201 protein-coding genes, 7 tRNA genes, 2 pseudogenes and 1 riboswitch (2 of these 211 running past the window's edge) are annotated in these 229182 nt (G+C 71.4%); of the genes and pseudogenes, 71 read left to right on the top strand and 139 right to left on the bottom strand.

Going from position 1 to position 229182, the window contains the following annotated elements; genetic code table 11:
- The 3 genes in view from AC068B_RS31495 to AC068B_RS31485 are tightly spaced (at most 16 nt apart) and all read left to right on the top strand, a layout consistent with a single transcriptional unit that may run on beyond the window.
- Positions 1-598 carry the 3' portion of a GcvT family protein gene (locus tag AC068B_RS31495; protein ID WP_478674934.1) on the top strand. It extends 1835 nt beyond the left edge of the window, so 598 of the gene's 2433 nt are visible here — the last part of the coding sequence; its start codon lies beyond the left edge, outside the window; the stop codon is at positions 596-598.
- A gap of 16 nt (positions 599-614) precedes the next feature.
- Positions 615-1769, top strand: coding sequence for an N-methyl-L-tryptophan oxidase (gene solA / locus AC068B_RS31490; protein WP_478674933.1), 1155 nt, complete (start codon positions 615-617; stop codon positions 1767-1769).
- Between the two features lie 14 nt (positions 1770-1783).
- Positions 1784-2905, top strand: coding sequence for an aromatic ring-hydroxylating oxygenase subunit alpha (locus tag AC068B_RS31485; protein WP_478674932.1), 1122 nt, complete (start codon positions 1784-1786; stop codon positions 2903-2905).
- Here the strand turns inward: AC068B_RS31485 and AC068B_RS31480 are convergent.
- From AC068B_RS31480 to AC068B_RS31465, 4 genes are all read right to left on the bottom strand, one after another.
- Positions 2898-7604 carry a hypothetical protein gene (locus AC068B_RS31480; protein WP_478674931.1) on the bottom strand — a complete coding sequence of 1569 codons (4707 nt, stop codon included), beginning with the start codon at positions 7602-7604 and terminating at the stop codon, positions 2898-2900. The genes AC068B_RS31485 and AC068B_RS31480 overlap by 8 nt on opposite strands.
- A gap of 65 nt (positions 7605-7669) precedes the next feature.
- Positions 7670-8563, bottom strand: coding sequence for a hypothetical protein (locus AC068B_RS31475; protein ID WP_356258903.1), 894 nt, complete (start codon positions 8561-8563; stop codon positions 7670-7672).
- Positions 8564-8630: 67 nt separating this feature from the next.
- The gene (locus tag AC068B_RS31470) at positions 8631-10157 is read right to left on the bottom strand and encodes a hypothetical protein (protein WP_478674930.1); all 1527 of its coding nucleotides are present in this window, start codon (positions 10155-10157) and stop codon (positions 8631-8633) included.
- Between the two features lie 93 nt (positions 10158-10250).
- Entirely contained in the window at positions 10251-11000 is a 750-nt protein-coding gene (locus AC068B_RS31465; protein WP_478674929.1) for a GntR family transcriptional regulator, read from the bottom strand.
- Between the two features lie 146 nt (positions 11001-11146).
- Here AC068B_RS31465 and AC068B_RS31460 point away from each other — a divergent pair, with 146 nt between their 5' ends.
- The 5 genes and pseudogenes from AC068B_RS31460 to AC068B_RS31440 all read left to right on the top strand — a co-directional run bounded on the left by AC068B_RS31460 (position 11147) and on the right by AC068B_RS31440 (position 15584).
- Positions 11147-12451 carry an MFS transporter gene (locus AC068B_RS31460; RefSeq protein WP_478674928.1) on the top strand — a complete coding sequence of 435 codons (1305 nt, stop codon included), beginning with the start codon at positions 11147-11149 and terminating at the stop codon, positions 12449-12451.
- 47 nt (positions 12452-12498) lie between these two features.
- Positions 12499-13257, top strand: a pseudogene (locus AC068B_RS31455) (putative hydro-lyase); the annotation flags it as partial.
- A gap of 28 nt (positions 13258-13285) precedes the next feature.
- Positions 13286-14050, top strand: coding sequence for a LamB/YcsF family protein (locus tag AC068B_RS31450; protein WP_478674927.1), 765 nt, complete (start codon positions 13286-13288; stop codon positions 14048-14050).
- The gene (locus AC068B_RS31445; RefSeq protein ID WP_478674926.1) at positions 14047-14718 is read left to right on the top strand and encodes a 5-oxoprolinase subunit B family protein; all 672 of its coding nucleotides are present in this window, start codon (positions 14047-14049) and stop codon (positions 14716-14718) included. The genes AC068B_RS31450 and AC068B_RS31445 overlap by 4 nt, the downstream gene beginning before the upstream one ends.
- Positions 14715-15584, top strand: coding sequence for a 5-oxoprolinase subunit C family protein (locus AC068B_RS31440; RefSeq protein ID WP_478674925.1), 870 nt, complete (start codon positions 14715-14717; stop codon positions 15582-15584). The genes AC068B_RS31445 and AC068B_RS31440 overlap by 4 nt, the downstream gene beginning before the upstream one ends.
- Before the next feature lie 28 nt (positions 15585-15612).
- On the opposite strand, the gene AC068B_RS31435 is transcribed toward AC068B_RS31440, so the two are convergent.
- Together AC068B_RS31435 and AC068B_RS31430 are read right to left on the bottom strand one after the other, a co-directional pair.
- Positions 15613-17028: a HEAT repeat domain-containing protein gene (locus AC068B_RS31435; RefSeq protein ID WP_478674924.1), complete on the bottom strand. Its 1416-nt coding sequence runs from the start codon at positions 17026-17028 to the stop codon at positions 15613-15615.
- 301 nt (positions 17029-17329) lie between these two features.
- Positions 17330-17722 carry an ankyrin repeat domain-containing protein gene (locus tag AC068B_RS31430; RefSeq protein WP_478674923.1) on the bottom strand — a complete coding sequence of 131 codons (393 nt, stop codon included), beginning with the start codon at positions 17720-17722 and terminating at the stop codon, positions 17330-17332.
- 275 nt (positions 17723-17997) lie between these two features.
- Here AC068B_RS31430 and AC068B_RS31425 point away from each other — a divergent pair, with 275 nt between their 5' ends.
- Entirely contained in the window at positions 17998-18192 is a 195-nt protein-coding gene (locus AC068B_RS31425; RefSeq protein ID WP_055567030.1) for a hypothetical protein, read from the top strand.
- Positions 18193-18229: 37 nt separating this feature from the next.
- Positions 18230-19807 carry a hypothetical protein gene (locus tag AC068B_RS31420; protein ID WP_478674922.1) on the top strand — a complete coding sequence of 526 codons (1578 nt, stop codon included), beginning with the start codon at positions 18230-18232 and terminating at the stop codon, positions 19805-19807.
- A gap of 54 nt (positions 19808-19861) precedes the next feature.
- Here AC068B_RS31420 and AC068B_RS31415 read toward each other — a convergent pair whose 3' ends face one another.
- Entirely contained in the window at positions 19862-21361 is a 1500-nt protein-coding gene (locus tag AC068B_RS31415) for an SCO1417 family PLP biosynthesis transcription factor (RefSeq protein WP_478674921.1), read from the bottom strand.
- A gap of 64 nt (positions 21362-21425) precedes the next feature.
- Here AC068B_RS31415 and yczE point away from each other — a divergent pair, with 64 nt between their 5' ends.
- The 4 genes from yczE to AC068B_RS31395 all read left to right on the top strand — a co-directional run bounded on the left by yczE (position 21426) and on the right by AC068B_RS31395 (position 24939).
- On the top strand, positions 21426-22136 hold the full coding sequence (yczE, locus tag AC068B_RS31410) for a membrane protein YczE (RefSeq protein ID WP_478674920.1): 711 nt from the start codon (positions 21426-21428) through the stop codon (positions 22134-22136).
- Positions 22133-22900: a glycerophosphodiester phosphodiesterase family protein gene (locus AC068B_RS31405; protein WP_478674919.1), complete on the top strand. Its 768-nt coding sequence runs from the start codon at positions 22133-22135 to the stop codon at positions 22898-22900. Before yczE ends, AC068B_RS31405 begins: the two co-directional genes overlap by 4 nt.
- Before the next feature lie 46 nt (positions 22901-22946).
- Positions 22947-24308: an MFS transporter gene (locus AC068B_RS31400; protein WP_478674918.1), complete on the top strand. Its 1362-nt coding sequence runs from the start codon at positions 22947-22949 to the stop codon at positions 24306-24308.
- A 256-nt stretch (positions 24309-24564) separates the two neighbouring features.
- Complete coding sequence (locus AC068B_RS31395; protein WP_249591189.1) at positions 24565-24939, top strand: RNA polymerase-binding protein RbpA; 375 nt, start codon at positions 24565-24567, stop codon at positions 24937-24939.
- A 112-nt stretch (positions 24940-25051) separates the two neighbouring features.
- Here the strand turns inward: AC068B_RS31395 and fxsA are convergent, their stop codons facing one another.
- The 4 genes from fxsA to AC068B_RS31375 form a co-directional block, all read right to left on the bottom strand.
- Positions 25052-25639, bottom strand: coding sequence for an FxsA family membrane protein (fxsA, locus tag AC068B_RS31390; RefSeq protein WP_478674917.1), 588 nt, complete (start codon positions 25637-25639; stop codon positions 25052-25054).
- A gap of 127 nt (positions 25640-25766) precedes the next feature.
- Positions 25767-26558 (bottom strand): polyprenol monophosphomannose synthase, encoded by a 792-nt coding sequence (locus AC068B_RS31385; protein ID WP_359357677.1) that lies wholly within the window; start codon positions 26556-26558, stop codon positions 25767-25769.
- Positions 26559-27037: 479 nt separating this feature from the next.
- Positions 27038-28681, bottom strand: coding sequence for an amidohydrolase (locus AC068B_RS31380; protein WP_478674916.1), 1644 nt, complete (start codon positions 28679-28681; stop codon positions 27038-27040).
- 42 nt (positions 28682-28723) lie between these two features.
- The gene (locus tag AC068B_RS31375; RefSeq protein WP_468568684.1) at positions 28724-29164 is read right to left on the bottom strand and encodes an Lrp/AsnC family transcriptional regulator; all 441 of its coding nucleotides are present in this window, start codon (positions 29162-29164) and stop codon (positions 28724-28726) included.
- 206 nt (positions 29165-29370) lie between these two features.
- On the opposite strand from AC068B_RS31375, the gene AC068B_RS31370 reads away from it, so the two are divergent.
- Complete coding sequence (locus AC068B_RS31370) at positions 29371-29799, top strand: hypothetical protein (protein ID WP_468568686.1); 429 nt, start codon at positions 29371-29373, stop codon at positions 29797-29799.
- A 1-nt stretch (position 29800) separates the two neighbouring features.
- On the opposite strand, the gene AC068B_RS31365 is transcribed toward AC068B_RS31370, so the two are convergent.
- Both AC068B_RS31365 and AC068B_RS31360 read right to left on the bottom strand, forming a co-directional pair.
- Positions 29801-30901: a phosphotransferase family protein gene (locus AC068B_RS31365; protein WP_478674915.1), complete on the bottom strand. Its 1101-nt coding sequence runs from the start codon at positions 30899-30901 to the stop codon at positions 29801-29803.
- A 29-nt stretch (positions 30902-30930) separates the two neighbouring features.
- Positions 30931-32058: an Rv3169 family protein gene (locus AC068B_RS31360; protein ID WP_478674914.1), complete on the bottom strand. Its 1128-nt coding sequence runs from the start codon at positions 32056-32058 to the stop codon at positions 30931-30933.
- 405 nt (positions 32059-32463) lie between these two features.
- Between AC068B_RS31360 and AC068B_RS31355 the strand changes: the two genes are divergently transcribed.
- Positions 32464-32712, top strand: a complete 249-nt coding sequence (locus tag AC068B_RS31355; RefSeq protein ID WP_478674913.1) for a hypothetical protein — start codon at positions 32464-32466, stop codon at positions 32710-32712.
- On the opposite strand, the gene AC068B_RS31350 is transcribed toward AC068B_RS31355, so the two are convergent.
- The gene (locus AC068B_RS31350; protein ID WP_478674912.1) at positions 32675-33847 is read right to left on the bottom strand and encodes an acyl-CoA dehydrogenase family protein; all 1173 of its coding nucleotides are present in this window, start codon (positions 33845-33847) and stop codon (positions 32675-32677) included. The two genes, AC068B_RS31355 and AC068B_RS31350, sit on opposite strands and share 38 nt — an antisense overlap.
- A gap of 348 nt (positions 33848-34195) precedes the next feature.
- Here AC068B_RS31350 and AC068B_RS31345 point away from each other — a divergent pair, with 348 nt between their 5' ends.
- Positions 34196-35440, top strand: coding sequence for a glycoside hydrolase family 18 protein (locus AC068B_RS31345; RefSeq protein ID WP_356258852.1), 1245 nt, complete (start codon positions 34196-34198; stop codon positions 35438-35440).
- A 63-nt stretch (positions 35441-35503) separates the two neighbouring features.
- Here the strand turns inward: AC068B_RS31345 and AC068B_RS31340 are convergent, their stop codons facing one another.
- Positions 35504-36127, bottom strand: coding sequence for a TetR/AcrR family transcriptional regulator (locus tag AC068B_RS31340; RefSeq protein ID WP_478674911.1), 624 nt, complete (start codon positions 36125-36127; stop codon positions 35504-35506).
- A gap of 202 nt (positions 36128-36329) precedes the next feature.
- Here AC068B_RS31340 and AC068B_RS31335 point away from each other — a divergent pair, with 202 nt between their 5' ends.
- Genes AC068B_RS31335 through AC068B_RS31325 form a run of 3 tightly spaced genes read left to right on the top strand, consistent with a single transcriptional unit; the run spans position 36330 to position 38781 of the window.
- Complete coding sequence (locus AC068B_RS31335) at positions 36330-36884, top strand: DUF6230 family protein (RefSeq protein WP_468568805.1); 555 nt, start codon at positions 36330-36332, stop codon at positions 36882-36884.
- Positions 36875-37870 carry a DUF6114 domain-containing protein gene (locus AC068B_RS31330; protein ID WP_478674910.1) on the top strand — a complete coding sequence of 332 codons (996 nt, stop codon included), beginning with the start codon at positions 36875-36877 and terminating at the stop codon, positions 37868-37870. Before AC068B_RS31335 ends, AC068B_RS31330 begins: the two co-directional genes overlap by 10 nt.
- Positions 37867-38781, top strand: coding sequence for a hypothetical protein (locus AC068B_RS31325; RefSeq protein ID WP_478674909.1), 915 nt, complete (start codon positions 37867-37869; stop codon positions 38779-38781). The genes AC068B_RS31330 and AC068B_RS31325 overlap by 4 nt, the downstream gene beginning before the upstream one ends.
- Here AC068B_RS31325 and AC068B_RS31320 read toward each other — a convergent pair.
- Positions 38759-38905 (bottom strand): SCO1431 family membrane protein, encoded by a 147-nt coding sequence (locus tag AC068B_RS31320; RefSeq protein ID WP_107097967.1) that lies wholly within the window; start codon positions 38903-38905, stop codon positions 38759-38761. The genes AC068B_RS31325 and AC068B_RS31320 overlap by 23 nt on opposite strands.
- A gap of 217 nt (positions 38906-39122) precedes the next feature.
- Here AC068B_RS31320 and AC068B_RS31315 point away from each other — a divergent pair, with 217 nt between their 5' ends.
- The 3 genes from AC068B_RS31315 (at position 39123) to AC068B_RS31305 (ending at position 41628) form a co-directional block, all read left to right on the top strand.
- Complete coding sequence (locus AC068B_RS31315) at positions 39123-40604, top strand: M1 family metallopeptidase (protein WP_478674908.1); 1482 nt, start codon at positions 39123-39125, stop codon at positions 40602-40604.
- A 74-nt stretch (positions 40605-40678) separates the two neighbouring features.
- Positions 40679-40864, top strand: a complete 186-nt coding sequence (locus AC068B_RS31310; RefSeq protein ID WP_478674907.1) for a CsbD family protein — start codon at positions 40679-40681, stop codon at positions 40862-40864.
- 245 nt (positions 40865-41109) lie between these two features.
- Positions 41110-41628 (top strand): MmyB family transcriptional regulator, encoded by a 519-nt coding sequence (locus tag AC068B_RS31305; protein WP_478674906.1) that lies wholly within the window; start codon positions 41110-41112, stop codon positions 41626-41628.
- A gap of 7 nt (positions 41629-41635) precedes the next feature.
- On the opposite strand, the gene AC068B_RS31300 is transcribed toward AC068B_RS31305, so the two are convergent.
- Complete coding sequence (locus AC068B_RS31300; protein ID WP_478674905.1) at positions 41636-42988, bottom strand: peptidase C39 family protein; 1353 nt, start codon at positions 42986-42988, stop codon at positions 41636-41638.
- Positions 42989-43282: 294 nt separating this feature from the next.
- On the opposite strand from AC068B_RS31300, the gene AC068B_RS31295 reads away from it, so the two are divergent.
- Together AC068B_RS31295 and AC068B_RS31290 are read left to right on the top strand one after the other, a co-directional pair.
- Positions 43283-43891 carry a uridine kinase family protein gene (locus AC068B_RS31295; RefSeq protein WP_478674904.1) on the top strand — a complete coding sequence of 203 codons (609 nt, stop codon included), beginning with the start codon at positions 43283-43285 and terminating at the stop codon, positions 43889-43891.
- 499 nt (positions 43892-44390) lie between these two features.
- The gene (locus AC068B_RS31290; RefSeq protein WP_478674903.1) at positions 44391-46337 is read left to right on the top strand and encodes an AAA family ATPase; all 1947 of its coding nucleotides are present in this window, start codon (positions 44391-44393) and stop codon (positions 46335-46337) included.
- 22 nt (positions 46338-46359) lie between these two features.
- Here the strand turns inward: AC068B_RS31290 and AC068B_RS31285 are convergent, their stop codons facing one another.
- The 10 genes from AC068B_RS31285 to ribD all read right to left on the bottom strand — a co-directional run bounded on the left by AC068B_RS31285 (position 46360) and on the right by ribD (position 54909).
- Positions 46360-47445 carry a hemolysin family protein gene (locus AC068B_RS31285; protein ID WP_478674902.1) on the bottom strand — a complete coding sequence of 362 codons (1086 nt, stop codon included), beginning with the start codon at positions 47443-47445 and terminating at the stop codon, positions 46360-46362.
- The gene (locus tag AC068B_RS31280) at positions 47442-48785 is read right to left on the bottom strand and encodes a hemolysin family protein (RefSeq protein WP_478674901.1); all 1344 of its coding nucleotides are present in this window, start codon (positions 48783-48785) and stop codon (positions 47442-47444) included. The genes AC068B_RS31285 and AC068B_RS31280 overlap by 4 nt, the downstream gene beginning before the upstream one ends.
- Before the next feature lie 230 nt (positions 48786-49015).
- On the bottom strand, positions 49016-49465 hold the full coding sequence (locus AC068B_RS31275; protein WP_468568716.1) for a PH domain-containing protein: 450 nt from the start codon (positions 49463-49465) through the stop codon (positions 49016-49018).
- A gap of 33 nt (positions 49466-49498) precedes the next feature.
- Positions 49499-50347 carry an ATP phosphoribosyltransferase gene (hisG, locus tag AC068B_RS31270; RefSeq protein WP_468568718.1) on the bottom strand — a complete coding sequence of 283 codons (849 nt, stop codon included), beginning with the start codon at positions 50345-50347 and terminating at the stop codon, positions 49499-49501.
- 56 nt (positions 50348-50403) lie between these two features.
- Complete coding sequence (locus tag AC068B_RS31265) at positions 50404-50676, bottom strand: phosphoribosyl-ATP diphosphatase (protein ID WP_055564821.1); 273 nt, start codon at positions 50674-50676, stop codon at positions 50404-50406.
- A 35-nt stretch (positions 50677-50711) separates the two neighbouring features.
- Positions 50712-51197 carry a 6,7-dimethyl-8-ribityllumazine synthase gene (gene ribH, locus AC068B_RS31260; RefSeq protein ID WP_478674900.1) on the bottom strand — a complete coding sequence of 162 codons (486 nt, stop codon included), beginning with the start codon at positions 51195-51197 and terminating at the stop codon, positions 50712-50714.
- A 50-nt stretch (positions 51198-51247) separates the two neighbouring features.
- The gene (locus tag AC068B_RS31255; protein WP_478674899.1) at positions 51248-52546 is read right to left on the bottom strand and encodes a bifunctional 3,4-dihydroxy-2-butanone-4-phosphate synthase/GTP cyclohydrolase II; all 1299 of its coding nucleotides are present in this window, start codon (positions 52544-52546) and stop codon (positions 51248-51250) included.
- Positions 52543-53130: a nicotinamide mononucleotide transporter family protein gene (locus AC068B_RS31250; RefSeq protein WP_356259030.1), complete on the bottom strand. Its 588-nt coding sequence runs from the start codon at positions 53128-53130 to the stop codon at positions 52543-52545. Before AC068B_RS31250 ends, AC068B_RS31255 begins: the two co-directional genes overlap by 4 nt.
- 56 nt (positions 53131-53186) lie before the next feature.
- Positions 53187-53807 carry a riboflavin synthase gene (locus AC068B_RS31245; protein WP_478674898.1) on the bottom strand — a complete coding sequence of 207 codons (621 nt, stop codon included), beginning with the start codon at positions 53805-53807 and terminating at the stop codon, positions 53187-53189.
- A gap of 1 nt (position 53808) precedes the next feature.
- On the bottom strand, positions 53809-54909 hold the full coding sequence (gene ribD / locus AC068B_RS31240) for a bifunctional diaminohydroxyphosphoribosylaminopyrimidine deaminase/5-amino-6-(5-phosphoribosylamino)uracil reductase RibD (RefSeq protein WP_478674897.1): 1101 nt from the start codon (positions 54907-54909) through the stop codon (positions 53809-53811).
- A gap of 183 nt (positions 54910-55092) precedes the next feature.
- A riboswitch (FMN riboswitch) is annotated at positions 55093-55223 on the bottom strand.
- 273 nt (positions 55224-55496) lie between these two features.
- On the opposite strand from ribD, the gene AC068B_RS31235 reads away from it, so the two are divergent.
- Genes AC068B_RS31235 through AC068B_RS31225 form a run of 3 tightly spaced genes read left to right on the top strand, consistent with a single transcriptional unit; the run spans position 55497 to position 59533 of the window.
- Positions 55497-57830: a chitinase C-terminal domain-containing protein gene (locus AC068B_RS31235; protein WP_478674896.1), complete on the top strand. Its 2334-nt coding sequence runs from the start codon at positions 55497-55499 to the stop codon at positions 57828-57830.
- Positions 57831-57874: 44 nt separating this feature from the next.
- The gene (locus AC068B_RS31230) at positions 57875-58765 is read left to right on the top strand and encodes an RNA polymerase sigma-70 factor (protein ID WP_468568727.1); all 891 of its coding nucleotides are present in this window, start codon (positions 57875-57877) and stop codon (positions 58763-58765) included.
- Positions 58766-58783: 18 nt separating this feature from the next.
- Positions 58784-59533: an SDR family oxidoreductase gene (locus AC068B_RS31225; RefSeq protein WP_478674895.1), complete on the top strand. Its 750-nt coding sequence runs from the start codon at positions 58784-58786 to the stop codon at positions 59531-59533.
- Positions 59534-59581: 48 nt separating this feature from the next.
- Here the strand turns inward: AC068B_RS31225 and AC068B_RS31220 are convergent, their stop codons facing one another.
- The gene (locus AC068B_RS31220) at positions 59582-60757 is read right to left on the bottom strand and encodes an ROK family transcriptional regulator (RefSeq protein ID WP_478674894.1); all 1176 of its coding nucleotides are present in this window, start codon (positions 60755-60757) and stop codon (positions 59582-59584) included.
- Positions 60758-60854: 97 nt separating this feature from the next.
- Between AC068B_RS31220 and AC068B_RS31215 the strand changes: the two genes are divergently transcribed.
- The 5 genes from AC068B_RS31215 to AC068B_RS31195 all read left to right on the top strand — a co-directional run bounded on the left by AC068B_RS31215 (position 60855) and on the right by AC068B_RS31195 (position 66898).
- The gene (locus AC068B_RS31215; RefSeq protein ID WP_478674893.1) at positions 60855-62066 is read left to right on the top strand and encodes an MFS transporter; all 1212 of its coding nucleotides are present in this window, start codon (positions 60855-60857) and stop codon (positions 62064-62066) included.
- Between the two features lie 129 nt (positions 62067-62195).
- Complete coding sequence (locus tag AC068B_RS31210; protein ID WP_356258796.1) at positions 62196-63584, top strand: uracil-xanthine permease family protein; 1389 nt, start codon at positions 62196-62198, stop codon at positions 63582-63584.
- Between the two features lie 246 nt (positions 63585-63830).
- Positions 63831-65045 carry a Cmx/CmrA family chloramphenicol efflux MFS transporter gene (locus AC068B_RS31205; protein ID WP_478674892.1) on the top strand — a complete coding sequence of 405 codons (1215 nt, stop codon included), beginning with the start codon at positions 63831-63833 and terminating at the stop codon, positions 65043-65045.
- Between the two features lie 76 nt (positions 65046-65121).
- Positions 65122-65826, top strand: a complete 705-nt coding sequence (locus AC068B_RS31200; RefSeq protein WP_478674891.1) for a DUF5995 family protein — start codon at positions 65122-65124, stop codon at positions 65824-65826.
- Between the two features lie 142 nt (positions 65827-65968).
- Complete coding sequence (locus tag AC068B_RS31195) at positions 65969-66898, top strand: LLM class F420-dependent oxidoreductase (protein WP_478674890.1); 930 nt, start codon at positions 65969-65971, stop codon at positions 66896-66898.
- Between the two features lie 19 nt (positions 66899-66917).
- Here AC068B_RS31195 and AC068B_RS31190 read toward each other — a convergent pair whose 3' ends face one another.
- Positions 66918-68615 carry a flavin monoamine oxidase family protein gene (locus AC068B_RS31190; RefSeq protein ID WP_478674889.1) on the bottom strand — a complete coding sequence of 566 codons (1698 nt, stop codon included), beginning with the start codon at positions 68613-68615 and terminating at the stop codon, positions 66918-66920.
- 91 nt (positions 68616-68706) lie between these two features.
- Positions 68707-69495, bottom strand: a complete 789-nt coding sequence (locus AC068B_RS31185) for a carbon-nitrogen hydrolase family protein (RefSeq protein WP_478674958.1) — start codon at positions 69493-69495, stop codon at positions 68707-68709.
- A 332-nt stretch (positions 69496-69827) separates the two neighbouring features.
- Between AC068B_RS31185 and AC068B_RS31180 the strand changes: the two genes are divergently transcribed.
- Positions 69828-70472 carry a Repetin gene (locus AC068B_RS31180; protein ID WP_478674888.1) on the top strand — a complete coding sequence of 215 codons (645 nt, stop codon included), beginning with the start codon at positions 69828-69830 and terminating at the stop codon, positions 70470-70472.
- On the opposite strand, the gene AC068B_RS31175 is transcribed toward AC068B_RS31180, so the two are convergent.
- The 7 genes from AC068B_RS31175 to rpe all read right to left on the bottom strand — a co-directional run bounded on the left by AC068B_RS31175 (position 70469) and on the right by rpe (position 76997).
- Complete coding sequence (locus AC068B_RS31175; protein WP_356258781.1) at positions 70469-70924, bottom strand: Lrp/AsnC family transcriptional regulator; 456 nt, start codon at positions 70922-70924, stop codon at positions 70469-70471. The two genes, AC068B_RS31180 and AC068B_RS31175, sit on opposite strands and share 4 nt — an antisense overlap.
- Before the next feature lie 10 nt (positions 70925-70934).
- Positions 70935-72398: an amino acid permease gene (locus tag AC068B_RS31170; RefSeq protein WP_478674887.1), complete on the bottom strand. Its 1464-nt coding sequence runs from the start codon at positions 72396-72398 to the stop codon at positions 70935-70937.
- A gap of 302 nt (positions 72399-72700) precedes the next feature.
- Positions 72701-74143 (bottom strand): GuaB1 family IMP dehydrogenase-related protein, encoded by a 1443-nt coding sequence (locus AC068B_RS31165; RefSeq protein ID WP_356258776.1) that lies wholly within the window; start codon positions 74141-74143, stop codon positions 72701-72703.
- A 174-nt stretch (positions 74144-74317) separates the two neighbouring features.
- A complete protein-coding gene (locus AC068B_RS31160; RefSeq protein ID WP_478674886.1) occupies positions 74318-74713 on the bottom strand; it encodes a barstar family protein in 396 nt (131 codons plus the stop codon).
- Complete coding sequence (locus AC068B_RS31155; RefSeq protein ID WP_478674885.1) at positions 74713-75105, bottom strand: guanyl-specific ribonuclease; 393 nt, start codon at positions 75103-75105, stop codon at positions 74713-74715. Before AC068B_RS31155 ends, AC068B_RS31160 begins: the two co-directional genes overlap by 1 nt.
- A 74-nt stretch (positions 75106-75179) precedes the next feature.
- The gene (locus AC068B_RS31150) at positions 75180-76232 is read right to left on the bottom strand and encodes a sugar-binding transcriptional regulator (protein ID WP_356258768.1); all 1053 of its coding nucleotides are present in this window, start codon (positions 76230-76232) and stop codon (positions 75180-75182) included.
- A gap of 78 nt (positions 76233-76310) precedes the next feature.
- A complete protein-coding gene (rpe, locus tag AC068B_RS31145; RefSeq protein ID WP_356258765.1) occupies positions 76311-76997 on the bottom strand; it encodes a ribulose-phosphate 3-epimerase in 687 nt (228 codons plus the stop codon).
- Between the two features lie 134 nt (positions 76998-77131).
- Between rpe and AC068B_RS31140 the strand changes: the two genes are divergently transcribed.
- Positions 77132-79297, top strand: a complete 2166-nt coding sequence (locus tag AC068B_RS31140) for an MMPL family transporter (protein ID WP_478674884.1) — start codon at positions 77132-77134, stop codon at positions 79295-79297.
- Positions 79298-79460: 163 nt separating this feature from the next.
- Entirely contained in the window at positions 79461-82121 is a 2661-nt protein-coding gene (locus tag AC068B_RS31135) for an ATP-binding protein (protein ID WP_478674883.1), read from the top strand.
- Between the two features lie 53 nt (positions 82122-82174).
- On the opposite strand, the gene AC068B_RS31130 is transcribed toward AC068B_RS31135, so the two are convergent.
- Together AC068B_RS31130 and fmt are read right to left on the bottom strand one after the other, a co-directional pair.
- Positions 82175-83644 (bottom strand): RsmB/NOP family class I SAM-dependent RNA methyltransferase, encoded by a 1470-nt coding sequence (locus AC068B_RS31130; RefSeq protein ID WP_478674882.1) that lies wholly within the window; start codon positions 83642-83644, stop codon positions 82175-82177.
- A gap of 106 nt (positions 83645-83750) precedes the next feature.
- On the bottom strand, positions 83751-84695 hold the full coding sequence (gene fmt, locus AC068B_RS31125) for a methionyl-tRNA formyltransferase (protein ID WP_478674881.1): 945 nt from the start codon (positions 84693-84695) through the stop codon (positions 83751-83753).
- A gap of 271 nt (positions 84696-84966) precedes the next feature.
- Here fmt and AC068B_RS31120 point away from each other — a divergent pair, with 271 nt between their 5' ends.
- On the top strand, positions 84967-85533 hold the full coding sequence (locus AC068B_RS31120) for a hypothetical protein (protein WP_478674880.1): 567 nt from the start codon (positions 84967-84969) through the stop codon (positions 85531-85533).
- 106 nt (positions 85534-85639) lie between these two features.
- Here the strand turns inward: AC068B_RS31120 and AC068B_RS31115 are convergent, their stop codons facing one another.
- The 14 genes from AC068B_RS31115 to pyrR form a co-directional block, all read right to left on the bottom strand.
- Positions 85640-87871 carry a primosomal protein N' gene (locus AC068B_RS31115; protein ID WP_478674879.1) on the bottom strand — a complete coding sequence of 744 codons (2232 nt, stop codon included), beginning with the start codon at positions 87869-87871 and terminating at the stop codon, positions 85640-85642.
- Between the two features lie 102 nt (positions 87872-87973).
- Complete coding sequence (gene metK / locus AC068B_RS31110; RefSeq protein WP_478674878.1) at positions 87974-89197, bottom strand: methionine adenosyltransferase; 1224 nt, start codon at positions 89195-89197, stop codon at positions 87974-87976.
- Positions 89198-89532: 335 nt separating this feature from the next.
- The gene (gene coaBC, locus AC068B_RS31105) at positions 89533-90738 is read right to left on the bottom strand and encodes a bifunctional phosphopantothenoylcysteine decarboxylase/phosphopantothenate--cysteine ligase CoaBC (protein ID WP_478674877.1); all 1206 of its coding nucleotides are present in this window, start codon (positions 90736-90738) and stop codon (positions 89533-89535) included.
- 96 nt (positions 90739-90834) lie between these two features.
- Positions 90835-91107 (bottom strand): DNA-directed RNA polymerase subunit omega, encoded by a 273-nt coding sequence (gene rpoZ / locus AC068B_RS31100; protein ID WP_005319902.1) that lies wholly within the window; start codon positions 91105-91107, stop codon positions 90835-90837.
- 60 nt (positions 91108-91167) lie between these two features.
- Positions 91168-91761 carry a guanylate kinase gene (gene gmk, locus AC068B_RS31095; protein ID WP_356258744.1) on the bottom strand — a complete coding sequence of 198 codons (594 nt, stop codon included), beginning with the start codon at positions 91759-91761 and terminating at the stop codon, positions 91168-91170.
- Between the two features lie 38 nt (positions 91762-91799).
- Positions 91800-92126 (bottom strand): integration host factor, encoded by a 327-nt coding sequence (locus AC068B_RS31090; RefSeq protein WP_055564204.1) that lies wholly within the window; start codon positions 92124-92126, stop codon positions 91800-91802.
- Positions 92127-92382: 256 nt separating this feature from the next.
- Positions 92383-93228, bottom strand: a complete 846-nt coding sequence (gene pyrF, locus AC068B_RS31085) for an orotidine-5'-phosphate decarboxylase (protein WP_478674876.1) — start codon at positions 93226-93228, stop codon at positions 92383-92385.
- Entirely contained in the window at positions 93225-94331 is a 1107-nt protein-coding gene (locus AC068B_RS31080) for a quinone-dependent dihydroorotate dehydrogenase (protein ID WP_478674875.1), read from the bottom strand. Before AC068B_RS31080 ends, pyrF begins: the two co-directional genes overlap by 4 nt.
- Before the next feature lie 86 nt (positions 94332-94417).
- Positions 94418-97726 carry a carbamoyl-phosphate synthase large subunit gene (carB, locus tag AC068B_RS31075; RefSeq protein ID WP_478674874.1) on the bottom strand — a complete coding sequence of 1103 codons (3309 nt, stop codon included), beginning with the start codon at positions 97724-97726 and terminating at the stop codon, positions 94418-94420.
- Positions 97719-98861 (bottom strand): glutamine-hydrolyzing carbamoyl-phosphate synthase small subunit, encoded by a 1143-nt coding sequence (carA, locus tag AC068B_RS31070; protein WP_478674873.1) that lies wholly within the window; start codon positions 98859-98861, stop codon positions 97719-97721. The genes carB and carA overlap by 8 nt, the downstream gene beginning before the upstream one ends.
- Complete coding sequence (locus AC068B_RS31065; RefSeq protein ID WP_478674872.1) at positions 98858-99430, bottom strand: PH-like domain-containing protein; 573 nt, start codon at positions 99428-99430, stop codon at positions 98858-98860. The genes carA and AC068B_RS31065 overlap by 4 nt, the downstream gene beginning before the upstream one ends.
- Positions 99427-100713: a dihydroorotase gene (locus AC068B_RS31060; RefSeq protein WP_478674871.1), complete on the bottom strand. Its 1287-nt coding sequence runs from the start codon at positions 100711-100713 to the stop codon at positions 99427-99429. The genes AC068B_RS31065 and AC068B_RS31060 overlap by 4 nt, the downstream gene beginning before the upstream one ends.
- 2 nt (positions 100714-100715) lie before the next feature.
- Positions 100716-101702, bottom strand: a complete 987-nt coding sequence (locus AC068B_RS31055; protein WP_356258724.1) for an aspartate carbamoyltransferase catalytic subunit — start codon at positions 101700-101702, stop codon at positions 100716-100718.
- 85 nt (positions 101703-101787) lie between these two features.
- Positions 101788-102369 carry a bifunctional pyr operon transcriptional regulator/uracil phosphoribosyltransferase PyrR gene (gene pyrR, locus AC068B_RS31050; RefSeq protein ID WP_478674870.1) on the bottom strand — a complete coding sequence of 194 codons (582 nt, stop codon included), beginning with the start codon at positions 102367-102369 and terminating at the stop codon, positions 101788-101790.
- Positions 102370-102593: 224 nt separating this feature from the next.
- Between pyrR and bldD the strand changes: the two genes are divergently transcribed.
- Positions 102594-103094 (top strand): transcriptional regulator BldD, encoded by a 501-nt coding sequence (gene bldD, locus AC068B_RS31045; protein WP_055564195.1) that lies wholly within the window; start codon positions 102594-102596, stop codon positions 103092-103094.
- A gap of 233 nt (positions 103095-103327) precedes the next feature.
- On the opposite strand, the gene nusB is transcribed toward bldD, so the two are convergent.
- The 14 genes from nusB to AC068B_RS30975 all read right to left on the bottom strand — a co-directional run bounded on the left by nusB (position 103328) and on the right by AC068B_RS30975 (position 116836).
- Complete coding sequence (gene nusB / locus AC068B_RS31040; protein WP_030787237.1) at positions 103328-103762, bottom strand: transcription antitermination factor NusB; 435 nt, start codon at positions 103760-103762, stop codon at positions 103328-103330.
- A 2-nt stretch (positions 103763-103764) separates the two neighbouring features.
- Positions 103765-104331 carry an elongation factor P gene (gene efp, locus AC068B_RS31035; protein WP_356258716.1) on the bottom strand — a complete coding sequence of 189 codons (567 nt, stop codon included), beginning with the start codon at positions 104329-104331 and terminating at the stop codon, positions 103765-103767.
- A 57-nt stretch (positions 104332-104388) separates the two neighbouring features.
- On the bottom strand, positions 104389-105495 hold the full coding sequence (locus AC068B_RS31030; RefSeq protein WP_356258713.1) for an aminopeptidase P family protein: 1107 nt from the start codon (positions 105493-105495) through the stop codon (positions 104389-104391).
- 88 nt (positions 105496-105583) lie between these two features.
- Positions 105584-106054, bottom strand: coding sequence for an excalibur calcium-binding domain-containing protein (locus AC068B_RS31025; protein WP_478674869.1), 471 nt, complete (start codon positions 106052-106054; stop codon positions 105584-105586).
- A 112-nt stretch (positions 106055-106166) separates the two neighbouring features.
- The gene (locus AC068B_RS31020) at positions 106167-107075 is read right to left on the bottom strand and encodes a Pro-rich N-terminal domain-containing protein (RefSeq protein ID WP_478674868.1); all 909 of its coding nucleotides are present in this window, start codon (positions 107073-107075) and stop codon (positions 106167-106169) included.
- 161 nt (positions 107076-107236) lie between these two features.
- Positions 107237-108334 carry a 3-dehydroquinate synthase gene (gene aroB / locus AC068B_RS31015; RefSeq protein ID WP_356258707.1) on the bottom strand — a complete coding sequence of 366 codons (1098 nt, stop codon included), beginning with the start codon at positions 108332-108334 and terminating at the stop codon, positions 107237-107239.
- Positions 108331-108813 carry a shikimate kinase gene (locus tag AC068B_RS31010; RefSeq protein ID WP_478674957.1) on the bottom strand — a complete coding sequence of 161 codons (483 nt, stop codon included), beginning with the start codon at positions 108811-108813 and terminating at the stop codon, positions 108331-108333. The genes aroB and AC068B_RS31010 overlap by 4 nt, the downstream gene beginning before the upstream one ends.
- A 44-nt stretch (positions 108814-108857) precedes the next feature.
- Positions 108858-110042: a chorismate synthase gene (gene aroC / locus AC068B_RS31005; RefSeq protein WP_478674867.1), complete on the bottom strand. Its 1185-nt coding sequence runs from the start codon at positions 110040-110042 to the stop codon at positions 108858-108860.
- A 168-nt stretch (positions 110043-110210) separates the two neighbouring features.
- A complete protein-coding gene (locus AC068B_RS31000) occupies positions 110211-111041 on the bottom strand; it encodes a shikimate dehydrogenase (protein ID WP_478674866.1) in 831 nt (276 codons plus the stop codon).
- Positions 111038-112759, bottom strand: coding sequence for an endolytic transglycosylase MltG (gene mltG, locus AC068B_RS30995; RefSeq protein WP_478674865.1), 1722 nt, complete (start codon positions 112757-112759; stop codon positions 111038-111040). The genes AC068B_RS31000 and mltG overlap by 4 nt, the downstream gene beginning before the upstream one ends.
- Before the next feature lie 124 nt (positions 112760-112883).
- The gene (ruvX, locus tag AC068B_RS30990) at positions 112884-113369 is read right to left on the bottom strand and encodes a Holliday junction resolvase RuvX (RefSeq protein ID WP_478674864.1); all 486 of its coding nucleotides are present in this window, start codon (positions 113367-113369) and stop codon (positions 112884-112886) included.
- Positions 113369-116038, bottom strand: coding sequence for an alanine--tRNA ligase (alaS, locus tag AC068B_RS30985; RefSeq protein WP_478674863.1), 2670 nt, complete (start codon positions 116036-116038; stop codon positions 113369-113371). Before alaS ends, ruvX begins: the two co-directional genes overlap by 1 nt.
- On the bottom strand, positions 116038-116370 hold the full coding sequence (locus tag AC068B_RS30980) for a DUF6167 family protein (protein ID WP_356258689.1): 333 nt from the start codon (positions 116368-116370) through the stop codon (positions 116038-116040). Before AC068B_RS30980 ends, alaS begins: the two co-directional genes overlap by 1 nt.
- A 7-nt stretch (positions 116371-116377) precedes the next feature.
- The gene (locus AC068B_RS30975; RefSeq protein ID WP_478674862.1) at positions 116378-116836 is read right to left on the bottom strand and encodes a DUF948 domain-containing protein; all 459 of its coding nucleotides are present in this window, start codon (positions 116834-116836) and stop codon (positions 116378-116380) included.
- 173 nt (positions 116837-117009) lie between these two features.
- Here AC068B_RS30975 and AC068B_RS30970 point away from each other — a divergent pair.
- A pseudogene (locus AC068B_RS30970) lies at positions 117010-119104 on the top strand (ATP-binding protein); the annotation flags it as partial.
- Positions 119105-119129: 25 nt separating this feature from the next.
- Here the strand turns inward: AC068B_RS30970 and rpsD are convergent.
- The 6 genes from rpsD to AC068B_RS30940 form a co-directional block, all read right to left on the bottom strand.
- Positions 119130-119744 carry a 30S ribosomal protein S4 gene (gene rpsD / locus AC068B_RS30965; protein ID WP_055543665.1) on the bottom strand — a complete coding sequence of 205 codons (615 nt, stop codon included), beginning with the start codon at positions 119742-119744 and terminating at the stop codon, positions 119130-119132.
- A 350-nt stretch (positions 119745-120094) separates the two neighbouring features.
- A complete protein-coding gene (locus AC068B_RS30960; protein ID WP_478674861.1) occupies positions 120095-120817 on the bottom strand; it encodes an HNH endonuclease family protein in 723 nt (240 codons plus the stop codon).
- Between the two features lie 60 nt (positions 120818-120877).
- Positions 120878-122239 carry a replication-associated recombination protein A gene (locus AC068B_RS30955; RefSeq protein WP_356258678.1) on the bottom strand — a complete coding sequence of 454 codons (1362 nt, stop codon included), beginning with the start codon at positions 122237-122239 and terminating at the stop codon, positions 120878-120880.
- A gap of 59 nt (positions 122240-122298) precedes the next feature.
- Entirely contained in the window at positions 122299-122940 is a 642-nt protein-coding gene (locus AC068B_RS30950) for a vitamin K epoxide reductase family protein (RefSeq protein ID WP_468569381.1), read from the bottom strand.
- Between the two features lie 171 nt (positions 122941-123111).
- Positions 123112-124377 carry a histidine--tRNA ligase gene (hisS, locus tag AC068B_RS30945; protein WP_478674860.1) on the bottom strand — a complete coding sequence of 422 codons (1266 nt, stop codon included), beginning with the start codon at positions 124375-124377 and terminating at the stop codon, positions 123112-123114.
- 13 nt (positions 124378-124390) lie between these two features.
- Positions 124391-125104 carry an MBL fold metallo-hydrolase gene (locus AC068B_RS30940; RefSeq protein ID WP_478674859.1) on the bottom strand — a complete coding sequence of 238 codons (714 nt, stop codon included), beginning with the start codon at positions 125102-125104 and terminating at the stop codon, positions 124391-124393.
- A gap of 167 nt (positions 125105-125271) precedes the next feature.
- Between AC068B_RS30940 and AC068B_RS30935 the strand changes: the two genes are divergently transcribed.
- Both AC068B_RS30935 and AC068B_RS30930 read left to right on the top strand, forming a co-directional pair.
- Positions 125272-126093, top strand: coding sequence for a peptidylprolyl isomerase (locus AC068B_RS30935; RefSeq protein ID WP_478674858.1), 822 nt, complete (start codon positions 125272-125274; stop codon positions 126091-126093).
- 134 nt (positions 126094-126227) lie between these two features.
- Entirely contained in the window at positions 126228-127460 is a 1233-nt protein-coding gene (locus tag AC068B_RS30930; protein ID WP_478674857.1) for a DUF349 domain-containing protein, read from the top strand.
- Positions 127461-127522: 62 nt separating this feature from the next.
- Here AC068B_RS30930 and AC068B_RS30925 read toward each other — a convergent pair whose 3' ends face one another.
- The 18 genes from AC068B_RS30925 to pgsA all read right to left on the bottom strand — a co-directional run bounded on the left by AC068B_RS30925 (position 127523) and on the right by pgsA (position 146113).
- Entirely contained in the window at positions 127523-128662 is a 1140-nt protein-coding gene (locus tag AC068B_RS30925) for a caspase, EACC1-associated type (protein WP_356258661.1), read from the bottom strand.
- A complete protein-coding gene (locus AC068B_RS30920) occupies positions 128646-129062 on the bottom strand; it encodes an effector-associated constant component EACC1 (RefSeq protein WP_478674856.1) in 417 nt (138 codons plus the stop codon). Before AC068B_RS30920 ends, AC068B_RS30925 begins: the two co-directional genes overlap by 17 nt.
- Positions 129055-130377 (bottom strand): serine/threonine-protein kinase, encoded by a 1323-nt coding sequence (locus tag AC068B_RS30915; protein ID WP_478674855.1) that lies wholly within the window; start codon positions 130375-130377, stop codon positions 129055-129057. Before AC068B_RS30915 ends, AC068B_RS30920 begins: the two co-directional genes overlap by 8 nt.
- Before the next feature lie 37 nt (positions 130378-130414).
- The gene (locus tag AC068B_RS30910; protein WP_478674854.1) at positions 130415-132955 is read right to left on the bottom strand and encodes a RelA/SpoT family protein; all 2541 of its coding nucleotides are present in this window, start codon (positions 132953-132955) and stop codon (positions 130415-130417) included.
- Between the two features lie 308 nt (positions 132956-133263).
- On the bottom strand, positions 133264-133812 hold the full coding sequence (locus AC068B_RS30905; RefSeq protein ID WP_478674853.1) for an adenine phosphoribosyltransferase: 549 nt from the start codon (positions 133810-133812) through the stop codon (positions 133264-133266).
- Positions 133809-134933 (bottom strand): protein translocase subunit SecF, encoded by a 1125-nt coding sequence (gene secF, locus AC068B_RS30900; protein ID WP_356258648.1) that lies wholly within the window; start codon positions 134931-134933, stop codon positions 133809-133811. Before secF ends, AC068B_RS30905 begins: the two co-directional genes overlap by 4 nt.
- Position 134934: 1 nt before the next feature.
- The gene (gene secD / locus AC068B_RS30895; protein WP_478674852.1) at positions 134935-136704 is read right to left on the bottom strand and encodes a protein translocase subunit SecD; all 1770 of its coding nucleotides are present in this window, start codon (positions 136702-136704) and stop codon (positions 134935-134937) included.
- A 162-nt stretch (positions 136705-136866) separates the two neighbouring features.
- Entirely contained in the window at positions 136867-137328 is a 462-nt protein-coding gene (yajC, locus tag AC068B_RS30890) for a preprotein translocase subunit YajC (RefSeq protein WP_356258644.1), read from the bottom strand.
- A gap of 197 nt (positions 137329-137525) precedes the next feature.
- Positions 137526-138608: a Holliday junction branch migration DNA helicase RuvB gene (ruvB, locus tag AC068B_RS30885; protein ID WP_478674851.1), complete on the bottom strand. Its 1083-nt coding sequence runs from the start codon at positions 138606-138608 to the stop codon at positions 137526-137528.
- Between the two features lie 63 nt (positions 138609-138671).
- Complete coding sequence (ruvA, locus tag AC068B_RS30880) at positions 138672-139283, bottom strand: Holliday junction branch migration protein RuvA (RefSeq protein WP_478674850.1); 612 nt, start codon at positions 139281-139283, stop codon at positions 138672-138674.
- Positions 139280-139855: a crossover junction endodeoxyribonuclease RuvC gene (ruvC, locus tag AC068B_RS30875; RefSeq protein WP_478674849.1), complete on the bottom strand. Its 576-nt coding sequence runs from the start codon at positions 139853-139855 to the stop codon at positions 139280-139282. Before ruvC ends, ruvA begins: the two co-directional genes overlap by 4 nt.
- A gap of 128 nt (positions 139856-139983) precedes the next feature.
- Entirely contained in the window at positions 139984-140736 is a 753-nt protein-coding gene (locus tag AC068B_RS30870; RefSeq protein ID WP_356258634.1) for a YebC/PmpR family DNA-binding transcriptional regulator, read from the bottom strand.
- 80 nt (positions 140737-140816) lie between these two features.
- A complete protein-coding gene (gene pdxT, locus AC068B_RS30865) occupies positions 140817-141452 on the bottom strand; it encodes a pyridoxal 5'-phosphate synthase glutaminase subunit PdxT (RefSeq protein WP_356258633.1) in 636 nt (211 codons plus the stop codon).
- Entirely contained in the window at positions 141452-142372 is a 921-nt protein-coding gene (gene pdxS / locus AC068B_RS30860) for a pyridoxal 5'-phosphate synthase lyase subunit PdxS (RefSeq protein WP_468569242.1), read from the bottom strand. The genes pdxT and pdxS overlap by 1 nt, the downstream gene beginning before the upstream one ends.
- Before the next feature lie 179 nt (positions 142373-142551).
- Positions 142552-143097, bottom strand: coding sequence for a LemA family protein (locus AC068B_RS30855; protein WP_385941954.1), 546 nt, complete (start codon positions 143095-143097; stop codon positions 142552-142554).
- A 213-nt stretch (positions 143098-143310) separates the two neighbouring features.
- Positions 143311-144474 (bottom strand): glycosyltransferase family 4 protein, encoded by a 1164-nt coding sequence (locus AC068B_RS30850; RefSeq protein WP_478674848.1) that lies wholly within the window; start codon positions 144472-144474, stop codon positions 143311-143313.
- On the bottom strand, positions 144471-145418 hold the full coding sequence (locus tag AC068B_RS30845; RefSeq protein WP_478674847.1) for a phosphatidylinositol mannoside acyltransferase: 948 nt from the start codon (positions 145416-145418) through the stop codon (positions 144471-144473). The genes AC068B_RS30850 and AC068B_RS30845 overlap by 4 nt, the downstream gene beginning before the upstream one ends.
- Positions 145415-146113 (bottom strand): phosphatidylinositol phosphate synthase, encoded by a 699-nt coding sequence (pgsA, locus tag AC068B_RS30840; RefSeq protein ID WP_356258624.1) that lies wholly within the window; start codon positions 146111-146113, stop codon positions 145415-145417. The genes AC068B_RS30845 and pgsA overlap by 4 nt, the downstream gene beginning before the upstream one ends.
- A gap of 258 nt (positions 146114-146371) precedes the next feature.
- Between pgsA and AC068B_RS30835 the strand changes: the two genes are divergently transcribed.
- Positions 146372-148579 carry an elongation factor G-like protein EF-G2 gene (locus AC068B_RS30835; RefSeq protein ID WP_478674846.1) on the top strand — a complete coding sequence of 736 codons (2208 nt, stop codon included), beginning with the start codon at positions 146372-146374 and terminating at the stop codon, positions 148577-148579.
- Positions 148580-148760: 181 nt separating this feature from the next.
- Entirely contained in the window at positions 148761-150428 is a 1668-nt protein-coding gene (locus AC068B_RS30830; RefSeq protein ID WP_478674845.1) for a hypothetical protein, read from the top strand.
- A gap of 82 nt (positions 150429-150510) precedes the next feature.
- Here the strand turns inward: AC068B_RS30830 and AC068B_RS30825 are convergent, their stop codons facing one another.
- From AC068B_RS30825 to AC068B_RS30815, 3 genes are all read right to left on the bottom strand, one after another.
- On the bottom strand, positions 150511-153702 hold the full coding sequence (locus AC068B_RS30825) for a M20/M25/M40 family metallo-hydrolase (RefSeq protein ID WP_478674844.1): 3192 nt from the start codon (positions 153700-153702) through the stop codon (positions 150511-150513).
- A 220-nt stretch (positions 153703-153922) separates the two neighbouring features.
- Entirely contained in the window at positions 153923-155335 is a 1413-nt protein-coding gene (locus AC068B_RS30820) for a helix-turn-helix domain-containing protein (protein WP_478674843.1), read from the bottom strand.
- A gap of 118 nt (positions 155336-155453) precedes the next feature.
- Positions 155454-156020, bottom strand: a complete 567-nt coding sequence (locus tag AC068B_RS30815; RefSeq protein WP_478674842.1) for an HIT family protein — start codon at positions 156018-156020, stop codon at positions 155454-155456.
- Between the two features lie 66 nt (positions 156021-156086).
- On the opposite strand from AC068B_RS30815, the gene AC068B_RS30810 reads away from it, so the two are divergent.
- A complete protein-coding gene (locus tag AC068B_RS30810; protein ID WP_478674841.1) occupies positions 156087-156788 on the top strand; it encodes a potassium channel family protein in 702 nt (233 codons plus the stop codon).
- Positions 156789-156812: 24 nt separating this feature from the next.
- On the opposite strand, the gene thrS is transcribed toward AC068B_RS30810, so the two are convergent.
- The 3 genes from thrS to AC068B_RS30795 form a co-directional block, all read right to left on the bottom strand.
- On the bottom strand, positions 156813-158792 hold the full coding sequence (gene thrS, locus AC068B_RS30805; RefSeq protein ID WP_478674840.1) for a threonine--tRNA ligase: 1980 nt from the start codon (positions 158790-158792) through the stop codon (positions 156813-156815).
- A gap of 118 nt (positions 158793-158910) precedes the next feature.
- Positions 158911-160140, bottom strand: coding sequence for a hypothetical protein (locus tag AC068B_RS30800; protein WP_468569290.1), 1230 nt, complete (start codon positions 160138-160140; stop codon positions 158911-158913).
- Complete coding sequence (locus AC068B_RS30795; protein WP_468569257.1) at positions 160137-160703, bottom strand: DUF4365 domain-containing protein; 567 nt, start codon at positions 160701-160703, stop codon at positions 160137-160139. Before AC068B_RS30795 ends, AC068B_RS30800 begins: the two co-directional genes overlap by 4 nt.
- 168 nt (positions 160704-160871) lie before the next feature.
- On the opposite strand from AC068B_RS30795, the gene AC068B_RS30790 reads away from it, so the two are divergent.
- Positions 160872-161597 (top strand): 3'-5' exonuclease, encoded by a 726-nt coding sequence (locus tag AC068B_RS30790; RefSeq protein WP_356258603.1) that lies wholly within the window; start codon positions 160872-160874, stop codon positions 161595-161597.
- Positions 161598-161676: 79 nt separating this feature from the next.
- On the opposite strand, the gene AC068B_RS30785 is transcribed toward AC068B_RS30790, so the two are convergent.
- Both AC068B_RS30785 and AC068B_RS30780 read right to left on the bottom strand, forming a co-directional pair.
- Positions 161677-161748 (bottom strand) — tRNA-Val (locus tag AC068B_RS30785).
- 39 nt (positions 161749-161787) lie between these two features.
- A complete protein-coding gene (locus tag AC068B_RS30780; RefSeq protein WP_478674839.1) occupies positions 161788-162234 on the bottom strand; it encodes an SRPBCC family protein in 447 nt (148 codons plus the stop codon).
- Between the two features lie 104 nt (positions 162235-162338).
- Between AC068B_RS30780 and AC068B_RS30775 the strand changes: the two genes are divergently transcribed.
- A complete protein-coding gene (locus AC068B_RS30775; RefSeq protein WP_478674838.1) occupies positions 162339-164729 on the top strand; it encodes an SCO7613 C-terminal domain-containing membrane protein in 2391 nt (796 codons plus the stop codon).
- A 103-nt stretch (positions 164730-164832) separates the two neighbouring features.
- On the opposite strand, the gene AC068B_RS30770 is transcribed toward AC068B_RS30775, so the two are convergent.
- A tRNA-Val gene (locus tag AC068B_RS30770) sits at positions 164833-164904 on the bottom strand.
- Positions 164905-164970: 66 nt separating this feature from the next.
- On the bottom strand, positions 164971-165405 hold the full coding sequence (locus AC068B_RS30765) for a TIGR02611 family protein (protein ID WP_356258595.1): 435 nt from the start codon (positions 165403-165405) through the stop codon (positions 164971-164973).
- Positions 165406-165596: 191 nt separating this feature from the next.
- Between AC068B_RS30765 and AC068B_RS30760 the strand changes: the two genes are divergently transcribed.
- Positions 165597-166010, top strand: coding sequence for an SsgA family sporulation/cell division regulator (locus tag AC068B_RS30760; RefSeq protein ID WP_003959770.1), 414 nt, complete (start codon positions 165597-165599; stop codon positions 166008-166010).
- Positions 166011-166226: 216 nt separating this feature from the next.
- Entirely contained in the window at positions 166227-166796 is a 570-nt protein-coding gene (locus tag AC068B_RS30755; protein ID WP_468569265.1) for a CGNR zinc finger domain-containing protein, read from the top strand.
- Here the strand turns inward: AC068B_RS30755 and AC068B_RS30750 are convergent.
- A complete protein-coding gene (locus AC068B_RS30750) occupies positions 166793-167038 on the bottom strand; it encodes a hypothetical protein (protein ID WP_356259044.1) in 246 nt (81 codons plus the stop codon). The two genes, AC068B_RS30755 and AC068B_RS30750, sit on opposite strands and share 4 nt — an antisense overlap.
- A 187-nt stretch (positions 167039-167225) precedes the next feature.
- Here AC068B_RS30750 and AC068B_RS30745 point away from each other — a divergent pair, with 187 nt between their 5' ends.
- The gene (locus AC068B_RS30745) at positions 167226-168797 is read left to right on the top strand and encodes a DUF4874 domain-containing protein (protein WP_478674837.1); all 1572 of its coding nucleotides are present in this window, start codon (positions 167226-167228) and stop codon (positions 168795-168797) included.
- 35 nt (positions 168798-168832) lie between these two features.
- Here the strand turns inward: AC068B_RS30745 and AC068B_RS30740 are convergent, their stop codons facing one another.
- Positions 168833-169279 (bottom strand): hypothetical protein, encoded by a 447-nt coding sequence (locus AC068B_RS30740; RefSeq protein ID WP_478674836.1) that lies wholly within the window; start codon positions 169277-169279, stop codon positions 168833-168835.
- Between the two features lie 235 nt (positions 169280-169514).
- Between AC068B_RS30740 and AC068B_RS30735 the strand changes: the two genes are divergently transcribed.
- Positions 169515-170048, top strand: coding sequence for a DsbA family protein (locus AC068B_RS30735; protein ID WP_478674835.1), 534 nt, complete (start codon positions 169515-169517; stop codon positions 170046-170048).
- Positions 170049-170060: 12 nt separating this feature from the next.
- Here the strand turns inward: AC068B_RS30735 and AC068B_RS30730 are convergent, their stop codons facing one another.
- The 3 genes from AC068B_RS30730 to AC068B_RS30720 are packed head-to-tail and all read right to left on the bottom strand — an operon-like array spanning position 170061 to position 172782.
- A complete protein-coding gene (locus AC068B_RS30730; RefSeq protein ID WP_478674834.1) occupies positions 170061-170885 on the bottom strand; it encodes a GNAT family N-acetyltransferase in 825 nt (274 codons plus the stop codon).
- Positions 170886-170938: 53 nt separating this feature from the next.
- Positions 170939-171760: an aminotransferase class IV gene (locus tag AC068B_RS30725; protein ID WP_478674833.1), complete on the bottom strand. Its 822-nt coding sequence runs from the start codon at positions 171758-171760 to the stop codon at positions 170939-170941.
- Complete coding sequence (locus AC068B_RS30720; RefSeq protein WP_478674956.1) at positions 171757-172782, bottom strand: chorismate-binding protein; 1026 nt, start codon at positions 172780-172782, stop codon at positions 171757-171759. Before AC068B_RS30720 ends, AC068B_RS30725 begins: the two co-directional genes overlap by 4 nt.
- 187 nt (positions 172783-172969) lie before the next feature.
- On the opposite strand from AC068B_RS30720, the gene AC068B_RS30715 reads away from it, so the two are divergent.
- From AC068B_RS30715 to AC068B_RS30695, 5 genes are all read left to right on the top strand, one after another.
- Positions 172970-173042 (top strand) — tRNA-Gly (locus AC068B_RS30715).
- Positions 173043-173082: 40 nt separating this feature from the next.
- Positions 173083-173156, top strand: a tRNA-Cys gene (locus AC068B_RS30710).
- Position 173157: 1 nt separating this feature from the next.
- Positions 173158-173229: transfer RNA gene (locus AC068B_RS30705), tRNA-Val, on the top strand.
- Positions 173230-173275: 46 nt separating this feature from the next.
- A tRNA-Val gene (locus tag AC068B_RS30700) sits at positions 173276-173347 on the top strand.
- 29 nt (positions 173348-173376) lie between these two features.
- Positions 173377-173451 (top strand) — tRNA-Val (locus AC068B_RS30695).
- Positions 173452-173535: 84 nt separating this feature from the next.
- On the opposite strand, the gene AC068B_RS30690 is transcribed toward AC068B_RS30695, so the two are convergent.
- The 3 genes from AC068B_RS30690 to AC068B_RS30680 all read right to left on the bottom strand — a co-directional run bounded on the left by AC068B_RS30690 (position 173536) and on the right by AC068B_RS30680 (position 176274).
- Positions 173536-173856, bottom strand: coding sequence for a TFIIB-type zinc ribbon-containing protein (locus tag AC068B_RS30690; protein WP_478674832.1), 321 nt, complete (start codon positions 173854-173856; stop codon positions 173536-173538).
- Positions 173857-173925: 69 nt separating this feature from the next.
- On the bottom strand, positions 173926-174882 hold the full coding sequence (locus tag AC068B_RS30685) for a phosphotransferase (protein WP_478674831.1): 957 nt from the start codon (positions 174880-174882) through the stop codon (positions 173926-173928).
- Between the two features lie 1188 nt (positions 174883-176070).
- Entirely contained in the window at positions 176071-176274 is a 204-nt protein-coding gene (locus AC068B_RS30680; protein ID WP_055569527.1) for a hypothetical protein, read from the bottom strand.
- Between the two features lie 601 nt (positions 176275-176875).
- Here AC068B_RS30680 and AC068B_RS30675 point away from each other — a divergent pair.
- A complete protein-coding gene (locus tag AC068B_RS30675) occupies positions 176876-178192 on the top strand; it encodes a serine/threonine-protein kinase (protein ID WP_478674955.1) in 1317 nt (438 codons plus the stop codon).
- A 41-nt stretch (positions 178193-178233) separates the two neighbouring features.
- On the opposite strand, the gene AC068B_RS30670 is transcribed toward AC068B_RS30675, so the two are convergent.
- From AC068B_RS30670 to AC068B_RS30625, 10 genes are all read right to left on the bottom strand, one after another.
- Positions 178234-179052 carry a TrmH family RNA methyltransferase gene (locus tag AC068B_RS30670; protein WP_359354951.1) on the bottom strand — a complete coding sequence of 273 codons (819 nt, stop codon included), beginning with the start codon at positions 179050-179052 and terminating at the stop codon, positions 178234-178236.
- A 114-nt stretch (positions 179053-179166) separates the two neighbouring features.
- Positions 179167-180399, bottom strand: a complete 1233-nt coding sequence (gene cobA / locus AC068B_RS30665; protein ID WP_478674830.1) for a uroporphyrinogen-III C-methyltransferase — start codon at positions 180397-180399, stop codon at positions 179167-179169.
- A gap of 154 nt (positions 180400-180553) precedes the next feature.
- Complete coding sequence (gene cobT / locus AC068B_RS30660; RefSeq protein ID WP_478674829.1) at positions 180554-184582, bottom strand: nicotinate-nucleotide--dimethylbenzimidazole phosphoribosyltransferase; 4029 nt, start codon at positions 184580-184582, stop codon at positions 180554-180556.
- A gap of 360 nt (positions 184583-184942) precedes the next feature.
- Positions 184943-186157: a precorrin-6y C5,15-methyltransferase (decarboxylating) subunit CbiE gene (gene cbiE, locus AC068B_RS30655; protein WP_356258564.1), complete on the bottom strand. Its 1215-nt coding sequence runs from the start codon at positions 186155-186157 to the stop codon at positions 184943-184945.
- A 105-nt stretch (positions 186158-186262) separates the two neighbouring features.
- A complete protein-coding gene (locus AC068B_RS30650) occupies positions 186263-186946 on the bottom strand; it encodes a GNAT family N-acetyltransferase (protein WP_478674954.1) in 684 nt (227 codons plus the stop codon).
- A 141-nt stretch (positions 186947-187087) separates the two neighbouring features.
- Positions 187088-187903, bottom strand: a complete 816-nt coding sequence (locus tag AC068B_RS30645) for a MetQ/NlpA family ABC transporter substrate-binding protein (RefSeq protein ID WP_478674828.1) — start codon at positions 187901-187903, stop codon at positions 187088-187090.
- Between the two features lie 2 nt (positions 187904-187905).
- A complete protein-coding gene (locus AC068B_RS30640) occupies positions 187906-188745 on the bottom strand; it encodes a MetQ/NlpA family ABC transporter substrate-binding protein (RefSeq protein ID WP_478674827.1) in 840 nt (279 codons plus the stop codon).
- 69 nt (positions 188746-188814) lie between these two features.
- Positions 188815-189561: a methionine ABC transporter permease gene (locus AC068B_RS30635; protein ID WP_356258553.1), complete on the bottom strand. Its 747-nt coding sequence runs from the start codon at positions 189559-189561 to the stop codon at positions 188815-188817.
- Complete coding sequence (locus AC068B_RS30630; RefSeq protein ID WP_468569041.1) at positions 189558-190616, bottom strand: methionine ABC transporter ATP-binding protein; 1059 nt, start codon at positions 190614-190616, stop codon at positions 189558-189560. The genes AC068B_RS30635 and AC068B_RS30630 overlap by 4 nt, the downstream gene beginning before the upstream one ends.
- Positions 190617-191042: 426 nt before the next feature.
- The gene (locus AC068B_RS30625) at positions 191043-191690 is read right to left on the bottom strand and encodes an HAD family hydrolase (protein ID WP_478674826.1); all 648 of its coding nucleotides are present in this window, start codon (positions 191688-191690) and stop codon (positions 191043-191045) included.
- 92 nt (positions 191691-191782) lie between these two features.
- Here AC068B_RS30625 and AC068B_RS30620 point away from each other — a divergent pair, with 92 nt between their 5' ends.
- Positions 191783-192142, top strand: a complete 360-nt coding sequence (locus AC068B_RS30620; protein WP_356258545.1) for a hypothetical protein — start codon at positions 191783-191785, stop codon at positions 192140-192142.
- Position 192143: 1 nt separating this feature from the next.
- On the top strand, positions 192144-192578 hold the full coding sequence (locus AC068B_RS30615; protein WP_478674825.1) for a hypothetical protein: 435 nt from the start codon (positions 192144-192146) through the stop codon (positions 192576-192578).
- Between the two features lie 25 nt (positions 192579-192603).
- Here AC068B_RS30615 and AC068B_RS30610 read toward each other — a convergent pair whose 3' ends face one another.
- The 3 genes from AC068B_RS30610 to AC068B_RS30600 form a co-directional block, all read right to left on the bottom strand.
- On the bottom strand, positions 192604-193116 hold the full coding sequence (locus tag AC068B_RS30610; protein ID WP_356258541.1) for a GNAT family N-acetyltransferase: 513 nt from the start codon (positions 193114-193116) through the stop codon (positions 192604-192606).
- A 37-nt stretch (positions 193117-193153) separates the two neighbouring features.
- Positions 193154-193681 (bottom strand): sigma-70 family RNA polymerase sigma factor, encoded by a 528-nt coding sequence (locus AC068B_RS30605; RefSeq protein ID WP_478674824.1) that lies wholly within the window; start codon positions 193679-193681, stop codon positions 193154-193156.
- A 74-nt stretch (positions 193682-193755) separates the two neighbouring features.
- Complete coding sequence (locus tag AC068B_RS30600; protein ID WP_478674823.1) at positions 193756-194937, bottom strand: glycerophosphodiester phosphodiesterase; 1182 nt, start codon at positions 194935-194937, stop codon at positions 193756-193758.
- 366 nt (positions 194938-195303) lie between these two features.
- Between AC068B_RS30600 and AC068B_RS30595 the strand changes: the two genes are divergently transcribed.
- Entirely contained in the window at positions 195304-195993 is a 690-nt protein-coding gene (locus AC068B_RS30595; RefSeq protein WP_468569055.1) for a lysophospholipid acyltransferase family protein, read from the top strand.
- A 196-nt stretch (positions 195994-196189) separates the two neighbouring features.
- Here AC068B_RS30595 and AC068B_RS30590 read toward each other — a convergent pair whose 3' ends face one another.
- From AC068B_RS30590 to AC068B_RS30570, 5 genes are all read right to left on the bottom strand, one after another.
- On the bottom strand, positions 196190-197731 hold the full coding sequence (locus AC068B_RS30590) for an MFS transporter (RefSeq protein WP_478674822.1): 1542 nt from the start codon (positions 197729-197731) through the stop codon (positions 196190-196192).
- Positions 197728-198279, bottom strand: coding sequence for a TetR/AcrR family transcriptional regulator (locus AC068B_RS30585; protein ID WP_478674821.1), 552 nt, complete (start codon positions 198277-198279; stop codon positions 197728-197730). Before AC068B_RS30585 ends, AC068B_RS30590 begins: the two co-directional genes overlap by 4 nt.
- An 86-nt stretch (positions 198280-198365) precedes the next feature.
- The gene (locus AC068B_RS30580) at positions 198366-199340 is read right to left on the bottom strand and encodes an aldo/keto reductase (protein WP_478674820.1); all 975 of its coding nucleotides are present in this window, start codon (positions 199338-199340) and stop codon (positions 198366-198368) included.
- A gap of 103 nt (positions 199341-199443) precedes the next feature.
- Complete coding sequence (gene argH / locus AC068B_RS30575; protein WP_478674819.1) at positions 199444-200874, bottom strand: argininosuccinate lyase; 1431 nt, start codon at positions 200872-200874, stop codon at positions 199444-199446.
- Positions 200875-200930: 56 nt separating this feature from the next.
- Positions 200931-202127, bottom strand: a complete 1197-nt coding sequence (locus tag AC068B_RS30570) for an argininosuccinate synthase (protein WP_478674818.1) — start codon at positions 202125-202127, stop codon at positions 200931-200933.
- Between the two features lie 156 nt (positions 202128-202283).
- On the opposite strand from AC068B_RS30570, the gene AC068B_RS30565 reads away from it, so the two are divergent.
- The 5 genes from AC068B_RS30565 (at position 202284) to AC068B_RS30545 (ending at position 210150) form a co-directional block, all read left to right on the top strand.
- Positions 202284-202865: a pyridoxamine 5'-phosphate oxidase family protein gene (locus AC068B_RS30565; protein ID WP_478674817.1), complete on the top strand. Its 582-nt coding sequence runs from the start codon at positions 202284-202286 to the stop codon at positions 202863-202865.
- An 18-nt stretch (positions 202866-202883) separates the two neighbouring features.
- Positions 202884-203288, top strand: a complete 405-nt coding sequence (locus AC068B_RS30560) for a hypothetical protein (protein WP_478674816.1) — start codon at positions 202884-202886, stop codon at positions 203286-203288.
- Positions 203285-203899: a hypothetical protein gene (locus AC068B_RS30555; RefSeq protein ID WP_478674815.1), complete on the top strand. Its 615-nt coding sequence runs from the start codon at positions 203285-203287 to the stop codon at positions 203897-203899. Before AC068B_RS30560 ends, AC068B_RS30555 begins: the two co-directional genes overlap by 4 nt.
- An 86-nt stretch (positions 203900-203985) precedes the next feature.
- Positions 203986-204960 (top strand): bile acid:sodium symporter family protein, encoded by a 975-nt coding sequence (locus AC068B_RS30550; RefSeq protein ID WP_478674814.1) that lies wholly within the window; start codon positions 203986-203988, stop codon positions 204958-204960.
- Positions 204961-205098: 138 nt separating this feature from the next.
- Entirely contained in the window at positions 205099-210150 is a 5052-nt protein-coding gene (locus AC068B_RS30545) for an HD domain-containing protein (RefSeq protein WP_478674813.1), read from the top strand.
- Positions 210151-210204: 54 nt separating this feature from the next.
- Here the strand turns inward: AC068B_RS30545 and AC068B_RS30540 are convergent, their stop codons facing one another.
- The 5 genes from AC068B_RS30540 to argC are packed head-to-tail and all read right to left on the bottom strand — an operon-like array spanning position 210205 to position 215062.
- The gene (locus tag AC068B_RS30540) at positions 210205-210750 is read right to left on the bottom strand and encodes an arginine repressor (protein ID WP_478674812.1); all 546 of its coding nucleotides are present in this window, start codon (positions 210748-210750) and stop codon (positions 210205-210207) included.
- A gap of 7 nt (positions 210751-210757) precedes the next feature.
- On the bottom strand, positions 210758-211963 hold the full coding sequence (locus AC068B_RS30535; protein ID WP_478674811.1) for an acetylornithine transaminase: 1206 nt from the start codon (positions 211961-211963) through the stop codon (positions 210758-210760).
- On the bottom strand, positions 211960-212877 hold the full coding sequence (gene argB / locus AC068B_RS30530; RefSeq protein ID WP_478674810.1) for an acetylglutamate kinase: 918 nt from the start codon (positions 212875-212877) through the stop codon (positions 211960-211962). The genes AC068B_RS30535 and argB overlap by 4 nt, the downstream gene beginning before the upstream one ends.
- Complete coding sequence (gene argJ / locus AC068B_RS30525) at positions 212874-214025, bottom strand: bifunctional glutamate N-acetyltransferase/amino-acid acetyltransferase ArgJ (RefSeq protein WP_478674809.1); 1152 nt, start codon at positions 214023-214025, stop codon at positions 212874-212876. The genes argB and argJ overlap by 4 nt, the downstream gene beginning before the upstream one ends.
- On the bottom strand, positions 214022-215062 hold the full coding sequence (gene argC / locus AC068B_RS30520) for an N-acetyl-gamma-glutamyl-phosphate reductase (protein WP_478674808.1): 1041 nt from the start codon (positions 215060-215062) through the stop codon (positions 214022-214024). Before argC ends, argJ begins: the two co-directional genes overlap by 4 nt.
- A 151-nt stretch (positions 215063-215213) precedes the next feature.
- Between argC and AC068B_RS30515 the strand changes: the two genes are divergently transcribed.
- The gene (locus tag AC068B_RS30515) at positions 215214-216212 is read left to right on the top strand and encodes a hypothetical protein (protein WP_478674807.1); all 999 of its coding nucleotides are present in this window, start codon (positions 215214-215216) and stop codon (positions 216210-216212) included.
- Positions 216213-216232: 20 nt separating this feature from the next.
- Here AC068B_RS30515 and AC068B_RS30510 read toward each other — a convergent pair whose 3' ends face one another.
- A complete protein-coding gene (locus AC068B_RS30510; protein WP_478674806.1) occupies positions 216233-217282 on the bottom strand; it encodes an aldo/keto reductase in 1050 nt (349 codons plus the stop codon).
- Positions 217283-217442: 160 nt separating this feature from the next.
- Between AC068B_RS30510 and AC068B_RS30505 the strand changes: the two genes are divergently transcribed.
- Together AC068B_RS30505 and AC068B_RS30500 are read left to right on the top strand one after the other, a co-directional pair.
- Positions 217443-217916, top strand: a complete 474-nt coding sequence (locus AC068B_RS30505; protein WP_478674805.1) for a carboxymuconolactone decarboxylase family protein — start codon at positions 217443-217445, stop codon at positions 217914-217916.
- Positions 217917-217947: 31 nt separating this feature from the next.
- Positions 217948-218871 (top strand): RNA polymerase sigma-70 factor, encoded by a 924-nt coding sequence (locus AC068B_RS30500; RefSeq protein WP_478674804.1) that lies wholly within the window; start codon positions 217948-217950, stop codon positions 218869-218871.
- Between the two features lie 22 nt (positions 218872-218893).
- On the opposite strand, the gene AC068B_RS30495 is transcribed toward AC068B_RS30500, so the two are convergent.
- The 3 genes from AC068B_RS30495 to AC068B_RS30485 form a co-directional block, all read right to left on the bottom strand.
- On the bottom strand, positions 218894-220168 hold the full coding sequence (locus tag AC068B_RS30495; protein ID WP_478674803.1) for a low temperature requirement protein A: 1275 nt from the start codon (positions 220166-220168) through the stop codon (positions 218894-218896).
- A 72-nt stretch (positions 220169-220240) separates the two neighbouring features.
- On the bottom strand, positions 220241-220966 hold the full coding sequence (locus tag AC068B_RS30490) for an alpha/beta fold hydrolase (RefSeq protein ID WP_478674953.1): 726 nt from the start codon (positions 220964-220966) through the stop codon (positions 220241-220243).
- Positions 220967-221149: 183 nt separating this feature from the next.
- The gene (locus AC068B_RS30485) at positions 221150-221566 is read right to left on the bottom strand and encodes a DUF5997 family protein (RefSeq protein WP_356258482.1); all 417 of its coding nucleotides are present in this window, start codon (positions 221564-221566) and stop codon (positions 221150-221152) included.
- A 57-nt stretch (positions 221567-221623) separates the two neighbouring features.
- Here AC068B_RS30485 and AC068B_RS30480 point away from each other — a divergent pair, with 57 nt between their 5' ends.
- Complete coding sequence (locus AC068B_RS30480) at positions 221624-222445, top strand: LysR substrate-binding domain-containing protein (protein ID WP_478674802.1); 822 nt, start codon at positions 221624-221626, stop codon at positions 222443-222445.
- A 98-nt stretch (positions 222446-222543) separates the two neighbouring features.
- On the top strand, positions 222544-223143 hold the full coding sequence (locus AC068B_RS30475; protein ID WP_478674801.1) for an ABC transporter permease: 600 nt from the start codon (positions 222544-222546) through the stop codon (positions 223141-223143).
- Between the two features lie 82 nt (positions 223144-223225).
- On the opposite strand, the gene AC068B_RS30470 is transcribed toward AC068B_RS30475, so the two are convergent.
- The gene (locus tag AC068B_RS30470; protein ID WP_478674800.1) at positions 223226-225445 is read right to left on the bottom strand and encodes an NADP-dependent isocitrate dehydrogenase; all 2220 of its coding nucleotides are present in this window, start codon (positions 225443-225445) and stop codon (positions 223226-223228) included.
- Between the two features lie 127 nt (positions 225446-225572).
- On the opposite strand from AC068B_RS30470, the gene AC068B_RS30465 reads away from it, so the two are divergent.
- Together AC068B_RS30465 and AC068B_RS30460 are read left to right on the top strand one after the other, a co-directional pair.
- Positions 225573-226184, top strand: a complete 612-nt coding sequence (locus AC068B_RS30465; protein WP_478674799.1) for a TetR/AcrR family transcriptional regulator — start codon at positions 225573-225575, stop codon at positions 226182-226184.
- Entirely contained in the window at positions 226181-227722 is a 1542-nt protein-coding gene (locus AC068B_RS30460; protein ID WP_478674798.1) for an MFS transporter, read from the top strand. The genes AC068B_RS30465 and AC068B_RS30460 overlap by 4 nt, the downstream gene beginning before the upstream one ends.
- On the opposite strand, the gene AC068B_RS30455 is transcribed toward AC068B_RS30460, so the two are convergent.
- Positions 227628-228854, bottom strand: a complete 1227-nt coding sequence (locus AC068B_RS30455; protein ID WP_478674797.1) for a serine hydrolase domain-containing protein — start codon at positions 228852-228854, stop codon at positions 227628-227630. The genes AC068B_RS30460 and AC068B_RS30455 overlap by 95 nt on opposite strands.
- A protein-coding gene (locus tag AC068B_RS30450; protein ID WP_478674796.1) for an alpha/beta hydrolase crosses the window boundary here: on the bottom strand, positions 228851-229182 show its 3' end. The gene runs 1189 nt beyond the window's last position; only the last 332 of its 1521 coding nucleotides appear in the window; its start codon lies beyond the right edge, outside the window — the gene reads right to left on this strand; its stop codon occupies positions 228851-228853. Before AC068B_RS30450 ends, AC068B_RS30455 begins: the two co-directional genes overlap by 4 nt.

Here is a 229182-nt window from a genome sequence, read left to right as displayed (position 1 = left end):
CGGCTACTTCAAGGCCAAGGAGACGTACATCGGACACGTCCCGGTGACCGCGATGCGCCTGTCGTACGTCGGTGAACTGGGCTGGGAGCTGTACACCACCGCCGATCTGGGGCTCCGGCTCTGGGACACGCTGTGGGATGCGGGGCGCGCACACGGCGTGATCGCGGCCGGGCGGTCCGCCTTCAACAGCCTCCGTCTGGAGAAGGGGTACCGCGCGTGGGGCCACGACATGACCACCGAACACAACCCCTACGAGGCGGGTGTCGGCTTCGCCGTCCGCATGAACAAGGGCGACTTCGTGGGCCGTTCGGCGCTCGAAGGACTCGGGGAGCCCGCACGGAAACTCACCGCCCTGCTCCTCGACGACCCCGCCCCCGTCGTCCTCGGCAAGGAACCCGTGTACGTCGACGGTGTCCCCGCCGGGTACGTCACCAGCGCCTCGTACGGGTACACCCTGGGCCGCTGCGTCGCCTACGCCTGGTTGCCGCCCCTGGAGACGGGCACGGGCGTCCACATCGAGTACTTCGGCGAGAAGGTTCCCGCGACGGTCGCCGAGGAGCCCCTGTTCGACCCGGAGATGACCCGCATCCGCCGCTAGCCCCAAGGAGGCACAGGTGTCCCCCACCTACGACGTGATCGTGATCGGCCTCGGCGGCATGGGCAGCGCCGCCGCGCACCACCTCTCCGCGCGCGGGTGCCGCGTCCTCGGCCTGGAGAAGTTCGGCCCGGTGCACCGCCGCGGCTCCAGCCACGGCGGTTCCCGCATCACCCGGCAGTCGTACTTCGAGGACCCCGCGTACGTACCGCTGCTGCTGCGCTCCTACGAGCTCTACGACCGCCTCGAACGCGACACCGGCCGCGACATCGCCACCCTGTGCGGCGGCGTGATGCTCGGGCACCCCGACAGCCGCACGGTCTCCGGTTCGCGGCGCTCCGCCGAGCAGTGGGACCTGCCCCACGAGATGCTCGACGCGAAGGAGATCCGCCGCCGCTTCCCGACCCTGACTCCGGGCGACGACGAGGTGGCCCTTTACGAGGCGCGGGCGGGTCTCGTCCGCCCCGAGAACACCGTGGCCGCACACCTCCAGCTGGCCCTGCGGCACGGCGCCGACCTGCACTTCGAGGAGCCGATGACACGGTGGGAGCCGTACCGGGACGGGGTGCGCGTCCACACCGCGGAGGACACCTACACCGCCGGACAGCTGGTGATCTGCCCGGGCGCCTGGGCACCTGAGCTGCTGACCGACCTGGGGGTGCCATTCACCATCGAACGCCAGGTCATGTACTGGTTCCAGCCCTCCGGCGGGGTTGCCCCCTACCTCCCGGAGAACCATCCGATCTACATCTGGGAGGACGCCGAGGGCGTCCAGGTCTACGGGTTCCCCGCCATCGACGGGCCCGACCTGGGGGCGAAGGTCGCCTTCTTCCGCAAGGGCACGCCGTGCACGCCGGAGACCATCGAACGGACGGTCCACGACCACGAGATCGTCGCGATGGCCGACCAGGTGGGGCGGCTGATCCCGGGCCTCCCCGGCGGCTTCCTCAAGGCCGCCACCTGCATGTACTCCAACACCCCCGACGAGCACTTCGTCATCGCCCGCCATCCCGAGCACCCCGGGTCGGTGACCGTCGCGGCCGGATTCTCCGGACACGGCTTCAAGTTCGTGCCCGTGGTCGGCGAGATCCTCGCCGACCTTGCGACGGACGGCACCACCGAGCACCCCATCGAGCTCTTCGACCCGAGCCGCCTCGCCGCCACGCCTGCCTGAGGAGTACGAAGACCGTGACGACGACCCCTTTGCCGCCGAGTCTCACCGCGACCCTCCCCGGCCGCTACTACACCGACCCGGAGATCTTCCGGCAGGAGCAGGACCGCGTCTTCGAGGCGCTCTGGTTCTGCGCGGTGCGCGCCGCCGACCTCGACAAGCCCGGCGCCTTCCGCACCGTGCAGGTGGGGCGCGAGAGCGTCCTGGTCACGCGCTCGCGCACCGGCGAGCTGCGCGCCTTCCTGAACGTCTGCCGCCACCGCGGCGCCCGCCTGTGCACCGAGGAGTCCGGGCAGGTGCGGCGCGCCCTGCAATGCCCGTACCACGCCTGGACGTACGACCTCGAAGGCCGTCTCGTCGCCGCGCCCAACCTGGTGAGGATGCCGGACGTGGACCGCACCGCCTACGGCCTGGTCAAGGTGGCCCTGCGGGAGTGGCTCGGCTACGCCTGGGTGTGCCTGGCCGACGAACCGCCCTCCTTCGAAGAGACCGTCATGGGCGCGGCGGTCGAACGTCTCGGCGACGCGGCGTCCATCGACCGCTACGGCACCGAGCGGCTGGCGCTCGGCAGGCGCATCTCCTACGACGTGCGCGCCAACTGGAAGCTGATCGTCGAGAACTTCATGGAGTGCTACCACTGCGCGACCATCCACCCCGAACTGACCGACGTCCTGCCGGAGTTCGCGGACGGCTTCGCCGCGCAGTACTACGTGGGGCACGGCGCCGTGTTCGGCGAGGAGGTCGGCGGCTTCACGGTCGACGGCAGTGCGGGCTTCGGCCGTCTCCCCGAGGTGTCGCAGGACCAGGACCGCCGCTACTACGCGATCACCGTGAAGCCGACCGTGTTCATCAACCTCGTCCCCGACCACGTGATCCTGCACCGGATGTTCCCGCTGGCGGCGGACCGCACGGTCGTCGAGTGCGACTGGCTGTACGCACCCGACGTCGTCGCGTCCGGCGCCGACCTGACGCACTCCGTGGAGCTCTTCCACCGCGTCAACGCGCAGGACTTCGCGGCCTGCGAGCGCACCCAGCCCGCGATGGCGTCACGCGCCTACCGCGAGGGCGGGGTGCTGGTGCCGACCGAGCACCACATCGGTCTCTTCCACGACTGGCTGACCAAACAGCTCGCTACGTAGTGGCCGTCTGGGCCGGGGTCGACTGGGCCGGGACCGTCTGAGCGGCGGCCGGGTCCGCCTGGGCGGCGGGCCGCTTGTACATACGGGTCGCGGTGATCTCCCCGTGCACCGTCTCGCCGTCCGGGTCGTCGGGGGCCCGCTGCGGCAGGCCCGGGCGCAGGTGCTCCTCGACGCTGATGTACTTCAGGCCCGCGCGCAGGTCCGCGTCATTCCGCAACCGGATGACCAGCGGGAACTCCGCGAGCGCGGTCGTGTCGAACAGGCCGGTCGTGTAGAGCAACTGCACGCCGAGCGCGTCCGAGACGGCCCGCTGGAGCTCCAGGAGGTACGTCGCGTTGGCGCGGCCGATGGGGTTGTCCAGGAAGAGCGTGCCCGCGTGCCGGTGCTTGTCGCGGCCCCGGTCGTTGCTGCGCAGCGCGGCCATCGTGCAGTACAGGGCAATGGCCGCGGTGAGCAGCTGGCCACCGGAGAACACGTCGCCCATCTGTCCGACGGGGACGCGCTCGGCGCGCAGCACGGCGTCCGGCTTGAGGATCTCCACGGCGATGCCGCGCGGTTCCAGCGCGGCCTGGACTCCGCGCAGCAGAAGGGACATTCCGTCGCGCCGCAGGTCCGAGTTCTTCTTCACGGCGGCGCGGGTCGCCTCGTCGATCACCTCGCCGAGCCGCTCGACGAGCGTGGCCTGGTCGGGCTCGTCGAAGCGGACGCGCAGGAACTCCTGCCCCGACCACTCCCCCAGGCCCTCGGGCAGCCGGGAGAGGCGCTGCGCGGACCTGAGGGTCGCGAGCGCGGACTCGACGAGGCCGCGCAGGCGGTCGACGATGCTGTCGCGGTTGCGCTCCAACTGCTCCAGCTCGTCGGTGAGGACGCGGAGCCGGGGAGCGAAGGCGTCGGCCCACTTCTTGGCGTGCTCGGGCAGCGCGGACGCGGGCAGTTCGCGGATCTGCTGGCGGGCGGGGGTGCGCACCTGCTCGTACCGCGTCGAGTTCGCGTGCCGCACCAGGATGTCGCTGGCCTCCCGGACGGCGGACTCGGCCGTCGACAGGTCGGCGGCGCAGCCGCGCAGGGAGCGGCGGGCCTCCGAGGCGGCCTGCCTGGCCTCTTCCAGGGAGCCCGGATATCCCTCGGGGGCCTCTTCGGCCTCCTCTTCCTGGTGTTCGCGGAGGAGGTCCCTGAGCAGGGCCGCGGTCTCGTCGAAGCCGCCTGCCGCGTCCTCGGTGACGCGGTGGGTGTGCAGCAGGGCGGCGTGTGCCTCCTTGGCCCGGCTCAGCGCTTCGGTGTGCGCGGCCAGTTCGCCGGTGGCGGTGCGCAGGAGCGTCTGGGCCTGCTCCGCGTCGGCGGGGACGAGCTCTTCGGGGAGCTCGGTGTGGGCGTCGCCGTCCTCGGGTGCGTGCCGCTCGGCCTCGCCGCGCAGTCGGCCGAGCTGTTCGCTGGCGGTGGACGCGCGGGCCTCGATCAGCTGGACCTGGGCCTCCGCGCGTGCGGCGGCGGCCTGTCGGGAGGGGCCGTCGGAGCCGTCGGTGCCTTCGAGGAGCAGGGCAGCGCGGGTGCGGACCTTGTTGCTGAGCCGGTCGAGCTCGGCGAGGGCGGCGCTCTCGTCGCTCTCGGCGCGGGCCTGCTCGGCGCGGAGGTCGGCGCCGACCCCCACCTTCTCGTAGAGCTGGGACGCCGCGCGGTAGGCCTCGCGCAGGGCGGGGAGCGACGACTTGGGGGCCTCGCTCTCCTCCGGCACGTCCTCGGGGGCGCCCGCGATCTCGGCGCGCTCGGCGCGCAGCGCGCGGGCGGTGCGGCGGGCGTCGTCGGCGGCGCGCTGGGCGGCGCGGCGGTCCTCGTCGGCGGCGCGGGCCCGGTCGAGGCAGGTCTGGGCGCGGGCCTCGGACTCCACGGCGTCGTCGGCCAGTTCGCGCAGCTTGGCCTGCCAGCCCGCCCGCTCACGGAGCCGGAAGGCCAGGCCCGCGAGCGCGTCGGCGGCACGTCGGGCTCGCTGGGCGGCCTCCTGGCGCTCGTCACGCACGCGTGCCGCCTCGCTCGCGGCCTCGTCGGCCTCGGCGCGCGCGGTGCGGGCCTCGGTGAGCTCGGCCTCTGCCTCCTCGGCGAAGGCACGCGCCTCCTCGGCGGTGGCGGCGAGCTCGACGAGGCGGCCGCTGGGGCAGCCGGTGCGCCAGGAGGCGAGGCGGGCGGCGAGCTCACGGTCCTTGGCGAGGCGGACGGCGAGCGCGCGGATCTCCTCGTCCCGCCGCGCGGCGCGGGCGCGCAGCGCCTGCCGCTCCTCGTCGGCTGCGTGCTCGTCGTGCATGGCGGGGTTCGGCGGTACGAGGAACACGCCGGTGTCCGCCGCCTGCTCGCCCGGGGTGGGCGCGAGGAGGGCGGCGGCGGTACCCACCGCGACGGCGGAGCGGGGCAGCAGCGCGGCGTCGGCGAGGGCGTCGCGGGCGCGGGCGTGCGTGTCCGGGTCGGTGATGACCACGCCGTCGACGAGCTCGGGGCGGGCGGCGAGCACGCGCGCGTGGTCGGCGGGGTCGACGGCCTGGGCGAGGTAGCGCCAGCCGGGCAGGGCGGGGATGCCGTGCTCGCCGAGGAACTCCACGGTGGCGAGGACGTCGGGTCCCGGCGGCAGCAGTCCGCCGTCGCCGAGGGCGCCGAGGATGCGGGAGTCGTCGGCGGCCGCGGTGCGCAGGTCGAAGAGCTGCCGCTCGGCGGAGGCGACGCCTTCGTCGAGGAGGGCACGCAGGTCGTCCGCGGAGCGGTCAAGCTCCTCCACGGAGAGGGCGCCTGCGGTCAGGGCGCCTTCGGTGACGGCGCCTTCCGCGGCGGCGTCGGCTCCCTGCCGGGGCAGCGGCACCCCGCCGCTCCCGCTCGGCAGGCTGAGCAGTTCGGCGAGCCGCTCGTCCTGGGCGATGGACTCGGCGGCGCGGCGCTCCGCGTCGTGGGCGGCCTCGGCGGCGGTCGCGGCGTCGGCGGCGCGGGCGGCGGTCAGCTCGGCGCGGGCCTCCGTGGCGGCCGTCTCCTTGGCCTGGTCGGTGGCCCGGCCCGCGGCCTCGCGGGCGGTGTCCCACGCGGCGACGGTTGTCTTCTCCGCGTCGCTCGCGGCGAGGGCGGCGCGGGCCGGGTCGGCGTCGGGCGCGGTGTCGTCGAGCCAGCCCGCGCGGACGGCCTCCGCGGTCTCCTGCTCGACCTCGCTGAGGCGCTGCTTCAGGTGTCCCGCCTCGCTGCGGGCGCGCTGGGCCTCGGTGGCGGCGGCGGTGGCGTCGCGGTGTGCGGCCTCGCCGGTCTCCTGGAGGGCGGCGGAGCGCTCCTCCTCTTCGTTGGCGAGGTTCTCCGCGCCTTCGGCGGCGGTGTGCAGGGCGCGGACGAGGTCGGACGCGGCCTTCGCGCGGGCGGCGAGCGCGGGCGCCGCGTCGCGCTCGGCCTCACGGATGGCGACGGCCACGCGCGCGGAGCGGTCGGCGGCGGCGCGGTGCCTCAGGACGGCCTCGGCGGCCTGCCAGGCGGAGTGCAGGGTGCGGGCGTCGGCAAGCTCGCGGCGCTGGGCTGCGGCGGCCTTCTCGGCGACGGTGAGCGCCAGGGAGGCGTGCCGGTAGGCCAGTTCGGCGGAGATCAGGGCGCTCTTGCCGCGGGCCTGCTCGGCCGCGGTCACGGTGTGGGCCGCGGCGGTGACCTGTTCGGCCAGGTCGGCGACGCGCCCCCGCTCCTCGGCGGCGCGCGCGGAGAGCCTGCGCGCCAGGGTCCGGGTGCGGCGCTCGGCGCCCGCGTGCACGTCACGCGCGCGTGCCCGGGTCTCGGCGGCGTCGACGATGCGTCCGAGCAGGTCGACGGAGCCTGCGGTGAAGTCCCGTTCGGCCATCAGCTCGGCGCGGCGGCCGAGCTTGTTGCCGAAGCCGTGGACAAGGTCGGCGAGGCCGTCCGTGTCGCGCGTGTCGGTGACGGCGCGCAGCAGCAGGTCGGTGAAGTCGGAGTCCTTCTTGACGGCGAACAGGCCCGCGGCCTCGCCCTCGTCGGCATTCATCTCCCGCTGGTAGCGGAAGAGTTCCGGGTCGAGCCCGAGGTCACCGAGGTGTTCGTTCCAGCGGTCGTGGATCTCTTCCCAGTGCACTTCGAGGTGCGGGTACGCCTTGACCGCATCGGTCATGGCGTCGCGGAAGCCCTTCATGGTGCGCCGCCGCCCCTGGGCGCCGGACGCGCCCTCCGCCGACGGCCGCACGGCGGTGGACTCGGCGACGGGCAGCGAGTCCAGGCTCAGGCCGGGTCCCGGCCGGAAGGAGTACCAGGCCTCGGCGAACTTCCGCGGGTCGTTGGAGACCTGCCGCCCCCGCCACTCGCTGACCTTGCCGACGACGACGCACTCGCCGGTCAGGGTGTGCTGCCACTCCAGGGCGACGTGCCCGCAGTCGTCGGCGAGCAGGAACTTGCGCAGCACGCCGGAGCTGGCGCCGCCGAGCGTGTTCCGGTGACCGGGCAGCATCACCGAGAAGATCAGCTTGAGCAGGACGGACTTGCCGCCGCCGTTCTCCAGGAAGAGCACGCCCGCGGGCGCGGGGCGGCGCGGCGGGCCGACCGGCTCGTCCTCGAAGAACTCCGCCTGGGTGGGCGCGGGGTCGGGCACCTCCGCGCCGACGCCGCGCAGGTCGAGCACGGTGTCGGCATAGCGCGCACCGGCCGGCCCGATGGAGTAGAGGCGGACCCGGGACAGCTCGTACATGGCGGCGGACTCTCGTCGTAAGTCGTGCGGAACGGCAAGGAAGTGGGGGGTGGGGTGGCTCGGCGTCAGGAGTGGAACGGCAGCCCCGCGTCGGCGGCCAGCTCCAGGTCGTCGGTCTCTTCGGGCGGCAGCAGCGTCGCGGAACCGTCCGTGACGGGGACGACGCCGAGCTCAAGGAGCTCCGCCATGGCCGCGGTGCCCGCCATGTCGCGGACCTGGAGCTGGTAGCGGGCCGTGGTGCGGTACGTCCCTCCGGAGTCGTCGCCCGTGCGCTGCAGGAAGCCGGATTCGGTGAGGAAGGCGGCGGCCTTGCCGACGATGCCGGTGGTGGATCCGGCGAGGCGGCGGGCGTCCTTGGTGGCGCCGGTCGAGCTGCGGCGGGCCCAGATCCGCCACGCGGCTTCGAGGCCCGGGGCGTCGGTGGCGGGGTCGGTGTTCTCGCCCTGTTCGTCGGCGCGCTCCTCCAGGCGGTGGCAGGCCTGGCGCACGAACGCGTCGACGCCGTTGACCGTGACCCGGCCGATGTATCCGTCGTCGGCGAGGTCCTCGGGGCGCGGGAACGCCATGGCGGCGATGGCGAGGTGCGCGAGGCCGTGCAGGAAGCGGTCGGTGGAGTCGGTGGCCGCGCGGCGGGCGTAGTCACCCATGCGGACGGCGAAGACGGAGTCCTCCGCGGCGGTCACGGCCATGCCCGCGCGCGGGGACACCTCGAGGACGACGAGCCCGAGTCCGGTGGCGACGGCGTCGGCGAGCCGGGCGAAGGGCGGGTCCTCGCGGTAGCGGCGGAGCAGTTCCGCGTACTCCTGGTCGCGGGCGGGCTGCAGCTTGGGCTGCAGGCCGAAGGCGACGAGCCGTGCGGCGTCGGCGGCGTCGGCCGGGGTGACGGGCGCGGGGGCGGCGGGCGCCGCCGTGGAGTCCGGCTCGCCCCACGCGGCGTGCTCTGCGGGGTGGTCGGTCACGGCGTGTGCTCCTTGTCGGGGTGGTGCGGGAAGTCTCTGGGTCGGTACGTGGAGTGGGCGGACTCGGTCATGCCGCCTCCGTCCGGTCGGCCGCCATGCCGACGGCGTCCAGGAGTGCCGTGCCGACGACGAGGTCGGCGCCGCCGAACTCCTCGTCGTCGAGCTGGGTGCCGTCGTCCACCGCGAAGAGGAGCTTCTCCTCGCCCTGGCGGTAGGCGGTGCCGACCGGCGGGCTGGCCGCGTGCACGGCGAGCAGGGCGACCAGGTAGGGCAGTTCGGGGTCGCGGCGCCGGGCGTCGGCAAGCAGTCCGGAGAGCCTGCGCGGCGCGTCGGACGGCAGGTCGAGCAGCTCCATGGCGCTGGCGAGCTGCTCCTCGCTGAAGCGGCTGTCGTCCGGGGTGGCGATGAGGTCGGGCTCGGGCATCTCCGCGCCGAGGTGCTCGCGCTCCACCGGCGGCGTCAGCAGTATGTCGACGAGGTCGCCGACGCGGACGGACACGGGCGTGCGCAGTCCGGTGCCGCGCGCGAAGAAGGCGTCCGTCACGCGGATCGCCTGCTCGGCGGGGAGCGGCAGGAGGGGGGCGACCAACTGGCCGTAGAGATCGAGGCCCGAGCGGGCGGTGGGGGTGGCGAAGGCCTGCCGGTCCTGTTCGGCGCGGAACAGCGGCCCGGCTTCCAGGAGGCGGGACTGCAGCTGGGTGTGGCGGCGGATGCAGTCCTTGACGATGTCGACCAGCTCGGCGGCGCGGCGCTTCTGCTCGGGGTCCTCGGACTCGTCGCGGGCCTTGCGGATGTTGGTCAGGATGGCGTTCTCGTGGCGATACCGGTCGGCGACGTGGTCGAGCGCTTCGGCGATCATGTCGGGGACAGCCTGGAGCCAGTCCACCGCGCGGACGTTGCGCCGGGTCGCATCGAGGGCCTTGCGCAGGGTTTCCGAGTACTGCACGGTGCGGTAGCGCGCCTGCTCGGCGGCGAGCTGGGCGTCGGCGAGCCTGCCCCGGCTGATCAGGACCTCCAGCTTCACCTCGGCGGCGATCTGGGCGCTGGTGACGTCGGTGTCCAGGGCGCCGACCAGGACGTTGACCGCTTCGTCGGTCGTGCGCAGATAGACACTGCCGCCGTAGCCGGGGACCTCTTCGAGGAGCTTGAAGTCGTAGTCCCTACGGACATACGTCCCGTCGGGGGCGAAAGTGCCGTAAACCGCGCGGAAGCCGCGGTCGACGCTGCCGACGTTGATCAGGTTTTCCAGGACCCAGCGGGCCACGCGCTCGTGCTCGGCGGCCGGGCGCGCGGGTGCCTGGGCGGCGACGCGCGGGAGCAGCCGCACGACGATCTGCTCGTGGTCGGCGCCGGTGTCGAAGTCCATGTTCAGCGTGACGAGGTCGATGGCGGACAGGGCCACCTCCGCCATCGCGTACACCGAATACTCGCCCGCGAGGTTGGCCTTGCGCACATCGAGGTCGTGCAGCGGAGCCGTGCAGGCCAGGGCGCGCAGGCGGCGCGCCAGGCCCTCGTCGGCGGCCGGGCCCAGAGCGGGCCGCGGCCCCGCGCTGAGCTGGGGCGGAGCGGTGTCCGTAACGGCAGGCGAAGTCACGGTGCACAGACTAGATCCTCGGTCTGACAACGGTCGAAACGGCGCAGATCTGACAGCGCCCCGCGAGGGCCCCGCTCGCCCCGTCCGACCCGCTCAGCCGTCGCTCGGCCCGACCGCCCGGCCGCCGCCCCGCTCGCTCGTCCCGCCCTCCGCGCCGCGCCGACCGTACGCGTCGACGACCCGGCGGCGCGAGTCGTCCAGATACTCGACGAGCAGCGCCTCGGCGTCGTCACGGCGGCCTTCCTGGAGTGCTTCCAGGAGCTGCAGGTTGCGTGCGATGTAGGGCTCGTGGAGCCGCCGGGGGTCGTCCACCACGTGGAAGGCGAGCCGCAGTTCGGCGAAGACGCTGCGCATCAGCTCGTCGGTGCGGTCGCTCCCGGCGAGGGCGACGAGTTCCCGGTGGAAGTCGATGTTGGCGGTGGACACGCCCTTCCAGTCACCGGCGCGCGCGGCCCGGCGCCCGTCCGAGACGGCGTCGGCGAGTCCCTCCACTGCGTACGGCGGTTCGCCGAGCCCGCGTACGACCGCGCATTCGACGAGGGAGCGCGTGCGGTAGATGTCCACTACGTCCTCATCGGTGAGCATCCGCACGAAGACCCCCCGGTTGAGCTGGTGCTCGAGCAGCCGCTCGTGCGTGAGCAGCCGAAAGGCCTCCCGCAGCGTGTTGCGGGAGACGCCGAGCGCGCCGCCGATGCTGTCCTCGGAGAGCCGTGTGCCGGGCGGGAAGAAGCCCGCGGCGATGCGGCTCCGCAGGATGTCGGAGACCCGCTCCGCCGTACTGGTGCGCCCCAGGAGCGCGCGGTCGTCGGCCAGTCCGTTCACGTCACCCATCCCCTCCGCCATGCCCGGATTCAATCGCAGATGCAAGAACGAAACAACAGGGGTATTGAGGGATCGTTCAACGATCCTCTACGTTGTCGGGCACGGTTCACCGCTCAACCCCTCCATGACCGCTCCAGCACCCTCCGTCCCTCACCTGCGAGGTGCCCATGAGCACGACCCCACCGCCCCGGACGGCCGCCCCGGTCGACCCACGTCCCGACAAGGACGAACTCCCCGACGACAGCGGCGCGTTCGGCTGGCTGCGCGCCCTCGGCCCACGCGGCCGCCGCGCCTTCGCGGGCGCCTTCGGGGGCTACGCCCTCGACTCCTACGACTACTTCACGCTGCCGCTGAGCATGGTGGCGCTCGCGGCCTACTTCGACCTCGACAGCGGCCAGACCGGGCTGTTCACCACCGTCACCCTCGTCGTCTCCGCCGTGGGAGGCGCCATCGCGGGGGTGGTCGCCGACCGGATCGGCCGCGTCAAGGCGCTGATGATCACGGTCGTCACGTACGCCGTCTTCACCGTCGCCTGCGGCTTCGCGCCCAACTACGAGACGCTGCTGGTCTTCCGCGCCCTCCAGGGGCTCGGGTTCGGCGGCGAGTGGGCGGTCGGCGCGATCCTCGTCGCCGAGTACGCCACCGCCAAGAACCGCGGCCGCACCCTGGGTGCGATCCAGAGCTCCTGGGCCGTGGGCTGGGGGCTCGCGGTGATCGTCTACACCCTGGTGTTCCAGGTCCTGGACGAGGACGTCGCCTGGCGCGTGATGTTCTGGACCGGTGCGCTGCCCGCACTGCTCGTTATCTACGTACGGCGCAACGTGCACGACGCGCCCGAGGCCGCCGAGGCGCGGCGCAAGAGCGCGGACAAGGGCTCGTTCACGGCCATCTTCAAGCCGGGGCTGCTGCGCATCACGTTCTTCGCGGTGCTCCTGTCCACCGGTGTGCAGGGCGGCTACTACACGCTGGCCACCTGGGTGCCCACGTATCTGAAGAGCGACCGCGGCCTCACCGTCGTCGGCACCGGCGGCTATCTGACCTTCCTGATCTCCGGCGCCTTCCTCGGCTATCTGACCGGCGGCTACCTCACCGACAAGCTCGGCAGGAAGCGGAACATCACGCTCTTCGCGTTCCTCTCCGCAGCCAGCATCCTCGCGTACACGAACATCCCGGACGGCGCCAACGGCCTTCTCCTTGTGCTCGGTTTCCCCCTGGGCTTCTGTATGTCGGCGATCTTCAGCGGCTTCGGCTCGTTCCTCAGCGAGCTGTACCCGGCCGCCGTCCGCGGCACGGGACAGGGCTTCACGTACAACACGGGCCGCGCGGTCGGCGCCGTCTTCCCCACCATGGTCGGCTTCCTCGCCGACAGTTGGGGCGTCGGCGGAGCACTCGTCTTCGGAGCCATCGGTTACGGCCTCGCCGTCCTCGCGCTGCTGGGCCTTCCGGAGACCCGCGGCAGGGAGCTCCAGTGAGCCGCGACACGCGCGACGCGCCGGACGCGCCGGTGGTCCGCGGCGCCAGGAAGGCGCGCGCCGCCTTCCGCGCGGGCGCCACGAGCCCCACCGCAGGGTGGGCCGCGGGTTACACCCAGGCCAACCTCATCTCCGTGCCCGCGGACTGGGCGTACGAGATGCTCCTGTTCTGCCAGCGCAACCCGAAGCCCTGCCCCGTCCTCGATGTCACGGATGCGGGCTCCTGGACCACCCCGCTCGCCCCCGGCGCCGATCTCCGCACCGATCTGCCGCTCTACCGGGTCTGGGAGCACGGCGGGCTGATCGACGAGCCCACGGACGTGGTCGGCCGCTGGCGCGACGACCTGGTGACGTTCCTCATCGGCTGCAGCTTCACCTTCGAGTGGGCGCTCGCCGACTCCGGCGTCCCGCTGCGCCACATCGAGCAGGGCCGCAACGTCCCGATGTACGTGACCGCTCGCCCCTGCCGCCCCGCGGGCCGCCTGCACGGCCCCATGGTGGTGTCGATGCGTCCCGTGCCGCCCCGCCACCTGGCCGACGCCATCAGGGAGAGCTCCCTGATGCCTGCGGTGCACGGCAGCCCGGTGCACTGCGGCGACCCCGGCGCGCTCGGCATCGAGGACCTGGACCGCCCCGACTTCGGTGACGCGGTGACCGTCGAACCGGACGACATACCGGTGTTCTGGGCGTGCGGGGTGACGCCGCAGGCCGCGGTGATGGCATCACGGCCGCCCTTCGCGATCACGCACGCGCCGGGCCGGATGTTCATCACCGACGCCCGGGACGAGCAGTACCGCGTGCTGTGACCGCCGAGACCACTGGAGGCCTACGTACATGACCGCCCCTCTGATCGATCTCAACGCCGACCTCGGCGAGGGCTTCGGCCGCTGGCGCCTGACCGACGACGAGGAGTTGCTGTCCGTCGTCACCAGCGCCAACGTGGCCTGCGGGTTCCACGCCGGGGACGCGGTCACCATGCGCCGGGTGTGCGACCGCGCCGCCGAGCGCGGGGTGCGGATCGGGGCCCAGGTGTCCTACCGGGACCTTGCGGGTTTCGGGCGGCGCGCGATGGACGTGCCCGCCGCGGAGCTGGCGGCCGAAGTGGCGTACCAGATCGGCGCCTTGGAGGTGTTCGCCCGCGCGGCGGGCGCGCGCGTGTCGTACGTGAAACCGCACGGCGCGCTCTACAACCGCGTCGTCCACGACGAGGAACAGGCCCGCGCGGTCGTCGACGGCGTACTGCTCGCCGATCCCGCGCTGCCCCTCCTGGGGCTGCCCGGATCACGCCTCCTGGAGACGGCGGAAAAGGCCGGACTCCCGGTCGTCACGGAGGCGTTCGCGGACCGCGCCTACACCGACGAGGGCGCTTTGGTTCCGCGTACCGGCGAAGGAGCGGTCGTCACGGAGGCGGACGCCGTCGTCGCACGGTCCGTCGGAATGGCCCGGTCCGGCGTCGTCACCTCCCACGCGGGCCGCGAGATCGAGGTCCGCGCGCGGTCGCTGTGCCTGCACGGCGACACCCCGGGCGCGGTGGGTCTGGCCCGCCGGGTGCGGGCGGAGCTGGAGTCGGCGGGCGTCCGGGTGGAGGCCTTCGCATGAGGGCCCTGCCGGTCGGCGAGCGGGCCCTGCTCGTCGAGCTCTCCGACGGCGCCGAGGCCCAGGCCCTCCACGCCGAGCTGCTGCGCCGCCGCGCGACGGGCGCCTTGCGGGTACGGGAGATCGTTCCCGCGGCCCGTACGGTGCTCCTCGACGGCCTGGACGAGCCCGCCCGCGTCGGGGCGGAGCTGCCCGGCTGGGAGGTCGCGCCGCTGCCCCCGCGCGCGGCGGCGGTCCTGGAGATCCCGGTGCGGTACGACGGGCCGGACCTCGCGGACGTGGCGGCGCACTGGGGCGTCCCCGTGCCCGAGGTGGCGCGGATCCACTCGGCCGCCGAATTCCGCGTCGCCTTCTGCGGGTTCGCGCCCGGCTTCGGCTATCTGACCGGCCTGCCCGAGCGCTACGAAGTGCCGCGCCGGGCCACGCCCCGCACCGGCGTCCCCGAGGGCAGTGTCGCCCTGGCAGGGCCGTACACGGGCGTCTACCCACGTGCGTCGCCCGGCGGCTGGCAGCTGATCGGCTCGACGGACGCCGTGCTGTGGGACCACGCGCGCGTGCCCGCCGCGCTGCTCTCCCCCGGCGTCCGCGTCCGGTTCGTGACCGACACCCCGCCGACGGACTCGCCACCAACGGATCCGGCACCGACGGACCCGACAGCGAGGTCGCGATGACCGACCGCGCCTTCGCCGTCGTACGAGCCGGGGCCCTCACCACCGTGCAGGACCTCGGGCGCCCCGGGCACGCCCATCTCGGAGTGCCCCGCTCCGGAGCCCTGGACCCACCCGCCGCACGCCTGGTCAACCGCCTGGTGGGCAATCCGCCCGACGCCGCCGTCCTGGAGACCACGCTCGACGGCTGTGCCGTACGTCCACGCAGAACCGTCACCGTCGCCATCGGCGGAGCGCCCTGCCCGGTGACCGTGGACGGCAGGCCCGCGCCCTGGGGAGCGCCGGTGCGGGTGCCCGCGGGGGCTCTCCTGCACATCGGATCGGCCGTCTCCGGAGTACGTTGCTACGTCGCGTTCGACGGCGGTGTGGCCGTCGACCCGGTGCTCGGCAGCCGCTCCACGGACCTGCTCTCCGGCCTCGGCCCGGCGCCGCTGACGGACGGCATCGTCCTGCCCCTGGGACGACCCGGCGCCGCGCACGCGCGCGTGGACACCGTTCCGCAGCCCGCGCCGCCCCGGGAGCTGGTGCTCGGGGTGGCGCTCGGGCCGCGTGCGGACTGGTTCACGGCGGCCGCTCTGGACACGCTCACCACACGCACGTACACGGTGTCCTCGGCGAGCAACCGCATCGGGCTGCGCACCGAGGGACCCCCTCTTGAGCGGGCGTTCGAGGGTGAACTGCCCAGTGAGGGCATGGTGCTCGGCGCCGTGCAGGTCCCGCCGGACGGCAGGCCCGTCGTCTTCCTGGCCGACCATCCGACCACCGGGGGCTATCCGGTGGTCGCGGTCGTCCGCGAGAGCGACCTCGCGGCGGCGGCCCAGGCCCGGCCGGGCACGCCCGTACGGTTCGTCGGCGCCGGGCGGCGCTGACCACGGGAGCGACCCGCGCACGTACCCGCTACACGGCCGCGTCCGGGCCGATCCTGCTGCGCACCGCGGTCTGTACCTCGTCCTCCTCGGCGGGGTCCGAGGCGAGCCTCCGGAGCCGGTTGACGACGCGGGCGTCACCGGTCTCGGCGTGCCGTGCGGCGACTTCGCGGGTGGTCTCCTCGCAGTCCCAGAGGCACTCGACGGCGAACCCTGCGGCGAAGGAGGGGTCGGTGGCGGCCAGCGCACGGGCGGCGCGGCCGCGGAGGTGGGAGGAGGCGGTCTCTCTGTAGACGTGCCGCAGCACGGGGGCGGCACAGGCGATGCCGAGGCGTCCCGCGCCGTCGACGAGGGTCCACAGGGTCGGTGCGTCGGGGCCTTCGCCACGGACGGCCTCGCGCAGTGCGGCCAGGACCAGCTTGCTGTCCTGCGCGCCGCCCCGGCAGGCGAGCATCCGCCCGGCGGCGGCGCCGAGGTCGTCGGGCCGGTAGGCCCAGCGCCGGGCGCGCTCGACGGCGGCGACGCTCCGCATCCGTTCGAACGCTTCAGTGGCGGCGTCCACCACGATCTGGGAGGGGCCCTCCGCGGCGTACTCGATGAGGTCGAGGACTTCGGGGTCGTGGGTGTCCGCGAGGTAGCGCAGAGCGGTGCCGCGCGCCCCGTCCGAGCCGCTGCGGGCGGCCTCGATGATCTCGGCCCGGTCCTCGGGCCCCGCGACGGCTGTCAGGCAGCGGGCCGCGGGCACGTACAGGACGGAGCCCCGCTCCAGGCCTTCCTGGGCCCAGTCGAAGACGGCCTGGACGCTCCAGCCGGGGCGTGGCCCCGAGGGCCGCATCTGGCGCTGCCATCGGTCGAAGGAACCCTGTTCCCGCGCGGCTCGCACGCGGGCGCCGATATCGGCGCGGGGGTCCTCCTCCCAGAGGCGCCAGGGCCTGGGTTCATAGGCGTCGCGGACGGCGGCGGCCAGGTCGGCCTCGCCCTCGGCGTCGGGGGCGAATCTGGCGAGCACGGGGACCGCGAGGGCGCGCAGGCCCGCGTCGTCGTCCCGCAGCGCCAGCTCGTCGAGGGCCCAGGCCCAGTTGGTGCCGAACGCCGCGTACCTCCGCAGCAGCTCCAGGGCGTCCTGCCTGCCGTACGAGGCGAGGTGCCCGAGGACGGCCAGGGCGAGTCCGGTGCGCGAGTCGTCCGTGTGCAAGACGTCCTCGGCATCGAAGAGGTGCCGCTCGATCTCGCCGAGCCCACCGTGCAGGTCGAGGTAGAGCCGGGCGTAGTACAACGAACGGTTCTCCACCTGCCAGTCGTGGCGTGGATCGTTCAGCACGCACTGGTCGAGGGCGGTGAGCGCCTCGGAGCGTGGTGCGGTGAGCGCGTGCAGGGTGCCGTCGCCGCGGCCCCTCTGCAGGAGGCCGAGCAGCGTACCGCTGGGCGCTATGACCGGATCGAACATGGGAAACAGCCTCACATCAAGCGTCGACGCAACCGGGAATCACGCATTACCTGGCCGTGCGCCAACACGTCGGGCCGCCCGCCGTCTTTTGCTTGTCGAAGACCATCTTCCTCTGCCTCTCGTCGGTGGCCCGGGGGTTCCCGGACGGGAGGTCCGGGGGCGGGCCGCTCACGGTCCGCGCGGTGCGGCATCATCTGCCCCGCCGTCGCGTCCGTGAATCACTTCGTCATGATGACCCGGCGGTCAGGTCCGCCGCGACCACATTTCCAGCGCCCCCGTTGTTGCTGGTCAGGTACCCCGTTCAGGCGGCCCCGAACAGCTGCAGTAGCTCCGCCTTCCCGAACATCCTGGCCGTGTCGACCGCCGAAGGAGTACCGGCGGCAGGATCCGCGCCGCCCTCCAGGAGGACCTGGATCACCGCGTCCTCACCCTTGAAGACCGCCCCGGCGAGCGGGGTCTGCCCACGGTCGTTGGCACGGTTGGTGTCGGCGCCCCGCTCCACGAGGGCACGGACCGCATCGGCCTGCCCGTGGTAGGCCGCGAGCATCACCAGCGAGTCACCGCTGTCGTTCGTGAGGTTCGCCGGAACACCCGCGTCCACATAAGCGGCGAGTGCCGCGGCATCGCCCTGGCGTGCCAGATCAAAGATCTTGGTCGCCAAGTCCACGACCTCCGGGTCGGGGGCTTCGCTCATGGGGACGTCCGCCTTTCTGGGTGCGCTGCCTGTGCAGCCGTACGAGTGAATCGACAGGGTACTGCCCCCGCGGATACATGGCCCGGCCCGCCCGAGGCAAAGATCACGGAGGGGCGCAAAGGCCACCCGAACCCGCCTCTCATGGTCCAACTGGGCTCCACCATTAGAGGGAAATCCTGAGAAATTAACCCATTTGCACCTTTTATCGTATGGATACATGCTGTGAACCTGGAAGAACTCATGGTGACTGTCCCCACCAAACCAGGAGAACCGTCATGGTCCTTTCCATCTCGGGCGTCGTACTGCTCGGAATCATCGTCTTCCTCTTCTTCCGCAAGGACGGACTCAAGGCGTCCCACGCACTGGTCTGCGCCCTCTTCGGCTTCTTCATGGCGGGCACCGCCATCGCCCCGAGCATCAAGGCCGGCAGCGCGAGCCTGGCGAGCCTCCTCGGCGGGATCAAGTTCTGACGTTCCCGTCCTTCGTACGCACCTTCAGGAGACAGACGTGGCCAGGCGACCACTCCCCCGCATTCTGAGCAACGGCACCGCATCCATCGCCCGGAGCAGGGAGCTGGCACGGTCGGCGGCCGACAGCGCCACGGATGTCCTCCATCCGCTGATCACGATCACGCGCGGACTGCGCCGGCTGGCCGCCGCCGGACGGCGCAGGTGGGCCGACACCCCCAAGGACAAGCGCGGGCCGCTGCTGTTCCTGGTGGCCTCCGTGATCCTGGTCGTGGCGCTCGTGCCCTACGGGCCGCTGCTCGCCCTCATCTCCCTGATGGCGGCGGCGGCATGGACGGGCCGCGAGCGCACCGCCCCGGAGCCGACCGGCCCGGACGAGGCGCAGGTGCAGCGGCTGCAGTCCCTCTACGAAGCACTCGTCCCGTACTTCTCGGTCCCCGAGGACCCCGCCCCGCTCTTCGCGCACGGCGGCGAATGGGACAAGGCCTTCGTAGAGCACGACTTCGACGACACCGGGCGGATCTCCCGGCTCGTGGTGCGCTATCCCGCGTACTTCACGGACGGCGAGGCCGAGTCCCGCGCGCGGATCGAGCAGTTGCTGCACGCCAAGGCGGGCCGCGGCCGGGAGTACCACTTCGCCTGGGACGAGGAGGGCAACCAGCTCACCGTCACGGTGCTCGCCCCGCTGCCCACCGACATCGCGGCCCAGCGGTTCGTCACCGCACCAGGAGAGACCGTCCTCGGCTTCACCGACGAGACCGGCGTCCAGCGCACCCTGCCGCTGGCCGACGGTGCGGAACAGCGCGACGTACCCCCCGTCGTGTGGCGCACCGGCATCCGCTCCACCGAGCCGCACCTGCTGATCGCCGGTCAGCCGGGCAGCGGCACGACGACACTGCTGCGCTCCATCGCCCTCCAGGCGCTGCAGTACGGCGACGTGCTCATCGTCGAGGGCAGCGGCACCGGTGACTACGCCTGCCTGACCGGCCGTGACGGGGTCCTCGCCATCGAGTGCGGGCTCGCGGGTGCGCTCGCGAGCCTCGAATGGGCGGCGCACGAGACCGAGCGCAGGCTCATCGCGGCGAACCGCGCGCGGCAGGCGGGCCACCCGCCGCCGGAGGACACCAAGCGCCCCCTGTGGATCCTCCTCGACCGCCCGAGCGCGCTCGGCCACCTCGCCGCGGCCGACGGGCGCAAGGACCCCCAGTCGCTGCTGCAGGTCCCGCTGCGGCACGGCAGGGCGGCCAACGTGACGGTCGTGGTCGCCGATCAGCTGGACGGCCTGGACGCGCTGAGCGACGCCGTGCACCAGCACACCCGCGCGCGCGTGGTGCTCGGGTACGCAACAGCCGACCAGTTGGAGGACGTCCTCGGCGCCCCGCCCCACACGACGCCCACGTCGGACGTCCCGCCCGGACGTGGCTACGCCCGGCTGGGCGCGGGCCAGGTGCACCGCCTCCAGGTGCCCGCGACCCCCGACCCTTACGACGACGCGACCAGTGAGGCGCACCGGCAGGCCGTCCTCGAGCTGCTGCCGGAGCGGAGCACGCCGCCGGACGAGGCGGGGGGCACCGCCCCGGAGGCCACGGAGGCGGAACCGGTTCCCGCCGAGAGCTGACGCACCTCTACGGAGTTCCAGGGAGCTCTGAAGAGAGCTCTACGGAGACGGGCGTCAGGCGACGAAGGGGTGCGCGGCCTGCGCGGCCGCGCCGACGCCCGTCTCCACGAGCCGGGCCGCCGCGGCCAGCCGCACCGCCGCCTCCTCGGCGACCGCTCCCCCGACGGTGAACGGCAGCCGCACGTACCCCTCGAAGGCCCCGTCCACCCCGAAGCGCGGCCCCGAAGGAACCCGCACGCCCACCCGCTCGCCCACTTCAGCGAGCCGCGACCCGGACACGCCCCCGGTGCGCACCCACAGGGTCAGACCGCCGCGCGGCACCTCGAACTCCCAGTCGGGCAGCTCGCGGCGGACGGCGGCGACCAGCGCGTCGCGGTTCTCCCTGGCCTGCTCCCTGCGCACGTCCACGGCGGCCTGCCAGCCGTTGGTGTTCAGCAGCCAGTTCACGGCGAGCTGTTCGAGGACCGGGGTGCCCAGGTCGGCGTAGGCGCGCGCGGCGACGAGGCTGCGGATCACGTCGGGGGCGGCCCGCACCCAGCCGATGCGCATACCGGCCCAGAAGGCCTTGCTCGCCGAGCCGACGGTGATGACGGTGGAGCCCGCGGGGTCGAAGCCGCAGACCGGGCGCGGCATGGTGAGGTCCGGGTCGAGGCCGAGCTCGCTCATCGTCTCGTCGACGACGAGGACCGTGCCCGCGGACCGGGCCGCCTCGACGAGTTGCCTGCGCTGGTCCTCGCCCGCGAGGGCGCCCGTCGGGTTGTGGAAGTCGGCGACGACGTACGCGAGCCGGGGCGCGGCGTCGCGCAGCACCTGGCGCCAGCGGTCCATGTCCCAGCCCTGGAGGCCTTCGGCCATGGCGACGGGGACGAGGCGGGCGCCCGCCTCGCGCATCAGCTGGAGGATGTTGGCGTAAGACGGCGACTCGACGGCGATGCGTTCGCCGCGGCCCGCGAAGAGGTGGCAGATGGCGTCGATGGCGCCCATCGCCCCGGTGGTCACCATGATCTGTTCGGGCATGGTGGGGATCCCGCGCGCGGTGTAGCGCTCGGCGAGCATTTCGCGCAGGGCGGGCAGCCCCGCGGGGTAGTCGCCGTGCGTGTGGGCGTACGGCGGGAGCGCTTCGAGGGCGCCCTGGACGGAGCGGGTGAGCCAGGGCTCGGGCGCGGGCAGCGCGGCGCAGCCGAGGTCGATCATGGAACCGAGCGCCTCGGGCGGCAGCGGTTCGAGACCGCGCGCGGGGAGGGGATTTCCGGCGGGGACGGCGGTCCAGCTGCCCGCTCCCCTGCGGGACTCCAGGAATCCTTCGGAGCGCAGCGCCTCGTAGGCGGCGGCGACAGTGGTGCGGCTGACGGCGAGCGCGACCGCGAGTTCGCGCTCGGCGGGCAGGCGTGCGGCGACCGGTACGCGGCCTTCGAGGACGAGCAGCCGGATGCCGTCGGCGAGAGCGCGGTAGGCGGGTGGGCGGCGCGTGCCCGTGCCGACGGGGCGGTCCTGCTGGGAGGCGAGGAGGCGGGCGAGCTGCGTCGAGCCCATTGCTGAAGTCCACTGAGCCATGATTCCCAGTCCACCTTCCCCGAATTGGCCATGGTTGGCTTCTCAGTACAAGCCACAGAGTGTCATGTGTCAGGCCACACCCACCACCAGCAGGGGGCACCTCTTGTCCGGCACGACACCCGAGGCGACGAAGCGGCGGCTGCCACGGAGACTCACGCAGCTGTACGTGGGCCTCACCCTGTACGGCGTGAGCTCAGCGCTCCTCGTGGTGTCGGGCCTCGGGCTCGAGCCGTGGAACGTACTGCACCAGGGGCTCGCGGAGCTCACCGGTCTGTCGATCGGCGTCGTATCCATCCTGGTGGGCGCCGCGGTCCTGCTGCTGTGGATCCCGCTCAGGCAGCGTCCGGGCCTCGGCACGGTCTCCAATGTCTTCGTCGTCGGCCTGGCGATGGACGCCTCGCTCGCCCTGCTCCCCGATGCGCACGGCTGGGCCGTCCGCATCCCCGTGATGGTGTTCGGAATCGTCCTGAACGGCGCGGCGACCGGGCTCTACATCGCGGCCGCGTTCGGCCCCGGCCCCCGGGACGGCCTGATGACGGGCCTGCACCAGCGGACCGGGCGCTCCATCCGGCTGATGCGGACGCTGATCGAGGTGGTGGTGGTCGCCACCGGCTTCGCGCTCGGCGGCACCGTGGGGGTCGGCACCGTCCTGTACGCCCTGTCCATCGGCCCGCTCGCCCAGTTCTTCCTGCGCCGATTCGCCATCCCCACGACCGCCACGGGCGGCGTCGTGGCCTCCGGCGGGCCGTCGGAGCAGGCGATACTGCAGCGGTGACCACGCGCGTACGCCACCCCTACCTCGATCACCCAGGACCGCTCGCCCTCGCCCACCGCGGCGGCGCGGCGGACGGCCTGGAGAACACCGCGGCGGCCTTCCGGCACGCCGTCGACCTCGGCTACCGCTACATCGAGACCGATGTGCACGCCACCGCCGACGGCCGCCTCGTCGCCTTCCACGACACGACGCTGGACCGGGTGACGGACGCGGCAGGGCGCATCATCGACCTCCCCTGGAGCGAGGTGCGCCACGCGCGCGTGGCGGGCAGCGAGCCGGTGCCCCTCTTCGAGGAGTGCCTCGAATCGTTCCCGGACGTGCGCTGGAACGTGGACGTGAAGGCGGAGCCCGCGCTCCTTCCGCTGCTCGACCTGATCCGCCGCACCGGCTCCTGGGACCGCGTCTGTGTCGGCTCGTTCTCCGAGGCGCGCGTGGCCAGGGCCCAGCGTCTGGCGGGCCCGCGCCTGGCCACCTCCCTGGGCACCCGGGGCGTGGCGGCGCTGCGGATGCTGTCCTACGGAGTGCCCGCCGCCCTGCGCCGCTCCGCGGTCTGCGCCCAGGTGCCCGAGACGCACGGCGGGATCCGGGTGGTCGACCACCGTTTCGTGCGCGCCGCCCACGCGCGCGGGCTGCAGGTCCACGTGTGGACGGTCAATGACGCCGAGCGGATGAGCGCCCTCCTCGACCTGGGCGTGGATGGCATAGTTTCCGATCACATCGAGACGCTGCGCGGGGTGCTCAAGGACCGGGGGACCTGGGTCTGACCTGCCCCGGGGCCGCGTCGCACCACGGGGAACAGCGAGGTCACGGGTGAACACCGACACCGTGAAGGCAGTACCGGACGACGACGGAGCCATCGCCGAACGACGGCGCGAGCAGCGGGGCTGGTACGTCTACGACTGGGCGTGCTCGGTCTATTCGACGAGCGTCCTGACCGTGTTCCTCGGGCCCTATCTCACGGAGATCGCCCAGGCGGCCGCGGATCCCGACGGATACGTGCACCCGCTCGGCATCCCGGTCCGCGCGGGCTCCTTCTTCGCCTACACGGTGTCCGTTTCGGTGATCGTGTCGGTGTTCGTCATGCCGCTGGCGGGAGCGGCCGCCGACCGTACGGGCCGCAAGAAGCCCCTCCTCGCGCTCTCCGCGTATCTGGGGTCGGCCGCCACGGCGGGCATGTTCTTCCTCGGCGGGGAGCGCTATCTCCTCGGCGGCTTCCTCTTGATCGTCGCCAATGCCTCGCTCGCCGTCTCGATGGTGCTCTACAACTCCTACCTGCCGCAGATCGCGCCTCCGGAGGAACGCGACGCGGTCTCCTCGCGCGGCTGGGCCTTCGGCTACGCGGCGGGCGCCCTCGTCCTGGTGGCGAACCTCGTCCTGTTCCTCGCCCACGAAAGCTTCGGCCTCTCCGAGGCGACCTCGGTCCGCATCTGTCTCGCGTCGGCGGGCGTCTGGTGGGGCGCCTTCACCCTCGTACCTCTGAAGCGGCTGCGGGACCGCAGGACGCCCGCACCCGAGGCCGGGGCGTCGCCCCTGGGAGGGTGGCAGCAGCTCCGGGCGACGGTGCGGGACATGCGCCGCCACCCCCACACGCTCGCCTTCCTGCTCGCCTACCTCGTCTACAACGACGGGGTGCAGACCGTGATCTCCCAGGCGTCCGTATACGGCTCGGAGGAGCTCGGCCTCGGCCAGTCCACGCTGATCGTCGCGGTCCTGCTCGTGCAGCTGCTCGCGGTCGCCGGTGCCCTCGCCATGGGACGACTCGCCCGGACGTACGGCGCCAAGCGGACCATTCTCGGCTCGCTGGTGGCCTGGACGGCGACGATCGGGGCCGGGTACTTCCTGCCCGCCGGGGCACCCGCGTGGTTCTTCGTGCTGGCCGCCGGGATCGGTCTGGTCCTCGGCGGCACGCAGGCGCTGTCCCGCTCGCTCTTCTCGCACCTGGTGCCGCGCGGGAAGGAGGCCGAGTACTTTTCCGCGTACGAGATCAGCGACCGCGGGGTGTCCTGGCTGGGACCGTTGATCTTCGGCCTCACGTACCAGCTCACGGGCAGTTACCGGGACGCCATCGTGTCGCTCGTGGCGTTCTTTTTGCTGGGATTCGCCCTGCTCGCACGGGTACCCGTGCGGCGTGCGGTGCGCGACGCGGGCAATCCCGTACCCACCCGGATTTAGCAACTGAAGCCAAAGGCCGGTAGTGTACGCGTTTGGCCTGCCAGGCGGACCGTTACTGCGAGCTGAAGATTCAGAAACGCTGGGTGACATCTGCTGCCAGATGTGACAAACCGGGCACTGGTGGGTACAACAAGGGGCGGCATACGACGGCGACGCATGACCCAGAACGGGAATCTTTACCGCCGACCGGACGTTGACCGGATGACGACGACAGCGACACCTGTCCTGTGGGCGACAAGCCCGGGAGGCACGATTCATGAGTGAGCGAGCTCTTCGCGGCACGCGACTCGTAGTGACGAGCTACGAGACCGACCGCGGCATCGACCTGGCTCCGCGCCAGGCCGTGGAGTACGCATGCCAGAACGGACATCGTTTCGAGATGCCGTTCTCGGTCGAGGCGGAGATCCCGCCGGAGTGGGAGTGCAAGGTCTGCGGGGTCCAGGCACTCCTCGTAGACGGCGACGGACCTGAGGAGAAGAAGGGCAAGCCGGCGCGTACGCACTGGGACATGCTCATGGAGCGCCGCACCCGAGAGGAGCTCGAAGAGGTCCTCGAGGAGCGTCTCGCGGTTCTCCGGTCCGGCGCCATGAACATCGCGGTGCACCCGCGTGACAGCCGCAAGTCCGCCTGACGACGGATACTGCGGCACACCGCACAACGCAACAAAAAGGGCCGGGGCCACTGCTGAGCAGTGGCCCCGGCCCTTTGCGTGTGCGGGTGTGTGTGGAGCGATTCAGTCCGGATCAGTGCGGCAGCTGCGGGTCGTCCGGGCGCTGGCCGCGCATCGGCGGCTCGTCGTCCCTGATGACCTCGCCCTGCACGACCTTGCCGTCCGGGCGGTGCATCCGTGCCTGCTGGAAGGCGTCCCCGAGGCCGCCGGGCGTCGACTCGCGCACCTTGCGCTCGAAGGTCCGCTCCGCATACTTCCCCAGGGCCTTCTGGACCGACGGGACCAGCAGGATCAGCCCCAGGGCGTCCGAGACGAGCCCCGGCAGGATGATCAGGAGGCCGCCCAGCATCGTCAGGGCGCTGCCTCCCCCGGTCTCCTCCGGGGCGGGCGTCACACCGCTCTGGCCGCTCTGCTGCTGTTGCACCGCCTCGCTGAGCTTGCGGAACGCCCGGCGCCCCGCGCGCTTGATCACCGCGGAGCCGAGCACGAGGCCGCCCACCAGGAGCAGGAAGACCACGAACCCGCTCGTGGCTCCCGCCACGACGATGAGCAGCCAGATTTCCAGGACCAGCCACGCGGCGATCCCGAGCGGCAGGAACCTCAGGGGCCCGGAGCGCCGGGGCCGGGCGGGTCGGATGGGAGGCGGTGCGCCAGTCGTCATGCTCCCAGTGTGCCTGGGACCGCCTCAGTCCGGCATAAGGGGATGATCAAGAAGGCGGTCGGCCCGTCCGGAGCGACCGCCGCGACCTGGCCCGACGCTCAGCCTGCCGGGGTTGTGACACAGGCTCTCAGGGCTGCTTGCGCCCGATGACCTTGCCGACGCGCTCGCCGACGCCCCAGGCGGTGACCCGCCACAGCGCCTCGACGACGATGTTCTGGCTCATCTTGCTGTCGCCGAGCTCCCGCTCGACGAAGGTGATGGGCACCTCGACGACGTGATAGCCCGCCTTGACCGCGCGGCGCGCCAGGTCGACCTGGAAGCAGTACCCCTGCGACTCGACCTCGCCGAGTCCGAGGCCTTCGAGGGTCTCGCGGCGGAAGGCACGGTAGCCGCCCGTCACGTCGCGGATCGGCACGTCGAGCAGGAGCCGGGAGTAGGTGCTGCCGCCGCGGGAGATGAACTCGCGGTGCTTGGGCCAGTTGACGACCCGCCCGCCCGGCACCCAGCGCGAGCCGAGCACGAGGTCGGCGCCCTTCAGGGCGGTGAGCAGCCGGGGCAGCTCCTCCGGCTGGTGGGAGCCGTCCGCGTCCATCTCGACGAGCACGCCGTAGTCGTTGTCGAGGCCCCAGCGGAAGCCCGCGAGATAGGCCGCGCCGAGCCCTTCCTTGCCCTTGCGGTGCAGCACGTGGACCTGCTCGTCCTCGGCCGCGAGCTCATCGGCGATCTTGCCGGTGCCGTCGGGGCTGTTGTCGTCGGCGACCAGGATGTGCGCGTCCGGCACGGAGGCACGCACCCGGCCGACGATGGACTGGATGTTCTCCGCCTCGTTGTAGGTCGGAATGATCACCAAGGCCGTGCCGAGCGAGCCGAACTGCCTCCCCTGGTCCCCTGCTTCGGAGACCCCGCCGCCGTCGTTCACTACTGCCCCTTCGTTCGTACGCAGAGGACCACCTTAATGGCCGCTGCCTGCGCCGCTGCGACGGCACGGGACGTACTGCGGATCGGGGCCCGGCGCCCTTCGGGCCGACCTGGGACCCGCTGGCTGCGGATCGACCGAAAGCCGTTGTCTACTGAGCGTCCGGGCCCGACCCGGGTCACACCTGCCGATTCGGCTGATACGTTCCCTCGCCTCCGCGTCCCGGGCGCTGGACCTGGCTCCCAGTGGTGGTGCGCCGGTGTGGCACACCACCCGTGACCCAGCGGCGTTCGAGACTGCGTGGAGGTTCGCCGGTCGGACGTCCTGTGGTGGACCCGGCCGAACCTACCGGCCCACGGCGGCTCTCTGTCAATACCCCGCTGAGCTGCGCCGACTTAACGGACCGCCAGGTCAGTGCCCAGGATTCCCAGGTCGTGCGACGCCGTGACCGGCCATGATCCGCGGCACGCACCGCCGGGACATCACTCGTCCGGCCCCACGAACACGGGCCTTCCGGCCACCACGGTGCGCAGGCACACGGGGAGTTCGGCGCCCGGCGAGAGGTCCGGCAGGCCGGGCGTGCCGGACCTCGGGTCGGTCGACCAGCGGGCCACGCGGTCGTCCGGGGCCTGTACCACCAGATCGGAGGTGCGCCACACGGCGTAATCGGCGGGCGCGCCCGGCACCAGGACGCCCGCGTCGTCGCGGCCGACGGCCCGCCAGCCGCCGCGGGTGTGCGCGGTGAACGCCGCCCGCACGGAGACCCGGTGCTCGGGCGTGCGGTGGAAGGCGGCGGCACGGACGGTGCCCCAGGGGTCGAGCGGTGTGACGGGGCTGTCGGAGCCGAAGGCGAGGGGCACACCGGCGCGCAGGAGGGCCGCGTACGGATTCAGGGTGCGGGCCCGCTCGGCGCCGAGGCGCTGGACGTACATGCCGTCCTCACCGCCCCACAGCGCGTCGAAGGCGGGCTGGACGGACGCGGTGAGGCCGAACTCGGCGAAGGCGGCGATCGTCTCCGGCGTGAGCATCTCGGCGTGCTCGACGCGGTGCCGCGCGGCGCGGACGCGGGCCGGACCGAGCTTCTCCGCGGCTCGGCGCATGCCGTCGACCACGGAGGCCACCGCGGCGTCCCCGATGGCGTGGAAGCCCGCCTGGAGGCCTTCCTCCGTGCATTCCACGACATGGGCGGCGATGGCCGCGGCGTCCAGGTAGGCGGTGCCGGTGTGGGACGCGTCGGCGTACGGCTCGTGGAGGCAGGCGGTGTGCGAGCCGAGGGCGCCGTCGACGAAGAGGTCACCCGCGGCGCCGACCGCGCCGAGTTCCTTCGCGCGCCGCACGTCACGCTCGGCCCAGTAGCCGACGACGCGCGGGCCAGGCTCCTCGGCGGCGAGCCGCAGCAGCCCGGTGAAGTCGTCCTCGTCGGAGATCTCGGGGCCCGCGCACTCGTGGACGGAGCCGATGCCGAGCGAGGCGGCGTGCCGGAGCGCGGCGCGCTGGGCCTCCGTGCGCTGCTGCGGGGTGATCGCGCCGAGGGCGGCGGCGCGCACCCCGTGGTGGGCGTCGGCGGTCAGCGGGGCGTCCGGGTGGAAGCCCGCGCGCTCGGTGACGCCGGGCACCAGGTCGAGCAGTGCGGTGGTGACCACGGCCGAGTGGACGTCGATGCGCGAGAGGTACAGGGGCCTGCCGCCCGTCGCCTCGTCGAGCTCCGCGCGCGTGGGCGGATGGCCGCCGGACCAGCGGGCCGCGTCCCAGCCGTGGCCGAGGAGGACGGTGTCGTGCGGTCGCGCGGCGGCGTGTTCGCGTACGAGAACGAGCGCGTCGGGCAGCGAGCGGGCTCCGGTGAGGTCCAGCCCCGTCAGCGCGAGGCCGGTCGCCGTGGTGTGCACATGGGCGTCCGTGAACGCCGGGGTGACCAGGGCTCCTTCGAGGTCGACCACGTCGTCGACGCCGCTGGCGAAGGAGTCGGCGGCGCCCTCGGAGCCGACCCAGGCGACATGTCCGCGCTCGACGACCATTGCGGTGGCGAACGGATCGGCGGGGCTGTGGATGTCGCCGCCGCGCAGCAGCACGGTGCGGTGGTTCAGTGGATCCTGGGGGTCGTTCCCGGGGGCGGTGCTCTGGCTCATGGGACCAGTCTCGCCCCTGTCGGCGGTCGGCCGACGCGGGGGTCACACCTGGGGCGGGCGCGCCTCGTACGGAGTGGAGAGGACGACCGTCGTGCGCGTGGAGACACCGGCGAGCGCCCGCAACCGGCTGAGCAGGTGCTCGAGCTCAAGCGGGGTGGCGACGCGGACCTTGAGGATGTAGTTCTCGTCGCCTGCGACGCTGTGGCACGCCTCGATCTCCGGGACGCCCGCGAGCCGTTCGGCGATGTCGTCGGGGGCGCTGGGGTCGAACGGTTTCACCGAGATGAAAGCCGTGAGCGGCAGCCCGACGGCCTCCGGGTCGACGACCGCGGCATAGCCTCGGATGACACCCCGCTGCTCCAGCCTGCGCACCCGCTGGTGCACGGCAGACGTGGACAGGCCCGTGGCCTTGCCCAGGTCGGTGTAGCTCATCCGCCCGTCCTTGACGAGCAGCTCCACGATCTGTCGGTCCAGCTCCTCCATGCGCCGAACCTACAGGGCTCTTGATCCCCACGGATAGCCGACTCGTCTCCCCGCTCGAGGGCAACTTTATTTGGCATGTGACGAATGCCACACCGCTGTGCCCGTGTCCGACGGGATGCAACGATTACCTCTACGACGGGACGGGAAGTGCTTGCTGTGGTCGAGGCCGCAGTTGCCTTTTCGGCCCACCCGAGGGGGAGATTCCCATGCAGAACTTGAAGCGCCCCGGCCGGTCTGCCCGCGCCAAGCAGCAGCCGGCCGCCGAGCCCGAGCCGGAGGGCGTCGAACCGGCCGACGCCTTTCTCGACTCCTACGACACTTTTGAGATGTACCGGGTGAACTGCCCCGACTGCGGGCAGCCCATCGCGCTCCTCGCGGACGAGGACGTGCTGCCCGAGCACGCGCTGTGCGCCACGCCGTGGAACCCGTTCGGGCTGACGGTCTGCGCGGGCACCGGCCGGGCGGCCGCCGACGCCGCGCCCGCCGACGAGACGATGGAGGCCCAGGAGCAGGACACGGCGCTGCTGTTGACGCTCCCTCAGGGGCTCGACTGGCGGACGCAGCCCTTCTCGCACGTGGGCGGTCCGGGCTCGCGTCCGTTCCGGGTTCCGCAACAGCACCGGCCCGCCGCCTGATTCACCAGTAGGTGCCCTGCACCATGGCGGCCAGGCTGTCGTGGTGCAGGATCAGCGTGTCCGCGGCCTCCGTGCTCGCGGGCACCGGTGCCTCACCGAAGTGCACCTGCCGGTAGGCGACGCGCAGCATGACGATCGCGTGCCGCAGCGCCGCGTACAGCGTGTAGAAGTCCATGTCCCGCGGTGTGTGCCCGGTGAGCCGGGCGTACGTCGCCTCGACGCGGTCGCGGCGCTGGAACTCCGGCAGCCCCGGCTGGCCGAAGCTCACCGTCAGGTCCTGGAAGAAGCGGTGGAGGTAGACCGTCCAGCCGAGGTCCACCTCGCGCGGGGCGAGCGCCGCCATCTCCCAGTCCAGGACGGCCGCGGGTTCGAAGCCGTCGTAGATGATGTTCCCGATGCGTGCGTCACCCCAGTTGAGCACGGCGTCGCCCTCGTCTCTGGGCCACATCTCCGCGAGGCGGTCGAAGGCGCTCTCGATGACGGGTGAGCGGGGCAGCCCGTCCACCACCCATGCGTAGTAGGCGCGTTGGGCCTCGACGTGGCGCCGCAGCGGGCTGCCCTCGCCGGGCAGCGCGAGGAACTCCGCCGCCCCGGGCGGTACTTGGTCGTGCAGCCGGGCGACGACGCGGACCGAGGCCTCTTCGAGGCGTGCGCGCTCGGCGTCGGTCGCTTCGTAGAGCCAATTGCCCTCGTACGTATAGGGCATGACGTCCGGCGGGACGCGTCCCTCGACCCGCTCCATGACGAAGAAGGGCGCCCCGAGCGGGCCCGGGTCCTCCTCCAGCCACAGCACCCGCGGGACCGGCAGGTCGGTGTGTTCGGCGACGAGCCGCATCGTGCGGTACTGACGCGGCATGTCGTAGACGGGGAAGATCGTGTACGCCGCCGGGTCGGCGGCCACCCGCAACGCGCAGTTCCTGAGCGGCGGTTCGGGGTGTTCGACGGTGAAGAGCAGGGTCTCGCTGGACATGCCGTTGGACTCGGGCACGGTCACGTCGGCGGCCTTGGCGCCGGGCAGCCGGGTGTCGAGCCAGGTGCTGAGACGGCGGGCGAGGTCTTCCGGGTCGCGCGTGGTGGTGCGGGGGCGGGGTGCCGTTGCCATGTCGGTACTCCTTCCTCGGGGCCGTGCCCTCAGGGCGCCACGGAGTCGAATCCGGTGAAACCGCTCGGGTCGTGGCGGCCGAAGCTGCCGTGCTCGAAGATGCCGTAGCCGGTCCGGCCTTCGAGGGTGAAGCGTGCGGCGTGGTCGATGACGCCGTACGCGGCCAGGGGGTGGGCAGCGGGGTCCGACAGGTCGTAGCTCCGGCGGTCGGTCCAGTCGCGGCCGCGCCAGGTGCCGTGCTGCCAGTCGTCGGCGGGCGGATATCCGGCGCCCACGGCCAGCGGCAGCGAGGCGAGCACCTGCACGCCGATCTCCAGGGGCTTGTGTCCGTCGGGGTCGGTGAGGTGGATGACGGCGCGCTCGGGGTGGCGGGTGCCGGAGCGGTAGGTGATGTCGGTGCGGGGCCAGCCGAGCTGGCGGTCGCGCCTGTCGGGGCGGACGAGGGTGGCGTCGTTGAGGGTGCGGTATCCGTCCGCGTCCTCCTGGGCGATGACCATGAGGAACCGGTCGTCGAAGTGGACCGGGCACCAGATCCAGTGGAAGCCCTCGGTGGCGAACTCCTCCTCCAGGCGCCCGCGTTCCTCGCCGGGGATGGGCCGCACGCCCCAGCTGCGGTCGCGGGTCGCGGTCCACTCCCCCGCCGTCACGGTGATCTCCTCACCGCCCGCACGGATCACTCCGGCGGGACGGCCCGCCTGCACGAAGCGGCGCCCTTCGAGCGAGAGCCGGTCGCCGCGGCGCTGGATGTGGTGCGGCTCCCACAGGGCGGGGAAGTCGGCGGTCCAGGTCAGGTCGTACGAGAGGGACGAGGGGTCGTCCGGGTCGGCGGCACAGGTGAGACGGATGCGGCGCAGGGGTTCGTCGACGGTGATCCGCAGCGGGCCGACGCCCAGGTTCATCCGGTCCTCGCCGAGGGCGTCCGAGGCGCGTACGGCGTGGAGCGTGTCCCCGATGCGCAGGGTGGCGTACGCGTCGATGACACCGGTGTTCGGATAGACGCCGAGCCCGAGGATGAGCAGGGCGCGGCCCTGGTGGTCGAAGAGGTGGAAGATGCATCGGTCGTAGGCGTTGCGGTCGCCCGTCGCGACATGCTTCATCGAGAGGGGGACCTGGTGCACGGGGTACTCGTCGAGCGGGACCGGACGGTCGTCTGCCACGGCAAACCTCCCTGGATGCACGGCAGTTCAGGGTGGCGGAGGCGGGCGGGACCTCCGGCGCGGAGTTGACGGTACGTCAGTTCGCGGGACGGAGCCAGAGACGCGTCAGGCCGTGTGCGGCGGCGCCCATGCCTGCGGGCGGGTCAGGAACAGACGCTCGATTCTTCGAGGCGGTGACTTCCGTGCGGCGGCGGGCGTTGCCCTTGCATGACTCCTACGGACATGGCCGCGGACACGGGCCCGGCACACTTCCCCACCGGGCGTCGGCGACGCACCCTGGTGACGGTGCCCGCCTCCGCAGAATCGGTTCCCCACAGGCCCCAGGAGCCCCCGCAACACCAGGCTCCACTCCAGCACGTACAACAGCACACACAGCAGCACGTACAACAGCACGTCCATCAACCGGTGCATCAGCAGCCCGCGCACCAGCAGCCGCACCAGGCCTATCAACAGACCTACCAGCAGCCCCACCCGCCGTACCAGCAGCCCCACTTCCAGGACCCGCCGATCTACCGCGCCCTGATCCGCCACTGGGCGGACCGCGGCCGCACGCTGCCGGGGCACCACGACCCGGAGTGGGCCATGCTCGTGGCGCCGCCGGTGCACCACGGCCAGTTCAGCGCGAGTCGGGACCCGCGAGGTGACGTGCGATGACCATGCGCTGGATCTGATTCGTGCCCTCGACGATCTGCAGCACCTTGGCCTCCCGCATGAGGCGCTCCACGGGGAAGTCCGCGGTGTAGCCGTACCCCCCGAGGACCTGCACGGCGTCCGTCGTCACCTTCATCGCGGCGTCCGTGCACAGCAGCTTGGCCATGGCCGCCTGCTTGGCGAACGGCCGGCCCGCGTCCCGGAGCCTGGCCGCGGAGAGATAGAGCGCCCGGCCCGCCTCGATCTGCGTCGCCATGTCCGCGAGCATGAAGCGCAGCCCCTGGAAGTCCGCGATGGGCCTGCCGAACTGCCGCCGCTCGGTGGCGTACCCGACGGCCTCGTCGAGGGCCGCCTGGGCCACTCCGACCGCACAGGCCGCTATGCCGAGCCGCCCGGAGTCGAGCGCGGAGAGCGCGATGGCGAAGCCCTGGCCCTCGTCACCGATGCGCCGGGAGTCGGGGATGCGCACGCCGTCGAAGTTGATCTGGGCGGTGGGCGAGCCCTTCATGCCCATCTTCTTCTCGGGCACCGCGGCGCTCAGCCCCTCCGCGTCGCCCGGCACCAGGAAGGCCGTGACGCCGCGGGCACCCTCGCCGCCCGTGCGGGCGAGCACGGTGTAGAAATCGGCGACGCCGCCGTGCGTGATCCAGGCCTTGGTGCCGCTGATGACCCAGTCGTCGCCGTCCCGGACGGCCTTCGTGCGCAGCGACGCGGCGTCCGAGCCCGACGCGGGCTCGGAGAGGCAGTACGCGCCGAGAAGGCCGCCGCCGAGCATGGCGGGCAGGTGGTCGTTCTGCTGCTCCTTGGTGCCGTAACCGGCGAGCGCGTGGCAGGAGAGCGAGTGGACGCTGACGCCGAGGCCGACGGTCAGGCGCGCGGCGGCGAGCTCCTCCAAGACCTGGAGATACACCTCGTACGGCTGGTCACCGCCGCCGAATTCCGAGTCGTACGGCAGGCCGAGCAGGCCGGATTCGGAGAGCAGCGTGAAGACCTCGCGGGGAAAGCGCCCCGCGTCCTCTTCCTCTGCCGTCTTCGGGGCGATCTCGCGCTGGGCGATGTCCCGGACCAGCGAGAGCAGATCCCTGGCCTCATCCGTGGGCAGCTGACGCTCCACCGACTGCGTGATGTGGTCGGGCATGACGCTCTCCTCCCTGTGGGGCTGCGGCGGACGCCCGCGCTGGGTGGGGCGGCGCCGCCGGGAAACGTGCCGAGCCGTGGTCTCCTCCCGGGTCACGGAAGCAGCTGACCAGCGGCTCTGGCGCGTTGAGTATGCCCGATCAGCGGCGACCCGTCACTAGTTAACGACCGCTTACTCGAAAGATAGCTGAAGATCGCTCGTGGCTGGCGGATTGGTACGAACCATTGACCGCACTGGTCTAGTCCTCCTACTGTTCCCCCGAGCGTCTGAACGCGTTCATGCCAAGTCACACCCGCAGGTCCACAGCACCACTTCCCCCCTCCCGGTTTCCCCCCACGAGGAGTCAAGATGCTCAGACCGCACACCTCCCGCGCCTCCTTCCGGGCGCTCCTCGCCACCACCTGTTGCGCCGTCCTCGGAGCCGGTCTGCTGGCCGGTGCGGGCACCGCCGCCGCCGGACAGGACAAGGGCACCGCGACGAAGGCCGCCGCCGGATCCAAGGTCGTCGGCTACTTCACCGAATGGGGTGTCTACGACCGGAACTACCACGTCAAGAACGTCGACACCTCCGGCTCCGCCGACAAGCTGACGCACATCAACTACGCCTTCGGCAACGTGCAGGGCGGCAAGTGCACGATGGGCGACGCCTACGCGGCGACCGACAAGGCCTACACCGCCGACCAGTCCGTGGACGGCGTCGCCGACACCTGGGACCAGGAGCTGCGCGGCAACTTCAACCAGCTGCGCAAGCTGAAGAAGAAGCACCCGGACCTCAAGGTCCTCTGGTCCTTCGGCGGCTGGACCTGGTCGGGCGGGTTCACCGAGGCGGCGAAGAACCCCGCGGCCTTCGCCCAGTCCTGCTACGACCTGGTCGAGAACTCCAAGTGGGCCGATGTCTTCGACGGCATCGACATCGACTGGGAGTACCCGAACGCCTGCGGTCTGACCTGCGACACCAGCGGGCGCGAGGCGTACAAGAGCCTGATGTCCGCGGTCCGTTCGAAGTTCGGCGACAAGAACCTCGTCACCGCGGCGATCCCGGCGGACGGCGCGGACGGCGGCAAGATCGATGCCGCCGACTACGCGGGCGCGGCCCAGTACGTCGACTGGTACAACCCCATGACGTACGACTTCTTCGGCGCCTGGGACGCGAAGGGCCCGACCGCCCCGCACTCGCCGCTCACCTCCTACAACGGCATCCCGAAGGAGTCCTGGAACTCCGACGCCACCATCAAGAAGCTGAAGGGGCTCGGCGTCCCGTCCGAGAAGCTGCTGCTCGGCATCGGCTTCTACGGGCGCGGCTGGACGGGCGTCACGCAGAAGGAGCCCGGCGGCACCGCGACCGGACCGGCCGCGGGCAAGTACGAGCAGGGCATCGACGACTACAAGGAACTGAAGACCAAGTGCCCGGCCAACGGCACCGTCGGCGGGACCGCGTACGCGCACTGCGGGAACAACTGGTGGAGCTACGACACCCCGGCGACCATCGCGGGGAAGATGGACTACAAGAACCAGCAGAACCTCGGCGGCACGTTCTTCTGGGAGCTCAGCGGGGACACGTCCAACGGTGAGCTGATCAAGGCCATCAACTGACGTCGTCCGCACGGTGATCGGGGCGGGGGCCCAACGGCCCCCGCCCCTTTTCCGTGCGCCGGGTCAGGGCCGCGCGGGCGCCGGATACGACGGCTCGAAGTCCTCGATCACCCGCAGCGTGTCCCCGAGCGTCCGCACCAGGAGCGAGCCGACCGTCTCGCGCGACAGCCCCTGGCGGCCGATCCAGTCCAGCGTGACGCCCTCCACGCTGCACAGCCAGCCGATCAGCGCCGTGCGCGCCAGCTGCGGGATGTCCTTGCGGCCGTACGCCCCCTCGGCGATCGCACCGATCAGCGCCTCGCGGACCCCGTCCCGTATCGCGTGCACCTCGGCGTCGAATCCGACGCCACCGCTGATGATCGTGCGGTACGCCGCCTGGTGGTGCTCGGCGTAGCGCAGGTAGCCGTCGACGGTGCGCTGCACCCGCTCCACCGGCGGCAGGTCGTCGTGGCTCCCGGCCCGGGCCACCAGGTCGGCAACGGAGTCCTCGATGATCGCCAGGTAGTAGCCGCGCTTCGACTTGAAGTAGTAGTAGATCAGCCCTTTGGCGACGCCCGCGTGCTTGGCGATGTCGTCCATCGACAGTGCGTCGTAGGACGTGTCGGCGAACAACTTCCGCCCGATGGCGATGAGTTCGGCGCGGCGCGCCGCCGAGCGGTCGGTGCCGCGCTGTTGACTATTATTCAATTCCGGCCCTAGTCTCCAACTGCCTCGGGATCGTCCGCAGTATGGCAGAACGGCGCCACCTGCCGGTCCGGCTCCCGGCGGCTCTTCACGCACTCCCCTTACGCACGCTTGGCGACGCGGAACGACGTACGGGAGGAAGACAGTGAACGCAGCACGCACCGCGTTACGCGAGGGCAGAACCTCCTGGAAGAAGACGGCCGTGATGGCCCTGCCGGCCGTCCTGGCCGTCGGCGTGATGGCCTCCGTGATGGCCGAGGGCGCGCTCGCCGCGTCCTTCGCGGTCTCCGGCACCAGCTTCCAGGTGTCCTCCGGGAAACTCACCAGCCAGGGCCTCTCCTCGTACGTACAGACGGACCGGGACATCGACGGCAAGGGGCACCCAGTGGCGCTCCTCGGGATCGGTGACGCGACCCTCTCCGACATCTGCCAGGCCGCCGAGGTGAAGACCCCGGTGGGGACCGTCGTGTTCAAGCTGACCGCGGGCGGCGACGCGGGCAACGTCACCGCGAGCAACCTCATCATCGACGGCGAGGACCTGGTCGGCGACGCCCGCTTCGGCACCGCGCAGATCGGCCGGGACGCCTCGACGCTCGACGAAGTGCCGGGCGTCCAGGGCGAGAAGGGCAAGTTCGGGCTGCAGGCCGGGGACATCACCGTCTCCGGCGTGAAGTCGCACGCCTGGTCCGCGACGGGCGGCAACTTCCGGCTCAAGGGCATGCGGGTCGACGTCAGCCTCGGCGGCAAGAAGTGCTTCTGACCGGCGGCGGCAGAAGCGGGGTACGGCCCTTTCGCCGGGACGGCGGCGGACCGCTCGACCGGCGGCTGCCCTACCCCGACCAGCGCCGGGTCGTCCGCAGATGGCGGCGCACCCGGCCGTTCTGGGCCGGTCTGCTGCTGATCCTGGGCGGCGCCGAGCTGCTCCTGATCCCGCTCTCACCGCTGACCGTGCTGGTCAGCCTGGGGCTGGGCGGGATCGCGGCCCTCGGCATCGGGATCGCCCTGGTCGTGGCAGGTCTCTTCCTGTGGCTGCTGCCGCACACCCATCACTATGTGAGCGTCAACGCCCTGATCCTCTCCGTGCTCTCGTTCGCGGCCACGAACCTCGGCGGGTTCCTCGTCGGCATGCTGCTCGGCATCGCGGGCAGTGCCATGGGGTTCGCCTGGACGCCGGTGCCGCAGGACGCCGAGGAGGATCCGGCGCTCCCCAGGGTGCGCGACGGGCAGGGCACCCGGACGCTGGCCGTGCTGCTGCCCGTGGTGATCGCCGCCGGGCTCCTCGCGCACGCCGCCCCGGCGCGGGCGGTTCCGGCGAAGGCGGCCCCGGCGGACCCGATCGTGGCGCCGCGCGTGCCCCCGACCGTCACCACCACGCTCTTCGCGCCGCAGGGCTTCCTCCTGGCGGGCGTCCGGGAGATCCCGACCGCGGACGGGCCGCTGAAGGTCATGGTGCTGCGGATGAAGGCCGCCTCGCTCACCGACTACCGGCTGACCACGCGCGACGGCAAGGAGGAACTGGCCCTGGGCGCCGACACGTTGGACCTGAGCGGCGAGGTCACCCTCTATCTGACCAAGTTCAAGGGGTGCCTGGAGGGCATCCTCTGTCTGACCTTCACGCCCGACAAGCTGCCGGTGCCGCCCGTCGTGCCGCCCTTCGTCTTCATGACGGACGTGAGCGCGGAGCAGGCCCTGGTCACCTCGGACTCGATCGTGGCGGGCGGACTCACCCTGCGGGCCTCGGCATGATCCAGATCCAGGCCGCACTGTTCTGGGCGTACGCGATCGGCGCCACGTTCGCCCTCTCCGCCGGGCGCCAGCTGCAGGTGTGGGAGCGGATCAACGCGGGCGAGGGCCCGCGCACCCGCAGCAGGGCCGCCAACCCCTATCTGGCGCTCACGGCCCTCTTCGCCGCCGTCCTCATGGTGCCGACGGGCCTCTTCCTGCTCTGGCAGAACCCGTCCTGGGCGACCATGCACGTGGCGGACGGCCATGAGGGCGTGTGGGCGGGGTTCGTGCTGTTCTACTCGGGCGGGATCCCGGTGGCCGCGATCCTCGGGTTCCTGGTGGCGCAGGGTCTGGTGCTCGTGGGAGCGGGCTACTGGGCGTACCTGCAGTGCGTCGGAGGGTACTTCCTGCTGTTCGGGACGCTGATCCACGGCTGGGACGGCAAGGGGTACGAGCGCTTCTTCTCGTCCGGCGCCGGAGACTTCGCGGACTGGCCGCGGGACAGCGTCGTCAACCACGTACTGGACTTCGTGACGTCCGGGACGTTCCTCGCGCTGCTGCTCTTCGGGGCCGCGGTGATCGGCACCATGCTGGTGACCGAGATCGGCTGGCTCATGGAGGGCTGGTCGCTGCCGGGGGCCGACGCGGACCGCAAGGTGCCGCGCCTGCTCGCCGTCGCCATCGCGGCGGCCGGGGTGTACGGCCTGCCCTTCGTGGGCGCGCTCTTCGCGAGCGTACTGGTGCGCCTGGTCGGCGGGTGGCTCGGACTGCCGCTGTTCGCGGTCGTGGCGGGCCTCACGCTGCTGCACGGGCGCTCGCCGGTGCGCTGGCTGTACGGCCTGGTGGGCGTGCCGGGGCGGCACTGGCGGGCCGGCCTCGACGAGGCCGACGGCGGTCAGGAGAGCGGCGTCACAGCAGACCGGTCTGCGTGACGAGCATCGCGAGGACGACGACGAGGGTCCAGCCCGCGAAGTGCTCCAGCAGGTTCGGCCCGTCGTCCTTGGGGCCGCCGGTGCGGGCCTTCGCGCGGACGGCGGTGGCAGAGGTCGCGGTCATGTCGTTCTCACTGACGTTCGGCTGACAGGGCTCCCCCACGAGGTCCCGGTCCTGACTCCACCCCGCGGGACCCCTCCACCTTGCCAGCCGGATGCGCTCTTCAGGGAGAGACCTTGGTCACCCCACAACTAGGACGTGACGCTGCGCGTCTAAGTACGGACGGCGGGGCATCTCCCCCGTCCGTTCGCCCGTGCACCGTACGACCGAGAGGTTTCCGATGAGCACGAACCGGACGACGACCCGCCGCGGGGCGCGGCTCGCCCTCGCCGCCGCGATCACCGCGACGATCGCCCTCACCGCCCCCGTCTCGCAGGCCGCTCCGGCCGCCGCCGAGAAGCCGTCACCGGGTGCGCCCGGTCTCGGCGACCCTATGTTCCCGCTGGACGGGAACGGCGGCTACCGGGTGGAGCGCTACTACCTGGACTTCGACTGGCAGGCGCCGAAGACCCCCTTCGAGGCGACGACGACGATCAAGGCGCGGTCCACCCAGGCGCTGTCCCGCTTCAACCTGGACTTCGGCGGCAACACCCTGCACAAGGTCACCGTGAACGGCTCCGCGGCCGCCGCGTCGCGCGAGGGCGACGAGCTGACAGTGACCCCCAAGTCCCCGATCGGCAAGGACAGTTCCTTCACCGTCAAGGTCACCTACACCGCCGATCCGACCCAGACAAGACACCGCGACGACGCGATCGAGGACTACGGCTGGATCCCCACGCCCGACGGCACGGTGCTCTACCCGCAGCCGAACGGCGCGCGGCTGATCTTCCCCGGCAACGACCATCCGAGCCAGCGCGCGCCGATCACCTTCCGCATCACGACGCCCGCCGACCGCACGGCCGTCGCCAACGGCAGGCTGGTCTCGCGCGCCGAGCGCCCCGACGGCCGGGTGCGCTGGACGTACGACTCCGAGCAGCCGCTCTCCACCCAGCTGGTGCAGCTGGCCGTCGGCAGGTTCCAGCTGGTCGACAGCGAGGGGCCGGGCGGCATCCCGCTGCGCGACGTCGTCCCGGACGCGCTGGTCGAGCCGACGGCCGCCTACCGCAAGCTCACCCCGGACCACCTGAAGTGGCTGCAGGAGAAGCTCGGCCCGTACCCCTTCAACCGCTACGGCCTGCTGGTCGGCGACACCGACCTCGGTGTGGCCCTGGAGACGCAGACCCTGTCGCTCGTCCCGAAGGCGGACCTGCTCGGCACGCAGGTGGACGCCGAGCGGAACATGGTGCACGAACTGACCCACCAGTGGTTCGGCGACAGCGTGGCCCTCAAGGGCTGGTCCGATCTGTGGCTGAGCGAGGGGCACGCCCGGTTCTACGAACGGGAGTACTCCGAGCAGCACGGCGGCGACAGCTTCGAGGCCGCCATGAAGACCGCGTACCAGAACCACGACATCTGGCGCCGCGACTACGGCGCCCCCGCCGAGCCGACCGAGCCGAACCTGTTCAAGCGGATGCGGTACGACGGTTCGGCCCTGGTCCTGTACGCGCTGCGCGAGCAGGTCGGCGACGCGACGTTCCAGAAGATCGAGCGCGCCTGGGTGAGCGGCTTCAAGGGGCGCACGGCGAGCACGCAGCAGTTCGTGGACCTGGCGTCGAAGGTCGCGGGCCAGGACCTGGAGGGCTTCCTGCACCCCTGGCTGTACGGCTCCAAGACCCCGCCCATGCCGGGGCACCCCGACTGGGTGGTGGACCCGGCCGCGTAAGTCGGCACATCACCCGAGATGCGGCCTTCGTCCACCCCTCATAGCGTGGAGGCGTTCCTACCGAAGGAGTCGTCATGGGCGACAGCGCCATGGACAAGGCAAAGGGCAAGGCCAAGGAAATGATGGGCAAGGCCACCGGAAACGACCGTATGGCGTCCGAGGGCAAGACCGATCAGGCCAAGGGCAAGGCCAAAGACGCCGCGGACGACCTGCGCGACAAGGCCGAGGGGATGCGCGACTCGTTCCGCGAGGACCGCTGACCCGACGCCGTGTGCCCGCTCCCGCACGGGGGCGGGCACACCCTTTTGTCGCCCCACTGGCTACAGGAGGGCTCCACATGCTCTATAGACACAGTGGAGCGTGTGTCAGGGCCCCGACCGCCGCGCCGGGAACGCTGACTAGGCTGGCGCCACACGCTGTGATCGCGTTGATGCCGACCTGCGGGTGACACGAAGGGAACAGGCAAGTGCAGCCGGACGAGCGGGACTTAGAAGGTCGGACGCCGATGGGTGCGGTCTGGCGGACGGTCGTCGAAGGGGTCACGGGCTCGATGGCCTACATCGCCGACCGGCACTGGAACGTCGTGGCGTGCAACGACGAGTTCAGAGCACTCCTCCCGGACGGCGATCCACCGGCCAACATCATGCGGTGGATGCTCCTGGACGACCGGGTCCGGAACAAGATCCTGCTGAACTGGACCGAGGACTGGGCGCGCGGAGCCTGCCCGGCGCTGCGCCGGGCCGTCACGAACCACCCGACCGACCCGACGCTCATCGACCTGGCGAGCGACGTGCGCCGCGACCCCCTGGCGGGACCCATCTATCTGGCGACCGCGGCCTCCCATCCCCTGCACCCCGACGGTGCCGTGCGGCAGGTCAACCACCCCACGAAGGGGCCGGGCTGGATCATCGCGTCCGCCGCCAACCCGCTCCCCGAGATCGACTCCATGTTCGTGATGATGCAGTACCGGCCGGGCGAGCTCCGCCCCCACCAGCCGCCGCCGCTGAGCACGAACGCCCGATGACCGCTGCTCAGCGGATCCCGACGGCGGCCAGTGCGGCGCGCTGACGGGCGGAGAGCTTCGTCGGGAAGTACAGGTAGCACACGCCTCCCGTGCCCGAGACGACCTTTCCGCTGGCGTTGTAGCGCTTCGTCCGCAGCCAGATGTTCTCCCACTCGCGCCGCTTGTAGACGCGTCGCACCGCCGGATTGCTCGGCGACGCGGGGTCGTTGGCGATCACGTCGCCGTCCGCCGTGAAGCCGATGACGGTCATCAGGTGGCCCGCCGTGCCGTAGCCCGCGCCCGTCAGCTCGTCCCTGAGGAACGACTGGGACGTTATGGCCGGGAGGCCCGCCGCGATCAGGGACTCCAGCTCCGTGAGCGAGGCGAGCCGGGTCACCACGCCCTGGAGATCCTTGTAGGTCGAGGCGTACGCGGCGTTGAAGGGCCAGTTGCCGCAGCCGTTGTACTGGTAGTCGAACGTGTACCGGGCCGCGTGGCACACCTGCGGGTCCGCGTAGGACGGGTCGACCCAGGACAGGTCGTCCGACGTCGGCTTGCGGCCCCAGAACTCAATGATCATCTGCGAGGACGTGGGGCTGCACCAGGCCTCGCCGCCGTTGTCGTACTCGGGGTACTGGCCCGCGTGGATCTCCTGCGAGTACCGCGGGACCGTCAGCTCCTTGGCGAGTCCCGGCTTCGACGCGGGGACGGTGAAGCGGTCGGGCACCGCCGAGGCCATCGCGCCGAGCCGCCAGACCGTGGGGGTCCCGGTGGCGCCCGGCTTGCGGTAGAGGGTCAGGCGCAGCTGGTACGAGACGACGCGCAGGCCCGTGGTCGCGTCGTCGAGGGAGAGCGTGTCCGTCCACACCGTGGACTTGCCGTCGGTCTGGTCGTCGACCGAGGTCCGCCGGATGTCGGTCTCCTTGTCGTCCCCCGAGGTCCAGCGGCCCATCACGTACCAAGGAGTCTTCGTCTTGTCCGAGTACGTGCCGCGCAGCTCGACCTGGAGCCAGGTCCCGGCGGGGGTGCGTGCGTTCCAGGACGCGATCAGCTCAGTCGCGGGGACGGCGGAGCGGTGGGCGGGGGCGGTCCACCGGGCGTACTCCCAGGTGGCGGTCCTGCCGGTGTGCGGGTCCGCGTAGTCGGTACGGCCCGCGGGCTTCGCGATCCGCAGGCCGGGGCGGGTCCCCGCGACGGCGACGGTGCCCTCGTGGGCGCCGGAGCTCCAGTCCTTGTGCGAGGTCCAGAAGCGGTTGTCCACGAGGCGGTCCGCACGCGCCGGGCGGGCCGCGGGGCCGCCCGTGGCGGCCAGGGCGGGAGACGCGGTGGCCGCGAGGGCGGCCACCGCCACGGCGGTGGCCAGCACGGTTCTGCGGGACATGTCATCAGCTCGGTCTGATCGCTGCGGTGGGGCGGTGCGGTCGGGCCGGTCTGTGTGGTCGGGGTGGGCGGTGCGGTCAGCTCGGTCCATGGGGGACCCCCAGTCGACGTGGTTTCCGGCGGGATCCGGAAAGGTCGGGTCAGGTGCACGGAAGTGGGCCAACTATGGACGGTCCCTGCCGACTTCTGCCAGCGCTTCGGGCACTGCCGTACGCATCAATATTGGCCTCAACCAATGGCATGACCTGCGACGGCGCGCGGAACACATCCTTCCGCGGTCGTACCCTTGCCCGTGATGACCGGACACCCGCACACCCCGCTCCCCCGCCTCGCCGACACCCTGCGCCGCCTGCCGCCCTCCTGCGGCCCCGTCCGGCTCGTCGCCGTGGACGGGCACGCGGGCTCGGGCAAGTCGACGTTCGCCCGCCGGCTGGCCGAGGCGCTCGGCGGCGCGCCGGTCCTGCGGCTCGACGACATCGCCAGCCACGACCGGCTCTTCGACTGGACGGAGCGACTGCGGCGGCAGGTCGTCAACCCCCTCTCCCGCGGCGAGACGGCGCGCTACGCGACGTACGACTGGAACGAGCGGCGCTTCGGCCCGGCCGACGGGACCCTGCCGCCCGCGCCCGTGGTGATCGTCGAGGGGGTCGGCGCGGGCCGCCGGGCGCTGCGCCCGCACCTCGCCACCCTGCTCTGGATGGATGTGCCGCACGAGGAGGCATGGCAGCGGGGGCGCCTGCGGGACGGAGCGGTCCAGCGTGATTTCTGGGACGGCTGGGAACCCGAGGAGCTCAAGCACTTCACCGGGGACCCCTCCAGGCCCTTCGCGCAGCTTTTGGTGCGGCAGTGCCCAGAGGGATACGAGGTACTTCCGGGTCCCCATGTGACGCTTACAGAGGCCTGAATCATCACTCTAAGTGAGGGATCATCGGCGGTCCGCTGAACCCCCGGGAATCCACTTCCACTTGGCCCCAGAAGTTTTGGCGAGTGCTTCAACTCTGCTTGACCCAGGGCCCTTACAGGACTTACGTTCTGAATGTGCGGTCTTGCGAGGCCGCCCGCAGACGCGAAGCCCCCGGTTGTTCCCCCGTGATCGGGGGCTTCGTTCTGCCCTCCGAGCCCGAATTCCGGCCGCCGCGAGGCTCCATTCGCTCACGGTCAGTCACCATCGGGCCGACCCTTCGTCGGCGCTTTCCGGCCGATCGCCCGGTGCGGCACCCTACGGCCGACCGCTCCCCCGCAGGTACGATGCATCTCGGTGCGCCTTTTCGGACGACTGCTCTGCGCATCGAGGCAACTCCCGTCCGCAGCACAGTGGTTCAGCAGCGCAGTGGTTCAGCGCAGTCGCCGGCGGGCATCGGTCCGGCGGTACGCAAACGGGGGCACGGTTTGTGGGGGACCTGATGGACTTCGATGCGGTGGGCGCACCCGCCCCGGCCGACCTCGCCTGGCTCAGGGGCGTCGACGCCTACACGATGGGCGCCTATCCGCAGGCGGAGGACGAGTTCCGGACGGCGGTGCGGATGGACCCCGGGATGGCCGACGGCTGGCTCGGGCTGCACGCGCTGCGCATCGACACGACGACGGCGCTGCTGCGGATGTTCCAGCACCGGGACCGGTTCGGGGAGCAGCGCACCCGGCACGGCCGCGCCCTCAACTCCTGGTACTGGCTCGGCTGGTGGGTGCAGCCCGTCCTGGAGAACACGCGCGACCTGCTGCTCGCGCACGCCTCGCACTGGCTGGACGGCCGCCACGTCCCGGAGCTCGACCGGGCGCTTGCGGGGCTGCCCCCGGTCGACGCGGACCCGCAGGTGCGCTTCCTGCACGCCTGCCGCTCCTATCTGGTCAAGGACTGGGAGCAGTTGGTGCGGCACACGGACCCGCTGATCGACGACGCGATGCTGGGCATCGAGGCGGGCCTCTTCGGAGGCATGGCCCGGGTCCGCCTGGAGACGTACGGCCAGGCGGAACCGCTCCTGTCCGCCGCCCTCATGCGCTGCCGCAGCGAACAGCCCCAGCGCAAGGAGCTGCGCTACTGGCTGGCCCGCGCGCACGAAGGCACCGGCCGCTCGGCGGCGGCCCTGCCGCTGTACCGCGCGGTACACCGGGTCGACGCCTCCTTCATGGACACCTCGGCGCGGCTCGCGGCGATCTCCGAGGGCGACGGGTACGACGAGGCGGCCGACCTCGCCGCCGCCATCAGCCTCACTGGGGCGGGCCAGGACGTGCTGGAGGGGCCCGACGGCATCGACGTGCTGTTCGGCCCGGAGGGGCGCGACGTGAAGGTCACCGGACCCGAACTCCCCTCGAACGGCGGCCCGTCGGCCACGGACGGCACCACGGGGCCCGCGGGACCCACCGGATCCCCGGGAGCACCCGGGTCCTCGGTGCCCACCGACGCCGACGGCGTGCGCGAGAAGGCGATCATCCCGATCAAGGCGGGCCCGCCACAGCTGCCCCCTGGCCCCACCGACCCCGCGCTCCTGGAGGCCGCGCTCTCCGAACTGGAGGGCATGGTCGGCATGGAGCCGGTGAAACGCCAGGTCAAGGCGCTCTCCGCGCAGCTGAACATGGCGCGTCTGCGGGCCGCGCAGGGCCTTCCTGTGCAGCCGCCGAAACGACACTTCGTCTTCTCGGGCCCCTCGGGCACCGGCAAGACCACCGTGGCCCGCATCCTCGGCCGGGTCTTCTACGCACTCGGCCTGCTGGGCGGCGACCACCTCGTGGAGGCACAGCGCGCCGACCTCGTCGGCGAATACCTGGGCCAGACCGCCGTGAAGGCCAACGAACTGATCGACTCCGCGATCGGCGGGGTCCTCTTCGTCGACGAGGCCTACTCGCTCTCCAACTCCGGCTACGGCAAGGGCGATGCCTACGGAGACGAGGCCCTGCAAGTCCTCCTCAAGCGCGCCGAGGACAACCGCGACCACCTCGTCGTGATCCTCGCGGGCTACCCCGAGGGCATGGACCGGCTCCTCGCCGCCAACCCCGGCCTGTCCTCACGCTTCACGACCCGCGTCGACTTCCCCTCGTACCGCCCGCTCGAACTCACCGCCATCGGCGAGGTCCTCGCGGCGGACAACGGCGACGTCTGGGACGAGGAGGCCCTCGAAGAGCTGCGCTCCATCAGCGGGCACGTCGTCGACCAGTCCTGGATCGACGAGCTCGGCAACGGCCGCTTCCTGCGCACGCTGTACGAGAAGAGCTGCGCCTACCGCGACCTGCGGCTCTCCGGCTACCCCGGCGAACCGGGGCGCGACGATCTGTCGACCCTGCGGCTGCCCGACCTGATGCAGGCGTACGGCGAGGTGCTCTCGGGCCGCGGTCCGCAGGACACCCCGGGGGTCTGACGCCCCGGGGGGTCCCTGCGGGTCAGCCCACGCGGCTGACCGCGAGCGCGGAGTCCCTGGAGTCCTCCGGCGGCGTCCTCTGCACCGTGACCCGGTGCGCCGGGTCACGGACCTCCCCCACCAGGAGTTCCAGCACGTCCTCCAGGGCCACCAGGCCGAGCACCTTCCCTGACGCGTCGGCGACCTGCGCCAGGTGCGTCGCGGCGCGGCGCATCACGGTCAGGGCGTCGTCGAGCGGGAGCTCGGCCCGCAGCGTGGTCATCGGGCGCCACACCTGCTGCGGCACGGCACGCTCGGTCTCCTCCAGGTCCAGTACGTCCTTGACGTGGAGGTAGCCCATGAAGGCGCCGGTCTCCGCGCGGACCGGGAAGCGGGAGTAGCCGGTGCGCCCGGTGAGCTCCACCACCTCGGCGGGGGTGACCGACGGGCCGACGGTCACCAGCGAGACCGGATCGAGCAGCACGTCGGTGACCGGGCGCGAACCCAGCTCCAGGGCGTCCTCCAGACGCTCCTGCTCGACGGGGTCGAGCAGTCCCGCCTGGCCGGAGTCCTCGACGAGGCGGCCCAGCTGCACGCTGGTGAACACCGCCTCGACCTCGTCCTTGGGCTCCACCCTGAAGAGCCGCAGGACGACCCTGGCGCAGGCCCCGAGCGCCACGGTGACCGGCCTGCACAGCCGTGCGAAGGCGACCAGGCCCGGGCTGAACCAGAGGGCGGTCTTCTCGGGCGCCGCCATCGCGAGGTTCTTCGGGACCATCTCGCCGATGACGAGGTGGAGGAAGACGACGACGGCGAGCGCGATCACGTAGCCGAGGGGGTGGATCATGCCTTCGGGCAGGTGGACCGTCTCGAAGACCGGCTCCAGGAGGTGGGCGACGGTTGGCTCCGCCACCGCGCCGAGCGTCAACGAGCAGACGGTGATGCCGAACTGGGCGGCCGCCATCATCTGCGGCAGGTGTTCGAGGCCGTAGAGGACCTGACGGGACCGCTTGGTGTCCAGGGGCTCGATCTGGCTGCGGCGCACGGACACGAGCGCGAACTCGGCCCCCACGAAGAAGCCGTTGGCGAGCACCAGCAGGAGGGCGAAGAGGAGTTGCAGCAGGCTCATCGGAGTGCCTCCGCGGCTTCCACGACGGCGAGGGCGTCGTGGGTGTGCACGAGGCGCACCCGCTCCGCCCGGTAGTGCCCGACCTGGCGCACCGAGAGCCGCCAGCCCGGGAGTTCGGCCCGGTCTCCCGGCGCCGGGATGCGGCCGAGCAGGTCGGCGACGAGCCCGGCCACGGTCTCGTACGGCCCCTCGGGCACGTCGAGACCTATGCGCTGGAGCGTGTCGACGCGGCAACTGCCGTCGGCGTCCCACGCCGCCCTGCCGTCCTCGGCCGGTGCGGGAGAGAGCTCGGGCAGGTCGAGGTGGTCGTGCTCGTCGCGGACCTCGCCGACGAGCTCCTCGACGATGTCCTCGAGGGTGACGACGCCCGCCGTGCCGCCGTACTCGTCGACGACGACGGCGATGGGCTGCTCGCTGCGCAGCCGCTCCAGGAGGGGCTGCACGGGCAGCGTCTCGGGAACGAGCAGCGGGGACTGCGCGATGCGGCCCACGGGCGTCCTGAGGCGTGCGTGGGCCGCCACCGCGAGGGCGTCCTTGAGGTGGACCATGCCGACGATCTCGTCGATCCGCTCGTCGTAGACCGGGAAGCGGGACAGACCGGTGGCGCGGGTCAGGTTCACGACGTCCTCCGCGGTCGCCGACGACTGCAGCGCGCTGACCTTCACGCGCGGCGTCATGACGTGCTGTGCGGTCAGCTCGCCGAGGGAGAGGGTGCGTACGAACAGGTCGGCGGTGTCCTGTTCCAGGGCACCGGCCTGGGCCGAGTGCCTGGCCAGGGAGACCAGTTCGCCGGGGGTGCGGGCCGAGGCCAGCTCCTCGGCGGGCTCGACACCGAGGGTGCGCACGAGACGGTTGGCCACCGCGTTCAGGAGCGCGATCACGGGCCGGAAGAGCCGCGCGAACACGTGCTGCGGGCCCGCGACGAAGCGCGCGACCTGCAGCGGCCTGGACACGGCCCAGTTCTTGGGCACCAGCTCGCCGATCACCATCTGCACGGCGGAGGCGAACAGCATGCCGACGACCACGGAGACACCGCCGACGGCACCATCGGGGACGCCGACGGCGGTGAACGGGCCCGCGAGCAGCTGCGCGAGGGCCGGTTCGGCGAGCATGCCGACGACGAGCGAGGTGATGGTGATGCCGAGCTGGGTGCCGGAGAGCTGGAAGGACAGCTCCTTGAGGGCGTCGACGACCGTACGGGCCCTTCGGTCGCCGTCCGCCGCGGCCTTCTCCGCGTCCGGCCGCTCGACGGTGACGAGGCCGAACTCGGCCGCCACGAAGAAGCCGTTGGCGAGAATCAGCAGGAATGCCGCCCCGAGAAGCAGCAGGGGCACTGTCATGCCGCCGCCTCTCCGGTCGTGCCGGTCCCGGTATGTCGGGAGGGGGCGGCGCAGGTACTACAGGACGATCCGTCCATCGCCGGAGGGAGTCACTCCTCGGGTAGCAGGAGCCCCTGGGAGCCGGGCGGGCCCGTCAGGGGCGGGGCGACGCTCCATGCACGCCCCGCCACCAGATTAATCAAGACCGGGCACGGAACGTCCAGAGCCTGTTCGGTGGTTCGGCGCAGGGCCTAGCTCTCGCTGTTCGTACGGGCGTCCGCGAGGGCACGCAGGGTGCGGGCGTCACCGACGGCCTGCTGCTTGGCGATGCCCGGCTGGATGCCCAGAGCGGGCAGGCTGGTGCCGTCGCTGAGGTTCAGGAACACCCAGGGGTCGCCGGGCCGGAGGTTGACCTGCACGATCTCGGCCCAGGCGAGGCGGCGGCTGGTCGCGATGTTGACGACGGTGACGCCGGACTCGTCGGCGACGACCTTGGGCCTGCTGAGCAGCACGAGCACACCGCAGAGCAGCGCGCCGGTGAAGACGAAGCTGGCCCGCTCCCCCGGGCTGAGGGTGGGCAGCAGGAAGGCGATCACCGTGATCACCACGAAGATCGTGACGCCCGCGGTGAGCATGACGGCCCGGGTGCGCGTCGGCCGGAAGGTGACGGGCAGGGCGGGGAGGGCGGGGCTTTCGGACATGAGGCTGGTGCTCCTACCGGTTCAGGGGGCCGGTCAGAGGCGGCAGGCGTGGATGGCCGTGGTCAGGATGGCCCGGGCGCCGATGGCGTACAGGTCGTCCATGATCCGCTGGGCCTCCTTGGCGGGGACCATGGAGCGGACGGCCACCCAGCCCTCGTTGTGCAGCGGGGAGATCGTTGGCGACTCCAAGCCCGGGGTGAGGGCGACGGCCTGCTCCAGGTGCTCGGCGCGGCAGTCGTAGTCCATCATCACGTACGACCTGGCGACCAGGACGCCCTGGAGGCGGCGCAGGAACTGCTGCACCTTCGGGTTGTCGGTGTCGGCGCCGGTGCGCCGGATGACGACGGCCTCGGACTTCATGATCGGCTCGCCGAAGACCTCCAGGCCCGCGTTGCGCAGGGAGGTGCCGGTCTCCACGACGTCCGCGATGACCTGGGCGACGCCCAGCTCGATGGCGGTCTCGACGGCGCCGTCCAGGTGCACGACGGAGGCGTCGACGCCCTGTTCGGCGAGGTGCTTGGCGACGATGCCCTCGTAGGAGGTCGCGACGGTCTTGCCCGCGAGGTCCTTGATGTCGCTCGCCGTGCCCGGCTTCGCGGCGAAGCGGAAGGTGGAGCGGGCGAAGCCGAGCGGCAGGATCGCCTCGGCGTCGGCGCCGGAGTCGATCAGCAGGTCCTCACCGGTGATGCCGATGTCGAGCCTGCCGGTCGCGACGTAGATCGCGATGTCCTTGGGCCGCAGGTAGAAGAACTCGACCTCGTTGTCGGGGTCGACGAGGACGAGCTCCTTCGACTCCTTGCGCTGCTGGTAGCCCGCCTCATGGAGCATCGCCGACGCAGGTCCGGACAGTGAACCCTTGTTGGGGACGGCGATGCGCAGCATGAGGCGGGCTTCCTTTGCGTGATGGGTGGGTTGAGCGGACGTGGTGGACGTACGGCTCAGAGGTGGGCGTAGACGTCGTCGAGGGAGATGCCGCGGGCGACCATCATCACCTGTACGTGGTACAGGAGCTGCGAGATCTCCTCGGCGGCGGCTTCCTTGCCCTCGTGCTCGGCGGCCATCCACACCTCGGCGGCCTCTTCGACGACCTTCTTGCCGATGGCATGGACGCCCTTGTCGACCAGCTCGGCGGTGCGGGAGGTCGCGGGGTCGCCGTTGGCGGCCTTGTGCTGGAGCTCGGTGAAGAGCTCCTCGAAAGTCTTCTTGGACATGATGGTCGCCACTCTACGCGGCCGGGCGGTCCCCCTCAGCGCCAGGGTTCGGAGATGGTACGGAGCGTGGTCGCCGTGGCGACGGCCGCGGTGACCGCTTCGTGGCCCTTGTCCTCGCGGGAGCCCTCGATGCCCGCGCGGTCCAGTGCCTGCTCCTCGGTGTCGCAGGTCAGCACGCCGAAACCGATCGGAACACCGGTGTCCACGGAGACCTGGGTGAGACCCTGCGTGACGCCCTGGCACACGTAGTCGAAGTGCGGGGTGCCGCCGCGGATGACGACGCCGAGCGCGACGATCGCGTCGTATCCGCGTCCGGCGAGGACCTTCGCCACGACGGGCAGCTCGAAGCTGCCGGGGACGCGCAGCACGGTCGGCTCGCTGATGCCGAGCTCGTTCAGGGCGCGCAGGGCGCCGTCGACGAGGCCGTCCATGACCTTGTCGTGCCACTGCGCTGCGATCACCGCGACCCGCAGGTCGCCGCAGTTCTTCACGCTCAGTTCGGGTGCACCCTTGCCGCTCACGCGCTTCTCCTCAAGATCTTCTGACCGTGGTAGCTGCTTGCTTACTGGGCTTACTGGTTTCCGCAGGCGGACACGTCGGTGGTGTCCAGCCAGGGCAGGTCGTGCCCCATCCGGTCCCGCTTGGTGCGCAGGTACCGAAGATTGTGTTCGCCCGCCTCGACGGGCATGGGCTCGCGCCCGGTGACCTTCAGGCCGTGCCGCAGGACCGCGTCGGTCTTGTCGGGGTTGTTGGTCATCAGCCGGACGCCGAGGACACCGAGGTCGCGCAGGATCTGCGCGCCCGCCCCGTAGTCACGGGAGTCGGCGGGCAGGCCGAGCTCCAGGTTGGCGTCGAGGGTGTCGCTGCCCTGCTCCTGGAGGGCGTACGCGCGCAGCTTGGAGAGCAGGCCGATGCCGCGCCCCTCGTGGCCGCGCAGGTAGACGACGACGCCGCGTCCCTCGTCGGTGATGCGCCGCATGGACGCCTCCAGCTGCGGGCCGCAGTCGCAGCGCAGGGAGTGGAAGACGTCGCCGGTCAGGCACTCGGAGTGGAGGCGGACGAGGACGTCCTCGCCGTCGCCGATGTCGCCGTGGACGAGGGCGACGTGCTCGACGCCGTCGACGGTGGAGCGGTAGCCGTACGCCGTGAAGTCGCCGGCGGCGGTGGGCAGGCGGACCTCGGCCTCGCGGCGGACGGTGGGCTCCGCGGAGCGGCGGTAGGCGATCAGGTCCTCGATGGAGATGATCGTCAGGCCGTGCTTGCGGGCGAACGGGACCAACTCGGGCAGCCGCAGCATCCTGCCGTCCTCGCCCGCGATCTCCACGATGGCCCCTGCGGGGCGCAGCCCGGCGAGCCTGGCGAGGTCGACGGCGGCCTCGGTGTGGCCGTTGCGCGCGAGCACGCCGCCGGACTTGGCGCGCAGCGGGAAGATGTGCCCGGGACGCACGAAGTCGTCCGCGGCGGCGTTGCCCGAGGCGAGGAGCTGCAGCGTGGTGGCGCGGTCGTCGGCGGAGATGCCGGTGCTCACGCCGTGCGCGGCGGACGCGTCGACGGAGACGGTGAAGGCCGTGCTCATCGACTCGGTGTTGTGCTCGACCATCTGCGGGAGCCGGAGCCGGTCCAGCTCGTCACCCTCCATGGGCGCGCAGATCAGCCCGCGGCACTCGCTCATCATGAAGGCGACTATTTCCGGCGTCGCCTTCTCGGCGGCGACGACGAGGTCGCCCTCGTTCTCGCGGTCCTCGTCGTCGACGACCACGACGGGGCGGCCCGCCGCGATGTCGCGGACGGCCTGCTCGACGGGGTCGAGGGAGAGGTCCATGGTGTCTTCTTCGCTGGCGGCGCTGCGCCAGACTGGTGCCACAGTCATGCCGGGGCTCCTTCCATGACGGGCTGCGAGGCGGCCGCGCGGGAGCGCAGCCACCAGTCGCGCATGCCCCAGAGGACGAGGGCGAGGTAGACGACGTACACGAGTCCGGAGAAGGCGAGGCCGCTGCTGAAGGCGAGCGGCACGCCGACCACGTCGACGAGCAGCCAGGCGAACCAGAACTCGACGAGACCGCGGGCCTGGGCGACCATCGCGGCGAGCGTGCCGACGAAGATGTAGGCGTCGGGCCAGGGGTTCCAGGACAGGTCGGGGACGGCGCTGAACAGGGCGCCGACGGCGAGCGTGCCGACCGCGGTGCCCGCGACCAGGACGCCCCGCTCCTTCCAGGTGGCGAACCGGATGGCGATGGAGCCGTCCTGCGCCTGCTGCCTGCCGCGCGTCCACTGCTGCCAGCCCCACAGCGCGACGCCGATGACGAGGAGCTGCTTGCCGACGCCGCCGGACAGCTGCGCGGAGGCGTAGGCGGCGACGAGGATGACGCCGGACAGGAACTGGGCGGGCCAGGTCCAGATCGAGCGCCGCCAGCCGAGCGCGAGGGCGATCAGGCCGACGGTGTTGCCGATCATGTCGGACCAGAGGATGTGCTGGTCGAAGGCCGTGAAGGCTTCGGAGTTGAGCCAGTTCACTTGGCGGCCTCCTGGGACGGCACTTGAGCACGGTCGCCGAGCAGGCGCTCGACGTACTTGGCGATCACGTCGACCTCGAGGTTGACCGGGTCGCCGGGCTGCTTGATGCCGAGCGTGGTCAGCGCGAGGGTCGTGGGGATGAGGCTGATGGTGAAGTGGTCGGGGCCCGCGTCGACCACGGTGAGGCTGACGCCGTCGACCGTGATGGAGCCCTTCTCCACGACGTAGCGGGAGAGGTCGGCGGGGAGCGAGATCTTGACGATCTCCCAGTTGTCGGACGGCTTGCGCTCGACGACGGTGCCGACGGAATCAACGTGACCCTGCACGATGTGTCCGCCGAGGCGGGCGCCCACCGAGGTGGGGCGCTCCAGGTTGACGCGGGAGCCGACCGCGAGCGCGCCGAGGCTGGACCGGTTCAGGGTCTCGGCCATCACGTCGGCGGTGAATTCGTCGCCCTCGTGCTCCACGACCGTCAGACAGACGCCGTTGACCGCGATGGAGTCGCCGTGCTTGGCGCCCTCGGTGACGACGGGGCCGCGCAGGCGGAAGCGGGAGGCGTCGGGGAGGTTCTCGACGGCGGTGATCTCGCCCAGCTCTTCGACGATTCCGGTGAACACTTCAGTGCTCCTTCGCTACGAGGGTCGCGGTGATGCGCAGGTCGGGGCCGATGCGGACGGTCTCGCTCACGTCGAGCCGCAACGCTTCGGTGATGGTCGTGATTCCGCCGCCGGTCAGGGCGGCGGGGCCCGCGCCGAGCAGGACGGGGGCGAGGTAGCCGACGACACGGTCGACGGCGCCTGCGGCGACGAAGGCTCCGGCGAGCGTCGGACCGCCTTCGAGGAGGACGGACCGCACCCCGCGCGCGTGGAGCACGTCGAGGAGGGCCCGGATGTCCAACCCGCCCTCCGCGCGCGGGATTCGGACCGTCTTGTCGGTGTCGTACGCGGGTGAGGCGTCGTCGGCGACGGCGATCAGGGTGGGCGCCGCGTCGTCCAGGACGCGGGCGCCCGGCGTGAGCGCGGTGCCGTTGGTGTCGACGACGACGCGCAGCGGCTGCACGGCAGCTGTTTCCGTGTCTGCGACGACGCGCACGGCGAGGTGCGGGTCGTCGGCGCGCTGGGTGCCGGAGCCGACGACGACGGCGTCGCACTCGGCGCGCAGCCGGTGCACGTCGGCACGGGACTCGGCGGAGGTGATCCAGCGGCTGGTGCCGTCGGCGGCGGCGATGCGGCCGTCGAGCGTGGCGGCGTACTTCCAGGTGACGTGGGGGCGGCCGAGGCGCACGGAGGTCAGCCAGGCGGCGTTCACCTCGGCGGCCGCCGCCTCCAGCAGGCCCTGCTCGACCGGGATTCCGGCCGCGCGCAGGGTCTGGGCGCCGCCCGTCGCGGCCGGGTTCGGGTCGCCGACCGCGTACACGACCCGGGCGATGCCCGCGTCGATGAGGGCCTGCGCGCACGGGCCGGTGCGGCCGGTGTGGTTGCAGGGTTCGAGGGTGACGAATGCGGTGCCGCCACGGGCCCGCTCGCCCGCCGCGCGCAGGGCGTGGACCTCGGCGTGGGGTCCGCCCGCGCGCTGGTGCCAGCCCTCGCCGACACTCTCGCCCGCGGCATCGAGGATGACGCAGCCGACGACGGGGTTGGGGCTGGTGGAGCCGAGGCCGCGGGCGGCCAGCGTGATGGCGCGCCGCATGGCGGCTGCTTCGGCTACGGCGGTGGCCACCGGGTCTCCTGCCTCTTCGGGCACGGACTCCGGGGCACTGTCGATGACGACAGAACGTACGGGCAACGACACCTGGAGCGACGCCTGCGCCGGATGACAGCTGTCCCCGGAAACCCGGAAACCGCTCCCGGCCGAGGCCAGGAACAAGCCATTACGGCGGCGTGCACAAAAGATGCCCGCCCGCCGCGCACTGCCTCCCATCCGGACTTTCACCGTCGGTCCAGGAATTTCACCTGGTCAACCGGCCGCTGGAGGCGGCCGGGTCGCGGACTGTAACCGCCGGTTCGGAATTACACCGACCCCGGAGTGCGCTGCTTCTGGTACGAGGCCAGTGTGCCATGGCCGGTCGCGGGCCATACGGGTGACCGCCTGTGGGCTGGCTCACAGCATCAACCATTCAACATCATGTTCAACCAACTTGGTCCAGACCTATTGACGCACTGGTCTAGTCCTCTTAATCTCACCGTCACCTCCGAGGAGCAGGAGCCGACGGTGTGCGCACGCCGGGGCCCCAGAACGATCCACATCTGTGCCAGTTGTGTTGTTCCGCCCCGCTCGTGTTCCGCACCGTTCCCAGGAGGCTCCCCTTGCCGTCCCCCAACCGCGCGAGACCCACGCTCCTCGCGTCCGGCGCAGCCGTCGCCGGACTGCTGCTCAGCCTGGTCTCCGGCGGCGCCACGCACGCCGCCGCCGACGACGCGTCCTGTCGCCCCGACGGCCTCTACCAGACGCCCGGCGTGAACGTCCCCTACTGCTCCGTCTACGACAGCGACGGCCGCGAGAAGATGGGCGCCGACCACCAGCGCCGCACCATCGGCTACTTCACCGGCTGGCGCACCGGCAAGAACGGCGAGCCCGCCTACCTCGCCAAGGACATCCCGTGGGACAAGATCACCCACGTCAACTACGCCTTCGCGCACGTCGACAAGGACAACAAGCTCTCCGTCGGCTCCGACAGCGAGAAGAACGCCGCCACCGGGATGACCTGGCCGGGCGTCGAGGGCGCCGAGATGGACCCGTCGCTGCCCTACAAGGGCCACTTCAACCTGCTCAACAAGTTCAAGAAGAAGAACCCGAACGTCAAGACGCTGATCTCGGTGGGCGGCTGGGCCGAGACCGGCGGCTACTTCGGTGACGACGGCAAGCGCGTGAACTCCGGCGGCTTCTACTCGATGGCCACCAACGCCGACGGCTCGGTGAACCAGGCGGGCATCGACACGTTCGCCGACTCGGCGGTCGCCTTCATAAAGAAGTACGGCTTCAACGGCGTCGACATCGACTACGAGTACCCGACCTCGATGAAGGACGCGGGCCATCCGCTCGACTACCCGCTCTCCAACGCCCGCCGCGGGGGCCTCGTCAAGGGCTACGCGGCGCTGATGAAGTCCCTGCGCCAGAAGCTCGACAAGGCGGGCGCGGCCGACGGCAAGCACTACATGCTGACCGTGGCGGCCCCCTCCTCCGGCTATCTGCTGCGCGGCATGGAGACCTTCCAGGTCCAGAAGTACCTGGACTACGTCAACATCATGTCGTACGACCTGCACGGCGCCTGGAACGAGTACGTCGGCCCCAACGCCTCGCTCTTCGACGACGGCAAGGACGCCGAGCTCGCGGCCGCCAACGTCTACGGCAGCTCCCAGTACGGCGGCATCGGCTATCTGAACACCGACTGGGCGTACCACTACTTCCGCGGCTCGATGCCCGCCGGTCGCATCAACATCGGCCTGCCGTACTACACCCGCGGGTTCAAGAACGTGCAGGGCGGCACCGACGGGCTGTGGGGCAAGGCGGCCGCGACCAGCTGCCCGGCCGGTTCCGGCCTGACCAAGTGCGGTGACGGCGCGGTCGGCATCGACAACCTCTGGCACGACAAGGACGACAACGGCAAGGAGTCGCCCGCGGGCTCCAACCCGATGTGGCACGCCAAGAACCTGGAGAAGGGGATCGTCGGCGACTACGTCACCAAGTACGGCTTCCCCGCGGACACCAAGCTGTCCGGCACCTACGCCCGCAAGTACGACTCCACGCTGGTCGCCCCGTGGCTGTGGAACGCGGACAAGAAGGTCTTCCTTTCGACGGAGGACGAGGAGTCAGTGGCGAAGAAGGCCGACTACGTGGTCAACCGGGGCATCGGCGGCACGATGATCTGGGAGATGGCGGGCGACTACCGCTGGAACGCCACCAAGGGCCAGTACGAGATGGGCGACACGCTCACCTCGCTGATGTACGACAAGTTCAAGGCCGCGAAGCCGTACGGCGCCAAGGTCTCCAACAAGGAACTGCCCGCCAAGGCCGTCGACATCGGCGTGGAGTTCGGTGACTTCAAGCTGGGCGACTCCAACTACCCGATCACGCCCAAGGTGAAGATCACCAACAACACGAAGACGGCGCTGCCCGGCGGCACGGAGTTCCAGTTCGACTACTCCACCGCGGCTCCCGGAAACGCCTCCGACCAGTCCGGCTTCGGTACGAAGGTGATCAGCAGCGACCACACGGGAAGCAACGTCGGCGGTCTGAAGGGCGACTTCCACCGGGTCTCGCTGAAGCTGCCCGCCTGGCAGTCCCTTGCACCCGGCGCCTCCGTGGACCTCTCGTTCAACTACTACCTGCCGGTGTCCACGCCGTGGAACTGGACGGTGAACATCAGCGGCACGACGTACGCGCTCGCCGGTGACCTGGCGCGCGGCACCACGGTCGTCGAGCCCGGCGGCGGGACCGGACCGACCGACCCGCCGGACCCGACCGACCCGCCGACGCCCGGCAAGTGCACGGCACCGGCCTGGGGTTCGACCGCCGAGTACGGCAGCGGGACCAGCGTGTCCCACAAGTCCCACACGTGGAAGGCCAAGTGGTGGACGAAGGGCGATGAGCCCGGCGCGGGTGGCGAATGGGGGGTTTGGCAGGATCTCGGCGCCTGCTGACTGTCCTGAGTGCTCACGCCCGTGGGATTTGGCACCCTATGGGCGTGAGCACTGCAGCGGCACTGGCCGAGGAGTTCGAGTCCCACCGCCCCCGGATGTTCGGCCTGGCCTACCGGATACTCGGATCCGCGCAGGAGGCGGAGGACGCCGTTCAGGACGCGTATCTGCGCTGGAACGGCACACGGCGCGAGGACATCGCGCAACCGGCCGCCTGGCTGGCCAAGACCGTCACGAACCTCTGCCTGACCAGGCTGACCACGGCCCGGGCCCGCCGCGAGCAGTACGTGGGGACCTGGCTGCCGGAGCCGGTCATCACCTCGGGCGGCACCCTCGGACCGCTGGAGTCGGCGGAGCAGCGGGACGCGGTCTCGATGGCCCTGCTCGTCCTCCTGGAGCGGCTGACGCCCAGAGAGCGCGCGGTGTACGTGCTGCGGGAGGCCTTCGCGTACAGCCACCGGGAGATCGCGGGCGTCCTGGACGCGAGCGAGGCGGGCTGCCGCCAGCTGTACCGCAGGGCCGCCCGGGCCGTCGCCGAGGCACGGCCCCGCTTCGCGCCGGGGCACGAGCTGCGGCAGCGGTTCGTCGAGTCGTTCATCGCCGCGGCCCGCGAAGGTGATGTCGTCGGCCTGGAGAAGATACTGGCCAGGGACGTGACGTGGTGGGGCGACGGCGGCGGCAAGGTCGCCGCGGCGGTCACGCCCATCCTCGGGCGCGACAACGTCCTGCGGTTCCTGGTCCGCATCAAGGCGAACTTCGGGGCCGCGGAGGTCTCGTTCGCCGAGGTCAACGGCGCGCCCGCGCTGGTCATGCGGGTGGCGGGGCACCTGACGGCCGTCGCTTCTTTCGAGGGAGGCGACGGAAGGGTCACCGGGGTACGGTCGGTGGTCAACCCTGACAAGCTCGCGTTCGTGGAACGCCAACTGGCCGCCGTATGAAGACGAAGGAGCCCCGTGATGAGCACGATCCTGGTGACCGGCGGTACCGGAACCCTCGGCCGCCTCGTGACCGAGCGGTTGCGTGCGGACGGTCACGAGGTGCGGGTACTCAGTCGCCACACGCGGCCGTACGCCGTCGATCTGCGCGAGGGCACCGGCCTGGACGCGGCGGTCACCGGCGCGGACGCGATCGTGCACTGCGCGACCACGGTGCGCGGCGGTGACGAGCGCGCCGCCAAGAACCTGATCGCGGCGGCGCAGAAGGCAGGCGTCGCACATCTGGTCTACATCTCGATCGTCGGCATCGACCGGGTGCCGCTCGGCTACTACAAGACGAAGCTCGCGGTCGAGCGGCTGATCGAGGAGTCAGGGCTGGGCTGGACCGTGCTGCGGACCACCCAGTTCCACGACCTGGTCCTGCGGATCATGGAGGCGTCGGCGAAGCTCCCCGTCATGCTGCTGCCCGGCGGGGTCAGCGACCAGCCGATCGAGGTCGGCGAAGTGGCGGACCGCCTCGCGCAGTTGGCTGCGGCGCCTCCGGCGGGCCGGGTCGACGACATGGGAGGCCCCGAGGTCCGCACCTTCCCGGACCTGGCCCGCGCCTATCTGCGGGCGAGCGGCAAGCGGCGCCGGGTGCTGCCGGTGCGGCTCGCGGGCCGGACGTACCGGGCGGCGCGGGCGGGCGGTCATCTGACGCCGGGGCGGGCCGTGGGCAAGGGGACGTTCGAGGAGTACCTGGCGGTGCGGTCGAAGGGCGCGCGGCGGTGAGGCAGGGGCGTACGACGGTGCGGCAGGGACGCGCGTGAGCCGCGCGTCTCAGTGACCCGTCGGCGGCCCGAAGAGCTCGTCCTGCGCGGCGTCCCGCGCGGCGAGCAGCGCACCCCTCAGCACCGCGGCCCCGCCGAGCCTGCCCGCCCGCACCTCGGTGCGCAGCGGCGACATGGCGGTGACCCGGTCCGTGACGCGGGCGGCGAGCTCGGCGCCGCCCGCGCGGCCCACCTCGCCGCCCAGGACCACACAGCCGGGGTCGAGGATCGCGGCCATCGCCGCCGCACCGACGGCCACCCGGTCGGCCACGGCGTCAAGGAAGGCGCTCTCGCCGGTCTCGACCGCGCGCCGCACCACGTCGGCGCCGGACATGCCGGGCTCCAGGATGCCGTGCTCCGCACCGAGTTCACGGAGCGCCGCGGCGCAGGCCAGCGAGTGGAAGCCGCCCTCGCAGCTGGTGGCCGACGGCAGGGTGCTCGTGCCCGGCACCGGCAGGAAGCCGATCTCGCCGGTGCCCCCCGACGCGCCCCTGCGCAGCACGCCGTCGAGCACGACGGCGGCGCCGACGCCGTCGCCGAGCCAGAGCAGCACGAAGGTGTCGCGGTCGTGCGCGGCGCCGTCCCTGCGCTCGGCACGGGCCGCGAGGTTGGTCTCGTTCTCCACGAGGACACGGGCGCCGAGCCGCTCGTGAAGGGCGCCCGCGAGGCGGCGGTGCCAGGCGGGCAGCGCGGACGTGTCGTGCAGGTCGCCGGTGGTGGGGTCGATGAGTCCTGGGGCGCCGATGCCGACGGTGTGCAGGCGCTGCACACCGCCCTCAGTGGCCGCGCGCTCGACGAGGGCCACGGCACGCTCGACGGCGGGCCCGGTGCCGGTGCCGCCGCCGATGGGCGCGGAGGCCTCGGCGAGCACCGCGCCGAGCAGATCGGTCACGACGACGGAGACGCTCTCGGTGCGCACGTCGAGGGCGGCGAGATGGGCGCGGTCGGCGACTATGCCGTAGAGCCGCGCGTTCGGGCCGCGCCGCTGGGCGCCCGCCTCCCCCACGACCGTGATGAGCCCGGAGCCCTGGAGCCGCTCGACGAGGTCGGCCACGGAGGGCCTCGACAAGCCCGTGAGCTGCTTCAACTGGTTCGCGGTGAGCGGGCCTTCGCTCTGCAGGAGCCCCAGCGCGAGCCGGTCGTTGATGGCTCGGGCGGTGCTCGGTGAGGCAGGCGAGACAGGCATGGCCGGATCCTCCCATAGAAAGCTTCTATTTATCAGGCAGGCTTCCTGATAGTTTACGTCGCCGTACCGAGGCACCACCTGGGAGGGGCGGAGCGGAATGAGTGAAGTGGTCTACGACAAACAGCGGTTGAAGCGGGCACGGATCGCCGTGGCGGCCGTCTTCTGCGTGCACGGCTCCGTCGCGGGATCCTTCGCGACCCGGGTGCCGTGGATCCAGGAGCACGCCGACGTCAGCGCGGGCATGCTCGGCCTCGCCCTGGCCTTCCCCGCGATCGGCGCCTCCGTCGCGATGCCGCTCGCCAGCCGGATCAGCCACCGCTTCGGCGCCCGCACCGCGCTACGCGGCCTCCTCGTCATGTGGACGCTCGCCCTGGTCCTGCCGTCCCTGGCACCCAACCTGCCCACGCTCTGCCTGGCGCTCTTCGTGTACGGCGCGACGTCCGGCATGTCCGACGTGACGATGAACGCGCTCGGCGTCGAGACCGAGACCCGTATGCGGAAGTCGATCATGTCGGGCCTGCACGGCATGTGGAGCGTCGGCGCCCTGATCGGCTCCGCTGCAGGCACGGTCGCCGCCCACCTCGGCTCGGACGCCCGCCTGCACCACGTGCTCGCCGCCGCCACCCTGACCGCGCTCGGCCTCGTCGCCTGTCAGGGCGTCCTCGACCTGCAGCCCGAGCCCGAGGAGGAGGCACCGCCGCGCTTCTCGCTGCCGCCCAAGTCGGCGCTGCTGATCGGCGCGGTCGGCTTCTGCGCGGTCTTCGCGGAGGGCGCGAGCCTGGACTGGTCGGCGGTCTATCTGCGGGACGTCCTGGACACGTCGGCCGGTGTCGCCGCCGCCTCCACCACCGGCTTCACGCTCACCATGGCCATCGCGCGGCTCGCGGGCGACGCGGTGGTGAACCGGTTCGGCGCGGTGCGCACGGTGCGGGCGGGCGGGGTCCTCGCGGCGCTCGGCGGACTGCTGGTCGTCCTCGCCACTCATCCGGTGATGGCCATGGGCGGCTTCGCCCTGATGGGCCTCGGCATCGCGGTCGTGGTGCCGCTCGCCTTCGCGGCCGCCGGGCACAGCGGCCCCAACCCCAGCCAGGCCATCGCGGGCGTCGCCACCATCACGTACACCTCCAGCCTGATCGCCCCTTCGGCGATCGGCGCCCTGGCACAGGCCACGAGCCTCGTCGCCTCGTTCGGCCTGGTGACGCTGCTCGCCTGCGGCCTCACGGTCTTCGCGGGCGTCCTGCGCACGAACGGCCGCACGGCGGCGCAGGCCGCACCCGCGGACGCGGCGGCGCACGGACCGAGGTCCTGACCGCCGCACCGGCCCCCCACCGGACCCGCACCGGAGAGAAGCCGCACTTACGTCGCATTAACATGGCGTCGATCATTTCCGGCCACCCGGCCGGGCCCGGTTCGGCGGACAGAAAGCGACTGACTCACCATGGATCTCGGCGTGCGCTGGAAGCTGCACGGCGACGGGCGCACCCCCGCGCCCGGAGCCGTCGTCCGTCCCGACGAGCGGCTCTCCTGGCCGCGCACCTTCGGACTCGGCGCCCAGCACGTGGTCGCGATGTTCGGCGCGTCCTTCGTGGCGCCGGTCCTCATGGGCCTCGACCCGAACCTCGCGATCATGATGTCGGGTGTCGCCACCGTCATCTTCCTGCTCGCCACGCGCGGCCGGGTGCCCAGCTATCTGGGCTGCTCGCTCTCCTTCGTGGGCGTCGCCGCGGTCATCCGCGCGCAGGGCGGCTCCAGCGCGACGGTGACCGGCGCGGTCTTCGTGGTCGGTGGCGCGCTGTTCCTGGTGGGTCTCGCGGTACGGAAGTTCGGGGCGCGGATCATCCACGCCGCGATGCCGCCGATCGTGACCGGTGCGGTCGTCATGCTCATCGGCTTCAACCTGGCGCCGGTCACGGCATCGACGTACTGGCCGCAGGACCAGTGGACGGCGCTCCTGGTGATGCTCTTCACCGGTCTTGCCGTGGTGTGCCTGCGCGGCTTCTGGTCGCGCGTCGCGATCTTCCTCGGGCTGCTCTTCGGGTACGCCATCTCCTGGGTCCTCGACCAGGTCTTCGGCAAGATCCACTCGGCGGACGCCTCGGGCAAGGTCGTCGACCACTGGCGCCTGGACCTGTCCGCCGTGGGCCATGCCGACTGGATCGGCCTGCCGTCCTTCCACGCGCCGAGCTTCGAGTGGTCGGCGATCCTCGTGGCGCTGCCCGTAGTCATCGCACTGATCGCCGAGAACGCGGGCCATGTGAAGGCCGTCGGCGAGATGACCGGCGACAACCTCGACGACAAGCTCGGCACGGCGATCTCCGCGGACGGCGCCGCCTCCATGCTCTCCACCGCGGTCGGCGGCCCGCCCAACACCACGTACTCCGAGAACATCGGCGTGATGGCCGCGACCCGCGTCTACTCCACGGCCGCGTACTGGGCGGCGGCCTGCTTCGCCCTGCTCTTCGGGCTCTGCCCCAAGTTCGGCGCGGTCGTGGCCGCGATCCCCGGCGGCGTGCTCGGCGGCATCACCGTCATCCTCTACGGCATGATCGGCCTGCTCGGCGCCCAGATCTGGATCAACGCCAAGGTCGACCTGCGCAATCCGCTGAACCTCGTACCGGCCGCGGCGGGCATCATCATCGGCGTCGGCGGCGTCTCCCTGAAGATCTCGGACAACTTCCAGCTGAGCGGGATCGCACTCGGCACGATCGTCGTCATCACGGGCTACCACGTGCTGCGCGCCTTCGCCCCCGCGCACCTCAAGTCCCAGGAACCGCTGCTCGATTCGGGCACGTCGACGTACGACGAAGAGGACCGCGAGCGCGGTTAAAACGGTTGGACGTGGTGCGTGACCGCTGCTTAGGGTGCGCACCATGTCCACTCCCGAGTCCGACAGACTCACGCCACCGGTCGTCCGGTGGCTTCTCGCGCCGATGCATTGACGCAGTGACACCTTGATGCACTGACACATTGCCGCGCCGACGCGCCCGCGCGCAGGAACTGCGCCCGCCACCACCGGATCACCGCCCCCGTGCCCTGATCCTTTCGATCCACATCGTGGTTGCGGAGTCCTGCTGTGCCCTTTGCCCTCCACCTCCTCGGGCTTGCCGTTTTCGCCCAGGGAACCTCCGAGTTCATGCTGTCCGGGCTGATCCCCGGCATCGCCCGGGACCTGTCCGTCAGCGTCCCGGCCGCAGGCCATCTGACCTCGGCGTTCGCCGTGGGAATGATCGTCGGTGCGCCGCTGATGGCCATCCTGAGCCGCCGCTTCTCCCGTCGGAGCGCGCTCCTGGTCTTCCTCGTCGCCTTCCTGCTCGTCCATGTCGTCGGCGCGCTCACCACCAGCTTCACCGTGCTCCTGGTGACCCGCGTCGTCGGCGCCCTCGCCAACGCGGGCTTCCTCGCCGTCGCCCTGGTCACCGCCACGAGCATGGTCGGGCCCGACGCCAAGGGGCGCGCCACGTCGGTGCTGCTCGGCGGCGTGACCGTCGCCTGTGTCGCGGGCGTGCCCGCGGGCGCGCTGCTCGGTGAGGCGTGGGGCTGGCGCTCGGCGTTCTGGGCGGTGGCCCTGCTCTCGCTGCCCGCCGTGCTCGCCATCGCGCGAGCCGTGCCGTCCGGGGCGCCCGACGCCAACGGGGCGAGCGCGCTCGGTGAACTGCGTGCGCTGCGCGGTCCGCGGCTCCTTGTGACGCTGCTGCTGGGCGCGCTGGTCAACGGCGCGACGTTCTGCACCTTCACCTACCTCGCACCGCTGGTCACCCACGTCACCGGCCTCGGCTCCTCCTGCGTGCCCGGGATGCTGGCACTGTTCGGCATCGGCTCCTTCGTCGGTGTCGGCGCGGCCGGTCGCTTCGCCGATGTACGGCCCATGCCGATCCTGGTGTTCGGCTCGCTCGCGCTGGCCACCGGCTGGGTCGTGTTCGCGATGACCGCGGGGGACCCGGTGGCGGCCGTCGTGCTGGTCCTCGTCCAGGGTGCGCTGTCGTTCGGGGTCGGTTCGACGCTCATCGCGCGGGCGCTGTACGCGGCGACCGACGCGCCCCATCTGGCGGGCGGGTTCGCGACGGCCGCGTTCAACGTGGGCGGCGCCCTGGGCCCGTGGCTCGGCGGCCTCGCGATCTCCGCCGGGCTCGGCTACCGCTCGCCGCTCTGGGTCAGCGCGGCGCTGGTGACGGCGGCTCTGGTCATCGGGGGTGCGGCGCTCGGCCTGGGCGGAAGGACTCCCGAACAGGCCCCTGCACCGTCACCGTCACCTTCACCGGACCCGGCCAGGTCGCGCGCCGACTCATAAGCGTCCGTTCGCTCGTTTCGGGGACGTGCCCGGTGCGCTGACGCCCGGGTCGCCCCGGGACTGGGACCCTGCCCCCATGGCGCAGTTGGAGCGGTTCGCAGAGTTCAGGACCCGGGCCCGCGGGGTCGACGGCGTGATGGCGCGGATGCGGGCGCTCAGCGACGACTGGCCACCGCGCGACGGGGTCGCCGTCTTCAACCGCGTCTACCTCTCGGTGACCGAGGAGGTCGCCCGGCGCCTCGGCCTGGGCGCCTTCCCCGACGCGCACGCCGCGACCACCCTGGCCGTCCGCTTCGCCGAGCGGTATCTGGCGGCCGTCGACGCGGCGGCCGACGGGCGCCGCCCGCCCGCCTGCTGGCGCCCGCTGTTCCAGTACCGCCGCCATCCCGGCGTACACCCGCTGCAGTTCGCGCTCGCGGGCATCAACGCACACATCGGGCACGACCTCGCGCTGGCCCTCGTGGACAGCTGTCGTGGGCTCGGGTGCGAACCGGCCGATCTTGAGGACGAGTTCGACCGCGTGGGCGACTCCCTGGTGTCACTGGAGGAGCGCATCCGCGAGGAGCTGATGCCAGGCCCCGACCTTCTCCAGGTCGGCGACCCCCTCACGCATCTGGCCGGATCCTGGAGCCTGGAGCGTGCCAGGGACGGCGCCTGGGCATCGGCGCGGGCCTTGTGGGCGCTGCGCGAACTCCCTTGCGTGGCGGAGGAGTTCACGGAGCGACTCGACGGGGCGGTGGGTCTGGTGGGCCGGATCCTGCTGACCCCGCTGCCGGACTGACACGGGCCCGCCCGCCCCCTGCGACTTCCCGGCCACCGAACCGGCCTGTCCCTTTTCGGCCACGCCCGCGGCCGTTTCCGGGGAACACGCCCGCGATCGTTGTACGTTGAACTGACCGACCCCGACGCGAAGGAGCACCGGAATGGCGACCCGACTCGGACTGAGTCTTCCGCAGGGCAGGCAGTACGCCATCGGACGCGACGTCCCCGTGGTGGCCCAGGCCGCCGAGGACATGGGCTACGAAAGCCTCTGGGTCTACGAGCGCATCCTCTATCCCGAGCCCGCAACCCAGGGCCTTTACGGAATCCCGGGCCGCCCCTGGCCCGACTCCTACCGCTCGGTCGCCGATCCTCTGATCACCCTGACGCTCGCCGCCGCGGCCACGGAGCGGGCCCGGCTCGGTACCAGCGTGCTGGTCGCCCCGCTGCACATCCCGTTTCAACTGGCGCGCTCGCTGGCCTCGTTGGACTCGGCGAGCGGCGGCCGGGTCGTCGCGGGCTTCGGCACGGGCTGGTCCCGCGACGAGTACGCGGCCGCGTCGGTCGCGCCCTACGAGCGGCGCGGCAAGGTCCTGGACGAGCTGCTCGACGTCTGCCACGCGGTCTGGGGATCCGACCCGGTGGCGTACGAAGGGGAGCTGACGACCATCGCGCCGTCCGTGGTCGGACCCAAGCCCGCCCGGCCGATCCCGGTCCTGCTGCCCGCCAACAGCCCGCGCGCCCTGCGCAGGCTCGTGAACCGCGCGGACGGCTGGATGCCCGTGGCCATGGGTGCCGACGCACTCGCCGAACAGTGGGAGAAGGTCCGCGAGGCGGCCGCCGAGCAGGGTCGCGAGAAGCCGGTGCAGAGCGTGCTGCGGGCCAACACTCGCTACACGGCGAAGCCGTACACCGGCGCGGACCGCGCCCCGTTCCGTGGCAACGTCGAGCAGATCGTCGAGGACCTGGCCGCGCACGCCGCGGTGGGCGTCGACGAGATCCTGGTGGACCTCGCGGGGTCGGCACGCGACGCCCAGGAGCTCAAGGACCTCGCCGCGCAGGTGTACGAGGCGGCGCGGGCGGCCGGGGTCTGACCCGACCGCCCCCGGACCGTCAGTCCTCGGGCAGCTCGACGGGGGCGATCTCGTCGTAGACGTCGCCGGGGCCGGGGTTCGTGGCGTCCGTGGCCCCGCCGAAGTGGTGCATCACGCCCCACACGGCGTTGAGCGCGGTCTGGACCGCGCCCTCGGCCCAGCCCGCCGTCCAGGAGATGTCGTCGCCCGCGAGGAAGATGCCGCGCTTGTCCTCGGGCAGGTGCTCCTGCATGAAGTGGGTGAACAGGCGCCGCTGGTAGCGGTAGTGGCCCGGCAGGTTCGCCTTGAAGGCGCCCATGAAGTAGGGCTCGTTCTCCCAGGACACGGTCACCGGGTTGCCGATGATGTGCTTCCGGATGTCGACCTTCGGGTAGATCTCGCCGAGCGACTTGAGCATGACCTCCATGCGCTCGTTCGCCGACAGCGGCAGCCACTTCAGGCTGTCGTCGCACCAGGTGTAGGAGAGGCAGATGACGGCGGGCTTGTCCGGGCCGTCGTCGAGGAGGTACGTGCCGCGCGTCATGCGGTCGGTGAGCGTCATCGACATGACGTCACGGCCGGTCTGCTCGTCCTTGTCCAGCCAGAACGGCCGGTCGACCGGGACGAAGAGCTTGCTGGACTCCATGTAGTGGGTCCGCTCCATCGCCGTCCAGTGGTCGATGGGGAAGAGCGAGTCGTCGCAGTCGATCTTCGAGAGCAGCATCCACGACTGGGCGGTGAAGATCGCGGTCCGGTAGGTGCGGATGTCGCCGGAGGCGTCGGTGACCGTCACGCGGTTCCCGGCGGTGCGGTTGAGGCGGGTCACGGCGGGCTTGGGCGCGCCGCCCTCGTGCAGCGAGGCGAGGGACGTACCGGGCTCCCAGTGGACGATCTTCTGCGGCTCGCGCTCCCACATGCGCAGCGGCAGCTGCTGGCTGCCGCCGACGATGCCGCGGTGGTGGTCGTCCGCCTCGGTGTAGACGACGCGCAGGATCTCCAGGATGGAGTTCGGGAAGTCGGTGTCCCAGCCGCCCGTGCCGAAGCCGACCTGGCCGAAGATCTCGCGGTGCCGGAAGGACTTGAACGCCTCCGAGTCGCAGAGGAAGCCGTAGAAGGTCTGGTTGTCGAGCTTCTCGACGAGCTTGGACCAGATCTCGCGGATCTTGGGCACGTCGCGCTCGCGCAGGGCGCGGTTCATGTCGGAGAAGTCCGCGCCCTCCTCCAGGCAGGCGTTCCAGGCGTTCATCACGTCGCGGTAGACCTGTGGCAGGTCATCGACGCTGGTCGCGTAGTGCGACTCGCCCTTGAGGTCCACGACGGTCGAAGGGGTGGACTCGGCGAGCGGGTTGGGGAACGCCTTGGTCTCAAGGCCCACCAGGTCGATGTAGTGCTGGAGCGCCGTCGAGGACGGCGGGAAGCGCATGGCGCCCATCTCGGCGGTCAGCTCGTCCGTGCCGGTGCCCTCGAAGCCGACGGTGCGCAGTCGGCCGCCGATCTGGTCGGCCTCGTAGACGACGGGCTTGAGGCCCATCTTCATCAGCTCGTACGCGGCAACGATGCCGGACAGACCGCCGCCGATGACGGCGACCTCGGTGCCGTGCTCGGTCGCGGGTATCTGGCCGAGGCCCGCGGGGTGGGCCAGGAAGTCGTCGTAGGCGTAGGGGAAGTCCGGACCGAACATGGTGATCGGCGGCTGGGCGTCGGTGTGCTGGACGGCGGTGGGCACAGTGGACGTCATGGGGTACGGACTCCTTGCGGGGAACTGAAGCAGAAAGCTGGGGGGGGCGGCTCAGAGACTCAGCGACTCAAAGACTCAGGGGCTCAAGTACTCAGACGAGGGACGCGTACAGGCCGGGGCGGCGGTCGCGCAGGTACGGGTTGTTCTCGCGGGAGGAGCTCAGGAAGTCGGGGTCGACGTCACCGAGGACGAGTTCGTCACCGCGTCCCGCGCGGGCGCGCGCCACGCCGTCGGGCCCGACCAGCGTGGAGAGCCCGACGAACTCGAACTCCCCCTCGGGCCCGACCCGGTTGACGTACGCGACGTACATCTGGTTCTCGAAGGCGCGCACCGGCACGAGGGACTCGGCGACGAACTGGAAGGGGTGCATCTGCGCGGTCGGCACGACCAGCAGGTCGGTGCCCGCGAGGGCGTGCGCGCGGACGTTCTCCGGGAACTCCACGTCGTAGCAGATCATCAGGCCGACCCGGACGCCGCCGAGCTCGGCCTGGACGACGGCCTGGTCACCGGGGGTGAAGGAGTCGCGCTCGAAGCCGCCGAAGAGGTGGGTCTTGCGGTAGTTCGCGAGGCGGGCCCCGTCCGGGCCGATCAGCTGGACGGAGTTGAAGACGAGGTCGCCCGCGCGCTCCGGGTAGCCGTAGGCGATGCCGACCCCGTGGCGTGCGGCGATCCCCGCGACTGCCTTGGCCGACTCCCCGTCCACGGTCTCGGCGAGCCGGGCGATGTCGTCGCCGATCGCGTACCCGGTGAGGAAGAGCTCGGGGGCCACGAGCAGCCCCGAGGCCGCCGCGGCGGCGCGCCCGGCGGCCTCGTCCAGCGCCGCGAGGTTCGCGTCGACGGATCCGGGCTGCCCGGAGCTCTGGAGCAGGGCGGTGCGCAGCGCAGGCATGGCGGATCCTCGGGGCGTACGAAGGGGAAGGCGGGGTCCATACGACGGTACGGTCGGCGGCTGTGCCCGGACAAGGTACGACCGTTGCGGGCAGCTGCGTGATCCGTTGCGCGTAGCGGGGCCCGTGCGGCGATTCGTTGCGCACGGCATGGGCCGCGGGTATCGGTGGGGTCCTCCTGAGGGTGCAGGGAGCGGCCGACGACCCCCGCCGCGCGGCGGAAGAGGAGTGCGGCCCGGAGCCGGACGCGGCGGACCCCCCTCCCGCGAGAACGTGATCACGCCCGGAAGGACCGGGTGCACGGACTCCGAGACGGAGGCTTTCCATGAGCCGCACAGCCACCCCGCACCCCCACGCCATCGCCGTGGCGACCGCGCTGCTGCTGACCGTGGGGGCCGCGGGTGCGGCCGTCGCGTCGGGCGACGGCGGGGAGCACCCCGCGAAGCCGGAGCCACGCGCCGGGGGCCAGGGGAAGAAGCGTGAGGCCGCCGCGCTCACCGGCTCGGCGAAGATGTACCGCAAGACCACCGAGGACGTGACGTTCACGTTCGACGCGCATCTCGCGGCCGAGGACATCAAGGACCCGTCGAAGGCGACCGGCACCTTCCGCTTCGTCCACCTCGACAAGCCGGGCGGTGCGGGAGGCTGGGCGAAGGGCCGTATCGACTGCCTGATGACGGGCGGCAAGGTGGCCACGGCGACCGGTGTCATCACCGGGAGCAACTTCAAGGAGATGAAGGGGAAGCGGGTCGGCTTCACCGTCGACGACCGGGGCCGGAACGACCGCGTCGGATACAGCTGGGCGGCCTACGGAGCAACGCAGGGCCAGCCCGACACCCTCGCCAAATGCGCGAGCTCGGCGCCGTACGAGAAGGTCAGGAAGGGCACGGGCGACTTCGAGGTCGTCCCGTGGAAGGTCCCGTACCCGGAGCCGCAGAGCGCACAGGGCCCGCAAGGCGCCCGGGACTAGGCCGGGGCCCCCGAGGAGAAGCGGCGCATCAGGGGCGAGAGGACGAGCACGGACTTCGTCCGCTCCACGAACGGCTCCCCCGCGATCCGCTCGAGGACCCGCTCGAAGTGCCGCATGTCCGCGGCGAAGACCTGGACGATCGCGTCCGCGTCACCGGTGACGGTGGACGCGGACGCGATCTCCGGATAGCGCTCAAGACCTCGCTGGATCGCCTCCGGCGAGGTGTTCCGGCGACAGTAGATCTCGATGAACCCCTCGGTCTCCCAGCCGAGGGCCGCCGGGTCCACGCGGACCGTGAAGCCGGTGATGGCTCCGGTGGCCCGCAGCCGGTCCACGCGCCGCTTCACGGCGGGCGCGGAGAGTCCGACCAGCTGGCCGATGTCGGCGTAGGAGCGGCGGGCGTCCTCGGCGAGGGCGTGCACGATGCGTTCGTCGAGATCGTTCAGTCGCACGGGGGGTGGATCACTTCTCTGCTGTGGCCAATCGGGAGCGGCTCATGCCGTACAGGAAGTAGAACACGAGGCCGACGGCCATCCAGACACCGAACACGACCCACGTGATGGAGTCGAGGCTGAACATGTTGTACGCGCAGAAGCCGAAGCCGAGGACCGGGAAGAGCCAGCCGAGCGGCACGCGGAAGGTGCGCGGCATGTCGGGGCGGGTCCTGCGCAGCACGATCACGGCGATGTTGACCAGGCCGAAGGCGAAGAGCGTGCCGATGCTGGTGGCGTCGACGAGCTTGCCGAGCGGGATGACCGAGGCGAGTCCGGCGCAGAACAGCGACACGATGACGGTGTTCACCCGGGGCGTGCCCGTCTTCTTGCTGACCCGGCCGAACACCTTGGGGACCAGGCCGTCGCGGGACATGGCGAACAGGACGCGGGTCTGTCCGTAGAGGACGGTCAGGACGACGGACGCGATGGAGATGACGGCACCGGCGGCGAGGACCGTGCCCCAGACGCTCTGCCCGGTGACGTCGTTCATGATCGCGGCGAGCGTGGCCTCGGAGCCCTCGAAGTCCTTCCAGTTCCAGGCGCCGACGGCGACGGCGGCGACCAGGACGTAGAGCGCCGTGACGATGACGAGCGACAGCATGATCGCGCGCGGCAGGTCCCGCTGCGGGTTCTTGGCCTCCTCGCCCGCGGTGGAGGCGGCGTCGAAGCCGATGTAGGAGAAGAAGAGGCTCGCGGCGGCGGCGCTGACACCGGCCGTGCCGAGCGGCATGAAGTCCGAGTAGTTGCCGGACTTGAAGCCCATGAAGCCGATGGTGCAGAAGAGCACGAGCGCGGCGATCTTCACGATGACCATGATCGTGTTGGCCGTCGCCGACTCCTTGGCGCCGCCGAGCAGGAACACCATGGCGAGCAGCACGACGATCAGGCCGGGCAGGTTGATGATGCCGCCCTCGCCGGGTGCCGAGGAGAGCACGTCGGGGATCGTGACGCCGATGGTCCCGTCGAGCAGCTCGTTCAGGTACTCGCCCCAGCCGACCGCGACCGCGGCGACCGAGACGCCGTACTCCAGGACCAGGCACCAGCCGCAGACCCAGGCGACGAGTTCACCCATCGTTGCGTACGCGTACGAGTAGGAGGAGCCCGCGACCGGGATGGAGCCCGCCAGCTCGGCGTACGAGAGGGCCGAGAAGAGCGCGGTGAGTCCGGCGATCACGAAGGAGATGGTGACGGCGGGCCCGGCCTTGGGGACGCTCTCGCCGAGGACGACGAAGATGCCGGTGCCGAGCGTGGCACCGATGCTGATCATGGTCAGCTGCCACATTCCGAGGGAGCGGCGCAGCGAGCCCCCCTCGCCCTGACCACCCTCCTCGACCAGGCGTTCCACCGGCTTGCGCCGCATCAGACGGCTGCCGAGGCCAGGGCTGCCCGGGGGGCTTGGGCGGTTCTGCGGGGGTGCGCCTTGGTCGAGCACGCGCTGGCTCCTTCATCGCTGCCGGTCAGGGCGGCGAGGACCCACGGCACCCGCGCTTGGCGACGGGAACCACCGAGCAGGCAGTCCCCGCCACACCACGTACAGCGCCTGACTCTAGAGTCCGCGGCTTCCCGACCGTAATGCAGCAACCTTGCGTACCGGCGGATGATCATTGCGCACTTCCGTCAGATACGTCTCTTCGTTGCGCGGTCCGTTTCGTCCGTTGCGTTCCGGCGGCGCCGGCGCCCATGGCAAAGGCCCCCGCGGAGTGTCCGCGGGGGCCTTCGGCAGGTCAGGGGCGACTAGCTCCAGCTGGCGTGCAGGGGCTTGCCCTCCGCGTAACCCGCGGCGCTCTGGACGCCGACCGTCGCCTTCTCGGCGAACTCCGCAAGCGAGCCCGCGCCCGCGTACGTGCAGGACGAGCGGACGCCCGCGATGATCGAGTCGATCAGGTCCTCGACGCCGGGCCTGGCCGGGTCGAGGAACATCCGGGAGGTCGAGATGCCCTCCTCGAAGAGCGCCTTGCGGGCGCGGTCGTACGCCGACTCGTCGGAGGTGCGGTTGCGCACGGCGCGGGCGGAAGCCATGCCGAACGACTCCTTGTAGGCACGTCCCTTGGCGTCGTGCTGGAGGTCGCCGGGGGACTCGTAGGTGCCCGCGAACCAGGAGCCCACCATGACGTTCGAGGCGCCCGCGGCGAGCGCCATGGCGACGTCACGCGGGTGACGGACACCGCCGTCGGCCCAGACGTGCTTGCCGAACTTCGCGGCCTCGGCGGCGCATTCGAGCACCGCCGAGAACTGCGGGCGGCCGACACCGGTCATCATGCGCGTGGTGCACATGGCGCCGGGACCGACACCCACCTTGATGATGTCGGCACCAGCCTCGATCAGGTCGCGGACGCCCTCGGCGGCGACGATGTTGCCCGCCACGATCGGGACCTGCGGGTCGAGCGCGCGCACGGCCTTGACCGCGGCGATCATCGACTCCTGGTGGCCGTGGGCGGTGTCCACGACGAGCGTGTCGGCGCCCGCGTCGAGGAGCTGCTTGGCCTTGCCCGCCACGTCGCCGTTGATGCCGACGGCGGCGGCGATGCGCAGGCCGCCGTTGGCATCAACGGCCGGGGTGTAGAGCGTCGCGCGCAGGGCGCCCGTCCGGGTGAGGATGCCCGCGAGGCGGCCGTCCTTGTCCACCGCGGGGGCGTAGCGGCGGTTGGCGCCGTCCAGCTTGTTGAAGGCGTCGCGCGGGTCGATGTCGGCGTCCAGGAGCAGCAGGTCCTTGGACATGACCTCGGAGAGCTGCGTGAAGCGGTCGACGCCGCTGAGGTCGGCGTCCGTGACGACGCCGACGGGCTTCTGGTCGGCGTCGACGACGACCCCGGCGTCGTGCGCGCGCTTGGGCAGCAGGGCGAGCGCGTCCGCGACGGTCTGCGAAGGCGCGAGGACGATCGGGGTGTCCAGGACGTGGTGGCGCGTCTTGACCCAGGAGATGACCTCGGTGACGACCTCGATCGGGATGTCCTGGGGGATGACGACGAGGCCGCCGCGGCGGGCGACGGTCTCGGCCATGCGGCGTCCGGCGATCGCGGTCATGTTGGCGACGACCAGCGGGATCGTGGTGCCGGTGCCGTCGGGCGACGAGAGGTCCACGCCCTGGCGGGATCCGACGGCGGAGCGCCTCGGGACCATGAAGACGTCGTCGTACGTCAGGTCGTACGCAGGCTGGATGTCATTGAGGAAGCGCACGTGCTGCTCATCCCAGTCGATCAGAGGTGGCCCCCGGGCAGTTGGACCGGGGGGAAAGCACGTACTTCATTGTCCCATGCCGTGGGGGTCGTACCGCCTGGGATGATCACCCAGACGGGCCGGGAGGGCGCTGGTCAGATCGTCCAAGAGCACCCCCGAAGCGGAACAGCCCGTTCAGCCGCCGCCACGCTCCGTGTCGGCAGGGCCGAGCGAGAGAACGACCTCAAGGCCCGACTCCGCCACACCCCGCCAGTGCTCGACGACCGAGGAGAACACGTCCTGGGCGATCCGCCACTCCCCCGGTGCCGCATCGGCGTACTCCTGCCATCCGGAGACGACGAGCAGCCGCCCGCGCGCGGGAGGCGCCCACGAGAGGTCGGTGAGGCAGTCGGCGAGCGCGTCCCAGTTGCGCCCGAACCAGTCGGGCAGAGCGAGGTCCCGGGCGCAGCGCTCCATGAAGGCGGCCTTGTCCGTCACCCCGGAGAGGGAGAGCGCCGTGGTGGTCCAGCCCGCGCCGCGCGCGGCCTCCAGGACGGGCGCGAGCGGTTCCCCGCCGACGTCGTGGGTCATTACCTCAGCACCGCCTTGAAGGACGCGTAGTGGTCGTCGGTGTAGTAGACCTCGTCACCGCTCCCGGTGACGATCCGGCGGGCCCCGCGGTCGCGTTCGCCGGGCGTGCGGACGGTGTACTCGTGGTAGTAGCCGCGCTTCTGCCGCGGCAGCTCGCGCTCGAAGTTGCCGAAGACGGTGCCGTCCTTCCGGTACGGGAAGGGGCCCCCGTCGTCGATGCGGCGCAGCGTCCGCCGCGCCTCGGCGGGCAGCCGGTCGGCCCGCACGGTGGCCATGCCGGGGGCCCAGTCGGGGGCGTCCCCTCCGGTGTCACTCGAGGAGCACCCGGCCACCAGGACCGCGAGACAGAGCAGCAACGCCCCCAGCACGCGGGGCAGAAACCGGTTCAGCATGTCTCAGACCCTGCCACGGCGCCCCGTCAGGGGCGCGGGGAACTGAGCCACCGGCCCCCACGACCCGCAGGGAGTCAGCTCCCGTCCGGGTCCGCCCGGTTCAGCGCGGGCCGGGGCGCAGCCCCGGCGACGAGCAGCTGATCAGCCGCAGCCGTATCCGTGACGAGGCTCGTGACGAGACCGGACCGCAGCACCGCATCGATCGCCGCAGCCTTCCGCTGCCCGCCCGCGATGGCGACGACCTCGGGAATGCGGCGGAGCCGGTCCGCCTCGACGGTGATGCAGCGCTCGCCGAGGTCCCGGCCCACCCGACGCCCCTCGGCGTCGAACAGGTGCGCCGACATCTCCGCGGCGACTCCCAGCGAGGCGTAGTGCGCCCGCTCCTCGTCGCTGAGCATGTCGTGGACCGTGGAAATGCCCGGCTCCCAGGAGCCGATGGAGACACAGGCGACCGTGACCTTGTCGAAGTACTCGAAGGCGCGGGCGATGCCGGTCTGGTTGCGCAGCGCCGACGCGGTGGCGGGGTCGGGCAGCAGCATCGGCGCGTAGATGGGGTGGGCCTCGCCGCCGGACACCTGGGCGGCGCGGCGGACTGCCTCGACGGAGCCGCGCTCCGCGGTCCCCGCGTCGTACACCCCCGTCAGCTGCACGACCGTGCACGGCGGCAGCTGGTCGAGCGCGGCCGCCATGTGGATCGTGGAGCGGCCCCAGGCGAGGCCGAGCACGTCGCCCTCGGTGACCAGCTCGCCGAGGAGGTCCGCCGCCACCTCCCCGAGGTTCTCCGGGTCGGGCGACTCGTCGATCTCGTCGGCAGGCGCCGGCGACTCCACGACGACGGCGTGCCGCAGGCCGTATCGGGCGCGCAGCGCGTCCGAGCGCTCCGCGTCCAGCTCTGCGGGCACCCGGATCTCGATCCGCACGAGATCACGCTCCAGGGCGGTCTCCAGGACCCGGGCCACCTTGAAGCGGCTGACGCCGAACTCCTCGGCGATCTGGATCTTCGACTTGCCCTCGAGGTAGAAGCGGCGGGCCATGGCCGCCGCCTGCACCAGCTCCGCGGGTCCCATCCGCATGGCTGACCGACCCGCCGACATGGCCGACACGGCGCTCTCCTCACTGCTGTTCACAAACTGGGTTCGCCGTTCATCCTTGCAGATCCGGCCTGGTCGATCAGCCCTGGCGGACTGCGTTCACGTTCCCTTGGCTCAGTGGTTGCACGCCCAGGCGCTTGACGCGGTCTTTGCCTCGGCTTGGGTGCGCAATGAACGTACCGCGTCCGCGGGATCCTTGGCGCCGTAGACGGCGGACCCGGCGACGAAGACGTCGGCTCCGGCCTCCGCGCAGCGCTCGATGGTCTCGGCCGAGACACCGCCGTCGACCTGCAGCCACATCTCCAGACCGTGCTTGGCGATCAGCTCACGGGTGCGACGGATCTTGGGCAGCATGATGTCCAGGAACGCCTGGCCGCCGAAGCCCGGCTCGACCGTCATGATCAGCAGCATGTCGAGCTCGGGGAGCAGGTCCTCGAACGGCTCGATGGGGGTGGCGGGCTTCAGCGCCATCGAGGCGCGGGCGCCCTTGGCACGGATCTCGCGCGCGAGCCGGACCGGCGCGGCGGCGGCCTCCGCGTGGAAGGTGACGGATCCGGCGCCCGCCTCGACGTACTGCGGAGCCCAGCGATCGGGGTCCTCGATCATCAGGTGGCAGTCCAGAGGCGTGTCCGTCGCACGGGCCAGCGACTCTACGATCGGCACCCCGAGCGTGAGGTTCGGGACGAAGTGGTTGTCCATCACGTCGACATGGAGCCAGTCGGCGCCTTCGACGGCCTCTGCCTCCTCGGCAAGACGGGCGAAGTCCGCGGACAGGATGCTGGGGTTGATCTGCACGGCCATGCCCCAAGCCTGCCATGCCCGGCGCTCGACTCCGACCGCAGTCCACTGCATGAGCACAGCAACTCCCGCGACCGCGTGCCGAGTGCCATGCTGGACGGTCCAGCGGCACCGCGCACGGCAAGCGGGGGGAAGCCATGGCGGACGAACGGCGGCAGGAGCGGCACGGGATCGCGTGGCTGGTGTGCGGACGGCGCACGAAGTGGCTCGTGGTGCTGTTCTGGCTGGTGGTGATCATCGTCGCGGCACCGCTGGCGCAGAAGCTCACCGACGTCCAGGAGAACGACGCGGAGTCCTGGCTGCCCGGCTCCGCCGAGTCGACCCGAGTCCTGGACATCTCGGAGGAGTTCAGGCCCGAGGTGATCCCCGCCATCATCGTGTACGCCCGCGAAGGCGGCCTCACCGTGGCGGACCGCAGGCAGATCGCCGAGGACGTGCGCCAGGTCCGGGAGCTGCGCGCCCACGTCATCCGCGGCGCCGAGACCCGCGGCCCCGTGTACGACGAGAAGTCGCGCCCCGAGGCGGCCCAGGTGTCCGTGCCGATCACCATGGACGCCGAGAGCTGGGAGCGCATCGGACCCGCCGTCGACTCCATCAGGGAGCGGGTGGGAGACGGCGACGACGGCCTCGCCGTGCACATCACCGGGCCGGGCGGCACGGGCGCGGACTCGGCCGAGGCGTTCGAGGGCATCGACTCGACGCTGCTGCTCTCGGCGGCGGGCATCGTCATCGTGATCCTGCTGTTCACCTACCGCAGCCCGACCCTGCTGCTGGCCCCGCTGCTCTCCGTGATCACCGCGCTGTTCACGGCCCAGGCCCTCATCTATCTGCTCGCCGAGCACGCGGACCTCACCGTCAACGGCCAGAGCGCGGGGATTCTGACGGTCCTCGTCTTCGGTGCGGGGACCGACTATGCGCTGCTCCTGGTCGCTCGCTATCGCGAAGAGCTGCGCCGTCACGAGGACCGTCACGAGGCGATGGCCCTCGCCCTGCACCGGGCGGGTCCCGCGGTCCTCGCGTCGGGCGCGACCGTCGTCCTGAGCATGCTGGTGCTGCTGGCCGCCGAGATGAACTCGACGAGCGGCCTCGGTCCGGTCGCCGCGATCGGCGTCACCGTGGGGCTGCTTGCGATGCTGTCGCTCTTCCCCGCCCTCCTGGTGATCTTCGGCCGGTGGTTCTTCTGGCCGCTGATCCCGCACTACGGCTCCCCCGAGCCGACCGAGCGCGGCCTGTGGGCCCGCACCGGCCGCCGCATCGACCGCCGCCCGCGGCTGATCTGGGGCGTCACGGCGGCGACCCTCGCCCTGCTCTCGCTCGGGCTCCTGCAACTGCGGGCCGACGGCCTCAGCAACGCCGACGCGTTCACCGAGAAGCCGGACTCGATCACCGGCCAGGAGGTCCTCGCGCGGCACTTCCCCGCGGGGTCCGGCGATCCGCTGGTGATCGTGGCGGACCGGGCGCAGCGCGACACCGTCACCCGCGTCGTGCGGGACGACCGGGGCGTGGTGCCCAGCAGCGTCGCGCGGCCGCCGGGGACGAAACCCCTGCACGACGGCAAGGTGCTGTTCGAGGCGACCCTGACCGACCCGTCCGACAGCTCGGCCGCGAAGCGGACGGTGGAGCGGGTGCGCGACACCGTCCACGCCGTCCCCGACGCCGGTGCGCAGGTGGGCGGCGGCACGGCCGCCCTGGTCGACATGGAGAGCGCCACGGCCCACGACAACAAGCTGATCATCCCGCTGGTCCTGGTCGTGGTGTTGCTGACGCTCGCCGTGCTGCTGCGCGCGGTGGTGGCCCCGCTCCTCCTGATCGCGACGGTGGTCCTGTCCTTCGCGACGGCCCTCGGCCTCAGCGCGCTGGCCTTCCGCCACCTCTTCGACTACGCGGGCGAGCCGACCGACTTCCCGCTCTTCGTCTTCGTGTTCCTGGTGGCACTCGGCATCGACTACAACATCTTCCTGTCGACCCGCGTCCGCGAGGAGGCCGGACAGCAGGGCACCCGTGCGGGCGTCCTGACCGGTCTCGCCGCGACCGGCGCGGTGATCACCTCGGCGGGCCTGGTCCTCGCGGGCACGTTCGCCGCGCTCGGCACGCTCCCGATGGTGGCGTTCGCCGAGATCGGCTTCGCGGTGGCGCTCGGCGTACTGCTCGACACCTTCATCGTGCGTTCGGTCCTGGTGACGGCGCTGTTCCTGGACGTGGGCCCGAAGGTGTGGTGGCCGCACGCGCTGGCACGGCGGCCGGAGCCCGCCGCTCCCCCCGTGGAGACCACCAGCCCGCCCGCCCAACTCCCGGACCGCTGAGGCCTTTTGGACCACTGAGGCCTTTCACGCACCGGGTGCGCCGCCGGGGCGTACCGCCGGGACCGGCTGCCCGGCTTCCCCTATCCAGGTGCACGCCGTCGATCTATCCTGCCGAGAGCAGCGGGGCGGGTGCGACACGGGGGTGGGGCATGGTGGGCCGCCAGTGACGTCGGCACGGGGCCACGAGCAGCCGGGCGTCCACCAGACGGCCTCCGCCGCGACGGGCGGCCGGAACTACCAGGCAGGCCGCGACCTGACCGTGCACGAGGTGCACCATCACAGGGGAGCCACGGAGACGGCCGCGCTGGTCGAGCCCGTGCTGCCGACCGAGGAGAGGGTGTCGGAGGTCTTCGTCGGACGCGACGCCGAGGTGGACGCGGTCCTCGCGATCCTGAACACGGACACGGACACGGACACGTCCGGCATGGTCGTCGTCTCGGCCGTCGCCGGTCTCGCCGGGATCGGCAAGACGGCGCTGGCCCGGGTGAGCGCGGCCGAGGGGGTCTCCCGCGGCTGGTTCCCGGGGGGTGCGGTCTTCGTGGACCTCAAGGGATACGAGCCCGAGCCGGAGAACCGGATCCTGCCCCACCAGGTGTACGCGCCCCTCCTCCACGCCCTGGGCCGCGAAGGGCCTCTCGACGCGGTTCCGCAGGGGCAGGCGGCGCAGTACCACCGGTTCCTGGCGGACCGTGCCGCCGAGGACCGCCCGGTCCTCCTCGTCCTGGACAACGCCTCCACCACGCACCAGATAGCCGACCTCCTCCCCGGCTCGCGCAAGCACCGCGTGGTGGTCACCTCGCGCCACACCCTGACCGCGCGTGGCTCCCGCACCCTCGATCTGCGGACCCTGGCGTCGGACGACTCGGCGTCCCTGATCGGCCGCCAACTGGAACTCCTCGCGCCGCGGGACCCCCGCCTGCGCGAGGACCCGGAGGGCACTCGCCGCCTGTGCGACCTCTGCGGACACCTGCCGCTGGCCCTGCACATCGTCACGGCCCTGCTGGCCCGCGACCCCGGCCTCTCCCCGACCGAACTCGCCGAGGACCTCGCGCGGGCCCGCAGCAGGCTCGACCTGCTGGACGACGGGGAGCGGGCGGTACGCGCCGCGTTCGACCTCTCGTACCTGCGTCTGGAGGCGGACCAGGCGCACCTGTTCCGTCTGCTGCCGATCAACCCGGGCCCGCACTTCGGCGTCGAGACCGCCGCGCGCCTCATGGACGTGGCCGCGCGCAAGGCCCGGCCCCTGCTGCACGAGCTGGCCCGCGCCCATGTGGTCGAGCAGGCGGGCCACGGCAGATGGCGCCAGCACGACTTGATCCGGGCGTACGCCATCGAGCTCCTGGGAGACCACGGAGTCTCCCAGGAGGCACCCTCCCAACGCCTCCTGAGGCTCTACGCCACGGAGGGCAGACGCGCGGGCAACACCCTGCGCACCGCCCACCGCAAGCGCGCCGAGGGCGGTGAGGGCGCTGAGAGCACCGACGCCGTCCGCCAGGCCCTTGCCTGGTTCGATCAGGAGCAGCCCAATCTGCAGGCCGCGGTAGCGATGGGCCTCACCTTCGGCGACACCGACCAGGTCCTGCCGATGCTCGAGGCCCTGATCAGACTCCACCGGTACCGCGACCAGACCGCAGAGCTCGTCGAGACCTGCCGCAAAACGCTGACCGTCGCGGGGAGCAACGAGTCGGGCGGTCCGGACTGGATCCTGGCGGGCCTGGCATGGACGCTGGGAGCGCTCGCAAGGCAATCGGGCTCCGGGCGGTCGACGGAACTGGAGCGCCTGCTCGACGCCGACACCCACCAGTTCCGGTTCACCAATCCCTACGCCTCCTCCGAGCGGGCCGACAAGCTACTGACCACGCTGCTCGACTCCACCCGTGCGTACGCCGACTCGCTGCCGCTCAAGGACAGGATCATCGCGGTCCCGATGTTCCAAGAGATCGCCCGAGCCGCCGTATCGGTGCACCCGGAGTCCCCGGCGGGCCTCTCCGCCCTCCAGGCCGCCAGCACCATCTGCCGCGGACACGGAGACCCCGGGCTGCGCGCCCTGTCGTGGGCCCTGCTGGGCAGGGAATGGATTCGCCTCGACCACTACGCCGAAGCCGGGGAGTCGCTCGAAGGTGCGCTCCAGTCCCTTCCGGAGTCGTTCGATGCGCGGTCGTCGGCCTGGAGCGAGACGTTCGATCTGCTGATCGCCCTCACGGGCGAGGTCGGCACGGAGCGCGCCGAGGAGATCGCCTCGGAGGTACGAAGACGCGCAGGCGACCCGGCGGCCGGGGCGACGGCCCTGAACCGCTCCGGCGCCGGGCATCACCGGCGCGGCGAGTTCGCCGAAGCGGCCGCAGATCACCGGGCCGCCCTGCAGCTGCTCGAACAGCACCGGCCGGACGACCGGAAGGCCCTCGGCCACACCCTCATCGAGCTGTCCATGGCCCACTTCGGCGTCGGCGACCACCGAGCGGCCGCCGAAGCGGCCGAACGCGCCGCCGAGCTGCTGGACGCCCTCCTCGACGAGGACGGCGCGGCGGAGTCCGCTTGCCGCGCACGCGAGTTGATCGTCTACGCACTGCTGGCCCTGCACCGCAAGCAGGAAGCCCTCACGGCCGCCCGCAGAGCCGAGCGGCTGGCGCGCCCCACGGGCCACGTGCACAGCCACGTGTCCGCGACGCTCATGCTCGCCCTGGCCCTGCGGGAGTGCGACCAGCACCAGGAATCACAGCGCCTCGCGCGGGAGGCGGTACGGCTCTCCAAGAACACCCGGGACCGGGCCGTCCTGTCGAACACCCGCACCTGGCTGCGCAGAGAAGGCCTCCCCACGAACTGACGCGCCCGGCGGCGCCGCGTCAGGCAGTGCGCACGCTCAGGCAGTACGCCGGATCAGGCAGTCCGCCGGATCAACGCCAGATACATCGCGTCCGTCCCGTGCAGATGCGGCCAGAGCTGTACGTCGGGTCCGTCACCGAGCGCCGGGATGCCCGGCATGAGGGGCCGTGCGTCGACGAGTTCGGCGCCACCGCTGTGCTTGATGACGTCGTCCACGACGGCCCGCGTCTCGGCGAGGTGCGGCGAACACGTGGCGTACCCGACGACACCGCCGACCCGCACCGACTCCAACGCCGTGCGCAGCAGCCCGCGTTGGAGCGGGGCGAAGCCGTCCAGGTCCTGCGGGCGGCGGCGCCAGCGGGCCTCGGGGCGGCGGCGCAGCGCGCCGAGCCCCGTGCAGGGCACGTCCATCAGGACGCGGTCGAAGGTGCCGGGACGCCACGGCGGGCGGGTGCCGTCGGCCGCGATGACCTGGTAGGGGCCGGGGTTCCCGGCGAGCGCCTGCGCGACGAGCCCGGCCCGGTGCGGCTGCTTCTCGGAGGCGAGCAGCACGGCGCCGCGCTGGGCGGCGAGCCCGGCGAGCAGGGCCGCCTTGCCGCCGGGGCCCGCACAGCCGTCGAGCCACTTCTCGTCGGGGCCCTCCAGCGGGGCGTTCGCGAGGGCGAGCGCGACCAGCTGGCTGCCCTCGTCCTGCACGCCCGCGCGCCCCTCGCGCACGGCCTCCAGGGAGCCGGGCTCGCCGCCCTCGCTGAGCCGCACGGCATACGGCGACCAGCGGCCCGGCAGCGCGTTGTCCTCACCGACGGATTCGAGGAGCTCGTCGGCGGTGGCACGGCCGGGGCGCGCCACGAGCGTCACCTCGGGCCGTTCGTTGTCCGCCTCCAGCAGGTCCTCGATGCCCGCGCGGCCACCGCCCAGCGAGTCCCACAGCGCCGAGACGACCCAGCGGGGGTGCGAGTGGACGACGGCGAGGTGGTCCTCAGCATCCTCGTCGTACGGCGGCGCGACCCGCTCGACCCAGGTGTCCAGATCGTCCTGGGAGACCTTGCGCAGCACGGCGTTGACGAACTTGGCCCGGCCGTCGCCGAGCACCACGCGGGCCAGCTCCACCGAGGCGGAGACGGCGGCGTGCGTCGGGATGCGCGTGCCGAGCAGCTGGTGCACACCGAGGTTGAGCACGTCGAGGACGGGCGGGTCGACCTCGCGCAGCGGCCGGTCGATGCAGGCGGCGACGATCGCGTCGTACGTGCCCTGGCGGCGCAGCGTCCCGTAGACCAGCTCGGTGGCGAGTGCGGCGTCACGCGCGTCGAAGTCGCCCTTCTCCCGCGCCTTGCGCAGCAGGGGCGGCAGGACGAGGTTGGCGTACGCGTCGCGCTCGTCGACCGCCCGCAGCGCCTCGAAGGCGAGGAAGCGGACGGGGTCCTTCTGGGGGCGGCGGTAGGGCTTGCCGGGCTTCCCCGGCCCGCCAGGACGACCCTTGCCGGAGGAGGACTTCGTGGCTGGCCGGTTCGGCTTGTCGTTCAAAGGTGCTCCGCTGCTGAGATGGTTCGAGAGCCTGCTGAAGGCTGCTGAAGCTGAAGAATACTGAAAGCTGCTGAAACGGTTCGAAAGCGGCGAACAGGCTCGCCGCTCAGCGTACGTCGTCGGCGCCCACGTGCTCCCCGGGGGCGATCCGGACCCCGCGCGCCCAGTCCGCGCCGCGCATCGGCTTCTTGCCCTGCGGCTGGACCCAGAGCAGCTCGACGGCGTGCGAACCGGAGCCCACGTACACGTTGTTCTTGGCGGCGGACAGCTCGCCGGGCGCGAGATCGGTGCGGTCCTGGACGAGCGCCGCCTGGATGATCTTCAGCCGCTCGCCGCGGAACACGGTCCAGGCGCCGGGCGCCGGGGTGCAGCCGCGCACGACCCGGTCCACCCGCATCGCGGGCGCGGCCCAGTCCACCTGGGCGTCCTCGACGGTGATCTTCGGGGCGAGGGTGACGCCGTCGGCGGGCTGCGGGACCGCCTTGAGGCTGCCGTCCTCGATGCCGTCCATGGTCGCGACGAGCAGGCCCGAACCCGCGAAGGCGAGGCGCGTCAGGAGGTCCCCGCTGGTGTCGGTCGGCCGGACCGACTCGGTGACCGTCCCGTACACGGGCCCGGAGTCGAGGCCCTGCTCGATCAGGAAGGTGGAGGCGCCGGTGATCTCGTCGCCCGCCATCACCGCGTGCTGCACGGGGGCGGCGCCGCGCCAGGCAGGCAGCAGCGAGAAGTGCAGATTGACCCAGCCGCGGGCCGGGATGTCCAGGGCGGCCTTCGGGAGCAGCGCTCCGTAGGCGACGACCGGGCAGCAGTCGGGGCCGATCTCGCGCAGCCGCGCCAGGAACTCCTCGTCCCGCGGCTTCGCGGGCTTGAGCACCTCGATACCGGCCTCCTCGGCGCGCTCCGCGACCGGGCTCGCGACCAGCCTGCGGCCCCGTCCCGCGGGGGCGTCCGGGCGGGTCACGACGGCGGCAACCTCGTGCCGGTCGGAGGCGATCAGGGCGTCCAGTGCGGGGACTGCGACCTCGGGAGTGCCTGCGAAGACGAGCTTCACTGGGGGGTACCTCGGATCTCTGGTCAGGGGTGGGGCGACGGCAGCGCACCAGTCTATGGGCCGCTCCGTGGCCCCGCCCGGGACGGTCTTCCCCACGCGGGTACGACACCCTCGCCGGGGGCGTACGAATGGGCGCGCGCCCTGTGCATATGCATATACGCCCCTGCACCGTGACCCCACACGAACTAGCGCGTTGGTCAAGAAAGAGTTGACCACAACGGGCCGCGGATGCGGCCCGATCCTTTTCAACGCCGGTTCGAGAGGCTTGTTCATGGCCGACCACGCAACCCACGACGCCCAGGCACGGGCCAGCCTGCACCTCTTGGTGCGGGACATCGAGCGGGTCCGCCGGCAGGTGGACGCACTGCGCACCCTCACCGCCCAGCTCGGCAACGTCTACCGCCCGCGCCGCTCCAGCCCGTCCGCGGGCTTCGTCGTGTACGGGCGGGCCCCCGCCCCGACCGTCCGTCTCGCCCAGGAACTCCGGGACAGCGTCGAGACGCTGGTCACCGCGGCGGTGGACTTCGACCGCTCGCTGGGGTTCTCGTGGGACGCGGTGGGCTCGGCCCTCGGCGTCACCAAGCAGGCGGTCCACCGCCGTTACGGCGCGCGGCGGGCCACCACGCAGGCGGCGGCCGAGGCGGAGCGCGCGGCGGAGGCCCCGGCGCCCGCGGTGACGTCCACCGTGACGTCCACGGCCACGCGTCCCCTTCCGGTCGGCGTCCCGCTGCCGTCCGTACCGGCGGCCCGCGCGATGCCGACGCAGCCCACCGCGGGCAGCCCCACCCTCCGCGAAGAGCCCAGGCCGAACGCTTTCCCCGGCCCCCGCAACGGCTGACCCACCCCCACCCCGCCGACCGCTGCCCCCTCACTCCTCCGCCAAGGACGAGGGGGCGGCTTCATGCGTACGCCGTGTGTGCGCGGCAAATCGGCCGGGCCCCGAATCACCCGATGTCCAACGGATCCACCCGCACCCGCACCGCCTCGCCCCCCGCCTCACGCGCCCCCTTGGCCCCCCTCGCCATCCGCGCGGCCTGTGCCACCTTCAGTGAGGTGGCGAGTGCGGCGCCGCTGCCGGGCGGCACCCGGATCAGCACCCGCTCCCACAGCTCGGAGCCGGGCGGCGCGCCCCCGCCCCGCCGCGAAGCCCCGGAACCGGGACCACCAGGACCGCCAGACCCAGCAGGCCCGCCAGACCCAGCAGGCCCGGCAAACCCACCGTCCCGCACCGGCACCGGCCCCAACACCACCGCGTCCCCCGGCAGTTCCGCACCGGCCAAGAACTCCGCGAGCGCCTCGGGCGTCCCGGACACCGCCGCCATCCGCGACACCGGCGGGAAGCCGAGCTCAGCCCGCTCCGCGAGCTCCCGCACCGCGTGCCCCACGGGGTCCCACCGCACCAGCGCCTGCACGGGCCGGAGCGTCGGCTCGGCGACGACCACCACCGTGCCGCCCGCACCCTGCGGACGCACCAACGACGCGGCCCCGACCCACCGCCGCAGCGCGTCCTCGCCCGCCCGCAGGTCGGGGCGGCCCAGCATGGCCCACCCGTCGAGCAGCAGGGCAGCCGCGTAACCGCCCTCGGCCACGGGCTCCGCGCCCGGCGTGCTGACCACCAGCGCCGGTGCCCCCGGCACCGTGTCGAGCACCTGCTCCCGTCCTGACGTCCGCACCGGCACCGCCGGGAACGCCCGCCCCAGTTCCTCCGCGGTCCTGCGCGCCCCGACGACCTGCGCCCGCAGCCGGAAACCGCCGCAGGACTCGCAGTGCCAGGCGGCCTCCTCCACCCCGCACCACCCGCACCGCAGGGCGGCCCCGCTCTCCTGCGCCTCCAAGGGCCCCGCGCACCGTCGGCACCGGGCAGGCTCACGGCACCGCTCGCAGGCGAGCCTCGGCACATAGCCGCGCCGCGGCACCTGCACCAGGACCGGCCCGTGCTTCAGACCCTCCCTGGCGACCTGCCAGGCCAGCGTCGGCAGCCGGGCGGCCCGCGCCGCCTCGTCCCGCGCCAGGTCCAGGTCGCCCACGGTCCGTACGAGCGGCGCGGCCCCCCGTACCTGCTCGCGATCGGCGACGAGCGGCGCGGCCCACCCGCTCTCGACGAGTTGCGCCGCCTCAACCGTGCAGCTCCAACTCCCCAGCAGGAATCCGCACTTGTCGCGTGTCGACCGGAGCTCCAGGACCTCCCGCACATGCGGGAACGGAGCGCGGTCGTCGCTGTGGTTGGAGTCCCCGTCCTCCCAGATGACGACAAGACCCAGGTCCCGTACGGGCGCGAACATCGCGGCCCGGGTGCCGACGACGGCCCGCACGGTCCCGCGCCGCACGGAGAGCCACTCCTGATAGCGCCGCTCCTGCCCGGCGTCGGCGGTCAGCAGCGCATGCTGCCCCGGGCCGAGCAGTTCGGTGAGCGCGGCGTCCACCCGCGCGGCGGGCCGCCCCGTCGGCACGACGACGAGCGCGCCCCGGCCGGAGGCGAGCGTGGCCTGCACCGCGCGGGCGATCTCCTCGGCCCACTGCGGCCCCGGCAGCGCGGTCCACACGGCGCGCGGAGCGCCCCCGGAGGCCAGGGCGCGGAGGAACTCGGGCCCGTGCCCGTACCTCCGCCAGCTCCCCGCGTCGGGCGCGGCAGGCGGGGCGGGCGGCTCGGCGACCGCCTTGGACTCGGCCCGTGCGTGCCGGGGCGGCACCGCAAGCTGCAGCACGTCGGCGAGGCTGCCCGCATAGCGGTCGGCCACGGCCCTCGCCAGTTCGAGGAGCCCGGAGTCGAGCACCGGCTCCGGCGACACGACCTGGGCCAGGGCCGCCAACGGCCCCGTGTACTCCGTCTCCGCGCACCGCTCGACGATGAACCCGTCGATCAGCCCGCCCCCTTCGCGCCGCCCCTCCCGCACGTTCCGCGACCCGGCGCCGAACCGCACCCGGACCCGGACCCCGGGCTGCGCCTCGGCGTCCAGCTCCTCGGGCACGGCATAGTCGAAGTACCGGTCGAGGTGCAGCACGCCCTTGTCGACGAGCACGCGCGCGACCGGCAGCTCCTTGGCCAGCGCGGCCCCTCGCCAGGTCCGCGGCTTGGCCCGGGGCACCTTGGCCTTGCGCACCGACTCCCGGATGAGCGCAAGCTGCTCCGGCTCCTCGGCTCCCCCCACCTCGAACCCTTCGTTCTCCCTGCTCACAGCTGCATTCCTACCAGACCCCACTGACAGGTCAGGAAAAACGCCGGGGCCCGGCACCCCCGCAGGGGTACCGGGCCTCGGCAGTGTCCGAAAGGGCGGGGACTACAGTCCCGCCGCCTTCCGCAGCGCTTCCACGCGGTCCGTCCGCTCCCACGTGAAGTCGGGGATCGCCCGGCCGAAGTGGCCGTACGCGGCGGTCTGCGAGTAGATCGGGCGGAGCAGGTCGAGGTCGCGGATGATCGCGGCCGGGCGCAGGTCGAAGACCTCGCCGATGGCCGTCTCGATCTTGTCCGTGTCGATCGTGGCCGTGCCGAAGGTCTCGACGAAGAGACCGACGGGCTCGGCCTTGCCGATGGCGTACGCGACCTGGACCTCGCAGCGGGCCGCGAGACCGGCGGCGACGACGTTCTTGGCGACCCAGCGCATCGCGTACGCGGCCGAACGGTCCACCTTGGACGGGTCCTTGCCGGAGAAGGCGCCGCCGCCGTGGCGGGCCATGCCGCCGTACGTGTCGATGATGATCTTGCGGCCGGTGAGCCCGGCGTCGCCCATCGGGCCGCCGATCTCGAAGCGTCCGGTCGGGTTGACCAGCAGGCGGTAGCCCTCGGTCTCCAGCTTGATGCCGTCCTCGAGGAGGGCCTTCAGCTCGGGCTCGACCACGAACTCACGGATGTCGGGGGCCAGGAGCGAGTCCAGGTCGATGTCCGACGCGTGCTGCGAGGAGACGACGACCGTGTCGAGACGGACGGCCTTGTCGCCGTCGTACTCGATGGTGACCTGGGTCTTGCCGTCGGGGCGCAGGTAGGGGATCGTCCCGTTCTTGCGCACCTCGGAGAGGCGGCGCGAGAGACGGTGCGCGAGGTGGATCGGGAGCGGCATGAGCTCCGGGGTCTCGTCGCAGGCGTACCCGAACATCAGGCCTTGGTCGCCCGCGCCCTGCTTGTCGAGCTCGTCGTCCTTGTCGCCCGCGGCGGCACCCTCGACGCGCTTCTCGTACGCCGTGTCGACGCCCTGCGCGATGTCGGGGGACTGCGAGCCGATGGACACCGAGACGCCACAGGAGGCGCCGTCGAAGCCCTTCTTGGAGGAGTCGTAACCGATCTCGAGGATCTTGTCGCGCACGAGCTGCGCGATCGGCGCGTACGCCTTCGTCGTGACCTCGCCGGCCACGTGGACGAGGCCGGTGGTGATCAGCGTCTCCACGGCGACCCGGGACGTCGGGTCCTCCCGCAGAAGTGCGTCGAGAATGGTGTCGCTGATCTGGTCAGCGATCTTGTCGGGGTGACCTTCGGTCACAGACTCCGAGGTAAAGAGACGCCGGGACACATCGCTCCCTGTGGTTGCAGCGGCTGCTGGCTGATCATTGGTGGACGGGCCGAGAGCTGCGCTCGGCGCCATCCGTGACCAGTTTATCGGTCACACTCGTCCGCCGGACCACATGTCTCGCCACTTGGGAGCCCTGTGACCTGCGGCACTGCATTGTGCGGTACGACGATCAGTCTCCACCAGAGGGCCTCGCGTCCGATTTTCCCGGATTTGAGGCGCCTGATGGGGCGAAGATGACATTGAGCCCTGCCCGTGGACACCCCGTCAAGAGACGCGCCTGAATGTGGCCGAGTTCCGGATGGTGAGACGGGAAGACCGGGCGGTGGTCGCAGGCGTCAGGAAAGCCGCTGAGCGACGAGGTCCCAGACGGTGTCCGCGAGGGCTTCCTTGGGGCCGTAAGGCACCGGCGTCTCGCTGCCGTCCGCGCCGAGCACGACCGCCTCGTTCTCCTCGGAGCCGAAGGTCTTGCGCTCGCCGACCTCGTTGACGACCAGCAGGTCGCAGCCCTTGCGTGCGAGCTTGGCGCGGCCGTTGGCCAGCACGTCGTCCGTCTCCGCGGCGAAACCGACGATCACCTGGCCGGAACGGGGCCTGTCCCCCGCGATCTCGGCGAGCACGTCGGGGTTGCGGACCAGGGCAACCGGCTCGGGCTCCTGGCCTTCCTTCTTCTTGATCTTGCCTGTGGCGTACGTCTCGGGGCGGAAGTCGGCCACCGCGGCGGCCATCACCACGGCATCGGCGTCGGCCGCGGCCTTCACGACGGCCTCGCGGAGCTGCACGGCGGTGCCGACCGGCACGACGTCCACGCCCGCCGGGTCGGGCAGCGCAGCGTTGGCCGCGACGAGCGTGACGCGGGCGCCGCGCGCGGCGGCGCTTCGCGCGAGCGCGTAGCCCTGCTTGCCCGAGGAGCGGTTGCCCAGGAAGCGGACCGGGTCGAGGGGTTCGCGGGTGCCGCCCGCGCTGACGACGACGTGGCGGCCCGCGAGGTCCTGGTCGAGGTCTCCGCGCGCGAGGACACGGCGTACGACCTCGAAGAGCTCCACGGGGTCCGGGAAGCGGCCCTTGCCGGTGTCGACGCCGGTGAGGCGGCCGACCGCGGGCTCGACGACGAGGGCGCCGCGGCGGCGGAGCGTGGCCACGTTCTCCTGGGTGGCCGGGTGCTCCCACATCTCCGTGTGCATGGCGGGGGCGAAGACCACCGGACAGCGGGCCGTCAGGAGCGTGTTGGTGAGCAGGTCGTCGGCGAGCCCGTGGGCGGCCTTGGCAAGCATGTCCGCGGTGGCGGGGGCGACGATCACGAGGTCGGCGTGCTGCCCGATGCGGACGTGCGGCACCTCGTGGACGTCGGACCAGACCTCGGTCGAGACGGGGTTGCCGGACAGCGCGGACCAGGTCGCGGCGCCGACGAAGTGCAGCGCCGACCCGGTCGGCACGACGCGCACGTCATGGCCCGACTCGGTCAGCCGCCGCAGCAGCTCGCACGCCTTGTAGGCGGCGATGCCGCCGCTGACCCCCAGGACTACCTTCGGCTTCTCGGCCACTGCCTCTGTCTCCCCGCACTCGGATGCGTACTACTCCATGACACACCACAGGCCCGGCAGTCGTACTGCCGGGCCTGTGGTGAAGGTACGAACCGCTTACTGAGCCGGGCCCTCGATGGCCTCGGACGTCAGCAGACCCGCGTTGATCTCGCGGAGCGCGATCGAGAGCGGCTTCTCGTGGACGTGCGTGTCCACCAGGGGACCGACGTACTCCAGGAGGCCCTCACCGAGCTGCGAGTAGTACGCGTTGATCTGGCGCGCGCGCTTGGCGGCGTAGATCACGAGGCTGTACTTCGAGTCGGTGGCTTCGAGCAGCTCATCAATCGGCGGGTTGATGATGCCCTCGGGCGCGGTGATGGAAGAGGACACTCTCTGCCTTCCGATGGGGTCAAGTGATGTCAGGACCAGAGGTCGAGACACTGTTAAAGATCAAAGAACTTTCATCAAGGCTAGCAGCTCACGGGCCACGTCCTCGACCGAGGTGTTGACCAGCGTCGTATCGAACTCGGCCTCGGCGGCGAGCTCCACCTTGGCGGCGGTGAGCCTGCGCTCGATGACCTCGGGCGCCTCGGTACCCCGGCCGGTGAGCCGGCGGACCAGCTCGTCCCAGCTCGGCGGGGCGAGGAAGACAAGCTGTGCCTCGGGCATCGACTCGCGCACCAGGCGCGCGCCCTGCAGATCGATCTCCAGGAGGACGGGCTCGCCCGCCTCAAGCCGGTCGAGCACCGCGCGCCGCGGAGTGCCGTAGCGGTTGCCCGCGAATTCGGCCCACTCCAGGAGCTCGCCGTTGGCGATCAGCTTGTCCATCTCGTCGTCGGAGACGAAGAAGTAGTGGACACCGTGCTTCTCCCCCGGCCGCGGCTTGCGGGTGGTGGCGGAGACCGAGAGCCAGACCTCGGGGTGTTCTTTGCGCATATGAGCGACGACCGTGCTCTTGCCGACCCCGGAGGGGCCGGAGAGCACGGTCAGCCGCGGACGTGCGTCCGGGGGCACGGGGGACGTCCCCCGGGATGTTGCAGCCATGCAGCGATTATCCAGGTTCTCAGGAGTGCCTGAGAACATCAGCCGGCGGCACCCCCACCGAACTCTCGCTCGAGCGACGCAATCTGGTTGGAGCCGAGACCGCGCACACGGCGGCTCTCGGAGATGCCAAGACGCTCCATGATCTGCTTGGCGCGGACCTTGCCCACGCCCGGCAGGGACTCCAGGAGGGCGGAGACCTTCATCTTGCCGATGACATCGTTCTCCTGGCCCTGCTTGATGACCTCGTGAAGCGAGGCACCGGAGTGCTTGAGTCGATTCTTGACCTCGGCCCGCTCCCGGCGAGCCGCGGCGGCCTTTTCGAGCGCGGCTGCGCGCTGTTCAGGGGTAAGGGGCGGAAGAGCCACGCCTACGTCACCTCGGATGTCGAACTGTCGGATACGGACCGGTGAGGAACCTAGTCGCCCCACACCTGGTGAGCAACGTGCAACGCGCTTGCCCGTTGGCTCTCGTCGGAGACTAGCGGGCATGGCCGCCAGAGTCAGCGAGAACAGACGAAAAGTCCTGGTCAGCCTGCGCCGAGCCGTACATTTCGGTCATTTCTCCCCGGATTTGCACCGGGGAGCCGTCAAGGAAACATAAGGAGAGGCTCGATTGCCTCGCTCAGCGGGCTTCGACGGCCGCCCTGATCTCGTCCGCGAAGCGCGTCGCGGAGTCGCGCAGGCCCGTGACGTCGGGTCCGTGCCGGAGCACTCCCCGGCTGACGTTCGGGACGACATTGCGCACCGCCGCGCCGAAGACACCGGGAAGGTCTGCCGGGGTCGCGCCCTGGGCCCCGATGCCGGGGGCGAGCAGCGGGCCGTTGATCGTCAGGTCGTACGAGGACAGGTCCCCCAGCGTCGCGCCGACGACCGCCCCGAAGGACCCCAGGGGCTCCGCACCGGCGTTCTCGGCGGCGAGGTGGCCCAGCATCGTGGCGCCGACCGTGCGGCCGTCCTCGCGCACCGCGTGCTGCACCTCGGCGCCCTCGGGGTTGGAGGTGAGGGCGAGCACGAAGAGCCCGGCGCCGTTCTCGCGCGCGAGGTCGACGGCCGGCTTCAGGGAGCCGTATCCGAGGTAGGGCGAGACCGTGAGCGCGTCGCTGAACAGCGGCGAGTCCTTGTGCAGGAAGGTCTCGGCGTACGCGCCCATGGTCGAGCCGATGTCACCGCGCTTGGCGTCCATGACGATCAGCGCACCGGCCGCCCGCAGCTCCTCGACCGCCTTCTCCAGGACGGCGATACCCCGCGAGCCGAACCGCTCGAAGAACGCGCTCTGCGGCTTGAACACCGCGACGGTCCCGGCGAGCGCCTCGACGACGGTCCGCGTGAACCGCTCCAGGCCCGCGATGTCGTCGTTCAGGCCCCACGCGGTCAGGAGCGAGGCGTGCGGGTCGATGCCGACGCACAGGGGGCCGCGCTCGTCCATGGCGTGGCGCAGGCGCATGCCGAAGGGGTCCAGGGGGCTCATGCGGGCTTCCTCACGTCGGCGCCGACCGCGTCGGCGAGGGTGGCGTACGGGCTCGTCCTGAGGCGTGCGGCGAGGCCCTTGTGGATGGCGCGGCCCCAGAAGGGCCCTTCGTAGATGAAGGCGCTGTAACCCTGGATCAGGGTGGCACCCGCGAGGATGCGCTGCCAGGCGTCCTCGGCGTTCTCGATGCCGCCGACGCCCACGAGCGTGATCCGGTCCCCCACGCGCGCGTAGAGGCGCCTCAGGACCTCCAGGGAGCGCTCCTTCAGGGGCGCCCCGGACAGTCCGCCGGTCTCTCCGCAGAGGGCCGGGTCGGACGCCAGGCCGAGGCTCTCGCGCGCGATCGTCGTGTTCGTGGCGATGATGCCGTCCAGACCGAGCTCGACGGCGAGGTCGGCGACCGCGTCGATGTCCTCGTCGGCCAGGTCCGGCGCGATCTTGACGAGCAGCGGGACCCGACGGCCCTCGACGCTGCGGTCGGCGGCCTCGCGCACGGCGGTCAGGAGGGGCCGCAGCGACTCGGTGGCCTGCAGGTTGCGCAGGCCCGGCGTGTTCGGCGACGAGACGTTGACGACGAGGTAGTCGGCGTGGCGGGCGAGCCGCTCGGTCGACTTCACGTAGTCGGCGGCGGCCTCCTCCTCGGGGACGACCTTGGTCTTGCCGATGTTCACGCCCACGACGGTGTTGAAGACGGGCGTGCGCGCCGCCAGGCGCTCCGCCACGGCCGCCGAACCCTCGTTGTTGAAGCCCATGCGGTTGATCAGCGCGCGGTCCGGGACGAGGCGGAACAGGCGCTTCTTGGGGTTGCCCGGCTGCGGCTCGCCCGTGACCGTGCCGATCTCGATGTGGTCGAAGCCGAGCATCGACATGCCGTCGATCGCGACGGCGTTCTTGTCGAAGCCCGCGGCGAGCCCGAAGGGGCCGTGCATCCGCAGCCCGAGGGCCTCGGTGCGCAGCTCCTTGTGGCGGGGTGCGAGGACGGCAGCGACGAAGGTGCGCAGCACGGGGATGCGGGCGGCGAGGCGGATCCAGCGGAAGGCCATGTAGTGGGCCCGCTCCGGGTCCATCCGCTTGAAGACGAGGTTGAAGAAGAGTTTGTACATGGTGGGGTCCTCAGAGGTCCTCAGGTGGGCTCAGGTGTGCTCACCAGAAGGGGGACACCGTTTTCGGTGTCCCCCTTGTGGGCTGTCTAGTCGCGGGTCGCGGTCAGGTGTTCCGCGTGTTCCTGGAGCGATCGGACGCCCACGCCGCCGTGGTGCAGCGCGTCGATGCCCTGGACGGCCGCGGCGAGCGCCTGGACCGTCGTCAGGCACGGCACGGAGCGTGCCACGGCCGCCGTGCGGATCTCGTAGCCGTCGAGGCGGCCGCCGGTGCCGTAGGGGGTGTTGACGATGAGGTCGACGCCGCCGTCGTGGATGAGCTGGACGATGGTCTTCTCGCCGTTCGGGCCCTCGCCCTCGGACTGCTTGCGCACGATCGTGGCGTTGATGCCGTTGCGCTTGAGCACCTCGGCCGTGCCGGAGGTGGCGAACAGCTCGAAGCCGTGCGCGACCAGTTCACGCGCCGGGAAGATCATCGAACGCTTGTCGCGGTTGGCGACGGAGATGAAGGCACGGCCCTTGGTCGGCAGCGGCCCGTACGCACCCGCCTGCGACTTGGCGTACGCGGTGCCGAACACCGAGTCGATGCCCATGACCTCGCCGGTGGAGCGCATCTCCGGGCCGAGGACGGTGTCGACGCCCGCGCCGTGGATGTCGCGGAAGCGCGACCACGGCATGACGGCCTCCTTGACGGAGATCGGCGCGTCCATGGGGAGCGTGCCGCCGTCGCCCACCGCGGGCAGCATGCCCTCCGCGCGCAGCTCGGCGACGGTCGCGCCGAGCGAGATGCGCGCGGCGGCCTTGGCCAGCGGCACCGCGGTCGCCTTCGAGGTGAAGGGGACGGTGCGCGAGGCGCGCGGGTTGGCCTCGAGGACGTAGAGGATGTCGCCCGCCATCGCGAACTGGATGTTGATCAGTCCGCGCACGCCGACGCCCTTGGCGATGCCCTCGGTGGAGGCGCGCAGGCGCTTGATGTCGAAGCCGCCGAGCGTGATCGGGGGCAGCGCGCACGCCGAGTCGCCGGAGTGGATACCGGCCTCCTCGATGTGCTCCATGACGCCGCCGAGGTAGAGCTCCTCGCCGTCGTAGAGCGCGTCCACGTCGATCTCGATGGCGTCGTCCAGGAAGCGGTCGACCAGGACCGGCCGCGAGGGGCTGATCTCGGTCGACTCCTCGATGTACGCCGAGAGCCGGGTCTCGTCGTACACGATCTCCATGCCGCGGCCGCCGAGCACGTACGAGGGGCGGACCAGGACGGGGTAGCCGATCTCATCGGCGATCGCCTTGGCTTCCGCGAACGTCGTCGCGGTGCCGTGCTTGGGCGCGGGGAGACCGGCCTCCGCGAGCACGCGGCCGAAGGCGCCGCGGTCCTCGGCGGCGTGGATGGCCTCGGGCGAGGTGCCGACGACCGGCACGCCGTTGTCCTTGAGGGCCTGCGCGAGGCCGAGCGGGGTCTGGCCGCCGAGCTGGACGATGACGCCCGCGATGGGCCCGGCCTGCGCCTCGGCGTGGACGATCTCCAGAACGTCCTCGAGCGTGAGCGGCTCGAAGTAGAGACGGTCGGAGGTGTCGTAGTCCGTGGAGACGGTCTCGGGGTTGCAGTTGACCATCACGGTCTCGTAGCCCGCGTCGCTGAGCGCGAAGGAGGCGTGGACGCAGGAGTAGTCGAACTCGATGCCCTGGCCGATGCGGTTCGGGCCCGAGCCCAGGATGATCACCGCGGGCTTCTCGCGCTGTGCGACCTCGCTCTCCTCGTCGTACGAGGAGTAGAAGTACGGCGTCTTCGCGGCGAACTCGGCGGCGCAGGTGTCGACCGTCTTGTAGACCGGGCGCACGCCGAGGGCCTGGCGCACCTCGCGCACCACGTCCTCGCGCAGGCCGCGGATCTCGGCGATCTGGGCGTCGGAGAAGCCGTGCCGCTTGGCCTCGGCCAGCACGTCGGCGTTGAGGCGCTCGGTGGCGGCCAGCTCGTCCGCGAGCTCCTTGATCAGGAAGAGCTGGTCGACGAACCACGGGTCGATCTTGGTGGCGTCGAAGACCTCCTCGGGCGTGGCGCCCGCGCGGATGGCCTGCATGACGGAGTTGATGCGGCCGTCGGTGGGGCGCACCGCCTCGCGCAGCAGCTCGGCCTTGTCGCCGGGCTCGCCCACGAAGGTGAACTGCGAGCCCTTCTTCTCCAGCGAGCGGAGCGCCTTCTGCAGCGCCTCGGTGAAGTTGCGGCCGATGGCCATGGCCTCGCCGACCGACTTCATGGTGGTCGTCAGGGTCGAGTCCGCCGAGGGGAACTTCTCGAAGGCGAAGCGCGGGGCCTTGACCACGACGTAGTCGAGGGTCGGCTCGAAGGAGGCCGGGGTCTTCTCGGTGATGTCGTTCGGGATCTCGTCCAGCGTGTAGCCGACGGCCAGCTTGGCCGCGATCTTCGCGATCGGGAAGCCGGTGGCCTTCGACGCGAGCGCGGAGGACCGCGACACACGCGGGTTCATCTCGATGACGATGACGCGGCCGTCGTCGGGGTTGATCGCGAACTGGATGTTGCAGCCGCCGGTGTCGACGCCGACCTCGCGGATGATCGCGATGCCGATGTCACGAAGGCGCTGGTACTCGCGGTCGGTCAGCGTCATCGAGGGCGCGACGGTGATCGAGTCGCCGGTGTGCACGCCCATCGGGTCGAAGTTCTCGATGGAGCAGACGACCACGACGTTGTCGTTCTTGTCGCGCATCAGCTCGAGCTCGTACTCCTTCCAGCCGAGGATGGACTCCTCCAGGAGCACCTCGGTGGTCGGCGAGAGCGTGAGGCCCTGTCCGGCGATGCGGCGCAGCTCGTCCTCGTCGTGCGCGAAGCCGGAACCGGCGCCGCCCATGGTGAAGGAGGGGCGGACGACGACGGGGTAGCCGCCGAGCGCGTCGACGCCCTTGAGGACGTCGTCCATGGAGTGGCAGATGTACGAGCGGGCGGACTCGCCGTGCCCGATCTTCTTGTTGACCTCTTCGACGACGCCCTTGAAGAGGTCGCGGTCCTCGCCCTTGTTGATGGCCTCGACGTTGGCTCCGATGAGCTCGACGCCGTACTTCTCCAGGACGCCCTGCTCGTGCATGGAGATGGCCGTGTTGAGGGCCGTCTGGCCGCCCAGGGTGGGCAGCAGCGCGTCGGGGCGCTCCTTGGCGATGATCTTCTCGACGAACTCCGGGGTGATCGGCTCGACGTACGTGGCGTCGGCGATCTCCGGGTCGGTCATGATCGTCGCCGGGTTGGAGTTGACCAGGATGACGCGCAGGCCCTCGGCCTTGAGGATGCGGCACGCCTGGGTGCCGGAGTAGTCGAACTCGGCGGCCTGGCCGATGACGATCGGACCGGAGCCGATGACCAGGACGGACTGGATATCGGAGCGCTTAGGCACGCTGGCCCTCCATCAGGGTTACGAAGCGGTCGAAGAGGTACGCGGCGTCGTGCGGGCCCGCGGCCGCCTCGGGGTGGTACTGGACGCTGAACGCGGGCTGGTCGAGGAGCTGGAGCCCCTCCACCACCTGGTCGTTCAGGCAGACGTGGGAGACCTCTGCGCGGCCGTGGGGCGTGTCGCTGACCTTGTCGAGCGGCGCGTCGACGGCGAACCCGTGGTTGTGCGCGGTGACCTCGACCTTGCCGGTGGTGCGGTCCTGCACCGGCTGGTTGATGCCGCGGTGGCCGTACTTGAGCTTGTACGTGCCGAAGCCGAGGGCACGGCCGAGGATCTGGTTGCCGAAGCAGATGCCGAACAGCGGCGTCTTCCGCTTCAGGACGGCGGTCATCAGCGCGACGGGGCCTTCGGCGGTGGCCGGGTCGCCGGGGCCGTTGGAGAAGAAGACTCCGTCGGGGGCGACGGCGTACACGTCCTCCTCGGTGGCCGTGGCGGGCAGCACGTGGACTTCGATGCCGCGCTCGGCCATGCGGTGCGGGGTCATGCCCTTGATGCCGAGGTCGACGGCGGCGACGGTGAACCGCTTCTCGCCGATCGCCGGGACGACGTAGGCCTCCTGGGTGGAGACCTCCTCGTACAGGCTGGCGCCCTTCATCTGGGGCTGCGCCTGGACGCGCTCGACGAGCTCGGCGTCGGCGGGCAGCGTCTCGCCGGAGAAGATGCCGGAGCGCATGGAGCCGCTCTCGCGCAGGTGGCGGGTGAGGGCGCGGGTGTCGATGCCGCTGATGCCGACGATGTGCTGGGCGACCAGCTCGTCGTCGAGCGAACGCTTCGCGCGCCAGTTCGAGGGGATTCGGGCGGGGTCGCGGACCACGTAACCGGAGACCCAGATGCGGTTCGACTCGTCGTCCTCGTCGTTCCAGCCCGTGTTGCCGATCTGCGGGGCGGTGGCGACGACGATCTGGCGGTCGTACGACGGGTCGGTCAGGGTCTCCTGGTAGCCGGTCATGCCGGTGGAGAACACCGCTTCGCCGAAGGTCTCCCCCACGGCCCCGTAGGCGCGACCGCGGAAGATGCGGCCGTCCTCCAGGACGAGTACGGCGGGAACCTTGCTGGCTCCCCTTGTGGAGGTCGTCATCGTGCGGTGCCTTCCGTAGTGCTGTTCTTGTCGATCATGTTGTTGAGCTCCTCGACCCACTCCGCCTGCTCGGCGGCGTGGTCCGAGCGGAAGCCGGAGTCGAGCAGCTTCCCGCCGTGCTCCCACGTGACGATCAGGAGACCGCCCTCCGTGAGGACCTTGCCCGCGATGCCCTTGTCGAGCCGGGCCTCGCGCAGCTGTGCGACCGGGATGAAGAAGTCGGCCGCGCCGGGGCGTACGACGTCCAGGCCCGCTTCGGTGAGCGTCAGCTCGACGCGGCTGCGGGTGCCGAGGCCGTGCGCCACGATGCGGTCGAGCCACTGCCCTGCCGTGGTCGAGCCGTGGTACCTGCCGCTCAGCTCAAGTTTGGCCGGACCCTGCTCGGTCGGCGCGCCAGGCAGCTCGGGCAGGTCGCCCTGGAGCGTGCCGCGCCACTTCCAGCCCTCGCGCATCAGCCAGTAGACGAGCGCGATGAAGAGCAGCAGTCCCACGACCCAGCCGAGGCGTGCGGCCCAGTCGGTCACCTCCGCCGACTCCTTGTCGGCGGCCAGTTCCAGAAGTGATGTCACGTGAGCTTCCCGTCGACGAGCGTGGCCCGACCCCGGAGCCACGTGTGCGTGACGCGGCCCGGCAGCTCACGGCCCTCGTAGGGAGTGTTGCGGCTGCGCGAGGCGAAGCCCGCGGGGTCCACTGCCCCACGGTAATCGGCGTCGACCAGGACCAGGTTCGCGGGCTCACCTGCCGAGACGGGGCGGCCGTGACCGGCGGTCCCACCGATCGCGGCGGGCTTGAAGGACATCCGGTCGGCGACGGCCTCCCAGGTCAGCAGGCCGGTCTCGACCATCGTCTGCTGCACCACGGAGAGCGCGGTCTCCAGGCCGACCATGCCCATGGCGGCCGCGGCCCACTCGCAGTCCTTGTCCTCGTGCGGGTGCGGGGCGTGGTCGGTGGCGACGATGTCGATCGTGCCGTCGGCGAGGGCCTCGCGCAGCGCCATCACGTCGCGCTCGGTGCGCAGCGGCGGGTTCACCTTGTAGACGGGGTTGTAGGAGCGCACCAGCTCATCCGTGAGGAGGAGGTGGTGCGGGGTGACCTCGGCGGTGACGTCGATGCCGCGCGACTTGGCCCAGCGCACGATCTCGACCGATCCTGCGGTCGACAGGTGGCAGATGTGCACCCGCGAGCCGACGTGCTCGGCGAGCAGCACGTCACGCGCGATGATCGACTCCTCGGCGACGGCGGGCCAGCCGCCGAGACCCAGCTCGGCGGAGACGACGCCCTCGTTCATCTGGGCGCCCTCGGTGAGCCGCGGCTCCTGCGCGTGCTGCGCGACGACACCGCCGAAGGCCTTCACGTACTCCAGGGCGCGGCGCATGATCACGGCGTCATCGACGCACTTGCCGTCGTCGGAGAAGACGGTGACCCCGGCGGCGGACTCGTGCATGGCGCCGAGCTCGGCGAGCTTCTTGCCCTCCAGGCCGACCGTGACGGCGCCGATGGGCTGCACGTCGCAGTAGCCGGACTCCTTGCCGAGCCGGTAGACCTGCTCGACCACACCGGCGGTGTCGGCCACGGGGAAGGTGTTGGCCATGGCGAATACGGCGGTGTAGCCACCGGAGGCGGCGGCGCGCGTGCCGGTCAGGACCGTCTCGGAGTCCTCGCGGCCCGGCTCACGCAGGTGGGTGTGGAGGTCGACCAGGCCAGGCAGGAGCACCTTGCCCTCGGCCTCGACGACGGTCGCGCCCTCGGCGGAGAGCCCCGTGCCCACGGCCTCGACAGTCTCGCCGTCGATCAGGACGTCCTGCGCCTCGCCGCCCAGCACCTTGGCACCACGGATCAGAATCTTGCTCATGGTTACTTGCTCTCCGAATCGTTGGGCCGGGTGTGGGTGACGGCGGGCTCGTTGCCGCCGAGCAGCAGGTAGAGGACGGCCATGCGGATGGACACGCCGTTGGCGACCTGCTCGACGACCGTGCAGCGGTCGGAGTCGGCGACCTCGGCGGTGATCTCCATGCCGCGGACCATCGGTCCTGGGTGCATGACGATGGCGTGCTCGGGCATCTTCGCCATGCGCTCGCCGTCCAGGCCGTAGCGCCGCGAGTACTCGCGCTCGGTGGGGAAGAACGCGGCGTTCATGCGCTCGCGCTGCACCCGCAGCATCATCACTGCGTCGGACTTCGGCAGCACCCTGTCCAGGTCGTAGCTGACCTCGCAGGGCCACTGCTCCACGCCGACCGGCACGAGGGTGGGCGGGGCGACGAGGGTGACCTCGGCGCCGAGGGTGTGCAGCAGGTCGACGTTGGAGCGGGCGACGCGGCTGTGCAGGATGTCGCCGACGAGAGTGATGTGCCTGCCCGCCAGGTCCTGGCCGAGGCCCGCGTCGGGTCCGACGAGGCGGCGGCGCATGGTGAAGGCGTCGAGCAGGGCCTGTGTGGGGTGCTGATGGGTGCCGTCGCCCGCGTTGATGACGGCGGCGTCAATCCAGCCGGAGGTCGCCAGGCGGTAGGGCGCTCCGGAGGCGCCGTGCCGGATGACGACGGCGTCGACGCCCATCGCCTCCAGGGTCTGCGCGGTGTCCTTCAGGGACTCGCCCTTGGAGACGCTGGATCCCTTGGCGGCGAAGTTGATGACGTCGGCGGAGAGGCGCTTCTCGGCGGCCTCGAAGGAGATCCGGGTCCGGGTCGAGTCCTCGAAGAAGAGGTTGACCACGGTGCGGCCGCGCAGGGCGGGCAGTTTCTTGATCGGCCGGTCGGCGACGCGCGCCATCTCCTCGGCCGTGTCGAGGATGAGAACGGCGTCGTCGCGGGAGAGGTCGGCGGCCGAGATGAGGTGTCGCATCATCTGCGTGTACTCCGGTGTGTGGAGGTCTGCGGGCGCGCGGGCGCGCAGGGGTGTGCCCCTGGGCCCGTGGAGGAGGAAACCGGTCTTATACGGAGGCGGGCTTGGCGCCGAGCAGCACGGCGTCGCGGCCGTCCTCCTCGGCGAGCTGCACCTTGACCGTCTCCCGCAGCGACGTGGGGAGGTTCTTGCCCACGTAGTCGGCACGGATGGGCAGTTCGCGGTGGCCCCGGTCGACGAGGACGGCGAGCTGCACCGCCCGGGGGCGGCCGATGTCGTTCAGGGCGTCGAGGGCGGCGCGGATAGTGCGACCGGAGAAGAGCACGTCGTCGACGAGGACGACCAGGCGGCCGTCGATGCCGTCGCCGGGGATGTCCGTGCGGGCCAGCGCGCGCGGAGGGTGCATGCGCAGGTCGTCGCGGTACATGGTGATGTCGAGGGAGCCGACCGGGATCGTGCGGCCGGTGATCTCTTCGAGCTTCTCGGCGAGCCGGCGGGCGAGGAAGACGCCGCGGGTGGGAATGCCGAGCAGAACCACGTCGTCGGCGCCCTTGGCACGCTCGACGATCTCGTGGGCGATGCGGGTCAGTACCCGCGCGATGTCCGGGCCCTCGAGCACGGGGCGCGCGACAGCGGAGTCTGCGGAGTCTTTGGTGTCCTGCGTGTCCATATGAAACGGACCTCCTTCTCCGCCTCACGGGACGGACTTTAAAGGACGTCGAAATTGCGCCAGCCAGACTACCAGCACTTACGACCGAGCACGTCATCAGCCTCCACCGAAGGGGCGGTAAGGACCTTTCGGCTTGACGCAAGCAAGTAACGCTGCGTAACCTCACAGTGAGTTACCAGCCACGCGGCGGAGCCGCATGATTGTCGCAGCGTCCGGGGAGCTATATGTCCAGCGAATACGCCAAGCAGCTCGGGGCCAAGCTCCGCGCGATCCGCACCCAGCAGGGCCTTTCCCTCCATGGAGTCGAGGAGAAGTCCCAGGGACGCTGGAAGGCGGTCGTGGTGGGGTCGTACGAGCGCGGCGACCGTGCCGTGACCGTGCAGCGCCTCGCCGAGCTGGCGGAGTTCTACGGCGTCCCGGTCCAGGAGCTCCTTCCCGGTACGGCGCCCGGTGGCGCCGCCGAGCCGCCGCCGAAGCTCGTGCTCGACCTGGAGCGTCTTGCGCACGTCCCGCAGGAGAAGGCGGGCCCGCTCCAGCGGTATGCCGCCACGATCCAGTCGCAGCGCGGTGACTACAACGGCAAGGTGCTCTCGATCCGCCAGGACGACCTGCGCACCCTCGCCGTGATCTATGACCAGTCCCCCTCGGTCCTGACCGAGCAGCTGATCAGCTGGGGCGTCCTGGACGCGGACGCGCGCCGCGCCGTCGCTCACGAAGAGGTCTGATCCCACCGCGGGAGACAACAGCAGAAACGTACCGCCGGGGTGCCGCAGCCGAAAGGCCGCGGCACCCCGGCGGTTTTCTGTTTCTTTCGCCTCGCGCCGATTCCCGGAGTGTCCGGAGCATTTCGCCCGGGAGAGGCGCACGGGAATCAGAAGCCCGGTACGGAAGCCGGGCAGAAAGTCGGAGGGCCCGCAGCGGATTGCTGCGGGCCCTCCGGATGACGTACGCCGAAGCTTTACGCCTCGTCGCGGCGCAGGGACGGCTTCAGGTCCTTGAAGCGTCCGAGCAGACCGTTGACGAAGGACGGCGACTCGTCCGTGGAGAACTCCTTGGCGAGCTGGACCGCCTCGTCGAGGACCACCGCGTCGGGCGTCCCGTCGACCCAGACGAGTTCGTACGCGCCGAGCCGCAGGATGTTCCGGTCCACGACCGGCATGCGGTCCAGGGTCCATCCGACGGCGTACTGCGAGATGAGCTCGTCGATGCGGCGCTCATGCTCCGCGTACCCCTCGACGAGCTCCATCGTGTACTCGCTCACCGGCGGCTGCCGGGTGTCGGACCGCGAGTGGCGCACCCAGTCCGCGAGGACGGTCAGGACGTCGGTACCGCGCTGGTCCGCCTCGAAGAGGATCTGGAAGGCACGCTTGCGGGCCGTGTTACGAGCAGCCACGGTTAGCTGTTCACCCGGCCGAGGTAGCCGCTGTCACGGGTGTCGACCTTGATCTTCTCGCCCGTGGTGATGAAGAGCGGGACCTGGATCTGGTGGCCGGTCTCCAGCGTGGCGGGCTTGGTGCCGCCGGTGGAGCGGTCGCCCTGGACGCCCGGCTCGGTCTCCTGGATGACGAGCTCGACGGCGGCGGGGAGCTCGACGTAGAGCACCGAGCCCTCGTGCTGCGCGACGGAGGCGGTGAAGCCCTCGATCAGGAAGTTGGCGGCGTCGCCGACGGCCTTGCGGTCGACGTGCAGCTGGTCGTACGTCTCCATGTCCATGAAGACGAAGTAGTCGCCGTCCATGTAGGAGAACTGCATGTCGCGCTTGTCAATCGTGGCCGTCTCGACCTTGACGCCGGCGTTGAACGTCTTGTCGACGACCTTGCCGGAGAGCACGTTCTTGAGCTTGGTGCGCACGAAGGCCGGGCCCTTGCCGGGCTTGACGTGCTGGAACTCGACGACGGACCAGAGCTGGCCGCCTTCGAGCTTGAGCACCAGGCCGTTCTTGAGGTCGTTCGTGGAAGCCACGGTTGCGGAATCTCCTGCACTGACTGACTGGTGGACGACCCCGGCACGCCCGCGCCTTCAGAGCGCGAGCAGTTCCTTGGTCGTGATGGTGAGTAGCTCGGGTCCGCCGTCCGCCTCGGGGCGCACGACGAGCGTGTCATCGATCCGGACACCGCCCCGGCCAGGGAGGTGAACCCCCGGTTCGACGGTGACCGGCACGCAGGCGTCCAGTTTACCCATGGCCGCGGGCGCCAATTGAGGGTCCTCGTCGATTTCGAGCCCTACACCGTGTCCGGTGAGCGGAGCGAGGCCTTCCGAATAGCCCGCCGAGTCCAGTACATGGCGTGCCGCGTGGTCCACGTCGCGGCAGGCCGCGCCGGGTGCGAGGGCCTCCCGACCGGCCCGCTGCGCGGCGAAGACGAGGTCGTACAACTCGATCTGCCAGTCGGCGGGTGACGTGCCGATGACGAACGTACGCCCGATCTCACAGCGGTATCCGCGGTAGCTCGCCCCCAGGCACACCGAGAGGAAGTCTCCCTCCTCCACCCGCCGGTCCGACGGGCGGTGGCCGCCCTTGCCGGAATTCGGGCCGGTGCCGACCGAGGTCGGGAACGCGGGTCCGTCCGCTCCGTGGTCGACGAGCCGCCGCTCCAGCTCCAGCGCCAGATGCCGCTCCGTGCGTCCCACGAGGATGGATTCGAGCAGCTCTCCCAGCGCCTGGTCGGCGACCTCCGCGGCGATCCGCAGATACGAGAGCTCCTCCTCGTCCTTCACCAGACGCAGCTGCTCGACGGCCGTCCCGAGGTCCAGCAGGCGCAGCCGCGGCGCGACCGACCCGAGCGCCCGGTGCCGGGCGACGGTCAGATGGTGCTCCTCGACGGCCACCGCCTCGGCCCCCTGCGCGGCCGCCAGGCCGACACCGGCGACGGCCGGATCGGCGCTCGGCTCGGGCAGCAGCTGCACCTTCAGCGCCTCGTCGGGCCGCCCCTCGCCCTGCTGCCCACCGGGCGGACGCCCGCACAGCAGTACGTCCTCGTCCGCACCGACGAGGAGCACGGCGCCGTCGGGCGCCGCGCCGGCAAGATAGCGGACATTGGCGGGCCGGGAGACCAGCGCCGCCGCACCACCACCGGCAGCACACCGTTCCCGAACCCGCTCCCTGCGGACCGCGTACACCTCTGACATGGGGCGAGCCTATGAGCGCGGCCCCGTTCCGGCCCGGCGGGCGCGTCCGACCGGGCGTCGCCGCACGTCTGTTCCTACGCGGGCGCCCTCAGCTGTCGCAGCCGGTCCCGTCGCCGTCACGGTCGAGATGCCTGCCGTAGCCGGGTTCCCCACGGTGTACGGGGGCGGCACCGGCCGCGCGGGCCGCGTCGCATTTCTCGTAGTAGACGGAGCCGCCGCCGGAACCACCGCCACCGCGGGTGGCCGTGACGGTCGACCTGACCGTCTTGGTGGCCTTGACGGTCTTGGTGGCCTTGACGGTCTTGGTCGCCTCGACCGTCTCCGTGGCCCGCACAGTGACCGTCGGGCGGGGGCCGGGCTCCGCGGACCGGGTGGCGGTGGCGGTCGTCGTCGCGGTGACCTTCGCCTCGGCCTCGTCCGCCGCGGTGCCGCCCATGCCTGCGCCCATGCCGATCCCCACTCCGAGGGCCAGGAGGAGCGCAGGGATCACGTACCGCTTCCGGGCCCACTTCGGAGCGGGGCCGCGGACGCCTGGTGAGGTGTTGTGCGGATTGCTCATGTCATGCCCCTTGAGCGTGTTCCAGGGAGCTGACCGTAGTACCGCGCTCAGGCGGCGTGAAGGGGATGGGGAGGCACGGTCTCCCCACCGTGACCGGTCGGCATCGCCCTCGCTACCACTGCGGCGGGCTCGCGATGGCTCTGGCCAGGACGTCGTCCAGGACTCGGGCCGTGGCGGGGACGTCCAGTTGGGAGTTGTCGATGATGGGGAGGCCCGAGCCGTACCAACCGGCCATGCGGCCGTGGATGCGGGCGACTTCCTCGTCCGTGAGGCGGCGGTTGCCGCTGCGCTTCGCGTTGCGCTCCAGGACGATCTCCAGCCCCGGGAGGAGGACCACGGGCAGCAGGCCGGGGCCCACGTGACGCTTCCAGCCGCCGAGGCCGACGACGGGGCGGTCCGGGAAGACCGCGTCGTCGAGGATGCACGAGATGCCGTTGGCCAGGAAGTTCCGTGCGGCGAAGCCGCAGGTGCGGCGGGCCAGGCGGTACTGCGCCTCGGAGTGGTCGTTCCAGCCCGACTGGGGGTCGGCGAACCCGGAGCGCACCCATTCCCGTACGTCGTCGAGGCTGATGTGGGCCGTGGGCACACGACGGTGCTCGGCCCAGAACTTGGCGACGCTGGTCTTGCCCGCACCCGCGGGGCCGATGAGGAGCACGGCGAGCGTCGTGGCGCCGGTGTCCGTGGGCGCCGCGCCCTGCGGAGGGCTCGGCATGGCCACGGGCGCGCCGGGCGGCAGCTGGATGTGTCCCGTGGAGGCCGGGGCGTCCGACGCCGGGGGCACCGGTCCCGGCCCGTGCTGGGGAGGCTGCGGGGCCGCCGGGGCAGGCGGCATCGGGGGCTGTCCCTGCGCGGCGTGCGGAGTGGGGCCGCCCGTGAATCCCGGGACGGGGGGCACCCCTTGTTGTGGCGCCGCGCCCGGAGGCGGGGCGGTCGGGTGGTGTGCGGCCGGCGACCAGCCGGTGGCAGGTCCGTGCCCCGGCTGGTGGGGCGGCGGCAGCGGAGACCCCACTGCGTGCTGCATCCGGTGCCACTCCGTCTCGTACGACTGTCGCTGGTCGGGCAGCGACCGGGCCGCCCGTTACCGAACGGTACCGTCCCCGGCCGCTGTTGTGTGAACGGCCGGGGAGGCCGTGACGTGCCCGTGGCCGAATCAGGAGGCCACGGTGAAAGGTGCCGGGGCCGTTACTGGCCCACTTCTCCGAACGCGGCCAGCAGCACGGCCGGGTCGGGTCCCTCCAGGACGGTCGGCTTGCCGAGGCCGTCCAGGACGATGAAGCGCAGCAGGTCACCGCGGGACTTCTTGTCGACCTTCATGGTCTCCAGGAGCTTGGGCCACTGGTCGTAGCGGTAGGTCAGCGGCAGACCGACCGATTCGAGGACCGTACGGTGCCGATCGGCCGTGGCGTCGTCCAACCGGCCCGCCAGACGGCCTAGTTCGGCCGCGAAGTGCATGCCAACGGAGACCGCGGCGCCGTGCCGCCACTTGTAGCGCTCGTTCTTCTCGATGGCGTGCGCGAGGGTGTGCCCGTAGTTGAGGATCTCGCGCAGGCCCGCCTCCTTGAGGTCGCCCGAGACGACCTCGGCCTTGACCCTGATGGAGCGCTCGATGAGCTCGGCGGTGTGCGGCCCCGTGGGCGTGCGCGCCGCTTCCGGGTCCGCCTCGATGAGCTCCAGGATCGCAGGGTCGGCGATGAAACCGGCCTTGATGATCTCCGCGAGCCCGGAGACGTAGTCGTTCACCGGGAGCGAGTCGAGCGCCGCGAGGTCGCAGAGCACACCGGCCGGCGGGTGGAACGAGCCGACGAGGTTCTTGCCCTCGGCGGTGTTGATGCCGGTCTTGCCGCCGACCGCCGCGTCCACCATGCCGAGCACCGTGGTCGGCACGGCGATCCACCGCACCCCGCGCAGCCAGGTCGCGGCCACGAACCCGGCGAGGTCGGTGGTGGAGCCGCCGCCGACGCCGACGATGACGTCACTGCGCGTGAAGCCGGACTGGCCGAGGGCCTTCCAGCAGTACGCGGCGACCTCCGCCGTCTTGGCCTCCTCGGCGTTCGGCACCTGGATGGCGACGGCCTCGTACCCCTGGTCGGCGAGGTCCTGGCGGAGCGCGTCGCCGGTGTCGGCGAGCGCCTCGGGGTGGATCACGGCGACCCGCTTGGCCTGGTCGCCGATGAGGCCGGGCAGCTCGCCGAGGAGCTGTCGACCCACCAGGACCTCGTACGGATCCGTGCCGGCGGCGCCGCCGACGTGGATACGGGTGGGGGTCTGCTCCGTCGTCATGCTTCCTTCAACTCCAGTGCGTCGAGGACCGCCTGGGCGACCTCATCGGGGGTGCGGCCGTCGGTGGCGACGACCGCGCGGGCGACTTCGGCGTACAGGGGGCGGCGGGACTCCATCAGCTCGCGCCACTGCTTGCGGGGGTTGACCGCGAGCAGGGGGCGCGCCTGGTTGAGCCCGGTGCGCTGGACCGCTTCCTCCACGTCCATCGAAAGGCAGACCACGGGGTGCTCGGCGAGGAGCTTGCGGGTCGACTCGTCGAGGATGGCGCCGCCGCCGAGGGCGAGGATGCCGTCGTGCTCGCCGAGGGCCGTGGCGACGGCGTTCTTCTCCAGGGCACGGAAGTACTCCTCACCCTCGTCGACGAAGATGTCGGAGATCTCCCGGCCCTGCGCGGCCACGATGTCGGCGTCGGTGTCCCGGAACGAGACGCCCAGACGACCCGCCAGCAGCTCGCCGACCGTCGTCTTGCCCACTCCCATCGGGCCGACCAGGACGACCCGCGGGCCGCCTGATTCCCGCCCGGTCACCGGATCTGCAGGTTGTCGAGGTAGGACTGCACATTGCGGCGCGTCTCGGGAACACTGTCCCCACCGAACTTCTCCGCCACCGCATCCGCCAGCACCAACGCCACCATCGCCTCCGCGACGATCCCCGCCGCCGGAACCGCACACACATCCGAGCGCTGGTGATGCGCCTTGGTCGCCTCACCCGTGACCACATCAACCGTCGCCAACGCCCGCGGCACCGTCGCGATCGGCTTCATCGCCGCCCGCACCCGCAACAGCTCACCCGTACTCAGCCCACCCTCCGTACCACCCGAACGGCCAGAAGTGCGCCGGATACCCTCCTCGGTGGTCACGATCTCATCGTGCGCCTGCGACCCCGGCACCCGCGCCAGATCGAAGCCGTCCCCGACCTCGACCCCCTTGATCGCCTGAATACCCATCAACGCCGCCGCCAGCCGCGCATCCAACCGCCGGTCCCAATGCACATGCGAGCCCAACCCCACCGGCACCCCATACGCCAACACCTCGACCACACCACCCAGCGTGTCGCCGTCCTTGTGCGCCTGATCGATCTCCGCGACCATCGCCTTCGAGGCATCCGCATCCAGGCACCGCACCGGATCCGCATCCAGCCTCTCGACATCCGCGGGCGTCGGGTACACCCCATACGGAGCCTTGGCCGCCGCCAGCTCAGTCACGTGGGAGACGATCTCGATCCCGGCCGTCTCCTTCAAGAACGACCGGGCCACCGCACCCAGCGCCACCCGCGCCGCGGTCTCCCGCGCAGAGGCCCGCTCCAGCACCGGCCGCGCCTCGTCGAACCCGTACTTCTGCATCCCCGCCAGGTCGGCGTGTCCGGGCCGCGGCCGCGTCAGCGGAGCATTGCGGGCCAGATCGGCGAGGATCTCCGGATCCACCGGATCCGCCGCCATCACCTGCTCCCACTTGGGCCACTCCGTATTGCCCACCATCACCGCAATCGGCGAACCCATGCTCAGACCGTGCCGGACCCCGCCCAAAAACGTGACCTCATCACGCTCGAACTTCATCCGCGCCCCACGGCCATACCCCAACCGCCGCCGCGCCAGATGATCCGCCACCATCTCCGTCGTGATCGGCACGCCGGCGGGAAGACCCTCCAACGTCGCGACAAGCGCGGGTCCGTGCGACTCCCCCGCGGTCAGCCAACGCAACCTGCTCAACGGTGCTCCTCATGCTCGCGCCTCGAACTGCTGTCTTCGACGGCGCGGCCGGGTGCGCGGCCCTGGCCCGCCACCCCCGATCCTCCCACGACCTGAGGGGGAACCCGGCGTCCGGTCCATCTGACGGACGTCCCTCGGCCGCGCCTCGACCGGGGCGCGACCAGGGATTTACCGTTCGGCCAGCGCGTGCTCGCCCGCCTTGCGCATGGCCGCGAGCGGCGCGGAAGCGTGCCCCGTCATCTGCTCGACCTGCAGCACCGCCTGGTGCACGAGCAGGTCGAGACCGCTGACGACGGCCCCTCCGTACGCCGACCAGCGCGCCGCGAGAGCGGTGGGCCAGGGGTTGTACAACACGTCGAAGAGGGTGGCGGGCCGCTCGGGCACGGTGGCCGACAGGGCGTCCGTGGTGCCCGCGGGCGTGGTGGCGATCACCAGGGGCGCGTGCAGCGCCTCCGAAGCGTCCTCCCAGGACTCGGTCCTGACCTGGACGTCGAGGCGCTGGCCCCACTCGCGCATCTCGGCGGCACGGGCGTCGCTGCGCACGTACGCGACGACCTCGCCCGTGCAGATCCGGGCGAGCGCGGCCAGCGCGGACGACGCGGTGGCGCCCGCGCCGAGGATCGCGGCCGACTCGACCTGCTCGATGCCCCGCTCGCGGAGCGCGGCGACCATCCCCGGGATGTCGGTGTTGTCACCGACGCGCCGCCCGTCGTCGCCGAACACCACCGTGTTCACCGCCTCGACGGACGCCGCGGTCTCGCTGACTTCGTCGAGCAGCGGAATGATCGCCCGCTTCAGCGGCATGGTCAGCGAGAGCCCGGCCCACTCGGGCCCGGCCTTCTCGATGAATTCGGGCAGCGCCGCCTCGTCGATCTCGAAGCGGTCGTACGTCCAGTCACTCAGGCCCAGTTCCTCGTACGCGGCGCGGTGCAGCACCGGGGAGAGGGAATGGGCGATCGGGGAGCCGAGGACTGCGGCTCGTCGCTTCTGCGCGCTCATTGCCCCTTCAGGTATTTCTCGCGGTTCCGGTTCTGTTCTTCGTTCGTCTCGGCGAAGAGCGTCTTGTCCTCACTGACGGAGACGAAGTAGTACCAATTCCCCTTCGCGGGATGGAGCGCGGAATCAATCGCCGCGTCTCCCGGGTTCCCGATGGGCCCGGGGGGAAGACCCTTGATCTTGTATGTGTTGTACGGGTCGCTGATCTTGCGGAGTTCATCGACCGTACCCGTGGCGAGTTTGGACTCGCCCCGCAGGTAATTGACCGTCGAGTCGAAGTCGAGCAGACCGTACGTCTCGGTGTTGCCGGGCTTCAGACGGTTGTAGACGACCGTGGCCACCTTGTCGAAGTCGTGCTTGAACTTGCCTTCGGCCTGCACGAGGCTGGCGACCGTGACCACCTGGAGCGGGTTGTCCAGGTTCAACCGCTTGGCCTGCGACTTGACGTCCAACTCGTCGTACTTGGCGGTCGCTTGGGCGACCATGTCCTTCAGGACGTCCTCGGGCTTCTTGCCCTTGGCGACCGGGTAGCTGGAGGGATGCAGGAACCCTTCCAGCGGGTCCTTGACGTCGTCGTTCATGTTCGATGTCGCCCAGTCGGGGAGCCCGAGGCTCTTCCATTCCTTCCGGGCGATGTTCTTCGTGGTGCCCTTTTTCAGTTCGAGACGCTGGTCGATCTGTTTGTAGACCGTCACGTTCCGCGTGCCGGGGGGAACCACGAGATTGCTGCGGCTCTTCGGGTTGAGCATCAATTCGACGGCACTCTTGGCGGACATCTGCTTCTTCAGCGTATAGACGCCTGCCTGAATGGACTGCCCGTCCGGATGCTTTCCCTGGGCGGAGACAAAAGCGTCGACGCTTTTGACGACGCCCGCGTCCTTGAGCTTCTGCCCGATCGCATAGCCGCCGGAGTCCTTGGGAATGTCGACGACGGCCGTGCCCGAACCCGCGCCCGCGAAGTCGGGGGCCGTGCCGAAACGATCCTGGTAGAACTGGTAGCCGAAATAGCCGACGCCGCCGAGGCCACCCGCGAAGACCAGCGTCACGACCAGGCAGGCGCAGCCGCTGCGGCGCTTCTTGGGCTTCTTTCCGCCACGCCCACCGCGCCGCTCGCCCCGGCCACCCCGGCGGCCCGGCTCGTCGTCATCGTCGGAGTCGTCGTCCCCGTCACCCGCGAAGAACGCGTGCTCTCCCTGGTCGGGCCCCGGGTCCCAGTCGACCTCGGGCTCGGCGGGCGTCTCCCTGCGGCGGCCGGGCGGCTCCGGCGGCGCGTAGGCATCGGGCGTGGAGTAGTAGTCGTGGCCCTCCGGGCCGTACCCGGCCTGCTGGCTTTGGTAGGGGTCCATCGGGTCGCCGCCGTACGGGACCTGCCCCTGCCCACCGGTGTCCCAGCCGCCGTTGTTGTGACCCTGGTCGGGGCCGCCGTTGTAACCCTGGCCGGGGTGCGAGTTGTAGTCGTAGGCGGCGCCGCCGTCGTACTGCTGTTGGCCGTAGGGCTGCTGCTGGCCGTAACCCTGCTGCTGGCCGGTGTTCCACTCCCCGCCGTACTGGCCCTGGTGAGACTGCTGATGCTGATGCGGCTGCTCCGGGTGGTACTGCCCCTGGCCGCCGTAGGTGGACGTGCCGCCCGCGGGCTGCTGTCCTCCCCATCCGCTGTCCCCGTACAACGGGTCCTCCGGATGCCACGGTTCGGAGCCTGGGCCCCGGCCATACTCAGTCATCGATCCCCTACATGCCGCGAGGCGGGGCCGCCGTCGGGATGACCGGGCAACCGTTCCGCCTCTTGATGCTGTGCGGCAGCTGTTCGAACACCGCCGCATCGCGCGGAACGTTACCGTATCGCGATCAGATGACCACTTCGACGCCCTCGCCGGGAGCTTTACCTGACGCCCGTTCGGACTCCAGGGCCTGCTGAAGGATGATCACCGCGGCCGCCTGATCGATGACAGACCTGCCCTTTTTGGACTTCACGCCGGAGGCGCGCAGGCCCTGACTGGCCGTCACTGTGGTCATCCTCTCGTCCACGAGCCTCACCGAAATGGGGGCGACCATGCGGGCGAGCTCCTGGGTGAAGACGCGGATCTTGGCGGCCGCCGGGCCCTCGCCCCCGTTGAGGGAGCGAGGGAGGCCGACGACGATCTCGATCGGCTCGTACTCGTCGGCGAGCTGCTTCAACCGGCGCCGGGCGGCCGAGACGTCACGCCCCGGCACCGTCTCCACCGGCGTGGCAAGGATCCCGTCGGGGTCGCACGAAGCGACCCCGATCCGGGCGTCACCGACGTCGATGGCGAGGCGTCGGCCCCGGCGCATGCCCTGTGCAGGCTCGGTCATCAGGCCGTCTCGGTGACGAGGCGCTCGACGGCGGCGATGGCCTCGGGCACCGCGGCCGCGTTCTGGCCGCCGCCCTGGGCGACGTCCGGCTTGCCGCCGCCACCGCCGCCGAGGGTCTTGGCGGCGGTGCGGACCAGGTCGCCCGCCTTGAGGCCGCGCTCACGGGCGGACTCGTTGGTGGCGATGACCGTCAGCGGGCGGCCGTTGGCCGTGGCGAAGAGGGCCACGACGGCCGGGCGGTCGCCCTGGATGCGGCCACGCACGTCGAGGACCAGCTTGCGCAGGTCGTCGGCGCCCGTGCCGTCCGGCACCTGGCCGGTGACGAGGGCGACGCCCCGTACGTCCTTGGCGGACTCGACGAGACCGGCGGCGGCCTGGAGGACCTTCTCCGCGCGGAACTTCTCGATCTCCTTCTCGGCGTCCTTCAGCTTGGCGAGCATGCCGGAGATCTTCTCGGGGAGCTCCTCGGAACGTCCCTTCACCAGCTCCTGGAGCTGGGCGACGACCGTGTGCTCCTTGGCGAGGAAGTTGTACGCGTCGACACCGACCAGCGCCTCGATGCGCCGCACGCCCGAGCCGATGGAGGACTCGCCGAGCAGCTTCACCAGACCCAGCTGGGCGGTGTTGTGCACGTGCGTACCGCCGCACAGCTCCTTGGAGAAGTCGCCGATCGTGACGACGCGCACGCGCTCGCCGTACTTCTCGCCGAACTCGGCGATGGCGCCGGACTTCTTGGCGTCGTCGATCGACATGACCTCGGCCTGGACGTCCAGCTCCTGGGAGAGCACCGAGTTGATCCGCTGCTCGACGTCCGTCATCACGGCCGTGGGCACGGCGGACGGCGAGCCGAAGTCGAAGCGGAAGCGGCCGGGCTGGTTCTCGGAACCGGCCTGGGCGGCCGTCGGGCCGAGCGCGTCGCGCAGCGCCTGGTGCGTGAGGTGCGTGGCGGAGTGGGCGCGGGCGATGGCGCGGCGGCGGTGCGAGTCGATCGAGGCCCAGACGGGGGCGCCGACGGTGATCTCGCCGACCTGGACGACACCCTTGTGGACGTGCACGCCGGGCACCGGCTTCTGCACGTCACGGATCTCGACGACGGCGCCGCTGTCCAGGCGGATGCGGCCGGTGTCGCCGATCTGGCCGCCGCCCTCGGCGTAGAACGGGGTGCGGTCGAGAACGATCTCGACCTCGTCGCCCTCGGTGGCGGCGGGCGAGGAGACGCCGTTGACCAGCAGGCCGACGATCTGGGCCTCGTTCTCCGTGAGCGAGTAGCCCGTGAAGTCGGTGGCGCCGGAGGCGTCGGCGATCTCGCGGTAGGCGTGCAGATCGGCGTGGCCAGTCTTCTTGGCGCGGGCGTCGGCCTTGGCGCGGTCCCGCTGCTCCTTCATCAGACGGCGGAAGCCGTCCTCGTCCACGGAGAGGCCCTGCTCGGCCGCCATCTCCAGGGTGAGGTCGATGGGGAAGCCCCAGGTGTCGTGCAGCAGGAACGCCTTGTCGCCGGAGAGGACCTGGCCGCCGGCGGCCTTGGTCTCGGTGACTGCGGTGTCGAGGATGTTCGTGCCGCCCTTGAGGGCCTTGAGGAAGGCGGCCTCTTCGGCGAGGGCGACCGTCTCGATGCGCTTGCGGTCGGTGATCAGCTCGGGGTACTGCTGCCCCATCGTGTCGATCACGACGTCGACGAGGTCCTTGACGACCGGTCCTGTGGCGCCCATCAGACGCATGTTGCGGATGGCGCGGCGCATGATGCGGCGCAGCACGTACCCACGGCCCTCGTTGCCGGGCGTGACGCCGTCGCCGATGAGCATCGTCGACGTACGGATGTGGTCGGCGACCACGCGCAGGGAGACGTCCGAGCCGTGCTCGGCGCCGTAGCGCACGCCGGTCAGCTCGGTGGCCTTGTCCATGACGACGCGCAGGGTGTCCGTCTCGTACATGTTCTGTACGCCCTGCAGGATCATCGCGAGACGCTCGAGGCCGAGGCCCGTGTCGATGTTCTTCGACGGCAGCTCGCCGAGGATCGGGAAGTCCTCCTTGCCGTCGCCCGCGCCCCGCTCGAACTGCATGAAGACCAGGTTCCAGATCTCCACGTAGCGCTCGTCGTTGACGGCGGGGCCGCCCTCTTCGCCGAACTCGGGACCGCGGTCGTAGTTGATCTCGGAGCACGGGCCGCAGGGTCCGGGCACGCCCATGGACCAGAAGTTGTCCTTCTTGCCCAGGCGCTGGATGCGCTCGGCGGGGACGCCGACCTTCTCGCGCCAGATCTGCTCGGCCTCGTCGTCGTCGAGGTAGACCGTGATCCACAGGCGCTCGGGGTCGAGGCCGAAGCCGCCGTCGGCGACCGAGTTGGTCAGCAGCTCCCAGGAGAGCGTGATGGCGCCTTCCTTGAAGTAGTCACCGAAGGAGAAGTTGCCGCACATCTGGAAGAACGTGCCGTGGCGCGTGGTCTTGCCGACCTCTTCGATGTCGGGCGTGCGCACGCACTTCTGCACGCTGGTGACGCGCGGGGCGGGCGGCTTGACCTCACCCAGGAAGTAGGGCTTGAACGGCACCATGCCCGCGGGGACGAGCAGCAGAGTCGGGTCGTCCGCGATGAGCGACGCCGAAGGGACGACGGCGTGCCCGCGCTCCTCGAAGAAGCTCAGCCAGCGGCGGCGGATTTCAGCCGACTCCATCAGTGGTCCTCATTCCCGTTGTACTGCGTCTTGATGTCGTTCTTGTAGCTGCTGTGGCTCTCGATGACCGCGAAGCGGCGGGGCGCGGGCAGTTCGGCGTCGGGGTTGTGCTGCAGACCCAGCGCCTCGCCCAGCTCGACCTCCCGCTCGGCCATGCCGTCGCGGATGTCGAGTGCGAAGTCCTTCAGGCGGTGACCCGTCTCGATCGCCTTGTTCGCGGCCTGCGCGGCGAGGCTCTCGGGGGTCAGCTGCTTGAGCTTGCGGTTGACCTTGGTGGTGGCCCATACGCCGGCGGCTGCGCCCGCGGTGAACCAGAACGTACGGCGGAACATCGCTGCGTCAGTCCCTCTTACTCCGGTTGGCCCGCTTGGTCCGCCGCGCGGACGGGACGGTGCGACCCACGATCACCGTACGACGGGACGGCTTGGCGGGCATTTCCTTTGTTTCGGGGGCGGCCTTGCGGCCGATGGCCCTGCGCACGCCGTACCCGAACGCGGCCACCTTGACCAGGGGGCCGCCGAAGGTCGACGCGACCGTCGTGGACAGCGCCGACGCGTTCGACGTGACCTCCTGGACGTCGGAGGCGATGGCGTCGACACGGTCGATCTGCGTCTGCGCGGAGCGCACCGCGGAGGAGGCGTCGGCCAGGAGGGGCACGGCCTGCTCGGTCACGTCCGCCACGAGCTTGGTGGTCGCCTTGAGCGTCTGGGCCAGCCTCGCCAGTGCCACCGCGAGGAAGGAGACCAGGATCGCCCAGAACACGGCCACCAGGATTCCGGCAACCTCTCCACCCGACACTTGGCACCGCTCCCTGGATCTCGTCCCTGAACTTCGTCCCTGAACATCGAAAAGTCGTCCTCCGACCCTATCGCGCCGGGGGCGTCGCTCCGTACCGCATTCCCCTTCAGACTTCCAGGAGTTGCGCGAACCGATTGTACGGACCGCATACGAATGAGTACGCTCCGTACCCTATGCGACCCATTCAGTCCGGCAATCTCCCCCTGGAACTGAACGCCTTCGTCGGGCGTGACACCGAACTCGCCGAACTCACCACGGCATTGGAGGCGGGACGGCTGGTCACCGTCACGGGGGTCGGCGGGGTCGGGAAGTCGCGGCTCGCCGTGCGAGCAGCCGCACGGAGCAGGCTGTGCGACGGCGCCTGGCTGGTGGACCTCACGGCGCTGCGGGACGCCGATCTCCTGGAGCACGCGGTCGTCGAGGCCCTGGGGCTGACGGACCACACGAAGCGCCCGCCCCGACAGGTGCTGCTCGGGCACCTCGCGGAGCGGGAACTGCTCCTCGTCATCGACGGCTTCGAGCTCCTCGTCGACGCCTGCGCCTCGCTCGTCCGCGATCTGCTGGTGCACTCCCCCGGTCTCCGCGTGCTCGCGGTGGGGCGCAGGCCCCTGGAGACCGAGGGCGAGCGGCTCTTTCCGCTCGCGCCGATGCCGGGTCCCGACGCGGCCGCGCTCTTCACGGACCGGGCGACGGCATGTCTGCCCGATTTCACCCTCGACGACGGCAACCGCACGGACGTCATGGAGCTGTGCCGCCGTCTCGACGGGATCCCGCTCGCCGTGGAGCTGGCCGCTGGACGGCTGCGGGCGCTCTCCCCCGCCCAGTTGCTCGCCCGGCTCGACGACCGGTTCCGGCTGCTCACGGGGGCCCGCCGCGACGGGCTGCCGCGGCACCAGGCGCTGCGGACGGCCATCGGCTGGAGCCATGAGCTGTGCGCCCCGCGGGAGCGGCTGCTGTGGTCGCGCCTCTCGGTGTTCGCCGGGCAGTTCGACCTGGAGGCCGCCGAGTACATCTGCGCCGGGGACGGACTCCCCGCCGACGACGTGCTCGACGTACTGGGCGAGCTGCTCGCCCAGTCCGTCGTGAACCGTGAGGAGGGGCCGTCGGGCGTGCGCTACCGCATGCTCGACACGGTCAGGGCCTACGGCGCCGACTGGCTGGAGGCGGCGGGCGAGAGCACCCGGATGCGGCGCAGGCACCGCGACTGGTACATGGGCCTCGCCACCTGGTGCGAGCTGGACTGGTTCTCGCCGCGCCAGCCGGAGGTCGCCGCCCTCGTCGACACCGAACTGCCCAACCTGCGCGGCGCGTTGGAGTTCTGTCTGACCGAGGGCGACCAGGCCCACCTGGGGCAGTACCTCGCCGGCACGCTCTGGTTCTACTGGGCGGGCTGCGGCCGTCTCGCGGAGGGCAGGCACTGGCTCGACCGGGCCCTGGAGCTGGACGGCGGGCACGACGACTCCCGGCTCAAGGCCCTGTGGGTGCTCGGCTACGTGGCGGTGCTGCAGGGCGACGCGGTCGCCGCGCTCGCCGCGCTGCACGAGTGCCGGGACGGCGCGGAGCGCACGGGCAGCGCCCTGGCCACGGCGTACGCGGAACACCGCATCGGCTGCCTGGCCCTGGTCACGGACGATCTGCCGCGCGCGGAGACGCTGCTGCGCTCGGCGCTCGAGCGGTACCGGGAGATCGGCGAGCTCAACAGCAACGTCCTCATGGGACAGACCGAGCTCGCCATGGCGCTGGCCTTCCGCGGCGAGCTCGGCGTCGCGGTGGAGCTCTGCGAGGAGGTGCGCCAGGTCTGCGAGGACCACGGCGAGCGCTGGGCCCTCGCGTACGCCCTCTACGTCCTCGGTTTCGCGGCGTGGACCCGCGACGAGGCGGGGACGGCGCGCGAACTGCTCGCCGAGTCGCTCCGTCTCGACCACCGCTTCCACGATCTGATCGGCACGGTCCTCTCCATCGAGCTGCTCGCGCTGTTCACGGCGACGGAGGGCGACCCCGCGGAGGCGGCGGTGCTGCAGGGCGCCGCGTCGAGCATCTGGCCTTCGGTGGGGCTGCCGCTGTTCGGCTCGGTCCACTTCGGCGGGCCGCACGCGATGTGCGAGCGGCAGGCCCGCGAGGCGCTCGGCGACGAGCGGTACGAGGAGTGCGTGCGGGCGGGCGCGGGGCTCGGCCTGGACGCGGCGGTGGTCAGGGCGCTGGGCAGCGGCCCCGAGAACGAGCGAACCCGCCGCCTGCCCCGCCAGGAAGGGCGGGGAGGCGACGGGCTGCAGCAGGGTGAGCTACGTCCGGGTCAGCGGGCGTAGTACTCGACGACGAGCTGCTCGTCGCAGATCACGGGGATCTCCTTGCGGTTCGGGTCGCGGTCCAGGCGGAAGGCCAGGGCCTTCAGGTTCACCTGGAGGTAGCGCGGGGTCTCACCGTCGGGGGCGAAACCACCCTCGCGCGCAACCTGGAACAGCGGCTTCTCGCGGCTGCGCTCGCGGACCATCACGACGTCGTCGGGACGGACGCGGAACGACGGCTTGTCGACCTTGCCACCGTTGACCTCGATGTGGCCGTGCACGACCATCTGGCGGGCCTGGTAGATCGTGCGGGCGATGCCCGAACGCAGAACCAGGGCGTCGAGACGACGCTCCAGCTCGATGACCAGGGCCTCACCGGTCTTGAGCTGCGTCTTGGACGCACGCTCGTAGGCACGGACGAGCTGGCGCTCGGAGAGGTCGTACTGCGCACGCAGGCGCTGCTTCTCGAGCAGACGGACCTTGTAGTCCGAGTTCTGCTTGCGCCCACGGCCGTGCTCGCCCGGCGGGTAGGGACGGGCCTCGAAGTACTTGACGGCCTTCGGGGTCAGCGCGATGCCGAGGGCACGCGACTTCTTGACCTTGGGGCGGGACTGGTTCGGCATGAACCAACCTCTCTGTTCTCTGTGAAATCGGCTTCACCAGGGTTAGGGGAGGTCGCATCCGCAGCCTGGGAAACCTCGTGGGCCGTGGGCTCGAAAGCCGTGGGGCCGTGAGGCAGCCGCTCCCTGGTCTGGGCACAATGTGCAGCACGCGAGTGGCCCACCGACCGATTCCCGGAGCTCCGGGTGGTGGTGGGCTGCCCGCGACACCTTCAACGGTGCGCGACGCTCCTGGATCCCCTCGCCTTGCGGCGGCGGGGTTCCGGCTGGATGTCCCGTTCTGGTGGTGCCGGTACGAGACCGGACACGGGACGCAGCACTGCGGGCAAGTGTACCGGGTGCGGCGAGGTGCCTCAGCCGCAGGTGGCGAGGAGCTCCTGGAGGGCCCGCTTCTCGGGGGCGGTGACGGTCAGCCCGTACTTGGCCTTGATGCCGGTCCAGCGGCGCCCGTACGCGCACCAGTATTCCTTGCGGGGCGGCTTCCACTTGTCGGGGGTCCAGCTGCTCTTCGCGTGATTGGCGTCCTTGTCCGCGGCGAGCAGGACGTCCAGGTCATTGGCGTAGGCGAGGCGCCGGTCCGGGGTCCAGGCCCAGGCACCGGCCCGCCAGGCGGCACCCAGCGCGACGACGTGGTCGGTCTCGATCCGGGAGGCCCGGCGGTAGGAGTAGGGCAGCTCCTTGCCGGTGTACGGGTCGTGCAGCGTGCCGGAGATCACGACACAGGGGTTGCGGTCGTCCTCGCGCAGGTCCTTCAGGTCGCGGCGCAGGACGTCGTCACGGGTGTCGCAGCCGTTGCGCCCGCCGGGGGCGTCGGTCTCGTCGGACCAGCCCGCACCGAACTCGGAGCGTTTGTACGTCTGCCAGTTCTTGCCCCACGCCACGGTGAGGCGGGCGAGCCGGTCCCGCGCCCGGTCGGGGGCGGGCGGGAAGCCGGGCGTCGTGAGCGTGCTCTTGGCGGTCGGCGGCGGCGCCGAGCGGCGGGCGTCGGCGCGCTGCAGCTGCGGCGGGGTACAGGCCACGGCGACGGCGGCCAGCGCGACGAGCGCCCCCACCGCTGGTCCGGCCGCTGTGCGCATGCCGCCGAGCGTAGGCGGACGGGGCGGGGCCCGCCCCTCGGGCGGCGGCGCTGTCCCTGGCTACCCCTCGGGCTGTTCGCCCTTGAGTCGGGCGCGGACCCGCTCGACCACGTCGGCGTACCGGGCCTCCGCCCCGTACCTCGTCGGCTGGTAGTAGCGCTTGCCCTCGATGGTGTCCGGTGCGTACTGCTGCGTGGCGATGCCGCCAGGGACGTCGTGCGGATACACATAGCCCTGGGCGTGGCCGAGCTTGGCCGCGCCCTTGTAGTGACCGTCGCGCAGGTGGGGCGGGACGGGGCCCGCGAGGCCGCCGCGGACGTCTGCCTGGGCCTGCTGGATCGCGATCGTCGCGGCGTTCGACTTAGGGGCCAGGGCGAGGGCGATCGTGGCGTGGCTGAGAGTGAGCGCGGCCTCCGGGAAGCCGATCATGGCGACGGCCTGGGCGGCGGCGACCGCGATGGGCAGGGCGGTCGGATCGGCGAGGCCGATGTCCTCACTGGCGGAGATCATCAGGCGCCGGGCGATGAAGCGGGGGTCCTCGCCCGCCTCGATCATGCGGGCCAGATAGTGCAGGGCCGCGTCCACGTCCGAGCCGCGGATGGACTTGATGAGGGCGCTCGCCACGTCGTAGTGCTGGTCGCCGTCGCGGTCGTACTTCACGGCGGCCCGGTCGACCGACTCCTCCAGGGTCTGGAGCGTGATCGCCTTCTCGTTCTTGGCGAGCGCCGATCCCGCGCCCGCCTCCAGGGCGGTGAGCACACGCCGGGCGTCGCCACCGGCGATGCGCAGCAGATGCTCCTCCGCCTCCTCGGGCAGCTCGACCGCACCGGCAAGACCCCGCTCGTCGATGAGCGCACGGCGCAGCAATGCGCGCAGGTCGTCGTCGGTGAGCGGTTCGAGGGTGAGCAGCAGGGAGCGGGACAGGAGCGGGGAGATGATCGAGAAGTACGGATTCTCCGTGGTCGCCGCGATCAGCGTCACCCAGCGGTTCTCCACGGCGGGCAGCAGGGAGTCCTGCTGTGCCTTGCTGAAGCGGTGGATCTCGTCGAGGAAGAGGACGGTCTCCTTGCCGTGGCCGCCCATCGCCCGGCGGGCGCCGTCGATCACCGCGCGCACTTCCTTGACGCCCGCGGTGATCGCGGAGAGCTCGACGAAGCGCTTGTTCGTGGCTTTGGAGACCACGTACGCAAGGGTCGTCTTGCCGATGCCGGGCGGGCCCCACAGGAACACCGACGAGGGGCCCGCGGGGCCGCCGCCGCCCTCGCCGACCAGGCGGCGCAGGGGCGATCCCGGCTTCAGCAGATGCTGCTGGCCGACGACCTCGTCGAGGGTGCGGGGGCGCATCCGGACGGCCAGGGGGCTGCTGGACGGGTCCTTCTCCTGGCGGTCTTCGGCTGCGGCGGTGAACAGATCGGGCTCCACGTGAAGAACCCTATGTCACCCCACTGACAATCCCTCCGGGCGCCGGTCAGGCCCAGAAGTCAGGCCCAGAGGTCGGCTCCCCAGCGGGTGAGGATCAGCATCGCGATGACGCCGGTGTGCATCACCGGCAGCGCCCAGGTGAAGTCCGCGAGGAAGCTCTTGGCCCAGGCGGGCGCGGGCAGGAAACCGGCGCGGATGTTGGACGACGTGACGTACCAGAAGATCAGGAGCGTGGCGACCCAGGCCAGGGTGCACCAGAGGCAGAGCGCGTTGATGTGGTAGAGCGACTGGATCATCAGCCAGGTGCAGAAGCCGACGCCGAAGAGCGCGCCCGCGTTGAACGTCAGCCAGTACCAGCGGGGGAAGCGGGCTCCGGCGAGGAGGCTCATGCCGACGCAGATCACGATGCCGTAGGTGACCAGGCCCAGCATGGGGTTCGGGAAGCCGAACGCCTCGGCCTGCTCGCTCTTCATGATGCTGCCGCAGGCGACGACGGGGTTGATGCTGCAGCCCGGCTGGAAGTTCGGGTCCTTCAAGAGCTCGAACTTGTCGATCGTGATGACCCAGGAGGCGAGCAGACCGGCCGCGCCCGTGATCACCAGGAGCAGGGCGAGCGCGCGGCTGCCGCCGACGGCACCGGGAGCGGCCTGGCGCCCCTGATCGTCCAGGGCGTCGTCCTTCGCTGACATCGTTTTGCTCATCACGCCGTTCCGTCGCTTGTGGGGCCGCGGGCACGCACATTGTGCCGCACACGGGCGGGTGTCCACCGTTCGTTGGACATAAGGAGGTACGCACGAGGGACCCGGAGTGTTCGACACGGAGGGGGCGGGGCCGAGGGATTCCGTCCCTCGGCCCCGCCCCCTCCGGCCGCGCTACTTGCCGAGCCTGGCCGTCAGCTCGGCCACGATCCCGTCCACCGCGACCGCCGACTGCTCCCCGGACTCCATGTCCTTGAGCTGGACGACGCCCTCCGCGAGGTCGCGTTCACCGGCGACGACGGTGAAGCGCGCGCCGCTGCGGTTGGCGTTCTTCATCGCGCCCTTGAGGCCCTTCCCGCCGTACGAGAAGTCCGCCGCGATCCCGGCCCTGCGCAGCTCGGTCACCTTGGCGAAGAGGACGCGGCGCGCCTCGTCGCCGAGCGGCACCGCGAACACGCTGGTGGACGCGGGGAGTTCGAGCTCGACGCCCTCCGCCTCCAGGGCCAGCACCGTGCGGTCCACGCCGAGCGCCCAGCCGACCGACGGCAGCGAGGGGCCGCCGATCATCTCGGACAGGCCGTCGTAGCGGCCGCCGCCGCCGACCGCGGACTGCGAGCCGAGGCCGTCGTGGACGAACTCGAAGGTGGTGCGGGTGTAGTAGTCCAGGCCGCGGACGAGCTTCTCGTCGTCCTCGAAGGCGACGCCCGCCGCCGTGATCAGCTCGCGGACCTGCTCGTGGTACGCCTTGCAGGCGTCGCACAGGTAGTCCCGCAGCGAGGGCGCGCCCACCAGCTGCTTCTGGACGTCGGGCCGCTTGTCGTCGAGGACCCGCAGCGGGTTGATGTCGATGCGTCGACGTGTCTCCTCGTCCAGGTCCAGGCCGCGCAGGAACTCCTGCAGCGCGGCGCGGTAGACGGGGCGGCACTCCTTGTCTCCGAGCGAGTTGAGCAGGATGCGGAAGTTCCGCAGGCCGAGGGCGCGGTACGCCTGGTCGGCCAGGATGATCAGCTCGGCGTCGAGCGCCGGGTCCTCGGCGCCGATCGCCTCGGCACCGACCTGGGAGAAGTGCCTGTAGCGGCCCTTCTGGGGGCGCTCGTACCGGTAGTAGGAGCCCGAGTACCAGAGCTTGACCGGGAGGTTGCCCGCCTTGTGGAGGTTGCCCTCCAGGGCCGCGCGCAGCACGGAGGCGGTGCCTTCGGGGCGCAGGGCGAGCTCGTCGCCGCCCTTGGTGGTGAAGGCGTACATCTCCTTGGTGACGATGTCGGTGGACTCACCGACACCGCGCGCGAACAGCTCGACGTTCTCGAAGCCGGGCGTCTCGACGTAGCCGTATCCGGAGTTGCGCAGGGGCGTCGCGATCGCCTCGCGCACCGCCAGGAACTTCGCGGAGTCCGGCGGAAGCAGGTCGTACGTGCCCTTGGGGGCCTTGAAGGTGCTCACGGAATTTCTCTCGTCACATTCCTCGTCGCGGGGCGGACGTCTCGTCCGCGCCCAAGCCGGCGGCCACCTGCCGCAGATAGGGGTTGGTGGCGCGCTCCTGGCCGATGGATGTCTGGGGGCCGTGGCCGGACAGCACCACGGTCGAGTCGTCGAGCGGCAGGCACACACGGCCCAGCGACTCGAGGATCTCGGTGTGGCTGCCGCCGGGCAGGTCGGTGCGTCCGATGGAGCCGGCGAAGAGCAGATCGCCCGAGAAGAAGACCGAAGGGATCTCCTCGCTCTCGGGCATCTGGAACGTCACCGACCCCTTCGTATGGCCCGGGGCGTGCGCGACGGAGAAGTCGAGGCCCGCCAGCTTCAGGTCCGCGCCGTCGGTCAGCTCCCGCATGTCGTCGGGCTCCCCCACCGTCAGCTCGCCCATGAGCGGCATCCCGATGGAGCGGCCGAGTGCCTTCTCGGGGTCGCTCATCATGTACCGGTCGGAGGGGTGGATCCACGCGGGTACGTCGTGCGCTCCGCAGACCGGGACGACCGAGGCGACGTGGTCGATGTGGCCGTGGGTGAGGATGACCGCGACGGGCTTGAGCCGATGCTTCTTGAGTGCGTCCTCGACTCCCTGGGTGGCCTGGTGGCCCGGGTCGATGATCACGCACTCCTCGCCTGCGGCGGGGGCGACCAGGTAGCAGTTGGTGCCCCAGGCCCCGGCGGGGAACCCGGCAATGAGCACGATCGTCCTTCGTTCGTCGTCCGGCGGCGGGTGACCGCGGCCCCCGGCGGGAGAACGCGGCAGATCAGAGCCTACCGGCGCTGCCGATTCCACAGGTAACCCATATACGGTACGGGGCACTAAGCGGCGCATGCAGAGACATGCGCGGGAGAAGGGGAGAAGAGCCGGTGGTCAGCCAGGAACAGCGGCGCAGACAGCTCGCCCGGGAGAAGATGGCGCGCCAGCAGGAGCGGCGGGAGGCCGCGCGGCGCAGGTCCCGGGCCCGCAACGCGGTGATCGCGGGCGCCCTCGCGGTGGTCGTGGCGGGCGGCGCCGTGTCGTATGCGGCGGGAGCCTTCGACGGGGACGACACCAAGGACGGCGCGAGCGCGGCGCCCAGCAGCACCCCCAAGGATCCGTGCAAGAAGGCGGCGCCCGGCGAGGTGAAGCCGCTGAGCTTCAAGAAGGAGCCCGCGCTCACCATCGACAAGTCCGCCGACTACACGATGGACTTGAGGACGACGTGCGGCGACATCGCCCTCGACCTCGACGCGGCGAAGGCCCCGCACACCGTCAACTCCTTCAACTTCCTGATCAACAAGGGCTACCTCGACCACACCAAGTGCCACCGCCTGACCACGGGCGGCATCTACGTCCTGCAGTGCGGTGACCCGAAGGCCGACGGTAAGGGCACTCCCGGCTACCAGATCCCGGACGAGAACCTCAAGGACAAGCGTCTGAAGGGGAACGTGTATCCGGCGGGCACGGTCGCGATGGCGAACCAGTACAACGCCAAGGAGAAGCAGGGCAGGAACACCGGCGGCAGCCAGTTCTTCCTCGTCTATCAGGACAGTCAGCTGCCGCCCGACTACACACCGTTCGGGACCATTTCCGATTCGGGGATGAAGGTTCTGAAGAAGATCGCCGCCGCGGGCGAGAGCACCGGGCGGGGCGACGGCGCCCCGAACGCGACGGTCGTCATCGACAAGGCCACCGTCACCAAATCCTGACCGCGGGCAGGCAAACTTCGGTCGCGCGGGATGCGGACAGCCGCCCCGCCGGTCGCCTATGTTGGCGGAGACGAAACTGTGGACGATGCCGGGGGCCCCGAGGCCCTGCGCAGGCATCATGTGGAGGAGGCGCTGTGAGCAGCGACCCGTGGGGCCGCGTCGACGAGACGGGGACCGTGTACGTGCGTACGGCCGACGGCGGCGAGCGAGTGGTCGGTTCGTGGCAGGCAGGATCTCCGGACGAGGCCCTCGCCTACTTCGAGCGCAAGTACGACGGTCTGGTCGTCGAGATCGGACTTCTCGAGCGCCGGGTGAAAACCACCGACCTGTCGGCCAAGGACGCCACGACGGCCATCGACCACCTGCGCCAGCAGGTCGACGAGGCGCACGCCGTCGGTGATCTGGACGCCCTGAGCAAGCGGCTCGACAAGCTCGTGGAGAGCGTCGACGCGCGCCGCGAGGAGCGCAAGGTCCAGAAGGCCAAGCAGTCCGACGAGGCACGGCACGCCAAGGAGGCCCTGGTCGTCGAGGCCGAGGAGCTGGCCCAGAGCGAGCAGTGGCGGGCGGCCGGCGAGCGGCTGCGGGCCCTGGTGGACACCTGGAAGGGGCTGCCGCGGCTCGACCGCAAGTCGGACGACGAGTTGTGGCACCGCTTCTCGCACGCCCGCTCGGCGTTCTCCAAGCGCCGCAAGGCGCACTTCGCGTCGCTCGACGCGCAGCGCGAGGACGCCCGCAAGGCCAAGGAGAAGCTGGTCGGCGAGGCCGAGGCGCTGTCGAACTCGACGGACTGGGGCCCCACGGCCGCGCGGTACCGCGAGCTGATGGCCGACTGGAAGGCCGCGGGCCGCGCCCAGCGCGAGCACGAGGACGGCCTGTGGAACCGCTTCCGCGGCGCCCAGGACGTGTTCTTCGCGGCGCGCAGCGCGGTCTTCGCGGAGCGCGACGCGGAGCAGGGCGAGAACCTGAAGCTCAAGGAGGAGCTGGCCGACGAGGCGGAGAAGCTCGTCCCGGTGACGGATCTGAAGACGGCCCGTGCCGCGTTCCGCTCCATCAACGAGCGCTGGGAGGCCGTCGGCCACGTCCCGCGTGACGCCCGACCGAAGGTCGAGGGCCGGATGCACGCCGTGGAGCGTGCGCTGCAGGAGTCCGAGGAGGCCGAGTGGCGCCGGACGAACCCGGAGGCACGCGCGCGTGCGGCGGGTCTCACCGGTCAGCTGCAGGCCGCCGTGGACAAGCTCCAGGGCCAGATCGAGACCGCTCGCGCCGCGGGCAACAACTCGAAGGCCGACAAGCTGCAGCGGGAGCTCGACGGCCGTCAGGCGCTGCTCGACCAGGCACTGAAGGGGCTGCACGAGTTCGGCGGCTGACCGTCCTCATGGGTGTGTGACGGCCCGGACCGCGAGCTGCGGTCCGGGCCGTTCCGTGTCCGCTACCGGGTGGCGGTGTGGTCGAACTCGGCGATGTCCAGGGCGTGCTTGAGCACTTCGCACGCCTCGATGTGGTTGCCGGACTCCTGGAGCAGTTCGGCGAGGCGGCGACAGACGAGCACGGCCTCTGGCCCGTACATCTTGTGGACGCGCTGGAAGGCGGACTCCAGGATCTCGATGGCCTCCTTGTTCTGCCCGGTCTCGGCGAGCAGTTCGGACAGCTCCAGTTGTACGGCGAGCAGTTCGCCGGAGGTGTCGGCGGTCTGCTCCTCCAGGGCCAGGCGCAGCACGGGCAGCGCGTCCTTGACGGTGCCCTCCGCGCGCAGCAGCCGGGCGAGGTTGAGGCCGGTGGCGACCATCGCGGCGCGCACGTCGGCGCGCAGGACGGGTCCGGCGGGGGCGCTGCGCGCGGACCGGGCGCGGTTGCGGGCCAGGGGCAGTCGGCCGACGCCGTTCTCCTGCGAACGCTGGGGCAGGGGCCGGTTCTTGGCGCGCAGGCGCTCGTCGAGGACGCGGTAGAGCGTCTCCAGGTCGATGAGTTCGGGTCCGTCCGGGACGCCGTCGCGCAGGATGCCGAGGAGTTCCCCGGTGAAGGCGGTGTGCCGCTCGCCGTCCGGGGCGAGCGCGACCCGGTCGCGCGGGGAGGCCGTGAGGACGTACGCGCCGTCGACGGCGGCCTGGGCGGCGAGCACGTCGTCGCCGCCCAGGGAGCGTGCGGCCCGGCCGCTGAAGCAGCAGTCCAGGATGACGATCTTGCGTCGGGCCCGGGAGGCGCGCAGGGCCGCGCGCAGGTGCTGGTAGGCGACGGCGGTGTAGCCCATGCTCTCCCGGGACTCCCCCAGGGCCAGATAGAGATCGGCGGACTCCGCGTCGCGCATGCCGTGCCCGGCGTAGTACACGAGCAGGGTGTCCGTGGCCTCGTCGCCCGCGCGGTGGACGGGGTCGAGCATGGCGGGTGCGCTCTGCGGGTCGGCGACGACGGCGCAGTGCTGTACGGGCAGGCCCCAGACCGTGGCGTCGCACAGCTCGCCCGCCAGGTCCACCAGGTTCGTCTCGACCGCGGCGAGCTGGGGAAGGTGGCGGTAGGAGGCCGTGCCGAGCAGGACGGCGCGTGACAGGCCCGGGTCAGGCAGCGCCGCCATCGTGCTCCCCGTCCGGGGCCGTGACGGCCGGCCGCTGGTCCAGGAGTTCGACGACGCGCCGCAGTGTGTCGGCGTCACGGGCGCCTTCGGGGGTGACTTCCACGCGCAGCTCGCCCCGGCTGAGGACGACCGCGGGTGCGCGCTTCCTGGCGAGCTGCCACTGGAGTACGGAGACGGCGAGCGCCGCGGTGGACAGGCCGCTGCCGAGGGCGAGTTGCAGGATGTCGAAGCCGCCCGCGCCCATGTGGCCCGCGACGGGCGCCGCCGATGTGGTGAACTCGCCGCGCACCGCGCCGTCCAGCGTCTCGTCCTCGTGCAGCCAGCGCAGCAGGGACCGCAGGGCGTCCTCGGCGTCCGCGCCGGGGTCCGCCGGTGCCAGCTCCACTCGGACGTCAGTCACTTGCCGCTCCTTTGCGCTGGTCGACGTATTTGTTCACCCGGGCGAGCAGCTCCAGTGCCTCTCGCCCCGCGTCCAGCCTGGCCAGGCATACAGCTTGCCAGTACTGGCTCGTCAGCGTGGTCGGATGGTCGGGGCCGAGGCGGGCGACGCAGACCGGCACGACGGCCGCCAGCATCCGTGCGGCCGACTCGAGTTCGCCCCGCTGGACGAGGTTGACCGCCTCGCGCTGCCGGGAGAGTGCGGTCTCGCGGGACATGCTGCCGAGCACCATGCGGCGCGTGTTGTCGCTGAGGGTCGGGGGTCCTGTGCCGGGGACGAGGGGCGGGGCGGCGTCGGTGGCCGACGCGGAGTCCGCGGTCCGCGGGGCGGGCACCGCTGCCTCCTCCCACGCGTACTCGGGCCCCTTCTGCAGCCGTACGCCCCTGGCCATCCGCACGGCCTCGTCACGCTGGAGCGCGGCGAGGCTGCTGCGCACCACGTCCTGGCCACCGGCGCTCAGCTCGCCGAACGCCTCCGCCACCTCCGCCGCGCCGCGCGGCCGTCCCGCAGGGTCCTGTTGGCACAACCGGTCGACCAGCCGGACCAGTTCGGGGGGAATTCCGGGAGAGCGGCCGATCAGACTCGGAATGCCGGTGCCCAGCGCCCGCTCCACGACGGCCCCGACATCGATGGCGGGGCCGAGCGGACTCTCGCCCGTGAGCATGAAGTACATGCAGGCCCCGAGCCCGTACAGGTCGGCCGCCGAGTCCGCGCGGGCGCCCTTCATGGCCTCCGGCGCCATGAACTGCGGGGATCCGAGCACCACCCCGGTCGCCGTGATCGCCTGCTCGCCCGCGAGGCGGGCGAGACCGAAGTCGTGCAGTACGACGCGGCCGTCCCGGGTGAGGCTGACGTTCGAGGGCTTGATGTCCCGGTGCATCACCCCGGCCTGGTGCGCGGCGGCCAGCGCCTCCGCCATGTTCAGCCCGATCCAGCACGCGGCCCGGACCGGCAACTGGCCCTTGGCCGCGACGAGGTGGCCGAGGTTGCGCCCGTCGAGGATCTGCATCACCAGGTACGCGACTCCCCGGTGCAGCCCGCTGTCGTACAGCGCGATGACCCCGGGGTGCTCGATCCGCGCCATCGCGCGGGCCTCCCGCCGGAACCGGTCGAGTTCCTCGCCGCCCGGGGCCATGCCCCCGACGGACGTCAGGAGCTTCACCGCGACGCGGCGGCCCAGCTGCATGTCCTCGGCCTCGTAGACCTCGCCCATGCCGCCGCGGCCCAGGAGCTCCATCAACCGGTAGCGCCCGTCGACCAGTTCGCCTCGCGTCATGCCCTCTCCCGTGAACCAGGCCCGGGATCAGGCTAGTTCACGGGCGGCGCGCCGATGTCACCCGATACACGTCGTACACACCCTCCACTCCTCTGACGGCCTTCAGCACGTGCCCCAGGTGCTTGGGGTCGCCCATCTCGAAGGTGAAGCGGGAGGTGGCCACGCGGTCGCGGGAGGTCTGCACGGCCGCCGACAGGATGTTCACGTGCTGGTCCGAGAGGATGCGCGTGACGTCCGACAGGAGGCGGGAGCGGTCCAGGGCCTCGACCTGGATGGCGACCAGGAAGACCGAGGACTGGGTGGGCGCCCACTCGACCTCGAGGATGCGCTCGGGCTCGCGCGAGAGCGAGTCCACGTTCACACAGTCGCTGCGGTGAACCGATACGCCGCTGCCGCGCGTGACGAAGCCGATGATGGGGTCGCCCGGCACGGGCGTGCAGCAGCGGGCCAGCTTGACCCACACGTCGTCGACGCCCTTGACGACGACGCCCGGGTCGGCGTTGGAGCGGCGCTTGCTGCGGCCGCGCGAGGGCGGCGCGCTCTCGGCGATGTCCTCGTTGGCGGCCTCCTCGCCGCCAAGCGCCTGGACGAGCTTCTGCACGACGGACTGCGCGGTGACGTGTCCCTCGCCGATCGCCGCGTACAGCGACGAGATGTCGGGGTAGCGCATCTCGTGCGCGAGGGTCACCAGGGAGTCGCCCGTGAGGATCCGCTGGATCGGCAGGTTCTGCTTGCGCATGGCGCGCGCGATGGCGTCCTTGCCCTGCTCGATGGCCTCGTCGCGGCGCTCCTTGGAGAACCACGCGCGGATCTTGTTGCGCGCCCGCGGCGACTTGACGAAGCCGAGCCAGTCGCGGGACGGGCCCGCGCCCGCCGCCTTGGAGGTGAAGACCTCCACCAGGTCGCCGTTGTCGAGGGTCGATTCGAGCGGTACGAGCCGTCCGTTGACCCGCGCCCCTATGGTGCGGTGGCCGACCTCGGTGTGCACCGCGTACGAGAAGTCGACGGGGGTGGCGCCCGCGGGCAGCGCTATGACGTCGCCCTTCGGGGTGAACACGAAGACCTCGTTGCGCGAGAGGTCGAAGCGCAGCGATTCGAGGAACTCGCTGGGGTCCTCGGTCTCCTTCTGCCAGTCGAGCAACTGGCGCAGCCACGCCATGTCGTTGAGGTGGTCATCCTTGCCACCGGCCTTCTTCGGCACGTCGGTGCGCACCTTGGAGGCACCGGCGACGGCCTCCTGCTTGTACTTCCAGTGCGCCGCGATGCCGTACTCGGCGCGGCGGTGCATGTCGAACGTACGGATCTGGAGCTCGACGGGCTTGCCGTTGGGGCCGATGACCGTCGTGTGCAGCGACTGGTACATGTTGAACTTCGGCATCGCGATGTAGTCCTTGAACCGGCCGGGGACCGGGTTCCATCGCGCGTGGACCGTGCCGAGGGCGGCATAGCAGTCCCGGACCGTGTCGACGAGGACGCGGATGCCCACCAGGTCGTAGATCTCCGCGAAGTCACGGCCGCGGACGATCATCTTCTGGTAGACGCTGTAGTAGTGCTTCGGGCGCCCGGTGACGGTGGCTTTGATGCGGGCGGCGCGCAGGTCGGTCTGGACCTCGTCGGTCACTATGGCCAGGTACTCGTCGCGCTTGGGGGCGCGCTCGGCCACCAGCCGCACGATCTCGTCGTACATCTTGGGGTAGAGGATCGCGAAGGCGAGGTCCTCCAGCTCCCACTTGATGGTGTTCATGCCCAGGCGGTGCGCCAGCGGAGCGTAGATCTCCAGGGTCTCGCGGGCCTTCTTCTCCTGCTTCTCGCGCTTGAGGTACCGCATCGTGCGCATGTTGTGCAGGCGGTCGGCGAGCTTGATGACCAGGACGCGGGGGTCCTTGGCCATGGCGACGACCATCTTGCGCACGGTCTCGGCCTGCGCGGCCTCGCCGAACTTGACCTTGTCCAGCTTGGTGACGCCGTCGACGAGCAGGGCGACCTGGTCGCCGAAGTCGCGCTTGAGGGTGTCCAGGCCGTACTCGGTGTCCTCGACGGTGTCGTGCAGGAGCCCCGCCATCAGGGTGGCCGGGTCCATGCCGAGCTCGGCGAGGATGGTCGTCACGGCGAGCGGGTGCGTGATGTACGGATCGCCGCTCTTGCGCTTCTGGCCGCGGTGCCAGCGCTCGGCGACCTGGTAGGCACGCTCGATCTGGCGGAGCGTCGACGTCTCGATCTTGGGGTCGTTGCTGCGCACTATGCGCAGCAGGGGCTCCAGGACGGGGTTGTACGGGTTCGAGCGCTGGACGCCGAGCCGGGCGAGCCGGGCCCGCACGCGGTTGGAGGAACCGGTACGCGCGGGCTGGCCGGTGGCCGGGCGGATCGCGGGGGCCGTCGGATGGTGGTCCGCGGGCGGCTTGGGGCGGGGCTGCTCGGCCGGCTTGTCGCCCCGGGAGACCTCTCCCTGGGCGCGCTGCGCGGACGTGCCGCCCTGCGCGTCCGCGGCCTTCTTCGCGGGCGCCACGGATCCGGCCGAGGCCTCCTTGCCCTGCTGGGCGGCCTTGGCGGCGGTGAGTGGCTGGGACTCGTCTGGCAAGAGCGCTCCCTGTGCGCGATCGGGGTCCCCCGGACAGGCCCCGAAGAGTCCATGGTATCGATCCTGGGCCGTCGGCTCGCCTTGGGCCGGTGAGACGGCTCTGTACTGGAGAAACGCGAGGGACGGACGCCGGATTCCCCGAAGCCGCCGCTCCGCTCCCCCAGCCGCCCCGGACGGCACCCGGAGCGCCGGAGCAGCTCCGCGCAAGGGCCGCCCGGAGCGGGAAACCGGCCGAAACGACGACGGGCGTCCCGGTGGGTACCGGAACGCCCGTCGTGCTGTCCTGCGAGCCGCCTCAGGCGGTGATCTCAGACGGTGATCAGCGCCTCCAGAGGCGCCCCGTCGAGGGCCTGCTCCAGCTTCTGCCGGCCGTCGAGGAAGCCGAGCTCCATGAGGACCGCGACACCGGCCACCTCGGCGCCCGAGCGGCGGATCAGGTCCACCGAGGCCACGGCGGTGCCACCGGTGGCGAGGACGTCGTCGATGACCATGACGCGGTCGCCCGCGGCCAGGTCCTCGGCGTGCACCTCGATCTCGGCGCTGCCGTACTCCAGGTCGTAGCTCTGCCGGAGCGTCGCTCCGGGGAGCTTGCCCGCCTTGCGTACGGGGATGAAGCCGAGCCCCGCGCGGAGCGCGACGGGGGCGCCGAGGATGAAGCCGCGGGCCTCCAGGCCGACGATCTTCGTGGCGCCGTGCCGCACGCTCAGGTCCGCCAGCGTCTCCGTGAGCGCCGCGAAGGCGGCCGGATCGGCGAGCAGCGGCGTGATGTCCTTGAACATCACGCCCGGCTTCGGGTAGTCCGGGACGTCACGGATGCGGCTGAGCAGCAGCTCCGTGACGCCTGCGAGCTCGGTCATCGGCGCTTCCCCGAGGGCCGGCCCCGGCCGCGGTTGCGCGACGCGGGCTGGCTGCGGGGGCCGACGACGGCCGGGGCGGCGTCATCGGCGATGTCGTCCTCCGGGTCCCCGTCGTCGAAGGACTCCGGCGCCTCCGCGGACTCGCCCTTGGCCGCGGCCGCCGCGCGCTTGGCGAGCACCCGCTTCTTGAGGGCCTTCATCTGCGGCTCGCGCTCCTTGAAGTCGGCGACGAGCGGCGTGGCGATGAAGATCGAGGAGTACGCACCGGCCGCGAGGCCGACGAACAGCGACAGCGAGATGTCGTTGAGCATGCCCGCGCCCAGCGCACCGCCACCGATGAAGAGCAGGCCCGCCACCGGGAGCAGCGCGACGACCGTGGTGTTGATGGAGCGCACCAGGGTGCCGTTGATGCTGCGGTTGGCGAGTTCGCTGTACGTGTACTTGGTCTGCTTGGTGATGTCCTTCGACTGCTCCTTCAAGCTGTCGAAGACCACCACCGTGTCGTAGAGCGAGTATCCGAGAATGGTCAGCAGACCGATCACCGTGCCCGGTGTGACCTCGAAGCCGACCAGTGCGTACACACCCACGGTGATGGTGATGTCGTGGATCAGTGCGATGAGTGCCGCCAGGGCCATGCGCCATTCGAAGGCGATGGCCAGGTAGATCACGACGAGGACCATGAAGATGGCCAGGCCCTGCCAGGCCTTGTTCGCGATCTGGTCGCCCCAGCTGGGGCCGACCAGGTCGGCGTCGATGTCGCCCGCCTTCACGTCGAGGTCCTCGGCCAGCGACTTCTTGATCTGGTCGGACTTCTTGATGTCGACGCCCGCGATCTGGATGCGGAGCTTGTCGCCGCCCAGCTTCTGGACGATCGCGTCGTGACCGGACGCCTTCTCCGCGGACTCCTCGGCGTGGGAGACCGAGGCGCTGGTCTTCGGGGTGTTGAAGACGGCGCCGCCCTCGAACTCGATGCCCATGTTCAGGCCGCGCACCGCCAGGCCGACGATGGCCGTGATGGTGATCAGGATCGAGATGCCGTACCAGATCTTGCGCTTGCCGACGAAGTCGTAGCCGACCTCACCGCGGTAGAGCCTGGCGCCGAGATTGCCGAGCTTCGACATCTCACGCCTCCTTCGGGTCGACAGGGCCGGCGGTGGGAGGAGTGGTGCGTCGGGACCGGCGCAGCGGCGGCTTGGCGCCGAGCCGCTTCGGGTCGAGACCGGACCACTTGTGACCGCTCGCGAAGAACTTCTTGCGGGCCATCAGCGTCATCAGCGGCTTGGTGAAGAAGAACACCACGACGACGTCGAGCAGCGTGGTCAGGCCGAGCGTGAACGCGAAGCCCTGCACCTTGCCGACCGTGACGACGAAGAGCACCGCGGCGGCGAGGAACGACACGAAGTCGGAGACCAGGATCGTGCGCCGGGCGCGCGGCCAGCCCCTCTCGACGGCGGGCCGCAGCGTGCGGCCCTCACGGATCTCGTCCCGCACGCGTTCGAAGAACACGATGAACGAGTCCGCGGTAATACCGATCGCAACGATCGCACCACACACCGCGGGCAGGTTCAGCGCGAACTTAATGGTCGGGCCGAGCAGCGTCATGATCGTGTACGTCAGCGCCGCGGAGACCAGGAGGCTCGCGATGGCGATGAGCGAAAGGCCGCGGTAGTAGGCCACCAGGTAGATGATGACGAGCGCGAGGCCGATGGCGCCCGCGATCAGACCCGCCTTGAGCTGCTCGCCACCGAGGGCCGGGCTGACCGTGGTGACGCTCTGCTCGTGGAACGTCAGCGGCAGGGCACCGTAGGACAGGATGTTCGCCAGGTCCTTGGCGGAGTTCTGGTCGAAGCTGCCGGAGATCTCGGCGTTGGAGTTCAGGGTCGTCCGGACGCTGGGGGCCGAGGCCACCTCACCGTCGAGGACGATCGCGAACTGGTTCTGCGGGGGCTGCTGCTGCGACAGCTTGCTGGTGACCGCCGAGAACTTCTTCGAGCCGCCCTTGGTGAACTCCATGTTGACCACCCAGGCACCGGACTGCTGCTGGATGGCCGCCTTGGCGTCGTCGACGTCCTTACCGTTCAGCTCGGCCGGGGCCAGGATGAACTTGTCCCACGTCTTGCCGTCGGGGCTCTTGCCGCACGCGATGGTGGGGTCGGAGGGCTTGATGCCACGACCTGCCGCGGCACGCGCCTTCTTGTCGGTGCAGTCCAGCTTGGTGAACTGCTCCTGGAGCTTGGCGGTGGCCGGGTCGGGCTTGGGCGTCTCGTCCTTCTTGCCGCCCTCGTCCTGGGCCTTGTCCGAGGCGTTCGGCGTCGGGTCGGCCTTCAGGGCCTCGCTGACGGCGCGGCCCTGGGAGGTCGGGGTGGAGGTCGGGGACTTCCCCTTGTCCGTGGCCTTGTCGGTGGCCTTGTCCGTCGCCTTGTCGGTGGCCTTGTCCTTGTCCGTCCCGGACGAGGAGCTGGGCGTGGGGTTGGGCGTGGGCTGGCCGCTGGTCTGCGTGATCACCGGACGGAAGTAGAGCTGAGCGGTCGTACCGACCTGCTCGCGCGCCTGCTTCTCGTTCGAACCCTTGGGGATGTTGACAATGATGTTCTTGTCGCCCTGGGTCTGAACCTCGGCCTCGGAGACACCGAGACCGTTGACACGGTTGTTGATGATGTCAACCGCGGTGTTCATGTTGGTCGGGTTGATCGCGTTCTTCTGACCGGGCTCGTTCTTCGCCTCGAGCGTGATGCTCGTACCGCCTGCGAGGTCGATGCCCAGGCGCGGCGTGGTGTGCCCGGAAAGGAACATTCCCCCGGTCAGCGCCACGAGGGCGATCAGGATGAAGACCAGAGAGCGTCCCGGCTTGCCCGGGGCGCTCTGCCTTCGGCCCTTCTTCGGTGCTGCCACCTTCTCGTTCTCCCTGTCCAACCGCCCGGTCCCCGGTCTGCCCCCCTGCAGTGCGGGAGCCCGGTCGGGCGGCCATGAAGTGGTGTCGAGATTCGGCGCGAAATGCACGTGGTCCGGGGCCCGTGGTGCGCGAGCGGTGCGCCCCACAGGCCCCGGTCGTGACTACTTCGCGTCGGACTCGCCGTCGGTCTTCTTCGGCTCCGCGTCGTCGGCCCCGGCGGCCGCGTCCTTCTTGCCGAGGTCGATGGGCGAGTCGTCGGAAGCGTCGGCGGGCTCGTCGGTCTCGGTCAGGGAGGAGGCGTCGTCCGGGACGACGGGGGCGTCCTCGTTCAGGTCGTCCTCGGTGCCGTGCACGATGCGGTTGTACTCGTCGTCGTCGAGGACGGCGCCGATCGAGTTCTTCGCGTAAACCGCGTGGACACCGGGGGCCACCTCAAGGAGGACGGCTTCGTCGTGAACCTCCTTGACGGTCGCGTACATGCCACCGATCGTGCGGATGCCGGTGCCGGGCTGCATCTCGTTACGCATCGACGCGGCGGCCTGCTGCTTCTTCTTGGCCGAGCGGGTCATCAGGAACATGGCCCCGATGAGCACGATGAACGGGAGGAGGGTCACGATATTCACGGGACGGAATTTCCTTCGCAGACCGCGCAGGTAAGCGGCCATTGGGATGGGGGTGGGCACACCGCCCGACAAGGGCGGCATCGGCGGAGTCTAAGCGAGTCCGCGCCTAACGAACAACGCTCAGCATGGCACCGACGTTCCTGAGGGGTCGACTCTCCGCGCCGTTGTCCTTCGGCCGCGGCGCCGTCTCGCCGATATCACGCCCCGAACAGGTCCTGTTGTCCCTTTCCGCCCGTCTGCCGCGGGGGTACCAGGCCGAGGTGCGCCCATGCCGCGGGGGTCCCGACGCGGCCGCGCGGGGTGCGGGCCAGCAGACCCTCCCGTACCAGGAAGGGCTCCGCCACCTCCTCGACCGTCTCGCGCTCCTCCCCCACGGCGACCGCGAGCGTCGACAGGCCGACGGGGCCGCCGCCGAACAGCTTGAGCAGGGCCTCCAGGACGGCCCGGTCGAGGCGGTCGAGTCCGCGCTCGTCCACTTCGTAGACCGCGAGGGCCGCGCCCGCGATGTCCTGGGTGATCGCTCCGTCGGCCTTCACCTGGGCGTAGTCCCTGACGCGGCGCAGCAGGCGGTTGGCGATACGGGGCGTGCCGCGCGAGCGGCCCGCGATCTCGGCGGCGCCCTGCGGGTCGATCTCCACGTCGAGCAGCTGGGCGGAGCGGTGGACGACGCGCTCCAGCTCCGCGGGTTCGTAGAACTCCATGTGCGCGGTGAAGCCGAAGCGGTCGCGCAGCGGCGGCGGGAGCAGTCCCGCGCGCGTGGTGGCACCGACGAGGGTGAAGGGGGGCAGTTCGAGGGGGATGGCGGTGGCGCCGGGGCCCTTGCCGACGATGACGTCGACGCGGAAGTCCTCCATGGCCATGTAGAGCATTTCCTCGGCGGGCCGGGACATCCGGTGGATCTCGTCGAGGAAGAGGACCTCGCCCTCCTGGAGGGAGGAGAGGATCGCGGCCAGGTCGCCTGCGTGCTGGATGGCGGGGCCGCTGGTGATGCGGATCGGGGCGCCCATCTCGGCGGCGATGATCATCGAGAGGGTCGTCTTGCCGAGGCCGGGGGCTCCGGAGAGCAGCACGTGGTCGGCGGTGGCGCCGCGCGCGCGGGCCGCCCGCAGGACGAGGTCGAGCTGCTCGCGGACCTTCTCCTGGCCGATGAACTCGCCCAGGTCCTTGGGGCGCAGGGCGGCCTCGACCGCCTGGTCCTCGCCGTCGGCGGACGCACCGACGAGCCGCTCGGCCGCGTCGGCAGCTTCGTCGGCGTCGTGGGTGGGGTCGTCCCAGTTCATGCGGTGTGCCTCGCGATGCGGTCGGTTCAGGGGGTGGCCGTCGGGGGGAGTCAGCGGGGCTGGCTAGCGGGTGCGGTTGAGGGTCTGGAGGGCGGCCTTCAGGAGCTGTCCGACCTGCGGGGCGCCCTCGCTGGCCTCGGCCTGCGGGGTGACGGCGACGACGGCCTCGTCGGCCTCGCGCGTGGCGTACCCGAGGCCGATCAGGGCCGCGTGCAGCTGGTCGCGCCAGCCTGCGGTGACGGCCGTGCCGATCGCGGGGCCGCCGGTGCCGAGGGGCTCGCCGAGGCGGTCCTTGTACTCCAGGAGGAGCTTCTGGGCGCCCTTCTTGCCGATGCCTGGGACGGCCGTGAGGGCCTTCTCGTCACTGGTGGCGACCGCGCGGCGCAGGGCGTCGGGGCTGTGCACGGCGAGCATGGCCTGGGCGAGGCGCGGGCCCACGCCGCTCGCGGTCTGCAGCAGCTCGAAGGTCTGGCGCTCGTCGTCGTCCGCGAAGCCGTACAGGGTGAGGGAGTCCTCCCGTACGACAAGGGAGGTGGCGAGCTTGGCCTGCTGGCCGACGCGGAGGGTGGAGAGCGTGTTCGGCGTGCACTGGACGGCCATGCCGATGCCGCCGACCTCGACCACCGCGGCATCGGGGGCGAGGGCGGCTACGGGGCCGCTGACGAAGGCGATCATGCGGTACGGCCTTTCTGTGCGGTGGGAGACTTCGATGCGTGCAGGGCTACGGCCTGCTGGAGACGGTTCTGGGCGACGGCCTGTTGCAGCCGGTTCTGGGCGGGGGCGCGCCAGATGTGACAGATGGCGAGGGCCAGGGCGTCGGCCGCGTCGGCGGGCTTGGGGGGCGCGTCGAGCCGCAGGAGGCGGGTGACCATCGCGCCGACCTGCGCCTTGTCGGCGCGGCCGCTGCCGGTGACGGCGGCCTTGACCTCGCTGGGGGTGTGCAGGGCGACGGGGATGCCGCGGCGCGAGGCGCAGAGCATGGCGACGGCGCTGGCCTGGGCGGTGCCCATCACCGTGCGCACATTGTGCTGGCTGAACACGCGCTCGACGGCGACGACTTCGGGGCCGTGCTCGTCGAGCCACTGCTCGATGCCCTGCTCGATGGCGACGAGGCGGTGCCCCAACTCCGCGTCGGCCGGAGTCCGAACGACCCCGACGCCTCGCATGGTCAAGGGGCGTCCCGCGACGCCTTCGACGACCCCCACACCACACCGGGTCAGACCCGGGTCGACCCCCAGCACGCGCACGTAGCCCCTCCAATCACCTGTCCGTGCAGGTTATCGGGTCCCTCTGACAACGCGATGGGCCGACGGGGGTGTGTCCCGTCGGCCCATGCGCACCCTAGGGGGCGCGGTCCTGCATCGAGCGGAGCGCTTTACGCGTCGACCTTCGCCATGACCTCGTCGGAGACGTCGAAGTTGGCGAAGACGTTCTGCACGTCGTCGCTGTCCTCCAGGGCGTCGATCAGCTTGAAGATCTTCCGGGCGCCGTCCTCGTCCAGCTCGACCTGCATGGTCGGGACGAAGTTGGCGTCGGCCGAGTCGTAGTCGATACCGGCCTCCTGGAGCGCGGTGCGGACCGCGACCAGGTCGGTGGCCTCGGAGAGCACCTCGAAGGACTCGCCCAGGTCGTTGACCTCTTCGGCGCCCGCGTCGAGGACGGCACCGAGGACGTCGTCCTCGGACAGCTCGCCCTTGGGGACGACCACGACGCCCTTGCGGTTGAACAGGTACGAGACGGAGCCCGGGTCGGCCATGTTGCCGCCGTTGCGCGTCATGGCGACGCGCACGTCGGAGGCGGCGCGGTTGCGGTTGTCGGTGAGGCACTCGATGAGCACCGCGACGCCGTTCGGGCCGTAGCCCTCGTACATGATCGTCTCGTAGTCGGCGCCACCGGCTTCGAGACCGGCACCGCGCTTGACCGCGGAGTCGATGTTCTTGTTCGGGACCGAGCTCTTCTTGGCCTTCTGGATGGCGTCGAAGAGGGTCGGGTTACCGGACACGTCGGCGCCGCCCGTGCGGGCCGCCACCTCGATGTTCTTGATCATCTTCGCGAAGAGCTTGCCGCGCTTGGCGTCGATCACGGCCTTCTTGTGCTTCGTCGTAGCCCATTTAGAGTGGCCGGACATCTGCCTGTCTCCTTCGCGTTACCCAACAACCAGTACGAACTCTCCCAGACCTTAAGGCTCCGGGGGGATCCCCGGAGATCCTACAAGGATCCCGCGCGCGGGTTACCCCGAGCCATCTCCACGAACAGTGCGTGCACCCGGTGGTCGCCCGTCAGCTCCGGATGGAACGACGTGGCGAGCGCGTTGCCCTGGCGCACGGCGACGATGTGGCCCGCGTGCTCGGCGAGCACCTCCACCTCCGCGCCGACCGACTCCACCCAGGGCGCCCGGATGAACACGCCCTCCACCGGGGCGCCTTCGACACCCCGGACGTCGACGGCCGCCTCGAACGACTCGTTCTGCCGCCCGAACGCGTTGCGCCGCACGATCATGTCGATGCCGCCCACCGTCTCCTGGCCCGAGCGCGGGTCGAGGATCTTGTCGGCGAGCATGATCATGCCCGCACAGCTGCCGTAGACCGGCATGCCGTCCCGCACGCGCGCGCGGAGGGGCTCCATCAGGCCGAAGAGGGTGGCCAGCTTGGAGATGGTGGTGGACTCCCCGCCGGGGATGACCAGGCCGTCGACCTCGGCGAGCTCTTCGGGGCGCCGGACCGGCCTGGCCACGGCGTCAGCCGAGGCCAGGGCGATCAGGTGCTCCCGCACGTCCCCCTGGAGGGCGAGGACGCCCACCACGGGGGTGGCCGCTGCCGGAGTGGCCGCTGCGGGAGCGGTCATCACCAGCCCCGGTTCGCGTAGCGCTCGGTCTCGGGCAGGGTGTCGCAGTTGATGCCGACCATGGCCTCGCCGAGGTTGCGGGAGGCGTCGGCGATGATCTTCGGGTCGTCGAAGAACGTCGTGGCCTTCACGATGGCGGCGGCGCGGCGGGCCGGGTCGCCGGACTTGAAGATGCCGGAGCCGACGAAGACGCCCTCGGCGCCGAGCTGGCGCATCAGGGCGGCGTCGGCGGGGGTGGCGACGCCACCGGCGGAGAAGAGGACGACCGGGAGCTTGCCGAGCTCGGCGGTCTCCTTGACCAGCTCGTACGGGGCGCGGAGGTCCTTGGCGGCGGCGTACAGCTCGTTGTTGTCGTAGCCGCGCAGCTTGGCGATCTCGTTCTTGATCTGGCGCAGGTGGCGGACGGCCTCGACGACGTTGCCGGTACCGGCCTCGCCCTTGGAGCGGATCATCGCGGCGCCCTCGGCGATGCGGCGCAGGGCCTCGCCCAGGTTGGTGGCGCCACACACGAACGGGGTCGTGAACGCGAACTTGTCGCTGTGGTTGACCTCGTCGGCCGGGGTGAGGACCTCGGACTCGTCGATGTAGTCGACGCCCAGGGACTGCAGGACCTGGGCCTCCACGAAGTGGCCGATGCGGGACTTGGCCATGACCGGGATCGAGACGGCCTCGATGATCTCTTCGATCATGTTCGGGTCCGACATCCGGGCCACGCCGCCGTCCTTGCGGATGTCGGCGGGCACCCGCTCCAGCGCCATGACGGCGACCGCGCCGGCGTCCTCGGCTATCTTCGCCTGCTCGGCGTTGACGACGTCCATGATCACGCCGCCCTTGAGCTGCTCGGCCATGCCGCGCTTCACGCGCGCGGTGCCGGTCTCGGGCGTCGGGTTGCTGCTGGCGGGGGTGGTGGGCACGGACACGGGGTTGACCTCGCTCGCTGAAGAGGATTTCTGCAGCTCCGAGGAAACGCCCGCGGACCAGGCCACAGCAAGGGCCAATGGATGACCGGTGGCTCATTTTCCGCGAACGCGGCTGGTCAGGGCCGTGCCGACCCCTTGCTGACCCCGTGCTGACCAGCGCCTTCGCGCCTGCGCGTCTGCTACGTGGTGGCGCGGTCGGCCAGTGCCGTCGGCGGCTCGTCGTCCATCTCGAACGCCATCGGGAAGGGCGCGTGGCCCGCGAGCCGGAACCAACGGACCTTGCGGTGGCGGCGCAGGGCGCGGGCGGCGCGCACGGCGTCGTTGTGGAAGCGGCGGGCCATCGGTACCCGGCGTACGGCCGCGGCCAGCTCGGTGGCGGCCTCGTCCCCGCCCGGGGCCTCACGGACCGCCTCGACCTGCTGGACCTCGCCGAAGATGGCGCGCAGCGCCTGGCTGAGCTCGCTCTCGGCGACCTCGCGATGCTCCTCCTCCGCCTGTCTGGCCGCATGCGCCGCTTCGTAGAGCACGATCGACGCGGCCGGGTCAAGCACTCCGGAGGTGGCCAGCTCCTGGGCGACCGAGGCGCGGCGCAGCAGTTGGGCGTCGAGGGCGGCGCGCGCGGCGTCGATGCGCGCGTGCAGCCGGTCGAGCCGTCCGGCGGTCCAGCTCAGATAGAGGCCGATCGCGAAGAGGGCTGCCGCGATCCAGATCAAGGTGGAGGTCACGGGCGGCAAGGCTACCTTCGGGCGAGGGCGCCTTGAACCGGGCCACGGCGCCCGGCACCCCACGCACCGTCCTTGGGGGCTCCGCCCCCGAACCCCCCGCGGCACGGGCAGTCTCCGCGCCGCGCGCCGTCTCCGGGGGCTCCGCCCCCGAACCCCCGGTCCTCAGACGCCGGACGGGCTGATTACAAGCCGCCCCGGTGCTTGCACCGCCCCTCAGCCCTTCTGTGCCAACCCGAACCGCGCCCGAAAGCCGGAGCGTTCGTCCGTGGCGACCGATGTCGCGCCGTCCGTGACCGTTTCGTAGACCGCGAGGATGTCGGAGCCGACCGTCGACCAGTCGAAGCGGCGTACGTGTGCGCTACCTCGTTCGCGCAGGCCCTCCCGGCGTTCGGGGTCGGCCAGGAGGCGTACCGCGGACTTCGCGAGGGACTCCGCGTCCTCGTTGCTGAAGAGGTCGCCCGCCGCGCCCTGGTCCAGGACCTGGGCGAAGGCGTCCAGGTCGCTGGCGAGCACGGGCGCGCCCGCGGACATCGCCTCGACGAGGATGATCCCGAAGCTCTCGCCGCCGGTGTTGGGGGCGACGTACAGGTCGACGCTGCGCAGCAGCCGCGCCTTGTCCTCGTCGCTGACCATGCCGAGGAACTCCACCCGGGAGCGCAGCTCGACGGGGAGGGAGGACACCGCCTCCTCCTCGTCGCCGCGGCCCGCGACCAGCAGGCGCGCGTTCGGGCGCTCGGCGAAGATCTGCGGGAGCGCCTTCATGAGGACCGGGAGTCCCTTGCGGGGCTCGTCGATGCGTCCGATGAAGCCGATCGTCTCGCCCTGCCACTCGGGCTTGGGCTCGGCACCGGCGAAGAAGCCGACGTCGACGCCGTTCGGGATGACGACCGCGTCGCCGCCGAGGTGCTCGACGAGCGTGCGCCGCGCGTACTCGCTCACCGCGATGCGCGCGCTGATCTTCTCCAGGGCGGGCTGCAGGATCGGGTACGCGGCGATCATCGCCCGCGAGCGCGGGTTGGACGTGTGGAACGTCGCGACGATGGGGCCCTGCGCGGCCCAGCAGGTGAGCAGGCCCAGGGAGGGCGACGCGGGCTCGTGGATGTGGATGACGTCGAACGTGCCCTCGTGCAGCCAGCGGCGTACCCGCGCGGCCGACAGGAAGCCGAAGTTGAGCCGCGCCACCGAGCCGTTGTAGGGCACGGGAACGGCCCGTCCCGCCGACACGACGTACGACGGGAGCGGGGTCTCGTCGTCGGCCGGGGCGAGGACGGAGACCTCGTGCCCCAGGCGGATGAGGTGCTCCGCCAGATCACGGATGTGGAACTGGACGCCGCCCGGCACGTCCCACGAGTACGGGCAGACGATGCCGATCCTCACGATGCCTCCCCCGCCGGGGCCTGCGGGCCCTGATCGGCGCGGGGCGCGAGGTCGGGACGGGGTTCCAGGTCGGCGAGCCACAGACGCTGCAGCATGTGCCAGTCCTCCGGGTGGTCGGCGATACCGGTGGCGAAGGCGTCGGCCAGCGCCTGTGTCATGACAGACGTCTTCTCCACCCGGGTACCTGTCTCGGGAACGTCGACGGGCGGATGGATACGGCCCTTCATGACGGGCGATTCGTCATACCAGAGGGTGACGGGCAGCAACAGGGCTCCGGTCTGCTGGGCCAGCATCGCCGGGCCCGCGGGCATCCGGGCCGCGTCTCCGAAGAACTTCACCTCGACGCCGGACGCCGACAGATCGCGGTCCGCGACGAGACAGACGAGGCCGCCCGCGCGAAGGCGCCGTGCCAGCGTCCCGAAGGCGGAGCCTCCGGTGTGCGGCAGGACCTCCATGCCGAGGCTTTCGCGGTAGGCGACGAAGCGGTCGTACAGCGTCTCGGGCTTGAGCCGCTCGGCGACCGTCGTGAAGGGGGTCTCCAGCTTGGTGGTGACCCAGGCGCCCGCGAGGTCCCAGTTGCCCAGGTGCGGCAGGGCGAGGATCACGCCCTTGCCCGCGGCGAGCCCGTCGGTCAGGTGGTGGACGTCCTTGACGTCGAAGCCGCCCTCGACCCGCTCCCTGCTCCAGGACGGCAGCCGGAAGGACTCCATCCAGTACCGCAGGTAGGAGCGCATGCCCGCTCTGGAGAGCTCGGTCAGCCGCTGCGGGCTCGCGTCGGGCACCACGCGCGCGAGGTTGGACTCCAGCCGCAGTACGCCCTTGCCGCGCCGTTTCCAGACCGTGTCGGCGATGGTCCTGCCGAGCCGCTCGGCGACCGGCTCGGGGAGCTTCTTGACGGTGCTCCAGCCGAGCCCGTACAGCCCGTCGGTGAGTCGGTCCTTCACTGCGCGGCCTCACTCTCCTGCGTCGCCGAGTTCGCCGGGGGCGTCGGGCCGGTCGGGTCCGAGGCGGCGTCCGCCTCCGCCGACTCACGGCGCACGGTCACGACGCGCTGGACGAGGGTGACCATGCTGCCGGCCGCGACGGCCCACAGGGCGATGGGCAGCAGGATCTGGATGCCCGGGACGCCGAACTTGTGCAGGCCCGCAAGGCCCGCGGCGACCAGCGTGATCACCAGGCGCTCGGCGCGCTCCACCAGGCCGTTGACGGCGACGGGCAGGCCGATGGCCTCGCCGCGCGCCTTCGTGTACGAGACCACCTGGCCGCTGGCCAGACAGAAGATGGAGACGGCGCAGAGGATGTTGTCGTCGCCCGATCCCGCGTACCAGAGGGCGAGACCGCCGAAGATCGCGCTGTCCGCCACCCGGTCGAGCGTCGAGTCCAGGAACGCGCCCCAGCGGCTGGAGCGGCCCAGCTGGCGTGCCATGTTGCCGTCGACGAGGTCCGAGAAGACGAACGACGTGATGACGATCACGCCCCAGAAGAGCTCACCCCGCGGGAAGAAGACCAGCGCTCCCGCCACCACACCGGCCGTGCCGATGAAGGTGACCGCGTCGGGGCTGACCCCACGGCGGATGAGAAACGCGGCGAACGGCGTGAGGACACGCGTGAAGAATGCACGCGCGTACTTGTTCAGCATGGCCTTCCCGAGGGTTCGGTGCGCCGCGCGGCCCCGTTGGCCACCGGCTGGCCCATCGTAGTCACGACGTTGACGGACCGGCTCGCGCCCTCACGATCGCGTACGACGTATGGACGCAGAGTGACCCGAGTGGAAAGCTCGAAAGCATGACGGGCGCCGTCGGAGCCGCCCCGCACTCGGCCCCGCGCGTCCGCGAGCAGCCAGCATCCCCGAGGGGGCTGAGCCTCCTCACCGTGCACGTAACCGGGAGGCCAAGGCATGGGCGACAAGGCGAACGCACACCCCGGAGCCGCCGGCAGGGCAGCATCGGCCGACCAGCCCGCGTCCGTACGGAATGTGGTGCTGGTCGGCCACAGCGGATCGGGCAAGACGACTCTGGTGGAGGCCCTCGCGCTGACGGCGGGGGCGGTAAACCGGGCGGGTCGCGTGGAGGACGGCGGCACCGTCTCCGACTACGACGAGATCGAGCACCGGCAGCAGCGCTCGGTGCAGCTGTCGCTGGTCCCCGTGGAGTGGGGCGGCTTCAAGATCAACCTACTGGACACACCCGGGTACGCCGACTTCGTCGGGGAGCTGAGGGCCGGTCTGCGCGCGGCGGACGCGGCCCTTTTCGTCGTCTCGGCGGCCGAGGGCGTCGAGGGTATCGCCGGCGCGACCCGGATGGTGTGGGAGGAGTGCGCGGCGGTCGGCATGCCGCGGGCCATCGTGATCACGCACCTGGAGTCGGCCCGCGCGGACTTCACGGCGATGACCCGCACCTGCGCGCAGGCGTTCGGCGCGGACGACCCCGACGCAGTGGTGCCGCTCTACCTGCCGCTCCACGGCGAGCAGGGACCGGACGGCCACGCCCCGGTGACCGGTCTGATCGGGCTGCTCTCGCAGCGGATATTCGACTACGCCTCCGGTGAGCGCAAGGAGTCCGAGCCGGGCGCCGACCAGCTCCCGCTGATCGAGGAGGCGCGCAACACCCTGATCGAGGGGATCATCGCCGAGAGCGAGGACGAGTCCCTGATGGACCGCTACCTCGGCGGCGAGAGCATCGACTTCAAGACATTGGTGGACGACCTGGAGCGGGCGGTCGCGCGGGGCATCTTCCATCCGGTGCTCGCCGCAGCGCCCGCCGCGGAGGGCGCCCGCCAGGGCATCGGCACCGTCGAGCTCCTCGAGCTGATCACCGGCGGCTTCCCCACCCCGCTCGAACACCCGGCGCCCGCCGTGACCACCCCCGGCGGCAAGGCGCGCCCCCCGCTCACCTGCGACCCCCACGGCCCCCTGGCCGCCGAGGTCGTGAAGACCGCATCCGACCCCTACGTGGGGCGGGTCTCCCTCGTCCGCGTCTTCTCCGGCACCCTGCGCCCCGACGAGACGGTGCACGTGTCCGGGCACGGCCTCGCCGACCGCGGCCACGAGGACCACGACGTCGACGAGCGCATCGGCGCGCTCTCCGCCCCTTTCGGCAAGCAGCAGCGCACGCTCACCCAGTGCGTCGCGGGCGACCTGGCGTGCGTGGCCAAGCTGAACCGCGCGGAGACCGGCGACACCCTGTCCGCCAAGGACGACCCGCTCCTGATGGAGCCCTGGGACATGCCGGACCCGCTCCTGCCGCTCGCCATCCAGGCGCACAGCAAGGCCGACGAGGACAAGCTGTCGCAGGGCCTGTCGCGGCTCGTCGCCGAGGACCCGACGATGCGGCTCGAACAGAACCAGGACACGCACCAGGTGGTCCTGTGGTGCCTGGGCGAGGCACACGCGGACGTGGCCCTGGAGCGGCTGCGCAGCCGGTACGGCGTCCAGGTCGACGTGGTGCCGTACAAGGTCTCCCTTCGGGAGACGTTCGCGGGCAAGTGCGGTGGCCGGGGCCGCCATGTGAAGCAGTCCGGCGGGCACGGGCAGTACGCGATCTGTGAGATCGAGGTGGAGCCGCTGCCGGGCGGCAGCGGCATCGAGTTCGTCGACAAGGTCGTGGGCGGCGCGGTCCCGCGGCAGTTCATCCCGTCCGTCGAGAAGGGGGTGCGCGCGCAGGCGGCGAAGGGCGTCGCCGCCGGGTACGCGCTCATCGACGTGCGCATCACGCTCCTGGACGGCAAGGCGCACTCGGTGGACTCGTCCGACGCCGCGTTCCAGACGGCGGGCGCACTCGCGCTGCGGGAGGCGGCCTCGGGCGCCAGGATCCACCTGCTCGAACCGGTCGCCGAGGTGCAGGTGCTGGTCGGCGACGACTACGTGGGCGCGGTGATGAGCGACCTGTCGGGACGCAGGGGCCGGGTGGTCGGCACCGAGCAGGCAGCGGGCGGGCGGACCCTCGTGCGGGCCGAGGTGCCCGAGATCGAGATCGGCCGGTACGCGGTGGACCTGAGGTCCCTCTCGCAGGGCACCGCGCGCTTCAACCGTACGTACGCACGCCACGAGCCGATGCCTCCGCAGCTCTCCGAGAAGATCCGCGAACGGGCGCACGACGGCTCGTAGTTGCCGAGTTCGGGCGCATGCCGTCCGCCCCTCCTGCCGGGCGGACGGCATTCGGCCGCCCCCTGACGGATGTCGGTGCGCCCGGATACGCTGATGACCTGATCAACAGATGCGCCGGGCGGCAACAGGTGTGCCGGACAGGGAAGTCGGGAAGAGCCGCAGCAGCGAAGGCGTCGCGGCGATGGGGGCGGCAGTGGCGGACGATGTATTCGACTTCAGGCCCGGGGCCCAGGTTCCGCTCTCGGGTGCCGCGGGTCAGACCGCGGCGACGCACGCCCTTGCCTCGGCGGCGTATCGCGACGGAGATGTGGACGGCATCCTCGCGGCCAACAACGAGTGGCACAAGTCCGAGGTGAAGTCCGGAATCTGGTCGCTCTTCAAGCCGAATCTGGGCGAGGCGTTCGCGCGGACCGTGCAGGTGCGGATGCTGGGCGGCGGCCGCAGTCCGCTCATCCAGTCCTTCGGGACCGAGCCGCAGGCCGTCGTCGAGCACTGCCTCGCGGCGAACCGCATCCGCAAGGAGCGCGACAGCTGGCTGACCGCCGTGACGGTGCTGTGCGGTGTGCTCTTCCTGCCGGGTCTGATCCTCTGGCTCCTCGTCTTCACCATCCGGCGGCAGGTCGCCAAGAGCGAGAACAAGCGCACGGGCGCGCTCGCGACGGCCGTGCTGGTCGCGGTGGGCGTCCTCGCCGCGGTCGCCCTGCTCAAGCTGCCGTTCGGCGGCTTCTGGGCCTGGTATCTGCGCGCGGCGATCGTGCTGCCCGTGGTGGGCTGGTTCTGGGCGAAGCAGATCGCCGAGCGCACCGCAAGGGACCTGCGCGAGCGCTGGTCGGGCCTGCTCGCGGGCGGCGGCATCGGCGCCAAGATCCCCGAGGCGGTGCCCGGCAGCCCCGGCGAGACGGCCGCCGAGCGGCTGCGCCAGGGCCTCGCCAGGCTCTCCGCCGAGCAGCAGAGCAACTCCGTGTTCTACGCCGGACCCAAGGGCATACTGGGCATGGGCACGCGCTGGGGCAGCTGGCAGCTGGCCGAGGAGCTGGTCCCGGCCGAGGACGGCAAGGAGATCCACCCCTTCCGCAGCTGGGACGTCATACGGGCGGTGCACGACCAGCTGCGCATGCTGGAGCGCGGCCCGCTGCACACCGGCGGCTTCCCCGCCCCCGACATAAACCACTGGATCGTCTCGCCCATCGGGGAGAACGCCAAGTCCGTGTCCCGCCCCACCGGCACGGACGTCGAGGCCTTCCAGATCCGCGGCCACGAGATACAGCGGATCTGCAACGAGCAGCAGTTCGGCAGCGGCAACCGCCACTACCTGGGCGTGCAGTTCACGCTCTGGGACGGCCAGTTGGTCATCACGATGCTGATCACGGTGACCGTGCTGCACGAGACGCTGCGCATCGAGGTCACCGGCCATGCCCTCGGCCCCGTGCACTCGCTGTTCACCACGAAGCCCTCGCCGAAGACGAAGACGGTCGCCAAGCCGATCAGGTTCTGGGAGACCACCACCCGCAACCTGCCGCTGATCGACGCGGACGAGGTCGTGCGCCTCGCGGTCCGCGCCCCCTTCACCTGGTACCCGCCGATCCTGGACCACCTCGGCGGCAAGCTGGTCCTGCCCGAGCCGTTCGGCCTGCGGCACGCCTGGGCCGACAAGCCGTGGCGCCACCGCTTCATGGCGGACGACGCGCTGCGCGCCGCCACTCCGGTGCTGCGCGTGGTGCACTCGGCCGCGATCAAGGTCCTCGACGAGAACGGCGTGAACACGGAGAAGTTCGGCGCCCGTTCCGGCTTCCTCAGCGGGGCGATCCAGGACCCGATGCCGAGGAAGGCCGACGTGTACGACGCGTGAGGGAAGGGGGCGGCGGGCCTCACGCGGCCCACCGCCCCCTGGTCCCTCACCGGTAGCCGGGGCTACCGCCGCGGGCCGACGATCAGATGGCCTCCCACAGGGCGGGAACGTTCGGCGGCTCCCAGCCCGGATAGGCGGTGTGGCCCTGGATGCAGCGGTAGCGGACGCCGTTGTAGGTCACGACGTCACCCGCCGCATAGGTGGCACCCAGCTGCCAGGTGGTCTCACCGCCACCACCCGGCACCGTGAGGGTGTAGGTGGTGGTGTGGCTGACGGCTCCGCTGCCGGTGAAGGTCAGCGTGTAGGTGCCGGGAGCCGCGCCCGAGGCGACCTCGACGGTGGCCGTCGCGGACTCGCCCGAGAGCACCGAATCGGGGCTGATGGAGACGCTCACCCCGGCCGGGGCCCCTGAGGCCGAGAGCCCCACCTTCTGCGCCGACCCACTGGTCGTCGCGGTGGCGAGGGTGACCTTCGCGGAGGAACCGCGCTCGACCGTGCCCGAGGCCGGGTCGGCGGAGAGGGAGAAGTCGTCCGTCGGGGCGGGCTTGTCGCCGACCGCCGTCTTCCAGAGCGCGTACGCGACCCCGTCCGTGCTGCGGTCCAGCGAGGTGGCGCTGACGTTGGCGGTGGTGTCACAGGCGGAGTGGTAGCACGAGTCGTACGAACGGCCCGCGGTGCCGCCCCACTTCGCGGCCTCGGCCGCGGACTTCGTGGCCGACGCGCCAGTGGCGTAGCCGGAGGTCGGGATGCCGACGCGCTGGAAGGAGGCGTCGTCCGAGCGCCCCTGTCCCTCGACGTTCTCCTGGGGTGCGAGGTTGAGGGACGTCCAGTAGTCCCGCAGCGGGACCGAGGCCGACGAGGTCAGGTTGTTGATGAAGTACCCGGCGTTACTGGAGCCGATCATGTCGAAGTTGTAGTACGCCTTGATCTTGGCGCGTTCCGTGGCCGAGAGCGATCCGGCGTAGTAGTCGGAGCCGTTGAGGCCCTGCTCCTCATCGGTCCACCAGGCGAAGCGGACGCGGTTCTTCATGGTGGGGTTGTTCTGTGCCAGGGTCAGCGCGGCCTCCAGGATCGCGGCGGATCCGGAGCCGTTGTCGTTGATTCCGGGTCCCGCGGCCACGCCGTCGAGGTGCGCGCCGAACATGTAGACGCTGTTCGCGTCGCCCTGCGGCCACTCGGCGATCAGGTTGTTGCCCGCACCGGCGGAGCAGCCGGAGGCGCAGCTCTGCTCGGTGACCTTGTATCCGGCGGCCTCCAGCTTGCCCTTGACGTACGCGAGGGAGGCCCGGTAACCGGCGCCGGTCGACCGGCGGTTGCCGCCGTTCTGCGAGGCGATGGTGTTGAACTGCGTCAGGTGCGCCCGGACCTTCTCCACATCGATGTCCGGCGGCTGCGTCGGGTTGCCGCCACCGCCCACGGTCAGCGTGTACTGGGCGGTGTGCGTCTTGGTGCCCGCGGTGCCGGTGACGGTGATCGGATAGGTGCCGGGCGTGGTGGACCCCGCAGTGGTGATCTTCATGGTGGCGTTGGAGCCGGACGTGACGGTCCCCGGGTCGAACGAGACGTTCACGCCGGTCGGTGCGCCCGAGGCGGTCAGCGAGATCTGCTGGGCGCTGCCGGTCACGGTCGTGGTGTTGACCGTCCCGGAGGTCGAGGCACCCGGCTCGACCTTCCCCGAGGCCGGGCTGAGACCGAGGGAGAAGTCGTTCTGCTGCCCGGTGCAGGTCGGGTCACCGCTCTGGGCCGGGATGCTGATGGCGTCCCAGGCCGCCTTGGTGGCGTTGAAGAGGTCGCAGCTCGCGTCGAGGTTCTTCGCCGAGGTGAGCGTGGCGGTGCGGTAGCGCTTGTACGTCATGCCGCTGGTCTTGAGCAGCATGGCGCCGTAGAAGATCTTTCCGGCGTTCTTGTTGCCCACGCCGGTCACCTGCTGGTTGTTGCAGGTGGGGCTGGAGGGCTTGCCGCCGCCGGGGTTGGAGCCCTCGGCAAGCAGATAGAACCAGTGGTTCATGGGCCCGGCCGCCTTGTGCTCCTCCGTGTTGGGGATCGAGGCGGAGTAGCAGTTGGGGTCGTTGTTGACCCGGCTCGGGTCGTACATGTTCCGGATCGGGCCGCGCCCCTGGAGGTTGATCATTTCCCCGACGGTGTAGTCGGGGGTGTCGTAGGGGGCGGGCTGGTTGATGTACGCCTCGGTCAGGGCGCCCATGATGTCGCCGGTCGCCTCGCCCAGGCCGCTCTCGTGGTTCGCGCCGCCGGGCGTGTTGGAGTCCAGACCGTGGCCGAACTCGTGGGCGACGACGTCGACTCCGGCGATCCACTCATTGGCGCTGTTGTGGCCGATGGTGACGGAGGAGCCGTCCCAGTAGGCGTTGAGCTCGTTGAGGCCCACGCTCACCGGCCAGCTGCCGCCGTTGCCGTTGTGGCCGTTGCGGCCGAACCACTCCTTGAGCATGCTCCACTGCTTCTGCGCGGCGAACATCACGTCGACGCAGCCGGTCTCCCGGCTGGTGGGGTTCCCGGTGCCCCAGTCGTCGGTCGCCTTGCTGAACACGCTGCCCTGGTAGCTCGAACACTGGAGGCCGGGCCGGGTGGTGTCGCGCAGCACGTAGTTGCTGCCCGACCGGGAGGTGTCGATGGTCAGCGGGTCGGGGCCGTTCCACTTGCTGTGGCCGCTGCCCGCGCGCACGTCGTCGTAGGTGTCGACGACCTTGCCGGTGAGCGCGTTGACGAAGACGTGCAGCTTGCTGGGGTCACCCGCTTTGGTCTTGCCGGTCAGCCGGGTCTCCCAGGCGAGCGTGGACACGTCCTTCTTCACCCGGATCACCAGGCGCTTGGAGTCGACCTTCTTCACCGACGCCAGCTTCGCGCGGCTGGTCCTGACCGCCTGGGCGGCCGTCACCTCCGCCTTGGTGGTGACCGAGATCCGCGCTTCGGTCGCGGACTGGACGGACCGGACCTTTCCCTTGCCGTCGGCGAGGACCACGGCGTCCCCGCCCACTACCGGCAGTCCGCGGTAGGTGCGTTCGTACGCGACCGAGTAGAGGCCCTTGGTCCAGGGGGTGACCTGATGCCGGTCGTACTGCTCCTCGGGCCCCTTGGCCAGCGAGTCGAGGCCGCTGCGCACCGCCTTGTCGGCGGCGGCGACGGCCTTGGCGAGGGGGTCCGGCTTGCCCGCGGAAGGCGCGCCCTGCGCCGCCGAGGCGAGCGACGCCGGTAGCGTCAGCCCCGCGAGAACCATGACCAGGGTTATCCCGGCCGCGGTGGGTCTTCTGAGCATCACGGCTCCTTGTGAGAGGTGTTGAGGCTCCGTCGGGCCAGGGGGAGCACGTGTGCGTCAGGCCGTGCGGTCGTACCCGTTACGTCGATTCCGGACTGGCGGTGACATGACATCCTCGTGGCTGGCGGAACCCTCACACCGGCCGCGCCCCCGGTCAATGGATTCCAGGCGCCCGGCACACCCTGTCAAGAACTGGCAAGCGCGACACAACCGCACCGCCTCACTCGGACACCGCCCGCAGCCGCTCCCGGTACTCCCGCACCTCCGGCAGATCCCCCCAGCGCCCGACCAGCCGACGGTGCAGCCCGCGCAACTCGACGGTGATCATCAACTCGCGCGCACCCACGGCCGCTTCCAGGACGGGCTGCGCCAGAGTGACCGCCGCGAGGGGATCACCGGCACACGCCCAGCTGTCCGCGAGACGCAGGGTCAGCAGCAGCCGCGCGGAGTGCATCACCGGCGGCAGCAGCGCATGCGACCGTGCGGTCGCCTCGATCGCGCGCCGGGCCACCGCACGGTCCTCCGTCACCACCGCGAGATCGCGCAGCGCCCCGCCGATCGCCGACTCGAGGCGCAGCACACCCTCCGCACCCGAGAACCAGGGCGCTTCGAGGCGGTCCCGGTCGTCCAGCCGGGCGAACCTGCGCCGCGCCATGGAGATGTGCCGTCGGCACGCGGCGGCGTCGTGCCGCAGCGCGTACGCACGCGCCTGGTACAGATCGGCCGAGGTCGTCATCCAGCGCCGCTTGGCATCCACCGCCCCGATGGCCTCCGCGTACACCAGCATCGACGTGGCGTCCCCGTCGAGCCGCACCAGAGTCGACATGTCGCTCAGGAGGGTCGCCCGGGCCTCGGCGTCCTGGGCCGCGTCCGCCCACCGCAGGCCGTGCCCGAACCAGGCCATGGCGACGCCGCTCTGCCCGCGCTCCATCCGAAGCCGCCCCGCGATCTGGGCGTACTGCGCGGCGAGCCGCAACTGCCCGTACGGCAGCCGGCCCGTGGAGTCGACCGCTTGCGCCCACCGCGCCACACCGCGCAGCAGCCGCTCCACGGTGCTCGCGCACGCGTCGGTGACATGGATGAACGCCTCGCGGATCAGACAGGCCAGCACGGCGGTCAGACCGTGCAGCAGCTCCGCCTCCGCGCCCGCCATCGCACCGGCACGGTCGTACGGGCCGGTCAGCCCGTTCAGCAGGTCCGTCACCGAACTCCGGTCGGGCGTCGCACAGCCCACCCTGCCGTGCAGCGGGCAGGCCAGCCCCTCGACGGGCAGCATCGAAGGCCACGGCTGCGCGGTCAGATGGGCCTCGTCGCCGGGGGTGTCCGCGCCGGGGATCGGGGAGAACAGCGTAGGAGCCGTCGGGAAGAGGCTGGGCGCGCGCGACGACGGGGGCGGCGAGGCGATGACGGCCGCGAGCCGACCCCCGGTCTCCAGGACGGCGTCGAGCCGGTTCACCAGGTCGAAGGGCGGTTCCCGCCGCCCGCTCTCGAGCCTGCTGATGAAGCTGTGGTGATAGCCAACCCGCCTGCCGAGCTGCAGCTGGGTGAGCCCGGCCCGCCGACGGTGGAAGCGCAGCAGCCGCCCGAACTCCGCCCACTCCGGGTCGACCGCCTGTGATGTGCCGACGGACATGACCCCTCCCTGACCGGGCTCTCCCTGAAGGCAGAGTGGCAGGCGGGGCAACGCCCTCCAACCCCCCTTATTGCACAGGGGGGTTGGTGATATGCAACAGTGTGCAACAGCGGCGCCGCTAGCCCGCCGACGTGGGCCAGGCGTCCGCGAGCATCTTGCGGGTGTCGGCGAGCAGCTGCGGCAGCACCTTGGTGTGCCCGACCACCGGCATGAAGTTGGTGTCGCCGCCCCAGCGCGGAACGATGTGCTGGTGCAGGTGCGCGGCGATACCGGCGCCCGCCACGGTCCCCTGGTTCATCCCGATGTTGAAGCCGTGCGCGCCGGACGCGGTGCGCAGCGCCGTCATCGCCTGCTTGGTGAGCTCGGCGAGTTCGGTCGTCTCCGGGCCCGTCAGCTCGGTGTAGTCGGCAACGTGGCGGTAGGGCACGACCATCAAGTGGCCGCCGTTGTACGGGTAGAGGTTGAGCACCGCGTACACGTGCTCGCCGCGCGCGATCACCAGGCCGTCCTCGTCGGACTTGGCCGGGATGGAGCAGAAGGGGCAGCCGTCGTCCGCGCCTGGTCCCGTGGGCTTGTTCTCCCCCTGGATGTACGCCATTCTGTGGGGCGTCCACAGGCGCTGGAACGCGTCCTGCGACCCGACTCCGATCTGCTGCTCCGGCTCACTCGTCATGGGGTGCAGCATATGACTTCGCCCGTTCGGAGCGTGTCGGCGGGGCGGACACCACGGCTCCGCGGAGAAGCTTGGCCGATGATCGACGACAGCCGACAGGCGCGCTGGGAGAACCGCACCGAGGTCCCGTTGGCCGTGGCGTCGCTCCTGTTCCTGATCGCGTACGCGGTACGGGTATTGGCCCACGGGCTGCCCCCGCTGTGGCGTGGCGTGTGCGTGGCGACGGCCCTTGCGGCCTGGGCCGTGTTCGCCGTGGACTACGCGGTGCGGTGGCGCCTGAGCGGACAGCGCCTCCGCTTCGTACGCACCCACGGGCTGGATACCGTCGTCCTCGCCCTGCCGCTGCTGCGACCGCTGCGGATCGTGCACGTCTACGAGGCGGTCCAGCGGCGGCGCGCCCGTCCGCGGCTCGCCCTGCACGCGCGCGTGATGGCGTACGCGGGCCTGGCCGCGCTGCTCCTCGGCTTCGCCGCGGCGCTGGCCGTCTACGACCTGGAGCGCGGGGCACGGGGCACGACGATCGACACTTTCGGGGACGCGGTCTGGTGGGCCTGCGCCACCCTGGCCACGGTCGGGTACGGGGACGTGGCTCCGGTGACACCGCTCGGGCGGCTCGTCGCGGTCGGCCTGATGGGCTGCGGTCTCGCGCTGCTGGGCGCCGTGACGGGTTCGTTCTCGTCGTGGCTGCTGCAGGTGTTCGCCCGCGAAGGCGGCGAGGACGGCGCGAGGCCCCCGGGAAACACCCCGGGGGCCTCGTCACGCCACGACGACGATGCCTGACCGGGCGACCGGTCAGGCGGCCGCTCAGACCTGCGTCCGCTCCTCGACGACCTTCGCGATCTTCGCGATGGCCTCGTCGACGGGGATGCCGTTCTCCTGCGAGCCGTCGCGGTAGCGGAAGGACACGGAACCGTTGTTCATGTCCTCGTCGCCCGCGATGACCATGAAGGGCACCTTGGCCTTCTGCTGGTTGCGGATCTTCTTCTGCATGCGGTCGGACGACGCGTCCACCTCGACCCGCAGCCCCTGGGCGCGCGCCTTCTCGGCGAACTCCTGGAGGTAGGAGACGTGGCCGTCGCCGATCGGGATGCCGACGGCCTGCACCGGCGCGAGCCAGGCCGGGAACGCGCCCGCGTAGTGCTCCAGGAGCACGCCGAAGAACCGCTCGATGGAGCCGAAGAGCGCACGGTGGATCATGACCGGCTGCTGGCGCGAGCCGTCCGCCGCCGTGTACTCCAGGTTGAACCGCTTGGGCTGGTTGAAGTCGACCTGGATGGTCGACATCTGCCAGGACCTGCCAATGGCGTCCTTGGCCTGCACGGAGATCTTCGGTCCGTAGTAGGCGGCCCCGCCCGGGTCCGGCACCAGCGGAAGGTTCTGCTTCTCGGCGGCGAGCCGCAGCGCCTCCGTGGCCTCCTCCCAGTCCTCGGCCGTGCCGATGAACTTGTCGGAGTCGTCGCGGGTGGACAGCTCGAGCTCGAACTCGTTCAGGCCGTAGTCGCGCAGCAGGTCGAGCACGAAGGTCAGGAGCGTGTCGAGCTCCTGCGGCATCTGCTCCTTGGTGCAGTAGATGTGCGAGTCGTCCTGCGTGAAGCCGCGCGAGCGGGTCAGGCCGTGCACGACGCCCGACTTCTCGTACCGGTACACGGTGCCGAACTCGAAGAGGCGCAGCGGCAGCTCACGGTAGGAGCGACCGCGCGACTTGAAGATCAGGTTGTGCATCGGGCAGTTCATCGCCTTGAGGCGGTAGTTCTGCTCGTCGAACTCGATGGGCGGGAACATGCCGTCGGCGTAGTGCGGCAGGTGTCCCGAGATCTCGAAGAGCTTCTCCTTCGAGATGTGCGGGGTGTTCACGAACTCGTACCCGGAGACCTCGTGGCGGCGCCGCGAGTAGTCCTCCATGACCTTGCGGATCACCCCGCCCTTGGGGTGGAAGACCGCGAGGCCCGGGCCGAGCTCCTCCGGGAAGGAGAAGAGGTCGAGCTCGGAGCCGAGCTTGCGGTGGTCGCGCTTCTCGGCCTCGGCGAGGAACTCCAGGTGCGCCTTCAGCTCGTCCTTGGACGGCCATGCGGTGCCGTAGATGCGCTGGAGCTGCGGGTTCTTCTCGCTGCCGCGCCAGTAGGCGGCTGCGGAGCGCATCAGCTTGAACGCGGGGATGACGCGGGTGGTGGCCAGGTGCGGGCCTCGGCAGAGGTCCTTCCAGCACAGGTCGCCGGTCTTCGCGTCGAGGTTGTCGTAGATCGTCAGCTCGCCCGCGCCCACCTCGGCGTCGGCGCCGTCGGCGGCCTGCGCGGCGTTGCCCTTGAGGCCGATGAGCTCCAGCTTGTACGGCTCGTCGGCGAGCTCGACGCGGGCGTCGTCGTCGGTGGTGACACGACGGGAGAACTTCTGCCCGCGCTTCTGGATCTCCTGCATCTTCTTCTCGATGCGCTTGAGGTCCTCGGGGGTGAAGGGCTCCTTGACGTCGAAGTCGTAGTAGAAGCCGTCCCGGATGGGCGGGCCGATGCCGAGCTTGGCGTCGGGGAAGAGCTCCTGCACGGCCTGCGCCATGACGTGCGCGGTCGAGTGGCGCAGGATGTTCAGGCCGTCCTCGGAGGAGATCTCGACGGGCTCGACCTCGTCGCCCTCGGCGGGCACGTACGCGAGGTCCTTCAGCTCGCCGCCCACGCGCACGGCGACGATGGTGCGCTCCCCGGTGAAGAGCTCGGCGGCCGTAGTGCCCGTCGTCACCACGCGCTCTTCCCGCTCGGAATCGCGTTGGATGATCACACGGACGTCTGACACCGGTCTCTCCTACCTGAAGGGGGGTGCGCCGCTCTCTGTCGCGCGTACGCAAGGGGAATCGTACCGAGCCGCGGGGCCCGGCCGCGAAACGGATCTCCCTGGGCCCTCGTCAACCCCTTCAGTCGGTGCTGCAGGCCTCCTCGAAGAAGTCGAGGTTCTCCTGGAGCGACTTCATGAGCCGGTCGCGCTCGGCCTCGTCCACCTGCACGGGCACCACCCCGGTCGCCCCGGTGAGCCTGCGGAAACCGCCCCGGCTCTCCAGCTGCCCGTGCACCCGGATCGGCAGCCCGACCAGATGGGCGTGGCCCGCGATGCGGTACGACTCCTCGTCCAGCGTCATCCGTACGTGCGGGACGTCGGCCCCCGCGATCACCCGGATCCGCACGGTGCCCTCCTCGTGGAGCGCCGACCGCCGCATCCGCACCACGGCCCCGGTGACCCGCACCGGCACCGAAGGCTCGTCGCGGAGGTACCGGGCGCCCGCCTCGCGCAGCACCGGCAGGTCGCCGGGCGAGAACTCGACGGGTTCGGCGCGGGCCGCGCAGCCCTCGGGCACCCCGGCGCCGGGCGCCCACTCGACCGCGATGCGCGCGCCTTCCGTGCCGCGCACCATCGCGACGAGCGCCTCGGTCAGCTCGTGGCTGACGCCCGCCTCGACCGCGCTGTCGAAGGCGTCCATGCCGCCGGTGGCCCTTTGGTAGTCGACGGCCTCACGGGCCGCGCACAGCGCCTGGTGGAGCCGGACCACGAGGGTGCGGCCCGTCATGACGGGGACGAAGGCGGTGAGGCGCTGGCCGCCCGTGGCGGGCCCCACCAGGACGTTGTCCAGGGACGCGGCGGCGGGCCCGCGGTGCCGGGCGCCGTAGTACCCGGCGCGGCCGCGTGCGGCGAGTGCGCCCGCGAGCAGCGTCTGCCGTGCGGCGGAGCGCAGCTCTTCCTCGGCGGGCCAGGTCGCGGTGTCCGCGGGGCCCGGCGGTACGTCGCGCCACCAGTGGATCTCGTCGCTGGGCACGGCGAGCCCGACGAGCACGTCCCGCGCGGCGGGCGAGGCGCTGCGGGACAGCGCGACGAGCACCTCCGCGATGAGGTCCTCGCAGTCCGGGAAGGCCCGGCTCTCGGGCACGAGCAGGCTGGTGCCGGCGCCGCCGGGCTCCGGGGGCGTCCACCGTGCGTAGCGGCCGGGGGCTCCGCCGCGCCGCCGCCAGCCGTGCCGGGCGAGGAGCGCGCCGAGCACGGAGGGGTCGACCAGGGCTGGTTCGGGGGGCTGCGTCCATCGGCCCGCGACCGGGGTGGGGTGCGGGCGGACGGGTGGCATCGTCTCGTCGTGGTCGAAGGGGCGGTGCATCAGGGTCTCCCTCCCGTCCCGACGCGCGTCATGATCTCGCAGAGGGCGCGGTCGTCGAAGATCCGCGAGGTCGGGACGCGCACGGTGGTCCTGCGCCGGCCGGTCACGGGGTGCCCGGCGAGATTGGTCCAGTAGCAGCAGTGCCGCAGGTCGAGCCGGTCGTGCCCGGCTCTCAGCCAGTCGTCCTGGGACCGCGGCACGAGCATCACGACCAGGATCTTGTGGACCGAGACCGGGGTGCGGGCGAGCTTCTCCAGGTGTGCGTTGTCGAGCGTGAAGGAGAAGGCGGGGCCCGCCGGGTTCGGCGGTATCTGGTACGTGCACTTGAGCTGGACCTTGATGGTGACCTCGTCGTCGACCGTGTGCCCGGGGGCGCTGTGGCTGACGTGCCAGTCGATGCCGTTGTCCGGAAATGGCTGGGAGAGCGAGCAACCCGCGGCCGCCGCGACGGCGTGCAGATAGCCCACCTGAAGCGTCTCCATGCAGGCGGTGGTGGCGAGTGTGCCGCGCGGCGGTGCGATCCGCTCGGGCAGCAGCCCACCCTGATCGGGCTGCGCGAGCGCCATGGTCAACTAGCCTTCCGAACCCGGTGGTTATGTGCTCGGGCCGTCATTTCCAAAGCCCCGTACCTCTGTTGTCTCCGGGCCGCGTACAGCGCAAACGGCCCGGGTATCACCAGCGTGGGCAGGGGACCGAACGTCATCTGCCGGGACCGAACGAGGAGTTGCGTCATTATGACGTGCTGGTACGAGGGCCCCTTGGCCGCATTCGACACGGAGACCACGGGCGTCGACGTCGAGACCGACCGGATCGTGTCGGCCGCCGTAGTCGTCCAGCAGGGCGCGGGAACCCGGCCGCGCATCACCCGCTGGCTGGTGAATCCGGGCGTACCCGTGCCCGCTGCCGCCACCGCGGTGCACGGACTGACGGAGGATCATCTGCAGCGCACGGGCCGCTGGCCCGCGCCGGTGATGGAGGAGATAGCGCGCGATCTGGCCGAGCAGGGAGCGGCGGGCCGGCCGATCGTGGTGATGAACGCGCCGTTCGATCTGACCATCCTGGACCGGGAGTTGCGCAGGCACCGCGCCTCGTCGCTGAGTCGCTACACGGAGGGCTCTTCGCTGTGCGTGATCGACCCGCGGGTCCTGGACAAGCAGCTGGACCGCTACCGCAAGGGGCGCAGGACGCTCACCGATCTGTGTGCGCATTACGAGGTGGAGCTGGCCGAGGCGCATGACGCGGCAGCTGACGCGCAGGCCGCCCTCGATGTGGTGCGTGCGGTGGGGCGGCGTTTCGCGGGGCGTCTTGAGCGTCTCTCACCGGCCGAGCTGCACACGCTGCAGGCCGTCTGGCATGCGGCTCAGGCGCGCGGCCTGCAGGCATGGTTCGCGAAGAGCGGCTCTCCGGAGATCGTGGACCCGGCGTGGCCGCTGCGTCCCGAGCTCCCGGCGGCGGCCTGAGCGCGGGCATCGGACATCGGACATCGAGCGCGGGCATGAAAAAACCGGTCCGTCTGCTGACGGACCGGCATTCTCCGGGTGGGCGATACTGGGTTCGAACCAGTGACCTCTTCGGTGTGAACGAAGCGCTCTCCCACTGAGCTAATCGCCCGGGAACGGACTGAACAATACAGGTCCGGGCGCCTTTCCTTCAAACCGCTGCCAGCCGGGCCGTGAGGCCGCGCCGCCCGGCGCGCATCATCAGGGCGTGGTTGAGCCGGAACAGCGGGCGGCCGGGGACTGCGAGGCGTCGCATCAGCGGTCTGCGCACGTCGACTTCCTGGTCGTAGCGGGCCCGCGTGCCCGCGGCCCCGGCCGTGACGGTCCAGCGTGCCCAGCCGTCCAGGTCGCCGGTCATGGCGATCTCCAGGACTCCGGCCACGGGGTCGTTGCGTCGCTCGCGTGCGGTGACGACCAGGTCGTACGGGAGGAAGGAGCGGAAGCGGACGATGCCGCTGCGTTCGTCGACCGGGTTCACCTCGCGCACTTGCGGCCACCACGACGGATAGACCTCGGCCTGCTCCAGGGCGGCGAAGACGTCGGCGGGCGCTGCGGGCAGCTCCCAGACGCTGCGGAAGCGGTAGTGGCACCAGTCCATGGGCGGCAGTCTGCCGGAAAGACCGGGATCCGTACCGGATCTGAGTACGTCCTGAGTATCTGCACCGATGCCGCGCGGTGCGCCTCGGACCACACTTCACCGACATGACGACCATTCCGCCCCCGGCCGAGGAGCTCCGCGTCCTCGACTGGGAGTTGCGCCAACTGGAGGCGCGCAGGACGCAGTTGCTGCAACGCCGGGCCTGGCTGCTCGGTGTCCTGCGCGCGGCGGGCCCGGCCGGACCGCCCCCTCGCCCGGCCGGGCCGCCCGCCGCTGAAGCCGCGCCGCCGAGCGCTCAGAACGTCCTGCTGACGCTGGGCGGGGTGCTCCTGACCGTCGCGGCGATCGCCTTCACGGTGGTGAGCTGGGGTCACTTGGGCATCGGCGGCCGCAGTGCGGTCCTCGGCGCGGTGACGCTGGCCGCGCTCGGTACGCCCGCGTTCCTGCTGCGCCGCTCGCTGCGTTCGACGGCGGAGGCGGTGGCGGGCCTCGGGCTCGCGCTGACGGTCCTCGACACGTACGCGGTGCGTCATCTGTCGCTCCCGGACGTGGACGTGCTCGGTTACGCGGCCGGTGCCTCCGCGGTCCTCGCCGCCCTCTGGGCGGGGTACGGCCTGCTGCTCGGGAAGCTGCGGCTGCCGCTGCCGACGGCGGTCGCGACGGCCCAGCTTCCCCTGGTCCTTTGGGCGGGCGCCGCGCACGCCGGTGATCACACGATGACGGCCGTGCTGCTGGTGACCGCGGCCTTCGACACCGTGCTGGCGCTGTGGGCGGGTGTCCGTTCGGTGCGGGTCGTCGCCACGGCCGGAGCCTGCGTACTGGGGTTGTGGGGTGCGGCGAGCGCAGGCTGGCTCTCCGTGCAGGCCTCGGAGCCGGGCGGGGCGGCTCGCGCGGGCGCGCTGCTGCTGTTCGCCGCGGGGATCGCGCTGGCCGCGGCCTGGTGGGCGAAGGGCGCCGAAGTGACGAGTGGCGCGGCCTGCGCGGCCGGGCTGCTCGTGGTGGCCGCGTCCGGCGGGGTGCTGCGGACCGCGTTGCCCGCGGCCTGGACGGTGCCTGCCTATCTCGTGTGCGGCATGGCGCTGTTGGCCGTCGTCCGCACGGCGCTGCCCGGGGCGCTGCGGCGCGGGGTCCTTGCCGCGTCGGCCGTGGTGCAGGGGCTCGCGGTGCTGTGGGCGCTGCCGGTCGCCGCGCTCGCCCTGCTCGGGCCGTTCGGCTGGGCGACCCGCGTCTGGTCGGGCGCGCCTTCCGACGCCCGCGATGCCCTGCTGCTCGAACTTCCCCTCGCGCGCCCGCTCCTGGCTCCGCCGGTGCTCGCGGCGGTCGCCCTCGTGCTCGTCGTGGTGGCCGAACCGCTGGGCGACGCGGCGCGGCGGGCGGCCCGGTACGGCGCGCCGGTGCTCCTGTGGTCCGCGGCCGTCGCGCTGCCCGCGGCGCTCCGGCTGCCGTACGCGGCCGGGGTGTCGGCGCAGCTCGTGGCGGTCGCCGTCCTCCTCGCCGTCGCGGCGCGGTCCGCGTCCGCGGCACCGGCCGTGACGGCGTCGGCCCTGGCGCTGGTGTCCTCGGCGAGCGTCGCGTTCCTCTCGCTGGCCACCACGACGGCGACGCTCACCACGCTCGGTGTGCTGACGGCGCTCCACCTCGGGGCCTGTGTGCGCCTGGCGCGGGGCACGGCGCCCGCTCCGGGCACGGCAGCGCTCGCCGCCTGCGCCTCCCTGTCCCATGCCACCGCGCTGGTCTGCGCATCGGGCGCCGCGTGGGGGCTGCGCCCCGAGTACGTCGGGCTGCTCGTGCTCATGGTCCCGGCTCTTGCCGCGGCGGCCGCGGCCCGTCTCGGGCAGCACCCCCTGACGCCGCCCGTGGAGATCATGGCGGCCGTATCGGGAGCCGTCTCGGTCGTTCTGGCGGCGGGGGACGCGCCCGTGCTGGCGCTGGTCCTGGGGCTCGGCGGTGTCATCGCGTCCGGCACCGCGCTGCGTGCGGACCGGCATGCCGTGGGGTACGCGGCCGGGGCGCTGTTCCTCCTGGCGAGCTGGGTCCGCCTCGCGTCGTGGGAGGTGTCGGCCCCGGAGGCGTACACCCTGCCGGTGACCGTGCCAGCCCTGCTCGTCGGTCTGCTGCGGCGGCGCCGCGACCCGGCGGTCCCCTCCTGGACGGCGTACGGTCCGGGCCTGGCGGTGACACTCATTCCGAGTCTCGCCGCCGCCTGGAGCGACCCGTACTGGCAGCGTCCGCTACTGCTCGGCACGGCGGCCCTCGCCCTGACCCTGGCGGGCGCCCACCACCGGCTGAGCGCCCCGCTCGCCCTGGGCGGCACGGTCCTCGCCCTGGACGCGCTGCACGAACTGGCCCCGTACATCGTGCAGGTCGTGGACGCGCTGCCCCGCTGGCTGCCGCCCGCGCTCGCCGGTCTGCTGCTGCTCGCCGTCGGTGCCACGTACGAGCAACGCCTGCGCGACGCACGCCGGTTCCGGAATGCACTCAACCGAATGCACTGATTCCGCAGCACCGCGGAACATGTGGACCCGTCAATTCCCTTGAAAGGCACAGGAATACGAGAACGGCCCGGAGGCTTAATAGCCTCCGGGCCGTAATCCGGGGTGGGCGATACTGGGTTCGAACCAGTGACCTCTTCGGTGTGAACGAAGCGCTCTCCCACTGAGCTAATCGCCCCGGGCGCACGGAGAACATTACCGCATGTCAGCGGGTGCTCCCGACCGCCTCGGAGTCACCCGGAGGTCACTCCTTGATCTTCCACGGCATCGTGATGCCGAACTTCCACACGTAGATCCCGACGAGCACCGCGACGATGACCAGACCGATCGTCGTCAGGATGATGTTGCGGCGGCGCACCTTGGGGTCGAGCGCACGCTGTGCAGCCTCGGTGACCTTGCGTTTCGTCCAGCGGAGCACCAGCTGGGCCCAGACGAACTCGGTCGCCCAGATCGCCATTCCACCGAAGATCACCAGCCAGCCGGGACCCGGCAGCGGCAGCATGATGATGCCCGCGACGACGACCGCGAGACCGACGATGAAGACGCCCACCTGCCAGCTCAGGTGCAGCATCCTGCGGGACTGGACGTACTGCGGAGCCCGCGAGCCGAGCGGCTGGTCGGGCTTGGCTCCGGCGGCCGGATCAGAGACCTCGGCCGAATCGTTACTCCCCGTATTCATGCAGCCAAACCCTACCGGACGGAAACCCGTCACCGGAATGGGTGCACGAGCGGATGGGACAATCCGCCATACGAGGCGTCTAAAGACACGCAAAACGCTCAGAGGGGTTTACAACGGCACCGTAGGTGGCATGTCGATTTCGCCGACGTGCGAATCCCCGAGCGCACACTGAGCGAAAGGCCCTGGCGCTTATGAACACCACGGTCAGCTGCGAGCTGCACCTGCGCCTCGTTGTGTCGAGCGAGTCCTCACTGCCTGTACCCGCAGGACTGCGGTATGACACGGCCGATCCCTATGCCGTGCACGCCACCTTCCACACCGGAGCCGAGGAAACCGTCGAGTGGGTGTTCGCCCGCGACCTCCTCGCCGAGGGCCTGCACCGGCCCACCGGTACCGGCGACGTCCGAGTCTGGCCGTCCCGGAGCCACGGTCAGGGCGTCGTCTGCATCGCCCTGAGTTCCCCGGAGGGCGAGGCTCTGCTCGAGGCCCCGGCGCGGGCCCTGGAATCCTTCCTCAAGCGAACGGACGCAGCCGTGCCACCCGGTACGGAACACCGCCACTTCGATCTCGACACGGAGCTCTCACACATCCTGGCCGAGAGCTGACCGCCACCCCGGCGCGTCGAGAACCACCACGCCGTCCGACTCGGGGCGACGGCGCAAGCAGGCACGGCACAGCGACACAAGGCGAACAGATGCAGGCACCGGCGCCGTCGCCGCGGACTTCCCGCGGCGACGGCGCCGGTGCGTCCCCTGGCGAAGCCGCTAGCATCGGCCAGCATCGGCGGGCACCGGCCCGACCCCCAGGCCAGGGAGCAAATCGTGCTGATCACCCACGACACCCGGTGTTCTCTCGACGCCGTGGTCGATCTGGTGAACACCGCACCGGAGACGAACGGCACGGACGGGCTCGCGAACGTGGCGGCGCTCGGTGATTTCGTACGAAGCCACGACGTCAGCGACGTCGGGGCACTCTCGGAGGGCGACCTCGCCGGCGTCCACCGCATCCGCGCCCGCTTCGGAGAGGTCTTCGCGAACCCCGAACCGCAGACCGCCTCCACGATCCTCAACGAACTGATCGCGACGGCAGGCACCACGCCCCGGCTCACCGACCACGACGGCTACGACTGGCACGTCCACTACTTCGCGCCCGGGGCGTCCGTCGCGGACCACCTGGCGGCCGACTGCGGAATGGCCCTCGCGTTCTTCGTGGTCGCGGGCGAGCAGGAGAGGCTGCGGCGCTGCGAGGCCCCGGACTGCCGCCACGCCTTCGTCGACCTCTCGCGCAACCGTTCGCGCCGCTACTGCGACAGCCGCACCTGCGGCAACCGTCTGCACGTCGCCGCGTACCGCGCCCGCCGCCGGGAGGCCTCGGGCCAGAGCCTGCCCTAGAGCAGCAGCATGTCGTGCAGGGTCGCCACCAGGATCAAGGTGCTGATCACCGCCAGGAAGATCATCAAGGGTGGCTGGGAGAGGGCGAAGAGGCAGCCCTGCCGCTCCTCGTGATCGAGGGGCGGCTCCGCTTCGCCGTCGGTGGCGTGCCGCTCTGCGTCGGCAGGTCGTCGCTGGGCCGGTGCCGCTTGTCCGCCGTCGTCCGGCGGGGCGGCATCGCCCTCTGTGGTGGTGTCAAGCATCTCGCCGTGATGATGACGCAGCCGCCGGGCGGTCGCCTACCAACACGCCCGGTCGGCGCGGGAGTTCGCCGGATCCCGTGAACAGGCGAAAGTCCAGTGTCCGGCACGTTCCGTCCATGGCCCACGGGCCCTCCCCCTCGCGAGACTCGGCGGCACCGCCCGTACCCGAACGAGGGAGCCGATCACCATGGAACGCAGACGGCTGTTGACGACCGCGCTCGGCACGGCGGCGCTCGCCGCGGCGCCGCTCGGCACCGCGACGGCCTCCCCCGCCTCCCCCGCCGCGCCCTCCCGGCCTGTCGGACGCGCGGCCTCATGGCACCGCGTCCCGCACCGCGGCATCCGCCCCGACGACCCGGAAGGGCGCGCCCCGCTGCCGGGCCCCCGGCGCGGCTTCCGCTACGAGATGTCGTACAACGCCCGCGACCTGACGAGCCCCTGGCCCAACGAGCAGGACCACTCCCCCGACGCCGCGAAGACGCTCGACCTCCTGGAGCGCGAGTACGGCCCCGGCGCGAACCTCACCCAGCTGTACTTCTACCTCTGGGACTACGCGACCTCGACGATCCCGCAGAGCGCGCTCGACAACATCGAGAGCGTCTTCCGGGGGCTGCGCAGCAAGGGGTACGCCGCGGTCCTGCGCTTCGTGTACGACGACGGGGTGCGGGAGAACCGGCGCTACACCGTGCAGGACATCCAGCATCACATCGGGCAGCTGGCGCCGCTGGTGGCGCGCAACAGCGACGTCGTCGCCGTCTGGCAGGCGGGTTTCCTCGGCACCTGGGGCGAGTGGCACGGCAGCCACTACCGGCACGAGACCTACCCCGACGCGGTCACGGCCATCATGACGACCCTCGTCGAGGCCCTGCCGCCGGGCCTGCACACCCAGGTCCGGTACGCCGAGAAGCGGGACATGATCACCAACAGGGCGATCCTGGACCGCGTCGGGTTCCACAACGACTACGTGACGCTGGGCGAGGGCCTCTGGGACTACTACGTGCCCGACAACCCCGGCTGGCCCACCTACCTCGACGTCTCGCGGACGCGGATGGTGGACGGCGAGATGCCGTGGGACAAGGGGCAGAGCTCCGATCCGTACGCGTGGAGCACGGTCATTCCCGGCATCGCGGCGGCACGGCGGCTGCAGACGCTCCGCTTCGACAGCCTCTCGATCGTGCACAACGCCACGGTCACCGTGCCGGGCTGGAAGGCGGCACAGCTCACCGGGCAGCAGGCCGTGGAGGCGCAACTTCCGGTGTCCGACGGATACTTCGAGGACCGGCGGGGGCGCGCGGTGGCCCGCAGCCAGTTCGAGTACCTCCGCGATCACCTGGGCTACCGGGTGGAGGTGCGGGAGGCGCGGTACGACCTCGCGGCGGCCCGGCGGGGCGGGCGGCTCCCCGTGGAGGTCGACGTGGTCAACCGCGGGTTCGCGCCGCCCAAGCACCCGCGGCCGGTCCGGCTGGTCCTGCTGGACGCGGCAGGGCGGACGGTGGCCTCGGCGGAAACGGGCGTCGACTGGCGCGACTGGCAGCCCCAGGGGCGGGCGGAGACCGACGACGATCACGGGGCGCCCGCGGTCTCGACCGTGCGCGCGGAGCTCGTCCTGCCCGCGGGCGCGCGCGGCCCGCACCGCGTGGGCCTCGCCCTGCCGGACCCGGCCTTCGCGGCTCGGGGCAGGGCTGTGCGGTGCGCGAACGCCTCCGTCACCTGGGTCGACGGAGTGAACGTCCTGGCGGAGGTCAGGCTAGGCCGGTGACCGGCCGCCGGTCCTCGCTCAGATGCTGTCCTCGCTCAGATGCCGTGCTTCTTCAGGATGGCCTCGATGTCGCTGAAGTCCTCCGCGGGCGCGGCCGTCTTCGGCTTGGCCGCGGGCCGGGCGGCGGCCGGTCGGATGCCCTCGCCGAGCGAGGGCGCCGAGGCGGCCGGAGCCACCGCCTCGCGCTGGGCGGCCTTCGCGGCCCTGCGCTCCTTGCGGGTCCCGCCCGTGCGGCGCTCGACGGCGCGGGTGCCCAGGAACATGAGCCAGGCCACGCCGAGCACGCCGAAGCCGACCCACGCCTTGAGGCTGAACGCCGTGTCCGCCGCCCAGCCGACGACTCCCGTCAGCACCAGACCGATCGGCACGAGGGAGTACGCGGCGAGGCGGGCCGCGGAGAGGAAGCGCTTGCGGTAGGCCGTGACCGCGGCGATGCCCAGCCCGGCCGCGGATACGGCGGAACAGACGGTCTCGGCAATCATCCGGTCCTCCAGGCATGCAGGCGTACGTCGGGTTAAGACGGTTAGGGCACGGCCGTCCCTTCCATCCTGCACCGGGTGGGCGCCGCGGAGCCACGTCGCGGGCGTACCTCAGGGACATTTCCGGGTCATCTAGGGGTCCGGCCTCCTCCGCAGGTGCCGGTCCGTGCCGGTCCATGCCGGTCCATAAGCCCCGTCCCAGTTGGGAGGCGGGCGCGCGGGCTGGAAGACTGTGCCCATGAGCGACTCCCCTGCCGACCGCCCCGCCCGCCCCGTCGTCATCGACGTCTGGTGCGAGCTGCAGTGCCCCGACTGCCGCAGTGCCCTCGACGACGTGCGCGCCCTGCGCGCCCGCTACGGCGACCGCGTCGACCTGCGGCTGCGGCACTTCCCGCTCGAGAAGCACAAGCACTCCTTCGCCGCCGCGCAGGCCGCCGAGGAAGCCTTCGAGCAGGGCAAGGGATGGCCGTACGTGGAGGCCGCGCTCGCCGGGGTCGAGGAGCTCGACCGCAAGGGCGAGGCCCACCTGGTGGACACGGCTCGCGAACTCGGTCTGGACGCCGAGGAGTTCGACACCGCCCTGATCGACGGACGGCACATCCTGATCGTCGACGCCGACCAGGCCGAGGGCAAGGCCATCGGCGTCACCGGCACGCCGACGTACGTCATCGGCGGCGAGCGCCTGGACGGCGGCAAGAGCCAGGACGGGCTGCGCGAGCGCATCGAGGAGATCGCCGACCGGCTGCTCGCGGCGGACGCGGGCCAGGACTAGGGGCCTAGAGCCCTAGATCAGCGGTTTGTAGAAGTAGTACGAGACCGGTTCGTAGCCGAGCGACTCGTACAGGCGCAGGGCCGGGGCGTTGTCGGCGAGGACGTTGAGGCCAATGCGGTGCTGGCCCGCCGCGCGGCCCTGTGCCTCCGCGAGGTGCATCAGGGACCGGCCGTGGCCGTGGCCGCGGTGCTCGGCCTCGACCGCGATGTCGTAGACGAACGCGCCCCCGTCGAGCACGGAGAGCCACAACGTGCCCACCTGGGTGCCGTGGTGGGTGAGGACGCTCAGCCAGGTGTCCGGCGTCGCGAGGCCGCGCGGGAGTGCGCGGGCGTGGTCGGCCTCGGCCTTGGCGCGCGCCTCGTCCTCGGGGACTCCGCGGTCCGTCCAGGTGCTCGCGTAGAGCTCCTTCGCGCGCACCAGCCACGGCCCGCACTCGGCCTCCGTCATCGGCCGCCCCTCGGTGCCCGCGGGCAGCGGAGGCACCGGGTCGGTGAGCGGCTTCGACAGCCGACGGCTCCGCTCCACGTAGCCGAGGGCGGTGATGAGGCGCAGCGCCGCCGGGGCGTCGGCGGGGACGGTCGCCTCGATGCGCGCGCAGCCCCAGCCGCGGGCCACTTCCTCGGCGGCGAGCGCCGCGACCGTGCCACGGCCGCGCCTGCGGTCGGGCTCCGCGATCCGCAGGTCGTGGAGCCTGCAGACACGGGGACCGAACGCCTCGTGCGTGGCGAGGCCTATCGATCCCACGGGACGGCTGTTGACGCAGACGTCGTACGTGCGCGCCTTGGCGCCGTCGGCGCCCTGCTGAAGCGGCCCGGTCGGCCGCAGGGTCGTGGTCATCCCTCTGGTTCTACCCGCCCCGGGCCCGTACCGTCACCGAGGTTTCCCCGGAGTTAGGGATCCAGGTCGTCCGCGGCCCGCTCGTCGAAGATCCGCATCGCCTTGGCGGTCACCGGACCCGGCGCGGCGGGGAGTTGGCGTTCGTCGACGCGGTGCACGCCCTGGACGTCGCGCAGCGTCGACGTCAGGAAGACCTCGTCGGCGCGGTCGAGGACGTCGAGGGGCAGCTCGGTCTCGCGTGCGCCCGTCCACTCGACGGCCAGCGCGCGCGTGATGCCCGCGAGGCACCCGGAGGCGACCGGCGGGGTGTGGATCTCGCCGTCGAGCACCACGAAGACGTTGGAGCCCGTGCCCTCGCAGAGCTGTCCGACGGTGTTCGCGAACAGTGCCTCCGAAGCGCCGTGTTCGTGCGCGCGGGCCAGGGCCACCACGTTCTCCGCGTACGAGGTGGTCTTCAGGCCGGTCAGCGCGCCCCGTTCGTTGCGGGTCCACGGCACGGTGATCACCGCGGTGGTGTCGGGGCGCCGCTTGGCCTCGCCGAGGGCCACGACGAGCGTGGTGCCCTGGTCGCCGCGGTCCGAGCCGAGCGGCGAGAGGCCTCCGGTGTAGGTGATCCGCAGTCGGCCGAGCGGGAGCGGGTTGGCGTCGAGGACCGCGGCGCAGGCGTGGCGCACCGCGTCGAGGTCCGGCTCCGGCAGCCCGAGGCCGCGCGCGGACTGCGCGAGCCGGGCGAGGTGGCGGGTCAGGGCGAAGGGCCTGCCCTCGACCGTCTTCACCGTCTCGAAAATGCCGTCGCCCACCGTCAGCCCGTGGTCGAGCACGGAGACGCGGGCGTCGTCGAGGTCCTGCAGCCCGCCATTGAGCCAGATCTTCACGTTGGGGTTCCTCCGCTCGCTTCGTACGTCCCCGACGCTACCGCCAGCAGCCGCGCGGCCTTCAGCTCGGTCTCCCGCCACTCCCCCTCGGGGTCCGAGCCCCAGGTGATGCCCGCGCCGGTGCCGAAGCGCAGCACGCCGTCGGCCCGGTCGATCCAGAAGGTGCGGATCCCGACGGCGAGCTCCGCGGTGCCGCGGTCGGCGTCGACCCAGCCGATGCCGCCGCAGTACGGGCCGCGGGGCGCGGTCTCCAGCTCGTCGATGATCCGCAGCGCGCTGGACTTCGGGGCGCCGGTGACGGAGCCCGGCGGGAAGGCCGCGCCGAAGAGCTCAGGCCAGCCCGCGCCGGGGCGCAGCTCGCCGCCGACGGTGGAGACGAGGTGGACGAGTCCGGGGTGCTTCTCGATCACGCAGAGGTCGGGGACGGTCACGGAGCCGGTCGCGCAGACGCGCCCGAGGTCGTTGCGGACGAGGTCCACGATCATGACGTTCTCGGCGTAGTCCTTCTCCAGGAGGTCCGCCTCGGTGCGTCCGGTGCCCTTGATGGGGCCCGACTCCACGAGGTGCCCCCGGCGGCGCAGGAAGAGCTCGGGAGAGGCGGTGGCCAGCTCCACGCCGTGCTCCGGGAGCCGGATCGTCCCGGCGTAGGGAGCGGGGTTCCCGCGCGCGAGGAGGGACGTCAGGGCGTCCACGTCGGCGTCGGCGGGGACGGGCGCGGACAGCACGCGGCAGAGGTTGGCCTGGTAGACCTCACCGGCGGCTATGTAGGCACGCACCCGCCGCACGCCGTCCGTGTACGCGGACCGGTCCAGGGACGATGTCCAGTCCTCGGGGGCCGGGCCGTGCCACCTGCCAGGGACGGGGGCGGGCACGGGCTCCTCGCGCACGTCGTCGAAGCGGGCGCAGACCATGCCCCCCTCGAAGTCCGCGGACACCGCCCAGAAGCCGGTGGAGTCCAGGGCGGCCGGGTCGCTGGTCACGTCGCGTAGTCCGGTGGCCACGAGACGGCCGAAGCGCGCCATGGGCGGGAGCGCGGGAGACGATGTCAGAGGGGGGTTGTGCACGGCTGCGAGTCTATGACCGGTGCGTCGGCGGCGCCCTGGACCAGGGACAGCGCAGCACGCTGCGCAAACGCGTTTTTGTACTGGCCCAGGAATCCGCTAGAGTTCAACACGTCGCCGGGACGCGCAAGCGGACCGGGAAAGACAAGCGGACGTAGCTCAGTTGGTAGAGCGCAACCTTGCCAAGGTTGAGGTCGCCAGTTCGAACCTGGTCGTCCGCTCGCAGGATCGTGGGGGATCTTCCCGAACCCTCATACTCCTGGTGGAGTGGCCGAGAGGCGAGGCAACGGCCTGCAAAGCCGTCTACACGGGTTCAAATCCCGTCTCCACCTCCAAGGACGATTAGCTCAGCGGGAGAGCGCTTCCCTGACACGGAAGAGGTCACTGGTTCAATCCCAGTATCGTCCACTGGATCTTCAAGAAGGCCGTCAGTCGTCTTCATGAGGGTCGTCCCGCGCGATTAGCTCAGCGGGAGAGCGCTTCCCTGACACGGAAGAGGTCACTGGTTCAATCCCAGTATCGCGCACGTAGTACGCAGCACATGCAGGTCCACCCGCGCGATTAGCTCAGCGGGAGAGCGCTTCCCTGACACGGAAGAGGTCACTGGTTCAATCCCAGTATCGCGCACCATTCGCACGAAGCCCCGGTCGTCTCCACGACCGGGGCTTCGTCGTTCACCGGGAACGTTCAGTTCACGCAGTTCACGCAGTTCACTCAGGACGAGAAGAGCATGTGCCCGAAGCTCTTGTGGCGCTTGTCGTGGCCGTAGTGACCGCCGTGCCCACCGTGACCTCCGTGGCCGCCATGACCGCCGTGCGGGACGCCCCAGGCGGGAGCCTGGGCCGGGGGGTAACCCTGGGGGGCCGGCGGGGCGGGCGGCGGCGGGGGCTGCTGCCCCCACTGCGACTCCAGACGGGTCAGGGACTCCAGCTCGCCGTAGTCGAGGAATATCCCGCGGCAGTTGTTGCACTGCTCGATCTGGACGCCATTGCGGTTGTACGTGTGCATTGGTGCATGACACTTGGGGCACTGCATGGACGGCTCAACTCCTCGCCGATGGTGACTGCTTCGCCGGAAGACTGCCCGGCTACGGTGCGTTGCACCCTACTTCGTCGCGTCCGGGCCCAACTCCGGCGGGCGGGCGTCCACTCCGCCCATCCGGGCGCAGGCATCCACCAGTGCCTGTTCCACCTCGTCCAGGGGGCGGTCGGCTGCGACGGCCTTGGCGATCGCGAGGGCGGCGGTCTGCACGGTCAGCGCGCGGGCCGGGACGTCCAGGGCGGGCCAGGGGTCGGCGCCGTCCGCGGGCACCGCGGGGCCACCGGCGCTCCGGTAGGCGTCCAGGAAGCGGGTCCACTCCTCCGGGGAGAGCAGGCCGCACGCGAACCAGGCGGCGGGTCGCGCCAGGTCCCACGCGGGGTCTCCCCCACCGAGGTCGTCCACGTCGATGAGGAGCCAGTGCCCCTCGGGGGCGCGCACGAGCTGGCCCAGGTGGAGGTCGCCGTGGCACAGGCGCGAGGTTCCGGGCGAGGGAACCTCCGCGCGGGCCCAGGGCGGCAGCCCCGCCCAGGCGCCCAGGACCGCAGATGTGGCCGGGTGCGGACCCGCCGCGCGGAGCCGCGCCACCGCTCGGGCGGCCTTGACGGGCCCGCGCATGGGCGGGAGCGGGTCCGGCAGCGCGTCCGGCGGCGTGGCGTGCAGGCGCGCGAGCAGGGTGGCGGCGGCTTCCCAGGGCGCGGAGTCCGGGTCGTCGCGGTCGACCGGGGTCCCGTGCGGCCAGAAGGTGACGAGGCGGCCGTGGAGGCGGGCGGCGGTGGTCGCGGCGGGGGCGAGAAGCACGTCGGCCATCCCGGCGGCCACGCCGAGGCGCACGGCGAGGTCCCCGGGATCGGTGTCCTCGGCGTGGGCCTTGGCGACGACGCCCCCGTGCCGGACGACCGTGGCATCCACACGATCCGCAAGCACCACGTCCCCACTCCCACAGACGCAGACCTCACCGGGCAGACGGTGGACGACGGCGCGGGCCTCGGCGACGAGGGCGGGGAGGATGGCGGTGGTCACGGGGCTTCCGTGGGTGGTCGGGCGCACCGCCGAAGCGTAGTCGCGGCGCTGGGCTTGACTGGGCGGTTCCCACCCCTGGGGGGCTTGGGAGGTCACCTTTGGTGGGGGTGTGGGGGCGCTCGGGGGGACTCCGGCTGGAGAGACTTGCGGGGGGTGTGGGGGTCGCAGAGGTCTTGGGGCTGTGGGGCTGCTGGGCCTGAGGAGGGTTGCGTCGCGTCGTCGACCGACAGGGGGCGGCTGCCACGCAAGGCAGGACCATTCCCTCAACCGCACTGCCTCTGCCGTGCGGCGGAGGAGCGCGGGGCTTCTCGGAGGGCGCACCGGCTGGAGAAGCCCGCCGGGAGTGTGGGGCCGCAGGGGCCGCGAGGCCCTCGGAGGGGTGCGCCGAGTCGCCGAGCGGCAAGGGCGGGGCAGCGGTCACATACGGCCGAACCGTCCCTCACCAGCGACCCCTGCCGTGTGGCGTCGGGGCGCGGGCCCCTCGGAGGGCGCACCGGCTGGAGAAGCCCGCCGGGAGTGTGGGGCCGCAGGGGCCGCGAGGCCCTCGGAGGGGTGCGCCGGGTCGCCGAGCGGCAAGGGCGGGGCAGCGGTCACACACGGCCGAACCGTCCCTCACCAGCGACCCCTGCCGTGTGGCGTCGGGGCGCGGGGCCCCTCGGAGAGCGCACCGGCCGGAGAAGCCCGCCGGGGGTACGGCGGCCGCGGGGCTGCTGGACCTGCTGGACCTGCTGGGCCTGCTGGGCCTGCTGGGCCTGCTGGGCCTGCTGGGCCTGCTGGGCCTGCTGGGCCTGCTGGGCCTGTGGATGGTTGGGCGCCTCGTCGAGTGGCAGGGGGCGGCGGCTACGTGCCGCCGGGACAGCTTCTCGACCGGGCTGTGGCGGCAGGCACGGGGTGCGCCGCGTGAGGTGTGCGGGGCCCGGACCGGCGCGGCCTCCACGCGCCCGACCCCGTCGTGCCGGGCGCGGGCGCAGGCTGCGGCGCGGCCCCGCCGGGGGCTCCCGCAGGTGTGGCTGCGGCCGCAGGGCCGCGCCGGGCGTCCGCACCCGTCAGGCGCCCCGCCAGACATGGCAATGCCCGCGCAGCTCCCCAGCTGCGCGGGCATTCTGCCGTCCGCCGCACCCCCGTCCCCACGGGGTTTCATGGCCGGATGTCCCCGCCCGGACCGCTCTTCCGGGCCTGGGGCGCCGCTCAGCGCCCCAGCATCACGCCCACGGACGACGCTTGTGTGACCACTGCTTCCCAGCCGCCGAAGACGACCACGAGCAGGGCTGCCAGGGGGAGGACCATGGCCGTCGCCACCAAGGGATGGCGCGTGCCGGACGGGCGGACGCCGAACGCGGAGAACCTGCGCCCTTGCGTGCGGATCATGGTCCGCGGTGCCGTGTCCGCCATGGTTCCTCTCCTGACCGCTTCGATGTGGTTTTGGCAGCGGCGAGTGTCTGACCTCGGGGGACGAGTGCTACACCCGCCGCTTGACCTCAAATCTAGGTCTGCGGGAAGTCCCGGGCGTCATGCCCTCGTATCGAATGCCGGGCCTCCCGGAGGATGACCGATCGACGTGCATGTACTCCCGTGGGTGGAGACGGGGTCCTAGGACGTGGTCCTAGGACTCAGGGTCTTCCCCGAGGGGGCGGCCGTGACCTCGGGGAACACCGGCCCCCAGGTGACTTCCCTCACTTCCACCACCCCCCTGCGCACCACCGTCTCCACCCGCCGACCGGTCCGGCTCACCAGCACTTCGTACGTCCGGGGCGTACCACCGGCCTCCGTGGCCGTCTCCACGCGATCGCCCCGCACGGGATCAATCTCCCTTCAGTGGTGGATGGTTGGTCAGGGGGGAGGTGACAACGCCCCCTTGTTCCCCGTCCTCTGACCACTCTTCAAATTTCGCGTCCGGCACGGACAATCGGTCGCCCCACGAGGGCGCGGCCTCTGCACGTGCCCGGCCGCGGAAACGTAAGCTGTGGCTCGTCAGACGGACCGGGTAGCGGGGATGGACATGGCGATGATGCGGCTCCGGCGCGAGGACCCGCGTGTCGTCGGCTCGTTCAGGTTGCACAGGCGCCTGGGCGCCGGCGGCATGGGGGTCGTCTATTTGGGGTCGGACCGGCGGGGGCAGCGCGTCGCCCTGAAGGTGATCCGGCCCGACCTGGCGGAGGATCAGGAGTTCCGGTCGCGGTTCGCCCGGGAGGTCTCGGCCGCCCGGCGCATCCGTGGCGGCTGTACCGCGCGGCTCGTCGCCGCCGACCTCGACGCGGACCGCCCGTGGTTCGCCACCCAGTACGTCCCCGGACCCTCCCTGCACGACAAGGTCGCCGCCGAAGGACCGCTGTCCGCGGCGGACGTCGCGGTGGTCGGCTCGGCGCTCGCCGAGGGGCTCGTCGCCGTGCACGAAGCCGGTGTCGTGCACCGCGACCTCAAGCCGTCGAACATCCTGCTGTCCCCGAAGGGGCCGCGGATCATCGACTTCGGCATCGCGTGGGCGACCGGCGCCTCCACCCTGACGCACGTGGGCACCGCCGTGGGATCGCCAGGCTTCCTCGCTCCCGAACAGGTGCGCGGCGCCGCCGTGACGCCCGCCACCGACGTCTTCGCCCTCGGCGCCACGCTCGCCTACGCGGGCATGGCGGACTCGCCCTTCGGACACGGCAGTTCCGAGGTCATGCTCTACCGCGTGGTCCACGAGGAGGCACAGCTGCACGGCGTGCCCGACGCGCTCGCGCCGCTGATCAGGGCCTGCCTCGCCAAGGACCCGGAGGAGCGGCCCAGCACGCTCCAACTGTCGCTCAGGCTGAAGGAGATCGCAGCCCGCGAGGCCCAGGGGATCGCCGACGTCCGCCCGCCCGCGCCCCGCCAGGACCACGACCGGCCCACCGGCCGACTCGCCGAGAGCTATCTGGACGAGCGCACCCAGCGGCGCGCCGCCCCCGGAGCCACTCCCCCGCCGCGCTCGGGCCCGTCGCGGACCGGCTCGTCCCGGCCCAACGCCCCGCGATCCGGCTCCCGCCCCTCGGGGCCCCGCAACACGACGCGCTCGGGCAGCAGGACCGCCCCGCGCAGCGGCACCGGCCGCCAGGGGCCGCGCACCACGGGTACGGGCCGGAGAGGGCCCGCCAATCCGCGGCTGCTGCGGCAGCGGATCTTCGTGTTCGTGGTCGTGACGCTGCTGGTCGCACTCGGCATCGCGGCGGCCCAGGGGTGCCAGGGGCCCGCGCGGAGCCTCGGGGACACGGACGTACACCACCAGCAGGTGCAACAGCAGCAGTCAGGCACTCGACAGGGCGAGCTGGGGCACGGCGCTCGGGGCTGAGGGGGCGTGCCGTAGCGCGTCGCCCTGTCGGGTTCGCCTCGTCAGAGCTGCGGGCGGCCCGTCGCCACCGCGTAGAACGCGACCGCCGCCGCCGCGCCCACATTGAGCGAGTCCACGCCGTGGGCCATCGGGATGCGGACCCATTCGTCGGCGGCGACCAGCGCCTGTGTGGAGAGACCGTCGCCCTCGGCGCCGAGCATCAGCGCGACGCGGTCCATGCGGTGCGGCGCCACCTCGTCCAGGGACTTGGCCTTCTCGTCCGGGGTGAGCGCGAGGAGGTTGAACCCGGCCTCGCGCACGCCTTCCAGGCCCTTGGGCCAGGACTCCAGGCGGGCGTACGGGACCGAGAAGACGGCGCCCATCGAGACCTTCACCGAGCGGCGGTAGAGCGGGTCCGCGCAGTCCGGGGAGAGCAGGACCGCGTCCATGCCCAGCGCGGCGGCGGAGCGGAAGATCGCGCCGATGTTGGTGTGGTCGTTGACCGCCTCCATGACGACCACGCGGCGGGTGGTCGAGAGGAGCTCGTCGGCGGTGGGCAGCGGCTTGCGCTGCATGGAGGCGAGGGCGCCGCGGTGCACGTGGTAGCCGGTGACCCGCTCGGCGAGGTCGGGGCTGACCGCGTACACCGGGGCCGGGAGTTCGTCGATGACGTCGCGCATGACGTCGACCCACTTGGCCGAGAGCAGCATCGAGCGCATCTCGTAGCCCGCGTCCTTGGCCCGTCTGATGACCTTCTCGCCCTCCGCGATGAACAGGCCCTCGGCCGGTTCGCGCTTGCGGCGCAGCTCGACGTCGGTCAGGCCTGTGTAGTCGCGCAGGCGGGGGTCGTCGGGGTCGTCGACGGTGATGAGATCAGCCACAGGGTGATACTGCCTTGTCCTGGGTGTGGTGCCAACGGCTCGGGAAGGGTTCTGTTACCGCTGGTTACGTGCGGGTGTTCGAGGGCGGCGTGTACGGCGGGGTTCCTGGGCCGGTCACGCGGGGCCCGGGAGCCCCACCTTCACCACGTCGCCGATGACGATGACGGCCGGGGGCCGCACCTCGTGGGTGCGCACCGCCTCGGCGACCGTGCCGAGCGTCGCGTCGACGCGGCGCTGGGCCGCCGTGGTGCCCTCCTGGATCAGGGCGAGGGGGGTGTCGGCGGCCTTGCCGTGAGCGACCAGGGCTTCCGCGATCTTGCCGATCTTGTCGACGCCCATGAGGATCACGAGGGTGCCGCGCAGCTTGGCCAGGGACTCCCAGTCGACCAGGGAACGCTCGTCGTCCGGCGCCACATGGCCGCTGACCACGGTGAACTCATGGGCGACGCCGCGGTGGGTGACCGGGATGCCACCGGCCGAGGGGACGGAGATCGAGCTGGAGATGCCGGGGACCACCGTGCAGGCGATGCCCGCCTCGGCGAGCGCCTGGGCCTCCTCCATGCCGCGCCCGAAGACGTAGGGGTCGCCACCCTTGAGGCGGACGACGGCCTTGCCCTGCTTGGCGTGCTCGATCAGGGCGTTGTTGATCGCCTCCTGGGCCATGAACCGCCCGTACGGAATCTTCGCGGCGTCGATGACCTCGACGTGCGGCGGAAGCTCGTCGAGCAGGTCGCGGGGGCCGAGCCGGTCGGCGATGACGACGTCCGCGGCGGCGAGCAGGCGTCGGCCGCGGACCGTGATCAGGTCGGGGTCGCCGGGGCCGCCGCCGACCAGGGCGACGCCGGGGGTCCGGGTGCGCAGGTGCGGGGCGACGAGGCTGCCGTCGCGCAGGCCCTCGACGACCGCGTCGCGGATGGCGGCGGTGCGGCGGGGGTCGCGGTCCTGGATGTCGCTGGACAGGACCGCGACGGTGACGCCCTCGGAGCGGCCGGTGGCGGGGGTCCAGGCGGTGGCCGCCTCGGCGTCGTCGGAGCGCACGCACCAGACGCGGTGCTGCTCGGCCTCGGCGGAGGCGCGGGTGTTCGCGTCGGGGTCGCTGGTGGCGATCAGGGCGTACCAGGCGTCCTGGAGGTCGCCGGTCTCGTACCTGCGCCTGGTCCAGGTGATCTCGCCCGCGTCGGCCATCGCTTCCACGGAGGGCTTGGCCGAGGGGGACACGAGGGTGATGTCCGCGCCCGCCTTGATGAGGGCCGGGAGGCGGCGCTGGGCGACCTGGCCGCCGCCGAGGACGACGACACGGCGGCCGGTCAGGCGGAGGCCTACGGGGTAGGCGGGGTTTTCGGCCATGGCGGGGTGGCTCCTCGTACGGGCGTTACGGCTGCCGCTGCGGCGCTGGAGCGGCCCTATGACGTGCGGGTTCAGTATGGCCGGGGCGGGGCCGGGGTTCTCCCCCGAGCCCCGCCCGATCCCGAATTGCCGGAACAGTCCTCCGGCTCGGGCACTACTTCTCGGTGACGCCCGCCGAGTCGAAGGTGGCCACCTCGTGCATGGCGCGGGCGGCGCTCTGGACGACCGGCAGGGCCAGGAGCGCGCCCGTGCCCTCGCCGAGGCGGAGGTCCAGGTCGACCAGCGGGCGCAGGCCCAGCTTGTTCAGGGCCGCCACATGGCCCGGCTCCGCGCTGCGGTGACCGGCGATGCAGGCCGCGAGGACCTCGGGGGCGATGGCGCGGGCCACCAGGGCGGCGGCACCGGCGCTGACTCCGTCCAGGATCACCGGCGTACGCAGGGACGCACCGCCGAGGAGCAGGCCCACCATGGCCGCGTGCTCCAGGCCGCCGATCGCCGCGAGGACGCCGATCGGGTCCGCGGGGTCGGGCTTGTGCAGGTCCAGGGCGCGGCGGACCACCTCGACCTTGCGGGTGTGCATCTCGTCGTTGATGCCCGTGCCGCGGCCGGTGACCTCGGCGGCGTCGGTGTCGGTGTAGACGGAGATGAGGGCGGCGGACGCGGTGGTGTTCGCGATGCCCATCTCGCCGGTCAGCAGCGCCTTGTTGCCCGCGGCCACGAGGTCGCGGGCCGTCTCGATGCCGACCTCGATGGCCGCCTTGACCTCTTCGCGGGACAGGGCGGGCCCGGTCGTCATGTCGGCCGTGCCCGCGCGGACCTTACGGGGCAGCAGGCCGGGGGTGGCGGGCAGTTCGCTCGCCACGCCCACGTCGATGACGCAGACCTCGGCGCCCACCTGGTTGGCGAAGGCGTTGCAGACCGCGCCGCCGCCGAGGAAGTTGGCGACCATCTGCGCGGTCACCTCCTGGGGCCAGGCGGTGACGCCCTGGGCGTGCACGCCGTGGTCGCCCGCGAAGATCGCGACGGCCGCGGGCTCCGGGATGGGCGGCGGGCACATCCGGGAGAGGCCGGAGAGCTGGGCGGAGATGATCTCCAGCATGCCGAGGGCGCCCGGCGGCTTCGTCATCCGCTTCTGGCGTTCCCACGCCTCGCCGAGCGCCTTGGCGTCCAGCGGGCGGATGTTGGAGACGGTCTCGGCGAGCAGGTCGTGCGGGTCCTCGCCGGGCAGGGCGCGACGGCCGTACGTCTCCTCGTGGACGACCCAGGACAGCGGGCGGCGCTTGGACCAGCCCGCCTGCATCAGCTCGGGCTCGTCCGGGAACTCGTCGACGTACCCCACGCACAGGTAGGCGACGACTTCGAGGTGCTCGGGCAGGCCGAGGGCGCGGACCATCTCGCGCTCGTCGAAGAAGCTGACCCAGCCGACCCCGAGGCCTTCGGCGCGCGCGGCGAGCCAGAGGTTCTCGACGGCGAGCGCGGAGGAGTAGGGGGCCATCTGCGGCTGGGTGTGGCGGCCGAGGGTGTGGCGGCCGCCGCGGGTCGGGTCGGCGGTGACGACGATGTTCACCGGCGTGTCGACGATGGCCTCGATCTTCAGTTCCTTGAACTGCTTCGCGCGGCCCTTGGGGAGGGACTTGGCGTACGCGTCGCGCTGGCGCATGGCCAGTTCGTGCATCGAGCGCCGGGTGTCGGCGGACTTGATGACGACGAAGTCCCAGGGCTGGGAGTGGCCTACCGACGGGGCGGTGTGCGCGGCCTCCAGGACGCGGAGCAGCACCTCGTGCGGGATGGCGTCGCTGCGGAAGCCGTTGCGGATGTCGCGGCGCTCGCGCATCACGCGCAGGACGGCCTCGCGCTCGGCGTCGCCGTAGCCCGGGGCGGCGGTGCCGGGGGATGCGGCGGGCTCGGCGTCCGCGACGGCGTCCGCATCCGCGGTTGCGTCTGCGTCTACGAGTGCCTCTGCCGGTGCTTCTTCCGCTGCCTCTGCCTCTGCCAGGGGCGCCAGGGCGTTGGCGGCCGCCGCGGGCGCGACCATCAGGATCTCCGGGGCTTCGGCGTCCTGGGCGTCACCCGCCTCGGGGGCTTCCGGCGCGGCGGCGGGTGCGAGGAGCTCGGGGCCCTCGACCGTCTCGGGCAGGGGTGCGGGCGCAGGCGCGGCCGCGTGGGCAGGCGCGGGTGCGGATGCTTCAGGCGCTTCGGCCATCTCGGGTGCTTCGGCCACTTCGGTCACTTCGTTCGCTTCGATCGGTTCGAACGAGATGACTTCGTCGGCCTCGTCCAACTCGTCGGCCGGGTCGGCCGTCTCGGGGGCGGCCGGGAACTCGGTCGGAGCCGCCGCTGAGGAGACAATACGGGGCACACCGGAGACGGGCGGGCCCTGGGGGGTCTCCGCGGTCCCGGCCGCCACCAGCCTGTCCACCGGGAGCGGCTCGCTCCCGGCGCTCTCCTGCGCTGCCGTCTCCTGCACTGCCACTGCCGTCTCCGGCGTCTCCGGCGCGGGAGACGGTTCGGCGGCGGGCGGCGTCGTGGGCTGGGCGCCGTCGCGCGGGGCAGGCACGGCGGCGGCCTGCTGGTCGGCGTCGGGCGTCACGTCGGCGGGCGCGGAGCCTTCGGGGACGACGGGCTCGGCGACCGGGGCCTCGGCTGCTGCCGGGGGTTCGGCGATCGCGTCTGCCGCGGTCGGCGCCTCGTGGGCGTCGGCGGGCGGGTCCTCCTGGGTGACGACCATCGGGTGCGGCGGCGTCGGGGCCAGGTGGGGCGTGGTCGGGACCGAGCCGTCGACCGGCACGAACTGGCCGATGGGCGCGGGGCCTTGGGCGCCGTCGAACTCACCGGGGCCCTGCGGGGTCTGTCCCTCGGGCTGGCGCGGGCCCGGCGCGGCGTGCCTGGCCTCGGGGGCGAAGCCGGGCTGAGCGGCTTCGTCGGCGTGCGGAAGCGGTGCGCCGTCCCACGGCTGGGCGGAGGCGACGGCGAACGCGGGCTGCCCGACGGCGGCGGGCACGGCCTGGGCGAACGCGGGCTGCTCCGCCCCGGGGAACTGCTGTTCCGCCACCGGGAACTGCTGCTCCTCCGCCGGGACCTGGCCGAGCTCGGCGCCCTGCTGCGCCGCCGGGGCGGCCTGACCGGCACCGGCGTCCGCGGCGTGCGGGAACGCGGGGGCGGCGGGACCGGCGGCGTCGGCCGCGGCGTACTGCGCCTCAGCGGGCAGTACGAAGGAGGCGGAGCCCTGGGCGTGCGGTGCCTCTGCGGGCTGTAGTGCTTCTGCGCCCTGCGGCGCCTCCGTGGCCTGCGGCGCTTCTGTGGCCTGCGGCGCTTCTGTGGTCTGTGGTGCAGGTGCGACGGATACGGCTCCCGTGGCATCTGCGATGCCTGGGACGTCCGGGACGACCGTTTCTGCTGGTGCGGGGTACGCTCCCTGCCCGGTCTGCTCCTGGTCCTGCCCCTGTCTCAGCGGCGCCCACGGCGAACCGCCCTGCGGCGGGATCTCACCGAGCTGCGGGCCGGGCAGCGGCAGCCCCGCGTCGTCCCGCGGAATGTCGAGGTACTCGGGCCCGGTCGGCGGCCCCGCATGGCGTGCCGGTACGGCGTGCTGCGGTGCGGGCGACGCACCCGCGGGACCACGGTCGGCGAGCGAACGCACCGGGCTCCCCGAGCCGTCCGGTACGGCCGGACCCGACGGGCCGCGGTGCAGCGGACGACGGGCGGGACCGGGGTGGGAGGGAGCGGGCGTGCTGCCGGGCAGCCGGATGCCGTTCAGATCGACCGAACCGCTGTCCCTGCCTGACGTCTCGTGCGGCCCCGGCTGATGGGCGGCGTGGGCGGCAGGGGCTGCCTGACCGGCGTACCCGGCCTGCCCCACCGGCTGCTGCCCCTCCGCGGCCTGCCCCGGAAGGTGGCCGTAAGCGGGTGCCTGACCGTGGCCGGGCGCCTGGACGTGGCCCGGCGCCACGAGCCCGTCGCCCCACGCGCCCTGGGCGCCCGGCATCAGCAGCAGGTCGTCCTCATCGGCAGGAGCGGCGGGGGCAGAGGGGTCGGAGGGGTCGGCGGCGTCTACGAAGGTATACGCACCCGGAGCGGGACCGCCCGGCTGCTGCGCCCCCATGCCCTGCACGGGCCCGGAAGGCACACCACTGCCTGCGCCCTCCGGCAGCCCCTCACCCGGGACCTGGCCGGTGTCGGTCATGCGTAACCCCTCGCCCATCGGTTAGTGCTTCTTCGACCGCCCCTCAGCCTTCGTTCGGCCGGGGAGGCCCCATTGCCCGGAGCGGCGCACCAACCGCCCGTCATCCTCAACGAGCGTGCGCGCCCCGCGGCACGAACCGCGCGCCGGACAACAGGCATTGTCCCTGTCGGTCCGCCGCCGTGGCAGCTTGATCGGCCACGGCCCGCTGTGGACTGCGCCACGTTGCGCATCCTCCGGTCATGCCTTACCACACACCCCCCAAAAACGGGCGAGCTTTCCGGACATTGACCAACGAACTGCTGGGCGCCCGGGTGCAGTACAACGATCGGCCAGCCTACCCCGCACCGCGCGCCGACAGGGTCACGGGGAACGGTCGGGCAGCCGCCCCGAGAGCAGGAACACCACGGTCCGCTTCTCCTCCCGCCAAGCCCGTGTGTCGAGCTCCACGGATTGCAGGAGGGCGCATTCGACGGCGTATCCGTGCTCGCTCAGATCCCTGCCGATGAGTTCGGCGGCGTCGCGTGTCGCGGCGTGGGTCACGATGCGTTCCGGACGGCGGTCGGCGACCGCGGAGACCACCGCGGCTCCCCCGCCCCCGACCCGTACGACATCGGGTTCGGGCAGGTCTTCGAGGATGTGCGGAGCGATGCCGTGCACGGTCTGCGCCTGCACGCCGAAGCGGCGGACGGCGGCCGTCGTGCGGCCGAGGGCGTCGGGGTCGCTGTCGACGGCGATCACCGCGGCGCCGAAGCGCGCCGCCTCCGCGGTGAAGGCGCCGCTGCCGCAGCCGATGTCCCAGACGAGGTCTCCCGCGCGCGGGCCGAGCCGTGCGAGCTGTGCGGCCCGCAGCCGGTCGCTCTCCCCCTCGCCGAGCCAGATGTCGCCGCCGTACTCCGCGGCGGGCAGCGCCCAGCCGCGCGGGCCCGCGCCCGGTTCCCGCCCCATGATCCAGCCGGTGTCGGCGGCCGCGGCGGCGCCGCCGATGACGATCACGACGTTCGGGTCGCGCCAGGCGTGGTCGGCGGCCTTGTCGGAGGTGACGACGGAGACCTGCTCGCGTTCGGTGCCGAGCTCCTCGCAGATCACGAAGGTGCGGTGGACGCCCTGGAGCAGCAGGCCGAGTTCCGCGGGGCCCGCGCCGGGCGAGGTGAGGACGGCGACCTTGTTGTGGGCGCGGCAGACGTTGACCGCGCGGCGCAGGGTGCGTCGGTGGGCGACCACGACCTCGGCGTCGTCCCACGGCATGCCCGCGCGGGCGAAGGCCTGGGCGACGGAGGAGACGGCGGGCACCACCTCGACCTCAAGGCCGAATTCCGGGGCGCGCAGGGTGCGTACGACACCGAAGAAGCCCGGGTCGCCGTCGGCGAGCACGACGGCGGTGCCGCGGTGGGCGGCGATGCGGCGGGCGGCGAGGCCCACGCTGCCGAGGCGGATCCTTTCGGCGCGGGCCGGGAGCTCGTCCAGCGCCAGGTGGTGGCCCGCGCCCGCCACGAGCGTCGCGGCGCTGAGCGCGGAGCGTGCCGCGGCGGTCAGCGGCGTGCCGTCCCAGCCGATCACCGTGACCCGGTCGGCCATCGTCGTCTGTCTCCTGGGTTCTCGCGGGTCGTCAGTGCGGGGCGGCATCCGCTGGGGCGCGGTGGGCACGCGGCCCGGGGCGAGCGTACCTGCTGGGACCGATACTCAGTTCCAGTCGGAGTAGGCGGAGAATCGGCTGTCGGCGAGGCTCTCGGAGACGCCCTCGAGATCTTCGGGGAGCAGGCTCCACACGATGAGGTCGGTGCGCTGCTCGAGCCAGCCGCCGAACGGATCGCCGCCGTTCCTCGCGCGCGCTATCCAGGCGCCGCGCAGGACGCCCTCGCTGATGCAGCCGATCTTCTGCGCGACCTGCTGGGCCGCGGTGTTGTCGGCGGCGGTGCGCAGCTCTATGCGTTCGAACTGCTGGTCGTGGAAGAGCCATTGGGCGGTGGCGAGCGCCGCCTCGGAGGCGTACCCCTCGCCGCGGGCCCAGGGGGCGACGACGTAGTTCAGCTCGGTGGAGCGCACCCGCCAGTCGGTGCCCCGGAGTTGGATGATGCCGACAAGACGCTGGGTGAGGAACTCGGTGACGGCGAGGACGATGCCGCGGCCCTCGGAGCGCTCGGCGGGGGCGAGGCGGGCGATCCAGTCGCGCGCGTCGGCCTCGGTGTAGGGCTGGGGCACGGCGGTCCAGGCCGTGACGAGCTCGTCGTTCATCATCTCCGCGTACGCGGAGACGTCCGCCTCTTCGAGAGGGCGCAGCATCAACCGCTCCGTGCTGATGGAGATGTCGGGGAACCCCGATGTGCCCGCTTTGCCCGAGGAGGCTGTAGTCATGCGCCGCTCCATACCCTTCATAGACCTGAAGGACCTTCACCTTTCGGTCTTCTGAAGTGCCCAGCATGCAGCATGCACGGGCACAGACGCACCACGGGGTCCTCTCCGGATGGCGGAGAGGACCCCGTTGGCGTCACGCGCGCGGGAGGCCGGTCAGCCCGTCTCGACGGGCAGGACGGACCCCTTGTACTTGTCCTCGATGAACTTCTTCACCTCGGGCGACCGCAGCAGTTCGGCCAGCTTCTGGACCTGCGGGTCGTCCTTGTCGCCCTTCTTCACGGCGAGGACGTTGTTGTAGGGATTGCCCTTCGAGGACTCAAGGAGGATGGCGTCCTTCTTGGGGCTCAGCCGGGCGTCGAGCGCGTAGTTGTTGTTGATGACCGCCGCGTCGAGGTCGTCGAGCGAGCGCGGCAGCTGCGCCGGTTCGAGCGGCTTGACGGTGAGCTTCTTCGGGTTGGACGTGATGTCCTCGGGCGTCGCGGTTCCGCCGACGCCCTTCTTGAGCCCGATGAGGCCCTGGGAGGCGAGCAGTTGGAGCGCCCGTCCCTCGTTGGTCGTGTCGTTCGGAACGCCGACGGTGGCCCCTTCGGGGAGCTTCGCGACGTCCTTGATCTTCTTCGCGTACACGCCCATGGGAGGCAGGTACACCTCGGTGACCGGTACCAGGTCCGTCTTCTTCGACTCGTTGAAGTCTTCGAGGTACGGGGTGTGCTGGTACAGGTTGGCGTCGAGGGAGCCCTCCTGGAGCGCGGTGTTCGGCGTGACGTAGTCCGTGAACTCCGTGATCTGGAGGTCGAGGCCCGCCTTCTTCGCGAGGTTCTGCTGGATGTACGTGAGGACTTCACCGGCCGGGGTCGGTGTGGCCCCGACCACGAGCTTGTCGTCGCTCCTGGCGTCCCCGCCGCACGCGGTGAGGCCCAGAGCCAGGGTCAGGGTCCCCGCCGCGGCGGCGATGGCGGACGTACGCACGGTCAGAACGCCGCGACGACGGCGCCGTCGTACTTCTCGTCGATGAACTTCTTGACCTCGGGCGAGGTGAGGAGCTTGGCGAGCTTCTTCACGCGCGGGTCGTTCTCATCGCCCTTCTTCACGGCGAGGAAGTTGCCGTAGGGGTTGCCCTTGGCGGGCTCGGCGACGATGGCGTCCTTGGCGGGGCTGAGCGCGGGCTTGGCCTCCAAGGCGTAGTTGCCGTTGATCACCGCGGCGTCGACATCGCTCAGGGTGCGGGGCACCGTGGGGGCTTCGAGCTCCTTGAACGAGATGTTCTTGGGGTTCTTGGCGATGTCCTTGGGGGTGGCCTCGTAGCCCACGCCCTTCTTGAGCTCGATGATGCCGTTGTCCGCGAGGAGCTTGAGCGCGCGGGCCTCGTTGGTGGTGTCGTTCGGAATGGCGACGGTGGCGCCGTTCTTCAGCTCGCCGAGCTTCTTGACCTTCTTGGAGTAGACGCCGAGCGGCTCCAGGTGCACCGTGGCTCCCGGAACGGGCACGATGTCCGTGCCGCGCTTCTTGTTGAAGTCGTCCAGGTACGGCTTGTGCTGGAAGTAGTTGGCGAAGACCTCGCCCTGCTCCACGGCCGTGTTCGGCGTGACGTAGTCGGTGAATTCCTTCACCTCGAGGTCGAGACCGGCCTTCTTGGCGAGGTTCTTCTGGACGAAGTCCAGGATCTCGCCCTGCGGCATCGGCGTCGCGGCGACGATGAGCTTGCCGTCCTTGTCGGCGGCGGAGCCCTTGTCGGAGCCACAGGCCGAGAGCCCGAGGGTGAGGGCTCCGGCGGCGAGGACAGCGGTGGTGATCTTGGCGGTGTTACGCACGAAAAGTGCCTTTCTCCATGGGTGGTGCAGCCCCGCGGGGTGCGCGGGGAAGTCCTGGTGACCGTTGCGTCAGCCGGTCTTGGTGACCGATTCGGCGGCGGCGGTGCCGGGCAGTACGCCCCGCAGCGGCCGGAACAGCAGCAGCGGTCCGGAGCCGCCGCCGCGCTTGTGCAGTCGGCGGGCCGCGAAGTCGCCCGCGAACTGGATGATCGAGATGACCACGGCGAGGATCGCCACGGTGATCCACATCAGCTCGGTCTCGAAGCGCTGGTAGCCGTAGCGCAGGGCGAGGTCGCCCAGGCCGCCGCCGCCGACCGTGCCCGCCATGGCGGAGTAGCCGATGAGCGCGACGATCGTGGTGGTGGCGCCCGAGATCAGCGAGGGCAGCGACTCGGGGACGAGGACCTTGCGCACGACGGTCCAGGTGGAGCCGCCCATCGACTGCACGGCCTCGACGAGCCCGCCGTCGACCTCACGGATGGAGGTCTCGACCAGGCGCGCGAAGAACGGGATGGCGCCGACGGCCAGCGGCACGAGGGCGGCCTCGCGGCCGATCGTGGTGCCGGTGATCCAGCGCGTGAAGCCCATCAGGGCGACCATGAGGATGATGAAGGGCATCGAGCGCGCGATGTTCACGATCTGCCCGATCACCTTGTTCAGGAAGGCGTTCTGCAGCAGCCCGCCGCGCTCGGTGAGGACGAGCAGGACGCCGAGCGGCAGTCCGGCGACGACGGCTATCAGCGTCGACCAGCCCACCATGTAGAGGGTGTCCCAACAGGCCTGCTCCAGCAGGGGCTGCATCTCCGACCAGGTCACTTGGCACCTTCCTTGACCAGCAGCTTCGCGTCCTTCGGCGTGGGCGCGGGGTCTTCGCCCGCGATTTCCACCTGGAGTCCCTGCTCCCGCAGGAAGCCGATCGGGACGACGTTCTCCTCGAAGCGTCCGGGCAGCTCGATGCGCATGCGGCCGACCTGCTTGCCCGCGACGGTGTCCATCGCGGCGCCGAGGATCGAGATGTCGATGTTGTACGTGCGCGACAGCTGGGAGATGACCGGCTGGGTCGCGGCCTCCCCGTGGAAGGTCACGTCGACGACGGTGCGGTCGGCGCCGGTGGCGTCGCCGCTGACCGGGAAGAGCGCGGCGGCGAGCTCGGATCCTGGCGTCGCGAGCAGCTCGCTGACGGTGCCGGACTCGATGATCTGTCCGCGCTCCATGAGGGCGGCGGAGTCGCAGACGCTCTTGACGACGTCCATCTCGTGCGTGATGAGCAGGACGGTCAGGCCGAGCTGCTGGTTGAGGTCGCGCAGGAGCTGGAGGATGGAGCGGGTGGTCTCGGGGTCGAGGGCGCTGGTCGCCTCGTCGGAGAGCAGCACCTTCGGGTCGCCTGCCAGGGCACGGGCGATGCCGACACGCTGCTTCTGGCCGCCGGAGAGCTGGGCCGGGTAGGACTTGGCCTTGTCGGCGAGGCCGACCAGGTCGAGGAGTTCGAGGGCCTTGCGGGAGCGCTCCTGGCCGGAGAGGCCGAGGATCTCCAGCGGCAGCTCGACGTTGTCCTGCACGGTCCGCGAGGACAGCAGGTTGAAGTGCTGGAAGACCATGCCGATGCGGTTGCGGGCCCGGCGCAGCTCCTTGCCCGCGCGGGCGCCGCGGCCCGCCAGGGCGGTGAGGTCCTGACCGGCGACGGTCACGGTGCCGGAGGTGGGGCGCTCCAGGAGGTTGACGCAGCGGATCAGGGAGGACTTGCCGGCGCCGGACTGGCCGATGACGCCGTACACCTCGCCCTCGCGGACGTGCAGGTCGACTCCGTCGAGGGCGGTTACTTCACGACCGCGTGAGCGGTAGACCTTGGTGAGGCCGGAAGTGGTGATCACAGGGGTTTCCGTCACTGTCGAGTGCGCGGCGCGGGGTGGCCGGGCACGGGGCATTCGTTCGGAACGCGGCACGGTTCTCGCGGTGGTGGTGCGGTGGAACCGGAGGACGTGTGCGCGGGGCGGGCTCGCTTCCTACGTCGACTTGTCGACTCCATCGAGACCGAGTCAAACGGGTCCGTCGATCAGGAGCGCGGCACAGCGGCTTCGCTTCGGGGCGCGAGGCTCTTCAGTGGTGCGGGGGCCCTCAGAAGGCGCACATTCGACACATACAACGAGCACCGGGCGTCGTGATCGCCTCGGTCGCAAGGGTGCGGCTGCTCGTCGTGGTCATGGGCCCAAGTAAAACACGCGTGAGGTCGCTGTCCACCACCGCTGTCCGGTATACGGACAGCGGTGGGACGGCTGCGAACGCCGGGGACGGACGGTTCAGTCGGCGAGCTCGATCTCCACGCCGCCCGCCGTGGCCTGCGCGGACACGGCGGAGAGGTCCTTCACCACCACGTCGGCGAAGAGCTCGGACGCCTGGTGGGTTGTGGTCAACGCCACGGTCTTCATGCCCGCGGCCCGGCCCGCCCGCAGGCCCGCGGGCGCGTCCTCGAAGACGACGCAGCGGGCGGGGTCGACGCCGAGCTTGTCGGCGGCGAGGAGGAAGGGCTCCGGGTCGGGCTTGCCGCGCGTGATGTCGTCGGCGGCGATGACGAGGCCGGGGTTGAGGCCGACCTCGGCGAGCCGGGCCTCGCCCAGGGCGCGGGTCGCGGAGGTCACCACGGCCCAGCGGTCGGCGGGCAGCGACTCCAGGAGCTCGCGGGTGCCGGGCAGCAGGACGACGCCGCCCGCGACGTCGGTGACCTCGAGCTCCTCGATGCGGGCGACGGCCTCGGCGATCTTCTCCGGCGGCAGCAGATCGGCGGCGATCTCGGCGGCGGGGCGCCCGTGCAGCTCGACCGCGGCGAATTCCTCGGCGGTGATCCCGTACTCCCGCGCCCACCGCGACCAGCAGCGGTACACCGACTCCATGGAGGAGATGAGGGTGCCGTCGTTGTCGAACAGGAGCGCGTCAGCATGGATCTTCATAGTCATCGAGCGTACGGGGCACCCCCGTGGGACGTGCAACGGGCCGAGGGCCGCGCGCAACGGGCCGAAGGCCCCGTAATAAAGTCACGGACATGCTTGTTGCCCTGACGATCGCGACCTCCGTGGCCGCGCTCGCCCTCGCCGCATGGTGCGGCTTCGCCGCCTACCGCGACCAGCCGACCAAGGACTGGCACTTCATCGGGATGGGCATCGTGACCCTCCTGGCCGCCGTCCAGCTGATCGCCGGAATCGTGCAGCTCGCCCGCGGCGAGCACGCGGACCAGGGCACGACGATCTTCGTGGCGTATCTGATCGGCGCTTTCGCCTGTGTGCCCGCGGCGGGCTTCATGTCCCTCGCCGAGCGCAGCCGCTGGGGCTCCCTGACGGTCGCCGCGGGCGGCGTGGTCCTCGCCGTGCTCGAAGTGCGGCTCTACGACATCTGGGGAGGCTGAGGTGACGGTGGGCGAAGAGAGCGGGCCCCGTGACACCCGCCAGAAGCTGATCACCGGTCCGGGCATCCTGCTGGTGTGGCTGTACGGCGTGATGGTGGTCGGCGCCGTGTCCCGCTCGGCCGTGCAGATCTCCACGGACTTCCACAAGGCCCCGCTCGCGTACTCGCTGTCGGCGGTCGCGGGGCTCGTCTACGGCTTCATCACGTACTCACTGGTGCGCGGCGGGACGACCGCCCGCACGGCGGCGCTGGTGTGCTGCGCCGCCGAGCTGGTGGGCGTGCTGGGCGTCGGGACCTGGACGCTGGTGGAGCCGTCCGCCTTCCCGGACGCCACGGTGTGGTCCGACTTCGGGATGGGCTATCTCTTCATCCCGGTGATCCTGCCCGTGACGGCGATCTTCTGGCTGAACAGGGCGCGGAAGGCGTCCGCGGGCTGAGCTGTTCCGCGCCCCCGACGGTCGGCTAGGCGCTGGTCACGTACGTCCCCGCGGCCACGTCCTTGGCGAGCGTCACCACCGTGAGACGGTCGTCCACGCGCTGGCTGCTGACCGCCGCGTATCCGTGCTTCCTGTAGAGCTGCAGGTTCTGCTCGCTGCGGTGCCCCGTGAAGAGCTGGAAGCACTTGGCCGTGCCCGCGGCGCCGAGCCGCAGCTCGATCGCGTCGAGCAGGCGGCCGCCGAGGCCGTGCCGCTGCATCCTGGGGTGGACGATGAGCTTGCCGATCCGCGCCGTGCCGTCGGCGTCGACCGTGCCGCGCACGGATGCCACCACCTCGTCGCCGAGCCGGGCCACCAGAACGGTGCCCGCGGCCAGTTCGCCCCTGAGGGACTCCAGGGACTGGGTCAGGGGTTCGATCGAGTAGTCGCCGTAGATCTCGGCCTCGCTCTGGTAGCAGAGGTACTGCAGTTTGAGGATCTGCTCCGCAGCGTCCTGGTCTTCTGCCGCCGCCACCGAGATGGTCACGCTCATGCCCATGTGTGCATGCCTCCCGCTCACCTGCTCCACCGGTTGTCTAACGCTCCATTCCCCACGGTGCAGGAGCCGCAACCTCCGCCGCCAGCATTCTGCGCAGGCATCCCAGGCATCGGGAACGTTCCGGCCCCAGACTCCCCTGTGACATTCCCAACTCCCCTGCGATTTCGCGGTAGGTGAGGTCCTTGGGAGACAGCAGTGCGGCCATGAGGCCGGGGCAGCGCCCGGGCAGCCTGCGCACCGCGGCGTGCAGGGTCCGGTTCCGGTCCGCGGACAGGGCGCGCTCCTCGGGCCCGCGCTCGGTGTCGTCGGCGGGCTCGGTCGCGTACGCCGCTTCCCTGCGGCTGGTGCGCCGGGTGCGGCGCGCCTCGGACTGCACGGCGCCGCGCAGCCACAGCGCGGGGTCGGCGGGCGGTCCCTCGGACTTCAGCCGCTCCAGCAGGCGCAGCCAGACGGCCTGCTCGAGGTCGCCGGGGTCCGTGCCGGAGCCGAGCGCCTCCGCGGACGCCTCGGCGGCAAGCAGCGGGCGCAGGGTGGGGATGAGCGCGGGGATGAGGTCGTTCGTCATGCCCGGCGGGACGCGGCCGCTCCGGTACGAGGTTTCCGGAGCGGCCGCCTCTCACCCCAAACGGGGCCGTGACCTCACCGGTTGACGAAGTCCGCGGCCGCGAGCAGGGCGGTGTCGCAGTTGTCGGAGAAGATCCCGTCGATGCCCGTCTCGAAGTACGCCTTGAAGGCGCCGAAGGCGTCGCCGTAGGCGTTCGGGTCGGTGCCCTTCCTGAAGTTCGCGGGCAGGAAGGTGTTCTCGTTGCGCATCGTGTACGGGTGCAGGATCAGGCCCGCCGCATGCGCGTCCTTGACCAGCGTGGTCGGGGTGCCGAGGCTGCCGTCGGCCTTCCGCGGGATGACCAGGTCGAGGGTCGGGCCGATGCCCTGGGCGAAGCCCGCCATCCACGCCAGGCCCTCGGGCTTGATGAGGTCGGCGACGGTGCGCGGGTCGCCCGCCTCGACGAAGTCCCAGGGGCGGGAGTTCGCGGTGGACAGGAGCACGACGCGGGGCCCGGAGACCAGCTTGGCGAGCCGCTGGATGCTGCTGGGCTCGAAGGACTGCAGGAAGTTCGGCGCGTTCTTCTTGTGGCGGCCGAAGCGGCGCAGGAGCTTCGCGAGAGGCTCCTCCAGGCCGAGGCCCAGCTTGCGGAAGTACGTGGGGTGCTTGGTCTCGATGTGCAGCCAGACCGGCTTGCCGCGCTTGCGGCCCTCCTTCTCCGCCCACCGGAGGACCTCTTCGAGGGTGGGGACGTCCCAGCGGCCGTCGTAGAGGGTGTTGTGCTGGCGGGTGCCGGGGATGCGCTCCTTGGCGCGCAGCGTCTTCAGCTCGGCGAGCGTGAAGTCCTCGGTGAACCAGCCGGTGAGCGAGGCGCCGTCCACGGACTTGGTGGTCTTGCGGGACGCGAACTCGGGGTGTGCCGAGACGTCCGTCGTCGCGGTGATGTCGTTCTCGTGACGGCATACGAGATGGCCGTCCTTGGTGGGCACCACGTCCTGCTCGATGACGTGCGCGCCCATGTCGAGGGCGAGCTGGTACGAGCCCAGGGTGTGTTCCGGCCGATAGCCGCTGGTGCCCCGGTGCGCGACGACCGTCGGCACCGGCAGGGACTTGTATCCGCCATGCCCGCCGTGCCCGCCGCCGCGGCGCTCGTCGGCTCTTGCCACGCCGGGCAGTCCGACCGCGGCGGTGCCCGCACCGAGGATCGCCGCCCCCAGTACCGCTCGACGCCCCGGGCTCGTCCCCGGCTGCTGCTGACCCGATTCCTGCGTCGCCATTGGCGCTCCTCCCGATGTCCCGCTGCTTTGCACCTGACAAAGCGGGACCGATCGTAGGTGGCCGGGAGTGACGTGTGGGAGACCCCTGAAGGAACGGCGGGATGACGCGGCGTGGCGAGTGGGCGCACCATGGGAGGGGCGCCACCCGTTCGGCGGCCGCCACGCAGAGCGAAGTGTGCGCGTGACAAGGACCACTACTTCGGGCCACAGCATCCCCACGGGGATACGGTCGTCACACAGGCGACAACCTTGGGCAACACCGCACAGAATCAGGTCAACACTGCGTATCGAGTCCATGAACCCGATGTGCAAACGGCAGTGGCCCGCGAGTATCGTCCTCACCTGCATTTACTCGTCGTCGACCCGTTGACACCGGAGGGCCTGTTGTCCCGTCTAGCGCTCATCAAGGCAGTGCTCGGACCGATCTTGCGCCTGATGTTCCGCCCACGGGTAGAAGGCGCCGAGAACATTCCGGGCACCGGGCCCGTCATTCTGGCCGGAAACCATCTGACGTTCATCGACTCGATGATCATGCCGCTGGTGGCCAACCGTCCGGTGTACTTCATCGGCAAGGACGAGTACGTCACCGGCAAGGGCCTCAAGGGCCGCCTCATGGCGTGGTTCTTCACGGGCGTCGGCATGATCCCCGTGGACCGCGACGGCGGGCGCGGCGGCGTCGCGGCGCTGATGACCGGTCGGCGCATTCTGGACGACGGCAAGGTCTTCGGCATCTACCCCGAGGGCACGAGGTCTCCCGACGGGCGGCTGTACCGGGGTCGTACGGGCATCGCGCGGCTCACCCTCATGACGGGTGCGCCCGTCGTCCCCTTCGCGATGATCGGCACGGACAAGCTCCAGCCCGGTGGCAAGGGTCTGCCGCGGCCCGGCAAGGTGACGGTCCGGTTCGGCGAGGCGATGGAGTTCTCGCGGTACGACGGCATGGGGCGTGACCGCTATGTGCTGCGGGCGGTGACGGACTCCGTGATGACGGAGGTCATGCTGCTGTCCGGGCAGGAGTACGTGGATATGTACGCCACGAAGGCGAAGGCGGCGTAGCCCGGCGGGGCTTGAGCGGATTTCGGTGCGCCCGCACCGGCGTGGGGGTCATTCCCCTGCGCCGGGGCGGGCGTTCCGCGTTTCTTGCCGAGCCGCGGGGTGCCGGGCATTCGTCTGCGGGTGCGCTGTGGCTTGTCGCGCAGTTCCCCGCGCCCCTGAAAGCCACCGCCGCCCTGCTCCTCGGGTCCCGCGCCCCTTACGGGGCGCTGCCGTCTTCCAGTTTCTGGTGCTTCAGGAGGAACCAGGCCGCCGCTGCCGTGGCCAGGAGGACCGCCGCGCCTACTCCCGCTGCCAGGCGCAGGCCGTCCACGAAGGCCGATTGGGCGGATGAGAGGAGTACGTCCGCCTGGGCGGACGGGAGGGTCGCCGAGGACTCCACCGCGCCGCCCAGTGATTCGTGCGCGGCCGACGCCACGTCGGCGGGGGTGCCGGGTGGGGCCGTGAAGTCGCGGTAGACGCCGGTGACGATGGAGCCGAGCAGGGCGATGCCGAGGGCCGCCCCCAGTTCGTACGCCGTCTCGGAGACCGCGGAGGCCGCGCCCGCCTGTTCCTTGGGGACGCTGGAGAGGATGACGTCGGCGGTCACGGTGAACGAGAAGCCCGCGCCGATGCCGACGACCAGGAGCGAGGCGCCGAGGAGCGGATAGCCGGTGCTCTGGTCGAGCGCCGTGAGCACGGCGAGGGAGAGTCCCACCGCCGCCAGCCCGCCCGCCACGACGATCCGTACCGAGAACCGCCGCGCCACCATGCCCGCGATCAGCCCCGCGCCCACCGCGCCCACCGCGGCGGGCAGTTCGGCGAGGCCCGCCTCGAACGGCCGTCTGCCCTGTACGAGCTGCAGGAACTGGGAGAGGAAGAAGACCAGGCCGGAGAGGCCGAGGACGGTCAGCAGGTCGGCGAGGACCGCCCCGGAGAACCCGCGGTTGCGGAAGAGCCGCATGTCCAGGAGGGGCGCGGGGAGGGTGAGCTGGCGGCGTACGAACCAGACGAGCGCGCAGACACCCACGACCGCGGACGCGGCGACGTCCCAGCGCAGTCCGTGCGCGGCCGCCTCCTTGATGGCGTACACGACGGCGATCATGCCGATGAGGGAGAGCACGACGCTGATCAGGTCCCAGGGGCCCGGCGCCGGGTTCTTGGACTCGGGCAGGAACTTGATGCCGACCAGTACGAGCACGGCCATCACCGGCAGGTTGATCAGGAAGACCGAGCCCCACCAGAAGTGTTCGAGCAGGAAGCCGCCGACGACGGGCCCGACGGCGGCGCCCGCGGACGCCATAGCGCCCCAGATGCCGACCGCGAGGCTGCGCTCGCGCGGGTCGTGGAAGATGTTGCGGATGAGGGCCAGCGTCGACGGCATCAGCGTCGCGCCCGCGACACCGAGCAGGGCGCGGGCCAGGATCATCAGCTCGGGGCTTGTGGCGTAGGAGTTGAGGACCGACACCGCGCCGAAGGCGACGGCTCCGGTGAGCAGCAGCTTCTTGCGGCCGATGCGGTCGCCGAGGCTGCCCATGGAGACGAGCAGGCCCGCGATGACGAACGAGTAGACGTCGCCGATCCACAGCAGCTGGGTGCCGGACGGCTGGAGGTCCTCGCTGATGTACGGCGTGGCCAGGCCGAGCACGGTCGCGTCGACGGCGACCAGGAGCACGGCCAGGGCGAGCACGGCGAGCGCGAGCCAGCGGCCGGGGCTGCGCTCCGCCTCGGGCGCCGCGGCCTCCTTGTGGATGCTGGTCATGATTCCACTCTCCGCTGCGCGCCGCCGATCAGCAGCTCGGCGATCATGTACGAGAAGTCGTTGGCGGCCACCCGGCCGTCCTGTACGGCCCAGGCGCCGGAGCCGATGAGGCCGTAGAACGCCTCGGTGAGCCAGACGGGGGTCAGGTCGATGCGGAACTCGCCGTTCTCCTGGCCGCGCCGGAAGAGGGCGGCGAGCCGGTCGTCGATGCGGGACCAGCCGCCGTTCTGCGCGTCGCCCTCGAAGAGCTGGTTCTCGGTGTACAGGAAGGCGAGCAGGCCCGCGGCGGGCTCGATCTCCTTCACCAGGCGCCGCAGCGCGTCGCTCACGCTGCCCTCGTCGAGCCCGGCCCTAAGGAGGGCGCCTTCGCACTCCTGGAGGCCGAGCTCCTCGAGGGCGCGCACGAGCGCGTCGCGGCCCGCGAAGTGGCGGTGGAGGGTCGCCCTGCTGATGCCCGCGGCACGGGCGACCTCGTCCATCGTGGAGGTGGCTTTGCGGGTGAGCAGGGCCGCGGCACTGCGCAGGACCTGGTCTCGATCGACTGACATGAGACAACCATAAGCCGCATGAGACACTCCTGTCTCATGCGTTTATGGTCGGCAGTGGTCGGCAGTCGTCCGCTGTTCCGCGGTCGTCAGTTCCAGGGCAGCCGTGCGCGGCCCTCCCAGTACGCGGCGGGGTCCTGCACGAGCCCCACGAGCCGCTCCACCTGCCCGGCGTCCAGGTCGACGGCGGCGGCGTGCAGGTTGGAGACCAGCTGGACCGAGGTGGCCGCGCCGGACAGGACCACGCCCGCCCACGGCTCGGCCAGCAGGACGGCGAGCGCCACCGCGTCGCAGCCCAGGCCCGTCTCCTCGGCGACCTCGCGCAGCGCGGTGGGCGCGTAAGGACCGGCGAGGCGGCCGTTGGCCAGGCCTTCCTTGACCAGCACCGTGAGCCCCGCGTCGTGCGCCTCGGCGAGTGCGGGCCCGGCCGAGGTCTCCAGGATGTTGTACGTCGCCTGGACGGTGCGGAAGAGCGGCTCACCGTCGACGGTCACGGCGAGGGCGGCCCGGATCGCGGCGGCCTGCTCGGGGCCGCTGACGGAGAGGCCGACGGTGACGCCCTCGGCCGCGAGCTCGGCGAGGCGGGCGTGCAGGTCCTTGTCGGTGAGCGCCGGGCTCTCGGGCGTCACGGAGTGCACCTGGTAGAGGTCGAGACGGTCGCCGAGCAGCTCGGCGGTCTCGGCGCGCTGACGGGCGTACGCCGCCGGGCTGTGGTCCTTGACCTCGTGCGGGCCCTCGGCGTCGGTGCGCCAGGCCGCCGTGTAGGTGTAGCCCCACTTGCTGCCGATGACGACGTCACTGATGTCGGGCCTGGCGTTCAGCCAGTCGGCGAGGAATTCCTCGGAGCGGCCGTACGACCTGGCCACGTCGATGTAGCGGACCCCCGACGCGTAGGCGGCGTCGAGGAGTTCGAGGGTGCGTTCGCGCAGGGCCTCGACACTGCGGGACGGTGGCAGGTCGGTGTCGCGGCCGAGCGTGATGTAACCGGGCCTGCCGACGGCGGCGAGACCGAGCCCTATGTGCGCGGTCGGGGTCGTGGCTGCGGCCAGCCTGGCGAAGGGCATCGCGGGCTCCTCGTTGTAGGGGGTTCCCCGTCAACGTAACCCGCGATGCCCTTTTGTCACCCGAGGCTGTCGGGCACCTCCGGGCGTGTCACTTGCGAGCGTGTCACTTTCGGGCGATGGCCCATTCCTGCTGGACCGACAGGTCCGCCTTGACGTCGGCGAGCTGGTCGGCGACGGCCGAGGGGGCGGTGCCGCCGCGGCCGTTGCGGGAGGCGAGCGCGCCCGGCACGTTCAGGACGGTGCGCACCTCGGGGGTGAGGTGCTCGGAGATCTTGGCGAACTGGTCGTCGGTGAGGTCGTCGAGCTCCTTGCCCTCCGCCTCGGCGACCTTCACGCACTCGCCCGCGACCTCGTGCGCCACCCGGAACGGCACGCCCTGCTTGACCAGCCACTCGGCGATGTCGGTGGCGAGCGAGAAACCGGCCGGGGCCAGCTCCTCCATGCGCTCGCGGTGGACGGTGAGCGTCGCCATCATGCCGGTGAAGGCGGGGAGCAGGATCTCCAGCTGGTCGCAGGAGTCGAAGACCGGCTCCTTGTCCTCCTGGAGGTCGCGGTTGTACGCGAGCGGGAGGGCCTTGAGGGTGGCCATCAGGCCCGTCAGATTGCCGATGAGGCGGCCGGACTTGCCCCGCGCCAGTTCGGCGATGTCCGGGTTCTTCTTCTGCGGCATGATCGACGAGCCGGTCGAGAAGGCGTCGTGGAGGGTGACGAAGGAGAACTCCTTCGTGTTCCAGATGATGATCTCCTCGGCGATCCGGGAGAGGTTCACGCCGATCATCGCGGTGATGAAGGCGAACTCCGCGACGAAGTCGCGGGAGGCCGTCCCGTCGATGGAGTTGGCCGAAGAACCGTGCTCGAAGCCGAGCTCCGCGGCGACCGCCTGCGGGTCGAGGCCGAGCGAGGAACCGGCCAGCGCGCCGGAGCCGTACGGCGACACGGCCGTCCGGGTGTCCCACTGGCGCAGCCGCTCCGCGTCCCGGGACAGCGACTGGACGTGCGCGAGGACGTGGTGCGCGAAGAGGACGGGCTGGGCGTGCTGGAGGTGGGTGCGTCCCGGCATGGCGACATCGGGGTGCGCCTCGGCGAGGCCCACGAGCGCGTCCTGGAACTCGGCGAGCAGGCCGCCGATGATCCGTGCGTGGTCGCGCAGGTACATCCGGAAGAGCGTCGCCACCTGGTCGTTGCGGGACCGCCCGGCCCGCAGCTTGCCGCCCAGGTCCGGGCCGACCCGCTCCAGCAGACCCCGCTCCAGGGCCGTGTGGACGTCCTCGTCGGCGATGGTGCCGACGAACGAGCCGTCGGCAACGTCGGCCGCGAGCCGGTCGAGCCCGGCCAGCATGCCGGTCAGCTCGTCCGCGGTGAGCAGGCCCGCCGTGTGGAGCACGCGTGCGTGGGCTCGGGAACCGGCGATGTCGTACGGCGCGAGGCGCCAGTCGAAGTGGACCGATGCCGACAGCTTCGCCAGGGCCTCTGCGGGCCCGTCGGCGAACCGTCCGCCCCAGAGCCGGACGTCACCGCCGTTGTTGCTGCTCACTGCACGTGCTCCTCAAGGCTGTTGCTGGACATGCGGGTGGCGCGAGTCGCGTCGGGTCAGGCCCGTGTACCGCGCCGTGCGGCGATCTTCGCGGAAAGACCGAAGATCTCGATGAAGCCCTGCGCCTTGGACTGGTCGAACGTGTCGCCCGAGTCGTAGGTGGCGAGGTGGAAATCGTAGAGGGATTCGCTGGACCTGCGGCCCGTGACGACGGCGCGGCCGCCGTGCAGGGTCATCCGGACATCGCCGGTGACGTACTGGTTCGCCTCGTTGACGAAGCCGTCCAGGGCGCGCTTGAGCGGGGAGAACCACAGGCCGTCGTAGACCAGCTCGCCCCAGCGCTGCTCGACCTGGCGCTTGTAGCGGGCCAGTTCGCGCTCGACCGTGACGTTCTCCAGCTCCTGGTGGGCGGTGATGAGGGCGAGGGCGCCCGGAGCCTCGTACACCTCACGGGACTTGATGCCCACGAGGCGGTCCTCGACCATGTCGATCCGGCCGATTCCCTGGGCGCCCGCGCGCTCGTTGAGCTGCTGGATCGCCTGGAGGACGGTGACGGGCCTGCCGTCGATGGCGACCGGGACGCCCGCCTCGAAGGAGATGACGACCTCGTCGGCCTCGCGCGGCTCGGCGGGGTTCGCGGTGTACTCGTAGATGTCCTCGATCGGCGCGTTCCAGATGTCCTCCAGGAAGCCCGTCTCGACGGCGCGTCCGAAGGCGTTCTGGTCGATGGAGTACGGGGACTTCTTGGTGGTGGCGATCGGGAGCTGCTTCTCTTCGCCGAAGGCGATGGCCTTGTCCCTGGTCATCGCGTAGTCGCGGACCGGAGCGATGCACTTGAGTTCCGGGGCGAGGGCGACGATCCCGGCCTCGAACCGGACCTGGTCGTTGCCCTTGCCGGTGCAGCCGTGGGCGACCGTCGAGGCGCCGTGCTTCTCGGCGGCGGCCACCAGGTGCTTGACGATCGCGGGCCGCGAGAGGGCGGAGACCAGCGGATAGCGGTCCATGTAGAGGGCGTTGGCCTTGATCGCGGGGAGGCAGTACTCCTCGGCGAACTCGTCCTTGGCGTCGGCGACCTCGGCCTCCACGGCACCGCAGGCGAGCGCGCGCTTGCGGATGACGTCGAGGTCTTCGCCGCCCTGGCCGACGTCGACCGCGACGGCGATGACTTCGGCGCCCGTCTCCTCGGCGATCCAGCCGATGGCGACGGAGGTGTCCAGACCGCCCGAGTAGGCGAGTACGACGCGCTCGGTCACGGGGGCCCTCCCTGGGTACTGTGCGTTCATTCGCTGTTATGCATGAGTATGCAGTGCTCCGTATGTTTCGTCAACGCGATGCCGCTGCGACGCCTCTGCGGGAGGCGCGCAAAGTCGTTAGACAGCCAAACGACCCATGTTCAATAATCCCCGGACATGGGAAAGACGCATGAACGCATAGACGGCAGGCTCCGCACCTTCATCGAGGCGCAGCCGATGTTCTTCACGGCGACCGCGCCCCTCGCCGACGACGGCACGATCAACCTCTCCCCCAAGGGCCTCAAGGGCTCCTTCGCGATCATCGACGAACAGCGCGTCGCCTACCTGGACTTCGCGGGCAGCAACGCCGAGACCGTCGCCCACCTGAGGGAGAACGGCCGCATCACCCTCATGTGGTGCGCCTTCGAGGGGCCGCCCAACATCGTGCGGGTGCACGGCCGCGGCGAGCCCGTCTTCCGCGACGATCCGCGCTTCACCGAGCTGCTCGGCCACTTCCCCGGCATCGACCCGACGCCGCACGGCCTGCGCGCCGTCATCGTCGTGACGGCCGAGCTCATCCGCGACACCTGCGGATACGCGGTGCCCTTCATGACGTACGACGAAGACCGCGACCTGCACGGCAAGCGGTTCGCGCGCGAGGACGACGCGTCGCTCAGCGCATACTTCACAAAGAAGGACCACATCACGCAGAGCATCGACGGGCTGCCCGGCCTCCCGCTGCCTCCCCATACGACCTGAGCCGGAGGCCGACCGCACATGACCGAACCGCCCGCCCCGCCCCATGACCTCCAGACCGAGTACGCCGAGCAGGACACGGGGGAAGCAGTCACCCCCTTCGTCCGGCGCGCCTCGCGTGACGGCAAGGGCGTGGTACTCGAAGGCAACTGCCCGCGCTGCCACGGCAGAACAGCCACCGAAATCCATCGGGGCCTGCCCGGGACCGGGACCAAAGGACTCCGGGACTGGCTGAGCGGCAGACCATCGCGGCCGGCGCCCGCCGCCGACGCCGTGGCCCTGACCCGGGAGCGGTACTTCTGCGAGTGCGGGCACCCGCATCCCCAGCTGCCCGCCGATGCCCCCTTCGTAGGATGCGGCGCCAGCTGGTGGGTCGCCACGCTGCTGCCCGGGGACACCGACGGGCCCCAGGTGACCGCTGGATGAGCGATCAGTCCGAGCGCCGCTGGGCCGTGCTCGCCCGTGAACTCGAGTTCACCCAGCTCGCCGAGCTCAGGCGGCAGGCCGAGGGATGGCGGGCCGGGCTCACGGGGCTCACCGCGCTGCTCGCGGTCCTGGTCGTCCTCAAGGGCCGCGACGACCTCACCAACCTTCCCGACACCGCCCGGCACTGGGCGACCGCGCTGCTCGCCACGGCCTTCCTGCTGCTCGTGACCGGCTCCGTGCTCGCCGTACGAGCCGCGCACGGTCGGCCCGGCGACCGGATCCTGCAGGCCGGTCAGGTTTTGCGCGAATGGACCGGCCAGGAGGTCGTCCGCGTCACGCGAGCCCTCCGCCACGCTTCACTGTGCTGCCTGGGCGGAGTCCTCCTCGCAGCAGCGGCCATCGGTATCGCCTGGACGACCACCGCTTCCGCCGAGGACCACGTGGTCAGGATCGGCACGACGACGGGAGAAGTGTGCGGGGAGTTCATCCGCGCGGGCCGCGGCGGGCTCGTGGTCCGGGTGGACGACGGGGACGGGCCCCGGCGTGTCACCCTGCCCGCCCGCACGGTGGATTCGGTCACCCCGGTCGCCACCTGCGGCGCGTCGGGCTGACGCCGGCGTCCGCCGCCGTCTACATGTAGCGACCACATATCGAGACGCGGTTGCGGCCGTGCGCCACGGCGGCGTTGCATCACCGGGTGCAGACCCAACAGACGACCCCCGCACGGGCGCAGGGCGCCGACAAGGCGGCCCGGCTCGCCGTCACGGTCTTTCCCGTCCTCGTCCTGGCCGCCGGCGCTCTCGGCCTTGCCGCTCCGGGCGCCTTCGAGGGCTGGGGAACCGACGTCCCGTACCTCCTCGGCCTCGTGATGTTCTGCATGGGGCTCACGATGACCCCGCTCGACTTCCAGGGCGTGGTCAGGCGGCCCTGGGCGGTCGCGCTCGGACTCGTGGCGCACTACGTCATCATGCCGGGGCTCGGTTGGCTGATCGCCCACGCATTGGGTCTCTCGCCGCAGCTGGCGGCCGGTGTGATCCTGGTGGGCTGCGCACCGAGCGGCACCGCGTCCAACGTCGTGACCTATCTGGCCCGCGGCGACGTGGCGCTCTCCGTGTCGGTGGCCACCGTCTCGACCGTCCTCGCGCCGCTGATCACACCCCCGCTGACGCTGCTGCTCGCGGGCGAGTACCTGCCCGTCGACGCGGGATCAATGGTGACCGACATCCTGAAGACCGTGCTGCTGCCGGTGCTCGCGGGCCTCGTCGTGCGGCTGCTCTTCGGGCGGTACGTCGACCGCGTCCTCGGCGCGCTGCCGTGGCTGTCGGCGCTGACCATCGCCGCCATCGTGGCGATCGTCGTCTCGGGAAGTGCCGCGGCCATCAAGTCCGCTGCCGCACTGGTGTTCCTCGCGGTGCTCCTGCACAACGGGCTCGGCCTCGCGCTCGGCTACGGCGCGGGCAAGCTGGCCCGGCTCGGCCCGCCCGCCTCGCGGGCGATGGCCTTCGAGGTGGGTATGCAGAACTCGGGCCTCGCGGCGTCGCTGGCCACCGCCCACTTCAGCCCTTTGGCCGCACTGCCCGCCGCTGTCTTCTCCGTGTGGCACAACGTGTCGGGGGCGCTGGTCGCCGCCTGGATGTCGCACCGAGCGCGGCGGCAGGAGAAGGCCTCCTGAGGGGGCGGCAGCGCGCCGTGCCCGGTCTCCGTGTGGCGGGGGGCGGGTAACCCTTTCCGGCCCAAGTCACTTTCAGGACGGCGAACTTCGCGGGCGGGCCCGGGGTGCGACGATGGGCGTTCGCACCCGGGAGAGGGCATGGCACAGATACGTACCGCATTGCTGATCGGAGTCGCGGAGACGCCCGACGCCGCGCATCATTTCGCCGCACTGGAAGAACCTGTCGCCGCGGACCAGCGCGCCCTGAGCGCCTCGCTCAAAGCCGCGGGATACCGAGTGGAGACAGTGCGGGGCGGCAGCCGGGCCGAGATCACCACGGCGATCGACGAGGTCGCGCGGAGCGTTCCGGCCGATGGCACACTGCTGTTGCACTACTCCGGGCACGGCGTCCGCATCGGTGACACCGACTACCTCGTCCCCTCCGACGCGCGCGCCCCGCACGACGGCCACTGGCGCACTTCGTACCGCGACACCCTGCTCCCCGCCGACATCAGCCCCTACCTGACGGATTGCGGGGCGGGCACCGTCCTGTGGCTGATCGACGCCTGCCGGGATGAGCCGTCCGGCGGCGCGGGCGTGTTCGGCAGCAGCATCGTCAAAGGACAACCGTCCGGCAGGTTCGCGCTGATGACGGCCTGTGCCGCCGGGCAGCGCTCGGGCTTCACCGCCGAGGGCAGCTTCTTCACCCAGGGACTCGCGGAAGCCTTCCGGCCGCTGACCGAGGCCCGGACCGTGCAGGAGGTGTACGAGACGGCGCGGCGGCACACCCTGCGAGCGGCCCGCCGGCAGCTGGGCGAGGAGCAGGAGCCGCAGATCCGGTACGGCGCCGAGCTGGAGGCAGAGGCCCGCTCCACGGAGGTCTGCGAGGGACGCAGGCTTCTGGAGGCCTGGCGCAAGGCCGCATGGGACACGGCACTGTGGGAGCGAGTGGCCGACTCGGAGGCCTTCTGTGTGCCCCACTTCCGGGAGTGCCTCACAGCGCTCGTCGAAGAGTGCGCCACGGTGGTCCATCTCGCGCAGAAGCGCATGCCCGACCCATGGGCCGACGACGACTTCCCGGTGCGGATACTGCGCGACCGGTTGCCGTGCCTGATACCCAAGACGGTGACGCTCTCCGCCGTCGAGGCCGCCGCCCTCGTCGCCGCCCCGTTCCTGCACGAAGCGGCCTGGGCGCGACGGCTCAGCCACGCGCGTGACATCTCCGCGTACACCGCCTGGCCCCAGGAGGACGGCGACGCGTGGCGCAGGCACTACGAGCAGGTGGCCGACCACCACCCGCACATCAGGGAGAAGCTCTCCGAGTGTTTGCTGAACGGGCGCTTGGAGGACGCCCACGGAGTCGCCCTGTGGCTGGTGCACCGGTGGATCACCGAACGCTTCGAAACCGATGAGGAACCCGTCCCACAGGTGGAGTCCGGAACCCTGGCAGCCGCGCTGCTGGGCAGTCCGGCCACCCGTGGGAACCGGGCGTCCCAATTGTCGGCGGAGTTCTCCCGCCTCGCCTCCGCCATCGCGCTGGGCGCTCCGGCCCCGGTATCCGGTGCACTGCCGGAGGTCGCCTTCCCGGTGCCCGGCGGCGGACGCCAGGCGCTGCGGACAGCCGAGTCGGCCGCCCTGTTGCACCTGGCATCGGTTCTGGCCTTGGATGTGCGCACGCTTCCCGATGTGCTCGCCGAACACCTCGCCGTCTCCGATCCAGTCCTCCCCCAGGACGCCGTCAACGCGGTACGCGACGCGGACTGGCATCCTGTGGACGACGAATTGCGCCTGGACGCGGCATGCCCCCACCCCGCTGTCCACGCGGCGCTCGCAGGCGTTGCGGAGCAGGCCGACGAGCTCGCCTGCTCGCTGCGGGACGCGGCGCGCCGGCTACCAGGGCCCCGCGCGGCGCTGCTGGCCGGGGTGCCCGCGCGCGTGACCGACGGGGCGCTGCGCCCTGCCGAAGACCGGGGCCGCCGGGCCTACGACGTACCCCTGCTGCGCTTCCAGCTGGCGCAGACTGAGGTCCGCGACTTGTTCATGGGCGAGCGCATCTACGACGGCGAACCGGACCTGGCGCTGCGCGAGTTGTACCAGAACGCGATGGACGCGTGCCGATACCGCGCGATGCGGCGCCGTTACCTCGTGTCCAAGGGCGGTGCGCCGGCCCCCTGGGCCGGGCAGATCACGTTCGTCGAGGGGGAGGACGACCGCGGGCGCTACATCGAGTGCCGGGACAACGGCGTGGGGATGGGCCTCGACCAGCTCAAGAACACCTTCACCAAGGCGGGGCGCCGCTTCGAGCAGTCCCGCGCGTTCCGCCAGGAACAGGCGAACTGGCACCGTCAGGACCCGTCGCTGCGCCTGTACCCCAATAGCCGTTTCGGCATCGGCGTGTTCAGCTACTTCATGCTCGCCGACGAGATGACCGTCGTCACCCGGCCGGTCGGCGTCGACGGCATACCCGCGAAGAAGGCGCTGCGCGTCGACATCCCCGGCAGCGGGAGCCTGTTCCGAATCCAGGAACTCGACGACGCCGCGGGAGACGGCCTACTGGAAGGCGGCACGCGGATACGTCTGTATCTGCGCGACACGGTCTCGCGCTCCGGGCTCTCGCCGGTCTCCACGCTCTGCCGTCTCGTCCTGGTGAGCGAGTTCGCGCTGGAGGTGCGGGACGCATCGGGGAGGCAGCACCAGTGGCATCCCGGCGAGCTCCAGAGCGGGCCGGAAAACAACCTCACTCCCGGAGCGGTGGAGGCCGTGCCCGGTGTGCTGTGGTGGCTCGAAGGCAAGGGCGCTGTCCTGTGCGACGGCATCGGGACGGACCAGGAGCCCTTCGGTTACGTACTGAATCTGACCGGTGTGCACGCGGGGACACTCAGCCTCAACCGCAAGAAGCTCGAGTGGTACGACGAGGCATGGGAAGCGGAACAGTGGGCCAGTGGCGCGCCCGTGCTGGCCACCTGGCCGGAGCTGAGCATGGGCTGGCTGTGGGAGCTGGAGCGGCGCAACCTGCCCGCGGCGCGCACCATCTGGGAGGCGTGGCGCGGCAAGGGTGTGCGGGCGCGGGCGAAGACGTGGCACCCGGAGCTGGACCTGGACGTCGTCGGCTGGTTCCACCACGACGAGCAGTTCGACCGGCGGACGGCCGAGCGGCTCCACAGGACGGACTCGGCGGAGTCCCTGACACGCCCCTGGCGTGCCGCGGCGCTGGGCCACGGCCGCCCGGCAGTCCAGGAAGCGCCTCCCGCGTCGGCGAGCGGCCACCCCGTGCCCGAACCCGGCTGGGCGGAGGTCGCGCGGGGCAGGCCACGGTCCTGGGGCAGCCGCTACCCGGGCGGAAACGTGCCGCCTCGCGACTGGCGTTCGGCCGTCGCGGTCGCCCATGGCCAGCAGACGACCGTCCAGGCGGTCATCCGTGCCGCACGCGCCCTGCGTATCTCCCATCCCGCGCTGAAGCCGCCCCGAGCGGGAGAGGGCGACCTGGACTGGATACCGGGCGCGTACGACGCACTGATCGTCGAGGAACTCCTCAGCCGTCCCCACGTTAGGGGGTCCTATACGCACAAGAACGAGAACGACTACCTGCACGCTCCGGACGACCTCGGCGGCCTGGTCCGCGCCTCGGTGGTGGGACGTCTGGCACTCGGTGAACTGGCCGAGCGCTGCGCCCGGTTCGGGCCCTTCCTGACCACCCCGCCACCGACGGCACCCGATCACCACCGGGAGCATGTGTGCGAGGAGTCCGAGCTCGCACTCCTCTACGTCAACGACGGAGCCCGGGGCTGGCGCCGCGTGCAGTGGCCCTGGGACATCCACGACGTGGCAGAGATTCTGGGGATCGCACCAGAGGAGGTGCGGGAGCGCCTTTCCGCCTTCGCCTGGCTCGGCTGGACCGTTCCTGACGTTGAGTCCGTGGAGCGCTGGGGCACTGTGCCGTGGGATGTTCGTGTGGTGCTGCGCGACTTCTGCGTGCCCCAGGCCTCCGGGGGCCTGGCCCTGCTGTGGGGGGCCACGTTCGCCCTCGCTGCGGAGTGGGAGTGCACTCTGCGCAAGGCGGAGAAGACGCTCGCCCGCTGGGCGGGCCACCTCGGTCTGGCCCACACCCGGCGCTACCGGCGGAAGGCCGCGGCAAGCCGCGTCATGCCCGGCCCGGAAACGGCTCGTGTGGTGGGAGTGGCCCAGGCGGCGGGGCTGCGCCTCGAGGACGGGCTCACCCTCCGCGACCTGGCGTTCGCCCGGCTGCAGGACATGAGCTGGGACGACATGGCCTGCGTGGCCGAGGAGCTGCGGGAGGCAGGCGTCGACGTCCCCGCGGCGGGCGACCTGTTGAGGGCCTGGGAGGAGCTGGCGGTCCCCAGCCGCTACGCCTTCTCGGGCCAGGACCCCTCGTTCGCCGGAGCCGACTATCCAGTCCTGCCAACCGCGAACGTCCTGTTCGTGGCGAGCGCCAATCTGAAGACCCCGCTGGGCACCATGTGGAAGACGGCCCGGCGGGAGGCGGCGCGGGTGGGCCTGGGCGTGCCCTCCCTGCCCGCGGCCCTGGCGGGCTTCCGTCCGGGCCGGGAGGAGACCCGTGCGCTGATCGACTGGGGTGACGACGAGGAGTACGACGAGTGGCTCGAGTCCCCCCAGTGGGCCGGCCTCACCGCGGAACGGCTCACGGCCTACGCGCGCGAACAGCGGATCGGCGCCCGTACCGCGTACCGGAAGCTGGCGCCTCTGAGGGAGTTGGGTGCCCTCGTCCCGGAGCTGAGCCCCGCCGAGGTCGAGGCGCTGCCGGCGGAGCAGCCCGACGCCTGGGACGCCGTCGCCCTCGGAGACGAACACCGCGTCTCGGCTCCGGGGGCACCGCTCGGCCCACTGGATCTGGTCAGCCTCGCGGGACGGCTGGGTGAGCCGATCCGCCGTACCTGGCAGCGGATCGTCCCCTACCTCCCGCTGGAGCCTGCTCCTGATCTGCCGCCGGGGCCGGCACCAGCCTTGGACGACATACCCGACGTGGTCCCGCTCTGGCAGGACCTGATCCTGCTCTCGGTCCACGGGGACGGAATGCTGCCGACGCTGCGTGGACCCGTGACGGCGTCCCAGGTCCTCTTCGCCGCACGGGCCGTGGACGAGAGTGAGGAATGGGTCAGGGACCGGCTACGCCTGTACGCGGTCCTCTTCGGCCTGGACCTGACGGGAGAGATCAGCTCGTCCGGCGTTTGAGGACGAATTCGGCGGAGCCGGTGATCAACGGCGCCCAAGGTCCAGGGGCCGGATTCAGTGCTCGTTCGAAGCCAGCCGCAGCAGATGGTCCGCCAGCGCCTGACCCCCCGTCGGCTCCCTGCTGATCAGCATCAGCGTGTCGTCGCCCGCGATCGTGCCGAGGATGTCGTGGAGTTCGGCCTGGTCGATCGCGGAGGCCAGGAACTGGGCCGCGCCCGGGGGCGTGCGCAGGACCACGAGGTTGGCCGAGGCCTCCGCGGAGATCAGGAGTTCCGCGGAGAGCCGCCGCATCCGCTCCTCCTTGGCCGACTCGCCGAGCGGCGCGCGCGGGGTGCGGAAACCGCCCTCGCTCGGCACCGCGTAGATGAGGTCGCCCTCGGTGTTGCGGATCTTCACCGCGTTCAGCTCGTCCAGGTCCCGGGAGAGCGTCGCCTGAGTGACCGTCAGGCCGTCGTCGGCGAGCAGCTTCGCCAGCTGGCTCTGGGAGCGCACCGGCTGCCGGTTGAGGATGTCCACGATCCGGCGGTGACGTGCGGTGCGGGTCTGTGGCACGGCGGGACCCGCGTGGTCGGCGTGCTCGTTGCCTTGCGCCTGGCTCATCGTCGTCTCATTCTCCGGATCGTTCGTCCCCGTCGGCTTCAAGAGCCTTGTTCAGGATGCCGGGCAGGGCCCCGAGGAACGCGTCCACCTCGTCGTCGCGCACGTTCAGCGGCGGCATCAGCCGTACGACATCGGGGGCGGGCGCGTTCACGAGGAAGCCGGCGTCCTGGGCCACCTGCTGCGCCCGCGGCGCGAGCGGCTCGGTGAGCACGATACCCAGCAGGAGCCCCGAGCCCCTTACATGCCGTACGAGCGGGTGTCCCAGTGACTCGATTCCGTCGCGGAGCTTCTCGCCCGCCCGCTTGGTGTTGTCGAGGAGCCCCTCGGCCTCGATGGTGTCGATCACGGCGCGGCCCGCGGCGCACGCGACGGGGTTCCCGCCAAACGTCGTGCCGTGGTGACCGGGCTTGAAGAGGTCGGCTGCGGCGCCGAACGCGACGGTCGCGCCGAGCGGGAGTCCGCCGCCCAGACCCTTCGCGAGCGTGACGATGTCGGGCTGTACGCCGTCCTGCGCCAGGTACTCGAACCAGTGTCCGGTGCGGCCGATTCCGGTCTGCACCTCGTCCAGGACGAGGAGCGTCCCGGTGGCCGCGGTGATCTCCCGGGCCGCCTTGAGGTAGCCCGCGGGCGGCACGACGACGCCGTTCTCGCCCTGGGTCGGCTCGATGATGACGAGGGCGGTCTCGGTGGTGACGGCCGCGCGCAGGGCCTCCACGTCGCCGTAGGGGACGTGTGTGACGTCGCCGGGCAGTGGCAGGAACGGCTCCTGCTTGCCGGGCTGGCCGGTGAGGGCGAGCGCGCCCATGGTCCGGCCGTGGAAGCCGCCCTCGGTGGCGACCATGTGCGTACGGCCGGTCAGCCGACCGAGCTTGAACGCGCCCTCGTTGGCCTCGGCGCCGGAGTTGCAGAAGTACACCCGGCCCTCGCGGCCGAAGAGCTGCAGCAACTTCTCGGCGAGCGCGACGGGCGGCTCGGCGACGAAGAGGTTCGACACGTGGCCGAGGGCACCGATCTGCGTACTCACGGCCTCGACGACCGCCGGATGGGCGTGGCCGAGCGCGTTGACCGCGATGCCGCCGACGAAGTCGAGGTACTCCTTGCCGTCGGCGTCCCACAGCTTGGTGCCCGCGCCGCGCACCAGGGGCAGCCTCGGCGTGCCGTAGTTGTCCATGAGTGCGTCCCGCCAGCGCGCGGTCAGCTCCTGGTTGCTCATGACTCCCCCTGTCCGTCGGGCACGACCATCGTGCCGATTCCTTCGTCGGTGAAGATCTCCAGCAGGATCGAGTGCTGGACGCGTCCGTCGATCACGCGGGCCGTCTCGACGCCGTTGCGCACGGCGTGCAGACAGCCCTCCATCTTCGGGACCATGCCGCTGGCCAGCTCGGGCAGGAGCTTCTCCAGCTCGGTGGCGGTGAGGCGGCTGATGACCTCGTCGCTGTTCGGCCAGTCCTCGTAGAGACCCTCGACGTCGGTGAGAACCATCAGGGTTTCGGCATCAAGCGCCGCAGCGAGTGCCGCAGCCGCCGTATCAGCATTGACGTTGTAGACATGGCCCCCTTCTTCAGGGTCCTGGGAGCGGGCGATCGAGGAGACGACCGGGATGCGGCCGTCCGCGAGCAGGGCCTCGATGGCGCCGGTGTCGATCTCGGTGATCTCGCCGACCCGGCCGATGTCGACCAGCTCGCCCTCGATGCGGGGCTGGTGCTTGGTGGCGGTGATGGTGTGCGCGTCCTCGCCGGTGAGGCCGACGGCGAGCGGGCCGTGCTGGTTCAGCAGGCCGACGAGCTCGCGCTGCACCTGTCCTGCGAGCACCATGCGTACGACGTCCATGGCCTCCTCGGTGGTGACGCGCAGGCCCGCCTTGAACTCGCTGACGATGCCGTGCCGGTCGAGGGCCTTGCTGATCTGCGGTCCGCCGCCGTGCACGACGACGGGCTTGAGACCCGCGTGGTGCAGGAAGACGACGTCCTGGGCGAACGCGGCCTTCAGCTCCTCGTCGACCATGGCGTTGCCGCCGAACTTGATGACGACGGTCTTGCCGCGGTGCCTGGTCAGCCAGGGCAGCGCCTCGATGAGGGTCTGGGCCTTGGGCAGCGCGGTGTGCTTGCGCGCGGTGGGAGTGCTCATGAGCTGTACGCGCTGTTCTCGTGGACGTAGTCGGCGGTGAGGTCGTTGGTCCAGATCGTCGCGGACTCGGCGCCCGCGGCCAGGTCGGCGGTGATGACGACCTCCCGGTAGCGCATGTCGACGAGCTCGCGGTCCTCGCCCACGCTGCCGTTCTTGCAGACCCAGACGCCGTTGATGGCGACGTTCAGGAGGTTCGGGTCGAAGGCGGCGGAGGTCGTGCCGATCGCGGAGAGCACCCGGCCCCAGTTGGGGTCCTCGCCGTGCAGGGCGCACTTGAGGAGGTTGTTGCGGGCGATGGAGCGGCCCACCTCGACGGCGTCGGCCTCGCTCGCGGCGTTGACCACGTCGACCTTGATGTCCTTGCTCGCGCCCTCGGCGTCGCCGATGAGCTGCCGCCCCAGATCGGCGCAGACCTCGCGGACGGCCTCGGCGAACTCGGCGTACTCCGGGGCGACTTCGGCGGCTCCGGAGGCCAGCAGCAGCACGGTGTCGTTGGTCGACATGCAGCCGTCGGAGTCGACGCGGTCGAAGGTGAGCCGGGTGGCGTCCCGCAGCGCCCGGTCCAGGACGTCGGACGGCAGGTCGGCGTCGGTGGTCAGCACGACGAGCATCGTGGCGAGGCCGGGGGCGAGCATGCCCGCGCCCTTGGCCATGCCGCCGACGGTCCAGCCGTCCTTGGTGACCACGGACGTCTTGTGCACGCTGTCGGTGGTCTTGATGGCGATGGCGGCCTTCTCGCCGCCGTGCGCGGAGAGTTCACCGGCGGCCTTGTCGACGCCCGGCAGGAGCTTGTCCATGGGGAGGGTTACGCCGATGAGTCCCGTCGACGCGACGGCGACCTCGCCCGCGTTCACGGAGAGCACGTCGGCCACCTTCTCGGCGGTGGCGTGCGTGTCCTGGAAGCCCTGGGGTCCCGTACAGGCGTTGGCGCCACCGGAGTTGAGGACGACCGCGGAGACCAGGCCGCCCTTGAGGACCTGCTCCGACCAGAGGACGGGGGCGGCCTTGACGCGGTTGGAGGTGAAGACGCCCGCGGCGGCGAGGCGGGGCCCGGTGTTGACTACGAGGGCCAGGTCCGGGTTGCCGTTCTCCTTGATGCCGGCGGCGATGCCCGCCGCCGTGAATCCCTTGGCTGCCGTCACACTCACGGCGCGACTCCGATCGTAGTGAGCCCGGTGGCCTCGTCGAGGCCGAGGGCGATGTTCATGCTCTGCAGGACGCCGCCCGCGGTGCCCTTGGTCAGGTTGTCGATGGCGCTGATGACGATCACGCGCCCGGCCGTCTCGTCGTACGCGACCTGGATCTGCACGGCGTTCGAGCCGTACACGGAGGCGGTGGCGGGCCACTGCCCCTCGGGGAGCAGCCGCACGAACGGCTCGTCGGCGAACGCCTTCGCGTACGCGGCCCGCACGGACTCGGCCGTGACGCCCGCCTTGGCCTTCGCGCTGCAGGTGGCGAGGATGCCGCGGGGCATCGGGGCCAGCGTCGGGGTGAAGGAGACGGTGACGGGGGCGCCCGCGGCGGCGCTGAGGTTCTGGATCATCTCGGGCGTGTGGCGGTGGGCTCCGCCGACCCCGTACGGGGACATGTTCCCCATGACCTCGGAGCCGAGGAGGTGCGGCTTGGCCGCCTTGCCCGCGCCGGAGGTGCCGGACGCCGCGACGATCACCGCTTCGGGCTCGACGAGGTCCGCCGTGTACGCCGGGAAGAGGGCGAGGGAGACCGCGGTGGGGTAGCAACCGGGCACCGCGATGCGCTTGGACCCCGCCAGCGCGATGCGGGCACCGGGCAGTTCGGGGAGGCCGTAGGGCCACGTACCGGCGTGCGGGCTGCCGTAGAACTTCTCCCAGTCCCCCGCGTCCCGCAGCCGGAAGTCCGCGCCCATGTCGACGACGAGGACGTCCGGGCCGAGTTGCTCGGCGACGGCGGCGGACTGGCCGTGGGGCAGGGCGAGGAAGACGACGTCGTGCGGGCGGTCCTGCCCCGCGAGGACCTCCGGCGTGGTCGGCTCCAGGATCCGGTCGGCGAGCGGAAACAGATGCGGCTGCAGCGCGCCCAGGCGCTGGCCCGCGTTCGCGTTGCCGGTGAGGGCGCCGATCTCGACCTCGGGGTGACCGAGCAGCAGACGCAGCAGCTCGCCACCCGCGTACCCACTCGCCCCTGCCACTGCTGCGCGTACCCTCATGGAACCCTCCTCTTGGATGGCATGACTATACGTTTCGCCGCAGTTTTATGCAATCGCGATGGGTTCCGGGGGTGGGGGGCCGGAGAACCGTTCCCGTTCCGCCGGGCGTCCTTGTCGGGAACGGAACCGGAACGTACAGAAGGCTCGCTCCATGCCCACACAGCACGACCGCACGGCGCCACCGACGGACGGCACCCCGGAACGCGGCGGCGCCGCCACCACGTTCGCCGTTCTCCGACGCCACCAGGGCACTCTGGCGAGCGCGACGGCACGCGTCGTCGGCCTGTCCGGACTCGCCTGGCTGCTGCTGACCGCCACGATATTCGCGCTCGCCTGGCCCGTCTTCACGCAGATGCGGAACCAACGTCTCTATTACAAGTACCTGGAGGACCCCTACCTGCACGACGGCAGCGACCTGACGCGGGTCACCCTGTGGACGCTCCCGCTCTTCCTGCTCCTCCTCGGCATCGGCAGCGCGGCCCTGCAGACCGTGTGCTCCCGGACGGTCGCGGCGGAGACCCGAGGGGCCGCGCCGGAGGACCCGTCACGTGCCGTGGTCCGCTCGCGGCGGCGCGCGGTGCTCTCCGTGTACGCGCTGCGCGGGCTGATCGTGTGGTCCCTGCCGCTGCTCGCCTCGATCGTGGCGTACCGGCTCACCGGCACCCAGCTCGACACCCCGCTGCCTCTGGAACGCGGATCGTTGCCCTACGAGCTCGTCGACGCCTCCCCCATGGCCGCCCTGTTCGTCGCCGCGCTGCTGCGCCTCTCGCTCACCCTCGCCCCGGCCGCCGCGGCCGATGGCCTCGGCCCCCTCGCGGCCCTGCGCCGTTCCTGGTCGCTGACGTGGTCGCGCGCGGGCCTGCTCCGCGTCCTCGCCTTCGCACTGCCGCTGGCCGCGCTCACCGCCGGGCTCGTCCGCCTGGTGACGCAGCTCGCCCTGCCGCTGCGCCCTGCCGTGAGAACCCTCCTCGAAGACGCGACGGGCAACTTCTTCGCGGCGTACTACGCCGGGATCCTCGCGCCGGTCATCGTCGGCATCCTGGCCGCCGCGGCCGTGGCCCTCCCCCTCGCGTACACGGCCTTCGCGGCCCTCCACGAGCGGCTGCGGTCGCGTGCCAAGGCACGGGGGTCGATGACGAAGTCTGGTTGAGGGGCCGGGTCGGGCCCCTCTCAGACCGCCGACCTGGCCCCCACCGCACGCCGCCGCAGCGACGGCGTGGTGAGTGCGGGCGGGGTCCAGACGCCGTCCGGGGGGTAGATGTCGGTGCCGGGTGGGACGATCTCGTCGAGGCGGTCGAGGGTCGCGTCGTCCAGGGTCACGGACGCGCCCTTGAGCGTGGCGCGCAGTTGCTCCATCGTGCGCGGGCCGATGATCACCGATGTGACGGCCGGGTGCGCGAGCGGGAAGGCAGTTGCCAACTCCGGGAGCGTGCAGCCCAGTTCCTCCGCCACGGCGACGAGCTGTTCAACGGCTTCCAGTTTCGCGGCGGTGCGGGGGGCCGAAGGGTCGAAGCGGTCCGGGTGCAGGGTGGGGCGGCCGCTGCTCAGGTCGAGGTCCTGACCCTTGCGGTAGCGCCCGGTCAGGAAGCCGGAGGCCAGCGGGGACCACGTCAGCACCCCCATGCCGAGGCGCTGGGCGACCGGCAGCACGTGCTTCTCGATGCCTCGGGCGAGCAGCGAGTAGGGCGGCTGCTCGGTGCGGAACCGCTGGAGACCGCGCCGGTCGGCCACGTGGTGCGCCTCGACGATCTCGTCGGCCGGGAACGTGGAGCAGCCGAACGCCCTGATCTTGCCCTGGCGCACCAGGTCGGTCAGGGCGGAGAGCGTCTCCTCGACGTCGGTCGTGCGGTCCGGCCGGTGCACCTGGTACAGGTCGATCCAGTCGGTGCCGAGGCGCCGCAGACTGTCCTCGACCTCCCTGACGATCCAACGCCGTGAGTTGCCGCCGCGGTTGGGGCCTTCGCCCATCGGGAAGTGGAACTTGGTCGCGAGCACCACGTCGTCGCGGCGGCCCTTCAGCGCCTTGCCGACGATCGTCTCCGACTCCCCCGCCGAGTATATGTCGGCGGTGTCGACGAAGTTGATCCCCTCGTCCAACGCGGCGTGGATGATGCGCGCGCAGTCGTCGTGGTCGCCGTTGCCGACATGGCCGAACATCATGGTGCCGAGGCAGTAGGGGCTGACCTCGATGCCGGTTCCGCCCAGAACGCGGTAGCGCATGCGACTCTCCTTGGAATTCGCCCACTTGGACGCCGTGACCTTACGAGGTGGAGTGCACTCCAGGGCAAGGGGAGACGCAGGTCACATGCCGCCGTGTCACAGGGCGCCGGGCTGTCTCGTCTCGTGGGTGTAGCGACGGACGAACCCGAAGGAGCACCCCATGGACGCACGGCTGAACTACATGGCCCAGCCCGGCGCCGCCAAGGCGATCAAGCACTTCATCTCGGGGGCCAGGACCCTGCGGGACTCGGCCCTGCCGTCGGTGACACAGGAGCTGGTGGCGCTCCGCGTCAGCCAGATCAACGGCTGCTCGGGCTGCATCGACATGCACACCAAGGAGGCCGCCCACGCGGGCGAGACCCCGGTTCGGCTGCACCTGGTGGCCGCGTGGCGGGAGGCCACGGTCTTCACCGAGGCCGAGCGTGCCGCGCTCGAACTGGCCGAGGAGGGCACCCGGGTCGCGGACGCGGCGGGCGGGGTCGACGACGCGGTGTGGGAGCGGGCCGCCAAGCACTACGACGAGGAGCAACTCACCGCGCTGGTGGTCCACATCGCGTTCATGAATATGGTGAACCGGCTCAACATCATCACTCGGCAGCCTGCGGGCGATTACGAGCCGGGGCAGATCCACTGATCGAGCGGGACATCGAGGACCGGGGGGCCATGTGAGCAAGGTCGAGGAGTTCGAGGAGCTGCGGCCGCTGCTGTTCTCCATCGCCTATCGCATTCTGGGCGGTGTGGGCGAGGCGGAGGACGCGGTGCAGGAGACGTGGCTGCGCTATGACGGTTCGACGGCCTCGCCCACGTCGGCCAAGGCCTATCTGTCCGCCGCGGTCACCCGGATCTCGATCGACGTGCTGCGTTCGGCGCGGGTGCGGCGGGAGCAGTACGTGGGGCCGTGGTTCCCCGAGCCGCTGCTCAACGATCCGTACCAGGATCCGGCGCGGTCGGTGGAGCTGGCCGAGTCGGTGTCGATGGCGGCTCTCGTCCTGCTGGAGCGGCTCAGTCCGCTGGAGCGGGCCGTGTTCGTGCTGCGGGACGTGTTCGGCTTCGAGTTCGAGGAGGTCGCCGCGGCGGTGGAGCGGTCGGAGGCGGCCTGCCGACAGCTCCTCGTGCGGGCGCGGCGGCACATGCAGGCCGGACAGCCCCGGTTCGAGGCGGTCCGCAAGGAGCGGGACGAGCTGGCGTCGCGCTTCTTCGCCGCGCTCAGCGAGGGCAACGTGGCCGGGCTGCAGGAGCTGCTCGCCGCCGAGGTGTCGATGATCGGCGACAGCGGCGGCAACGGCCCGCAGCTGACCAAACCCCTCACGGGCGTGGACAGGGTGACCCGGGTGCTGGCGATGGCCTACCCGCGGATGGCCGAGATCGGCGTGACGTTCGAGACGTACGAGATCAACAGCCGTCCCGGCGCGGTCTTCCGCGACCGCGACGGCAAGGTCATCCACACGCTGGGGCTGGACGTGGCCGACGGCCGGATCCGGATGATCCGCCTCGTGGTCAACCCCGACAAGCTGCGGCACCTGGGCCCGACGGCGGACATCTGGGCCATCGACCGCGCGACGCGGCATCCGCACCGGCTCCCGGACTAGGGCCCTTCTGACGGATCGGGCGTCAGCCCGTGCCGAGCTCCGCCAGCATCTCCCGCTGGTGGCGGTGGCCCACCGTCTCGTAACCGATCACGGTGACGAACGGGGCGAGCATCACCACGAGCAGGCACACCGCGATCGCGACACCGGCGAGGGACAGGAGGACCGCCGCGGCGAGCACCACGAGGGTGAGGGAGATCAGCAGCAGGTGGAAGCGGTCCGCCGCGGACAGCAGCAGTGTGTGCAGCAGGTAGACCATCAGCAGGTAGAGGCCGACGGGCAGGGCCAGGGCGAGCACGACGGCGGCCTCGCCGATCTTCGCATGGTGCTCCAGTCGCAGGCCCGCCACGTGCAGCCCGGCCCCCGCCCCCGCGATGCCCATGAAGAGCGGGATGTGTCCGTAGCCGAAGAGGTATCCGCGGCGACGGCGATGGACCAGGATGTCGCCGAAGGGCGTGGCGAAGTACACCCACCACATGCCGAAGGTCAGCCCGACGCCTGCGACGACGACGGCGATCGCGTTCCCGGTCCAGGACGTCCCGTCCGCGCCGCCGAGGAGGCCGCCGGACGAGGCGACGGTGCCGACGACTCCCTCGCCGAGCGTGATGATGGCGAACAGGCCGTACCGCTCCGCGACGTGGTGCGGGTGCCAGGGCGTGCCGCCCGCACCGCCCTGGGTGAGGACGGGCAGCACCAGTTCCAGGACTCCGAGCACGACGAAGGCCGTGAACACGGCGGGCAGCGGCAGATGTACGAATCCGACGACGACCCAGCCGACCTGGGCGATCACGGTCCACCGGATGTTGGCCATCCCCACGTCGTGGAACGCGGGGGAACTCCGGGCCGCTCGCCACCACTGCAGCACCATCGCGATCCGCATCACCACGTAGCCGATGACCATCGCGCGCAGTTCGAGGTGGCCGCCCTCGTCGAGGGAGTGGAACATCGCGGGCAGGCCGAGCGAGAAGATGACGACGCCGATCATCTGCACCATCGTCAGCGCCCGGTACAGCCAGTCGTCGGTGCCGAACGCGGAGGCGAACCAGCTGAAGCTGATCCAGGCGACGCTGATCGCGAACATCGCCAGGGCGAACGCGGTGATCGCCTGCACGGCGTGGCCCTCGGCGAGCATCTCGGCGAACCGGGAGGACGCGGTGCCCACCGCGACCACGAAGGTCAGGTCGAACAGCAGCTCCAGCGGCGTGGAGACCCGGCCGTGCTCCTCCGGGTCGCGGCCGCTCATCGGCGTCAGTCGGTGCGCGAGGCCGCTCCTCCGGGCCGCGCGTGCGGAGTCGCTCATGAACAGCATGATGACGCAGGACGGACGCGTCCGCAGTTCCGCGGTTCCGCGCCGAGGTCGGCTTCGGTGCTCTCAGGTGCGGGCGGCCGGATCCTGCGGGACCGGCAGTCGGCCCGCGAAACGGCGCACCGCGTAGGTGAAGGCGTCCGGCTCGTCGAAGTTCGCGAGGTGGCGCGCCCCGGGGATCAGTTCGATGCGGGCCTGCGGATGGGCGCGGGCGAAATCCGCCGCGCCGGACCGGAAGACGGTGTCCTTCTCGCCGTTCAGGATGAGGACGGGCGCCGCCACGTGCCGCATCGCGCTCGCGTCGAAGCGGCCGATGACCTCGCCCCAGGCGTCCGGCAGGGTGTGGAACGCGTAGCCGGAGCGGATGGTGGCCGCCACCACCTCCGGCGGATAGAGCCGCCGGAGCGTGCGGTCGTTCATCCGTGCCAGCCGGTCGGCGGGCAGGCGGGGGACGAGGCGGGCGATCCACCGGTACGGCGTGGCCCACGCGCCCCGGGTCGAGGCGCTGGCCCCCGCGAGGACGAGCCCGCGAAGCCGGTCCGGGTGGTGGCGGGCGAACTCCAGCGCGGCGTATCCGCCGAGGGAGTGGCCGACGACCAGGGCCGGGCCGCGGCCGAGCGAGTCCACCGCGGACCTGATGATCTCCGTCGCCGCGGCGAGGCTCCAGGGCTGCGCGGAGCGGGCCCCGTGGCCGGGCAGGTCGACCGCGGCGACGGCGAAGTCGTCCTGGAACGCGGCGAGTTGGGAGCTCCACTGGCCCGCGTTGAAGCGGGTGCCGTGCACGAAGACGATGGGGGGTGCGGTGGATGTGTTGGGTGCGTCCGGCGCATCCGGCGCGCTGGCTGCGCCCGGCGCACTCGTTGCGTCTTCCGCGTCCGTTGCGTCTTCCGCGTCCGTTACGTCTTCCGCGTCCGTTGCCACGATGGATCCCCCCTGATCAGCCGCGATCAACCCAAGATCAGCCCCGACACCCGCTCAGCCGCGAGCGTCCTCGTCGCGAGCCGCGCGCTTCTCGGCCTGCTCCGCCTGCTTCTCCTTGATGCGGACCGCGTCCTTGCGCACGTCGGCCTGCGTGGCGCGCTCCTGGCGCAGCCAGCCGGGCTGCTCCTCCTTCAGCGCGTCGATCTGCTCCGTGGTGAGCGCCTCGGTCACTCCGCCGCGCGCGAGGCCCGCGATGGAGACGCCGAGCTTGGCCGCGACGACGGGGCGGGGGTGCGGGCCGTTGCGGCGCAGCTCCTGGAGCCACTCGGGCGGATCGGCCTGCAGCGCGTTGAGCTCGCTGCGCGAGACGACGCCCTCCTGGAACTCGGCGGGCGTGGCCTGGAGGTACACACCCAGCTTCTTCGCCGCGGTCGCGGGCTTCATGGTCTGGGTGGTCTGGTGCGACGTCATGGGTCAAGGGTATCGAGCGTGTGCGCTACTCCCGACCACGCCGGGTAGCCTGGCGAGGTGACAGGCTCGGAAGTAACCCCTTCGTTCCGGCTCGCCTACGTCCCGGGTGTGACGCCCGCCAAATGGGTGCGTATCTGGAACGAGCGGCTGCCCGACGTCCCGCTGGCCCTCCTCCCCGTGGCCGCGGCCGAGGCGCCCGACGTGCTGCGCACGGGTGGCGCGGACGCCGGATTCGTACGGCTGCCGATCGACCGTACGGACCTCAGCGCGATCCCTCTCTACACCGAGACGACGGTCGTCGTGATCCCCAAGGACCACGTCGTGGCCGCGGTCGACGAGGTGTCCCTCGATGATCTCGCCGACGAGGTCGTGTTCCACCCGATGGACGACGCGCTGGAGTGGGAGCGGCGGCCCGGACAGCCCGCGTACGAGCGTCCCGCGACGACCGAGGACGCGATCGAGCTGGTCGCGGCGGGGGTGGGCCTCGTCGTCGTACCGCAGTCGCTCGCCCGTCTGTACCACCGCAAGGACCTCACCTACCGTCCGGTGACGGACGCCCCCGAGTCGCGCGTGGCCCTGTCGTGGCCGGAGGCCGAGACCACGGATCTGGTCGAGGACTTCATCGGCATCGTCCGCGGCCGGACGGTCAACAGCTCCCGGGGCCGCGCCCAGACCCCGCCCAAAGGCAGTGGAAGGGGCGAGGACAAGGACGTGGCCAGGGCGAAGGCGGCGGCCCAGGCGAAGCGGAAACCTGCCGCGTCCGGCAAGGGCGGCGGCCGGTCGTCCGGGAAGCCGACGGGTGCGGGGAGAGCGGCGGGCAAGGGCGGCCGCGGTTCCGCCGCCGCGCCCAAGCGCGGCAAGCCCCGCCGCCGCTCGTAGCCCGGCCGCTCCCCCGCGACACCTCGATCCGTGGGGGGGGCACCCCTCACCCCTCACCCCTCCGACGCCCCCGGCACCACCAGCCCCGGGACTGTCCGGTGCCCGCCGAGTGCCATGAGGACACGGTCAGGCTCAGCCTGACGGGGGTGTGGGTGGGGCAGGGCGCCGTCGTCGTCCTCGCGGTCCTCGCGATGAGCGGCGAGTACGGCACGGGAACCATACGTACGACGCTGGCGGCGGAGCCGAGGCGGGTGCGGGTGCTGGCCGCCAAGGCGGTGGTGGTGGGTGCGCTGACCGTGGGGGCGGGCGCCTTCGCGGCGTACGGGTCGCTCCTCGCGGGGCGTGCGCTCCTTGCCGCCGACGGGTTCGCGGTGCCGGGGCTCCTGGAGGGGCCGCCGCTGCGGGCGGCCTTCGGCTCGGTCCTCTATCTGGCGCTCGCCGCCCTCGTCGGCCTCGGCACGGCCGCGGCCCTGACCCTCTTCTACGGCCTTCCGGTGCTGTCCGGGCTGCTCGCCGACCCCGACTGGCGGGAGCGGGCCGAGGAGCTGACCCCGTCGACGGCCGGGCTCGCGATCCGGGCGACCGTCGGCCTCGATCGGCTGCCGATCGGGCCGTGGGCGGGGATCGGGGTGCTCGGCGGCTATGCGGCGGGGGCGTTGCTGGTCGGCGCGCTCGTCCTACGGGCGCGGGACGTGTGAGCGCCCAGTACGACCCACCGGACACGAGGAGGGGCCTCCCGCCGGAATGGCGGGAGGCCCCTCGTGATGCGCTGCGGGAACGTCAGCCCAGGATGGAGAGCGCCTGGTTGAACGTCGCGGACGGGCGCATGACCTTGGTGGCCTTGGCCGCGTCCGGCTGGTAGTAGCCGCCGATGTCGGCGGGCGAGCCCTGCACCGCGATCAGCTCGTCGACGATGGTCTGCTCCTGCTCGCCCAGCGTCTTGGCGAGGGCCGCGAAGGCCTCGGCGAGCTGCGCGTCGTCGGTCTGCTTGGCCAGCTCCTGCGCCCAGTACAGGGCGAGGTAGAAGTGGCTGCCGCGGTTGTCGATGCCGCCGAGGCGACGCGACGGCGACTTGTTCTCGTTCAGGAACGAGCCGGTGGCGCGGTCAAGGGTGTCGGCGAGCACCTGGGCGCGCGCGTTGCCCGTCTTCGTGGCGAGGTGCTCGAAGCTGACCGCGAGGGCGAGGAACTCGCCCAGGCTGTCCCAGCGCAGGTAGTTCTCCTTGACCAGCTGCTGGACGTGCTTCGGGGCGGAGCCGCCGGCGCCCGTCTCGAAGAGGCCGCCGCCGTTCATCAGCGGGACGACCGACAGCATCTTGGCGCTGGTGCCCAGCTCCAGGATCGGGAAGAGGTCGGTCAGGTAGTCACGCAGGACGTTGCCGGTGACGGAGATCGTGTCCTCGCCGCGGCGGATGCGCTCCAGGGAGAACGCGGTCGCCTCGACCGGGGCCATGATCCGGATGTCCAGGCCCTCGGTGTCGTGGTCGGCGAGGTACTGCTCGACCTTGCCGATGAGCACGGCGTCGTGGGCGCGGGTGTCGTCCAGCCAGAAGACGGCCGGGTTGCCGGTGGCGCGGGCACGGGTGACGGCGAGCTTCACCCAGTCCTGGATCGGCAGGTCCTTGGTCTGGCACATGCGGAAGATGTCACCGGCGGCGACGGTCTGCTCCAGGACGACGTTGCCCGCGGCGTCGACGACCCGCACGTTGCCCGTGGTCTGGACCTCGAACGTCTTGTCGTGGCTGCCGTACTCCTCGGCCTTCTGCGCCATCAGGCCGACGTTCGGGACGGAGCCCATCGTCGACGGGTCGAAGGCGCCGTTGGCGCGGCAGTCGTCGAGGACGACCTGGTAGACGCCGGAGTAGCTGCTGTCCGGCAGGACGGCCAGGGTGTCGTGCTCGCCGCCGTCCGGGCCCCACATGTGGCCGGAGGTGCGGATCATGGCGGGCATGGAGGCGTCGACGATGACGTCGCTCGGGACGTGCAGGTTGGAGATGCCCTTGTCGGAGTCGACCATGGCCAGCTCCGGGCCCTCGGCAAGCTCGGCCTCGAAGGACGCCTTGATCTCCGCGCCCTCGGGCAGCGACTCCAGGCCCTTGAAGATGCCGCCCAGACCGTCGTTCGGGGTCAGACCGGCGGTGGCGAGGACGTCGCCGTACGCGGCGAAGGTCTTCGGGAAGAAGGCGCGGACCACGTGGCCGAAGACGATCGGGTCGGAGACCTTCATCATCGTGGCCTTGAGGTGCACGGAGAAGAGGATGCCCTCGGCCTTGGCGCGGGCGACCTGCTCCTTGAGGAACTCGCGCAGCGCGGCGACGCGCATGACGGAGGCGTCGACGACCTCGCCCGCGAGGACCGGTACGGACTCGCGCAGGACGGTGGTGGAGCCGTCGTCACCGGTGAGCTCGATGCGCAGCGAACCGGCCTCGGCGATCACCGCGGACTTCTCGGTGGAGCGGAAGTCGTTCTCGCCCATGGTGGCGACGTTCGTCTTCGAGTCGGCCGTCCAGGCGCCCATGCGGTGCGGGTGCGCCTTGGCGTAGTTCTTGACCGACGCGGGGGCGCGGCGGTCGGAGTTGCCCTCGCGCAGGACCGGGTTGACGGCGCTGCCCTTGACCTTGTCGTAGCGGGCGCGGATGTCGCGCTCCTCGTCGGTCTTCGGGTCGTCCGGGTAGTCGGGGAGCGCGTAGCCCTGGCCCTGCAGCTCGGCGACCGCGGCCTTGAGCTGCGGGATCGAGGCCGAGATGTTGGGCAGCTTGATGATGTTGGCCCCGGGCGTCTTGGCCAGCTCGCCGAGCTCGGCGAGGGCGTCGGAGATGCGCTGGCTCTCCTCCAGACGCTCCGGGAAGCTCGCGATGATGCGCCCCGCGAGCGAGATGTCGCGGGTCTCCACGCCGACACCGGCCGTCGAGGCGTAGGCCTGGACCACCGGCAAGAACGAATGGGTCGCCAGGGCCGGGGCCTCGTCAGTGTGGGTGTAGATGATGGTCGAGTCAGTCACCGGGTGCTCCGCTCCGCGTCTGCAACATTGCTCGACATCAAGATATCTCCTACCCACCCCCTTACGGACAGTGCCTTCCGGTCCGTTCTTCGTAGACACTGTCTACGCGATGTAGTAGACAGTGTCTATGACCGAACTGGACGCCGGGCTGCGGGCCCGGCTGGTGGACGTGGGCGTCGAACTCGTGGCGACGCAGGGGGTGCAGGCGCTGACCCTGCGGGAGATCGCGCGCAGGGCGGGCGTCTCGCACGGGGCGCCCCGGCGCCACTTCCCCACGCATGTGTCGCTGCTCTCCGCCATCGCGCGGCGGGGCTTCGCGGAGCTGGCCGCCGAGACGGCGAAGGCGGTGGGCGACGGTCACGGGGAGGGCGCCGGGGCCGACGCGGCTACGGACGCTCGTACGCAGCTCAGGGCGCTGAGCCGCGCCTACCTCGACTTCGCGGTGGCGCACCGCGGGATGTTCGAGCTGATGTTCCGGCACGACCTCCTGGAGAGCAATCAGCTCGGCCTGCGGGAGACCAGCCTGCCGCTCTTCGACGTCCTGGCAGGACTGGTCGCCGAGGCCCGTCCCGGTTCCGGCGCGGGGGCGCGGGTCCTCGCGGGCGCCCTGTGGGCGAACCTGCACGGCATCGCGCAGCTGTGGGGGTGGGGCAGCCTGCGCCTCGCGACGGGCGCGGACGACGTGGACGCGCTGCTCGACGCGGCGCTTGCAGCACACCTCGGACCGGAGGCTTCATGAACCCGGCGATACGGCGGAACCCTCCGCAGAGCCTGCAGCGGAACCTCACCCTCGCCTGCAGCGTCGTCGGCGCCATGGTCGTCGCGCTCGACGGCACCGCGCTGACCGTCGTCCAGCCCGCCCTGCAACGCGATCTGGACGCCTCCTTCGCACAGGTGCAGTGGACGAGCACCGGCTATCTGATCGCCGTGGCGAGCCTGCTCGTCTTCGCGGGGCGGCTCGGCGACCGGTACGGGCACCGGCGGCTCTTCGCCGTCGGGACGCTCGGCTTCGCGGCCGCGTCGGCGGGGGTCGGCCTCGCGCCCGGCGTCGGCTGGGTGATCGCGCTGCGAGTGGCCCAGGGCGTCTTCGGGGCGCTGCTGCAGCCCGCGACGCTCGGGATGCTGCGGGCCGCGTTCCCGCCGGACCGGCTCGGGATGCCGATCGCCCTGCGGATGAGCGCGATCGGCCTCTCGGCGGCCACCGGTCCGCTCGTCGGCGGTGCGCTCGCCACGCAGCTGGGCTGGCGCTCGGTGTTCTTCCTCAGCGTGGTGCCCGCGCTCGTGATCGGCGTACTGGCGCTGGTGGTGCGCGTTCCGGCGGCCCGCCCGAAGGCCCCGGCGCCCGGCCTCGACCTGCCGGGCGCCGGGCTGCTCGCGGTGACGCTGGCCTGCCTCGTGCACACCCTCGTCACCGTCCCGGAGCACGGCTGGACGCCGACGGCCGTGGCGGGTCTCTCGGCGGCGGCCGTCGCGGGCATCGCCTTCGTACGCCACGAGCGGCGTGCCACGAGCCCCCTGGTGCCGCCCCGGCTGCTCCGCTCGGCCGGGGTCGGCCCCGCGCTCGGCATCCTCGTCGCGGCGTCCGCGGCGATGTTCGGGGCGCTCTTCGTCGCCACGTACTTCCTCCAGGACGTGCTGGACCTCGACCCGCTGGCCAGCGCGCTGAGGGCGCTGCCGCTCGCCGTGCTGATGGTGGTGAGCGCGCCGCTGTCGGCCGTGGTGCTGCGGCGGCAGGGGCCGCGGCGGACGATCACGGCGGCGATGGCGGTGCTCACCCTCGGCGTACTCGCGCTGTCCCGGCTGGACGCGGCGTCGGGCCCGGTGGCGACCGGCGTCGGGTTCCTGCTGGTCGGGGCGGGGTTCGGGACGGTGATGGTCGCCGCGACGGCCGTCGTCGTGCGCCATGCGCCGGTGGCCGACGCCGGGGTGGCAGGCGGCCTCCAGCAGACGGCGATGAACGTGGGCCCCACGGTGGGCATCGCCGCGGCGACCACCCTGATGACCACGTTCGCCTCCCCCGCTCCGGGCCCGGCGGACGGCCGGTCCCAGTGGCCCGAAGTGGAGTTCCTCGCGGCGATGCCCCCGACGCTGACGGCGCTGGCCGCGGTGGCGGCACTCGGCGCGCTGGCGGCGACGCGACTCCCGCGCCGGACCGCGCCGTCCCCCGGCCCGGCGCCCGCACTCACCCGGAATGCGGACGCAGCGCCGCGTCCACCATCCGCAGCGTCGCCCGCGCCTGCCTCTCGTTCGCCTCGGCGTCGTCGAGGCGCAGCGTGAAGGCCGCGCTGGTCACCGCCGTCGCGCCGTCCGGGGTCACCCCGGCCTCGCTGACGCAGCCGAGGCTCGTCCCGCCGTGGAACCAGATGCCGTCCTTCCGCCCGGCCACGGGACGCCAGGCGATGCCCATGCCGTAGCGGACCCCGTCGGCCGGGATCCAGTCCCGCACCGGCACGGTCGTCCGCATCGCCGCCAGCTGGGCCGGGCGCAGCAGTCGGCCGCCGAGCAGCGCGCGCAGGAAGACGCCGTGGTCGTGCGTCGTCGAGATGAGACAGCCGTCCGCCCCGCCGCCGAAGCCGAGGCTCGTCTCGGTGGGGCCGGTCCGCTCCGGGAAGTACGTGTATCCGGTGGCCGTCGGACGCGGCACGTAAGGCGAGGTGCCGGGCGTGAACGTGGCGCGCAGGCCGAGCGGTTCGATGATCCGCTCGTGGACCTCCTGGGCCCAGGGGTGCCCGGTGACCTCCTCGACGAGCATCCCGGCGACGACGTAGTTGGTGTTGGAGTACTCCCAGCGCCGCTCCCCCGCCGGGTCGTCGGCGTCGGGCAGCCACCGCGGGGGCCGGTCGAGGGCCGCCGCGAGCTGTTCCTTCGGCGACTGCGAGCGGAATCGGTTGCGCCGGTACGCGTCGGGGGTGAAGTCGCCGCTCTCCGCGGTGATGTAGTCGTTGAGGCCACTGGTCTGCCGCAGCAAATTGGTGACGGTGATCCGGCGCCCGTCGTTGCCGTGGCCGCGGATCGCGCCGGGCAGCCAGCGCTCGACGGTGTCGGTGAGCTTCAGCTTTCCCTCGCCGACGAGCTGGAGGACGACGGTCGCCGTGAACGTCTTCGTGTCGCTGCCGATGCGGTAGTACGCGTCCCACGGCACCGGCTCCTTTCCGGCGGCGTCGCGGTCGGCGACCCCCGCGCGGGCGGTGGTGCGGCCGTGCGCGTCCTGCACCTCGGCGAGGACGCCGCTCGCCCCGGTGGCGAGGATCGCGTCGACGCCGCGCTGGAGGGCGCGCCGTGGCCCGGCGCCCCCGGCCCGGGCAGGTGCGGCGGAGGCCCGGGAGGGCGCGGCGGCCGCCCCGGTGAACAGGGCCGCGGCGGCCGCCGTGAGACCGGTGCGCCTGCTGATCTCTCGGGTCTCCCTCATCGGGTCGCCTCCGTCTTCGGGTCGGTCTTCGGGTCGGTCGCCGCGCAGGTGAAGTCCGCGGCGGGCAGCTTGCCGTCGCGCAGGTAGGAGTTGACGGCGCGGTCGGCGCACGGGACCGGGGTCAGCCCTTCGTTGCCGCGCGCGTACACGCCGTGCGAGCGGATGTCCGCCGTGATCAGGCGGGATCCGGTGAGCTTCTTGTGCAGCGCGAGGGCGCCTTCGTACGGGACGTTGTTGTCGTAGCGGGCCTGGAGCATCAGGAGGGGAACGGAGTTGCCGATCTTCGTGCCGGGTTCGCGCGGCTCGCTGCCCCAGAACGCGCACGGGG

It is taken from the genome of Streptomyces sp. NPDC042371 (genome assembly GCF_056437465.1).
Note: the sequence above shows the minus strand (reverse complement) of the source record. Positions and strands in the feature narration are given on the sequence as shown.

Coding starts and splice junctions, on each gene's coding strand:
- AC068B_RS31480 (WP_478674931.1), bottom strand. CDS start 7,604: ATGTACGAGCTGTCCCGGGTCCGCCTCTACTCCATCGGGCCGGCCGGT.
- AC068B_RS31465 (WP_478674929.1), bottom strand. CDS start 11,000: ATGGCGGAGGGGATGGGTGACGTGAACGGACTGGCCGACGACCGCGCG.
- AC068B_RS31460 (WP_478674928.1), top strand. CDS start 11,147: ATGAGCACGACCCCACCGCCCCGGACGGCCGCCCCGGTCGACCCACGT.
- AC068B_RS31450 (WP_478674927.1), top strand. CDS start 13,286: ATGACCGCCCCTCTGATCGATCTCAACGCCGACCTCGGCGAGGGCTTC.
- AC068B_RS31445 (WP_478674926.1), top strand. CDS start 14,047: ATGAGGGCCCTGCCGGTCGGCGAGCGGGCCCTGCTCGTCGAGCTCTCC.
- AC068B_RS31440 (WP_478674925.1), top strand. CDS start 14,715: ATGACCGACCGCGCCTTCGCCGTCGTACGAGCCGGGGCCCTCACCACC.
- AC068B_RS31435 (WP_478674924.1), bottom strand. CDS start 17,028: ATGTTCGATCCGGTCATAGCGCCCAGCGGTACGCTGCTCGGCCTCCTG.
- AC068B_RS31430 (WP_478674923.1), bottom strand. CDS start 17,722: ATGAGCGAAGCCCCCGACCCGGAGGTCGTGGACTTGGCGACCAAGATC.
- AC068B_RS31425 (WP_055567030.1), top strand. CDS start 17,998: ATGGTCCTTTCCATCTCGGGCGTCGTACTGCTCGGAATCATCGTCTTC.
- AC068B_RS31415 (WP_478674921.1), bottom strand. CDS start 21,361: ATGGCTCAGTGGACTTCAGCAATGGGCTCGACGCAGCTCGCCCGCCTC.
- yczE (WP_478674920.1), top strand. CDS start 21,426: ATGTGTCAGGCCACACCCACCACCAGCAGGGGGCACCTCTTGTCCGGC.
- AC068B_RS31395 (WP_249591189.1), top strand. CDS start 24,565: ATGAGTGAGCGAGCTCTTCGCGGCACGCGACTCGTAGTGACGAGCTAC.
- fxsA (WP_478674917.1), bottom strand. CDS start 25,639: ATGACGACTGGCGCACCGCCTCCCATCCGACCCGCCCGGCCCCGGCGC.
- AC068B_RS31380 (WP_478674916.1), bottom strand. CDS start 28,681: ATGAGCCAGAGCACCGCCCCCGGGAACGACCCCCAGGATCCACTGAAC.
- AC068B_RS31375 (WP_468568684.1), bottom strand. CDS start 29,164: ATGGAGGAGCTGGACCGACAGATCGTGGAGCTGCTCGTCAAGGACGGG.
- AC068B_RS31370 (WP_468568686.1), top strand. CDS start 29,371: ATGCAGAACTTGAAGCGCCCCGGCCGGTCTGCCCGCGCCAAGCAGCAG.
- AC068B_RS31365 (WP_478674915.1), bottom strand. CDS start 30,901: ATGGCAACGGCACCCCGCCCCCGCACCACCACGCGCGACCCGGAAGAC.
- AC068B_RS31350 (WP_478674912.1), bottom strand. CDS start 33,847: ATGCCCGACCACATCACGCAGTCGGTGGAGCGTCAGCTGCCCACGGAT.
- AC068B_RS31345 (WP_356258852.1), top strand. CDS start 34,196: ATGCTCAGACCGCACACCTCCCGCGCCTCCTTCCGGGCGCTCCTCGCC.
- AC068B_RS31335 (WP_468568805.1), top strand. CDS start 36,330: ATGGCCCTGCCGGCCGTCCTGGCCGTCGGCGTGATGGCCTCCGTGATG.
- AC068B_RS31325 (WP_478674909.1), top strand. CDS start 37,867: ATGATCCAGATCCAGGCCGCACTGTTCTGGGCGTACGCGATCGGCGCC.
- AC068B_RS31320 (WP_107097967.1), bottom strand. CDS start 38,905: ATGACCGCGACCTCTGCCACCGCCGTCCGCGCGAAGGCCCGCACCGGC.
- AC068B_RS31315 (WP_478674908.1), top strand. CDS start 39,123: ATGAGCACGAACCGGACGACGACCCGCCGCGGGGCGCGGCTCGCCCTC.
- AC068B_RS31310 (WP_478674907.1), top strand. CDS start 40,679: ATGGGCGACAGCGCCATGGACAAGGCAAAGGGCAAGGCCAAGGAAATG.
- AC068B_RS31305 (WP_478674906.1), top strand. CDS start 41,110: ATGGGTGCGGTCTGGCGGACGGTCGTCGAAGGGGTCACGGGCTCGATG.
- AC068B_RS31300 (WP_478674905.1), bottom strand. CDS start 42,988: ATGTCCCGCAGAACCGTGCTGGCCACCGCCGTGGCGGTGGCCGCCCTC.
- AC068B_RS31295 (WP_478674904.1), top strand. CDS start 43,283: ATGACCGGACACCCGCACACCCCGCTCCCCCGCCTCGCCGACACCCTG.
- AC068B_RS31290 (WP_478674903.1), top strand. CDS start 44,391: ATGGACTTCGATGCGGTGGGCGCACCCGCCCCGGCCGACCTCGCCTGG.
- AC068B_RS31285 (WP_478674902.1), bottom strand. CDS start 47,445: ATGAGCCTGCTGCAACTCCTCTTCGCCCTCCTGCTGGTGCTCGCCAAC.
- AC068B_RS31280 (WP_478674901.1), bottom strand. CDS start 48,785: ATGACAGTGCCCCTGCTGCTTCTCGGGGCGGCATTCCTGCTGATTCTC.
- AC068B_RS31275 (WP_468568716.1), bottom strand. CDS start 49,465: ATGTCCGAAAGCCCCGCCCTCCCCGCCCTGCCCGTCACCTTCCGGCCG.
- hisG (WP_468568718.1), bottom strand. CDS start 50,347: ATGCTGCGCATCGCCGTCCCCAACAAGGGTTCACTGTCCGGACCTGCG.
- AC068B_RS31265 (WP_055564821.1), bottom strand. CDS start 50,676: ATGTCCAAGAAGACTTTCGAGGAGCTCTTCACCGAGCTCCAGCACAAG.
- AC068B_RS31255 (WP_478674899.1), bottom strand. CDS start 52,546: ATGACTGTGGCACCAGTCTGGCGCAGCGCCGCCAGCGAAGAAGACACC.
- AC068B_RS31250 (WP_356259030.1), bottom strand. CDS start 53,130: ATGATCGGCAACACCGTCGGCCTGATCGCCCTCGCGCTCGGCTGGCGG.
- AC068B_RS31225 (WP_478674895.1), top strand. CDS start 58,784: ATGAGCACGATCCTGGTGACCGGCGGTACCGGAACCCTCGGCCGCCTC.
- AC068B_RS31220 (WP_478674894.1), bottom strand. CDS start 60,757: ATGCCTGTCTCGCCTGCCTCACCGAGCACCGCCCGAGCCATCAACGAC.
- AC068B_RS31215 (WP_478674893.1), top strand. CDS start 60,855: ATGAGTGAAGTGGTCTACGACAAACAGCGGTTGAAGCGGGCACGGATC.
- AC068B_RS31210 (WP_356258796.1), top strand. CDS start 62,196: ATGGATCTCGGCGTGCGCTGGAAGCTGCACGGCGACGGGCGCACCCCC.
- AC068B_RS31200 (WP_478674891.1), top strand. CDS start 65,122: ATGGCGCAGTTGGAGCGGTTCGCAGAGTTCAGGACCCGGGCCCGCGGG.
- AC068B_RS31195 (WP_478674890.1), top strand. CDS start 65,969: ATGGCGACCCGACTCGGACTGAGTCTTCCGCAGGGCAGGCAGTACGCC.
- AC068B_RS31190 (WP_478674889.1), bottom strand. CDS start 68,615: ATGACGTCCACTGTGCCCACCGCCGTCCAGCACACCGACGCCCAGCCG.
- AC068B_RS31180 (WP_478674888.1), top strand. CDS start 69,828: ATGAGCCGCACAGCCACCCCGCACCCCCACGCCATCGCCGTGGCGACC.
- AC068B_RS31160 (WP_478674886.1), bottom strand. CDS start 74,713: ATGACCCACGACGTCGGCGGGGAACCGCTCGCGCCCGTCCTGGAGGCC.
- AC068B_RS31155 (WP_478674885.1), bottom strand. CDS start 75,105: ATGCTGAACCGGTTTCTGCCCCGCGTGCTGGGGGCGTTGCTGCTCTGT.
- rpe (WP_356258765.1), bottom strand. CDS start 76,997: ATGGCCGTGCAGATCAACCCCAGCATCCTGTCCGCGGACTTCGCCCGT.
- AC068B_RS31140 (WP_478674884.1), top strand. CDS start 77,132: ATGGCGGACGAACGGCGGCAGGAGCGGCACGGGATCGCGTGGCTGGTG.
- AC068B_RS31120 (WP_478674880.1), top strand. CDS start 84,967: ATGGCCGACCACGCAACCCACGACGCCCAGGCACGGGCCAGCCTGCAC.
- gmk (WP_356258744.1), bottom strand. CDS start 91,761: ATGGCTGCAACATCCCGGGGGACGTCCCCCGTGCCCCCGGACGCACGT.
- pyrF (WP_478674876.1), bottom strand. CDS start 93,228: ATGAGCCCCCTGGACCCCTTCGGCATGCGCCTGCGCCACGCCATGGAC.
- AC068B_RS31080 (WP_478674875.1), bottom strand. CDS start 94,331: ATGTACAAACTCTTCTTCAACCTCGTCTTCAAGCGGATGGACCCGGAG.
- carA (WP_478674873.1), bottom strand. CDS start 98,861: ATGACGACCTCCACAAGGGGAGCCAGCAAGGTTCCCGCCGTACTCGTC.
- AC068B_RS31060 (WP_478674871.1), bottom strand. CDS start 100,713: ATGAGCAAGATTCTGATCCGTGGTGCCAAGGTGCTGGGCGGCGAGGCG.
- AC068B_RS31055 (WP_356258724.1), bottom strand. CDS start 101,702: ATGATGCGACACCTCATCTCGGCCGCCGACCTCTCCCGCGACGACGCC.
- pyrR (WP_478674870.1), bottom strand. CDS start 102,369: ATGGACACGCAGGACACCAAAGACTCCGCAGACTCCGCTGTCGCGCGC.
- bldD (WP_055564195.1), top strand. CDS start 102,594: ATGTCCAGCGAATACGCCAAGCAGCTCGGGGCCAAGCTCCGCGCGATC.
- AC068B_RS31030 (WP_356258713.1), bottom strand. CDS start 105,495: ATGTCAGAGGTGTACGCGGTCCGCAGGGAGCGGGTTCGGGAACGGTGT.
- AC068B_RS31025 (WP_478674869.1), bottom strand. CDS start 106,054: ATGAGCAATCCGCACAACACCTCACCAGGCGTCCGCGGCCCCGCTCCG.
- AC068B_RS31020 (WP_478674868.1), bottom strand. CDS start 107,075: ATGCAGCACGCAGTGGGGTCTCCGCTGCCGCCGCCCCACCAGCCGGGG.
- aroB (WP_356258707.1), bottom strand. CDS start 108,334: ATGACGACGGAGCAGACCCCCACCCGTATCCACGTCGGCGGCGCCGCC.
- AC068B_RS31010 (WP_478674957.1), bottom strand. CDS start 108,813: ATGGGAGTGGGCAAGACGACGGTCGGCGAGCTGCTGGCGGGTCGTCTG.
- AC068B_RS31000 (WP_478674866.1), bottom strand. CDS start 111,041: ATGAGCGCGCAGAAGCGACGAGCCGCAGTCCTCGGCTCCCCGATCGCC.
- mltG (WP_478674865.1), bottom strand. CDS start 112,759: ATGACTGAGTATGGCCGGGGCCCAGGCTCCGAACCGTGGCATCCGGAG.
- ruvX (WP_478674864.1), bottom strand. CDS start 113,369: ATGACCGAGCCTGCACAGGGCATGCGCCGGGGCCGACGCCTCGCCATC.
- alaS (WP_478674863.1), bottom strand. CDS start 116,038: ATGGAGTCGGCTGAAATCCGCCGCCGCTGGCTGAGCTTCTTCGAGGAG.
- AC068B_RS30980 (WP_356258689.1), bottom strand. CDS start 116,370: ATGTTCCGCCGTACGTTCTGGTTCACCGCGGGCGCAGCCGCCGGCGTA.
- rpsD (WP_055543665.1), bottom strand. CDS start 119,744: ATGCCGAACCAGTCCCGCCCCAAGGTCAAGAAGTCGCGTGCCCTCGGC.
- AC068B_RS30960 (WP_478674861.1), bottom strand. CDS start 120,817: ATGCGCACAGCGGCCGGACCAGCGGTGGGGGCGCTCGTCGCGCTGGCC.
- AC068B_RS30950 (WP_468569381.1), bottom strand. CDS start 122,940: ATGAGCAAAACGATGTCAGCGAAGGACGACGCCCTGGACGATCAGGGG.
- AC068B_RS30925 (WP_356258661.1), bottom strand. CDS start 128,662: ATGGCGGCGCTGCCTGACCCGGGCCTGTCACGCGCCGTCCTGCTCGGC.
- AC068B_RS30915 (WP_478674855.1), bottom strand. CDS start 130,377: ATGACGCGAGGCGAACTGGTCGACGGGCGCTACCGGTTGATGGAGCTC.
- AC068B_RS30905 (WP_478674853.1), bottom strand. CDS start 133,812: ATGACCGAGCTCGCAGGCGTCACGGAGCTGCTGCTCAGCCGCATCCGT.
- secF (WP_356258648.1), bottom strand. CDS start 134,933: ATGTCGAAGCTCGGCAATCTCGGCGCCAGGCTCTACCGCGGTGAGGTC.
- ruvB (WP_478674851.1), bottom strand. CDS start 138,608: ATGAACTGGGACGACCCCACCCACGACGCCGACGAAGCTGCCGACGCG.
- ruvA (WP_478674850.1), bottom strand. CDS start 139,283: ATGATCGCCTTCGTCAGCGGCCCCGTAGCCGCCCTCGCCCCCGATGCC.
- AC068B_RS30870 (WP_356258634.1), bottom strand. CDS start 140,736: ATGTCCGGCCACTCTAAATGGGCTACGACGAAGCACAAGAAGGCCGTG.
- pdxT (WP_356258633.1), bottom strand. CDS start 141,452: ATGACCGCTCCCGCAGCGGCCACTCCGGCAGCGGCCACCCCCGTGGTG.
- pgsA (WP_356258624.1), bottom strand. CDS start 146,113: ATGCTGAACAAGTACGCGCGTGCATTCTTCACGCGTGTCCTCACGCCG.
- AC068B_RS30835 (WP_478674846.1), top strand. CDS start 146,372: ATGGGCGACAAGGCGAACGCACACCCCGGAGCCGCCGGCAGGGCAGCA.
- AC068B_RS30830 (WP_478674845.1), top strand. CDS start 148,761: ATGGGGGCGGCAGTGGCGGACGATGTATTCGACTTCAGGCCCGGGGCC.
- AC068B_RS30825 (WP_478674844.1), bottom strand. CDS start 153,702: ATGCTCAGAAGACCCACCGCGGCCGGGATAACCCTGGTCATGGTTCTC.
- AC068B_RS30820 (WP_478674843.1), bottom strand. CDS start 155,335: ATGTCCGTCGGCACATCACAGGCGGTCGACCCGGAGTGGGCGGAGTTC.
- AC068B_RS30815 (WP_478674842.1), bottom strand. CDS start 156,020: ATGCTGCACCCCATGACGAGTGAGCCGGAGCAGCAGATCGGAGTCGGG.
- AC068B_RS30810 (WP_478674841.1), top strand. CDS start 156,087: ATGATCGACGACAGCCGACAGGCGCGCTGGGAGAACCGCACCGAGGTC.
- AC068B_RS30795 (WP_468569257.1), bottom strand. CDS start 160,703: ATGGCGCTCGCGCAGCCCGATCAGGGTGGGCTGCTGCCCGAGCGGATC.
- AC068B_RS30790 (WP_356258603.1), top strand. CDS start 160,872: ATGACGTGCTGGTACGAGGGCCCCTTGGCCGCATTCGACACGGAGACC.
- AC068B_RS30780 (WP_478674839.1), bottom strand. CDS start 162,234: ATGGACTGGTGCCACTACCGCTTCCGCAGCGTCTGGGAGCTGCCCGCA.
- AC068B_RS30775 (WP_478674838.1), top strand. CDS start 162,339: ATGACGACCATTCCGCCCCCGGCCGAGGAGCTCCGCGTCCTCGACTGG.
- AC068B_RS30765 (WP_356258595.1), bottom strand. CDS start 165,405: ATGAATACGGGGAGTAACGATTCGGCCGAGGTCTCTGATCCGGCCGCC.
- AC068B_RS30760 (WP_003959770.1), top strand. CDS start 165,597: ATGAACACCACGGTCAGCTGCGAGCTGCACCTGCGCCTCGTTGTGTCG.
- AC068B_RS30750 (WP_356259044.1), bottom strand. CDS start 167,038: ATGCTTGACACCACCACAGAGGGCGATGCCGCCCCGCCGGACGACGGC.
- AC068B_RS30745 (WP_478674837.1), top strand. CDS start 167,226: ATGGAACGCAGACGGCTGTTGACGACCGCGCTCGGCACGGCGGCGCTC.
- AC068B_RS30740 (WP_478674836.1), bottom strand. CDS start 169,279: ATGATTGCCGAGACCGTCTGTTCCGCCGTATCCGCGGCCGGGCTGGGC.
- AC068B_RS30735 (WP_478674835.1), top strand. CDS start 169,515: ATGAGCGACTCCCCTGCCGACCGCCCCGCCCGCCCCGTCGTCATCGAC.
- AC068B_RS30730 (WP_478674834.1), bottom strand. CDS start 170,885: ATGACCACGACCCTGCGGCCGACCGGGCCGCTTCAGCAGGGCGCCGAC.
- AC068B_RS30720 (WP_478674956.1), bottom strand. CDS start 172,782: ATGGCGCGCTTCGGCCGTCTCGTGGCCACCGGACTACGCGACGTGACC.
- AC068B_RS30690 (WP_478674832.1), bottom strand. CDS start 173,856: ATGCAGTGCCCCAAGTGTCATGCACCAATGCACACGTACAACCGCAAT.
- AC068B_RS30680 (WP_055569527.1), bottom strand. CDS start 176,274: ATGGCGGACACGGCACCGCGGACCATGATCCGCACGCAAGGGCGCAGG.
- AC068B_RS30675 (WP_478674955.1), top strand. CDS start 176,876: ATGGACATGGCGATGATGCGGCTCCGGCGCGAGGACCCGCGTGTCGTC.
- cobA (WP_478674830.1), bottom strand. CDS start 180,399: ATGGCCGAAAACCCCGCCTACCCCGTAGGCCTCCGCCTGACCGGCCGC.
- cobT (WP_478674829.1), bottom strand. CDS start 184,582: ATGACCGACACCGGCCAGGTCCCGGGTGAGGGGCTGCCGGAGGGCGCA.
- cbiE (WP_356258564.1), bottom strand. CDS start 186,157: ATGGCCGACCGGGTCACGGTGATCGGCTGGGACGGCACGCCGCTGACC.
- AC068B_RS30650 (WP_478674954.1), bottom strand. CDS start 186,946: ATGGAGCGGCGCATGACTACAGCCTCCTCGGGCAAAGCGGGCACATCG.
- AC068B_RS30625 (WP_478674826.1), bottom strand. CDS start 191,690: ATGAAGATCCATGCTGACGCGCTCCTGTTCGACAACGACGGCACCCTC.
- AC068B_RS30620 (WP_356258545.1), top strand. CDS start 191,783: ATGCTTGTTGCCCTGACGATCGCGACCTCCGTGGCCGCGCTCGCCCTC.
- AC068B_RS30610 (WP_356258541.1), bottom strand. CDS start 193,116: ATGGGCATGAGCGTGACCATCTCGGTGGCGGCGGCAGAAGACCAGGAC.
- AC068B_RS30605 (WP_478674824.1), bottom strand. CDS start 193,681: ATGACGAACGACCTCATCCCCGCGCTCATCCCCACCCTGCGCCCGCTG.
- AC068B_RS30600 (WP_478674823.1), bottom strand. CDS start 194,937: ATGGCGACGCAGGAATCGGGTCAGCAGCAGCCGGGGACGAGCCCGGGG.
- AC068B_RS30590 (WP_478674822.1), bottom strand. CDS start 197,731: ATGACCAGCATCCACAAGGAGGCCGCGGCGCCCGAGGCGGAGCGCAGC.
- AC068B_RS30585 (WP_478674821.1), bottom strand. CDS start 198,279: ATGTCAGTCGATCGAGACCAGGTCCTGCGCAGTGCCGCGGCCCTGCTC.
- AC068B_RS30580 (WP_478674820.1), bottom strand. CDS start 199,340: ATGCCCTTCGCCAGGCTGGCCGCAGCCACGACCCCGACCGCGCACATA.
- AC068B_RS30565 (WP_478674817.1), top strand. CDS start 202,284: ATGGGAAAGACGCATGAACGCATAGACGGCAGGCTCCGCACCTTCATC.
- AC068B_RS30560 (WP_478674816.1), top strand. CDS start 202,884: ATGACCGAACCGCCCGCCCCGCCCCATGACCTCCAGACCGAGTACGCC.
- AC068B_RS30555 (WP_478674815.1), top strand. CDS start 203,285: ATGAGCGATCAGTCCGAGCGCCGCTGGGCCGTGCTCGCCCGTGAACTC.
- AC068B_RS30545 (WP_478674813.1), top strand. CDS start 205,099: ATGGCACAGATACGTACCGCATTGCTGATCGGAGTCGCGGAGACGCCC.
- AC068B_RS30540 (WP_478674812.1), bottom strand. CDS start 210,750: ATGAGCCAGGCGCAAGGCAACGAGCACGCCGACCACGCGGGTCCCGCC.
- AC068B_RS30535 (WP_478674811.1), bottom strand. CDS start 211,963: ATGAGCAACCAGGAGCTGACCGCGCGCTGGCGGGACGCACTCATGGAC.
- argB (WP_478674810.1), bottom strand. CDS start 212,877: ATGAGCACTCCCACCGCGCGCAAGCACACCGCGCTGCCCAAGGCCCAG.
- argC (WP_478674808.1), bottom strand. CDS start 215,062: ATGAGGGTACGCGCAGCAGTGGCAGGGGCGAGTGGGTACGCGGGTGGC.
- AC068B_RS30515 (WP_478674807.1), top strand. CDS start 215,214: ATGCCCACACAGCACGACCGCACGGCGCCACCGACGGACGGCACCCCG.
- AC068B_RS30510 (WP_478674806.1), bottom strand. CDS start 217,282: ATGCGCTACCGCGTTCTGGGCGGAACCGGCATCGAGGTCAGCCCCTAC.
- AC068B_RS30505 (WP_478674805.1), top strand. CDS start 217,443: ATGGACGCACGGCTGAACTACATGGCCCAGCCCGGCGCCGCCAAGGCG.
- AC068B_RS30495 (WP_478674803.1), bottom strand. CDS start 220,168: ATGAGCGACTCCGCACGCGCGGCCCGGAGGAGCGGCCTCGCGCACCGA.
- AC068B_RS30485 (WP_356258482.1), bottom strand. CDS start 221,566: ATGACGTCGCACCAGACCACCCAGACCATGAAGCCCGCGACCGCGGCG.
- AC068B_RS30465 (WP_478674799.1), top strand. CDS start 225,573: ATGACCGAACTGGACGCCGGGCTGCGGGCCCGGCTGGTGGACGTGGGC.
- AC068B_RS30460 (WP_478674798.1), top strand. CDS start 226,181: ATGAACCCGGCGATACGGCGGAACCCTCCGCAGAGCCTGCAGCGGAAC.
- AC068B_RS30455 (WP_478674797.1), bottom strand. CDS start 228,854: ATGAGGGAGACCCGAGAGATCAGCAGGCGCACCGGTCTCACGGCGGCC.